This window comes from Pelagibacterium lacus (genome assembly GCF_003345525.1).
Lineage (GTDB): Bacteria > Pseudomonadota > Alphaproteobacteria > Rhizobiales > Devosiaceae > Pelagibacterium > Pelagibacterium lacus.
In genome coordinates this window covers 55,961-278,524 of sequence record NZ_QQNH01000001.1, presented here as the reverse complement: position 1 = coordinate 278,524, position 222,564 = coordinate 55,961, and the positions used below count along the sequence as shown (strand labels likewise).

Below are 222,564 nucleotides of genomic sequence, written 5' to 3'. Positions count from 1 at the left end.
ATCCCCTCTTCGGGGGTGCGGAAGATGATGAAGATGGCGTTCTCGCCCTCGGAAAGCTGCGTCAGCAGCCCGTCGTCGAGCACCACTTCGGCGACGCACCCATTGGGCAGGCAGCGCACGAAGGCCACGCGCCCCAGATCCTCGCCGTCGATATTGAGCCCGAGCCCGTTGGGCAGCAGCACGCCAAGCGGGGCGAGCACGCGCAGCAGCCGGGCTTCCTGATCAGCCGTCTTGAGGGCGATGACCGAGAGCGCGACATTGGCCTGGTCCTCCGCCGTGACGTTCTGAATCAGGGCGCATTGCTCGTCGAGGGCGCCGGGAACGGTGTCGCAGCTCATCTGCCAATCGCCGTGTTCGGATCGCACATTGCCCTGGGCCCATGCGGAACCGGCCGTGAGCGCGGCGGCGGCAGTCAGCAACAAGGTAGCGGCGGAACGAAACATCAGGGGAACTCCGGCGATGGCCAATAGGGTCGTACTGTGTCGTTGAGGGGGGCGGGCTTGTCAATATCGGCATGCCGACCTTGCCTTCAAACCCGCGAGTGCGGCGACCATGAGGCGTGAATGGCGCAATTTGACGCATGAATTGTGTTCCCCAGATCAATTGCCTTGCACCCAAGGATGTGGTTTAGCTGACCCGAGAAAAATTGCCCCAGTCATGAGTCGGGAGTGTTCGGCGTTTTTGCGCCGGACGGTCATGCTGAAGGGCAGACAACAAAAACGCGTTCAGGAGAAGTCCAGGTGACAGGATTTTCTTTCCGTCTGGCAATAGCCTCACTCGCCGCACTGCTGGCCGGTCTATCGCCCGCCATGTTGATGGCCCAGGAAGTGGGGCAACCCCATCCCGGCCAACTCGGGTTCCAGCAATCGGTGACCCCGATGATGGATTCGATCGTGGCATTTCATGACCATTTGCTGCTCTGGATCATCACCGGCATGGTCGTCCTGGTCCTGGTGCTGCTGGTCGTCGTCATCGTGATGTTCAACCAGCGCGCCAACCCGGTGCCGTCCAAGGTGACCCACAACACCATGGTCGAGGTGGTCTGGACCCTTCTCCCGGTGCTGATCCTGTTTGTCATCGCCATCCCGTCCTTCGGCGTCCTGGCCGACCAGGAGATCGTCCCCGACGGCGAGCGGACCTATCTCGGGTCGCAGATCTTCGGCGGCGAGGTGCAGGTCCCCGAGCCGACCCTCACCATCAAGGCGACCGGATACCAGTGGTACTGGGGCTATGAATACATGGACGAAGGCGTCGATTTTGTCTCGGTCATGCTCAATGAGGAGCAGCGTCAGGCCAACAAGCCCGACGAGCCGCGCCTGCTTGCCGTCGATAACGAACTGGTCGTGCCGGTCAACACCACCGTGCGCGTGCTGGTCACCGGCGCCGACGTATTGCACGCCTTCGCGATCCCCTCCTTCGGCATCAAGGTCGACGCCGTCACTAGCCGCAACAACGAAACCTGGTTCAACGTTCGCGAAACCGGTATCTTTTATGGCCAGTGTTCGGAGCTTTGCGGCAAGGATCACGCCTTCATGCCGATTGCCGTGCGCGTGGTCGAGCAGGACCAGTTCGACGCCTGGATGGCAGCAGCAAGCGAAGGCGATCTCGCCGGAGCCAATGCCACGCTCGTGGCGTCGGCCGAGTAGGCGGCAAACGGAATTAAGGGAAATATCATGACACAAGCTGATGTTGCTCACGCGGATGCCGCTCACGGCGCGCCGACCGGTTGGAAGCGCTGGATCTACTCGACCAACCACAAGGATATCGGCATCCTTTATCTGATGTTCGCCATCGTCGCCGGCATTATCGGCGGGGCGCTCTCGGGCTTCATTCGCTGGGAACTGGCCGAACCCGGCATCCAGATCTTCCCGGGCCTGGCCCAGATGGTCTACGGCGTGGGCGGCGACGCGTCGCTCGACGCCGGCAAGCACATGTTCAACGTGTTCACCACGGCGCATGGATTGATCATGATCTTCTTCATGGTCATGCCGGCCATGATCGGCGGTTTTGCCAACTATTTCGTGCCGCTGATGATCGGCGCGCCGGACATGGCCTTCCCGCGCATGAACAATATTTCGTTCTGGCTGCTGCCGCCGGCCTTCCTGCTGCTGCTCATCAGCCTGTTCATGGACGGCCCTCCGGGCGCCCTTGGGGCCGGCACCGGCTGGACGCTCTACCCGCCCTTCTCGACGGCCGGTCATCCTGGCTCGGCGGTGGACTACGTCATCCTATCGCTGCACCTGGCCGGCGCGTCCTCGATCCTTGGCGCGATCAACTTCATCACCACCATTCTCAACATGCGTGCCCCCGGCATGACCATGTTCAAGATGCCGCTGTTCGGCTGGTCGGTGCTGGTCACGGCCTTCCTGCTGCTCTTGGCGCTGCCGGTGCTGGCGGGTGGCATCACCATGCTGCTGACTGACCGCAATTTCGGCACGGCCTTCTTCGATCCGGCCGGTGGCGGTGATCCGATCCTCTACCAGCACCTGTTCTGGTTCTTCGGCCACCCCGAAGTGTATATCATGATCCTGCCGGGCTTCGGCATCGTCAGCCACATCATCTCGACCTTCGCGCGCAAGCCGATCTTCGGGTATCTGGGCATGGTGCTGGCCATGGTGGCCATCGGGGCCGTGGGCTTCATTGTGTGGGCGCACCACATGTACACCTCGGGCATCTCGCTCAACACCCAGCGCTACTTCACCGCGGCGACGATGATCATCGCCATCCCCACCGGCATCAAGATCTTCTCGTGGATCGCGACCATGTGGGGCGGTTCCATGCGCTTCACCACCCCGATGCTCTGGGCCATCGGCTTCATCTTCCTGTTCACCGTGGGCGGGGTGACCGGTGTGGTGCTGGCCAATGCCGGTGCGGACCGCGCCATGCACGACACCTATTATGTCGTGGCGCACTTCCACTACGTGCTCTCGCTCGGTGCGGTGTTCACTATCTTCGCCGGCTGGTACTACTGGTTCCCCAAAATGTTCGGCGTCATGTATTCCGAACTGCTGGGCAAGCTGCACTTCTGGATCATGTTCATCGGCGTGAACCTGATCTTCTTCCCGCAGCACTTCCTGGGCCTGGCCGGTATGCCGCGCCGCTATATCGACTATCCCGACGCCTATACCCTGTGGAACTACGTGTCCTCCTGGGGCTACGTGGTGACGCTGGTCAGCATGGTCATCTTCTTTGTCTCGGTGTTCGAAGCCTTCTCGCGCAAGCGCAAGGCCGCCGACAATCCCTGGGGCGAGGGCGCCACGACCCTGGAGTGGACGCTGTCCTCTCCTCCGCCCTACCACCAGTTCGAGACCCTGCCGCGCTTCAAGTAGGCGCCAAGGGCTCACAAACAGATGGCGCAATCCGGTTATCCCGGGTTGCGCCCCGATTATAGGAAATGGAGCCACCTCACTTGGCTTATACGGACGACATCGCTGGATCTGCCCCCGCCGCCGGCGGCAGGGTCGAGGACTATCTTGAGCTTTTGAAGCCCAGGGTGATGCAGCTCGTCGTCTTCACCGGCTTCGTCGGCATGCTGGTCGCGCCGGGCGGCATCAACCCGGTGATCGGCTTCGTTGCCATCCTGTGCATCGCCATCGGGGCCGGGGCCTCGGGCGCGCTCAACATGTGGTACGACGCCGATATCGACGCCATCATGAGCCGGACCATCAACCGCCCGATCCCGGCCGGCCGCATCACCCGCGGCGAGGCGCTGGGCTTCGGCGTCACGCTGTCCGGCTTCGCCGTGGCGACGCTGGGGCTGGCCACCAACTGGCTGGCGGCGGGTCTCCTGGCCTTCACCATCTTCTTTTACGCCGTGATCTATACGATGTGGCTCAAGCGCTCGACGCCGCAGAACATCGTCATCGGCGGCGCCGCCGGCTCCTTCCCGCCGATGATCGGCTGGGTCGCGGTCACCGGCAGCATCTCCTGGGACGCGGTGATCCTGTTTCTCATCATCTTCCTGTGGACACCGCCCCATTTCTGGGCGCTGGCGCTGTACAAGAAGGGCGATTACGAGGCGGCGGGCGTGCCCATGCTGCCCAATGTGGCCGGCGAGCGGGCCACCCAGAACCAGATCGTCGTCTATACGGTGCTGCTCGTTCTGGCCGCCTTCGGCCCGGTGCTCACCGGCCTGGTCGGCTGGTTCTACGCCGTTCCCTCGGCGGCGCTCGGCGCAGTGTTCGCGGTGCTGGCCTTCCGCGTGCGCTTCTCCGAGGGCGTGGAAATGAAGCGGCGGGCCCGCGTCCTTTTCACCTATTCCCTGTTCTATCTCTTCGTGCTCTTTGTCGCATTGCTCGCCGATGTCGGTCTGATCAGATGGTTCGGAGTGTTGTAATGCCCGATGTGCAGAAATCCGAAAGCGAACGGCAGGAGGAGCTGTTCCGGCGCCGCCGCCGCACGCGCTCCATCGCCATTGGCGTGGCGCTCGCCGCTCTGGTCGTCATCTTCTACGCGATCACTGTCGTCAAGATTGGTCCTGCTGCATTTGTGAGGGAGCTCTAGCCATGTCCTCGATCGGATACGCATCCAGCAACGGCTCGAACAAAAAGACCATGCGCTGGCTGGTCGGCGTGGCACTTGTCATGCTCGGCCTGTCCTTCGCCGCCGTGCCACTGTACGATGTCTTTTGCCGCGTGACCGGATTTGCCGGCACGCCCCAGGTCGCCGAGGATAACGTCAAGGGCGTTATCGAGCGCGAGATGGCGGTCCGCTTCGACGCCAATGTCGAGCCCGGCGTCCCGCTGCGCGTGGTGCCGGCCCGGGTGGAGACCAATCCGATCGGCCAGATCAGCACCATCGTCTACCAGGCGACCAACCTCACCGACGAGCCCCTGCGCACCGTGGCGAGCTTCAACGTGACGCCGGACAGCACCGGGGCCTATTTCAACAAGATCGAGTGCTTCTGCTTTACCGAGCAGGTCATTCCGCCCAATGGCACCGTCGAGATGCCGGTGACCTATTTCGTCGATCCCGATCTCGACGAAAATTCCGAATTGCGTACAATCCGTCAGATTACGCTGTCTTATACGTTTCACGATTCCTAACGGGGGATAGAGCCAACATGGCAGCCCATGCAAACAACCATGATTATCATCTGGTGCCATTGAGCCCATGGCCTGTCGTGGGTTCGATTTCGGCCTTCGTCCTGGCCCTTGGCGGCATCATATGGATGCATAATGACATTCCCTGGCTGTTCGTGGCCGGGGTCGTGGGCGTCCTCTACACCATGTTCGCATGGTGGTCAGACGTGATCGCGGAGGCCAATTCCGGCTTCCACACCCCCGTGGTGCAGATCCACCATCGCTACGGCATGATGCTGTTCATCATCTCCGAGGTGATGTTCTTCGTGGCGTGGTTCTGGGCCTATTTCGACGCGGCGTTCTATCCCGACGAAATCGCCCAGGTCGGGCGCGTCGCCTTTACCGGCGGCGTCTGGCCGCCGCAGGGCGTGGAGGTGTTCGACCCCTGGCATCTGCCCCTGTTCAACACACTGATCCTGCTGCTTTCGGGCACCACCATCACCTGGGCGCATCATGCGCTGCTGGAGAATGATCGCCAGGGCCTGAAATGGGGCCTGCTGGCCACCGTGCTGCTCGGCATCCTGTTCTCCTGCGTGCAGGTTCTCGAATACAGCCAGGCTCATTTCGGCTTCTCGGGCAACATCTATGGCGCCACCTTCTTCATGGCCACGGGCTTCCATGGCTTCCACATCTTCATCGGCACGATCTTCCTGATCGTCTGCCTGCTCCGCGCCTATCGCGGCGACTTCACTCCCAAGCAGCATCTGGGCTTCGAATTCGCCGCCTGGTACTGGCACTTCGTGGACGTGGTGTGGCTGTTCCTGTTCGCGGCCATCTATGTGTGGGGCTCCTGGGGCGCCACCATCGCCGTTCACTAAGCATTGAGGACCGGGAGGCTCCGCGCCTCCCGGCACATCCCTATGGCAGAAGCGACTGCGCGGCTCGCACCGCGCGCCATCGGCACGCAGGTGGACGGGTAATGTCCGCCTCCCCCTCCGCGGGCCGCAACTGGACGCTGGGTCAGCTCAGCTTTGTCGTCCTGATGCTGGGCCTCACCGGGCTGTTCATCATGCTCGGCATATGGCAGGCCCAGCGGCTTGGCGAGAAGGAAGCCCTCATTGCCCTTGTCGAGGAGCGCTTCGAAGCCGCGCCGGTGGCCTTCCCGCCCGCCGCGACCTGGCCGGACCTCGACCCCGACAGCCTCGACTATCGCCCCCTTTCGGCCGAAGGGCGGTTCCTGCCGCTGGCCCCGGTCCCCATCTTCACCAATCTCAACGATCCGGCCGGCCGCTATGGCGGCGTCGGCTACTGGATCATGGCGCCGTTCGAATTGTCCGGCGGCGGCATCGTCTGGGTCAATCGCGGTTTCGTGCCCGAGGCGCTGGTCGACCAATATGCGACAGCCCCCGAGCCATCCGCCCCTGCCACTATCGAAGGCGTCGCCCGCCGACCAGAGCAATCGGGCAGCTTCACGCCGGCGCCCGATGTCGAGCGGCGGCGCGAATGGGTCCGCGATCCCGTCCGCCTCACCGCCTTCCTCGACCAGCCGGACCAGCCCATCGCGCCGGTGACGCTGGACCTGCGCGCCGGCCCGGCGGGGGAGTTGCCCCAAGGCGGGGAGACCCTGATCAGCTTTTCCAATCGTCATCTGGAATATGCGGGGACCTGGTTCCTGTTCGCCGCCATCACGCCCGTCATGCTGGGCATCTGGCTATGGCGGCAGAGACGCCCCGAAAATCTTGCCCCCGGCGGCAGAGAGCATTAGGGTGCGGCCGCTATCCTGGAGGGTTTTCATTTAATGCGTTATGTCAGTACGCGCGGCGAGGCGCCCAGCCTTGGCTTTTGTGATGTCGTTCTCACCGGTCTCGCGCGCGATGGCGGCCTGTACGTGCCCGAGACCTGGCCCCAGTTCACCCCCGAGGAGATCGCCGGCTTCGCCAACAGGCCCTACCAGGACGTGGCGCTTGCGGTCTTGTCTAGATTCGTGGGCGACGAGATCGGCCGCGACGCGCTGAAGGCGATGATCGACGAGGCTTATGCTGGCTTCGCGCATCCTTCGGTCGCGCCCCTGGTGGAACTCGAGCCGGGCCATTTCGTGCTCGAGCTCTGGCATGGCCCGACCCTCGCCTTCAAGGACGTGGCAATGCAGTTCCTCGCCCGCGTGGTCGATCATATCCTGGGCGAACGCGGGCAGCGGGCGACCATTATCGGCGCCACGTCGGGCGATACGGGCTCGGCCGCCATCGAGGCGTTCCGCGGCCGCGAGAATACCGATATCTTCATCCTCCATCCCCAGGGGCGCACCTCCGAAATTCAGCGCCGCCAGATGACCACGGTCCGCGAGGACAATGTCCACAATATCGCGCTGGAAGGCACCTTCGACGATTGCCAGGCCATCGTGAAGGCGCTGTTCAACGATCATGGCTTCCGTGATGGCGTGCGGCTGAGCGGCGTCAACTCCATCAATTGGGGCCGCATCGCCGCACAGGTCGTCTATTATTTCACCGCCGCCGTGGCCCTCGGGGCGCCGCATCGCAAGGTAAGCTTCGTCGTGCCCACCGGCAATTTCGGCGATATCTTCGCCGGCTATGTCGCCAAGACCATGGGGCTGCCGGTCGACCGCCTGGTGATCGCCACCAATGCCAACGACATCCTGCGCCGCGCCGTCGAAACCGGACGCTACGAGAAGCGCGGCGTGCAGCAGACCGCCAGCCCCTCCATGGATATCGAAGTGTCCTCGAACTTCGAACGCCTGCTGTTCGAAGCCCTCGATCGGGACGGGGGGCAGACGGCGGGTCTTTTTGCCTCGCTCGCCCAGTCCGGCAGCTTCGCCATTCCCCGGCCCGCGCTGGAGAAGATCAACGCCGAGTTCGATTCCGGCACCGCCGACGAGGCTGCGACCAGGGCGACGATCGCCGATGTGCTCGAGCGGTCCGGCTACCTCATCGATCCGCATACGGCGGTCGGCGTGTCGGTGGCGCGTAGCTGCCGCTCGCCGCAGGCGCCGCTGATCACCTTGTCGACGGCCCATCCGGCGAAATTTCCCGAAACCGTCGCGGCGGCCACCGGCCGCCATCCGCAGCTGCCGCCGCATATGGCCGACCTGCTCGAACGGGAGGAGCGGGTCACCGTCCTCGACAATGACGAGCGCAGCGTCAAGGATTTCATTCGCGCCAAGTCGCGCGCCCGGGAGGAATAGCTTTTGACAGTTCGCACGACCGTCCTCGACAACGGCATGACCATAATCACCGATGCGATGCCGCACCTTGAAAGCGCGGCGCTCGGGGTCTGGGTCAAATCCGGTTCGAGAAGCGAAACGCAACAGCAGCACGGCGTCTCCCACCTGCTCGAGCATATGGCGTTCAAGGGCACCACGACGCGGTCGGCGCGCGAGATCGCCGAGACCATCGAATCGGTCGGCGGCGACATCAACGCCGCGACCTCCATCGAACACACCGGCTATTTCGCCCGCGTGCTCAAGGACGATGTAGGCCTCGCCGGCGATATCCTCGCCGACATCCTGCAGAATTCGGTTTTCGACGAGAACGAGCTGGCCCGCGAGCAGCGCGTCATCTGCCAGGAGATCGGCGCCACCCACGACAATCCCGACGATCACGTCTTCGATCTGTTCCAGGAGGCGGCCTTTCCCGGCCAGCCGATCGGGCGCACCATTCTGGGCACCGAGGAATCCGTTCGCACCTTCGATGCCCAGGCGATCCGCGACTATATGGATGCCCATTATGTCGGCGACCAGATGGTGATGTCCGCCGCCGGCAATGTCGATCACGACCAACTGGTCGACCTGGCGCAGGATCGGTTCCACGATCTCAAGCCCTCCGGCGCGCCCGTTCCCGAACGGGCGCGCTATACCGGCGGGGAATTCCGCGAGGTGTCCGACCACGAACAGGCCCATATCGTGCTCGGGCTCGAAGGCCGCGCCTACAACACCGATGGCTTTTACGCCGCGCAGATCCTCTCCACCGTCCTGGGCGGCGGCATGAGCTCGCGGCTGTTCCAGGAGGTGCGGGAACGCCGGGGCCTGTGCTATTCGGTCTATGCCTTTCACTGGGCCTTTGCCGATAGCGGCGTGTTCGGCGTCGCGGCCTCCACCGGGGCGGAAGATGTCGGGGAACTGGTCCCCGTCATTCTCGACGAGCTGCACCGCGCCACCCGTGACATCACCGACGCCGAGGTCAGCCGGGTTCGCGCCCAGATCAGGGCAGGGCTGCTGATGTCGCTTGAAAGCCCGTCGGCCCGCGCCGGCCAGCTGGCCCGCCAGCAGGTCCTATGGGGCCGTCCCATTCCCTTGCAGGAGACCGTCGAGCGGATCAACAGGATCGACGCCGAACGCGTCAAGCACGTCGCCGGGCAGCTCTTTTCGGACACACGGCCCGCCGTCGCCAGCATCGGTCCGGTCGCCGGTATGCCCGAATACGACCGCATCGCGGGCGCTTTCGCTTAGGGCTCCCCGCCATGTTCTCGCTTGCCGCGGTCAGATCGCAACTGCCCACCATCCGGAGCGATGGGCTGCTGCTCCGCCTGCCGCAGCAGGCCGATTATAGCGATTGGCAGGCCCTGCGCCGCGCCAGCCGTTCCTTTCTCACGCCCTTTGAGCCGCGCTGGTCGGAAAGCGAGCTTGGCCCGCGCAGCTTTTCCGCCCGCGTTCGGCGCAATCGGCGCGAAGCCCTCGAAGGGACCGACTATTCCCTGTTCATCTTCACCGCCGATGGTCCGCGGCCGACGCTGGTCGGCGGGCTGACCCTTTCCAATGTGCGCCGGCGCGCTTTCCAGAACGTCACGCTGGGCTATTGGATGGGGGCACAATTCTCTGGAAAAGGCATCATGACCCGGGCGGTTGCCCTTGTGCTGCCATTTGTCTTCGACACCCTCAACCTCCACCGCATCGAGGCGGCCTGCCTGCCCGACAACGCAGCCTCGCGCCGGGTATTGTCGCGCAATGGCTTTGCCGAAATCGGGATCGCCGAGCGCTATCTGCAGATCAATGGGGAGTGGCGTGACCATATGCTGTTTGCGCTGACACAGGAGCGTTACGACAGCCTCGCCGGCTGAAATCCCGTCCCGCCGATTGCCAAGGTCCGGCAAATCCCGCTACCACTGAGCATTCACTTCAGGAATTTGTTTATGTCCTTTTGCCGCGCCCGCTTGTTCGTCCTGCTCGCCATGCTTGTCGTGGTGGCGGCCGGGTGGAGCGGACGGGCCCAGGCTTTCGAGGTGGTGACGGTCCCCGAAGGCATAAACGCCGTCAACCTGCGCGCCGCCATCGACGTGCTGCCGGGGGAAAACGGACGGGTGCAGATCAGCACCGCCCCGGGAGAAGACGGGATCATCCGCCGTATCGAGGTGCTGTCGCTGTCCGAGGGCCGCAACCCCAATTGGGCCGTGTTCGCGCTGCGCAATGAAAGCGACGTGCAGATCGAGCGCCTGCTGGTGGCGCCTTTCTTCCGCCTGCCGGGCTCGGGCGTCTTCAACCCCGACCTGGGCTCCGGCCGTATCACCGCGCTCACTCCCAGCCACGGCCTGCGCCCCGAGCGCGTGCCGGATCGCGAGGCGGACGTCTTCGCCGTCGTCATCGATCCGGGCGCGACGGTGACGCTGGTTGCAGAACTCACGTCCTCCGGCCTGCCCGAGCTCTATCTCTGGGAGCCGGACGCCTATCGCGACTATATCAATTCCTTCACGCTGTTCCGTGGCACGGTGCTGGGGATTTCCAGCCTCGCCGCCGTGTTCCTGACCATCATGTTCGTGGTCAAGGGCAGGGGGGTCTTCCCCGCCACCGCCACTCTTGCCTGGGCGGTGCTGGCCTATCTCCTCATCGATTTCGGCATTTTCGGCCCGCTGATCGGGGTTTCCAACGCCGAAATCCAGCCCTTCCGCGCCGCGGCGGAGGCGGCGCTGGCCACGGCGCTGTTCGGCTTCTTGTTCGTCTATCTCAATCTCCACCGATGGCATTTCCGCTTCACCCATATCGCCCTGGGGCTGTCGGCGGTTTTCATCGCGCTGTTTGCCTATGCCTTTTTCAGCCCCGCCATCGCCGCCGGCATATCGCGATCGGCGCTGGCGCTGATCGGGGTGGTGGGCATCTTCCTCATCCTGCTGCTGTCCATAAGGGGCTATGATCGCGCGGTGCTGCTGGTGCCCACCTGGGTCATCTTCCTCGCCTGGCTGTTCTATGCCTGGACGGTGGTGACCGGGCAGGTCTCCAACGATATCGCGCAATCGGCCGTGGCGGGCGGGCTGGTGCTCATCGTCATGCTGCTCGGGTTCACCGCGGTGCAGCACGCCTTCTCGGACGGCCAGGTCTCCATCGGCGCCCTGTCCGAGGTCGAGCGGCGCGCCCTCGCCATGACAGGATCGGGCGATTTCGTCTTCGACTGGAACATCGACCGGGACCGGGTGAACGTTTCCGAGGAACTGGCCGTGCGCCTGGGCGAGCGCAAGAGCGCTCTGCGCGGCGCCATCAAGCGCTGGCTGGACCGCGTCCATCCCGAGGACCGCGACCGCTTCCGCACCGCGCTCGATACCTTGATCGAGCTCAAGCGCGGCAAGATCAATTCCGACATCCGCATCGCCGGCTTCGACGGCAATTACCGCGCCTTCCGCATGCGGGTGAAGCCGGTGCTGGGCGGCGACAACCAGGTCAACCGCATCGTGGGGAGCCTGCAGGACGTGACCGACGAACGCGCCGCGCGCGAACGCCTCCTGCACGATGCCGTCCATGACAGCCTCACCGGCCTGCCCAACCGCCAGCTCTTTCTCGACCGGCTCGAGCGCGCCCTGCTGCGCGCCCGCGAGTTCGGGGAGGTCAAGCCGGCCATCATCCTCATCGATCTGGACAAATTCACCGAGATCGACGAGCGCATCGGCCATATGGCCGCCGATTCCCTGCTGCTTGCGGTGTCGCGCCGCCTTTCCCGCCTGCTGCGTCCGCTCGACACGCTGGCGCGGATCAGCGGCGACCAGTTCGCCATCGTACTGTTGTCCGAAGACGCGGCCTCCAAGATCGCCGAAAGTGCCGAGCAGATGCGCAAGGCGCTGCGCAACCCGTTCAATTTCGGCGATCGCGACATGACCCTCACCGCGTCGATCGGCATCACCATCTACGACAACAAGCCCGCTACCGCTGAGGACGTGCTGCGCGATGCCGAGCTGGCCATGCACTACGCCAAGCGCCATGGCGGCGACCGCATCGAGGCCTTCCGCGCCGCGACCCGCTCCATCGCCGTCTATGTCCAGGCCATGGAGGACGATCTGCGCGATGCGCTGGAAAACCGCGACCTCCAGCTTTTCTACCAGCCGATCGTCGATATCCAGAACAACAACCGCATCGTGGCCGCCGAGGCCCTGCTGCGCTGGCAGCACCCCGATCGCGGCCAGGTCAGCCCCTCAGCCTTCGTGCCGCTGGCCGAACGGACCGGGCAGATCGAAAAGCTCGGCCGCATCGCCATCGAGCAGGCGGCCGAGCAGGCGCGCCAATGGATCGCCAGCGCCAGGCTGCCGGACGATTTCTTCATCTCGGTCAATATGTCGGCGGCGCAACTGACCAGCGAATCCCTGCTCAACGACATGCGCGCTCTGGTGGCCCAGCACAAATCCGTGGCCCGGCACATGAAGCTCGAGATTACCGAGAGCCAGGTGATGGCCAATCCCGAGCATGCGGTCTATATGCTCGATGCCTTCAAGGCGTTGGGGCTGGGGCTGGCGCTCGACGATTTCGGGACGGGCTATTCCTCGCTCGCCTATCTGCACCGCTTCCCCTTCGACACCATCAAGCTGCCGGCCGATTTCGTGCAGATCCGCGACGATAGCGGCATTTCGCACTCCCAGATCCCCATCATCTCTTCGGTGGTGGCGCTGGCCCGCGATCTAGACCTCGCGCTTATCGCCGAGGGTGTGGAGAGCGACGACGAAATCGAGCGCCTCAAGAGCCTCAATTGCCGCTACGCCCAGGGCTTTTCCTTCGGTGCCGCCATGCCGGCCCCGGAATTCCTGCGCCGCTTGCAGGCCCAGGCCAAGGGGTGACGCTCAGGCGTTGCCCGAACTGGGGCTCAGCGTCGCGCGGGTGATGCCCAGCCGGCCCAGCGCCGCGTCATATTTCTTGCGCGCCGGGGTCTCGAACAGCAGGGCGTCGGAGCGTTCGACGGTCAGCCAGCCATTGTGGCCCAGTTCCGCCTCGAGCTGTCCCGAGCTCCAGCCGCAATAGCCCAGGGCCAGAAGGCTCCGGCGCGGGCCCTTGCCCTCGGCCATGGCCCGCAGGATGTCGAGCGTGGCGGTGAGGCAGATTTCTCCGTCCACCGCATAGGAATTGCCGTCGCGGAAATAATCCGAGCTGTGCAGCACGAAGCCGCGGCTCGAATCCACCGGGCCGCCCTTGTAGACATCCTGCGCCAGCAGCCGTTCGGAAATGCGGATCTCGTCCGCCCTGTCGCCCAGGTCGACTTCGGCTAGCACGTCGGACAAATGCATGTCGGGCATGGGTTTGTTGACCACCAGCCCCATCGCGCCGTCCTCGCTATGGGCGACGAGAAAGATCACCGTTTCTGCAAACCGCTCGTCTTCCATATCCGGCGTGGCGACGAGAAACTGTCCCTTGAGGGATTGCATTTCTACTCTCTTTCTCTCCCCGCGCCATCAAGGGTAGTCCCTTGCACGCGATATTCAATCGATGGCCGATCACGAAGCGATGAACGGCTTTGTTTTTCCCGCTCTGCAACGCTAACGTTCGGCCCATGAAATCGATCGCCGCAACCCTCCTATGCTTTTTTCTGGCCGCTCCCGTCGCACTTGCCGGCGAGACCGACTGGGTCGAACTGGCGCCCGGCGTCACGGCGCGGCTCGTCTCGTCCGACACCCCCGCGGCCGATGGCCTGTGGATGGGCCTCGAGATCGACATGCCCGCCGATACCAAGACCTATTGGCGCGTCCCGGGGGAAAGCGGCATTCCCCTCAGTCTCGATATTTCCGCTTCCCGCGACATCGCCGCGCTCGAAATGGCCTGGCCGTTCCCGCAGCGGGAAACCGGCAATGGCTATGTCGACCACGCCTATTATGGCCGTGTGCTGCTGCCGTTCAAGCTCTCGATTTCCGGCGCCAGCCCCCGGCTCGATGCCCGGGTGATGCTGGGCATCTGTTCGGAAATCTGCATCCCGGCCTCGGCCCATCTCGTGCTGGCGCCCGATCTGGCGGCCCCCGACAGTGCCAATGGTTTCCGCATCCGGCAGGCGCTGGCCGATGTGCCCCTGCCCATCGAGGGCCATGAGATTCTGGGCAGCGCCCGGTTCGACGCCGATTCGGGGACCGTCATGGTCGACCGCATCGATGCCGGGTTCGACCCGGCCTCGATGATCGCCGAACTCGACGGCCATACCGTGGTCTTCGATCAGCCCCGGCTGAGCGCCGATGGCGCGACCATCGCCTTTTCCCTTCTCGGCCGCATCGGGCCCGATCTCCTGGACGGCGCCGATATGCGCTTTTCCTACCAGACCTCCGATGGCCCCTATGAGGTGACGCGCCCGCTCGGCGATTAGAACGCGCCCTATGCCTCGACGTCACGCGAGAATTCCCATAGAACCGGATCGACGCGCCGGAGGGCGCGCTGTTTGCAGAGAAGCGTTTTCCTTTGAAGAGGTAGGTTTTCATGACCATCGAGCCCGGCCAGCCCATTCCTTCGGTCCCCATCAAGCACGTGACCGGGGCCGGCGTCGCCGATGCCAGCAGCGCCGATGTGCTGGGCTCGGGAACTGTGGTGTTCTTCACCGTGCCGGGCGCTTTCACGCCCACCTGCCACCTCAACCACCTGCCCGGCTATGTCGCCGCCGCCGATGAGCTCAAGGCGGCCGGCGTCGATCGGATCGTGTGCGGAACCGTCAATGACCACCACGTGGTAAAGGCCTGGGCCGAAGCCAGCGATCCGGACCACAAGCTCGAATTCATCGCCGATGGCCTGGGCCGCCTGGCAAAGGAACTCGATCTGGTCCGCGACCTCACCTCGGGTGGCCTCGGGCTTCGGTTCAGCCGCACCTCGCTCCTCATCCGCGACGGCGTCGTCGAGCAGGTCAATGTCGAAGGTGTACCGGGAGAGGTGACGAACTCGGGAGCACCCGCTATGCTGGCTTCGCTCAAGAGCTGACAGGGCGGCGAGGGACGCAGGATGCACGCTTTCATTCCCAGACTGGTCGGGGCCGTTCTGGTTCCGGCGCTTTTGGCCGGATGTTCGGTCGGTTCGATGTTCGGCGGCTCCGATGATGCGAGCTACGCCAATGTCACCGCCTCCCCGGCTCAGGTGACGGCGGCTGCCAATAGCGCCATTCCGGCCATCGCCACCCAGTGTCCCCCGATCCGCATCCGCGCGGGCGCCGAATATTACCGCTCCTATGCCGGCAATCGCAGCTCCGATCCTTCGGCCCTGCGCTTCCAGGGCGTGCTCGATCGGGCCTCGCGCAATTGCGTATCGTCCAATGGCGCGATCACCATCGACATGGGCGTGGTCGGCCGCGTGATTCTCGGTCCCTCCGGGGCCGATGGAACGGTGGCCGTGCCCCTGCGCTTCGCCATCCAGCGCGATGGCCTCGCGGTCTTTTCCGAACGCTACGACATTTCGGTCAGTGCGAGCAGCGCCAGCGCCAACGAGTTCAGTTATACCATCGAGGATGTGGCCATTCCCTATGTGGGCGGGGAAACCATCACCATCTTCGTGGGCTTCGACAATTAAGCCGGATTGACGAAGGCGGCCATTTTGTTCATGGTCGCCGCTATCAGCGGGAGAGATCGCAGCCGATAAGGCTGCGGCGCCGAAGGAGCAACCGCCCCGGAAACTCTCAGGCACAAGGGACCGCTGATAAAAGTAAGACTCTGGAAAGCGGGAGCACCAGCTCCTCACCGACGGGCGTAACTGGAGCCGATGGCTCCGGGAAATCTCTCAGGTTGACCGACAGAGGGGGCACCGCGCAACGATACGCCATAGCGTGTATCGTCGGTGCTGCTTTGAGGAAAACCGGAGAACCCGCATGGCCGACAGTGCCGAACCCGATCTGCTTCGAACCGCTCTTTACGACCGGCACCTCGCCCATGGCGGGCGCATGGTCGAGTTTGGCGGCTATGCGCTGCCCGTCCAATATAAGGGTATCGTCGCCGAACACCTGCATACCCGCGCGGCTGCGAGCCTGTTCGACGTCTCCCATATGGGCCAGATCACCGTCACCGGCCCCGATCACGCGACCACCATCGCTGCCCTCGAAGCGCTGACGCCCGCCGACCTCGCCTCCCTCGCCCCCGGCGAGATGCGCTATACCGTGCTGCTCAACGCCCGGGGCGGCATCGAGGACGATTTGATCGTCACCCGCCCGGCCGAAGGGATGGAGCCCGACGGGGTGATGCACATGGTGGTCAACGCCGCCCGCAAGCATCACGACCTGGCCTTCCTGCGCAGCCATGGCGAAGCCGATGTGGCGTTCGACCTGCGCGACGATCTCGCCCTCCTTGCCCTGCAGGGCCCCGAGGCGGCCGAAATCCTCGCCCGGCACACCGATCTGGCTACCCATCTGGGCTTCATGCAGTCGGGCGCGACCCGGATCGAGGGCGTGCCCGTCACCTTGTCGCGCTCCGGCTATACCGGCGAGGACGGGTTCGAGCTTTCCCTCTCCGCCGCCGACGCGCCGACGATCTTCGATCTCCTCGTCGCCGACGATCGGGTCGAACCGGCCGGGCTCGGGGCGCGCGACAGCCTGCGGCTCGAGGCCGGGCTGTGCCTTTACGGCCACGACATGGACGATACCACCGATCCGGTGACGGCCGGCCTCATCTTCGCCATCGGCAGGAACCGGCGGACCGCAGGCGGCTTCACCGGCGCCGAAGCCGTCATTGCCCGCATCGCCGATGGTCCGGTCCGCAAGCGCGTCGGCATCCGCTTCGAGGGCCGCCAGCCCGTACGCGAGGGCTCCGAACTGGTCGATGCCGAGGGCAATGTCATCGGCCGGGTCACGTCCGGCACCTTCGGGCCCACGGTGCAGGCCTCCATCGCTATCGGCTATCTGCCCGTCGCCATCGCCAGGGAAGGGGCCGCCGTCACAGCCCTGGTGCGCGGCAAGCCCGTTTCAGGCACAATCGTCAAAACGCCGTTCGTACCGCATCGCTATTTCCGCAAACCCGTCTGACCCCGAGGGGACCTCACCATGACCACCCGCTACACCACCGACCATGAATATGTCCGTGTCGAAGGCAAGATCGGCACCATCGGCATTTCCGATTACGCCCAGGCCCAGCTCGGCGACATCGTCTTCGTCGAGCTGCCCGCCGTCGGCGCCAGTCTCAAAAAGGGCGACGAAGCCGCCGTCGTCGAATCCGTCAAGGCGGCCTCCGAGATCTATTCGCCCGTCTCGGGCACGGTGACCGAAGTCAATGAGGCGCTGACCGACAATCCCGGCCTGATCAATTCCGACCCGGCCGATGGCGGCTGGATCTTCCGGGTCGAAATGTCCGACGCGGCCGAACTCGATGGCCTCATGGACGAAGCGGCCTATACCGACCACACAGCCTGACCCCAGCCCCGGACCCCGCGATGCGCTATCTTCCCCATTCCGCCGCCGACCGCGAGCATATGCTCGGCGTGATCGGCGCCGGCTCCATCGACGAATTGTTCGCCCCCGTGCCGCGCTCGGTGCTGGGCACTTTCAGCCCCGACCTGCCCGATCACCAGCCCGAATTCGGCGTCGAGGCCCATATGCGGGCGCTGGCAGGCCGCAATCACGCGGCGGGCGACGGGCCGTTCTTCATCGGCGCCGGGGCCTATCGCCACCACGTCCCGGCCACCGTCGATCATCTCATCCAGCGCTCGGAATGGCTCACCGCCTATACGCCCTATCAGCCGGAAATCTCCCAGGGCACCTTGCAGATGCTGTTCGAGTTCCAGACCCAGGTGGCGCGGCTCACCGGCATGGAGGTCGCCAATGCCTCCATGTATGATGGCTCGACGGCGACCGCCGAGGCCGTGCTCATGGCGCGGCGCATCACGCGGAAGAACAAGGTCATTCTCTCCGGTGGCCTCCACCCCCATTATCGGGACACGGTGGTCACCTATCTTTCGGGCGAGGAGGGGCTGCAATGCCTCTCGCCGTCTCCCGAAGGGCAGGGCGACATCGTCGATCGCATCGACGACCAGACGGCGGCCATCGTCATCCAGACTCCCGATTTCTATGGCCATCTGCGCAATGTCTCGGCGCTGGCCGACGCTGCCCATGAAAAAGGCGCGCTGCTGATCGTCGTCGTCACCGAGATCGTCTCACTCGGTCTGCTCGAAGCGCCCGGCGCGCTGGGGGCCGATATCGTCGTGGCCGAGGGCCAGTCGATCGGCAATCCGCTCACCTTCGGCGGCCCCTATGTCGGCCTTCTGGCCTGCCGCGAGAAATTCGTGCGCCAGATGCCCGGACGTCTGTGCGGCGAAACCGTCGATGCCGAGGGCCAGCGCGGGTTCGTTTTGACCCTCTCGACCCGCGAGCAGCACATCAGGCGCGAAAAGGCGACCTCCAATATCTGCACCAATTCCGGCCTGTGCGCCCTGGCCTTTTCCATCCATCTGTCCCTTCTGGGCGAAAAGGGGCTGACCCGGCTGGCACGCCTCAACCATTCCCGCGCCACGGCGCTCGCCGATGCCCTTGCGGGGGCCGGCATCGAAGTGCTCAACCGCACATTCTTCAACGAGATGACCGTCCGCCTGCCGCAGCCCGCCGTCCCGGTGGTCGAGGCGCTGGCCGCCAAGGGCATTCTGGCCGGCGTGCCGGTTTCCCGGCTCGAACCGGGCAAGCCCGAGGTCGAAAACCTTCTCGTCCTCGCCGCTACCGAACTCACCACCGACGCCGATATCGCGGCCCTTGTCGACGGTCTCAAGGGAGAACTCGCATGAGCATGAACGCCCAGGGCCGCCCCACGGCGCCCGCTCCCGAGACCCGTCCGGCCGCTTCCGGCCCCGCCGCGCTGCTGCCGGCCGAGCCGCTGCTGTTCGAAATCGGCGATCATGACCATTCCGGCGTCGACCTGCCCGATGTCGAGATCTCCGACGACCGGCTGGGCGGCCTGCGCCGCAAGGCGCCGCTCGATCTGCCCGGCCTCACCGAGCCTGAGGCCATGCGCCACTATGTGCGCCTGTCGCGCCGCAATTACTCCATCGATTCCGGCATGTATCCGCTCGGTTCGTGCACCATGAAGCACAATCCGCGCCTCAACGAGAAAATGGCCCGTCTGCCCGGCTTTGCCGATATCCACCCCTTGCAGCCCGTCTCCACCGTGCAGGGCGCGCTGATGGCCATGGAGCAGCTGAGCCACTGGCTGATGGAATTGACCAACACCGCCGCCGTCGCCCTGTCACCCAAGGCCGGGGCCCATGGCGAGTTGTGCGGCATGATGGCCATCAAGGCCGCGCACGAGGCCAGGGGGCAGGGGCATCGCAGGATCGTCCTCGTCCCCGAAAGCGCCCATGGCACCAATCCGGCCACCGCAGCCTTCCTCGGCTATGCGGTCCGGTCCATCGACGCCAATGAAAACGGCACCGTCGATGTCGCCGCGGTCAAGGCGGCGCTCTCCGACGATGTCGCGGCCATCATGCTCACCAATCCCAATACCTGTGGCCTGTTCGAATCCCAGATCATCGAGATCGCCGCCGCGGTGCACGAGGCCGGCGCCTATTTTTACTGCGACGGCGCCAATTTCAACGCCATCATGGGCGTGGTGCGGCCCGGCGACCTGGGCATCGATGCCATGCATATAAACCTCCACAAGACCTTCTCGACCCCGCATGGGGGTGGCGGGCCGGGCTCTGGCCCGGTGGTGCTCTCCGAGGCGCTGGCGCCCCATGCGCCCGTGCCTTTCGTTACCCGGGATGGCGACAGCCTCGGGCTTGCCGAGCACGCCGGCGAAGGAAGTCTGGGCCGGCTCACCGCTTTCCACGGCCAGATGGGCATGTATATCCGCGCCCTGACCTATATGCTCAGCCACGGCGCCGACGGGCTGGCCCAGGCGGCCCGCGACGCGGTGCTCAACGCCAATTACCTCAAGGCGCGGCTCGACGATCTCTTCACCGTGCCCTTCGATGGCCAGCCGGTCATGCATGAGGTGCTGTTCGACGACAGCTTCCTCAAGGGCAGCGGCATATCCACCCTCGATTTCGCCAAGGCCATGATCGATGAGGGCTATCACCCCATGACCATGTATTTCCCGCTGGTCGTGCAGGGCGCCATGCTGATCGAGCCCACCGAAAGCGAGTCGCTCCAGACCCTCGACGCTTTCGTCGAAACCATGCGCGAACTCGCCGAGGATGCCAAAGCGGGCAATGTCGGGCGCTTCGCCCAGGCGCCCATGCGCGCGCCCCTGCGCCGGCTCGACGAGACCCGCGCCGCCCGCCAGCCGCGGTTGAAATACCAGCCCCTGGCCGCTGCGGCGGAGTGACGCGATGGCCCGCCGTCAAGGCGGGCCATCGGCTTTCCGGGCTCAGAAAGCGATTGATCGGGGCGGCAAACGCCCTAAACTCCCCTCGCAATATTCGGAGGGCGGCAATGACGAATATGAACCCCCACGTGCTTGAAACGTTCAGGTTTCAAGCCGAGGCCTGCCGAAGTCTGGGCTCCCCGTTCACGGCCATGCTGTGCGACCTGTTCGCCGAGCGCCTCACCGATTCCTCGCGCTTCGGCGCGCGCATCCTCGCCTGGCCCGAATCGGCCCGCGCCGACGCCTTGGCTTTGCGCGCCGCCGGGGCGCTGCATGCGCTGATCCGCTCGGGCCGCGCGCGTGATCTCGCCGCGCTCTATCCGCCCCTCGAAGCCAAGCCCGACCAGCTCTGGGCCGCCATAGAAGGCGCCATCGCCAAGCACGACGATTTCCTGCACGATTTTCTCGACAGCCCGCCCCAGACCAATGAGGTCATGCGCTCCTCCGCGCTGCTGGGCCTCTCCCTGCGCCTCGCCGAGCGCTTCGAAATGCCCTTGGCGCTCTATGAGATCGGCGCCAGCGCCGGGCTCAACCTCGCCTTCGACCGCTATCGCTATGTGTTGGGCGAGGGGCGCGAATGGGGCGATCCCGACGCGCTGGTCCAGATCGAGAGCGAATGGCGCGGCAATCTGCCGCCGCTCGACGCCAGGCTCGAGATCGCCAGCCGCTCCGGCTGCGACCGCAACCCTCTCGATCCGCACAATCCCGAGGCCGTCGAGCGCCAGCTGGCCTATATCTGGGCCGACCAGCACAACCGCATCGGCCGCGTGTCGGCGGCCCTCTCCGCGGCCGCGTCCATGCCCTATGCTGTGGAAAAGGCCGACGCCGCCGACTGGGTCGAGGCCCATCTGGCCGCGGCGCCCGAACCCGGCATCGTCCGCGTCTTTTTCTACACCATCGTCTGGCAATATCTGTCCCAGGCCACCAAGGCCCGCATCGACGCGGCCTTCGAGGCGGCGGGAGCGGTGGCCACGGCGGAAACGCCGCTGGTGCGCATGTATATGGAATCCGAGCACCATCCTGGCGGCGCGGTGCTCAAGCAGACAGTCTGGCCCGGCGAAGAGAAAAAGACCGTGGGGCTTTCCGACTACCACGGCCGCTGGGTCGACTGGGCATGAAAAAAGGCGGCCCTTGCGCCGCCTTTCAGTTGCCGATGCGGAGTTAGATCAGTCCAGCGCCGCCACCACGATGATCTCCACCCGCAGGTCGGGCGAGGCCAGCCGCGCTTCGTAGCAGGCGCGGGCCGGCGGATTGGCCGGATCGATCCATTTGTCATAGACCGAATTCATCGCCGCGAAATCGGCGATATTGGACAGCAGCACCTGGGCCGTGAGGACCTTGGACTTGTTGCTGCCCGCTTCGGCCAAGAGGGCGTCGATCTTGTTCAGCACCTGGCCGGTCTGTTCTTCTATGGTCGCGAACCGGTCCTTGGCGACCTGTCCGGCCAGATAGAGCGTGTTGCCGTGCTTGACCGCCTGGCTCATGCGGGCGCCGGGCTGCAGTCGTTCGATAGCCATGATGATGGTCCCCTACAAAAAAAAATGGGCCGATGCCGGCCCATTCGAGATGATGTTAATTGAGCCGCTGCGCGACGTCCTGGATCGATTGCCCCACCAGGGCATCGCCCTGCGTCTTGGCCTGGTCGGCGAGGATGATCCGCGCCGCCTCGATCGCCACGTCGGCGGACCGCGAGCGGACATCGGCCAGGGCCTGCGCCTCGGCCTGGGCGATCTTGTCCTCGACTGCCTTGGTGCGGCGGGCCACCAGGTCGGCCAGCGACTTCTCGGCCTCGGCGGTCAGGCGCTCGGCTTCCTCGCGCGCTGCCGCGACGATCTCCTCGGCCTCGCCTTCGGCGGCCTTGCGCTTGCGCTCATATTCGGCCAGCAGCGCCTGGGCTTCTTCGCGCAGGCGGCGGGCTTCGTCGAGATCGGCTTCGATCTTGGCGATGCGGCTGTCGAGCACCTTGGCGATCAGCCCGGGCACCTTGAAATAGATGATGATCGCGAAGAACAGGAGGAGTGCGATGAACGCCCAGAATGTGGCATCGAGTTCCATGGCTTACTCCTTGGAGACTTTGGCGACGGCGTCGCGGGCGGATTCGGCCGGGACCGTGCCCACCAGCTGGGCCACCACGGCCTGTGCGGTTTCCGCGGCGATCTCGCCCACATGGCCCATGGCTTCGGCCTTGGTCGCAGCGATGCTTTCTTCGGCGGCGGCCACCTTCTTGGCAAGGCTGGCTTCCACCTTGGCGCGCTCCGCGTCGAGCTTGGCCTTGTTTTCCGTGCGGGCCTTTTCGGCGATCGCATGCGCGTTGGACCGGGCTTCGGCCAAGGCGGCCTCATAGGACGCGATGGCCTGGTCGGTCTTCTGGCGCAGCCGTTCGGCTTCCGCCAGGTCGCCCTCGATCCGGTCGCGGCGCTCTTCGAGAATCACGCCGATCCGGGGCAGGGCCACCCGCTTCATGACGAAGTAGAGCACGGCGAATGTGATGACGAGCCACAGAAGCTGGGAGGGGTATGTCGTGGCGTCGAAAGGAGGAAAGACGCCCGTGACGTGCTCCTCGCCATGCGCGCCGATTTCGATATGGGTCTGGCCGTCGGGGGAGTCTTCGAGCGAGATCACGTGGTCTTCCAATGGATCGAAGGCTTCCTCGATCTGGGTTTCCTGTGCCTGAACCGGGCTAATCATGCGCTATCCGCCAATTGAACGTCTGGTGGGCCGGCTTTCACCGGCACATGATGAGGCAGCCGAAGCACGCTCCGGCCGCCTTCAAGAAGTACTGAACGCGGAGGTCGATCAGACCGCGAACAGGAGCAGAAGAGCAACCAGGAACGAGAAGATGCCCAGAGCTTCGGTCACGGCGAAACCGAAGATCAGGTTGCCCGACTGGCTGGGGGCGGCCGACGGGTTGCGCAGGGCGCCCGAGAGGAAGTTGCCGAAGATGTTGGCCACGCCAATTGCGGCGCCAGCCATACCGAAACAGGCGATACCGGCACCGATGTACTTTGCGGCTTCAGCTTCCATTTTGTGATCCTTTCAAAGCCTTAGAACTGAGGGGTCTACTTGGAGTTTAATGCGACGGGTGGATCGCATCGTTGAGGTACATGGAGGTCAGCACGGCAAACACATATGCCTGCACTGTCGAGACCATGAATTCGAGGGCGGTGATCGCCACGCCCATGAGGAGCGGCAGCACCGCGCCCACGATACCCACCGCGCCCAAGGAGGCGAGCGAAACCACGAAGCCGGTGAACACCTTGAGCGTGATATGGCCGGCCAGCATGTTGCCGAACAGACGGACCGAGAGCGAAATCGGCCGCGACAGGAACGAGATCACCTCGATCGGCGTCACGATGGGAACGATGTAGCCCGGAACGCCCGAGGGCACGAAGAGTTTTAGGAATTTCGGCCCGTTCTTGATGAAGCCATAGGCCACCACCACGGTCATCACCAGCATGGCGAGCGCGAAGGTCACGATGATCTGGCTGGTGAAGGTATAGAAATACGGGATCATGCCGAACATGTTCCCGATGAAGATGAACATGAACAGCGAGAACACCAGGGGGAAGAACTTCATGCCCTCAGTGCCCGCATTGCTTCGCACCATGTTGGCCACGAATTCATAGGCCATTTCCGATGTCAGCTGCCAGCGATTGGGGATCAGGCCCCGGCGGCGCGTGGTGAGGATCAGATAGGCGCAGATGGTGAGGGTGGTCAGCGCCATGAACAGGGAGGAATTGGTGAAAGCGAGCGAAATGCCGCTGCCTTCGGTGCCGTCGCCGCCGATGGTCCCGAAGGAAAAGATGTCATAGATGACAAATTGGTGAATCGGATCGTTCGCCAAGGTCTTTAAGCCCCTATCTCGTCCTTCAGTCCGTTTCGTCCGCATCCGGGGATGAGGACCTTTGAGCGTTCAGCTCCGCCACTACACGAGTGACGTTCAAAATACCAGCCGCAAACCCCACCATGAACATGATGAGCAGCGCCCAGGGCGTGGTCCCCGCGACCATGTCGATCAGGTAGCCTATACCCGATCCGACCAGGATCGCCGCAACGAATTCGGCACCGATGCGCAAGCCCCGCGCCAGTGTCGACATATCGCCCTGCCGGGAAGATTGCGGGTCGGCCTGGGCCGCCGCGCGCGCTTCCTGTGCCTTCCTGATCCGGTCTCCGAGATCGGATGTCTCCGATTGCGGACGAGGGGGCGTGGTTCCAGCCGGTTTGTCGTCGGAATTGGTCACTTCAAAACCACCGCTCCAGCCCAGCCGGACACCCGGCAGGTGGGTGCCTTCAAAGTCGCGCGCACCATAGTGATGCGACCCATCAGTGTCAAGCAGGGTTCGATGACAAAAATCAATGTGATTTCAACGCCTTGTTGCCTTTTTGCCAGGGTGCGGCATCGCGTCAACGCGCCCATTGTGTCGAGATGATGGCCCGGCGGGGGAATCTGCCTGCGTTCAAGCGCTGGCGGCGAGGGACAGCAGCCCGCCGATGATCGCCATGTTGGAGAGGAAGACACCCAGCAGCATGGAGCGCTCCGGCTCGGCCTTGTCCCAGAAATTGACCAGCATCAGGCTTGCCGCGATCGTGAAGACGATAAGGGCGAAGGCAGAATAGGGCACCACGAGGCCGAGCGCCAGCAGGATGCCGAATCCGACCTGATAGGTCGAGCCGACGATCAGCACCGTCTTGGGCATGGGCACGCCGCGCGCCGCGAGGGCGGGGGTGATGGCATCGAGCTGTGGAAAATGGCGCAGCCCGCCCACGATGAACAGCGCCCCCATGAGAAAGCGCGCCAGAATCAGCATGGGGCCGGCCATCTGCTCGATCATCAGCTCGCCTCGAGAAAGGTTTCGGCCGTGCGCAGGTCGACCGAGACCAGTTGGCTCACCCCGCGCTCGGGCATGGTCACCCCGAACAGCCGGTCCATGCGCGCCATGGTGATCGGATTGTGGGTGATGACCAGAAACCGCGTCTCGGTGCGCTGGCGCATCGATTCGAGCAGGTTGCAGAACCGCTCCACATTGGCGTCGTCGAGCGGGGCGTCCACCTCGTCGAGCACGCAGATCGGCGCCGGATTGGTGAGGAACACCGCAAAGATCAGGCTCATCGCCGTCAGCGCCTGTTCCCCTCCCGAGAGCAGCGTCATGGTCTGGGGCTTCTTGCCCGGCGGCCGGGCGATGATTTCCAGCCCGGCCTGCAGGGGATCGTCGCTTTCGACGAAGGTCAGCTCCGCCGTGCCGCCGCCGAACAGCGTGGTGAACAGCTCGCGGAAATGGGTGTTTACCTTTTCGAACGCCTCCATCAGCCGCGCCCGGCCCTCGCGGTTGAGATTGGAAATGCCGGTGCGCAACTTGGCGATGGCCGCGATCAGGTCCTCGCGGTCATTGACCATGGTGTCGAGCTTGTCCTGCACCTCCGCCGCTTCCTCCTCGGCCATGAGGTTGACCCCGCCCAGCCGCTCGCGCTCCGCCTTGAGCCGCTCCACCCGCGATTCGGTGGCCGCTTCCTCGGGAAGGGCGCTTTCGGGGCGGATGCCGGCCGCCTCCGCGGTGCGGTCCGCGGCGATGCCCAGGGTCTCGACGATCTGGCGCTCCACCTGCTGGCGCGTCGCCACATTGGCCTTCAGCCGTTCTTCCACGCGCGCCATCTCGGCCCGCGTGTCGGCCAGCCCCTCGGCGGCCAGCCGCGCCGCGCGGTCGGCGTCCTTATAGGCCGATTGCGCTGCGCTGAGGGTGTCGGATGCCCGCTTGCGCGCATATTCGGCGTCTTCGAACTGGTCGTCCAGCGCCGCGCGCTTGACGTCGAACGCATCAGGCGTTGCGTTGAGCTCGCCGATCTGCCCCTCGATCTCGCCGCGCCGCCGCCTGAGGGTTTCGATCTGCCCCTCGGCTCCCTGTCGCCGCCGCTGCCAGCTCTCCAGTTCCTGCCCGATGCGGGAAAGCCGCGATTGCCGCATCTGCGACGCGCTTTCATAGCCCGCCAGCCGCACCCGCGCCTGTTCGGAGGCGTCGCGCAGGCCGGCCAGCGCCCGCTGCCGCGTCTCGGCCTCGCGCACCGCGTCGCCTTCCTCGCCCAGTTCGCTCAGCACGGCCTGGGCCTCCTCCGCCGCCGCCTGCGCCTCGGCGAGGCTGTCCTCAAGCCGGGTCCGCGCTTCCTCCAGCGCCGTCTGCCGCGCATTGAGCTCGGCGAGGTTCTTGTGCGCCGCATCGAGCCCGGCCTGGGCCGCCGCGATCGTCCTTTGCGCGTCCCGCCACGCGGCCCGCTGCTGGGCTTCGGCCTGCCGAGCTGCGTCCAGCCGCGCCCGCAATGCCGCGACCCGCGCCTGCGCCTCGCCGCGCGCAACCCGCAAGGTCTTGATCGCGCTGTCGAGTTCGGCGAGCCGGTTGCGCTGGGCGAGGCGCTGCGCCGCCGGAGTGGGCGCGTCGGCCTTGGCGACGAACCCGTCCCAGCGCCACAGCCCACCCTCCCGGCTCACCAGCCGCTGCCCCGGCCGCAGCCCGGCCATCAGCCGCGCCCCATCCGCCACGTCTTCGACCAGCCCGATCTGGTCGAGCCGGCGCCGCAGCAGCGGCGTGCCCGAAACGAAGGCCGACAGCGCCTTGACCCCCTCGGGCAGGGCGGGGTCGTCGGGCAGGGCCTCGCTCTGGGTCCAGTAGAGTGGGGCGGCGCTGTCCGAGGAAGCGTCCAGATCGTCCCCCAGCGCGGCGCCCAAAGCGGTTTCCATGCCCGGCGCCACCGTCAGCGCATCGACCACCGCCGGCCACAACGATCCGCCATCCACATTGAGCACCCGCGCCAGTGTCTCGGCCTCGCTTTCCAGCCGGTTGAGCCGGGCCTCCATATCGGCCAGGAGCGGTTGCGCCGCTTCGAACTCGCCTTCCGCGTCGGCGACCGCCGCCTCGGCGATCTCGACCTGTTCCTCGGCCATGGCCGCCGTTTCCTGCGCTGTTTCCAGCGCGGCGCGCCGCTCGGCCACGGTGTGGTCGGCATCGAGGCTGGCCTGCACCGCCTCGGCATCCCGCGCCACATCGTCGAGCTGACCCTGCAATCGGGCGAGGCGCTGCATCGCGTCCTCGGCCGATCGGGTCGCCTGGCTGCGCTGAGCGCGGATCGCCGCCACGGCCTCGGCGGCCTGCCGCGCCAGCGCCTCGGCTTCGTCCAGCGCCGCGCGGGCTTCCTCGGCCCGGGCGCGGGCCACCTCGCTCGCGTCCGCGTCGCTTTCGGCGGCTTCAGTCAAGTCCTCGCGCTCGGCGACCAGACTCTCGATCAGCCCCTCGCTTTCGCCGATCAGCGCCGTCTCGCGCCCGATATCGGTATCGATCTGCCGCAGCCGGTCCTCCAGCTCGGCCCGGCGCGAATTGGCCCGGCGCAATTCTTCCTCGAGTTGCCCGCGCAGTATGGTGAGGCGCTGCAACACCGCGCCCGCCGCCGCATCCGCGTCGCGCAGCGGCTGCAATTCGGCGTCCATGGCCTCGAGCACCTTCTTGGCCTGATGCTCGAGATGGCTGGCCTCGGCCAATTGGTTGATCAGCCGGCCCTGCTGCGCCTCGGTTTCCTTTTCCGCATAGCGCGCCTTTACCCAGCGGATGTGATAGAGCGTCGCCTCGGCGCGGCGGATGTCCCCCGACAGGGCGCGATAGCGCGTCGCCTGCCGCGCCTGGCGCTTGAGCGTTTCGAGCTGCACCTCGACCTGGGCGATGATATCGTCGACCCGTTCGAGATTCTGCTCGGCCGCCCGCAGGCGCAGTTCCGCCTCGTGCCGGCGCGAATGCAGCCCCGAGATCTCGGCGGCTTCTTCCAGCAGGGCCCGCCTTTGCGTCGGCTTGGCGGCGATCAGTTCGCCGATCTGGCCTTGGCGCACCAGGGCGGGCGAATGCGCGCCGGTCGAGGCGTCGGCGAACATGAGCTGCACGTCCCGCGCCCGCACCTCGCGGCCGTTGATGCGATAGACCGAGCCCTGCTCGCGCTCGATGCGGCGGGAGATTTCCAGCGTGTCGGCGGTGTTGAACTGCTGCGGCGCCGTGCGGTCGGCATTGTCGAGGACGACGGTCACTTCCGCCGAATTGCGCGCCGGCCGGTTGCCCGAGCCCGAAAAGATCACATCGTCCATGCCCGAGGCGCGCATGGCCTTGTACGAGCTTTCGCCCATCACCCAGCGCAGCGCCTCGACCAGGTTGGATTTTCCGCACCCGTTCGGCCCCACGACTCCGGTAATGCCGGGTTCGAGCACCAGTTCTACGGGATCGGAGAAGGATTTGAAGCCCAGGAGCCTGAGGCGCGAAAACTTCATTCCGCGCCTCGGCAGCAGGAGCGGCTAGAGCTGGTTCTCGATTTCGGCCGACAACGCTTCATAGGTATAGTTGCCCTCGAATCTCCGGCCATTGATATAGAAGGTCGGCGTCCCCTGGAGCCCGAAGCTGTTCAGGGCCTGCTCGCGCGTGGCTTCGATAGCAGCCAACAAGTCCTCGTCGGTCAAGACGTCCTCGAACCTTTCCTGTGTAAACCCGAATTGCTGGGCCACTTCGAAGATGGCCTGGCGCGGATTTTCGCTCGCGGCCCACACGTTCTGGGTCTGGAGATAGGTCGACAGCACCTCGTTATACTGCTCGCCGGCCGCCTCGGCGACCATGAACACCGCGAGGTCGAGCACGTTGCGGCGGAACGGGCGGGCGATGAAGCGGATCTTGCCCGTATCGATATAGGTTTCCTTGATCTGGGGCAGGACGGTCATGTGGAACTGCGCGCAATGCGGGCAGGTGGGCGAAACATATTCGACCACGGTGACCGTCGCATCGACACCGCCCATGGGACGGTCGGGCAGGGGCGGGTTGTTGATCGCATCGCCATTGATCGGTTCGATCGCCGAACCGTCATAGAGCTCGACATCCCCCTCGGCGGCGGGCGCATCCCCGGCCGGGGCCGCATCCGGGCTCTGGGCATTGGCGGTCGAGGTGTCGCCGCAGCCGTAAAGCAGCGAGACAAGACCAATACTCGAGCCGGCGAGCAGCAGGTTGCGTCGGTTGAGCATGACAGTTCTAACTCCTGATCGAAAAATCCAATAAAGTGCGCGCACACTACACGTCAGCTTCAAGGCGGCAAGGGGGCAGGGCGTTCACATGCCGGTGAGTCCGTGACGGGACCGTCATCCTTTGCCCAGGACGCCGCGCCCCAGCCTGTCGAGCGCCGCGCGCAGTTCCGGATTGGAAACGCTAGCGGTTTCCTTCTCGATCCGAGCCAGGGCCACCCGGCTCGGCGCCGGCTTCGATGCTGAGGCGGCGGCGGGCAGGGACAGCGGATTGAGCGATAGCCTCACCGAGCGCACCAGATGATAGCCGAAATAGCGGTTGATGGCCCCCACGATCTGCGGCGCGTCATGGGCGAGCATCACCTTGTAGCTTTCGATGCAGCGCAGATAGAGCACCGCGCCCTCGGGATCGGGCCGGCCCTTGCGCGGCCAGACCATCTTGTCGGGCATGGTCGCCGCGTTCCAGGGGGATGGGGCGATGACCTGCCAGTTGGCGATGATCTCCCGCCCGGCGAAGCCCCGCCGGCGCAGCACCGGGTCGAGCATGCCGTCGACCACGTCGCCGAGCTGGATCGCCCGGTTCTTCCGTTTCGGCGGGGGAGATTTCCTGGTCATGCTTGCGCCGTCATCGTGTGAGCCTTACCACCTCCATTATGGCCCAATCCGCCCCCTCGCAACACACCCTTGCTCCGACAATCGATTCCCGGGCGGTCCTCGCCTGGTATGACCGGCATGCCCGCGACCTGCCTTGGCGGGTGGCGCCGGCCGATCGGGCGCGCGGGGCGCGGCCCGATCCCTATCGCGTCTGGCTGAGCGAAATCATGCTGCAGCAGACCACCATCGCCGCCGTGCGCAAATATTTCGCCGCCTTCACCACCCTGTGGCCCACGGTCCGCGATCTGGCGGCGGCTCCCCTCGACGACGTCCTCGTCCAATGGGCCGGGCTGGGCTATTACGCCCGGGCGCGGAACCTGCATGCCTGCGCCCGCGCCGTGGTCGAGCGCTTCGACGGGGTCTTCCCCACCAGCGCGGCGCAATTGCGCGATCTTCCCGGCATCGGCGATTACACCAGCGCCGCTATCGCCGCCATTTGCCATGACGAGCAGGTCGCGGTGGTGGACGGCAATGTGGACCGCGTTCTGGCCCGTTTCCGCGCGCTGGAAAAGGCCGTGCGCGAGGAAAAGCCCCTGATCCGCGCCGCCGTGCAAGCGGCGGTGCCGGCCCGCGCCGGCGATTTCGCCCAGGCAATGATGGATCTGGGCGCCACCATCTGCGCGCCGCGCCGCGCCAATTGCCTCCTCTGCCCGCTCGAACCCGATTGCCTGGGCGCGCGCAGCGGCCATCCGCTGGCCTATCCCGTCCCGCCCGCCAAGGCGGAAAAGCCCCGGCGCCACGGCCATGCCTTCATCATCCGCCACCCCGAGGGCAAGGTGTTCGTGCGCCAGCGGGGGCCCAAGGGCCTCTTAGCCAAAATGACCGAAATTCCCGGCAGCCCCTGGCAGGAGGACGAGGCGGAGCCCGCCTTTCCCTTCGCCGCCGATTGGCGGGCGGTGGGCGCGGTCACCCACACCTTTACTCATTTCCACCTGGCGCTTTCGGTCTGGATGGCGCGGGGCGATCATCCGCTCGACGAGGGCTGGTGGGCCGACGAAACGCGCCTCGACAACGAAGCCCTGCCCAGCCTCTTTCGCAAGGTCCTCGCGGCGGCGGGGATATCCTAGAGTGTTTCCAGAATAAGTGGATTCCACTTATTCGGTTCGGAAACGCGATAAAACAAAGACTTAGAGCAATGAAGGCGTTTCAAAGAAACGCAGAAATGCTCTAAACAAAAAGCGCCCCCGGTGGGAAAACCGGGGGCGAGGAATGCCTGACTGATTGGAGGTCGGAATCAGGCAGAGAGCTTGTCCATGCTGGCGCGCACCCTGGTGCGCAATTCGTCGATCGGGATGGCCGATCCCTTGTCCTCATAGTGCCAGAAGGTCCACCCGTTGCAGGCTTCGAAGCCCTGTACGAGAGCGCCAACCCGGTGGATCGAACCACTCTTGTCGTCGCTGACCAGTGAACCGTCGACACGAACCACTGCACTATAACGCCGACCGGCGTCGAAAAGTTTCGTCCCCGGTGCGATCAACCCCTGTTCGATCAGCGATCCGAACGGAATGCGCGGGGCTGCGCGCTTGGGCACGCTGGTTTCTATCACATGGGAATCGTGCGGTTTGATGGCCGCAATGCGTTTCAATGCTGCATTTATATAGGTGTTTTCGCGTTCGATGCCGATGAAGCGCCGCCCCAGTTTCTTGGCCACCGCCCCGGTCGTGCCCGTGCCGAAGAACGGGTCGAGCACCACGTCGCCCGGCCGTGTCGTCGCCATCAGCACCCGGTAGAGCAGGGCCTCGGGCTTCTGGGTCGGGTGGACCTTGTCGTCATTGGCGTCCCGCAGCCGTTCGCCGCCGGTGCAGATGGGAAACAGCCAGTCGGACCGCATCTGCGTGTCGTCATTGGCCAGCTTGAGCGCTTCATAGTTGAAGGTCGGGCGGCTCTTTCGGCTGCGCGAGGCCCAGATCAGCGTCTCATGGGCATTGGTGAACCGCGTGCCGCGGAAATTGGGCATCGGGTTGGCCTTGCGCCACACCACGTCGTTGAGCATCCAGAAGCCCAGATCCTGCAAGGCGGTGCCGACGCGGAAAATGTTGTGATAGGAGCCGATCACCCAGATCGCCCCGTCCGGCTTGAGAACCCGCCGCGCCGCCGCCAGCCATTCGCGCGTGAACCGGTCGTAATGGGCAAAGCTCTCGAACTTGTCCCAATCGTCGTCCACCGCATCGACGCGCGACTGGTCCGGGCGCGTCAGGCCCTCTTCGAGCTGCAGATTGTAGGGGGGGTCGGCAAAGATCAGGTCGACCGAGGCCTCGGGCAGGCCGTTCATATGCGTGATGCAGTCGCCAACCAGGATCGTGTCGATGGGGAGGTGGCTTTCGCAAGCCTCCGGGGCGCGCTTCCGCGCGGCAGAGCCGGTACGCAACATACTGATAACCCTAACGCAAAACTAACAGGGCATTTGTAGCCCGTTAGGGTTAAACCCCGGCTAAGCGTTACGGTTAACAGGCCCTTACCGGCGCGCTGCCAGCACCGGGGCAAAGCTCATCCGGTGCAGGTCCGAGGGGCCGTGCGCGGTCAGCGCCTCCAGATGCAGCGCCGTGCCATAGCCCTTGTGCCGGCCGAAACTGTAATGGGGATGGCCGCAATCCATGATGCGGCACATGCGGTCCCGCACCACCTTGGCGACGATCGAGGCCGCCGCGATCGAGACGCTTTTACCGTCGCCGCCGATGACGAACTGCCCGGGGCAGGAGAGCTCGGCCGGGATGCGGTTGCCGTCGATCAGCGCCAGGTCGGGCCTGAGCGGCAGGGCGTCGAGCGCCTTGCACATGGCCCACATGGTGGCGCCCAGGATGTTGAGCCTGTCGATCACCTCGACCGGCGCGGCGCAGAACCCCACCTGCGCCGTTTCCATGATCTCGGCGAACAGGGCCTCGCGCCGCTCCTCGGTGAGCTTCTTGGAATCGTTGAGCCCGGCCGGCACGCGCCGGGGATCGAGGATCACCGCGGCGGCCACCACCGGCCCGGCCAGCGGCCCGCGCCCGGCTTCGTCGATGCCGGCCACCAGCCGCGCACCGGCTCGCACCGCCTCTTGCTCATAAAAGAGGTCGGGCAGGGGGGCTGGCGCGGCAGCCGGTTTCGAATCGCGTTTGACCATGGGCGCTACAATGCCAAACCCCTTGGGCGAGGCAAGGGCGCGATTGTCAGAACAGGCTCAATTGTGGCGAGTCCGGTTTGGGATGCGCGAACAGGTCGGTGCGCAGCGGCACCATCTGCTCGTCCAGCCCCAGCCGGGCAATCGCCTTTTCGAACCGCTGATGCATCAGCGTCGCATAGGGCCCCTCGCCGGTGAACCGCGTGCCGAAGCGGGGATCGTTGTCGCGCCCGCCCCGCGTGTCGCGCACGAGGTTCATCACGTGCCGTACCTTGTCGGGATAGGTCTTGAGCAGCCACTCGCGGAAGATGTCGCGCACCTCGCCCGGCAGGCGCAGCAGGATCATCGAGGCCATCCGGGCGCCCTGCGCCTTGCCGGCGTCGAGAATGCGTTCGAGTTCGTGGTCGTTGACGGCCGGGATCATCGGCGCGGCCATGATCCGGGTCGGAATGCCCGATTCGGACAGCAGCCGGATCGCTTCCAGCCGCCGCGACGGGGTCGAGGCGCGCGGCTCCATGAAGCGCGAGAGCTTGTGATCCATCGAGGTCACCGAAATCCCCACCGAAACCAGCCCGAGCTTGCTCATCTTGGTGAGGATGTCGAGGTCGCGCACGATCAGCGCCGATTTGGTGACGATGGTCACCGGGTGCCTGGTGTCGAGCAGCACCTTGAGCACTGCGCGCATCACCTTGTATTTGCGCTCCAGCGGCTGATAGGGGTCGGTATTGGTGCCGATGGCGATCGGCTTGGGGCGATAGCGCGGGTTGGCCAACTCGGCCCGCAGCAATTCGGCGGCATTGACCTTGATATAGATGTCGCGCTCGAAATCGATCCCCGCCGAATGGCCGAGATAGGCATGGGTCGGGCGCGCGAAGCAATACGAGCACCCGTGCTCGCAGCCGCGATAGGGGTTGATCGAGCGGTCGAATCCGATATCGGGCGACACATTGCGCGTGATGATCGACTTGGCCCGTTCCACATGCTCGCGGGTTTCGAACCCGTCATCGGGCTCCGGCTCCCAGCCATCGGCGAACATCTCGCGCCTGTGCGCCTCGAACCGTCCGCTTTCATTGCTGGCCGCCCCGCGCCCGCGCAGCCTGGGCGATTCGAGGATCGGCCGGCTCAGAAGATCCATGTCGCGCGTGCCGAACAGGCGCTGCCGCGCTTCGCCGCCCTTCGTCCCAATCGCCAATTGCGCCATGTCCGGCTCCTTGCATTCCGGTTACCCGGGACAAGCCGAATCGCGGCCCATCCGTTCCGTTGACACTAGCGGAACGAATGGAACATAACAAGAACAATTAGGACTTGTGGCCTATCGCTCGGTCAGCCGCGGCATCACTTCGATGAAGTTGCAGGGCACGTGCCGGCTGTCGAACTGGTATTTGAGGATGGCTTCCCAGGCGTCCCGGCAGGCCCCCCGCGAGCCGGGCAGGCAGAAGACGAAAGTGGTCCCGATCAGCCCCGCCGTGGCCCGCGACTGGATCGAGGACGTTCCGATCGTCGTCGCCGAATACTGGTGGAACAGCACCGAGAACCCGTCCATCCGCTTGTCGAACATCGGCTCGATCGCCTCGGGGGTCACGTCGCGGCCGGAAAATCCGGTGCCTCCCGTGGTAAGCACCACGTCGATTCCCTCTTCCTCGACCCAGGCCCTCACCTGGCCGGCGATCGCGTCCCGGTCGTCCTTGACCACGGCGCGATCATAGACCCGGTGCCCCGCCCCCTCGATCATCTCCTTGAGCAGCGCACCGGAGGTGTCCTCCTCGAGGCTCCGCGTATCGGACACGGCGAGAATGGCGAAGGTGACCGGAACGAAAGGATGGGATTCGTCGATCTTATAGGGGAACATTCTTGTCGTCCTCCGGCGGCTGGTCCGCCTGCGATTGGGATGGCTGGTCGGGCAGTTCGATATCGGATTCGTCGAGGCGCGGGTCGAGGTTGAGCGTTTCGGCGGTCATGGGCTCGGATGGCATGGAGCGGAACGGCGCGCGTTCCTCCACCGGGGTGGCCTGGCGGGCGCGCATGCGCAGGAAGGCCATGCCGGCCAGCGCCGTATGGAACACCACCGGCACCATGAAGATCGCCACTGGCCCGAACCATTGCATGGTCATCGACCCGACGATGGGGCCCAGCATCTGCCCCGATCCCAGCACCAGCAGCATCCCCGAGGCCACCTTGGCGAAATTGCCGTCCGCCGCGAAGTCGTTGGCATGCGCCACCGCTATGGCATAGAGCGAATAGGCGGCCAGCCCATAGGCGGCGAAGAACACGTAGAGCAGGGCGTTTTCGCCGGGGTTGAAGAGAATGGTGAGGAGCCCCGCCACCGCCCCCACCAGCGCCACGCCCATCATCACCTTGCGCCGGTCGATGCGGTCCGACAGCCGCCCCAGCGGGATTTGCGCGATGGCGCCCGCAACGATGGCAAGGCTCATGAGATAGGCGACCGTCGCCGTCGAGAACCCGCGCTCTATGCCATAGACCGGCGCCAGCGTGCCGAAGGCGCCATTGGCCATGCCGACCGAAAAGGCCGCGACCACCGCGATGGGCGAGGTGCGGTACAAGAGCCCGATATCGAGCGAGACCTTTTGCAGCGGGGCGGGTTGCGGCGTGCGGGTGACGGCAGTGGGCAGCACCGCGCCGATATAGGCGATGGCGGCGAGGACGAAGGGAAGATAGCCCGCCACCCCGGTCGCCGCGATGATCAGCTGCCCGGCGGTCGAGGCGAACAGCGTCACCGACACATAGATCGAGAACGTGGTGCCCCGGCTTTCATTGTCGGACACCTCGTTGAGCCAGCTCTCGACCACCATGGCCGCGCCGGCAAAGCAGAAGCCCGAGAACACCCGCAGGAACACCCAGGCCGCGTCGTGGATGAAGATGAGGTTGAACAGGATGGTCATGCAGGCCACCGCCGCCATCACCGCATAGGCGCGGATATGGCCGACCTGGCGCACCAGATGCGGCACGAGGATCGAGCCGGAAATGAACCCGATCGACCAGCCGGTGCCGATCAGGCCCAGGCTGAGCAGCGAAAACCCTTCTTCCGAGCCGCGCACGGGCAGGATCAGCCCGTGCATGCCGCCCGCCACCATCAAGAGGGCCGAACTGAACAGCAGGGCGAAGATTTTCACGACTTGCGACATGCCGGGACCTTGGCTGGTTCTCTTGATTGCGGACGCGATCGACATCCTTGATAGCGCACGAGACTAACGACTTCGTAACGCCCTGCCTACCGCGCAAACGGATCGAATCGTTTTTGGTTTCTCCCCATGGCGCAATTGCGGCGGGCCGGCTTGTCAGGCTCCCCGTTCCGGTCTAGCCATAGAGGTCAGCCCCGCCAAGCGGACAGCGTTCGTCCGCCGTTCTCCGGAAGTCTCTCCCCCGTGTCCGACACAAAGTTCTCTCCGGCGTCCTCCCAGCTCCCCTATTTCCGGCGGACCAATGTCATGACCGGGATCGTGCTCAAGATCGCCTCGGTTTTCGTCTTCGTCGCCATGAGCGCCATCATCAAGGGGGCGGAGGGCGTGCCGGTGGGCCAGTTGATCTTCTACCGCTCGGCCTTCGCGCTCGTGCCGGTGCTGATCTTCCTGAGCTTCAGGGGCGAACTCATCACCGGGTTCAAGACCCAGCGGCTCGGCGCCCATATCTTCCGCGGCTGCCTCGGAACCACGGGCATGATCATGATCTTTTTCGGGCTCACCCGCCTGCCGCTTCCCGAAGCGACGACGATCAACTACGCGACGCCCCTGTTCATCGTCATCTTCTCGGCCGTCTTCCTGCGCGAAAAGATCCGTTTCTTCCGCTGGAGCGCGGTGGTGGTGGGGCTGATCGGGGTCATCATCATCATGTGGCCGCGCCTCACCTTCTTTACGAGCGGCGCCGAGGCCATGGGCCCGCAGACCGTCGGCGCCCTGGCCGCCTTCGCCGCCTGCATGGTCTCGGCCACGGCGATGCTCACCGTGCGCAATCTGGTCAAGACCGAGCGCAGCTCGACCATCGTCATCTATTTCTCGCTGGTCAGCACGGTGATCGGCCTGGCCAGCCTGCCCTTCGGCTGGGCGCCGCTCTCGCTCGGGGACGCGCTCATCCTCGCCATGGCCGGCATTGCCGGGGGCGTTGCCCAGATCCTCCTCACCGAGAGCTACCGCCACGCCGAGCTGACCACCGTCGCCCCCTTCGAATATTCCTCGATGATCCTGTCCATCGCGGTCGGCTTTCTGGTGTTCCACGAAATCCCGACGCTCGAAATGCTGATCGGCGGCACCATCGTCACCGCGGCGGGCATATTCATCATCTATCGTGAGCATCGGCTGGGGCTCGATCGCGCCAAGGCGCGCGAGGTGTCGAGCCCGGCCTGACCACACTCACCCCCTGAGCGCCGCCTGGATGGCGAGCAGGTCCTGCCAGGCGAGCTTTTTCGCCGCCGGCTGGCGCAGCAGATAGGCCGGATGCAGCGTCGCCACGGCGCGCATGGTGTGATTGCCCACCGTCAGCTCCCGCCATTGCCCGCGCAGCCGGGTGATCCCCGTATCGGTCTCGAACAGCGTCGAGGCCGAGGCCCCGCCCAGCGCGACCAGCACCTTGGGCGCCACCAGCTCGATCTGCCGATAGAGAAACGGCAGGCAGACCGCCACTTCGGCGGGGGAGGGGGTGCGGTTGCCCGGCGGGCGCCAGGGCACCGTATTGGCGATATAGACCTTGGTCCGGTCCAGCCCGATCGCCTTGAGCATCCGGTCGAGCAATTGGCCCGAGCGGCCGACAAAGGGCTTGCCTTGCAAGTCCTCCTCGCGCCCCGGCGCTTCCCCCACCAGCATGATCTCCGCCTCCGGATTGCCATCGGCAAAGACCAGATTGGTGGCGCGCAGCTTGAGCCCGCACCCGTCGAACCGTTCCAGCATTGCGCGCAGCGCGTCGAGCGAGGTCGCGCCGGCCGCCAGCTCCCGCGCCGCTTCCGGATCGGTATCGGTCGGCGCCGTTGCCGTTGCAGCCATGGGCTGGGCCGGCTGGCCCTGCGGCGGCGTGACGGGCAGGGGCCGGCGCGGCATCGGCGCAGCCAGCGTCGCCGACTGCGCGAAGCGGTCGATCGGCTCTTCGCCCACGGCGATATCGACCCCTGCCGCGACATACCAGTCGAGCACGGCCAGCATCTCGTTTCGATTTAGCTGTCGATTTGCCATTGCGGTCCTTGTTATGGCACACCCCGATATAGGCTTCCACCTCACTTGGGAACATTGCCATGACCGACGAGATCGAACGCGAGACTATGGAAACCGGCGTCGTCATCGTCGGCGCCGGCCCGGCCGGCCTCTCTGCCGCCATCGCGCTCAAGCAGCGCTCGCCCGATCTCGAGGTCGTGGTCGTGGAAAAGGCCGCCGATATCGGCGGGCACATCCTCTCGGGAGCCGTGATGGACCCGGCCGGCCTCGACGCGCTGATCCCCGACTGGCGCGAAAAGGGTGCCCCCGTCGGTCCCGACGTCACCGAGGACGATTTCGTCTACCTCACCGAGACCGGGGCCATCGCCTTCCCCAACCTGCTGCTGCCGCCCATCATGAAGACCCGGGGCGGGGTGATCGTCTCCCTGGGCGATCTCTGCCGCTGGCTGGCCGAACAGGCTGAGGCTCTGGGCGTCGACATCTTTCCCGGCACCGCCGCCGTCGATTTTCTCACCGGCGACAAGGGCGAGATCCTCGGCATCCTCACCGGCGACATGGGCGTGGCCCGTGACGGCACGCCCAAGCCGACTTTCACCCCCGGCATCGAACTGCGCGCCCGCTATACTCTCATCGCCGAAGGGGCGCGGGGCTCGCTGGCCAAGCGCCTCATCGCCAAATTCGGCCTCGACGCCGGCCGCGCGCCGCAGAAATACGGGCTCGGCATCAAGGAGATCTGGGAGATCGACCCGGCCCGGCACAAGCCCGGCAAGGTCACCCATTACATGGGCTATCCGCTGAGCAATTCCACCGGCGGGGGCGGCTTTTGCTACCATGCCGGCGACAACCGCATCTATCTGGGGCTGGTCAGCCATCTCGATTACGACAACCCCACCTTCTCGCCCTATGGCGAGTTCCAGCGCTTCAAGCACCATCCGGCGATCCGCGAGCTGTTGCAAGGCGCCACCTGCCTTTCCTATGGCGCGCGGGCCCTCACCTCGGGCGGCTGGCAGTCCATCCCCCGACTGACCTTCCCCGGCGGCGCGCTGATCGGCTGCGCGGCGGGCTTCATGAACGTCCCGCGCCTCAAGGCCATCCACAACGCCATCCGCTCCGGCATGGCCGCCGCCGGCGAGATCGCCGCCGCCATCGATGCCGGCCGCGCCAATGACGCGATCGAAACCCTCGACGAAGCCGTTCTGGCCTCGGGCATCCGCGACGACCTCTACCCCGTCCGCGCCGTAAAACCCTTGTGGAGCAAGCTGGGCACCGTTCTCGGCGTCGGGCTGGCGGGCGCCGATATGTGGGTGTCCTCGCTAGCGAAAATCTCCGTGCTGGGCAATTTCGTCACCCACACCCCCGATTTCGCCAAGCTCAAGCCGCTGTCCGAGGTCACCCCGATCCAATACCCTAAGCCTGACGGTAAAATCGCCTTCGCCAAAACCGAATCGGTCTATCGCGCCAATATCGCCCATGACGAGGACCAGCCCGTCCACCTGCTGCTCGCCGACCCCGAGCTGCCGATTCGCGACAACCTGCCCCGCTATGGCGAGCCGGCGCCGCTCTATTGCCCCGCCGGGGTCTATGAGGTGGTCGAGGAGGGCGGCGCGTCGGTCTTTCGCATCAACGCGCAGAACTGCGTGCACTGCAAGACCTGCGATATCAAGGACCCGGCCCAGAACATCACCTGGGTGCCCCCCGAGGGCGGCTCGGGCCCCAACTATTCGGGCATGTGACGGTCACGACATTTCGTTTGCCGCATAATCGACATTCTTGCCAAGTTTGGCTATCGAAAGTCATGGCTCCGAAAGGGGCTGCCTTTGCCAGGAGTTCGGGAGCCAACGTGCGAAACCTGATAGTGCGGCCGCTTTGTGCCTTGATCGTCCTCGCGCTCAGCGTGCCCTTCGCCATGTCGGCAAGCGCGCAGACGAGCATTTTAGGCCCGCGCAACACTAGCGCGGTGGGGGCCTATCTCGCCGGACTGGCCGCGCTTGAAAATCTCGAAGCCCGGCGCGCGGCGTCCTTTTTCATGCAGGCGGCCGAAAAGGAATGGGACAATCCCATCTATGTGGGTCAGACCTTCCTCGCCTATCTGCTGGCCGGGCAGATCAACGATGCCACAAGCATCGCCCAGCACGTCCTCGACCTCAATCCCAATGACGAACTGGCGCGGCTGACCCTGGGCGCCGTCGCCCTCAAGCAGCGCCGCTACACTTCCGCAGAGCAGATCCTGTCCCGCGTCCCCGAGGCCTCGCTGATCGGGGTCACCGCCGGCATCATGCGGGCCTGGACCGCGGTGGGCGATGGTCGCACCAGCCAGGCCAACGCCATCCTCGAGACGCTGGGGCAGGGGGGCTTTGAGGACTTCCTCCTCTTCCACCGCGCCATCATGGCCGATCTCGGTGGCGACCGTGCCGCCGCCATCGCGCTGTCCACCCAGGCCCGCGAGATGGACCCCTTCGTGCCCCGCATCGCCGAGGCCAATATCCGCATCCTCGCCAATGCCGGCCGCTTCGAGGATGCGCAGGCGGTTCTCGATTCCTTTGCCGAGGAAGGCGTCGAGCATCCGGTGGTCGATTCCCTGCGCGCCGACGTCGCCGCCGGGCGCAGGCCGGGATTGTTCGCGGAAAACGTCCAGGCGGGCGCCGCCGAAATGCTGCATGGCCTGGGCACCGCCCTCGCCCAGGACGGATCGATCGAACTGGGCGTGGGCCTGTTGCGGCTCGCCGCCTATCTCGACCCCGATTCCCCGGTCATCGCCCTCACCCTGGGCGAACTGCTCTCCACCTTCGGGCGCTATGAGGACGCGGACAAGCTGTTCGCCTCGGTGCCGGCCGGCTCCCCGCTCCATGTCACCTCCCTCATCCGCCTCGCCGAGAATTACGATCTCGAAGGCGACCGCAACATCGCGATCTCGCGCCTGCAAAATCTCATCACCGCCTATCCCGAGAACAAGGAAGCCTATGGCGTCCTGGGCGACCTGCTGCGCTACGACCAGCGCTGGGCCGAGGCCGCCCGGGCCTATACCGGCATCATCGACCGGCTCGATCCGCCGCGTCCGCGCGACTGGCGCTTCTACTATGTACGCGGCATCGCCTATGAGCGCGCCAAACATTGGGGCGCGGCCGAGGCCGATTTCCTCGCCGCTCTGGACCTCAATCCAGAGCATCCCGACGTGCTCAACTATCTCGGCTATAGCTGGGTCGATCGCGGCGAAAACCTCACCGAGGCGCTGGCCATGATCGAGCGCGCCGTCGAGCTCGCCCCGCGCAACGGCTACATCATCGATTCCCTCGGCTGGGCCTTCTACAAGCTCGACCGCATCGAGGAGGCCATCGCCACCCTCGAGCGGGCCGCCCGCATCCTGCCGGCCAATGCCGAGATCAACGACCATCTGGGCGATGTCTATTGGAGCGCCGGGCGGGAGCGCGAGGCCATGTTCCAGTGGCGCATCGCCATTTCGGTCGATGACGAGGGCGATGTCGCCGAGCGGGCCCGGCCCAAGCTGGTGAACGGACTCGATCCCGACGCGCCGATCGGCGACTGATGCGTCTCAGCGAGACGGCGCCCGCCAAGGTCAATCTCGCCCTGCATGTCGTGGGACGCCGCGCGGACGGATTTCACCTGCTCCATTCGCTCTGCGTGTTCACCGAGCTCGCCGACCAGCTGACCGCCGAACCGGCCCCGTCCGATCGTCTCGCCATGTCCGGCCCGTTCGGCGCCGACCTGCCCTCCGGCCGCTCCAATCTCGCCATCCGGGCGCTGGAGAAATTCCGCGCCCGCTTCCCCGGAACCCTGCCCGATGGCGTGGCGATCACGCTGGAAAAGCATCTTCCCGTGGCCGCCGGGCTGGGGGGCGGCTCCGCCGATGCCGGCGCCGTGCTGCGCCTTCTCGCCGCCATGGCTTCGGCCCGGCCCGCCGATGCCGAGCTCTTCGCCCTTGCCGCCGAACTGGGCGCCGACGTGCCCATGTGCCTGCTCTCGCGTCCCTGCGAGGTGAGCGGGATCGGTGAGATCATCCGCCCGCTCGCCTCCTTCCCGCCCATGCATCTGGTACTGGTCAATCCGCGCGAGGCGGTCTCGACGCCCGAAGTGTTCCGCCAGCTCGCGCACAAGCACAATCCGCCCATGCCCGCCCTGCCGGACCGGCTCGATCGCCCGGCCATGCTGTCCCTGTGGCTGGAGGATACCCGCAACGATCTCCAGCCGCCCGCGACCGCGCTGGTTCCCGCCATCGCCCGCACGGTGGCCGTGATCGCCGCCACTTCGGGCTGCGTGCTGGCCCGTATGTCCGGCTCCGGCGCCACCTGTTTCGGCCTTTACGGCAGCGCCGCCGCCGCCCATCAGGCCGCCCACGACCTGCGCGCCGGCTTCTCCTCCTATTGGGTGGCCGCCACCCCGCTGCTCGCGGCCTGATCGGCGCTACCCGGCCCGGGGCGCAAAGGGGATGATGCCCGCCGCCGCCACCGCCAGGGCACCTCCGAGGAGGTCCCAGTGGTCGGGCGCCCGGCCCTCGACCAGCCACAGCCACAGGAGCGAAGCGGTGATGTAGATGCCGCCATAGGCGGCATAGGCCCGCCCCGCATGGTCGGACGGCGCCAGGGTCAGCAGCCAGGCGAAGGCGGCGAGCAGCACGAGGCCCGGAACCAGCCACAAGGCCGATTGCCCGTTGCGTAGACAGGCCCAGAAGGCAAAGCAGCCGCCGATTTCGGCCAGCGCCGCCGCGCCATAGAGGGCGAGGGTCGAAAATTGCACCGGCATGGCCCTACCAGCCCCCGCCGCCGCCGCCCCCGCCGCCACCGCCGGAGAACCCGCCCCCGCCGGTGCCCGAGGAGGAGGCCTGCACCGGCTGGGCGCTGACCATGGCGCTCGACAATCCCGCCGCCACTCCGCTCATCGATCTGGTGAAGCTGCCCGAGGAGAAATTGCCGCCATGATACCAGTGCGGCGCGTAACTCTTGTCGGCGTCCCGGATGGCGTTGCGTTCGAGATCGCCCTGCAGGCGCTCCGACCAGGGCTTTTCCACCCGCAGCGCCATGGCATAGGGGAGGATGGTTTCATAGCGGGCCACGCTCATTTCCGGCTCGCCGGTGAAGTTGAGCCGCTCCTTCTCGGCGGTCTCGAGATACATCCGGAAGCCTTCGATCTCGTCCATCACCTTGCGCCCATGCACGGTGGGTGCGCGCATCAGTATGCCGAAGATCAGTGTCACCGCGATGATGGTGATCGCCGCCACGAACGGGAAGTTGATCCAGCTGAAATCGAAGAAATCGATGACCATGGAGCCGGAATTGACCACGACCATGCCCAACATGCCGAAGGCGATGATGCGCCCGAACCCCTTGCCCTGCCACAGCGACCGCGCGCCCAGCCCGATGAGCGAGACGAAGACGGCGGCAAAGGCGGCGCCGAACAGGAACAGGGGCGGCAGCACTTCAAATACCACCATAACCGCCAAGGCGCCCAGTCCCAGCAACACGCCGAAAATGGTGTAGATCACGTGGTTGTTGAAATAGAGCGCCCGGTTTTCCCGTTCGAGCACGTCGACGAAGCGCTGGCGGCTGTCGCCGAATGCCTTGCCCGATTTCTTGTCGATCGTGACCGGGGAAAGGTGTTTGAGGTCGGCAAAGATCGCCGCTTCGCCCGGCGACAGCGGCTCGTCCGGTTCCTTGCCGGTCAGCCGCAGTGACGTCTTCTTGCCCTGCTTGTCGAATTCGAGCAGTCCCTTGACCGCCAGCGAGACCAGCGCCGAGGAATAGGCCAGCCATCCCGAATCGCGCCATCCCATGTGGTGCACATAGTGGACGAGGGCAGGGGAGAACCCCTTGGGCGGATAGAAGCGCGGAAAGATCACGCCCTTTTTCGGATCGCGCCCCACATTGAGCCACGCCAGCCCGTTATAGGCGAGGACGACGAGGAGCAGCAGGGCCGGCACCACATAGTCGCGATAGTCCGACAGCCAGTAGCGCGCCGCGTCCAGCCCCTCCGGCGCCGCGATCGCGCCCTTGGCGAAGGCCACCGAAACCGTCATCCCCTCGCGCGGCGCCAGCGGCCGCGTCGTGGTGAACACCACCGTATCGGCGCCGGCGCGCGCGATGCGGGCGTCGGACCCGGTGCTGCCCTGGCCGCCGGTATAGACATTGATCTCCCCGATCCGCGCCCCCTGCGGCAGGCGCACCGTCGCCTCTGCAGAGAGAATGGGGAAGGCCCAGTAATTGCCCGTCGCGTTCCAGTAGAACTCGTCGAAATCCTCGAACAGCCGCGCGGCGCGCTCGACGGTATAGACGATCTCATATTCATGCACGCCGCGCGTCAGCAGCCGGTCGCTTGAGCCGATCCTGATGCGCAGCCCGCCATCGATCCCTTCCTCCTCGAACGGCTCGGCCTCGCCGTTCCGCCGCACCGCCTCCACATGGATCGGCACGATGATCTGCCGCCCCCCGTCCCCGGCCAGCCGGTTGGGGATGTCGCGAAAAATGCCGCGGCGGACCTCGTTGCCCTCGGCATTGACCGCGAGCGTCTCGGTGATCCGCACCGATCCGTCGGCCTGCACCTCGAGCAATATGTCGAAGGAGCGGATTTCCTCGCGTGCCAGTGCGGGGGTGCCGAGCCCGATGAGGAGGACGAGCGCGGCAAGAAAGCGGACAAACGGCATGGGATCAGCCGAACTTGACCTCGGGCACCGCCCGGTCGGCCTCGTTGTCGAGCTCGAAATATTCGGCCTTCCTGAACTGGAACATGCCGGCGACGATATTGGAGGGAAAGGATTCCACGGCGACGTTGAGATTGCGCACCGCGCCGTTGTAATAACGCCGCGAGAGCTGGATTTCGTCCTCGACCGTTTGCAGCGCCGTCTGGAACTCGATGAAATTGGTGTTGGCCTTGAGGTCGGGATAGGCCTCGGCCACCGCGAACAGCCGCCCCAGCGCCCCCGAGAGGATGCCTTCGGCCTGTCCGCGCTCGCCGGGGGTGCCGTTCTGCGCCGCCTGCACCGCGGCGCGCGCATCGGTCACCGCCTGCAGGGTCTCGCGCTCATGGGTCATATAGCCCTTGACCGTTTCGAGCATGTTGGGGATGAGGTCGGCGCGCCGCTTGAGCTGGACGTCGATCCCCGACCACCCCTCTTCCACCAATTGGCGGTTCCGCACCAGTGTATTGTAGACATAGATCGCATAGCCGGCCGCGGCCACGATCAGCAGCACGATGATCCATTCCATAGCTCGACGGTCCTCTCGCCTCGAATGCGGGCGAGAGTGGCATCGAACCATGGCGATATCAATGCTTTAAGCGGCGCCCCCGCCTGCGGTCTGCAACCAGGCCTCGCCGCACAGCTTGGCCAGTTCGCGAATGCGCAGGATATAGCTCTGCCGTTCGGTCACTGAAATCACCCCGCGCGCGTCGAGCAGGTTGAAGGTGTGGCTGGCCTTGATCACCTGCTCATAGGCTGGCACCGCCAGCGTCTGCCGCCCGTCCTCGGTCCGGCCCATGGCGAGCAGCGCCTTGCACTCGTCCTCGGCATCCTTGAAGTGCCGGAACAGCATGGCGGTATCGGCGGCTTCGAAATTGTATTTGGAGAATTCCTGCTCGTTTTGCAGGAACACATCGCCATAGGTGACCTTTTCGGCGCCCTCGCGGCCGTTGAAATTGAGGTCATAGACGTTTTCGACCCCCTGCACATACATGGCCAGCCGCTCCAGCCCATAGGTGATCTCGCCGGGCACTGGCGAACATTCGAACCCGGCCACCTGCTGGAAATAGGTGAACTGGGACACTTCCATCCCGTCGCACCAGCATTCCCAGCCCAGCCCCCAGGCCCCCAGGGTCGGGCTTTCCCAATCGTCCTCGACGAAGCGGATATCGTGCAGTTTCGCATCGAGCCCGATGGCGGCCAGCGACGCCAGGTAGAGCTCCTGGATATCGGGAGGCGAGGGCTTGAGGATCACCTGGAACTGGTAATAATGCTGCAGGCGGTTGGGGTTTTCCCCATAGCGCCCATCCGTAGGCCGGCGCGAGGGCTGCACATAGGCCGCCTTCCAGTGCCTGGGCCCCAGCGAGCGCAGCGTCGTCGCCGTATGGAAGGTGCCGGCGCCCATCTGCATGTCATAGGGCTGGAGAATGACGCAGCCCTGATCCGCCCAGAATTTCTGCAAGGTCAGGATGAGCCCCTGGAACGAATTCTTGGGGTCCATGTGAGGCGCAAGGGCGTCGGTCATCGTCTATCCGGAACCATCAATGGGAAGCGGCGCGACCCTAGTTTGGGCCGCTGGGGAGGTCAAGTTGCTCCCCTCGGCTTGACTTGTACAGTATCCGGTACAATATGAGCCGGTTAGGAGCCTGCCATGTCCGTTTTCACCTATACCGACGCCCGCGCCAACCTCAAGGAGGTCATGGACCGGGCCATCAACGACCATGAGGAGGTCATCGTCACCCGCCGCAAGGGCGAGGCGGTGGTCGTCCTGTCCATGGAAGACTGGTCCGCGATCCAGGAAACCCTGCACCTGCTGTCGTCCCCGGCCAATGCCCGCGCGCTGCGCGGCTCCATCGCCGAGCTCGATGCCGGGCGCGGGGTAGAGCGCGAGCTGGCAAAGCCGTGAGGCTGGTGTTTTCGGCCCAGTCCTGGTCCGAATATCAATACTGGCTCGAGGCCGATCCCGATATGGTGCGTCGCATCAATGCGCTGCTGGCCGAATGCTCCCGCCATCCCTTCAAGGGGCGCGGCAAGCCCGAGCCCTTGCGCGGCGATCTTTCCGGCTGGTGGTCGCGGCGCATCACCAGGGAGCATCGCCTGGTCTATCGGGTCACCGGCATCGGGGCGGCGCAATCGCTGGAGATCGCCCAGTTGCGCTATCACTACTGACCCGCCCGTCACTCCGATCCCGGCTTGGGCCGGTAGACCCCGTCATCGCCCTTTTCCAGTTCGACCACACCGCCCGATTTCACCTCGGCCTTGTTGCGCTCGATCTGGGCGCGGCGGCGCTGTTCGGCCGCCTTGTCGTCCTCGGCGAATTTCTTGCGCCAGTCCTTCGCGATCGATTTCACCCCCAGCCCGATCAGCAGCGCAACCAGCAGGGCGACCAGCGTCGACAATCCCATGCTAGACTCGCCCCATCGCGGGCGCTGCGATTCTGGCTTGGATAAATGCGGTCATCGAGTGTCCTCGGTGTTGCGTGCGGTGCCCACCCATTTAGGCATGCCGTGCCCTCAGTGCCAGTCCAGAACGGCCCGTCCGCGCAGAATCGCCTCCACCGGTTCAGCGAACCCATCCCCATGCGCGCCATGCAGCACCAGCGGCGCCAGCAGCCGCAACGGCGCCTTGCTGCCCTTGCGGCCCCTCACCAGCACCCGCGTCGCCGCCGCTCCCGGGCGCGGGGCGATGGGCAGTACGGTGATCGCCCCCATGCGCGCGGCAAAGGCCGCCAGCAACTGGGGCAGTTCCTGCGCCAGATGGATGAAGATCACCACGCCCTTGGCATGGGCGCACGATACCGCCGAGCGCACCCAGGCCGAAACCTCCCCATCCGTATGTCGCGCCGCGGCCCGCGCCGGGTCCGGCGCCCGCGTGCCGGCCTCGAAGAAGGGGGGATTGGCGATCACCACGTCGAAATGGTCGGTGCCCAGCCCCATGGCCTTGCGCTCAGCCCCGCTGGCCGTGGCGCTCGCCATCACCACCCGGGCCCGGGGAACAAGGCCATTGGCTTCGATATTGTGCCGCGCCAGCTCGGCCATCTGCGCATTGGTTTCCACCAGCGTGCCCGAAAGCCCTTCGTGATGGGCGAGGGCGCAGAGCGCCGCGACCCCGGCCCCGGCCCCCAGATCGAGCAGCGAAGCGCACCCCGCCGGCACGCTCGTGCCCAGCAGCACCGAGTCGAGCCCGGCCCGGAACCCCTTTTCCGGCTGGACAACGGACAATTTGCCACCCAGAAAGGCGTCGGCTTTCTGTTCTTGGTGTTTTACAAATCCGGGCGGCTGGTTTACCGACATGGCGAGGGGTCCGGTTGCGGGCCCGATCAGTTCTAGACGAGTGTATTCGGCGAGGCTAGCGGCCCGCCGGGGAGAATGAACGCCGATGGCGGTTGAAAATCTGGCGCACAAGCCCGCCCGGGATGTTTCGGCGGTGATCGATCACCTGATCGCCGCGACCGCTCCGGGCATGGAGGCGGTCAACCGGCTGATTCTCTCGCGCTCCGACAGTCCGGTCGACATGGTGCCCGAAATCGCCAACCATCTGATCGATGCCGGCGGCAAGCGGCTGCGCCCCATGCTCACCCTTGCCTCCTCATCCCTGTTCGGCGATGCGGACGGCAACGACGTGCGCTTCGCCGCCGCCGTCGAATTCATGCACAACGCCACCCTGCTCCATGACGATGTGGTGGACGAAAGCGACATGCGCCGCGGCCGCCCGGCCGCCCGCACCATCTGGGGCAATCAGGCCTCGGTGCTGGTGGGGGATTTCCTCCTCGGCCAGGCCTTCCTGATGATGGTCGAATCCGGCGATCTCGGAGCGCTGGGCGTCCTGTCGCGCGCCGCCGCCATCATCGCCGAGGGCGAAGTATACCAGCTCGCCAAGGCCGGCGATCTCGACACCACCGCCGAGGATTACGAAAAGATCATCCACGCCAAGACGGCGACCCTGTTCGAGGCAGCGACCGAAGTGGGCGCCATGGCCGGCGGCGCCTCGGCCGCTTCCCGCGCCGCGCTTGCCACCTATGGCCGCGAGCTCGGCATGGCCTTCCAGCTCGTCGACGACGTGCTCGACTATGGCGGGGCAGGGGGCGCCCTGGGCAAGAACACCGGCGACGATCTGCGCGAGGGCAAGATGACCCTCCCCATCATCCTCGCCCTGCGCGACAGCTCGCCCGCCGAGCGCGATATCATCCGCTCGGCCCTGGGCAACCCCGCCTCCGGCGCGGCCGAACTGGCCGGGATCACCGCCATCCTCACCCGCCACGACACCTTGCGGCGGACCATGGCCAAGGCCGAAGCCCACGCCGAGGCGGCCCGCGCCGCCCTCCTTGCCGTTCCCGCCTCCCCCGGCCGCGATATCCTCTTCGACGTCCCCGAATTCTGCACCGCCCGCGCCTATTGATCCCGCCAGCGGCGATCTTCCCTTCTCCCCTGGTGGGAGAAGGTGGCCGCGAAGCGGACGGATGAGGGGGGCGCCGAGCTTCGGCAATAATGGACATTTCCTCATTCCCCTGTTACCCGTTCGGCCCGCACGATCCGTCCGTTTCAAGGCCATCCGACCATGCCCGAACTGCTGCTTGAGCTCTTCTCCGAGGAAATTCCGGCGCGTTTGCAGCGCCGCGCTGCCGAAGACCTCAAAAAGGCCGTCACCAATGCGCTGGTCGAGAATGGCCTCGTCTATGAAAGCGCCGGCGCTTTCGCCACCCCGCGCCGCCTCGCCCTCACGGTGACCGGCCTGCCGCCCGCCTCCCCCGACACGCGCGAGGAGCGCAAGGGCCCCAAGGTCGGCGCGCCCCAGCAGGCCATCGATGGCTTCCTGCGCGGTGCCGGGCTCGCCTCGATCGAGGAGGCCAAGATCCAGTCCGATCCTAAGAAGGGCGATTTCTACGTCGCGGTGATCGAGAAAAAGGGCGCCCCCGCCATCGAGATCCTGAAGGACATCCTGCCTCAGGTGGTGAAATCCTTCCCCTGGGGCAAGCCCATGCGCTGGGGCTCCGGGCGGCTGGAATGGGTGCGTCCGCTCCGCGCCGTCACCGCCACCTTCGGGCCGGAAGGCGAGGAGCCTGAGATCGTGCCCTTCACCCTCGATACGGTCGCCTCGGGCAACCAGACCTTCGGCCACCGCTTCATGGCGCCCCAGCCCATCAAGGTCCGGCGCTTCGACGATTATGTGCAGGCGCTGGAAAAGGCCAAGGTCGTCCTCGACATCGACCGGCGCAAGCAGATCATCCGCTCCGATGCCGAACAGCTCGCCTTCGCCCAGGGGCTCGAGCTGATCGCCGATGAGGGCCTGCTCGAAGAGGTGGCCGGCCTCGTCGAATGGCCGGTGGTGATGATGGGTTCGTTCGATCCCGCCTTTCTCGAGGTGCCCGAGGAGGCGATCATCGCCACCATCCGCGCCAATCAGAAGTGCTTCTGCCTGCGCGATTCCGGCACCGGCAAGCTGGCCAACAAGTTCATCCTCACCGCCAACCTCGTCGCCGAGGATGGTGGTAAAGCCATTGTCGCGGGCAATGAGCGCGTCATCCGCGCCCGCCTTTCGGACGCCAAGTTCTTTTACGAAACCGATCTCGAAACCCCGCTGGCCGACAATCTCTCGCGCCTCGAGGACGTGGTCTTTCACGCGAGGCTGGGGACCCAGGCCGAGCGCGTGGCCCGCATCGAGGCGCTGGCTGCCCGCATCGCGCCTTTGGTCGGGGCCGATATCGAGGATGCGCGCCGCGCCGCCCGGTTGTCCAAGGCCGATCTCCCCACCGGCATGGTCGGCGAATTCCCCGAGCTCCAGGGGCTGATGGGCCGCTATTACGCGCTGGCCCAGGGCGAAAGGCCCCAGGTCGCCGCCGCCATCGAGGATCACTACAAGCCGCTCGGCCCCTCCGACCGCGTCCCGGCCGAGCCGGTCTCCATCGCCGTGGCCCTGGCCGACAAGCTCGATATCCTCACCGGCTTCTGGGCCATCGATGAAAAGCCCACCGGCTCCAAGGACCCCTATGCCCTGCGCCGCGCTGCGCTGGGGGTGATCCGGCTCATCGCCGACAACCGGCTGCGCCTGCCCCTCGGCCAGTTCGTGACCGATAGCGATCTCCTCTCCTTCTTCCACGACCGGCTCAAGGTCTCGCTCCGCGATGCCGGCGCGCGCCATGATCTGGTCGATGCGGTGATCGCCGAGGACAGCGACGACATCCTGCAGATCGTCTCCCGCGTCACCGCGCTGTCGTCCCTGCTCGATACCGAGGACGGCAAGGCGCTGCTCGCCGGCTACAAGCGCGCCGCCAACATCCTCGCCGCCGAGGAAAAAAAGGACGGCACCACCTATGACGGGACCGTCGAGGGGGGAAGGCTCGCTGTTCCCGAGGAGCAGGTCCTCGCCTCGGCCGTCGATCTGGCCCGTATCGATCTCGAAACCCGGCTGGCCGGCGACGATTATGCCGGGGCGATCGCCGTTCTGGGCGGCCTTCGCGCACCCGTCGACGCGTTTTTCGAGCATGTGCTGGTCAACGATCCCGACCCGGCGATCCGCGCCAACCGGCTGCATCTGCTCGCCCGTCTGCGCGACACCATGCACAAGGTCGCCGATTTCGGTAAAGTGGCGGGATAAAAGGAACCGCAGGGAACCGGACGGCGATCAGGCGGTTGTAGGATGGCCAATCCGGGGGAAACACCATGAGCGTCGGCCTGCTTGCCCTTCTCGATGACGTTGCGGCGCTGGCCAAGGTAGCCGCCGCCTCGCTGGACGATATCGCTGGACAGGCGGTGAAGGCGGGCGCCAAGGCCGCCGGCGCGGTAATCGACGACGCGGCGGTCACCCCGCGCTATGTGCATGGCTTTTCCGCCGATCGCGAAATCCCCATCGTCGGCAAGATCGCCCTGGGCTCGATCCGCAACAAGCTGATCTTCCTGCTTCCCGCCGCCTTGCTGCTGTCGGTCTTCCTGCCCGGCCTCATCTCGCCCCTGCTGATGCTGGGCGGCGCCTATCTCTGCTATGAAGGGGCGGAAAAACTCTACGGCATGCTCGCCCCGCACAAGGCCCATGGCCATGAAGCGGTGGTCGAGCCCGGCCCTTCCAATGCCGCCGCGCTGGAAGAGGAAAAGGTGGCCGGGGCCATCAAGACCGATTTCATCCTCTCGGCCGAAATCATGACCATCGCGCTGTCCGCTATCCCGGAGAGCAATATCATCAACGAGGCGCTGGTCCTTTTCGTCGTGGCCGTCGGCATCACGGCGGTGGTCTATGGCGGTGTGGCGCTGATCGTCAAGGCCGACGATTTCGGCGTCTTTCTCGCCAGCAACGCCCGCACCGGCCTGGTCCGCGCCCTGGGGCGCTTCATCGTCAAGGCCATGCCCGGCTTCATGCAGACGCTTTCGGTGGTCGGCACCGCCGCCATGCTCTGGGTCGGCGGCGGCATCATCGTCCACGGCCTCGCCGGCATGGGGTTCGATTGGTCCGAGCACATGATCCTCGCCGCCGCCCATGCGGTGGAATCCATCGCCCCGGTCCTGCCCGGCGCCGTCCACTGGCTCACCGAGGCCTTCCTCTACGGCGTGCTCGGTGTGGTTCTCGGCTTCGTCCTCATCCCTGTCGCAGAACACCTCATCGCCCCGCTCCTCGCCCTGTTCCGCAAGAACAAGCCGGCCGTGCACTGATCGGGGGAGGGAAATTCACTTCCCCTTGAACGGCGCCATGCCCTCATTGGCCAGTTGGTCGGCGCGTTCGTTGAGGGCGTGCCCGGCGTGGCCCTTCACCCAGTGCCATTTCACCTCGTGCCGCCGCGCCGCCGCGTCCAGCGCCTGCCAGAGCTCGACATTCTTCACCGGCTTTTTCGCCGCCGTCTTCCAGCCGTTCTGCTTCCAGCCATGCAGCCAGCCCTGAATGCCGTTCTTGACATATTGGCTGTCGGTATGGAGCTCGACCGTGCAGGGGCGCTTCAGCGCGTTCAGCGCCTCGATGGCCGCCGTTAGCTCCATCTGATTGTTGGTGGTGACCGCCGCGCCACCCTTCAATTCCTTGACGTACCCGCCATATTCGAGCACCGCCCCCCAGCCGCCGGGGCCGGGATTGCCCGAACAGGCCCCGTCGGTATGGATCACGACGGCTTTGCTCACCGTCCGGACGCGTCCTCGAGCTGGCGCAGCACCCGGGGGATGTTGAAGGCGATGTTCTCCTCGGCCGTCGCCGCGATCTCGACATTGACGCTGAACCGCTCGGAAAAGGCTTCGATCACCTCCTCGACCAGCGATTCGGGGGCCGAGGCGCCCGCAGTGATGCCCAGCGAGGTGATACCCTCGAACAGCGGCCAATCGATATCGGCGGCCCGCTGCACCAGCACCGAGACCTTGCAGCCGGCCCGCTCGCCCACTTCGACCAGGCGCATGGAATTGGACGAGTTCGGCGCCCCGACGACGATCATCGCGTCGACCTTGGGCGCCACCGCCTTCACCGCTTCCTGCCGGTTGGTGGTGGCGTAGCAGATGTCTTCCTTGTGTGGCACGGCGATGGTGGGGAAGCGCGATTTGAGCACCAGCACGATGGCGCTGGTGTCGTCCACCGAGAGCGTGGTCTGCGTCACCAGCGCCAGATTGTCCGGATCGCGCGGCACGAAGCTCTCCGCGTCGTCGACCGTCTCGATCAGGGTGATCCTGCCCGGCGGCAATTGCCCCATGGTGCCGATCACCTCCGGATGCCCCCGGTGCCCGATCAGGACGATATCGTGCCCTTCCTCGGCATGGCGCTGTGCCTCCACATGCACCTTGGTCACCAGCGGGCAGGTGGCGTCGAGATAGAACATGTTGCGGTGCCTGGCTTCCGCCGGCACCGATTTGGCCACCCCGTGGGCGGAAAAGATCACCGGCGCGTCGGTGCCTTCGGGGATTTCCTCGAGCTCCTCGACGAAAATCGCCCCCTTGGCCCGCAACCCGTCAACGACGAATTTGTTATGCACGATCTCGTGCCGCACATAGACCGGCGCCCCGTATTTCTTCAGCGCCAGATCGACGATCTGGATGGCCCGGTCCACGCCGGCGCAAAAACCGCGCGGCGCGCACAAAAGGATGTCGAGGGATGGCTTTTGCATCATGGCCTTCACATGCGGTCTGGCTTTGCCCAAGTCAAGCCATGTTCCCGTGACGAAAGGAGGGGCGGAGCGGGCCGCGAGGCGCGGCAAACCGACCGCAACCGTCGTCCCTGTTGCCCACGACCGGGCGGAGGGGCAATATGCTTGTGATTCAGTAGGGAATTCTCTCTTGGTGGCGCCTTCCCATCAAATGTTCGCCGTCGCTCCGGCCCAGGGAAAGCCGTCCCTGAGCAAGGGTCAGATGCGCCTGCTCGCCGGCAAGGCCCGCTGGCTGTTCGTCGCCGCCGAGGCCGGGCATCCCGTGGTGCCGACCATCGCCCTCACCCGCGCGGCCTGGGACGCCCTCCAGGGCGAACGCCGCTCCGGCGCGTCCAGCCTGCGCAATGTGTGGGTGACGACCCTGTTCCGGCTGGTGCAGCCGGGCCAGCGGCCACCCGAGCTCGTGGTGCGCACCTCGGCGCCCCGCCACATCACCGGCCTGCCGCCGGCCCGCACCGGCATCACCGCCCCGGTCAACGAGGACGAGGCGACCGACCCGCAGCGTCCGCTGGGCAAGGCCATCACTGCGGCCTTCGCCAGCTATGGGCGGCCGCTCTCGGGCCTCGCCACGGCCGAGGAACGCGAGGCGCGCGACAATCAGCTGGTGATCGTGCAGGCGACCGCCGAGGGACGCCTCGAGCGCTTCCTCACCCGCAATGCGATCACCGGCCGGCTCGGCCCCGTGCCCCTGCCGGGCGAACGCCTGCCGGCGCTTCCCTCCAATACGGCCAGCCTCATCGAGACCATCGACGCCGCGTCCGGCCAGCACATGGCCTGCGTGGTGGCGATCACCGGCGGCGTGGCCCGGTTCCTCTCGGCCCGCGTGGTGCAGGTGAGCGCCGGGGCGCAGCTCGAGGCCTCGGTGGCCCGGGTCGATTCCGGCGTCTGGACGCCCGCCGAGGCGGTGCGCCGCTTCGTTCCGGGGCAAATGCCGCAATTGCTGCATCCCCGCCTCACCGACGATCACCGCGCCATTCCCGTCGCGACGGGGCTCGGGGTGTCGCCGGGGGCGGCGAGCGGGGAGATCGTCTTTACCGCCGACGACGCGGCCCGCTGCCGGGCACGCGGGCGCCATTGCATCCTGGTCGTCATGGAAACCGGGCCGGGCGATATCGAGGGCATGAAGGCGGCCACCGGGTTCGTCACCGCACGGGGCGGGATGACCAGCCACGCGGCGGTGGTGTCGCGCATCACCGGCAAGCCCTGCGTCGCCGGCCTGCGCGCCCTGCAGATCGATCCCGAAAACGGCGTCTGCAAATTGGGCGAGCGGGTGTTCCCGGCCGGGGCGCATATCACCATCGACGGTTCGGAAGGCACCATCTATGCCGGCTCCCTGCCGCTGTCGCGTCCCCATATCGGCGGCGCGCTGTCGCGCCTGCTCGATTGGGCCGATGACAGCCGCACCATTGCCGTGCGCACCAATGCCGAGACCACCGAGGCCATCCGCACGGCGCTGACCTTCGGCGCCGAGGGGATCGGGCTGGCCCGCTCCGAGCACATGTTCTTTTCCGGCGACCGCATGCGCGCCCTGCGCCGCCTCATCCTGTCCGAGAACGAGGCCGACCGCGCCACCGCCCTCGAAGGCCTGGTCGACTACCAGGCCGCCGACTATGCGGAACTCTTCCGCACCATGCAGAGCCGACCGGTCACCGTGCGTCTGTTCGATCCCCCCTTGCATGAATTCCTGCCGCGCAGCGACGACGATATCGAGGACACCGCCCAGGGGCTCGGCCTGTCGGTCAAGGCCCTGCGGGCCCGCCTGCGCCGGCTCGAGGAGGTCAATCCCATGCTCGGCCATCGCGGGGTGCGGCTGGTCATCACCTATCCCGAGATCCTGGCCATGCAGATCAAGGCCCTGGTCGCTGGGGTCGAGGCCGCCATGGAGACCCAGGACGAGCCGGTCAATCTCGAGATCATGGTGCCCTTCGTCACCTCGGCGCGCGAGGTCGCCTGGGTCAAGTCGCGCATCATGGACATTGCCGGCAATGCCGAGGTGTTCCGGCGCGGGGCGACCCTCTCCTTCGGCACCATGATCGAATTGCCGCGCGCCTGCCTGCGGGCCGGCGATATCGCGCGCGAAGTCGATTTCATCTCCTTTGGCACCAACGATCTGACCCAGACCACCTATGGCATTTCCCGCGATGATGCCCCGGCCTTCCTCGCCACCTATCACCGCCGCAATCTTTACGATCTCGACCCCTTCGTCACCATCGACCAGCGCGGCGTGGGGGAGCTGATCCGCATCGCCATCGAGCGGGGCAGGGCGGTCAACCCCAATCTCAAGATCGGCATTTGCGGCGAGCATGCGGGGGAGACCACATCCTTGCGCTTTTTCAGCGGGTTGGAGATCGACTACGTCAGTTGCTCGCCCTATCGCGTGCCGGTCGCTCGCATGGTCCTGGCCCAGTCCGACCCCTGATTCCCCGGCGCTTTGCAAAAGTCACAGCTCCGCCCGATTGTGAACTTTTCTATGCCAATTTGCCCGTGTTTACACCTTTCTAACCTTAACGCGCGATCATCGAATTTGTCGGTATTTGATCGGGTTAGTGTTGCACAACTGCATCGCTGGCCGATCGTCTTCGACACCGGGCCGATGCGTTCTTTGAGGTCCCGGTGCTCGGCGTAGCGCCGGCAGGTCAGTGTTGTGGCGTTGGAAAAGCGTAGAGTATGGCGTACCGGAACTCCCTGGCACGCGCCCATGGCGCGCGGCCATCGGGCAAGATTGTCAAGGCCGTGGCGGCTCTGGTTCTGAGCGCCTGCGCCTATGGCTTCGCCGTCCCCGGAACCGGGGGTGCGCATGCCGTCAATACCGAAACCGATCTGCCCTCGCGGGCTCTGGCGTCCCTCAGCTTCGAAGCGGACGCTCCGGTGATAACGGGCTCGGTCGCCTCCCTGTTCCAGACCGAAATGTTTTCCGGCCCCAACCGCGCCGCCAAGGCCGACCGGGTCCGCCCCGAGGTCAATCTCGTCGCCTTCACCCAGAGCTTCGATGCCATCCGCCTCTCCATCGCCGAGGCGCGCAATGCCGGCGAGATCTACGGCCAGTTCAGCGTGATGGTCGCCGAGACCGATGAGGCCGCCGAAGCCGCCGAAACGGGGCCGCGCATTTCCGTGGCGGTCATCGATCCGGGCATGGTGAACTCGGAAGGCCTGCGCGCCATCGACCAGTTCGCCGCCAATGTCGGCGTCGATACCGGCCTGCTCGAACGCGCCGCCGTCCCCGATGCCCTGGCCTATGGCCGCGCCAACACCCCCGCCACCGATTTCACGCCCCTGCACGACTGGTCCGAGCGCGAGCAATGGTGCCTGGCCACCGGCATCTATTTCGAGGCGCGCGGCGAGAGCTATCGCGGCCAGGTCGCCGTCGCTCAGGTCATCATGAACCGCGTCGAGGATCACCGCTATCCCGACACCATCTGCGGCGTGGTCTATCAGAACCAGCACCGGCGCAATGCCTGCCAGTTCTCCTTTGCCTGCGACGGCATCCCCGACCGCATCAACGAGCCGGCCGCCTGGGCCCTGGCCCAGGAAATCACCCAGACCGTGCTCAACGAGGACATCTACCTCACCGAAGTGGCCGACGCGACGCACTACCACGCCACCTATGTCCGCCCCCATTGGGCGCGCAACATGGACAAGCTCACCCAGGTCGGGCTGCACGTCTTCTACCGCTTCAAGGCAGGCTGGCTTTTCGGCTAACTAATATGTGCGATAGCACGAGGTGAACGATCCTCGCGTCATGCAGGAGCGGACGCCCCGGTCCCCGATCGCGGTGAAGCTCAGCCCGCCCGTGTAATCCTGTTCCAGCGAGAAGATGGAAACGCCGGGCCCCGGCCGCCATTTGCCGTGGCCTTCGGGCAGCACCGCGCTCACCGATATGCCCGGATAGCGGATATGGGGCGAGGTCAGCCCGTCGCTGGAATAGGTCCCGGTCGCGGTGGTCGCGATATTGACCATCGAAACCGCCCCGAACCCGATCTTGCGCACCGCCGCCGACTGGGTCGGCTCCAGCGAGACGTCCTGGGAATAGGAAATCTCATATTGGCGGTCGTCGAATTTCACCAGCGTCGACAGCGGCGGGGGCGAGGTGGTGAGGATGGCATCGGCATGCGCCATGCTGGCCGCCATGATCGCCGCCAGCATCAGGGCCACGGCGAGACCGGCGCGATAGCGCAGGGCGATGCTCCTCTCCTGTCTGGCCGGCCGGTGCGTCAGCATGGCGAATCTCCTTTTGCCACGTTAACGCTTTATCAACCTTTCCGATCAGTTAACGCAAAGACCATTTCGCACTAGGGTTAATAGCGAAAATTTTAGTAAAATTTTAACGATTGCAAGGACTTGGGCGTTATCCGCGCCGCGCCTATTCCGCCGCGAGGGTGTCGAAGACCGAGATGAACTGGTCATGGGCCTGCTGGGTCGGCCAGGGGCGGATCAGCCGCTCGAAGCCCGGCAGGTCGAAGCCGGCCAGCGTCGGTTCGCCGAAGAATTTCCGCGCTTCGTCGGGGGCGAAACCGGCGAGGTTCACCGCTTCGAAAAAGGCCGCTTCCCGGTCGGCGCGCTTGATCAGCTTGCGCGTTGCCGCCGGCGCCGTGGCCGGCAGGCCGAACCGCACATGGATCGCGCCCAGCAGCCGGCCCTCCACGTCGCGATAATTGCCCCCCATCGCCGCCTTGAACGGGGAGATGATGTCGCCCATCACATATTCGGGCGCGTCGTGCAGCAGGGCGTAGAGCCGGCCCACATCGTCGAGATCGGGCGCCATGGCCGAGGCGATTTCCAGCACCAGCACCGAGTGCTGCGCCACCGAGAAGGCATAATCGCCCTTGGTCTGCCCGTTCCAGCGCGCCACGCGCGCCAGCCCATGGGCGATGTCGGACAGCTCGACATCGAGCGGGGAGGGGTCGAGCAGGTCCAGCCGGCGGCCCGATAGCATGCGCTGCCAGGCGCGGGATTGTGCGCGTGCCATCGATGCGGAGCCTCTTTGCTTCTGGTTCTAGTCCTCTGTGGAATCGCCGCCCGGCGCGCCGAAACCGTAACGCGCCCAGTCCGGCAGGACAAGCGAGACCGGCACCCCATTGACCGTCGCCGCCTCGGGGTCGGCGACCTTGTCGATCCGCACGATGGCCACCGCCTGGCCGTCCACCACATGGCCCAGTATGCCCACGCTCTTGCCCGCGATCAGCACCGCATCGCCCCGCGCGCCCTCCGCAATACCGGTGACCTTGACCGGCCGCCGCCGCGCCGTGCCGCGATGCTGCATGCGCGACACCACTTCCTGCCCCACATAGCAGCCCTTCTTGAAGTCCACCCCGCCCATCTGGTCCATGCCGATATCGTGGGGGAAGGCCGTATCGGGGTCGAAATCCGCCCCCATCTCCAGGACGCCCGCCGCCAGCCGCGCCCGCGCCCAATCCTCGCCCTGCGTCCAGCCTTCGGCCTCGGCCACGGGAACGATGACGCGGTAGCCGAGCCCCGCCGCGCGCTCATCTTCATGCACGATCCCCCCTTGCGGTCGGTCGAGCGACCAGCCCACGCGATGGGTCTCGCCCAGGGGCTCGATCTCCATCTTGGCCCGCAGGCGATACATTTTCAGCCGCTTGAGGGTGTTTTCGGCCGCCGCCTGCGGCACGTCGAGCCAATGGGCACCATCGGCCCATCCGATCAGCCCCTCGGCCAGCAGTTTGCCCTGCGGCGCCAGCAGCGCGAACCAGCGCGCCGTCCCGTCCTCGAGGACGGGCGGGGTCAGCACGTCATGCAGCAGATGCGTCGCATCGGGGCCGGAAATCCTGAAGGCCACCCGATCCGCACGGTGTTCGATTCCCATCTCAGACGTCCTTTCACTAGAGTGTTTCCAGGATAAGTGGGCACCACTTATCCGGTTCGGAAACGCGACAAAACAATGACTTGCTCTGGCGGGACGCCATAGGTAGCGCATATCGCCCGATCATCAAGCCCGCACGGGCTAAGCCAGCGCCATCAGCGAGGCATTGCCTCCGGCCGCCGCCGTGTTGATGCTTACGGAGACCTCGTCGACCAGGAGGTCGATGGCGAAAACCGCTTGCCCGCTGCTTAGCGCCTCGGTCGATGCCCCTTGCACCAGCACCACCGGCCCCTCCCGCTCGGCCACGGCCCTGGTCGCCGCCACCACCGCAGCGCCATCGCCCGCGACCAGCACCGCCCGCACGTCTTTAGCTGCGAACGTGCCCCCGACCGCGACCCGTTTGCCCAGATCGCCCGGCAGCGTCGCGACCAGTTTTTCGAGCTCACCGCCCGCCTTGAGCAGCATATCATTGCCCGCCGCCAGCCCGGCTGCGAGCCCATGGGCCAGCCCCACCACGGTATCGGCCACCAGCAGCACCGTGCCCTTGGGCCGGGTCGCATAGGTGTTGCGTTCGCCCACCGGCCCCTCCAGTTCGGAGAAGGCATCGATCGCCGGGTGCGTGCCATAGCGCAGCACGGCTTCGGCCAGTTCCGGCCCCGCCTTCTCCCCGGCCCAGGCCGCCAGCGCGGCGATCGCCGGGGTGGCCTGCCGCTCGGCAAGGCCCCACACGTCCTGGCTTACCGTCCGCACCAGCCGGCGCAGATAGAGCGGGCCGCCCGCCTTGGGGCCGGTGCCCGAAAGCCCGTGCCCGCCAAACGGCTGTACGCCGACCACGGCGCCGATCTGGTTGCGGTTGACATAGATATTGCCCGCCGCGATCGCCGCGGTGACCTCGGCGATGGTGGTGTCGATCCGCGTATGCAGCCCGAAGGTCAGCCCATAGCCCAGCGCGTTGATCTTCCCGATCAGTGCCGAAAGGTCCCTGCGCTTGAATCGCACCACATGCAGCACCGGCCCGAACACTTCGCGCCCCAGCGCTGCGACGTTGTCGATCTCGATCAGCGTCGGCGGTACATAGGTACCATGCCCGGCGAGCGACGGCAGCCCAGTCTGGGTTATGGCGAACCCCTTGGCCCGCATGGCCTCGATATGGGCGTTGATCCCGTCCCGCGCCTCGGCGGTGATCACCGGGCCGCTATCGGTCGCCAGCCGGTCCGGATTGCCGATGGTGAGCTGCGCCATGGCACCCTTGAGCATGGCGAGCGTGCGTTCGGCGATGTCCTCCTGCAGGCACAGCACCCGCAGCGCCGAGCAGCGTTGGCCGGCGCTGTCGAAGGCGGAGGCGAGCACGTCGATCACCACCTGTTCGGTCAGCGCCGAGGAATCGACCACCAGCGCGTTCTGCCCGCCGGTTTCCGCCACCAGCGGCACCGGCGCTCCATCGGAGAGGGTACGTCCCGCCAATTGGCGCTGGATCAGCCGCGCCACCTCCGTCGAGCCGGTGAACATCACCCCCGCGCACGCCGCGTGGGCGACCAGCGCCGCGCCGGTGCCGCCGTCGCCGGGCACCAGTTGCAGCACGTCGCGCGGCACCCCCGCCCCGTGCAGCAGCGCGACCGCATATTGGGCGATCAGCGGGGTTTCCTCGGCCGGCTTGGCGACCACCGGATTGCCCGCCGCCAGCGCCGCCGACAGCTGCCCGGTGAAAATGGCCAGCGGGAAGTTCCACGGCGAAATCGCCACCACCGGCCCCAGCGGGATATGCGTGTCCGTGCCGAAGCCGTCGCGGGCCTGCTGGGCATAATAGCGCAGGAAATCCACCGCCTCGCGCACTTCGGCAATGGCATTGGCCGCCGTCTTGCCCGCCTCGCGCATGGCCAGCGCCATCAGCGTTCCCGTCTCCTCTTCCATGGCCTCCGCTGCCCGGTCGAGCATGGCAGCGCGGTCGCCGGCCGGGATGGCCGCCCAGCCCGGCGCCGCCTTCTGCGCCCGGGTCATGATCGCGTCGATCTGCTCGGGCAGGGTGTCGAAGACCGTGTCCACCCGGTCGCGGTGGTCGGCCGGGTTGAGAACGGCGCGCGCGCTGCCGCCGCCCTCGGCGGGCCGGACCGTCCACTCGCGCCCGACCGATTCCCGCAGCCTGCTTTCGAGCCCGCGCAGGCTCTGCTCGCTGCTAAGGTCGAGCCCCTGCGAATTGCGCCGTCCACCCGCCAGAATATCGCGCGGCAGGGCGATCTGTTCGTGACGCGCCCCCAGCGGCGAAATGGTGCGCGCCATTTCCACAGGATCGGCGATCAGCCTCCCGACCGGCACGTCCTCGTCGGCGATCTGGTTGACGAAGCTCGAATTGGCCCCGTTCTCCAGCAGCCGCCGCACCAGATAGGCCAGCAGCGTCTCATGGCTGCCCACCGGCGCATAGATGCGGCAGGGGCGGGCGAGCTTGTCGCGCGGCACCACCTCGTCATAAAGCGGCTCCCCCATCCCGTGCAGGCACTGGAACTCATAGTCGCCGACGCTGAATTGGGGTCCGGCCAGAGTGTGGATCGTCGCCATGGTCTGCGCATTGTGGGTGGCAAATTGCGGGAACACCGCGTCGCGCGCCGCCAGCAGCTTTTTCGCGCAGGCGATATAGCTCACATCGGTGTGCACCTTGCGGGTATAGACCGGGAAATCCTCCAGCCCGTCGATCTGGGCCCGCTTGATCTCGCTGTCCCAATAGGCGCCCTTGACCAGCCGCACCATGATCCGGTGCCCCGAGCGCCGCGCCAGGTCGATGATCCAGTCGATGACGAAGGGACAGCGCTTGGAATAGGCCTGCACGACGAAACCGATCCCCTCCCAGCCCCCAAGGTCCGGGTCGAGCGCCAGCGCTTCGAGCAGGTCCAGCGACAGCTCGAGCCGGTCCATCTCCTCGGCATCGATATTGAGCCCCATGTCATAGCCCTTGGCCAGCAGCGCCAATTGCTTCACCCGAGGCAGCAATTCGCCCATCACGCGGCCATATTGCGCGCGGGCATAGCGCGGATGCAGCGCCGAGAGCTTGATGGATATGCCCGGGCCCAGATAGGGGCCGCGCCCCCTGGCGGCGGCGCCGATGGCGTGGATCGCCCCCACATAATCGGCCATGTAGCGCTCGGCGTCTTCGGCCGTGGTGGCCGCTTCCCCCAGCATGTCGTAGGAATAGCCGAAGCCGCGCGCCTCCTGCCGTTTGGCCGATTTCAGCGCCGCGCCGATCGTCTGGCCGCAGACGAACTGCTCGCCCAGCATGCGCATGGCCATCCGCACCCCGGCCCGGATCACCGGTTCCCCCGAGCGCGCCACCAATTGGCTCAGCGCTCGCGACAATCCCTTCTCGTCGACCGGGCTGACCAGCTTGCCGGTGACCACGAGGCCCCATGTGGCCGCATTGACGAACACCGAGCGGTCGAGTCCCAGATGCCCCTGCCATTTGCCCGGCGCGATCTTGTCGGCGATCAGCAGGTCGCGGGTCGTGTTGTCGGGGGTGCGCAGCAGCGCTTCGGCAAGGCACATCAGCGCTATGCCCTCCTGGCTGGAGAGCGCATATTCCTGCATCAGCCCCTCGACGCCGCTGCCGGTGCCCTTGCGGCGGATCGCGCGCACCGCCGCGCCGGCCGTCGCGCGGATCGCCGCCGCCTGTTCCGGCGTCACCTCCGCCGCCACGACGAGCGGCGGCACGGCGTCGGTCTCCGCGATGCGGCAGGCGCTGGTGATCGCCTCGCGCAGGGGCGTATCCGCCCCGAGGGGCCGGTCGGAAAACTGCGCAAAGGGCAGGGGCGGATGGTCGGGCACAACAACACTCCTCTTCAAGTCTGCGCCTCTGACGAGTCTAGCGCAGTCTGGCCGGATATCCATGGAGATATGGGGCCATATTCCGTAGGAACCACGTCCATGGGGCCGCCGGGCGCCACAATGGCGGCTCCTCGCGGCATGGGCAGCTTCCGGACATTGCTGCCCCGGCGTTTCCCCAGTAGAAATAGGGCCGAACAGGGAGTGACCCTCATGATGGACGGCTTCACCCGGCATCTCGAACAGACCCTCGAGGCCATTCGCGCCGAGGGGCTCTACAAGTCGGAAATGGTCATCGGCTCGGCCCAGCAGGCCGAAGTGACCGTTTCCGGCCGCACCATGGTCAATCTGTGCGCCAACAATTATCTCGGCCTCGCCAATGATCCCGAAGTGGTCGCGGCCAGCGTCGCGGCGCTGGAGGCCTACGGCTCGGGCATGGCCTCGGTGCGCTTCATCTGCGGCACCCACGACCTGCACAAGCAGCTCGAACAGACCGTCGCCCGCTATCTGGAAAAGGACGACGCCGTCCTGTTCGGCTCGTGCTTCGATGCCAATGGCGGCATTTTCGAAACCCTTCTCGGCCCCGAGGATGCGATCATCTCCGACAGCCTCAACCACGCCTCGATCATCGACGGGGTGCGGCTGTCGAAAGCCAGGCGCTACCGCTTCGCGACCTCCGACATGGACGATCTGCGCCTCCAGCTCCAGGCCGCCGACGATGACGGCGCGCGCTTCAAGCTGATTGTCACCGATGGCGTTTTCTCCATGGACGGCTTCATCGCCCGCCTCCCGGAAATCTGCGACCTCGCCGAGGAATACAAGGCCGCCATCCTCATCGATGAATGCCACGCCACCGGCCATCTGGGGGAGAAGGGCAGGGGCACGCCGGCCCTCACCGGCGTCGGCAACCGCGTCGACATCATCTCGGGCACCTTCGGCAAGACGCTTGGCGGCGCCATGGGCGGCTTCATCGCCGGCCCCGCGGCGGTGGTGGACCTGTTGCGCCAGCGCGCCCGGCCATATCTGTTTTCCAACGCCCTGCCGCCCGCGGTGGTCGCCGGGGCCATCAAGGCCATCGAGATCGCCGAACGGGCCGATGACCGCCGCGCCATCCTCGACCGCCACACCAAACGCTTCCGCGCCGCCCTCGCCGAGGCGGGCTTCGACCTCGTCCCCGGCGAAACCCCCATCATCCCGGTGATGCTGCACGATGCGGGGCGGGCGCAGGCCATGGCCCAGGCCCTGCGGGACGCCGGCGTGCTGGTCTCGGCCTTTTCCTTCCCCGTGGTTCCCAAGGGCGAGGCCCGCATCCGCACCCAGATGTCGGCCGGTCTTTCCGACGACAACCTCACCTTCGCCATCGACGCCTTCCTGCGGGTGGGCCGGCAATTGGGGGTGGTGTGATGCTGAAGCTCAGCCCCCCCCTCATCCCCGGCACTGACCCCGCGTATGCCCCCTTGCCCTTCTCCCCTGGTGGGAGAAGGTGGATCGCCCGGAGGGCGAGACGGATGAGGGGGGCGCAGCCTCCGCCTCACTCCCCGCGATTGGGAGGCCCTAGCGCATGACCCGCACCATGAAAGCCCTCGTCAAGGCCGAGGCCCGGCCCGGCCTGTGGATGCAACAGGTGCCGATTCCCGAAATCGGCCCCGACGACGTCCTCGTCAAGGTCACCAAGACCGGCATTTGCGGCACCGACCTGCATATCTACAAATGGGATGATTGGGCCCGGAGCGTCATTCCCGTGCCCATGACGGTCGGCCATGAATATTCCGGCACGGTCGCCGAACTGGGCGAAAACGTCCGGCATCTCAAGATCGGCCAGCGGGTTTCCGGCGAAGGCCATGTCATCGGCTTCAAATCCCGCGCCTCCCGCGCCGGGCGCTTCCATCTCGATCCCGAGACGCGCGGGGTGGGCGTCAACCTGCCCGGCGCCTTCGCCGAGTATGTGAAGATCCCCGCCTTCAACATCGTGCCCTTGCCCGATACGGTCGATGACGAGCTCGCCGCCATCCTCGATCCCCTGGGCAATGCCGTCCACATCGCACTGGCCTTCGATCTGGTGGGCGAGGACGTGCTGATCACCGGCGCCGGCCCCATCGGCATCATGAGCGCCGCGGTGGCGCGGCATGTGGGCGCGCGCCATGTGGTGATCACCGATCCCAACGACAACCGCCTCGACCTCGCCAAAAAGACCGCGCCGGGCGTCATCACCATCAACACCGCCGGCGATCTGCAGGCCCTCGCCAACGGGCTCGGCATGAGCGAGGGCTTCGACGTGGGCTTCGAGATGAGCGGCGCCCCCGCTGCCCTCTCCACCCTCACCGAGCATCTGGTCATGGGCGGCAAGATCGCCATGCTCGGCCTGCCGTCAAAGCCCTTCGAGTATGATTTCGCCCGGCTGGTGCTGAAAATGCTCACCCTCAAGGGCATTTACGGCCGCGAAATGTTCGAGACCTGGCACAAGATGCTGGCCATGCTGCAATCCGGCCTCGACATCCGCCCGGTGATCACCAACCGCTTTCCCGCCGACCAGTTCGACGCCGCCTTCCAGTCCGCCATCCAGGGCGGCGCCGGCAAGATCGTGCTCGACTGGGGCGAGGGCGCGTAGCGCGCAATGGCCCGGGACGGCGCAATTTTCTTGACGCGGAAAATTATCTGACTAAAGTCAGGTGTTATGACGCTCGACCCCATCGCCCGTTTCCGCCGCTTCTCGCGCGCCGTCACCTCCGAGGTCGGCGCCCTCGATCATTCCTTTCTGGGCCGTGGCCGTCCGCTGGGGTCGGCTCGCGTGCTCAACGCCATCGGCCATGGCCGCGGCGACATCGCGGCGATCCGTGACTATCTCGGCCTCGATTCGGGCCTGATGAGCCGCCTGTTGCGGGGGCTGGAGGAGGAGCATCTTATCGAGACGCGCCCCGATGCCGCCGATGCCCGCCGCCGGGTGGTCGCCTTGACGGGCAAGGGCAGGGCCGAATTCGCCGCCTATGAGGCGCTGTCCAATAACCGGGCCGAAGCGCTTCTCGCGCGCCATCCGCGCCCCGAGGCCCTGCTGGATGCCATGGATCTGGTCGCCTCGGCGCTGGGCCGCGACCGCTTCACCTTCGAAACCGTCGATCCGCGCAGCGACGCCGCCCGCCATGGCCTCGCCCGGTATTATGTCGAACTCGACCGGCGCTTCGACGGCGGGTTCGAGGTCGGCCGCTCCGCCGATCCCGACGCCATGGATATGATCGCCCCGCGCGGGAGCTTCATCGTGGTGATGTCCGATGGCTTGCCCATTGGCTGCGTCGGCCTCAAGGGTACCGACAAGGGTTATGCCGAGATCAAGCGCCTGTGGATTGCGCCTTCGGCCCGGGGCCTTGGGCTCGCCCGCCGTCTCATGGATGCGGCCGAAGCCGCCGCGCGCCAGCTCGGCATCGCCACCCTGCGCCTCGACACCAACAAGGCCCTCACCGAGGCCATCGCCCTCTATCGCAAGACCGGCTGGACTGAAATCGACCGGTTCAACGACGATCCCTATCCCGATTTCTTCTTCGAAAAGCGTCTCTGAGGGTCGATCCCTACTGCACCACGCGGTCGAGCGTATATTCGCCGTTGGAGATGCGGTCGGGGATATTGCCGATCAGCTTGGCCACGGCCTCTTCGCCATAATCGCGCACCAGCGTGGCGATGGCCGCGAACAGCGCCGCATGGGCCAGCGCCTCGGTGTCGATCCCATCGGTATCGGCCGCATTCCACGCATCCGCCAGATATTCGAGAGCGATCTGGCGCTCTTCCTGTTCGGCCTCGAGGCCGGAGGGAGAAGCGCAAAACGGGAATAGGGTGCGTGTGCTCATGGCCGCTTGGTAGCACGGCTTTGTGACGCTGCTAAGAGGAAATGACCAATTGGTTAACGCGAATGGAGCAACTGGGGATAATTCCCCGAATCCCCGCTCATTCCGCGTATCTTTGATGGATGTCGCGGGCCAGCGCCTCGCCTTCGCCCAGCAGCCGGCCCATGGCCGCCTGCGCCGCGGGCGTGCAGCTGCGGTGGAATCGCGCATAGGCCTCATAGCCGGCGTTGAACGACCCGGCCAGCCGCGCCCGGCGGTCGTCGTCCGGCTCGTCCAGCGCCATCAGCTCGGCCATCTGGCTGCGCCAATCGGTGCTGGCATCCCCGCACAGGGGAGAGAGCATGTAGAGGCTGCCCAGAATCTCCGACAGCCGCTCCATCGCCCCCTGATAGGGCGGATCGACCGCCACCGCGCCCCCGAGGGGAGCGAGCGCCAGCAGCAGCGCGAGGCCTAAGCGCCGAATCGCCGTCATGGGGCGGTCCGCGCCAGCCCCAGGCGCTCGGCGCAGGCCTCGACGATGTCGCAGAGATTCCTGGTGGTGCGGAAGGCGTGCACGTCCGCGATCGGCACCCATTCCCAGTCGGTGATCTCGTGGCTGGTGATCGGCGCCCGCATCGGGCATTCGGCGGCGAACACCGCCAGCCGATAGGTTTTGGCGCCTTCGCCGACGGTTTCGACCAGCACCTCGATGGGGTCGTCGACCACCAGCCGGGTTTCCTCGAACAGCTCGCGCTTGACGCACTCCAGCGGGGTTTCCCCGCTCTCCATCCGGCCGCCTGGAAAGGTCCACAGGCCGGAAAACGGCGCCAGGGCGCGCTGGATCAGCAGCACCTCCCCGCCGTGGAAAAGTCCGATCGAACAGGCATCGGGCTTCATCGGGGGTCAACCGCTGCTATAAGGGAACTGGAACAGGACGATATGCTCATGTGTGGACGTTACGCCGTTACTCTGCCTCACGAGGCCATGCGCCAGATCTTTGGATACGCCAATCTAATCGACTCCGTGCCGCGCTACAATATCGCTCCCACCCAGCCGGTGATCGCCGTCTGGACCGAGGCCGGCGAGCGCCGCGCCAGATTGGCCCGCTGGGGACTGGTGCCCCATTGGGTCAAGGACCCGCGCGAATTCCCCCTGCTGGTCAATGCCCGTGCCGAGACCATGGCACAAAAGCCCGCCTTTCGCGATGCGGTCAATCACGGACGCTGCATCCTGCCCGCCTCGGGCTATTACGAATGGCACGCCCTGCCCAATGGCAAGAAGCAACCCTATTACATCACCCTGCGCTCGGGCGAGCCCATGGCGCTGGCCGGGCTCTATACCAACTGGACCGGCCCCGAGGGCGAGGAGGTCGATACCGTCGCCACCATCACCGTTCCCGCCGGGCCCGATGTGGCCCATATCCATCACCGCATGCCCGCCATCCTCAAGGGGAGCGAGATCGACGCCTGGCTCGACGTCCGCGGCGTGCGATTCGCGGAGGCGGCGCGCCCCATTCTGCCGCAGCCCGAAGGGGTGATGGCGGCCCATCCGGTTTCCACCCGGGTCAATTCCGCAGCCAATGACGGCCCCGAGCTGATCGAACCGGTCTCCGAGATTCTCTCCGACGAGCCCCGGAATAAGCCAATGAAAGTCAAGCCGAAAATCTCCGGCCAGCTGGACCTTTTTTAGCCTTTCGCCCCGGAACCCGTTCTCCCCTCCGGCGTTGGACCGGCAGGAAATTTCACGAGCGCGCCCTCGAAGGGCATAAAGCTGCTCGATTTTTTCCCCAAAGCTTGATATCAAGATCGCGTGGCACCCCTTGCGGGGGCCCCGAGGTCAGGCTGGAGAACGGCAAAATGGTAACACGAACTGCATGGGCACGCCTGACCGCGTCCGAGAACCTTTGCGTACGACTTAAACGCGCCGGTCTCATGTGTCGCTCCTGGACCCACTGGCGAGTATCGCAGCTCTAGCTGCCGCCAACGTCACAAGACCCTCACATTGGACTGTTAGCTACCGCTCACGGCGCTGGGCGGAGTCGTATATCGCAGAGTGTTTATCGCCATGACCAAGCCAATCGTTATCTCAGTTGCCGGTGAGCCCCAGGGCGTCGTCGTTCCCAATGGCGGGGATTTTCGCTTCCTCGCCGTCAAGCTCGGCGTGTTCTCGCTCGATGGCCAGGTCTTCGAAACCATCGAGGCGGCCCGCGATGCCGCGCGCGCCGTCGTCGAGGGTGCGGCCGAGCTGGCCCAGTCCTTCGAGGCCTCCGATGGGTCCGATGAAGGCCTCGTCGCCTGAAATCCACGCCGCGGACGGTTGAGCCCGCATGCCCATCTCTGGCACAAGAGGGGTGCAAGGCGTGCGGAGCATGATCATGAACCCCCGAGTCCCCCTTTTCGCCGGTGCCCTCGTTTCGGGCATCGCCCTCGCCGCCGCCCCGGCCATGGCCCAGCCGGTCACCACGATCACGGCGGAGGCCATCGCGGCGGTGGACTCCAGCCTTGAGGCCGAGGCGCTGGCCGCCATCCTCAAGGGCGGCATCGCCGATCATGCCCAGGCGCTGGCCGACCTCGACGCCCGCTCCATTTCCATCCCCGAGCTCGAATATCGGGGGCAGGGGGCGCACCAGCCCCGCGTCCGCTTCCTTGACATCGCCCTTGAGGGCGTCGAGGACGGCGTCGTCGCCTCTCTCGCCATCGGGCGCATGGAGGTCGAGGATGCCGAAGGCGTGGCCGGCAGCTTCGGTCCTTTCACCATCTCCAATCTCGACCTCGGCGCCGTGCTCGCCCTTTCCCAAATGCTGCCCGACGCGTCAGGCACGCCTCTTGCGCTCTTTTCCGCCGCCGATTTCGGCGCCGCCACCCTCACCACGCCCGAGGTCAAATGCAGCAATGAGGGCCTGCAACTGGGGCGTCTGGTGGTTCCGGCCATCGACTGGCAGGCCGTAGAGGGCGACGACCAACGCACCCAGGAGGCGCTGCGCACCTTCTTTTCCGGCCTCGAATTCGATGGCCTCGAAACCCGTGGCAGCGCCTGCAAGGGCATGAGCGAGGGCGAAGAAGGCCTCGCCTTCACCCTCGCCGCCTTCTCCATGGACGCCATAACGCCGGGCCTCTGGCCCGAAACCCTACTGACCGGCTTCGACATGCAGGTCGAAACCCAGGGCGATATCGGCCGTGTGGCCTTCGGCACCATGACCTTCGGCAGCATCGATTACGCCCATGTGCTCGAAGCCGCCGCCCGGGGGCTCGAGGACAGTTTTGAGAATGCCCGCCGATTCGTCCCGCATTTCTCGGGCTTTTCGATCACCGACATCCGCGCCGAAATCCCCGACAGCGGCGCCTATGGCCGCATGCGGGTCGCCATTGACGGCTTCAGCCTCGACTTCGACGGCTGGCTCAACGGCCTGCCCACCGGCATCGTCGTCGAGTTGCGCGACCAGACCCTCGAACTGGCGCTCGCGGATTCCATGGTCCAGTCCCCGGAAATGGAAAGCCTGACCCGGCTCATCGTCGAGACCCCGATGAGCTATCGCGGCGCCCTGCGCTGGGATCGCGAGAGCCGCACCATCGCGCTGGATTCGTTCCACTATCAATGGGGCGATCTCGCCGCCTTCACTCTGTCGGCCACCCTCACCGGGGCCAGCGATACGCTGTTCTCCTACGAGGAATCCGCCCAGTTGCTCTCGCTCCTCGCCCTTGGGGTCGGTCCCATGCAGCTCGAATTCACCGATTCGGGGCTCATCGAGCGCATGGCGGAATTCGAGGCCTTGACCGGCGAGGCGGACACGACGCCGGCGCAATTGCGCTCCCAACTCGCCAAGCAACTGGTCGAAGAGCTCGTCTCCGACGAGACGACCCCGGAAATGGCCGCGATCGCCGCAACCATAGCCCGCTTTTTCCAGGGCGGCGGCACGCTCACCCTCAGCGCCGTCCCCGCCGATGGCGCATCGGTCTCCATCCACAGCTTCATGGCTAGCGAAGCCGAGCCCGAACGCCTGTTCGACCTGTTCGAAATCGAGGCGCGGCTGGTTTCGGGTTCAGGTGCGTTGGATTAGGCCCAGATCTTGAAATACCCCAGCGCGTCGCCGATCGACTCTTCTTCATAGCCCAGATGGGACAGCAGCACGCGCTCCAGCGCGTCGTTGATGTCCACGGCGGCTTCGAAATTGGCCTGGCTCGGCGTGCGCACAAGCGTGTTGAGCGCGTCGATCAGCTTGACCAGCAGGGCATGCACCACCTCGTGCTCGGCGATGAGGCGGTCGGTCACCTTCTTCCACGCCTCGCCCTTTTGCGACAGCGCCGGGAAGAACCCCGCATCCTCGATCGAATGATGGGTGTGCACCACCTGGCAATGCTGGCCGCACAGATTGCCGAACCGGCGATAATTGCTGACCATGGCCAGCGCTTCGGTCTCTTCGGTGACCTGCTCGGGCGTTTTGTGCCCGGCCATGATCTCGTCGATCAGCCCGCGCAGCATGCCCGTATTCTGCCGCAAATGGTCGTGGATCATCTTGAGGTGCCGCCCATACACCTTCTGATCTGGGGTGACATCGAGCTTGGGCGCGGACGGACGCGTGGAATCGTCGAGAAAGGAAATATCGAGAAGCATGGGGAGGTGTGAGGCCTGGGGTTGATGGGCTCCCCAATCTAGGCATTGTCGCCCCGATTGCTACCCCAGCATCTTGCCCGGATTGAGAATTCCCTTCGGATCGAGCGCCGATTTGATCGCCCGCATCATCTTGAGCGCCGTGGGGTCCTTGACCTCTTTGAGCAGCGCGGTCTTGAGCTGCCCAATGCCGTGCTCGGCCGAAATCGATCCCCCCATCTCCAGCACCACCTTGTAGATGGCCGCGTGCACCGCCTCGTCGCGCGCCATGAACTCGGCGTTGTCGCCCCCTTCGGGCACCGAGAAGTTGAAGTGGATATTGCCATCGCCCAGATGCCCGAACGGCACCGGGCGGATGCCGGGCACCACGGCCTTGGCCGCCGCGCTGCCCCGCGCAATCAGTTCGGGCACCGCCGCCACCGGCACCGAGACGTCGTGCTTGATCGAGGCGCCTTCCTTCGATTGCACCTCGCTCATCTGCTCCCGCGCCGTCCAGAATGCCTCCCGCTGCGCCAGCGATTCGGCCATCACCCCGTTGCCGACCAGCCCGGCCTCCATCGCCGTTTCCAGCATGGCGGCCAGCCCGCCGTCCCCCATGCCCCTGGGCACCGAGATTTCCGCCAGCACATACCAGTCCGAACGTTCCGCCGTGGGGTCCTGCGCGATCATCTTGTGTTTGAGCTGGAAATCGAACCCGATGCGCGGCATCAATTCGAACGCAGTCAGCGTCGATCCGGCCCGCTCCCGCAGCCGGGTGAACAGCGCCAGCGCCGCCTCGGGCCCGGCCACGTTGAGCAGCGCCGTTTCGTGATGGTCGGGCTTGGGAAACAGTTTCAGCGTCGCCGCGGTGATGATCCCCAGCGTCCCTTCCGACCCCACGAACAGGTCCTTGAGGTCGTATCCCGTATTGTCCTTGCGCAGCGATCCGAGCCCGTTATAGATCGACCCGTCCGCCAGCACCGCCTCGACGCCGAGGCACAATTCGCGCGCCGTGCCATAGGAGAGCACCTGCACCCCGCCGGCATTGGAGCCCAAGACGCCCCCGATCCGCGCCGAACCCTGTGAGGCGATATAGAGGGGGAACAGCATCCCCGCCGCCTCGGCGATCCTGTGGGCCTCCTCGAGCGTGGTCCCCGCATTGAGCGTCATGTGCCCCGCCGCCGCGTCCACATGCCGCGTGCCCCCCAGCCGGGAGACCGAAACGATCACCTCGTCGCCATAGAGCGGCACCTGTCCGCCCACCAGCCCGGTATTGCCCGCCTGGGGCACCACATGCACGCCCACCTCATGGGCCCATTCCATCACCGCCTGCACCTCGGCCACCGTGCGGGGCAGGGCGACGGCCCTGGCGCTGGTTTTGAACCGCCGCCGCGGCTCGGCGAGATAGCCTTCCATCTCGGCCTCTTCGAACCTCACGGAATCGGCGCCCAGCAGCGTGATCAGGGCGGGGACGATCTGGTCTTTGGACAGGGGCATGGCAAAGGGCTTTCTTGGCAATCGGTCGGTTCGGTTCATCGCATGGCGCAACGGGGCAACGCCAGCCGGGCAATCGCTATCCCACCTTGCCCGTTCCCATCCCCTGTGCCAAAACCGGCCATAACGCAACGATCATCGGAGAACATCATGGCTGGGTTGATGCAAGGCAAGCGCGGGCTCGTCATGGGCGTCGCCAACAACCGCTCCATCGCCTATGGCATCGCCAAGGCCCTGCACGCCCAGGGCGCGGAAATGGCCTTCACCTATCAGGGCGAAGCGCTGCATCGCCGTGTCCAGCCCATCGCCGCCGAATTCGGCTCCGAACTGGTCCTGCCCTGCGACGTGACCGACCCCGACGCCATGGACGCGGTGTTCAACGTCCTCAAATCCCAATGGGGCAAGCTCGATTTCCTCGTCCACGCCATCGGCTTTTCCAACAAGGAAGAGCTGGAGGGCCGCTATGTCGACACCACCCCGGGCAATTTCAGCCTGACCATGAACATTTCGGTGTTTTCGCTCACCGCGCTGGCCAAGCGCGCCGAGGCGATGATGGATGCCGGCGGCTCGATCCTGACCCTCACCTATTACGGCGCCGAGAAGGTCCTGCCCAATTACAACGTCATGGGCGTCGCCAAGGCCGCGCTCGAGGCGTCCGTGCGCTATCTCGCTTCCGATCTCGGGCCCCAGGGCATCCGCGTCAACGCCATTTCCGCCGGTCCCATCAAGACCCTCGCCGCCTCGGGCATTTCCGACCTGCGCGAGATGCTGAAATGGAACGAGGAGAACGCCCCCCTGCGCAAGAACGTCTCCATCGACGAGGTGGGCAATTCCGCGCTCTACCTGCTGTCCGATCTGGCCAGCGGGGTCACCGGCGAAATCCACTACGTGGATTCCGGCTACAACATCATCGGCATGAAGGCCCTGCCCCCCAAGGGCGGCGCATCAGAGTAAATCCGTCACATTCGGGGTGCAGGATGCGCCCCGGACCAATTTTTGAAAAGTCGAGCTCATATTTGCCATGCACCAGGTGACCTGGCCCGATTTCTATTTTGCGCGTCACGGGGAAACCGACTGGAACCGTGAACGGCGCTATCAGGGCAGCCGCGATATCCCCCTCAACGCCACCGGCCGCAAGCAGGCCGATTCCTCAGGCGTCCTGCTGCGCTACCTGCTTGAGGAAGCCGGCGCCGATCCGGCCTCCTTCCATTGGTATGCCTCCCCGCTCGGCCGGGCGCGCGAGACCATGGAGCGCATGCGCGCCGCCTTCGACATGCCCTTGCCCGACGTCGTCTACGACCAGCGCTTGGTCGAGATTTCCTTCGGCAAGTTCGAGGGCCTGCTGCATGAGGAGATCGCCCGCGAGCGCGAGGCGCTGGCGCCAGGCCAGCGCGACGCCGGCTATTGGAATTTCCGTCCCGACGAGGGCGAGAATTACGAGGACCTCGCCGCGCGCCTCACCGATTTCGCCCAGCGCCTGACCGATCATTCGATCATCGTCGCCCATGGTGGGGTGCTGCGCGTCCTGCGCCATCTGGTCGAGGGCGTGGGGCGGGGCGAAGTGCTCAACTGGGCCCCGCCGCAAGGGGTCATCGCCCATTTCACCGGCGGCGGCATGACGCTGCACGCCGCGCAGAAGACCTGGTAGCGCAAGGGGAGGGCGCATCGATGGATGACAATCCGCTGACTCGCCCCGGCGTGGCCCATCCCGATATCACCGATCCCGATATCGCGCTTCTGGTGACGACCTTTTACGGCCGGGCCCGCGAGGACGATTTGATCGGCCCCATCTTCAACCGCGCCGTCGACGACTGGGACCACCACCTGGCCCAGATCACCGATTTCTGGTCCTCCATCATGCTGCGCACCGGCCGCTATTCCGGCCGTCCCCTCAACCCCCATCTGCGCCTGCCGCTCGAGCCGGTCCATTTCGACCGCTGGCTGGCCCTGTTCGAACAGACCGCCACCGAGATCTTCGGCCCCGAGATCGCGCATGAATTCATGATCCGGGCCAACCGCATCGCCGACAATTTCGAAATCGCCATCGGCACCCTGCGCGGCGACCTCCGCACCCCCCGCCACAGCGTGTGACGGGATCTTCCCTTCTCCCCTTGTGGGAGAAGGTGGCCGCGAAGCGGTCGGATGAGGGGGCGCAGCGCTTCAGCATACACCACCGCCACGCCCTCTCCACCCTTCGCATCATTGACCGCATCCGCGCGCCTGCCTAGAACAGCGCCACCACGCTGAGGAATCCCCTGCCCATGAGCGACAACAGTTTCGGCCGTCTCTTCCGCTTCACCACCTGGGGTGAAAGCCACGGGCCCGCGATCGGGGTGGTGGTCGATGGCTGTCCACCGGGCCTTCCCATCAGCGCCGAAGCCATCCAGCGCGATCTCGATCGCCGCAAGCCCGGCCAGTCGCGCTACACCACCCAGCGCCGCGAGGCCGACGAGGTCAAGATCCTCTCCGGCGTCTTCGAGGACGAGCGCACCGATGGCCTGCGCACCACCGGCACGCCCATTTCGCTGCTGATCGAGAACATCGACCAGCGCTCCAAGGATTATTCCGACATCCGCGACAAGTTCCGGCCCGGCCACGCCGACTACACCTATTTCCAGAAATACGGCCTGCGCGACTATCGCGGCGGCGGGCGCTCCTCGGCCCGCGAAACCGCCGCCCGCGTCGCTGCCGGCGCGGTGGCGAGGCTGGTCATTCCCTTCGTCACCATCCGCGCCTCGCTGATCCAGATCGGCCCGCACCGCATCGATCACGCCAATTTCGATTGGGACGAAGTCGGCCGCAACCCGTTCTTTTGCGCTGATGCCCGGGCTGCCGAGCAATGGGCGCCCTATCTCGACGGCATCCGCAAGGCCGGCTCCTCAGTCGGCGCCGTGATCGAGGTGGTGGCCGAGGGCGTCCCGGCCGGCTGGGGCGCGCCGGTCTATGGCAAGCTCAGCGCCGATATCGCCTCGGCCTTCATGTCGATCAACGCCGTCAAGGGCGTCGAGATCGGCGAGGGCATGCACGCCGCCGAACTCACCGGCGAGGAGAACGCCGACGAGATGCGGGCCGAGCGGCCGCTGCCCAAATTCCTCTCCAACAACGCCGGGGGCATTCTGGGCGGCATCTCCAATGGCGACCCCATCGTGGCGCGCTTCGCGGTCAAGCCCACCAGTTCGATCCTCACCCCGCGCCAGACGGTGACCACCCATAACGAGGACGCCGATATCGTCACCAAGGGCCGCCACGATCCGTGCGTCGGCATTCGCGCCGTTCCCATCGGGGAGGCCATGATGGCCTGCGTTCTCGCCGACCATTTCCTCCGCCATCGCGGCCAGACCGGGCGCGAGGGCGGTTTCGGCTTCGGCAGAAACGCCCCGTGAACCGCACGAGGGCGCAGGTTTTTCAGTTGATCACGGCAGGGGAGTGACAGCCAGTGACGCTTAGCGAATCCGATATGCGTGTGGATGCGGCCCTTGCGGCCATGAAGCGCGGCGGCATGGTTGTGGTCGTCGACGATCACGACCGGGAAGGGGAGGGCGACATCATCGCCGCCGCCTCCACCATCACCTCCGAGCAGATGGCCTTCATCGTCCGCCACACCTCGGGCATCGTCTGCACGCCGATCACCGGCGAGCGCGCGCAAAAGCTCCATCTCGATCCCATGGTCGCGGTCAATGATTCCGCCCATTCGACCGCTTTCACCATCTCGATCGATTTCAAGCACGGCACCACAACCGGCATTTCCGCCGATGACCGCACGGCGACCGTGCGCGCCCTCACCAATTCCAATGTCGCCGCCGAGGATTTCTCCCGCCCCGGCCACATTTTCCCCCTCATCGCCCGGCGCGGCGGGGTGCTGATGCGCTCAGGCCATACCGAGGCCGCCGTCGATCTGTGCAAGCTCGCCGACCTGCCCGATGTCGGGGTGATCTGCGAGCTGGTCAATGATGACGGCACCGTGACCCGCGGCCAGCAGGTGAGCGATTTTGCCTCCCGCCACGATCTCCCCTTGGTGTCGGTGGCCGATCTCATCGCCTATCGCCAGCGGCGCGAAAAGCTGGTCGAGCGCGTGGCGACCTTCGACATCGCGACCGTTGCCGGTCCGGCCATCGCCTATGCCTATTCCACCCCCTTCGACCGCGTGCAGCACCTGGCCCTGGTGTTCGGCGAAATTGGCGGCGGCCAGCCGGTTCCGGTGCGCCTGCAGCGCGAGGACATCGTCACCGACGTGTTCGGCGATGCCTCGGGGCTCAACGAGGCGATCGGGCAATTGGCCGGGACGGGGGGTGTCCTCGTCTATCTGCGCGAAGGCACCGCCGGGGTCGCCTATGATCGCGAGGCGGCACTGAGCGAGCGCGAGGACCACGGCTCGGCCCGCTCGCGCGAGGCCGAATGGCGGGAAGTAGGGCTGGGGGCCCAGATCCTGCGCGATCTGGGCGTGTCGACCATCCGGCCCCTCTCGTCCCGTTCGCGGCACTATGTGGGCCTCGAGGCTTTCGGCATTAGGGCGTTTCCAGGATAAGTGGGCACCACTTATCCGGTTCGGAAACGCGACAAAACAAGGACCTAGAGCGCCTGATCTGATTCAATCAGATCAGGCGCTCTAGGCTGGCGGCGGGCTGACCGTCACAGCGTGTGCGGGCCGTTGACCATGTGATCGGCCACCAGCCCCACGCCGAGCAGCACGAGGATGATCAGCCACACGATCAGGCGGCACCGCCCGCTGGCGCTCATGGCTGTGTCTCCCGCGCCTCCCTTACGGCAAGGTTTCGGGAAACCGCTTCTGCAGGTCCACCCGGTCGTCCACCGACCGCAGGCGCACGGTGAGGGAGGTCGATTCCACCGGCACCTGCGGCGGCAGGCTGAACGCCATCTCGGGCGTGTGCGCCTTGGACCATGCCTTGAAGCGGGCGATCTTGTTGGCGCCGGCGGCGGGCAGGGTGAGGGCATATCGGAACGTCATGGCAATGCTCGCATTTCTCATCAGGCCGGGGCGGACGCGCAAAGGCGCTGCGCCCGGAGCGCTGGGATTTTCGGGGAAGAGGGAAAACCACACCTGGCCCGGCGCTTGCGTGTTGCAGGTCGCCGAACCAGGCAATCAGCCGATGAGAAGTCTTGTGCGAACGTGGGCTCGCCAAATCCGAAAGAGCGTGATCATGAGCCTATCATGGCCGAATGCCGGCGCAAGTCAATGGCGGCCCCTCCCTTGGGCTCACCCCAAAGTCGCATGAGACATAAAGTCCTGTTTTCTCTGGTTTTTGGCCCTTGAATTGCCGTTATCGGACCCGATGTTAAAAGGCAGGGAGACGCCTTGCCCAAGGCCATTCCTGTCCTTCACGAAAACGAGCAAAGAGCTCCACGCGACCCCGCGTCAGGAGCCGGGAGATGAATATGCCTGCGATGCGCATTTGTGGTGCGTGCGATGGGCCGGTTCCCCGGGCGTCACACCGATGCCCCTGGTGCCGGACCGAAATCGAAAGCCTGGGGCGCCGCCCCGAGCATCTGTTCTCGACCTTTGACGGGCAGGGCGTCGGCCGGCGCATCCTGCCCCCGCCCGATCTCCCGGTGCCGGGGGAAAGCTGAGCCGGCCTGACCGGCCTATTGCATCTGATCGTAGAGGAAATAGGCCGCATCGTCCCAGGTGAGGTCCGGATTGTCGGCGCAGAACTGATACGCCGTCTTGTAGAGGGCGTCCTCGCCGACATCTAGCCCGGTCTCGAGGTCCAGTTCGTAGTTCCGGCCGGTGATATAGCCTAGCAGCCACCAGCGGTTCATGGCCCGATAGGTTTCGTTGTTGTGCTCTTCCATGATCTCGGGGCAGGTGACATTGCCCTTGACCAGATAGGCGTTGGCCTGTCCGCTTGCCAGCGTGGCGGCGGCGAGAATGGTGGCGAAGACAATACGGTTCATGGCTGCGTCCCTCCGCAAAACCTGCCATGCTGCGGCAGTGACACAAGCATTATCCGAGCCGCCGCGGGCAGGCTAGAGGGCTTTGCGGAAGGCTGCGAGGATTTCGGCGTTTCCATCCCCGCCCCGAACCGGGGAATCCCAGCGGCCGAGAAACCCCCAGCCCAGCCCGCCCATATGCGCGATGACCGCGCTCACCGCCGCCGCGACCGGCGCGTCGGGCAGGACGATGCCGCCCTTGCCGATATGGTCGCGCCCCACCTCGAATTGCGGCTTGATGAGCAGCAGCGCCTCGGCGCCCGGCGCGCAGAGCCGGCTTGGCGCGTCGATGATCTTGGTGAGCGAGACGAAGCTCACATCCGACACCATCAGCCCGATGGGCTCCCCGATCGTCTCGGGCGTGAGGTCGCGGGCATTGCGCCCTTCCATCGACACCACCGGGGCCATGGCCGCCACATCGGGGTGAAGCTGCCCATGCCCCACATCGACCGCATAGACCGTCCTGGCCCCGCGCTCCACCAGCACCTGGGTGAACCCGCCCGTCGAAGCCCCCAGGTCGAGGCAGGCCTTGCCGCGCGGGTCGAACCCCGCCGCATCGAGCCCGGCCACCAGCTTCAGCGCCGCCCGCGAGACATAGCCCGCCGCCGGATCGTCGAGCGTGATGCTGTCGGCCTCGCCGACCTGCTGATTGGGTTTTCGCGCGGTCTGGCCGTTCACCATCACCGTGCCGCGCAGGATCGCGTCGCGGCCCCGCGCTCGCGAGGGCACCAGCCCCCGCTGCTCGAGCGCGATGTCGAGCCGCGTCCGGCTCATGCGGCGATGAGGCGGCGGATCTTGTCGAGCGCTGTGGCCGTGGCCTCGCCCCAGGTGATGGTGCCGAAGAACTTGCCCTCGTCATCGATGAGGAACACCGAGGCGGTGTGGTTGACCAGATAGTCGGTCGTCCCCTCGGCCACGACCCGTTCGGAAAACACCCCGTAGGAGCGCTTGATCTGGTCGGTCTGGGCTTCGTCGCCCACCAGCCCCATCACGTCCGGCCCGAAATTGGAGAGATAGGCGCGCGTATGGTCCAGCGTGTCGCGCTCGGGGTCCACCGAGACGAAGACGATGCGCAATTCGTCGTCATCGAGCCCCAGCGTCCGCTTCCATGCGGTCGCCTCGGCCAGCGTGGTCGGGCAGACGTCCGGGCAATAGGTATAGCCGAAGAACATCAGGGTCGGCGTGCCGACCAGGTCCTCCTGGGTGAACGGCTCCGCATTGGCCGTCGAGACCATCTCGAACGGGCCGCCGAACATGGCGCCCGAGGGCTGGAACGGCCGCGTGAGATAGATCACCGTCGCCGAGATGGCCGCCAGGGAAACCAGGGCCCACAATACGATACGGACTTTGGCCAGCACGGCACGACTTCTTTATATCTGTTGATCCAGCGGCTCGACGCCCATCGGTGTGCCGTCCTTGGCCAGGGTGATCTTTTCGATCCGCGCCTCGGCCTGCTTGAGCAGGGCCTCGCAATGGCGCTTGAGCGCTTCGCCGCGCTCATAGATCGCGATGGATTCCTGCAACGGCGCCTTGCCGCCTTCGAGCTGGGCCACGATCTTTTCCAGCGCGTCCAGCGCGGCTTCAAAGCTCATCTCGGCAATGTCGGTCATGGCTGTCCTTCCTCGTCGTCATGGGGTCCGGCCTCGCCGGTGAGCAGCATGCCTACATGCGCCGACACGCCCGAGGCAAGCCCGCCAAGATCGTATCCGCCTTCGAGCATCGAGACGATCCGGTTTGAACAGCGCTTGGCCGCGATGTCCATCAACTTTCCCGTGAGCCATGCGAAGTCCGAACCCACCCATTGCAGCTGCGCCAGGGGGTCGCGCCGCTCGGCGTCGAACCCCGCCGAGACCAGAATCAGGTCGGGCGCGAAATTGTCGAGCGCCGGCAGGATGGTGTCGCGATAGGCCTGCCGCATGGCGTCCCCGCCGCTTCCCGCCGCCAGCGCGGCGTTGACGATATTGCCGACCCCCGTTTCATGCGGCGCGCCGGTGCCGGGATAGAGCGGCATCTGGTGGCTGGAGGCGTAGAATATGCTGCGATCGTCTTCGAAGATGTCCTGGGTGCCATTGCCGTGATGCACGTCGAAATCGACGATCGCCACCCGCTCGGCGCCATAGAGCCTTTGCGCCTGCCGCGCCGCGATGGCGATGGTGTTGACGAGGCAGAACCCCATAGAGCGCCCGCGCTCGGCGTGGTGGCCCGGCGGGCGCGAGAGGACGAAGGCATTGTCCGCCTCGCCCAGCACCACCGCCTCCAGCCCGCGCAGCACCCCGCCCAGCGCGCTGGCCGCTGCTTCGAGGCTCCGGTCGGAAACGAAGGTATCGGCGTCGATCTGGCCTATTCCCTCGGCCGGCCGTACCTTGCGGATGGTGTCCATGACACTGGGCGCGTGCACCAGCTCGGCCAGCGAGAGATCGCCTTGCGCCGCCACCTCCCGGGTGAGGCGGCCGAAACGGGGCTGCGCCAGGGCCTTTTCCGCCGCGGCGATGCGTTCGGGACGCTCGGCATGGCCCTGCGGCACGAGATGCGCGTCGGCATTGGCTTGGCTGATCAGAAGGGTCGTCATGAAAGCCTCGGCTGATTGCCCCTTCTTGACGTGGCGCCGGACGCTTGTCAAACAGCGTCGATGACACCGCCCGTCCGCCATCCCCAGACCCTTGCCGAGGCCGCCGCCCTGTTGCGCGCCGGTGACGTCTGCGCCTTCGCCACCGAAACGGTTTACGGCCTGGGGGCCGATGCCACCAATTCCGACGCGGTGCTGAAAATCTACGAGACCAAGGGCCGGCCGCGCTTCAATCCGCTGATCTCCCATTGCGCCGATCTGGCCATGGCCCGGCGCTATGGGGTCTTCTCCCCTCTGGCTCTCCGGCTCGCCCAAGCCTTCTGGCCCGGCCCGCTGACCCTGGTCGTCCCGCTCACCCCCGGCGCCGGCCTTTCCGACCTCGTGACGGCGGGGTTGGAGACCGTAGCCCTGCGCGTCCCCGGCCATGCCACGGCAAGGGCGCTCATCGAAGCGGTCGGCAAGCCGATCGCCGCGCCCTCGGCCAATCCTTCCGGCAAGCTCTCGCCCACGATGGCCAGCCATGTGCGCGACGCCTTCGCCGATACCGTCCCGGTGCTCGATGGCGGCCCCTGCGCCAGCGGCCTCGAATCGACCATCCTCGCCATCGATGGCGAAAGGGTCGTCCAGCTCCGGGCCGGCGCCTTGCCGCGCGAGGAGATCGAGGCGCTGCTCGGGCAGCCCGTGCCCATCGCCTCGGCCGATGCCGCCATCGCCTCGCCGGGCATGCTCAAGAGCCATTACGCCCCCGGCGCGTCCCTGCGCCTCGATGCCCCGGCCCCCGAGCCCGGCGAAGCCTATCTGGCCTTCGGCCCCGAGCCCCGCACCGGTGGTCCCATGCTCAACCTGTCGCCTGGGCGCGATCTCGCCGAAGCGGCCCGCAATCTCTTTCCCTTCCTCGCGCGGCTCGATGCGTCCGGGGCCGGCCGCATCGCCGTCGCCCCCATCCCGGCCACCGGGCTGGGCGAAGCCATCAACGACCGCCTTATCCGCGCCGCGGCCCCCCATGACTAGCGTCACGCTCAGCGGCGCATGCGGCAATTCCCCCAAAAATGCCTTTGCCGAACAGGTCGCCATCGCCCTCGTCACGGCCGACGCCGAACAGCTCGCCGACTGGCTCATCCCCGATTGCGTTGCCATTGTTTCAGGCGATGAAGAAATCCATGGCCGGGAAGCCGCCCTTGGGGCGCTCTCCGACATGCTGGGCAGGCCCGATGCCGTGACCATCCATCACGCCATCACCCATGGCCGCACCGGTGCCGTCAACGGCACGCTGACTACGGGCAAGACCCGCATCGGCTTCTGCTTCGTCCTCGCCTTCAGAACCACAAAGGCGGACAGCATCGCCGCCTTCCGCCTCTATCGATCCTGAAGCGCCTCAAGTTCGATCTTGAGCCTCGCGCCCGTTGCCTTGGCATAGCGCTGCAATGTTGCGATGGACGGCGAGACATTGCCGCCTTCGAGCCGGGCGATGGCCGATTGGGTTGTGCCGATCCGGCTTGCCAGTTCGGCTTGCGTCAGTTTCGCGCGCATACGCGCCCTGACCAGCGCCTCAACAACCGCAAACTCGGCGTCGGCCTTCTCATATTCTACCCGAAACACCGGATCGCCCATCAGGCGTTGTTTCAATTCGGAGAGCTTGGTCATGGCAAAATCTGTTTCATCCTGTTGCGTGCAATTTCCAGCGCCGTTTTCGGCGTTCTTTGGGATTTCTTGACGAACACATGGAGTACGATAACCCGGCGGCCGGACATCGTGACGTAAAGTCCTCTTGCAATCCCTTCCGCTGCCTTGGCGCGCAATTCCCACAGCTTGCCGTCGATGTGCTTGACATGCGGCGCGCCGAGCTTGTCCAGTCCGATCGACTCCACGGCTTCAAGCAGGCGGATCAAACGCGCCTGCAGACGTGGCGGTAGTGCGTCGATTTCGTTATCGACCACCTGACCCAGCGTTTCGACCGTCCATCGCATTTACGCAATATAGCGTATATGCGATTTTTATCAATCCCGCACCGTATACGGCTTCTGGTCGCGCCAGAAGCGCATCAGGCTTTCGAGGTCGGGGTCGCCGCCCTTGGGCAGCACCACGCGCAGGTTGACATAGAGGTCGCCCTTGCCGAACAACCCCTTGCCCTTGAGCCGCATGGCCTTGGCGGTGTCGGGCCCCGGCGGCAGGTTCAGTTCCACCGCGCCGTCGAGGGTCGGCACGCGCACCTTGGCGCCCAGCACCGCCTCATAGAGCGTGATCGGCACGTCGACCCGCAGGTCGTTGCCGTCCTTGCGGAATTGCTTGTGCCTGGCAAACCGGATGGTCACCAGCGCATCGCCAGGCTGCCCGCCCATGGGCGAGGGCCGGCCCTGTCCGCGCAGGCGTACCTGCTGGCCTTCCTCGATCGGGGAGGGGAGCTTGACCGAAACCGTCTTGCCCGAAGGCAGCGTCACCGGAACCGATCCGCCCTTCTGGGCGTCTTCGAGCGACACGGCGAGATTGACGACCACGTCCTCGCCCTTGATGCCGGCCCCTCCGGTCGTGCTGCCGGAAAAAGGGTCCCAACTCGCCCCGCCGGCACCGGCGCCCGCTGCGCCGCCGCCGCCGAACGGATTGCCGCCCGCCGAACGGCGCGCCCCGCCGAACCCGCTCATGAATTCCTTGAGGATATCCTCGGCGCTAAAACCTCCGGCCGCCCCCGCGCCGCCGCGCGGGCCGCCCCGGGCGCCCGAGGGATCGAACCCGCCGAAGCCGGCGAATTTGGGATTACCCTCGGCGTCGATCTCGCCGCGGTCATATTGTCCGCGCTTGGTCTTGTCCGACAACAGGTCATAGGCCGCCGTCGCCTCGGCGAATTTGGCGTGGGCGTCCTTGTCGGTCGGGTTCTGGTCGGGATGCAGCGATTTGGCCAGCTTGCGATAGGCGGCCTTGATCTCCTTGTCGCTGGCGCTTTTGGGCACCCCCAATACGGAATACGGATCGCGCATGCGCTCGGTTCACCTCAAAGGGCGCCCCCGCCGGTCCACCGTCCGGAAGCGCCTCACCCTTTCTCGTCTCAACGATTTGCGTCGCCGTTGCGGCGTCGCAGCTTTGCGTTCTATATGGCGACGGACTTCTCCAATGTCCAGAAGGGGATGACATGGCCGCCCACACCGCACCTTCGACCGAATTGCTGTTCGATGACGGCTTTCATGGCGAGATCGATCCCATGGCGCTGTTCCCGCTCTGGCTGGCCGAGGCGCGCGAGAGCGAGATCAACGATCCCAACGCCATGGCGGTGGCGAGCGTCGATGCGGAGGGCCTGCCCGATCTGCGCATGGTTCTGCTCAACGGGTTCGACGCCCGCGGCTTCGTGTTCTTCACCAATTTCGAGTCGGCCAAAGGCCGGCAATTGCTGGCCCATCCGCGCGCCGCGCTGCTGTTTCACTGGAAGAGCCTCCGGCGGCAGGTGCGGGTGCGCGGCCCGGTCGAGACCGTGTCCGACGCCGAGGCCGATGCCTATTTCGCCACGAGGCCCCGCGATTCCCGCCTCGGCGCCCATGCCTCGCAGCAATCGCGCCCGCTCGAAAACCGCCAGCATCTGGTCGACCGCCTCGAAAGCGAGCGCGCGCACCATGGCGAGGCCGAGGTGCCGCGCCCGCCCCATTGGTCGGGGTTCCGCATCCGGCCGCTGGCCATCGAATTCTGGAAGGACGGCGCCTTCCGCCTGCACGACCGCGTGCTGTTCTCGCGCGCCGATAGCGATGCAGGCTGGTCGCGCCAGAGGCTCTATCCGTAAACGATGCGCATCCTCGTCCGCACATCCCGGCTGGCCATCTGGGGGCGCCGCCTCGCCCTGTTCGGCTTTGCCGTGCTGCTGGTTTCGACCGGCCTGCACATGTTCGGCCAGATCGCCTCACCGGTGTTCGAGATCGCCCTGGTCATCGGCACCGCCATCGGCGCGCTTGCCTTCGCGCTCGGGGTGGCCGCCTATGTCACCCTGTGGGTTTCCGGCGACAAGGGCTGGGGCCCGGCCAGCGTCGGGGTGTTCCTCGGTCTTGTCTGCCTCGGCCCGGCCCTCGCCGCCCTGGCCTTCGCCCGGCTCTATCCATCCTCCGCCGATGTCACCACGGCCGTCGACGATCCGCCCCGGCTGGTCATGGCCGCGCCCGACGCGCCGCAGATCGATCCGGAATCGATCCTCCAGTCCTTCCCCAACCTCATCACCCGCATCTACCAGATCCCGCCCGAAGCCCTGTTCGTGTTGGCCCAGGATCTCCTGCGCGCCAATGGCTGGACCGTGCTGGGGATCGCCGAACCCTCCCAGGTCGACAACCGGGTGACCGTCAACGCCCTGCGCCGCTCGCTGCTGGGCTGGGAGAACGAGATCGCCTTCCGCGTCGCCGCCAGTCCCATGGGGGCGCAGATCGACCTGCGCTCGGCCTCGCTCGGGCCCGTCTATCACGATCTGGGCGACAATGGCCGCGCCATCGAGGCTTTCCTCTTGGCGCTGGACGACAGGGTCAACGCCTATATCCGCGATAATCTCGCCATGGCCGATGACGAACCCATCGCGGTGCCCGGCTCATCGGGGGAGGAGCCGCAGGCCCAATAGGCCGCGGCTGATCCGCAGCCGACCCTCCGATTGGAGATACTCGGCATGGGACAACAGCGTCCGCTGCGCCGCCAGCCGCAAGCGTCCGCCGAGGCCCGGATAGACCTGCGCCACCGCCGCCGCAAGGCTGATCGGTCCCCGGCCCACCACGTCGAGCAATTGCCCGTTGCGCATCAGCCTGTGGCTCTTGAGGGCGCGCGCGAAGGCCGGCCCGTCGGCGAGCGGCCCCCCATGCCCGCTGTGATAGACCCGCTGCTCCAGCGCGATCAGCCGCTCGAGCGAGCGCAGATAGGCGCCCAGATCGCCGTCCGGCGTGGCGATCACCGTGGAATTCCACCCCATCACATGGTCCCCCACCAGCACAGCGTCATGCTCGGGGAGGGCGAAGGCCAGGTGGTTGGCGCAATGGCCCGGCGTCGCCACCACCCTGAGCGCCACCCCGTCGATCTCGAGCGCTTCGCCGTCCTCCAGCCGCCGGTCGGGCTTGAGGCGAAAATCCCCGGCCCGCCGGAAAGGGTTGATCTCGAAGGGCTTGAGCGGGCGCGACAGCCGGTGCGGCCCGCCCGACCACAGGGACGCGCCCGTCCGCGCCATCAACCGGCGCGCCAGCCCGCAATGGTCGCGATGGGTGTGGGTGAGGAGCACGGCCAGCACCTCGCGCCCCCCGATCGCCGCCAGCAGCGCCTCGAGATGCGCCGAATCGTCGGGTCCCGGATCGAGCACGGCCACGGCCCGTTCGCCGATCAGATAGCTATTGGTGCCGGTGAAGGTATAGGGGCTCGCATTGGGGGCGGTCACCCGCGCGAGGCCCGGCCCCAGCGGGACGGGCCGGCCGGTCTGCGGGTCGAAGTCTTTCGAATAGACGGGCGTCTGGTTCGATGCGGGCATTGCGCGGCGCCTTGTGTATGGCTAAAAACGGAGAACCTGCTTCGGCTTTAACGCAAAGGGACGAGTTCTGGCCATGAGTTTCGCCACTTCCAATACGCTTCTGGGTCTCTATCAGCCCAAGTCGCAGACAGCCCGCGTAGTGACGGCGATCGCCGTCGCGTTCCTGGGTTCGATCCTGCTGACCCTTTCCGCCAAGATCAACGTGCCCACCTGGCCGGTCCCCGTCACCCTGCAGACCATGGCCGTCGCGGCCCTCGCCGGCGCGCTCGGCGCGCGCATGGGCGTGGCCACCGTCGCGCTCTATCTCGCCCAGGGCCTTGCCGGCCTGCCGGTCTTTGCCGGGATTGGCGCCGGCCCGGCCTATCTGATGGGCCCCACCGGCGGCTTTATCCTCTCCTGGCTGCCCATGGCCTTCATCATCGGCTACGCCGCCGACAAGGGCCTGTCGCGCAAGGTGCTGCCGCTGTTCGCCGTGATGGCCGGCGCGGCCATGTTCGGTCTGGCCGCCGGCTTTGTCTGGCTCCTGGCGCTTTCGGGCCAGGCCGCCTGGATCGATCCGTCCAACCCCGTGGTCTCCGCCTTCCGGGGCGCTGTGCAGCCCTTCGTCGTCTGGGATCTCGTCAAGATGGCCTTCGCCGCCCTCACCGTGGTGTCGGGCTGGGCGCTGCTGTCGCGCGGCAAATAGGCCCGGCGTCACGCCGCTGAATTTCAAGGCCGGTCCCTCGGGGCCGGCTTTTTTGCGTGCAACCCCTGGGCGGCCATCGCGTTCCTTCCTGAGACGGAAGGAGAAGCGAAAATGGAAGTCTCCCCCTATGCCTGGCTGTTTGCGGTGCTTGGCGGCGCCATCATCCTTGGCATCGTCATCGCCTATGGCGCCATAAAATCGTCCCAGGCGACGCGCCGCCAGAAGGACGCCGCCGAACGCGGCACGCGGGATATGTACCACAAGGACCAGAATCCCCGCTGATGGACCCCAGGCGCGTCGTCATCGTCGGTGCCGGCTTTGGCGGGCTCAGCGCGGCGCGCAAGCTCGCGGTCGCCGGCGTGCCCTTCACCCTGATCGACAAGAAGAACCACCACCTGTTCCAGCCGCTCCTCTATCAGGTGGCGTCCGCCGTGCTCTCGCCGGCCGAGATCGCCGTGCCCATCCGCTCGGTGCTCTCGCCGGGACGGGGCCGGTCCATCGAGATCCTGATGGAAGAGGTCGAATCCATCGACACGGCGGCCCAGAGCGTCCACACCGTTGGCGGGGACAGCGTCGCCTATTCCGACCTCATCCTCGCCCCGGGATCGAAATTCACCTATTTCGGCCATGAGCGCCAATGGGCCCACAACGCCCCGGCGCTCAAATCCCTCGACGATGCCCTCAACATCCGCCGCCGGGTGCTCCTCGCCTTCGAGCGCGCCGAGACCACCAGCGATCCTGCCCTGCGCGACCGGCTGATGACCTTCGTCATCGTCGGCGGCGGGCCCACCGGGGTGGAGATGGCCGGCGCCCTGGCCGAATTGTCCCGCGCGACCCTCGCCCGCGATTTCACCAATATCGATCCCCGCGCCGCCCGCGTCATCCTCATCGAGGCGTCCGACACGGTGCTGGGCGCCTATCCCGACCGGTTGTGCCGCTATGCCCGCCGCCAGCTCGAGCATCTGGGCGTCGATGTGCGCACCGGGGCGCCGGTCGAGGAGATCGACGCGACCGGGCTGCGGGCGGGGGAGTCCGTCATCGAAACCTCCAATATCTTCTGGTGCGCCGGGGTCGAGGCAACGGCGGTGGGCCGTTGGCTCGGGGTCGACACGGAAAAGAACGGCACCGTGGCGGTCGGCCCCGATCTCACCGTGTCGGGGCTGGCAAACGTCTTCGTCATCGGCGATGCGGCCACGGCGCGCGACGCGGAGGGCAAGCCTCTGCCGGCCCTCGCCCCGGTCGCCAAGCAGCAGGGCGCCTATGCGGCCCGCGCCATCATCCTCCGGCGCGCCGGCAAGCCGGCGCAGGCCCCGTTCCGCTATCGCGACTGGGGCACCATGGCCACCATCGGCCGGTCGTCAGCCGTCGCCAGCTTCGGCCGGCTGCAACTGACCGGCTTCGTCGCCTGGATGGTGTGGGGCGGTGTGCACATCACTTATCTGGTGGGCTTCCGTAACCGGGTCACGGTGCTGTTCAACTGGTTCTGGCACTGGATCACCTATGCCAAGGGTTCCCGCCTGATCACCGGCCCCGACCAGGCCGCCACCACCGACCTCGACAGCCCCCGGGCCATCGACCGCGAGCTCGACAAGACCGTAAATGCGCTGGAGGAGTCTACATAAAAAAGGGCGCGGATTTTCTCCGCGCCTTTATTGTCCCTCTTTCCTCTCAATCAGCCAGCAGGGCCGCTTCCACGTCGTCGATGATCGCCGAGAAGCTGATCGGGCCGACCGATTGGTTCCAGGGCTCGATATCGACGGGATAGACCTGCCCATTCTGCACCGCCGGCAGTCTCTGCCACAGGTCCGATTGCCGGATGGAGTCCATGCGGTCGGCGTCCTCGATCATCACGAAGATATGGTCGGCCAGCAGCCAGGGGATGTTCTCGGGCGAGATTTCCGTATGGTCGGCGTCGAGCGGCACCATTTCGTGCGGGTTCAGCCCCAGATCGTCATAGAGCACCGGGCCCGACCGCCGCGCGCCGCCATAGACGCGGATGTCCTTTTCGCGCACCCGCAGCAGCAGCACCGTTTCGTCGCCGCGCGCCTCGGCGAGCGCCGCCTTGGTCGCCGCCGCCCGGTCGTCATAGGCGGCGATGGCCGCCTCCACCTGCGCGCTGCGGCCCAGCGCCTCGCCCAGCCCCTCATACCATTCGCGCCATTCCGCGTCGGGCTCGTTGAGCAGCAGCGTGGGCGCGATGGCGCTCAGCCGCTCGTAATTGTCCCCCTGCTGGCTCTCCTGGGCGAGGATCAGTTCGGGATCGAGCGACAGCACCATCTCGAAATTGGGGTCGGAATGCAGCCCCACCGATGTGGTGCCGGCCAGCGAGTCCACCAATTGCTGCGGCAGGCCCGAGGGCCGGTCCACCGAGCCGATCGGGGAAAGCCCCATGACGATGAGCGCCTCGGCGAACACATTGTGCAGGGTCACGATCTTTTCCGGCGCCAGCGGGATTTCGGTCTCTCCCAGCGCGTGCTCGACCACCCGACCCTCCGCCGTGACCGCGACCGTCCGGGCGATCTGCGCCATGACCGGGGCCGCCGAAAGCGTGAGGCACAAGGCGGCACCCCCGGCCAGCCTTGCCCAATTGCGCGTAAAAACCATCGAAAACCTCCAGCTATTAATATGATTTATTCGCTCATATTAATAGGCGCCCACGCGACGGACAAGCGCGGAAATGCGCCGGCTCAGGGGCCCCGTCTGGCGTGCCGCTCGGCCAGGTCGCGCCGATCCTTGAGGGTCGAGAAGATGATGGCGAGAATGATGCCGCTCGACGCCCCCAGCGCCGTGTCGATCACCCGTTCGAGCGCCAGCGCGGCGCCGGTCGCGGCGGGGGAGGCCAGATGGCTCATCAGCAGCGCCATGGGGGTGACGAGGATCTGGCCCAGCCCGTAATTGGCGCCGATGATCAATTCGGTCGCGAACTGCATCACCACCAGAATCGCGATCAGCGTCCAGATCGAGGGCGCATAGGTGAGCAGCAGCCAGGCGAGCAGGGCGCCCACCACCGTGCCCATCATGCGCTGCAGGGCGCGGTTCATGCTGATATGGAGATGCGCGCCCTGCATCACCGCCACCGAGCCCATGGCCGCCCAGGCCGGGTGGTCGGCCCCCAGCGCATGGCTGACGAACACCGCCACCGCCGCGCCCACGATTATGCGCCCGGCAGCGGCCAGCCCCTGGCTGAGGGGGCGGGTGGTGCCGTCCGGGGCCGGCATGTCGGCGGTCGCCCGGTGCCGCAGCGGTTCGGTGGCCGCGCATATCGCCCAGGCGAGGGCGGCGACGATCGCCGTCGCCGCGGTCCGCTCGAACACCCCGGCCAGCGAGGACGCCGCATCCATCGAGGCCCCGGCGGCAAAGACGAAGATCAGCGCGCCGGGCGCCCCGAACCCCCGGCTCACCGAGGCGAGGAAGAACACGCCGCAGCTGATCGCCAGGATAACGAGCTGGATTTCGATCGGCGTGCCCATAAAGGCGATCAGCGACATAACGAGCACAGCCAGCGTCTGCAGCAGGGCGCAGTGCAGCACGATGCGGTTGCGCTGCCGCTCCGGCGCGAAGCGTCCGAACAGGGCGACCAGCGCTCCCAGTGCGGCGAACCCGATCAGGTCGGCCCAGGGCGAAAGGTAGACCAGCGGGAGCGCGATGGCCGCCGTCATGGCGGCCTGGAGCCCGGCCAAGGCCGAGTTGCGCAGCGTCGGCTGGCGGGTGAACTCCAGGCTGTCGCGAATCTGCACCGGATGCAGCAGCCGCCGGGCCGTGCCGAGCCGGCTCGTGCCATGATCCTGTGCCGGCTGGTGCTGCGGGGGCTCGGGGTCGTTCATGCGTCGGAATCTTCTGATACGGGGGCGTTCTCAGGGCCGAACATGCCCCGCAAAGCACCGTCCCGCAAGCCGCCAGCGCGCCTGCCGGGCAACACAAATCCGCGCGGGGGCGGCGGGCGGGGCGATGCGCCCGTCCCCCTGCCTTTGGGGCTGTTTCGGGCCTCGCCTATTCGGCCGGGGCCCGGAAGCGGCCGATGCCGGCCCGGTCGTGCGAGGGGCCGAACACCACCACGGCGAAGATCAGGACGCCGACAAAGGTGATGATCGATCCGGCGGCCACCAGGGGCTCCATGGCCGGATTGCCCGCCAGGAGGAAATAGAGGCTCACCACCATCAGCAGCACGCCCACCGTATAGACGGCGAAATGGGTCAGCGGCACCCAGCCTTCGGCCTTGCCGGGGTTGAGGGCGTAATACCCGCCGAAAATGGCGCTGGTGACCCAGCCGAGCAGGTTCATATGCGCGTGGGCGCCCATGACGTTGTGATTGCCCGAAATCGACATGCTGATCCCGATGCCGATGCCGACGATGAGGAACAGAATGGCGGCTCTAAAGAAAAGATGAGATACACGAGGCATTCGAGTTCTCCTTATCTGAAGGGCTGCAAAATATTCCTATTCACGGCTGTTGAATAGAGCCTATCTGCAACTTGCCGCCGACCGTGGGGGACGCTGCGCCATGGCCCGCCAACCCGCCGCCCGGGTGGCGGCAAGAATTGAGGCGCGCGCCTCTACTCCGTGTTTCCATGGGTGCAACAAGTATCCGTCTGGCGAATCTTTCGCGCTTGGAGTAACGTTCCCCCATTGCACTGGAGGGGGACCATGATTTCTTTTCTTAAATATATCGCCGAGGGCATCGGCACGTTCTGGCTTACATTCGCCGGCTGCGGCGCTGCTGTATTGGCCGCCGGGTTTCCCGATGTCGGCATCGGGCTTTTGGGGGTGGCGCTGGCCTTCGGGCTCACCGTGGTCACCATGGCCTACGCCATCGGCCATGTGTCGGGCTGCCATCTCAATCCGGCCGTAACCATCGGGCTCTATGCCGGCGGGCGCTTCCCGGCCAATCAGATCGTGCCCTATGTCATCGCCCAGGTGGTGGGCGGCGTCGTCGCGGCGGGGCTGCTCTATGTCATCGCCAGCGGCGGGCCTGATTTTTCCACCGCCGGCGGCTTTGCCGCCAATGGCTATGATGCGCACAGCCCCGGCGGATACAGCCTCGTATCGGCCTTCGCCATGGAGCTGGTGATGACGGCGGTGTTCCTGTTCGTGATCATGGGGGCGACCCATGGCAAGGCGCCGGCCGGCTTCGCGCCGCTGGCCATCGGTCTGGCCCTGACGCTGATCCACCTGGTCTCCATCCCGGTGACCAACACCTCGGTCAATCCGGCCCGCAGCACCGGTCCGGCCCTGTTCGTGGGCGGCTGGGCGCTGTCGCAATTGTGGCTGTTCTGGCTGGCCCCCATCCTGGGCGGCATCATCGGGGCGGTGGCCTATCGCTGGGTCAGCTCCGAACCGTCCGAAGATATCGTGGGCACCGACGCCGCGCTGGGCGACAGCCCGGCCTGAAGAGCAAAACGCTGTCGGGGAAGCTGTCGGGGTAAAAGAAAACCGGGACCCGAAGGTCCCGGTTTTATTGGTCGGAGTAGGGTGATTCGAACACCCGACCCCCTCGTCCCGAACGAGGTGCGCTACCAGGCTGCGCTATACTCCGTCACGCTGTCATCGGCCCTCGAAATCGACGAGACCTCACGGCCGATGCGGGGCGTTATACAGAGGCTCTCGGCCCTGTTCAAGCCATTTCAGAACGGTTGCGGCCTGGGGGCAAACAGTGTAGGAACCAATCCGCCTTGGGGCGTCGCCAAGTGGTAAGGCATCGGTTTTTGGTATCGACATTCGCAGGTTCGAATCCTGCCGCCCCAGCCAATCCTCATTCCCGAGCTGAAAAACCTCCCCGCCGCGCGGCCCCGTAAACGGCCGGAGCGGGGTTTTTCGCGCGTCCCTGCGGCCGCTTTTTCCCGGCCGTGAATCGGCTCTATCCCGCCATCTCCTCTCAACGCCTGCGCGCTTTCCCGGCCCACCGCAGCCGCGCTTCCGCGCGCCTTCTCCCCAACAAAACGCGTGTTTCAATAAGCGCTTGACCCGTCATGCGGATGAAAGTAGTACTATAGCGAACAATCATTCTCTTAAAAAGAACACTAAGAGCGATAGCGCTGATGAACCCAGAGATGTCCCCCAGTTCCGAGGTCCGGCTCGTCGGCATGCACTGCACGGCGTGCGGCGCCATGGCCTATCCGTTCCAGGCCGTCTGCCCCATCTGCATGGCCGAGGACGAGGTCGCCGAAGCCGATATGCCCACCACCGGCACGGTCTATGCCTATTCCACCGTCCATGCGGCGCCCAAGAAATGGCGGCTGCCCTACACCATCGGCTATGTCGACCTCTCCAATGGCGTGCGGGTGTTCTCCCATCTCGACCCCAAAGGGCTGGGCGTCGGCGCCGCCGTCTATGCCTCCACCGGGATCGTCAGCGGGGAGGCCGTCGAGGAGCCGCGGACCCAGCTTGTCTTCAAGGCCGTGGGAGATGCGAAATGACCACAGGAGTATCGGTTGTCGGCGCCGGCATGGTGCCGTTCGGCAAGTTCCCCGAGCGCTCCCTGGCCGATCTGGCATGGCCCGCCGTCAAACAGGCCCTCAACGATGCGGGCATCGATCCGCGCCGCGTGCAGGCCGCCTTTTGCGGCACCGCCTTTGGCGGCATGATGTCGGGCCAGCGCATATTGGGGCGCATCGGCCTCACCGGCATCCCCATCACCAATATGGAAAACGCCTGCTCGGCCAGCTCCACCGCCCTCCATCACGCCGTCAGCAGCGTGCGCTCGGGCCAGTATGATGTCGTCCTGGTCATCGGCGTCGAAAAGCTCACCAAGTTCGGCGGCGGCACCCTGCCGCTGGAAGAGGAGGACTGGGAGGTCAGCAACGGCATGGTCATGCCGGCCCTCTACGCCATGCGCGCCCAGCGCTACATGCACGAATTCGGCCTCACCGATCGCCAGCTCGCCCTCGTCTCGGTCAAGAACCGCCGGCACGGCCTGCTTAATCCCGACGCCCAGATGCGCAAGGAGACCACGGTCGAGGAGGTGCTGGCCTCGCGCCCCATCGCCGAGCCGCTGACCCTGCTCCAGTGCTGCCCGGCCGGCGATGGCGCCGCGGCGCTGATCATCTGCTCGGACAAGGTCGCCCCGCAATTCCGCACCGATCCGGTCCGCATCCTCGCTTCCGACCTTACCTCGGGCAAATATACCCCCGGCTTCCGCGACCTCACCACGCCCGAAATCACCCGGCGCGGCGCGGCGGAGGCCTGGGAGCATGCCGGGATCGGCCCGGACGCGGTCGATCTTGCCGAAGTCCATGATGCCTTTTCCATCGCCGAGCTGATCTATTACGAAGCCTTCGATTTCTGCGCCCGCGGCGAGGCCGGGGCCTTCCTCGAACAGGGACATTCGACCTTTGGCGGCAAGGTGGTCGTCAACCCCTCGGGCGGGCTTCTGGCCAAGGGCCATCCCATCGGCGCGACCGGCGCCGCCCAGGCCGTCGAAGTGGTGCGGCAATTGCGCGGCGAAGCCGGGGAGCGCCAGGTCGAAGGCGCCCGGATCGGCCTCAGCCACGCGACCGGCGGCGGCATCGCCGGCTTCGATCACGGGGCCTGCTCCATCCACATCTATGCGCGCTAGGAGGCCCGGACCATGCAGCTTCCGCCGCTCGACGCCATCCGGGTCATCGATCTGACCCAGTTCCTCTCCGGTCCCCACTGCACCCAGATCCTCGCCGATCTGGGGGCCGAGGTGATCAAGATCGAATCCCCCGAGGGGGATCTCTCCCGGCACATCCCGCCCCATTTCATTGGCGCGGACAGCCTCTATTATATGTCGGTGAATCGTGGAAAGCAGAGCGTCTGCATCAACCTCAAATCCGACGAGGGCCGAAGAATCGCGCGCGATCTGATCAGCACCGCCGACGTGGTCGTCGATAATTTCCGCCCCGGCGTGCTGACGCGCCTCGGGCTCGACCACGTCGAACTGCGCGCCGAGAACCCGCGCCTCGTCTGGTGCTCGATTTCCGGCTTCGGGCAGGACGGGCCCTATCGCGACAAGCCGGCCTACGACATGATCGTGCAGGCGCTGTCGGGCGGCATGAGCATGACCGGCGAGCCCGGCCGCGCCTCGGTGCGGGCCGGCATCCCCATCGGCGACCTTTCGGCCGGCATGTATGCCGCCATCGCCATCTCGTCGGCGCTCTACCGGCGCGGCGAGAGCGGGCGGGGCGATTATATCGACGTTTCCATGCTCGATTGCCAGGTGGCCATGCTCAGCTACCAGGCCGCCTATTATCTGTTCTCCGGCAAGGTCCCCGGCCATCAGGGCAGCGCCCATGATTCCATTCCCACCTATCGCGGCTTTCGCGCCGCGGGCGGCGGCGAGCTGGTGGTCACCGCCAATACCGATCGCATGTGGCAGGGCCTGTGCCGGGTGCTCGGCCGCGAGGACCTGCTCGCCGACCCGCGCTTTGCCACCAACCTCGAACGCTTCGAGAACCGCAACGTGCTGCTCCCCGAGCTCGAAGCCGCCTTCCTCTCCCGCAGGGTGGAGGAGTGGCTGCCGCTGCTGGAGGCCGAAAGCATCCCCACCGGCGTCGTCAACACCCTCGATCAGGTCATGGCCGATCCCCAGGTGCTGCATCGCGAGCTGATCGTCGAGATGGAGGGCGACGATGGCGCCAGCGTGCGCACCATCGGCAATCCGCTGCGCTTTTCCGATAGCGCAGCGCCCGCCGCCGGCTATCCGCCCGCCTTGGGCGAGGATACGCGGCGCATACTGGGCGGGGTGCTGGGCCTTTCCGACACCGATGTCGACCGCCTCGCCGCCCAGGGCGCTGTCGTGGCAGGGGCAGGGGGAGTGGCCGGACGATGAGCGAGGCGACCGCCCCCGATGAGGACACCCGACGCGCCCTTGCCGAGCTGCATGCGCGGATCGGCGAGCCCTTGCGCGTCGAACAGTGGAACCACGAGGCGACCCGCGACGCCATCCGCCATTACGCCCATGGCATCGGCGACGACAATCCGCTGTGGAGCGATCCCGACTATGCCCGCACCACGCGCCATGGGGGGATCATCGCGCCGCCGACCTTCCTCTATTCCATCTTCGACGGCGTCGTGGCCCCGGGCCTTCCGGGCTATTCCTGGTTCTATGCCGGCGCCGACTGGAGCTTCGACCGGCCGGTGCGGCTCGGCGAGGCCATAACCGCCAGCGCTTCGGTGTCGGGCGCCCGCGACGTGGGCGGCAAGCGCGTCGAGCGCATGATCCTCCAGAGCGGGCGCACCGAATACCGCACCCTTGCGGGGGAACGACTGGCCCGGCTCGAGGCCCATACCTTCCGCGTCGCCAAAAAGCGGGACGGCAATGGCGGCATGCCCTTTGCCCCGCGCCCCCCGCACCGCTATACCGAGCAGGAATTCGCTGCCATCGAGCGCATGGTGATGGAGGAATACCGCCGGGGTTCGGGATGGCTCGAAGTCTCGGAGGTCGCGGTCGGCATGCAGTTGCCGACCATCGCGCGCGGGCCTCTGGTGCCCATCGACATGACCACCTATTACGCCGGCGCCATCGGCACGGCGGGCTATAAATCGACCAAGATGCGCTGGCTTTATCGCGACCTCGCCCTCAACGCGCCCGACCGCCTGCCCAATACGCTGTCGCCGGAATATTTCTCCGAGGGGCTGACGGCCTCCATGGGCCATACCGATCCGGCCGCCGCTGCCGCCGCCGGCATGCCGGGGGTCTATGACAACGGCTTGCAGCGCACCGCCTTCATGATCACCGCCGTCACCAACTGGATGGGCGACGATGCGCTGCTGCGCGCCGCCTCGGTGCGCATCAAGGCGCCGGTGATCTTCGGCGATACCACCTTCGTCAAGGCGTCCGTCTCGGCGTTGTCCGAGGAGGGCGGGGCCGATCTGATCGAAATCGCGCTGCGGGCGGAAAACCAGCTCGGCGAGACCACCGCCACCGGAACCGCCACCGTGGAACTCCACCGCCCCGCACCATGACACAGCCGGCCAGGGAGGATCGTCGGACATGAATTTTGCAGTTTTCCTCGAAATGCGCGCCCGCAGCGCCCCCGATGAAATCGCGCTGGTCGACAAGCGCCACCGTTTCACCTGGTCCGGGCTCGACCGGGCCGCCAGCCGCTTTGCGAGCCTGCTCGCCGCGCGCGGGGTGAGGCCGGGCGACCGCGTCGCCACCTTCATGACCAACCGGGCGGAAATGGTCATCGCTTTTCTCGGCGCTCTCAAGGCCGGGGCCGTCTTCCTGCCGGTCAATGCCCGGCTGCAGGAGGCCGATCTGGCCCGCGTGCTCGATCACGCAAGGCCCGCCATGGTCCTCGTCACCGAAGACCGCGCCGGCCTCGTCGCGGCGCCCCATGCCGACAATACCATCGTCGTCGATGGCGCGGCGGGCCTTCTGGCCCTGCTCGACACCATGCCCGACGACTTCCCCATGCTCGGGCGGCAATCGCACGACATCGCCAATATCATCTATTCCTCCGGCACCACGGGCATGCCCAAGGCCGCCATCCACACCCATGGGGTGCGCCTGGCCATTGCCGGCGGCATGGCCGACCATTTCAAGCTCTCCATCCACGACGCCGCCCTCGTCGTCTCGCCGCTCTTTCACATCGCGGGCCTCAATGTTCTCTGCAACGCCCTCTTTGCCGGCTGCAAGATCGTGCTGCTGGAAAAGTGGGATCTGGCCGATTTCCTCTCCATCCTCACCGCGGAACGCATCACCTATATGCAGATGGTCTCGACCATACTGGTCGATATCGCCGCTGCGCCCGCCAGCGCCTTTGCGGGGCTGGATTCGGCGGTCCGCTTCACCTGGGGCGGCGGCCACAATGTCGATACTGAGACCATCACCCTGTATGAAAAGCGCATCGGCGGGGTGTTCCTGCAAGGCTGGGGCCGGACCGAGGGCGGGTTCACTTACAACCTCCTCGACCGCGACAAGCGGCGCTTCGACACCCATGGCAAGGTCAACACCAACGCCTCCGAGGTCGCCGTCTACGACCACGCGGCCGGACGGCTGGCGGCGCCCGGCGACATCGGCGAGATCGTGGTGCGCGGCGATGGCGTCTCGCCCGGCTATTGGGACGGGGACTATGTGAGGGTCCGCCCGCCGCTCGAGGGCGGCTGGCAGCCGACCGGCGATCTGGGCCGCTTCGACGCCGATGGGCAGATGCATTTCCTCGGCCGCGACGACCACATGATCAAGACCGGGGGCGAGAACGTCTACCCCGCCGAGGTCGAGGCCGTACTGCTCGACATGCCCGAAATCTCCGATGCCGTAGTGCTCGGCCTCCCCGATCCCCGCCTCGGCCAGCGCATCGCGGCGGTGCTGGTGCCGGCGCGGCCCGGCGTCGCCGCCGCCGACGTGGAAGCCGCCTGCCGCCGCGCGCTGGCGGGGTTCAAGATTCCGCGCGCCATGGCCTTTGTCGACAAGCTGCCGCGTCTGGGCAGCGAGAAGGTCGACCTCGCCGCCTGCCGCGCCCTGCTGCGCAATGCCGGCTAACTGGAGGATAGTCTTTTGAGTGACCAGAACGCTTCGCCATCCGTCGATATGGGCGATCCGCTCGCCGATCCGCGCGCCTTCCGCCGCTGCCTCGGCCAATACGCGACCGGCGTCACCATCGTCACCGCCAGCGCCGATGGCGTCATGGTCGGGGTGACTGCCAATTCCTTCGCCTCGGTCTCCATGACGCCGCCTTTGGTGCTCTGGTCGCTGCAGAACAATTCCACCAGCTATGACGTGTTCACCCGGGCAACCCATTTCGCCATCAACATCCTCGCCGCCGACCAGATCGAGCTGTCGCAGCGCTTCGCCAAATCGGGTCCGGAAAAGTTCGACGGCGTGACCCTTTCCGAGGGCGCCGGCGGGGCGCCGATCCTCGACGGCGCCGCCGCCGTCCTCGAATGCCGGCGCGAGGTCGAGCATCCGACCGGGGACCATCTGATCATGGTCGGCCATGTGGAGCGCTACCGGCGCAGCGAGACCGCCGCCCTCGTCTTCGAGCGCGGGCGCTACGCCGCTGCGGTGGAGCATCCCGCAACGCGCTTCAAGGACGATCACCCCCAGAGCAGCACCATATTGCACCGCTATTTCATCGTGCTGCTCAACCGCGCCTATAACCGGATGCGCGAGGCCATGGCCGCCGCGCGCGCGAGCGAGCATCTCGACCTCAACGAGAGCCGCGTCCTCAGCGCCGTCTCCGCCTATCCCTCGCGCTCGCTCGATACCTTGCAGCCCATCACCTTCCTCGACCGCATCGCCGCCGAGGACGCCGTGGCGAGCCTCTGCGCGAAAGGCTTCCTCACCGTGGGCCAGGCCGCCGTCCTCACCATGACCCCGAGCGGGTCCCAGGCCCTCGACGCGCTCTACGAGGCCACCCTCGCCATCGAGGGGCAGCTCTTGTCGTCGATCCCCGAGGACGAGTTCGCCATCACCGAACGCACCCTGCGCGCCATCGTGGGCGCCGATGTCTTCACCCGGCAATAGGAAGCTCCCATGCGTCTCTATCATTCCCCCAATTCCCCCTATGTCCGCAAGGTGATGGTCAGCGCCCACGAGCTGGGCCTCGCCGACCGGATCGCGCTCGTCGCGTCCGCGCCCGCCCCCGTCGCGCCCGATGCGGCGCTGATGACCCTCGCGCCGCTCTCGCGCATTCCCGTGCTGCTCGATAGCGGCCAGGTGCTCCAGGACAGCGGCGTCATCGTCGACTACCTGGCCAGCCTGCGCCCCGGACAGGGCCTCGTGCCCGCCGGCGGCGAAGCGCGCTGGGCGGCGCTGTCCCTGCAGGCCCTCGCCGATGGCGCCACCGAGGCCGCGCAACTGGTCCGTTACGAGACCGTGGCCCGCCCGGCCCCCTTGCGATGGCGCGAATGGGAGGAGGGGCACCGCGCCAAGCTCAATGCCGCCATCGAGGCCTTCGAGCGGGCCGCCCCCACGCTTGCCTGGGACATTGGCGGCATCTCGGTCGCCTGCCTCCTGGGCTATCTCGACTTCCGCTTCCCCGACCTCGACTGGCGCGCCAGGGCGCCGGCCGCCGCCGCATGGTTCGCTCAGCAGGATGCGCGTCCATCCATGAGGGCGACTGCGCACCCTGGCCAAAGCTAGAAAGCAGGATCATGAAAAGAATTCGCCTCGCCCTTTTCCTGTCCGGTTCGGTGACCCAGCACAGCCTTGGGAGCTGGCGCCATCCGCTGTCCGCCTCCCAGCACAACCGCTCGCCCTGGGACCGGGTGCCGTTCTGGCTCGACATCGCCCGCTCGGCCGAGCGGGGCGGCTATGACCTCATCTTCTTTTCCGATTCCAACGGCATGAATCTCGGCCATGCCGACCGCCACGACGATGCGGTCCGCTACGCCGCCCAGGCGCCGCGCCTCGATCCGTTGCAGATCCTTCCCGCCATGGCGGCGGTGACCTCGCGCATCGGCCTTGCCGCCACCCAGTCCGTGCTCGCCGTCCCGCCCTTTGTCGGCGCCCGCGCCTGGGCCACCCTCGACCACCTTTCGGGCGGCCGCGCCGGCTGGAACGTTGTGGCGGGGTATTTGAAGAGCGAGGGCCAGAACCTGGGCTATGACGACCTCCTGGCCCATGACGAACGCTACGCCTATGCCGGCGAATACATCGAGGTCTGCAACCGGCTGTGGCAGAGCTGGGACGAGGACGCCATCGTCTCGGACACCGCCGGCAGCACGTTCGCCGATCCAACCAAGGTGCGCGAGATCAATTTCGCCGGCAAATGGTTCCGCAGCCGCGGCCCGGCGCAGGTGCACCGCTCGCCCCAGGGTCGCCCGCTGATCATCCAGGCGGGCCAGTCCCCGGCCGGCCGCGCCTTCGGGGCGCAGAACGCCGACGTCATCTTCGCCATCTGCCGCAGCGCGGCGCAGATGAAGAGTTTTCGCGACGACATGCGCAAGCGCGCCGTCGAGGCCGGGCGCGATCCCGACCGCATCAAGATCCTGTTCGGCATGCAGCCCATCGTCGGGGAGACCGATGAGATCGCGCGCCAGAAGGCCGCCTTCCATCAATCGCTCGTGCCGCTCGAGGCCGGCATCTTCTACCTCTCTGGCCATCTGGGCGTCGATCTGTCCGGCGAGGACCCGGACCGGCCCCTGCGCGCCATCGACGTGCCGGGCGTGCAGGGCATTCTCGACGCCTATGCCGACACCAGCGGCGATGGCGCGGCGCTGACCGTGGGCGAGGCGGCCCAGCGCCACGCCGGCAGCGTCGGCTTTCCTCAGGTGGTGGGCTCGCCCGAGCGCGTGGCGCGCTGGATGCTCGACATGATGGAGGAGGCCGGCGGCGACGGCTTCATGATCTCGCCCATCCACCTGCCCGGATCGGCCGACGAATTCGGCAATCTGGTCATCCCCATCCTCGAGCGCGAAGCCGGCCGCTCCGCCCTCGACCTCGCCGGGCCGACCCTGCGCGAACGCATGATGGAAGAATGAACCGATCCGGCCGCCCGGCGCTCTTGGGTGGCCGCAACGTCTTGACTTCACCGGCCAGCCTTTATAGCTTGGAGAAGAACGGATGTTCTGTTATATAGAACGTATGCCTAGGGAGAAGCGGATTGACTAGCCCGCACGTAAAAGAAACCTCGAAGTCCGACCTGCGGTTTGGCGTCTTCATGCCGCCCTTCCACAATCTGGACGACAATCCGACCCTGGCCCTGCAGCGGGATTTCCAGCTCATGGAGCATCTCGACCATCTCGGCTTCGACGAGGCGTGGATCGGCGAGCATCACTCCGGCGGCCTTGAGATCATCGCCTCGCCCGAGCTGTTCATCGCCGAAGCCGCCGCCCGCACCAAGCGCATCCGCTTCGGCACCGGCGTCGTCTCCATGCCCTTCCACCACCCTTTCATGATCGCCGAGCGGATCATCCAGCTCGACCATCAATTGCGCGGCCGCCTGATGTTCGGGGCAGGGGCGGGGTCCCTCGCCACTGATGTCTATTCCCTGGGCCTCGAGCAGACCGAGATTCGCGCCAAGACCGACGAAGCCCTCGACCTCGTGCTCCGGCTCATGAAGGGCGAGGTGGTCTCCAAGACCACCGACCAGTACGTTCTCCGCGAAGCACGCGCCCAGCTGCGCCCCTTCACCCGCCCGCATCCCGAATTGACCATTGCCTCCACCGGCACCCCCTCGGGTCCCCGCGCGGCGGGCAAATATAATGGTGGGCTCCTGACCCTCGGCATCGCCGCCAAGCCGGGCACCGATTTCCTCGGCGATACCTGGCGCCACTGGTCCGAGGCCTGCGCCGAATACGGCAATACGCCCGACCGGTCGCGCTGGCGCATCGCCGGCCCGGTCCATATCGCCGAGACGCGCGAGCAGGCCCGCAAGGACGTGCATTACGGCATTCGCGACTGGATGAAATATCTGCGCCTGTCGCCGGCCTTCAAGGCTTTCGCCCCCGATATCGGCGAGAAGACCCCCGACGAGATGATCGATGCCTTCCTCGAGACCGGCACGGCGGTGATCGGCACCCCGGACGATCTCATCGCCCATATCGAAAAGCTCTGGGAGCGTTCGGGCGGCTTTGGCTGCTGGCTCGACCTCACGCCCAACTGGGCCGATTTCGCCCAGAAGAAGCGCTCCTATGAGCTGATCGCCAACCATGTGGTGCCGCATTTCCAGGAGATGAATGCCGGCCGCCAGCAATCCTTCGACTGGGCCGAGGGCAAGCGCGAGGAGCTTTATGCGGCCCGGGTCGAGGGCGTGAACCGCGAGATCGCCAAATGGGAACGCAAGTCGGCGCAATAGCCGCCGGTTGGACAGAGCCAGGGACGAGAAAGACGAACGATGACGCGTAAACGGCAAATGCGGCTGGGGCTTTCCATCAGGGGGCTGGGATATCATCTCGCCGCCTGGCGGCATGAGGACATGGACCCCGGCGGGGCGCTCGATTTCCACCATTTCCTCAAATCGGCGCAGATCGCCGAGGCGGCCAAGTTCGACCTCGTCTTCCTCGCCGATTCCGTCGCGGTGCGTCAGCGCGACGAGCCGGCCGGCTCGCTTTGCCGCTCAAGCCAGAACGTCGAGCTCGAACCCATCACGCTGCTCACCGCCATTGCGGCCCGCACCTCCCATATCGGCGTCGTCGCCACCGGCTCGACCAGCTATAACGAGCCCTACCACATCGCGCGCAAATTCGCCTCGCTCGACCATATCAGCGGCGGGCGCGCCGGCTGGAACGTGGTCACCTCATGGTCCGACGAGGAGGCCCGCAACTTCAATCGCGACCAGCATTTCGACTATGACACCCGCTATGAGCGCGCCGCCGAATTCGTCGATGTGGTGGCGGGCCTGTGGAACAGCTGGGAGGACGACGCCTTCGTCCGCGACAAGGCATCGGGCGTGTTCTACGATCCCGCCAAGCGCCATGTACTCAACCATGTGGGCAAGCATTTCAAGGTGCAGGGGCCGCTGAGCTCGGCGCGCACCCCGCAGGGCCGGCCGATCATCTCCCAGGCCGGCGCCAATGATGCTGGCAAGGAGATCGCGGCGCGCTATGCCGACATGGTCTATACCGGCAATGTCGACATCGAGCCGGCCAAGGCCTTCTACGCCTCGCTCAAATCCATGCTGCCCCGCTATGGCCGCCATCCGGACGAGCTCAAGATCATGCCGGCCATTTCGCCCTATGTCGGCCGCACCGAACAGGAGGCGCGCGACAAGTTCGAGGAACTCCAGGCGCTGATCGACCCGGCCATCGGCCTGCAGCAGATTTACCGCCAGCTGGGCGATATGTCGGCCTATCCGCTCGACGGCCCCGTGCCGCCGCCGCCGGCCGATGTCGAGATGGTTTCCGACGCCCAGCGGCTCTACAACATGGCGCAGAAGGACAATCTGACCATCCGCCAGCTTTACGAACGCGTCGCGGCCGCCAGCAGCATGCGCGTGGTGGTGGGCAGCGCGGAACAGATCGCCGACACCATGGAAGAATGGTTCACCCAGGGCGCCGCGGATGGCTTCAACATCTGCCCGCCCATGCTGCCGCACAGCGCAGAGGAGTTCTGCGAGCTAGTGGTCCCCGAACTCCAGCGCCGCGGCCTGTTCCGCACCGAATATGAGGGCACGACCCTGCGCGAAAACCTCGGCGCCGCCCCCCAACCTTTCCCCGCGCCCTAATCCGGCGCCAGGCCGCCATCGACCATGGCGATATAGAGATCGGACAACTCGCTGAGGCTCAGTTTGCCGTCGTCGCTGTACCAGGTGAAGATACCGGTCAGCATGGCGAGGATGGCGAAGGCCATCACCAGCGCGTCGCCCGGCCGGAAGCGGCCTGCGGCCTGGCCGCGGGCGATGATGTCGGCCAGCATCGTCTCATATTGGCGGCGCAGGGCGAAGATTTCGCCGCGATGGGTGTCCGCCAGGCCGCGCAGCTCCATATTGGAGATGAAGATCTCGTCCCGCTTGCCCATGTGGTAGCGGATATGGAAGGCGACGAAGGCGTGCAATTCGCGCTCGGGCGCAACCCCCGCCGGCGCCGCCTCGGCCCAGGCGTCGAGCAATTGCGTCATGTGCTCTCTGAGGATTTCGTAGAGCAGGGCGTCCTTGCTGGGGAAATAGCGGTAGATCGAGCCGGCCTGGATGCCGACCGCCGTCGCGATCTCGCGCAGGGTCACCGCCTTGAAGCCATCCCGCGCGATCAGCGCAATGGCCGCGCGGCGGATGTTCTCCTCGGTTTTCGCCCCGTCTGAACCCACCGTCCGAACCAACTTGGTGTTCCTTCCAACCCGATAGCGCCGCTCACATTGCACTTGCATAGCATCAGGGAGGGGTCTATGGACAATAAACAAACGGTTGACCGTTTCTTTTATCGCGTGTGGAGGCGCCATGCCCGTCCTGCCCAGTGGAGTTGAGGTCCGTTCCCCCCAGTTTGCCGCCAATGCCGCGGCGATGCGTGCGCTGGTGGACCGGTTGCGCGGCGAGCTCGAGAGCGCCGCCATGGGCGGTTCCGCCGAGGCGCGGGCCCGTCACGCCACCCGCGGCAAGCTTTTGGCGCGCCAGCGCATCGATCTGCTGCTCGATCCAGGCACGGCGTTTCTCGAGATCGCGCCGCTCGCCGCCCATGGGCTCTATGGCGGGCAGGTGCATTCGGCCGGCATCATCGCCGGGGTGGGCCGGATACGCGGCCGCGATTGCATGGTCGTTGCCAATGACGCCACCATCAAGGGCGGCACCTATCACCCGATGACCGTCAAGAAGCATTTGCGGGCCCAGGACATCGCCTTCGACAACCGTCTGCCCTGCATCTACATGGTCGATTCGGGCGGCGCCTTCCTGCCGCAGCAGGACGAGATCTTCCCCGACGAGCGCAATTTCGGGCGTATCTTCTACAATCAGGCGCGCCTCTCGGCGGCCGGCATTCCCCAGATCGCCATCGTCATGGGCTCGTGCACGGCGGGCGGTGCCTATGTCCCGGCCATGTGCGACGAAAGCATCATCGTGCGCGACCAGGGCACCATCTTCCTCGGCGGCCCGCCGCTGGTGAAGGCGGCGACGGGGGAGATCGTCACCGCCGAGGATCTGGGCGGCGCCGAGGTGCACAGCCGCCAGTCCGGGGTGACCGATCACTACGCCCATGACGACCACCACGCGATCGGCATCGCCCGCGACCTCGTCGCTGCGGCCAATCTGCCGGCGCCCTCGGGGCGCAACATCGTCCCGCCCCGCGCCCCGCTCTACCCCGAGGAGGAGCTTTACGGCGTCATCCCCTCCGACCTGCGCACCCCCTATGACGTCCATGACGTCATCGCCCGCATCGTCGACGGCTCGCAGTTCGAGGAGTTCAAGGCCCTGTTCGGCACCACCCTCGTCTGCGGCACCGCCCATATCTGGGGCCACCCGGTGGGCATCGTCGCCAATAACGGCGTGCTGTTCAGCGAAAGCGCCCAGAAGGGGGCTCATTTCATCGAGCTGTGCAGCCAGCGCAACATCCCGCTGGTCTTCCTCCAGAACATCACCGGCTTCATGGTCGGGCGCAAATACGAGGCCGGCGGCATCGCCAAGGACGGCGCCAAGCTGGTGACGGCGGTGGCCACCACCAGCGTGCCCAAATACACCGTGGTGATCGGCGGCAGCTATGGCGCCGGCAATTACGGCATGTGCGGCCGCGCCTATTCGCCCCGCTTCATGTGGATGTGGCCCAATGCCCGCATCGCGGTGATGGGCGGGGAAACCGCGGCCTCGGTGCTCGGCATCCTGCGGCGCGAAGGCATCGAGAAGGCCGGCGGCTCCTGGTCGGCGGAAGAGGAGGAGGCCTTCAAGGCCCCGATCCGCGAGCAGTACGAGACCCAGGGCAACCCCTACTACGCCACCGCGCGCCTCTGGGACGATGGCATCATCGACCCGGCCGACACCCGCCGCGTGCTCGGCCTTGCCTTGGCCGCCGGCACCAACGCCCCCATCGAGCCGACCCGGTTCGGCGTGTTCAGGATGTGACCATGACAGACCTGCTGCTCGATCATCGCCAGCCCGGAGTGGCGTGGATCGTCCTCAACCGCCCCGGCAAGCACAACGCCTTCGACGAGCACCTGATCGCCGAGCTCACCGCCACGCTCGACCGGGTGGAGTCCGACCCCGCGATCCGCACCCTGGTGCTGGCCGCCGCCGGTCCCAGCTTCAGCGCCGGCGCCGATCTCGACTGGATGAAGCGCGCCGCCGAGGCCGACCGGGCCGCCAACCACGCCGATGCGCAGGCCCTGGCCGGGCTCATGCGCAAGCTCGACGGGTCCTCGAAGACCACCATCGCCGCCGTGCAGGGCGCGGCGTTTGGCGGCGGGGTGGGGCTGGTGGCCTGCTGCGACATCGCCATTGGATCGGCCAGCGCGAAATTCGCCCTCTCCGAGGTCCGGCTCGGCCTCATCCCGGCCGCGATCAGCCCCTTCGTGATCGCCGCCATCGGGGCGCGGGCGGCGCGGCGCTATTTCCAGACCGCCGAGATTTTCGGCGCCGAGGAAGCCCGCCGCATCGGCCTGCTGCACGAGGTGGTGCCCGATGACCAGTTGCAATCGCACGTCGAAACCGTGCTCGCCGCCCTCGACAAGACGGCGCCGGGCGCGCGCATGGCCGCCAAGCAATTGGTGCGCGACGTCGCCCTGCGCCCCATCACCGACGCGCTCACCGACTTGACCGCCGAGCGCATCGCCGACATCCGCGCCGGGGAGGAGGCCGCCGAAGGGCTCGCCGCCTTCTTCGCCCGCCGCCCGCCCAACTGGACCGCGCCCGGAGACGCGCAATGACCCAGGCCCCCAAGACCGCGCCGCACCGCTTTTCCAGCCTGCTCGTCGCCAATCGCGGCGAGATCGCCTGCCGCATCATCGCCACCGCCCGCCGCATGGGGCTGCGCACCATCGCCGTCTATTCCGAGGCCGACCGCGATTCCCTGCACGTCTCGCTGGCCGACGAGGCGCTGCTGATCGGGCCCCCTTCCGCCCGCGACAGCTATCTGCGCATCGACCGTGTCATCGGCGCGGCGCTGGCCAGTGGCGCCGGGGCCATCCATCCCGGCTATGGTTTCCTGTCCGAGAACGTCGAATTCGCCAAGGCCTGCGATGAAGCAGGCCTCGTCTTCATCGGCCCGCCGGTCGCGGCCATCGAGGCCATGGGGTCCAAATCCGCCGCCAAGGCGCTGATGGCGTCGTCGGGCGTGCCCCTCGTCCCCGGCTATCACGGCAGCGAGCAGGACATCGAAACCCTGAGCCGGGCCGCCGATTCCTGCGGCTATCCGGTGCTGGTCAAGGCGTCGGCGGGCGGCGGCGGCAAGGGCATGCGCATCGCCGACAGCGCCGCCGAACTGCCCGAGGCGGTGGCCGCCGCCAAGCGCGAGGCCAGCGCCAGCTTCGGCGACGATCACGTCCTGATCGAGAAATTCATCACCCGCCCGCGCCATATCGAGGTGCAGATCTTCGGCGACCACCACGGCAATGTGGTCTCCCTGTTCGAGCGCGAATGCACGCTGCAAAGGCGGCACCAGAAGGTGCTGGAGGAAGCCCCGTCCTCCCGCCTCGACGAGAGCCAGCGCGAAGCCATATGCGAGGCGGCCCGCGCCGCCGGCCGGGCGGTGGGCTATACCGGCGCCGGCACGGTGGAATTCGTCGCCAATGACGATGGCTTCTATTTCATCGAGATGAACACGCGGCTGCAGGTCGAGCATCCGGTGACCGAGATGATCACCGGGCTCGATCTGGTGGAATGGCAATTGCGCGTCGCCTTCGGCGAGGCCCTGCCGCTGGGTCAGGACAAGATTGTGCGCCAGGGGCACAGCATCGAGGCGCGCATCTATGCCGAGGACCCGCAAAGCGGCTTCCTGCCCGCCACCGGCACCATCAGCCAATGGCGGCAGCCCGAGCCCGGTCCCGGCCTGCGCATCGACAGCGGCTTCCGCGTCGGCGATACCATCACCGCCAATTACGATCCCATGATCGCCAAGCTCATCGTCAGCGGCGACGACCGTGAGGCGGCCCTCGACCGCATGGCCGCCGCGCTGGACGCCTTCCAGGTGGCCGGCGTCAAGACCAATATCGCCTTTCTGCGGGCGCTGGTCGGCCGGCCCGAGGTGCGGTCCGGCGCCATGGATACCGGCTTCATCGAGCGCGAACTGGCCGACCTCCTCGCGCCGCAAGCCCCCATCGCCGCCGCCGACCTTGCCGCCGCGGCCAGCGCCGTCCTGGCCCGGGAACAAGCCGAGGCGGCGTCCGAAACGGCCTCGCCCTGGAACCGGGGCGATGGCTGGACGCTGGGCGCAACGCGGCGCCGCCGCCTCGATTTCGAGGACGGGACGGAAACCCACGAGGCCGTGCTGCATTATGCCCGCTCGGGGCTGGAGCTCGAATGGGACGGCGCCGTCGCGCCCTTGGGCTGGACCCTGCGCGAGGATGGCCGCATCGACGTCTTTCTGGGCGATCGCAAGGAAGCCATCGGTGCGCTGTGGTCCGAGCGTGTGGTCGAACTGGTCACCCCGCGCGGCCGCCGGCGCCTGCACTGGGTCGATCCCCTCGGCCGGCACGAGGCGGCGTCCGATCCCGCTGGCAGTTTCCGCGCCCCCATGCCGGGTATCGTGCAGCAGATTCTCGCCGAGCCCGGCGCCCGGCTGGAACGCGGCGCCCCGGTGCTGGTCATGGAGGCCATGAAGATGGAGCACACCCTGCGCGCGCCCGCCGATGGCCAGTTGGTCGCCATCAATTGCCGGGTGGGCGATCTGGTGGAGGAGGGCGAAACCCTCGCCGAATTCGAGGCGGACGCGTCATGACCGACAGGGTCCGCATCGTCGAGGTCGGTCCGCGCGACGGTCTTCAGAACGAGGCCGCCCATCTCTCGCCGGAAACCCGCATCGCCTTCATCGAGCGCCTGCTGGCGGCGGGGCTGGAGACCATCGAGGCCGGCAGTTTCGTCTCGCCCAAATGGGTGCCGCAAATGGCCGGCACCGACGCGGTGCTGCGCGGCCTCGGTGCACGGCCTGGCAGGAATTTCCCCGTCCTGGTGCCCAATGAGCGGGGGTTCGACGCGGCGCTGGCCGCCGGGGCCGGGGAGGTGGCCGTGTTCGCCGCTGCCTCGGAAGCCTTCTCGCAAAGAAACATCAACTGCTCCATCGCCGAATCCATCGAGCGCTTCCGGCCCGTGGCCGACAAGGCGCGCGCCGCCGGCATCCGCCTGCGCGGCTATGTCTCCTGCGCGCTGGGCTGTCCCTATGAGGGAGAGGTCGACCCGGCGCGGGTCGTTGCGGTGACCGTAGCGCTACGGGAGCTGGGGTGCTACGAGATTGCGGTGAGCGACACCATCGGGGTCGGCACCCCCGACCGCGCCGCGAGCCTCGTCGAGAGGGCCGCCGACGCCATCGGCATCGAGCATGTCGCGGTGCATTTCCACGATACCTATGGCCAGTCCCTCGCCAATATCTATGCCTCGCTGCAAAAGGGCGTGCGGGTGGTCGACGCCGCCGCCGGCGGGCTCGGCGGCTGTCCCTATGCCGCCGGCGCCAGCGGCAATGTCGCCACCGAGGACGTGGTTTATATGCTCAATGGCATGGGCATCGAAACCGGCGTCGATCTCGAAAAGCTGCTCGACGCCGCCGAATTCGTCGCCGCTGCCATCGGCCGCAATCCGGTGTCCCGCGTCCACCGCGCCCTGCGCCCTGCCGCCTACGCCTGACAGCCCAATCCTGTCCCCGTTCCGGCCCCTTTGCGCCAGCGAAATTTGGCGCAAAGGGGCTGGTTTGCGTTCGAAGCCTGGTTGACAGCCCGTTCGTTTTATAGAACAAATGATCCGTACAAGGAAACTCCAGGGAGGAGATTGTCGATGCTCGCACACAGAGCACTGGTCGCGGCGGCCGTATTTTTCACCGCAGGTCTTGCGCATGCGCAGGATTTCCCTAACCGGACCATCACGCTGGTCGTGCCCTATGCGGCCGGCGGCGGGCTCGATGCGACGGCGCGGCTGATTGCCGAGCCCATGGGCCGGGCGCTCGGCCAGTCGGTCATCGTCGAGAACCGTCCGGGCGCCAATGGCCAGGTCGGCGTGTCGTCGGTGGCCCAGGCCCAGCCCGATGGCTATACCGTGCTGTTTTCCAATGGCAGCCCGATGACCATCACGCCGCATCTGGCCGACATCACCTATGATCCCATCGCCGATTTCGAGCCCATCACCACCCTCATCACCAATGATCTGCTGATCGCGGTGACCGGCGATTTCCCCGCCCAGACCTATGAGGAGTTCGAGGAACTGGTGCGCTCCGAACCCGGCCGCTACCTCTATTCCTCGGCCGGCCTCGGCGGCGAAAGCCATCTGGCCATGGAGCTCTATCAGGCCGCCACCGGCCTCGAGATGCGCCACGTGCCCTTTGCCGGCGACGGCGCCGCCATCCCCAACGTCCTCAATGGCGACGTTCCGGTGATGATCACCGCCTATAATTCCATCCAGCAATATGTCGCCGAAGGCCAGATCCGGCCCATCGTGACCCTGGGCTCCGAGCGCATGGACCGTCTGCCCGATACGCCCACCATGGTCGAAGAGGGCGAGGACAGCCTCGTGGTCGGCGCCTGGTTCGGGGTCTATGCCCCGCTGGGGACCGATGCCGAGATCGTGGCGGCCCTCAACGCCGCCTTCCACGCGGCGCTGGAAGACCCCGCCGTGGTGCAGCGCATCGACGAGCTGGGCATGCGCATCTCCCCCAGCACGCCCGAGGAACTGACCCAAAAGCTGGTCGACGAGAACGCCCGCTGGGAGCAGGTGATCCGGGACGCCAACATCACCCTCGAATGATCGCCGGCCGCTGGGCAGTGTTGTGCTGTCCAGCGGTCCTATAAAGCCCCGCCCTGCCAATATAGCTTTTCAACGCTTTCGGTTGCCCCCTACTATAGTGCGGCTGGCCTGCCGGTTGACATGGCAGGTGGCTGTGGCTAACTCGCTGAAACACGTGTTTCGTTATACGCAGTACTATGGCTGCGGTTTGGCGCCGCAGAAGATGGGGGCTTGCTTGTGACAAAGAAGGACAGGGATCCGATATCCAAGGCGTTGGCGGCGCTCAAATGGCTGGTCGAGGACGACGCGTCCGATGTGGGCGTCCGCGAGCTGGCCAGCGCCCTCAACGTCTCTCCCAGCAGCGCCCACCGCCTGCTCAATGCCCTGGTCGACTCCGGCTTCGTGCATCAGGACCCGGCCACCTCGCGCTATTCCCTCGGGCTGGAGTTCATCCGCATCAGCCGCATCGCGGCCTCGCGCATCACCATCAGCAAGATCGCCCTGCCGCATATGGCCCGGCTGGCCGAAAAATGCGGCGAGACGGTGCTGTTGTGCATCTATGACAGCGAGCGCAAGCAGATGATGTTCGTCGAGGCGCTCGATTCTCCGCATGAGTTGCGGTACATCATCGAGCTCAATAGCTGGAAGCCGGTTTTTGCGGGTGCCTCCGGCCAGTCGATCATGGCCTTCCTTCCCGACGACGAGATCGACGCGATCATCGACCGCGGCGTCTGGGCGGTGACCGACCAGACCCTCACCGATCCCGCCGCCCTGCGAAAAAATCTCGCGGCGATCCGCAGCGCCGGCTATGCCTGCACGCGCGGGCAGCGCATCAGGGGCGCGGTCGGCCTCGGCGCCCCGGTGTACGGCCCCGGCGGTGCGGTGCTCGGCGCCATCTGCCTCACCATCCCCGACCAGCGCTTCGACCCCGCGCAGGAGCAGTCCCTGGCCGAAATGGTCATGGCCTGCGCCCGCGTGGTTTCCAGCGATATCGGGACCGGAAGCTGACCGCTCCCGGCCCCTGGCGTCAGAAATACGACCACAGCGCCGCGCCCGAGAGCTCCGCGGACGGTCCGTCATAGACCATGCGGCCGGCCTTGAGCACATAGGTGCGGTCGGCCAGGCGCAGCAGCATCTCCACATTCTGGTCGATGATGAGGAAGGTGGTGCGCAATTCGGCGTTGAGCTGGCGCACGATCTCGAACACGTTCTGCACCAGCACCGGCGCCAGCCCCGTGGAGGGCTCGTCGAGGAGGATGATCTTGGGCCCCCGCGCCAGCGCCAGCGACAGGGCCAGCATCTGCTGCTGCCCGCCCGAGAGCGAGCGCGCGAACTCGGCCTGCTTCTCCCTCAGTATGGGGAAGATCTCGAACAGGCGCTCCTCCGACAGCCCCTGTCCGGTCGCCGCCGAGCGGGCGAGGCGCAGATTGTCCGCCACGCTCATTTCCCCGAAAATGGCCTTGCCCTGCGGCACGAAGGCCAGCTGGCGCCTGGCCATGCGGTCGGCGCGCTCGCCGGTGACGACCTCGCCGCCGAGCTTGACCGTGCCGCTCTCGGCGGCTTCGAGACCGCAAATGGCGCGGAACAGCGTCGTCTTGCCCGCCCCGTTATGGCCGACCAGGCCGACGATCTCGCCCTCGGAGATTTTGATATCGACGTCCTCGAACGCCGTCACGGCGCCGAAGCGCACCGTGAGCTTGTCGACCTCAAGCATGGCCAGCCCCAAAATAGATTTTCGTCAGTTGCGGATCGGCTTCGATCTCGGCCGGTGTGCCCGAAGCGCGCACGCGGCCCTCGGCAAGAAAGAACACCGTCTCGCAGGCGCCGCGCACCACGTCGAGATTGTGCTCGACGAGGATGATCGTATGGCCCTGCTCGCGCAGCCCGATGATCTGTTGCAGCACCTTTTCGCGCGAGGTGGGGTCGATGCCCCCGGTCGGTTCGTCCAGCATCAGGATGCGCGCCCCCGAGGCGAGAAGGCACGCCAGCATCACCGACCGCTGGTCGCCATAGGACAATTCGCTCGCCTTGCGCTCCCCCAGATGCGCCACCCCGACCTTTTCGAGAAAGCCGTCGGCCTCGGCCCGCATCGCCGCCTTTTTCCGGCCCGTGCTCATGAGCGCCGGGATGAGGTGGTGCGACACGGCGGGCAGGGCCACCATGACGTTTTCCCGCGCCGTCAGCGCGTGAAAGAGGCGCATGCGCTGGAAGCCGCGGGCGATGCCCATCCGCGCCACCTTGTGCGGCCGCAGCCCGGTGATGTCCTGCCCGTTGACCAGCACGCTGCCGGCCGTGGGCTTGATGAGGCCGGTGATCATGTTGAACACCGTGGTCTTGCCCGCCCCATTGGGCCCGATCAGCCCGGTGATGCGCCCTTCCTCGAAGGAACAGGTCACCCCGGCCACCGCCTTCTTGCCCCCGAAGGATTTTTCCAGGTTCTTGAGTTCGATCATGTCAGCGCGCCCTCACAAGGCCGGTCGGCCGCAGGAAGCAGAAGCCGATGATGATGAGCCCGTAGAAAATCTGCCGCAGATTGCCCAGCACCTCGCTGGGGAAGGGAAAGAAGCGGAGCAGTTCGGGCAGGATGATGAGCAGGGCCGCCCCCGCCACCGGGCCCCACAGCGTCCCCATCCCCCCGATCAGCACCATGGAGAGGATCAGCACCGAGGCGTGCACGTCGAAGGTGAGGGGATCGATGAAGGTGTAGTAGGAGCCATAGAGCGCCCCCGCCAGCCCCGCCACGCAGCCGGCGATCACGAAGATCTTCACCTTGGCGGCGACGACGTCCTTGCCCAGCGTCTGCGGCACGATCTCGTCCTCGCGGATCGCCTTGAGCAAGAGCCCGAACGGCGAGCGCACCAGCACCGAAAGCGCGATGAAGATCAGCACCGCGATCAGCGTATAGGCGATGAGGAAATCCAGCGGCCGCGTCAGCGTGAAGCCAAGGATGCTCGGCTGGGGAATGCGGTGCAGGCCGGCGCTCCCGCCGGTGATGCCGTCGAGATTGACCAGCAGGCTGTAGAACACTTCCTGGATGGCGAAGGAGGCCAGCACCAGATAGTCGCCGCTGACCCTTAGCGAGGGCAGGCTGATCGCCGCGCTCACCAGCGCCGAAGCGCCCAGCGCCACCCCGACCGCCGGCAGGAAGCCCCAGCCGAAGGCCTGCATGGTGAGGGCCGCCCCATAGGCGCCGATGCCGAAGATCGCCGCATGCGAGATGGTGAACAGGCCCGTATAGCCAAGAAGAAGATCGAGGCTCATCGCCAATATGGCAAAGAGCGAGACCGTGACCAGAATTCCGATGATGTATGTTGCCATTACATGCTCGATTGTATCAGTCGACGTCCAAGCAGGCCGGTGGGGCGAACCAGGATGATTGCGAGGAAAAGCGAATAGGTGAACGCGGCCTGCCAGCTGCTGGGGATGAAATACAGCGCGACGTTCTCGACGAAGCCGATGAGGAAGCCGCCGATGGCCGCGCCCAGCATGCTGTTGATGCCGCCCAGGAACAGCGACATGGCGCCGATCAGCACCACGGGCAGGCCGATATAGGGCGATACCCCGGTTCCCGACAGAAGCAGCATCACCGCCGCGATGGGCAGGATGGCCGAGCCGAAGGCGACGCAGGCCATGCGGATCGGGCCCGTGGCGATGCCCTGGAGCTGCATCAGCTCCTCATCGCCGATCAGGGCCTGCACCTTGCGGCCGAAATCGGTGCGGTAGAGCACGAACAGCGCCAGCCCCACCACCGCCACCGCGATGATCGGGGCGAGGAGCTGGGCGCGCGAGATCACGATGCCACCCGCGATGATCGGTCCGCCCACATCGACCAGCAAGGTCTTCTGGGAGGGCCCGAACAGGATCGAAAGCAGGTTTTCCCCCACGATCGTCACCCCCAGCGAGGCCATGACGATCACCAGCATGCTGGCCCCGCGCCGGCGCAGCGGGCCGTATATGCCGGCCTGGCAGCCCAGCCCCCCGAGCGTGGCGAAGACCACACCGGCGAGGATGGCCGGGAGGAGGCCTATCGTTGTCGCCAGGGCGACAACGATAAGCGCCGAGCCTGAATACACAGCTCCCTGCGCGAAATGCCAAACCTTTGTGGTTGCGAAGATCAGCGCAAACGAAAGTCCGAACAGGGCGAAGATCGACCCCGCATAGATCCCGTTGACGGCGAGCTGAAGAAACAGGTTCATTGACGGCGGCTCCTATTCGGACGCGCCGACGCGGTCGACCAGCACGAAGGCGCCGTCGCGGACCCCCTTGATGATCACCGATTTGGACACCGTGCCGTCGTCGCGGAACACCACGTCGCCGGTAATGCCCGGGAAGTCGCGCCGGTCCATGATCGCGGCGCGCAACGGCTCGCCGGTCTCCCCGGCCGCGTCGAGCGCGGCGGCGACGACCATCATCGCGTCATAGGCATAGCCGATGAACGGGCTGGTGAAGTCCTCGCCATAGCGGGTCTGGTAGCGTTGGGCCACGGCCGCGATGGCCGGATCGTCGCTGGAGGGGTCGAAATCGGTCTGGGTATAGAGCAGGCCCTCGGCCGCGGCGCCCGCCGCGTCGAGAAAGAGCTGGCTCTCCATGCCGCCATAGGTGAGGATCTGCACATTGGGCATCAGCGCCTTGATCTGGCGCGTGGCTGCCGCCGCGACGTCGACATCGCCCACCAGATAGACGAAGTCGGGCTGGGCCGCCGCGATTTTGGCCACTTGCGGCCCGTAATTGGTGTCGCTGGCCCGGAACGATTCGATGGCCACCATCTCGCCGCCGAGCTGGGTGAACTGGCGTTCGAACTCGACGACATTGGTCTGCCCGATATCGTTGGAGATATAGAGTGCCGCGCCCCGCTGGAAATCGAGGGTGTCGAAGGCATAATTGGCCATCACCGCGATGTCGAAATCGGCGAGCTGGATGACGCTGAAGGTGAATTTGCCGATGCCGGCCATGGCCGGGCTCTGGGCGCCCACATTCATCATCACCAGTTCGCGCTGGTCGGCCAGCGGCGCGATGGTGGGCAGGACGGCGCTGCCCGAGGTTATCAGCACGTCGATGCCGTCCACATTGGTCAGCTTGTTGAAGCCTTCGAGGCCCTTTTGCGCCTTGTATTCGCTGTCCTCGGAGAACATCGAGAAGCGCTGGAAGCCGGCGGCCTCGTTCAGTTCCTCGATGGCGATCTCGACGCCGCGATTGGTCCAGTTGCCGATCTGGCCGCTGGCGCCCGAGGTGCCGACCAGCACGCCGACGCGTATCGGGTCCTGCTGTGCATACGCGCTGTTGCCAATGCCGAGCAATGCGGCAAAAGCTGTCGCGATAAGAAGATTTCGACGATGGATCATCCTGAGGGTCTCCTCCCAAACAGTTGCGGCCATGTTCGCTTAAAAAGAACGACCGTTTCTTACAAATCGCATGCGTTGGTTTTTGTGTCAACCGAACCTGCCGGGGGTTGACACCGAACTTCCACACGCAATACGCATAAGGAAACATGTGATCTGTTTTGCGAAACAGCAAAAAAATGTCTGGGATGGGTTTATGAGCGATATTGATCTTCTGATCGGCGGGGAATGGAAGCCGGCTTCCGATGGCGGCCGGCGCGACGTGGTCAACCCGGCCAATGGCGAGGTCGTCGGCCGGCTCGCGGTGGCGACCGATGCCGATCTCGACGCGGCGCTCCGGGCCGCTGCCGCCGCCTTCGAAGGCTGGAAGAATACGCCCGCCATCGAACGCGGCGCCATCCTGCGCCGTGCCGCCACCCTGATGCGGCAGCGCGCCGACGAGTTCGCCCCCATCATCACCCGCGAAAACGGCAAGACCCTCGCCGAATCCATGGCCGAAGTCTCCTGGGCCGCCGATTTCTACGAGTGGTTCGCCGAGGAGGCGCGGCGCATTTACGGCCGCACCGTTCCGGCCCGCATGGCCGGCGTGCGCCAGTTCACCAGCCTCGAGCCGGTCGGGCCGGTCCTGGCGCTGAGCCCCTGGAACTGGCCGCTGGTCCCGCTCTCGCGAAAACTGTCCGCCGCGCTGGCCGCCGGCTGCACGGTGATCGCCAAGCCGGCCGAGGAAACTCCCTCGGCGGTCGCGCTGCTCGCGCGGATCTTTGCCGAGGCGGGGCTGCCCGATGGCGTCCTCAACGTGGTCTATGGCGACCCGGCCCATATTTCCAGCCGGCTGATCGCCGCGCCGGAAGTGCGCAAGATTTCCTTCACCGGCTCCGTGCCGGTCGGGCGGCTCCTCGCCCGCCAGGCCGCCGATCATCTGAAGCCCATCACCCTCGAGCTCGGCGGCCACGCCCCCGTCATCGTCTTCGATGACGTCGATGTCGACGCCGTGGTCGGCAAGGTCGTCCCCATCAAGTTCCGCACCGCGGGGCAGGTCTGTTCCTCGCCCACCCGCTTTTACGTGCACGAGAAGATCGCCGCCCGGTTCACCGAAAAACTGGCCAGCGCGGCCTCCGGCCTCAAGGTCGGCGATGGCGCCGCCGCCGGCACCGAAATGGGCCCGCTGATCAGCGCCCGGCGCGTCGATGCCGTCGCGGACCTGGTTGCCGACGCCGTCTCCCGGGGCGCGACCCTCGTCAGCGGCGGCCAGCGCCCGGAGGGCAAGGGCTATTATTACCCGCCCACCATCCTGGCCGGGGTGAAGGACGACGCCCGCATCATGTCCGAGGAGCCGTTCGGCCCCGTGGTCCCCGTCACCACCTTCTCGGACTATGACGAGGTGATCGCCCGGGCCAATGCGACGCCCTACGCCCTTGCCGCCTATGTGTTCACCCAGTCGCTGGAACTCGCCCACAAGGTCGGCGTCGATCTCAATTGCGGCAATCTGGGCATCAACACCTTTGCCGTCTCGCTGGCCGAAGGTCCCTTTGGCGGCAACCGCGACTCCGGTTATGGCAGGGAGGGCGGCACCGAGGGCATCCAGTCCTACCTGACCACGAAATTCGTGGCGGAGTCGGCCAGGTAATCACCGGAAGGGTTTCGCCCGATGCGTGTCAACATTTCCGATTTGGCCGCCGGGGCCATTTTTACCGCTTTCGGCCTCTATTTCGCGATCACCGCCTATACCGGGCTGAGCATCGGCACCGCCTTCATGATGGGGCCGGGCTATTTCCCCCTCATCATCGGCATCGGCCTCGTCGTGTTCGGCCTCGTGATCGCGGCGAAGGCCTTCGGGCGCACCTCCGAGCCCTTCACCTGGCCGCCGCTGACCTCGGTGCTGATGGTCGCCGCCACGCCGGTGGTCTTCGGCCTCACCGTGCGCGGGCTGGGCTTCGGCCCGGCCACTGCGCTCGCCGCCTTCGTCGCCAGCCTGGCCAGCCGCGAGGCGAGCTGGCGGTTCCGGTTGCTGCTCACCGCCGGGCTCACCCTGTTCTGCCTCGCCATCTTCCGATTTGCCCTCAACCTGCCGCTGCCGATCATCGGCCACTGGCTCAGCTGAGAGAACAGCCATGGAATTCATCGATCTCCTCATGCTGGGCTTCTCGCATTCGCTGACCCCGACCAATCTGTTCTACTGCCTGGTCGGCGCCCTTTTGGGGACGCTGATCGGAGTGCTGCCGGGGGTGGGGCCCACCGCCACCATCGCCATGCTGCTGCCCATCACCTTCTCGCTGCCGCCGCTGGCCGCGCTGGTCATGCTGGCCGGCATCTATTACGGCGCGCAATATGGCGGCTCGACCACCGCCATCCTCCTCAACGTCCCCGGCGAGGCGACGGCGGCGGTCACCGCCATCGACGGCCACCAGATGGCCAAGAACGGGCGGCCCGGGCCGGCCCTCGCCATCGCGGCGCTGGGCTCGTTCTTCGCCGGCACCATCGGCACGCTGCTCATCGCCATCCTCGCCCTGCCGCTCGCCGCCCTGGCGCTCAAATTCGGCGCGCCGGAATATTTCTCGCTCATGGTCTTGGCCCTGGTCACATCGGTGGCGCTGGCCCACGGTTCGCTCCTCAAGGCCTTCGCCATGATCTTTCTCGGCCTGGCCTTCGGCATGATCGGCACCGACGTCTATACCGGCGCCCAGCGCTTCACCTTCGGCAATCTCCAGCTCGCCGACGGCGTCAGCATCGTGGCGCTGGCCGTGGGCACCTTCGGGGTCTCGGAAATCCTGCGCAACATGGAGAGCCGGCAGGCCGAGCGCCGCCTGACCGCCAAGGTCCAGGGCCTGCTGCCCAGCCGCGACGAGCTGCGCCGCTCCATCGGCCCGGTGCTGCGCGGAACCTTTCTCGGCTCCCTGCTCGGCGTCCTGCCCGGCGGCGGGCCGCTGCTGGCCTCCTTCGGCTCCTATTCCATGGAAAAGAACATCTCCCGCCACCCCGAAACCTTCGGCAAGGGCGCCGTCGAGGGCATTGCCGGGCCGGAATCGGCCAATAATGCCGGGGCGCAGACCTCGTTCATCCCCATGCTGACCCTGGGCATTCCCGCCAATCCGGTCCTTGCCCTGCTTCTGGGCGCCATGATCCTGCAGGGCATCCAGCCCGGCCCCAACGTCGCGGTGCGCAATCCCGACATCTTCTGGGGGCTGATCACCTCCATGTGGATCGGCAACGTCATGCTGGTCGTGCTCAATCTGCCGCTGATCGGCATCTGGGTGCGGCTGCTGAGCATCCCCTACAAGGCCCTGTTCCCGACCATTCTGGTGTTTTCCTCCATCGGCACCTTCTCGGTCACCGGCAATGTGTTCGACCTCTATTCCATCGTGTTCTTCGGCCTGCTGGCCTATCTGCTGATCAAGCTCGGATGCGAGCCGGCGCCGTTCATCCTGGGCTTCATCCTCGGGCCGATCATGGAGGAGACCCTGCGCCGCGCCATGATCCTGTCCAATGGCGATCCGCTGATCTTCGTGCAGCGGCCGATCAGCGCCACCCTGCTGGCCTTTTCGGCGATCGCGGTGCTGTTCGTGGTGCTGCCCATGATCTCCAACCGACGCGCCGACATTTTCGTCGAGGACTGAAGGGAACTCTACCCGGCGCTGAGGCGCATCCACAGCGTGTGCATCACCTGCACCGCGATGATCCCGGCGACCCACACCCCGGCGGTCACCGCATAGAGCAGCCGCGTCTGCCCCGACAGCTTGCCGATCGCCCCGAGCACCACATAGAGCCCGTAAAGGCTCAGATAGCCCGCCAGCACCAGCAGCCCGAGCAGCCAGTCGCGGTAATAATCCGGCGTCGAGCTGCCGGGAATGCCCATCACCCAGAACATGACGCCCATAAGGGCCACCCCGGCCCCCACGGTCGGCACCAGCCAGCCCAGTGTGCGCAGGATGAAGAGGAGCGCCCGAAGCGCGAAGCGAAAAAGCGGGTCCAGCATCGGCGGCAAACCGGCCCCTACCGGTTCTCGAGCCCGTTGGCGGTCCGCTGCTCGCGGATCTCGTCTCGGCTGGTGTCTACCTGCACGATGAGGCTTTCGAGCCCTTGCCGCACCTCCTGCAAAAGGTCGGCATGCTCGGTTTTCGAGGTCACGGCGTTGGGGGTCTTGGCGTCCCATTCGAGCGCCCATTGCATGGCGGCGATCCATTCGTCGGGGTCGCCCGCGATATATTCGTTGACCGGCCGCCCCACCTGTTCGGTGAGGGCCGAGAACAGCACCCGCTCATTGCCCGCCGCCTCGCCCAGCGCGGCGATCATGAAGCGATAGCGCAATTGCCCGGCATACATCCAGTTGGCCGCCTCCTGGCCCTGGCCCTCGACCAGCAGCCGGCCGGCGAGCACATAGAGCGCCGCCGGATGCAGCCCTTCCGCCTCCGCCGCGATCTCTTCCATGGGCATGGTGGCAAAGTCCGGCGCCTCCTGCGCCTGCGCCGGGGCAAACGTCGCAAGGCCGAGGACAAGGGCGGTGAGCAGCTTCTTCATGATCGTTTCTCCGTGCTATCCATCCATCAGACGCTGGATCGGAACTCTCTCTTGGCCGCCCTGCCGATTTTTTCGATTATTTCCCAAACTTCGGCCCGCCGAAAGCGTCTTTACCTTCATAACGTCACCAGGATGAATTGCGGGAGAACCGGGACATGCACACCGAACTTGCCAGAACGACACCGATCCGGCACCGATTGTCCGGCCTCGGCATGATGCTGACGGCGGCAATCCTCTTGACCGCCGCCCCGCTTGCCGCGCAGGAGACGCGCTTTCCCGCCACGCTGGATGAAGCCTATACCGGGCGCTTCACCATCGAGCTCTTCCCGGCCGAGGGCGGGGGCCGCATCCACCGGGACTGGGGCGACGCCGAAATCCTCTTTGTCTCCGGCGAGGACGGCACCGTCGAATTCATCACCCGGGGCGAGGACGATGAGGGCAGTGGCTTTGAAGTCTCCGTCACCCTCACCGGCGACGACGACGGCATCTGGCGTTCTCTGGCTGGCGACGGCATCGCCCGGATCGACGCCGCCGGGCGCGTGCTCTCGGCGTCCCATTCCGATGGGTTCGACCTGTTCTGGAGCGGCGAGATCGGGATGGAGAAGGGGAGCCTCACCTTCCGCCGCATTCCCACCGCTTCCGCCCCGGCCGAGGAGCGCGACATCACGGCGATATTTTCCATCGAGGTCCAGCGTCCCCGGCCCGAGCCCAAGCCCGAGCCGGACGCGGAAACCGAGGCTTCGGGGGGCGATGGCGGATGCGAGCGGATCGAATGGCGCCTGGTCAATCGCTGGGACCCCTGGGGCGGCGGCCTCAGCCTTGAGCGCGAACCGTTCTGCGTGAATTGACCCGGAGTGCTTCCAGCAAAAGTGGACACCACTTTTGCGGTTCGGAAGCGCGACCAAGTGAAGGCCCCGGAGTGCTTCCAGCAAAAGTGGGCACCACTTTTGCGGTTCGGAAGCGCGACCAAGTAAAGATCGTGCGAAGCACGGCGTGAAAATGCCGCGGCCCGCTGCCCTCATAAAGCCGCGATCCCGCCATTAATTAATAATGATTAACTCTTTCGAGGGAAGTGCAACCCGATCCGTTTTCGCAGCTTGTGTGGCAAACCGCCTTGAGATGGGAGAAGGGCAATGGCTGAATTCGAATATCGTGGTTATCGTATCCGCATGGTTTTCGAGCGCGACTGGCGCATAAAGATCTGGCCGCCCGTGCGCCCCGCGCAGATCGCCGACAAGATCCGCGCCACCCCCAACGAGGGCGAGGCCCTGTGCCGGCAGCGCGCCACCCGCGCCATAGACCGGCACCTGTCCGGCCGCGATCACCCGGCGCGGTCATAGCTGTTGGGTTGCCGCACCGGCATGGGCGAGCCCGGCGTGGCGAACACTTTTGGGTTGTCGTCGGCGAATTCATAGGCCCCGCCGGCGATCTTGCCGATCAGCGCATCCACCCAGTCATGGCTGGTTTCCGTGTGGTTGGCCCAGAAGCCCAGCAGCGCGTCCATATGCGCGGGCAGGGCATCCTCCCCGGTCCAGTGCGCATTGTGGTTGGCGAGATCGACCCGTGAGCGCTGCTCGGCCAGGGTCGCCAGCCGCCGGCGCAGATAGTCCAGCACCCTGTCGCGGGAGAGGGCCGACATCATCACCAGCCCGGCGCAAAAACTGTCCGGCTTGGGCTGGGGCACGGTCAGCGCCTTTTCGATCAGCCGGTTGAATTCGGCTTCCCCCCCGGGGGTGAGTTCGTATTCGTTGCGCATGGGCCCGTTGTCGGAAACCGCGTCCGGGCATTCTTCCAGAAGGCCCTCCTTGGTCAGCTGCCGCAGCGCATGATAGATCGATCCGGTCTTGATATGCGCCCATTTGTCGGCGTTCCAGCCCAGAAGGTCCTGTCCCACCCGATAGCCATGGGTCCGTCCATGCGCGCGGACCACGGCAAGAACCAGAAGGCGGGTTGCTGACATTTCGTATCGTTTCCTTTCATGCCGGAGCCGGGGCCCTGTGCCCCGATTGCCGTCTTATCCCATGTTAGTGGTCTGGGCCCCCCGTGAACAACAGCTGAATGCACACCTCACGCGCTGTTCAACGGCGAGTTCCTATCGTTGTGACAGTAAGCGACGAAATTGGGGATTTCATGATGCTGTCGTCTCGTCTTGCCTTCCCGGCCATAATTGGTGGCCTTGTGGCAATAATACTTTCGGGGGTGTTCACGCCGCCGGCCATGGCGCGGGGCTATCCGGTCGAGCTCCGGGCGCAGGTGACCGGCGTCGCCCAGGACGATCATCTCAATGTCCGGCGCTGGCCGGCCCATTATTCCCGGCAGGTCGGGCAATTGCCTCCGCATGCCGCCGTCTGGGTCGAGCGCTGCATCGAGGTCGACAATTCCTCCGACTGGTGCCTCGTCGCCGGCGGCCGCGCCTATGGCTGGGTGAATTCGCGTTTTCTGGCCGTCCTCCCGCACTGATCCTCCACTGGTCCTCCAAAGACTTGACTTTCCCCGCAGCGTGCAGTCCTTCGAGGGCTGGACATTGCGGGGTTTTTTCATGGCGGCCAATCCTGTTCTGGCCCGGTCGGTCCGGGGCAATTGGGTGGAGAACCTGCATCGCGGCGCCATCTGCGTCGCCGATGCCGAGGGCCGCGTCCTCGCATCGGTTGGCGATATCGACCGCGACATTTTCCCGCGCTCGGCCATCAAGGCCGTGCAGGCCGTGGCGCTGCTGCGCTCGGGGGCCGTCGAGCGCTTCGGCTATTCGGCGCCCGCCATCGCGCTCGCCTGCGCCTCCCATAATGGCGAGCCGGCGCATACCGAACTGGCCGCCGCCATGCTCGCCGCCGCCGATCTCGATGAGACCGCGCTCGAATGCGGCATCCATCCTCCCATCGACCCCGCCGCCCGCAAGGCGCTGTTCGCCGCCGGCGGCAAGCCGGGGACGCTCCACAATGCCTGCTCGGGCAAGCATGCGGGCATGCTCGCCGTGGCCCGCGCGCTGGGGATCGAGCTAGAGGGCTATTCGCGCGCCGACCATCCCGTGCAGATCGCCGTCAGGCAGCGTGTCGAGGAAATCCTCGACCATCCCTTGACCGAAGGAAAATGCGGCACCGATGGGTGCTCCATCCCCACCTGGGCCGCCCCCCTGCGGCGGTTCGCCCAGGGCTTCGCCCGCATGGCGACCGGCACCGGCCTCTCCCCGGAAACCGCGGCGGCGGCCCGCACCATTTTCGACGCCGCCACCCGGCATCCCTTTCTCGTCGGCGGCACCGGATCGTTCGACACCGAGATCATGGCTGCCTTCGGCGATCGCCTCATGATCAAGTTCGGCGCCGATGGGGTGTATTGCGGCGCCCTGCGCGACAGCGGCATCGGCTTCGCGCTCAAATGCGATGACGGTTCGGTGCCCGCCGCCACGGCCATGGTGGCGGCGCTGCTGCTCTCCATCGCCGAGCCCGACGCGGCGCAGAAATCCCTCCTCCAGTCCCGCGCCCGCCGCCTCCAGCACAGTTGGTCCGGCCAGGACGTCGGCTGGCTGGAAGCGACTCCGGACGTGGACACCGAACATGTTTTGCGAGAACGGCCATTGTCATAGCGCTTGGCGCCGCATGAGCACCAATTTTCGCCCTCTTTCACCCAATGTTCGCGGCATCGCGGGCGCCGATCCGTCCTTGTGCTTGCCGCTATACCCTCCGCGCCGCTATAGGTGTTACGCCAATTGAACCGGAAAACGCCCATGCTCGTCGATGACGCCGTCTATCTCGGCACCAGCGATTCCCCCCAATATCTGCCGCTTTCCTTTGCAAATCGCCACGGTCTGGTCACCGGCGCCACCGGCACCGGCAAGACGGTCACCCTCCAGATTCTGGCCGAAGGCTTCTCCCGCGCCGGCGTCCCGGTCTTCTGCGCCGACATCAAAGGCGACGTCGCCGGCCTCTCCCAGGCCGGAGAGCCCCAGGATTTCCTCGCCGAACGCGCCGCAACGATCGGCTTCGATGACTACCAATACACTGATTTTCCAGTGATTTTCTGGGACCTGTTCGGTCGGCAGGGGCACCCGATCCGCACCACTGTTTCCGAGATGGGCCCCTTGCTGCTCTCGCGCATGCTCGATCTCAACGCGACCCAGGAAGGCATCCTCAACGCCACCTTCAAACTGGCCGACGACGAGGGATTGCTGCTCCTCGACTTCAAGGATTTGCGCTCGCTCCTCGCCCATGTCGCCGAGCGCCGCACCGAGCTTTCCGCGCGCTATGGCAACATCTCGACCGCCTCTGTCGGCGCCATCCAGCGCGCGCTTCTCGTCCTCGAGCAACAGGGCGGGGAGCAGTTCTTCGGCGAGCCCGCCCTCAGCATCTCCGACCTGATGCGCACGGATTCCCGGGGCAGGGGCTATATATCGGTGCTCGCCGCCGATGAACTTATGCTCGCGCCCAGACTCTATGCTATATTCCTCCTTTGGTTGCTGTCAGAACTCTTCGAGGAACTGCCCGAAGTCGGAAATCCCGACAAGCCGAAGCTGGTTTTCTTCTTCGACGAGGCGAATTTACTGTTCGACGAGGCCCCCGATGCTCTGCGCAACAAGATCGAGCAGGTGGTCAAGCTGGTCCGCTCCAAGGGGGTCGGCGTTTATTTCGTGACGCAAAATCCCGCCGATATCCCCGAGCCCGTTCTCGCGCAACTGGGCAACCGGATCCAGCACGCCCTGCGGGCCTATACCCCTAGGGAGCAGAAGGCCGTGCGCATCGCCGCCCAGTCTTTCCGGCCCAATCCCGCCTTCGACACGGCGGAGGTGATCACCCAATTGGGCACCGGCGAAGCGCTGGTCTCGGTGTTGGAAGGCAAGGGCGTGCCCTCGGTCGTCGGACGCACCCTGATCCGCCCGCCATCCTCCCGCATGGGCCCGATCGGCACCGCTGAGCGCGATGCGGTCACCGCGCAAAGCCCGGTCGACGGCATCTATGACCGCGTGCTGGATCGTGAATCCGCTTATGAAATCCTGGCGGTCCGCGCCGATAAAGCCTTGCGCGACAAAGCTTTGGCCGAGCGCGAGGAGGAAATCCGCAAGCTCGAAGCGGAGTATGAAAAGCGCCGCAAAGCCCAGGAACCGAAGCGGTCGACGCGCCAGACGCCCGCCGAGGCGGCGCTCAATACCTTCGTGCGCACGGTGGCCCGCAGGGCGGGCGATTCCCTGGTGCGGGGCATTCTCGGTTCCCTGACGAAGTCGCGGTGAGACCATGGCCACGCTTGCTTCGATAGCCGTCTTCGCCGATTGCGGCGTCACCCCGCATCAGGCGCAATACCGCGCCGCAGGTGCCGTGGCGGCGCGGCACGGCATGCATGTGATATGCACGGCCCGCAATGGGCAATGGCCCCAGGCCCTGGTCGATTCCGCCCTGGCCGAGGATGGCGTGGTGACGGTGGTCTCCGGTCCCTCCACACGGGACCTGCGCGTTCCCGGCGGCGTCTCCGTTCAACGCTGCGATTCGGAAATACAGGCCGGAATCAAGGCGGTACAGATGGCGCAGGCGGTCATCGGCATGCCCGGCTGCATCGAGACCACCGCCGCTCTCTATGCCGCCTGGACGGGGGCGGGAGGCGCGGCCTCGCAGCGTCCGGTGGGCCTGTTCAATCGCGACCGCGCCTTCGAGGTTGTCCGCGGGTTCGCTGCCGATATCGCCGGCGTCGGCCGCGGCAATATCGATACGCTCGTGCAGTTCTCCGACAATTTCGAAGACCTTCTGAACCGGCTTACTCGCCTGGTTTGACCGGGAAGGGAATGACGTTGTCGCGCCGGCGTTCGATGGGCACGAGGCGCCTGTCCTCCAATTCGATCCGCTTGCGCCGTTCCGGCCCGACATAGGCCGGTGCCGCGTCGATATAGTCGGACCCGCCCCGCGCGATTCGCTCGCGCACCCGTTCCTCGAGATAGAGCGGGCTCATGGGTTTGACGATGATCTCGTCGATGCCGGCCTGAATGCAGATCCTGCGCATATGGGGATCGACCCGCCGCGCCAGCGCGATGATTTGCGCGCCCTGCAATTCCGGGGTGCCGGCACCGGTTCGCAGCATGGCCGCGACATCCGCCGCGGTTTCATCCCCGAGGTCATAGTCGGAAACCAGGACGGCCATGGGGGCGATGCGCAGATAGGCGCGCAGGTCGCGTGCATGGCGGAATTCCCGAACACGCCAGCCGCGCTCACGCCGCAACGTGGCCCCCAAGACGGCGGTTAGGGCCGGATTGGACGAAAGGACGGCGATGGTGGGAATTGGTTGCAAGATGGAAGCGCCGTTGCTGATGGTTAGCAAACGCTTAACAGAGCGTTTCGGAGTCGGGAAGCACCCCATCCGAACTATCGTTAAAAGGAATGGCCCGCCTCTTGCGGGGCGAGCCATCCTCGGGATCGGTTGTGGAAAACGCTTACTTCGAAGCGGCTTCGAACAGTTCCTCGACATAGTCCCAGTTGACGAGGTTGTCGAACCAGGCCTCGAGATATTTGGGCCGGGCATTGCGGTAATCGATGTAATAGGAGTGTTCCCACACGTCGACGCCGAGCAGCGGCGTGCCGCCATGCACCAAGGGATTTTCGCCATTCGGGGTCTTGGTGACTTCGAGCTTGCCGTCCTTGAAGCTCAGCCAAGCCCAGCCCGAACCGAACTGCCCGCCGCCAGCGGCGAGAAAGTCCTCGCGGAACTTGTCGAACCCGCCCAGATCGGAATCAACCGCGGCCTGCAGCTTGCCCGGCAGGGACTTGCCACCGCCATTAGGCTTCATCCACTTCCAGAAATGAATGTGATTGTAGTGCTGGCCGGCATTATTGAACAGGCCCTGGTTCTTGCCGTAGCTCTCCTTGACGATGTCTTCGAGAGACTTGCCTTCGAGACCCGACCCTTCCAGCAGCTTGGAGCCGTTGGTGACATAGGCCTGATGGTGCTTGTCGTGGTGAAACTCCAGGGTTTCCTTCGACATATAGGGTGCCAGAGCGTCGTAGGCGTAAGGCAATTCGGGGAGAGTAAAGCTCATTAAAGCCTCCTTTATGGTTATGAAATTCCGTGTGCCTGGCAATTTACCAAGCCAATGCTTTGTTTATAGAGCGGTGCGCATCGGGGCGCAACGGCAATGGGAGAAAACTTATGCCAATCCCGCGCATCTGAGCGCAAAAGCATAGGTGATGGCCGTCTCCTTGATGCGTTCGAAGCGCCCCGAGGCGCCGCCATGCCCGGCTTCCATATTGGTCCGGAGGTACAATGCGTTGTCGTCGGTCTTGGTTGCACGCAGCCGGGCCACCCATTTGGCCGGCTCCCAATAGGTTACGCGGGGGTCAGTGAGCCCGGCCAGGACAAGCATCGGTGGGTAGGGCACGGCGGCGATATTGTCGTATGGGGAATAGGACGCGATACGCTCGTAATCCTCCTTGGAAAGGATGGGATTGCCCCATTCGGGCCATTCCGGCGGGGTGAGGGGAAGCGTGTCGTCGAGCATGGTATTGAGCACGTCGACGAAGGGAACCACCGCGATGACGCCGCCCCAGAGATCGGGGCGCATATTGGCGATGGCGCCCATCAGTAGGCCCCCCGCCGACCCGCCTTCGGCGACGATCCTACCCCTGGCGGTATAGTTCTCGGCGATGAGCATTTCCGCCGCGGCGATGAAATCGGTGAAGGTGTTGCTTTTCTGGGCTGCGCGGCCTGCCTTGTACCAGCGATAGCCCTTGTCCATGCCGCCCCGGACATGGGCAATGGCATAGACAAATCCCCGGTCGACAAGAGAGAGCACCGAGATGGAAAAACCGGCCGGGATGGAGTGGCCATAAGCGCCATAGCCATAGAGAAGGCAGGGCGCGGTGCCATCCCGCTGGGTATCCTTGCGATAAAGGACAGTGACCGGGACGGTTTCCCCGTCGCTCGCGGTCGCAAACAGGCGCCGCGTCTCATAGCGCGCCGGGTCGTGGCCGGACGGCACCTCCTGTTCCTTGCGCAAAGTCCGCGCGCCCGTATCGAGCTCGAGATCGAAGACCTGGCTGGGCGTCGTGGGTGAGGAATAGGTGAACCGGATGGTGGCGGTATCGAACTCGTAGCCGCCGACCAGCCCCAATGCATAGGCCTCTTCGGGAAAGGCGATGACCTCCTCGGCCCCGCTGCGAAGGTCGTGGGCAACGATCCGCGGCAATCCGTCCTTTCGTTCGAGCCGGATCAGATGATTGGCCAGCACCTCCATGTCGAGGATCAGCCGCCCGGCTTCATGGGGCACGAGATCGACCCAATTGGCCTGGCCCGGAGCGCTCGACGAGGTCTGGACGATCTTGAAGTCTTCCGCGCCGTCGTCATTGGTCAGAATGAAGAGTGCGCCATGGCGCTCCTCGACCGAATATTCCGTGTTTTCGTGCCGGGGTTCGACGCAGATAGGTGATCCCCCTTTATTCGCGTCGATCAGCCAGACCTCCGAGGTCTGATGATCGTGGGCGGAAATGGTTATGAAGCGCTTCGACTGGGTTTGCCCGACCCCGACGAAAAATCCTGGGTCCTTTTCTTCGTAGACGATCTCATCCATGTCCTGGCGCGTGCCGAGAACATGCCGCCGGACCCTGAAGGGGCGATGGTTGTCGTCGAGTTCGATATAATAGAACGATGCGCTGTCATTGGCCCATACGGCGCCGCTGCCGGCCTTCTCGATCTTTTCGTCGCGGTCGATGCCGGACGCCAGGTCGCGGATGCTGATGGTATAATGCTCCGATCCGTTCCGATCCGCCGCCCAGGCCAGCAAGGTATGGCTGGGCGAATGCTCCGCGCCGCCGAAACCGAAATAGCCTTCTCCCGCTTCGGCATTGCAATCGAGCAGTATCTCTTCCGCGCCACCATCGCGCTCGGTGCGCATGACCAGGGGATATTGGTCCCCTTCCCGGGTGCGGCTGAAATAGGCAAAGAGGCCGTCGGCGGACGGAACAGAGCTGTCGTCCTCCTTTATCCGCCCCTTGATCTCGGCATAGATCTGCTCCTGCAAAGTCTTGGTGGGATTGCCGAAATCCTCGGCGTACCAGGCATTCTCGGCCTCGAGATAGGCGCGTATTTCCGCCGGCAACACGGTTGGATCGGCCATGACGTCGCGCCAGTTCTCGGCCCTCAGCCAGCTATAGGGGTCGGTGCGCGGAGTGCCGTGGCGTGTTTCGGAAATCGGATGCCGGGGAGCCAGAGGGGGAGTGATGCGGGACATAATGCTCGATGGGAAGACGGGGAGAAACAGTGCGCACTATTCTTCCTTGCTGGAGGACAAGGCAAGCCCGTCCGGTGCGATAAATACAGTCCGGCAGCATCTCTCCTGTGGAGGTTTGACTTTATGACGGTTGAATGACTTTGCGTTCCATCGTCTGGCTGCTATTGAGCGCGCGCGACAGAACATTAGGTTGGCCGACAGTGAGTCCATAGGACTCAATTTCATGCAGCGGGGGAGTGCTTGACCGCAAATCTCGAAATCGTCGTAGCCCTTATTGCCCTCGCGCCTTTTCTTGCCGCTCTCATCGCGCCATCGATCAAGGTCTTTGCCGGTGGCTTCGCAGGCTGGGTTCTGGCCATCGTGCCGGCTGCGATATTTGCAACCTTTCTTGGCTTTATCCCGGCCATCTCGGATTTCTCCGTCATCCGCGTGGGCCTCAACTGGATTCCCGCCTACGGCATCAGCTTTTCCTTCTTTGTGGATGGGCTGAGCCTCGTTTTCGGCGCTATGATCTCCGGCATTGGCACGTTCATCGTGATCTATTCCGGTGCCTATCTGGCCGGGCATCCCCATCAGGGGAGATTTTTTTCCTATATCCTGATGTTCATGGGCTCGATGCTCGGGCTGGTCCTGGCCGACAATGTCTTCACGCTGTTCGTCTTTTGGGAACTGACCTCGATTACCTCGTTCCTCCTCATCGGGTTCGATCATTCCCGCCAGGCCGCGCGCCGTGCCGCCATCCAGGCGCTCATCGTGACCGGGGGCGGCGGGCTGGCGCTCCTGGCCGGCCTGATAACTCTGACGCTGATCACCGGACACAACAGCCTCACCGGCATGCTCGCCACAGCCGGCGGCGTTCAGGAAAACCCCCTCTATCTGGTGGTGCTGCTCCTGGTGGTGGTCGGCGCATTCGCCAAATCCGCCCAGGTCCCCCTGCATTTCTGGCTGCCCAACGCCATGGAAGCGCCAACGCCCGTGTCCGCCTATCTGCATTCGGCGACCATGGTGAAGGCTGGGGTCTATCTGCTGGCCCGCATGAATCCGGTTCTTGGCGGCACCGATGCCTGGTTCTGGATCCTGACGTTGTTCGGCGGCGCAACGCTGCTCTTGGGCGGGCTGATGGCGGTGCGCCAGACCGATCTCAAGCAGATGCTGGCCTATACGACATTGGGGTCGCTCGGCCTGCTCGTTTTGCTCATCGGGTTCGGGACCAAGGAGGCGATCCTCGGGGCGATCCTGTATCTGTGCGCCCATTCGTTGTTCAAGGGCGCCTTGTTCATGGTGGCCGGCACCATCGATCACGGCACCGGAACAAGGGATATAACAGCCTTGGGCGGCCTGCGCGAAAACCTACCGGTCACCTTCATCACGGCCATTCTCGCAGCGATTTCCATGGCCGGCTTCCCGATTGCCATGGGCTTTCTCGCCAAAGAGGAAATGTATCTCGCGCTGACCCAGGGATCATGGCCGGATCTTGCCTTCCTGGCTGTCCTGATCATCGGCAATGCCCTGATGATGGTGGTGGGTCTGCTGATCGCGTTCAAACCGTTCCTGGGGCCTACGGTGCCGACGCCCCATTCCCCGCATGAGGGAACGCCAAGCCTGCTGGTGGGCTCCATCGTGCTCGCCGTTCTCGGCGTGTGCGCGGGACTCGCGACCGACTGGATCAACACCGCCGTGCTCAATCCGACCGGGGGATCGATCTATAACCGGGCCGTGAATGCGCAGATTCACCTGGCTTTCGATCTTGGCAATCCCGCCGTCTGGGCCTCGGTGGCGACCTGGATCCTGGGCGGGCTGTTGTTCTGGAAAGCCGATGCCGTGCGCAACAGATTGCGCCGGGCTGGGGAGGCCATTGGCTGGACCTTCGACGCCGGCTTTGACGCGCTCATGTTCGGGTTGATCCGGTTTGCGGACCGCATCACGCGCCTCCTGCATCATGGTCGGCTGGAATGGTATCTGCTGCTGATGTTCGTCTGTCTTGCCGGTATCATCTATGTGCCGCTGCTGGTCGTCGACAGCCTGCCGGCGCTTCCCGCCTGGCCTGAACTGACCTTTTATGAATGGGGCGCCATCCTCATCGCGGCCCTCGGCCTGCTGGCGGTTTTAACGGCCAAGACGCGGCTGACCGCCATTGTGGCCTTGGGAATCCAGGGGTTTTCGGTGGCGGTGATCTTCATGCTGTTTGGCGCGCCCGATCTCAGCTTCACGCAATTCATGGTCGAGACGCTGACGGTGATCATCCTGGCGCTGGTGATGACCCGGCTGCATCTGGACGATGTCGACCATCGGGACCTCGAAACGGCGGTACGCGACGGCGCGGTGGCGCTGGCCTTCGGTTCCGGCATCGCGGTCCTGCTGCTGGTTGTCCTGCAAACCGATCTCGATCTGACGCTGACCGAATTCTTCCGTCAGACCAGCACGCCGATCGCCCATGGCCGCAATATCGTCAACGTCATTCTCGTCGACTACCGCGCCATCGATACGCTGGGCGAGATTTCCGTGGTGATGGCGGCCGGGCTGGCCATTCTGGCTCTGATCAAGCTGCGCGCCGACGCCAAGGGGAAGCGCCGGGGCCGGCGCCGCGGTGCCATCAAGGGGAGTTTGCAATGAATACGGTCATCTTCCGAACCGCCGCGCCGGCCCTGGCCGCGCTCATGCTGGTGTTTTCCGTGTTCGTCCTGCTCCGTGGACATAACGAGCCCGGAGGCGGGTTTATCGGTGGGCTGATGGGGGCCTCGGCCCTTGCGATCTACGGCATTGCCACGGGCGTCAGGGAGACGCGCAAGGCCATCCGCGTCCATCCCATCACCTTTGCCGGGCTCGGGGTCGTGCTGGCGGCGGTGTCGGGATTCATCTCCCTGCCGTTCGAGGTGCCGTTTCTCACCGGGTTGTGGTGGATCTTCGATGTGGACGGATCCGAGATCGCGCTTTCGACGCCGCTGATCTTCGATATCGGGGTCTATGCCGTGGTGGTCGGGGCGGTCGGGGCCATGGCGCTGGCCCTTGAAGGCGATGAGGGGGAGGACTGATGGAAGTCGCGCTTGCCGGGCTGATCGGCCTGTTCCTCTCCGCCGCCGCCTATCTCATGCTCTCCAAGGCCATCATCCGCATGCTGCTGGGCGTTGCGATTTTAGGCAATGGAGTCAATCTGTTGATCTTCACCGTCGGCCGTCTCACCCCGGAAGTCCCGCCCATCGTGCCGGCCGGAGAGACCTTGCCGCTGGCCGGATCGGCCAACCCGCTGCCGCAGGCGCTGATCCTCACGGCGATCGTCATCGGCTTCGCGCTGCTGTCTTTCCTGCTGGTGCTGGGCTATCGCGCCTATCAGGAACTGGATGCGGACAATACCGACACCATGCGGATCGCCGAGCCCGAAGCGGCTCCGCGTCCCCCGCTCAGCTATTAGCAGGACGCGATGGCCAGCCAACCCCTTGATTTCCCAACAGCAATGATCGAGGCGCCGACCGCGGCGGCCGACTGGGTGATGGTATGGCCGGTCGCGCTGGCCCTGTTCGGGGCCGGCCTGCTGGTCATGCTGCGCGGGCAGGGGCGGCTGCAATTCGGCCTCGCCATGCTGGTGATCGCGGCGATTTTTGCCTCCAATCTCTACCTCGTCCTGCGGATTTTCGAGGCAGGCCCGCTGGCCATGACCATGGGTAAGTGGTTGCCACCGTTTGGAATTACCTTCGCGGCGGACATGACCAGCGCCGTATTTGCCCTCGCCGCATCGGCGGCGGCGATGGCGGTGGCGGTCTATGCCCAATCGGAATTGACCGAGCGGGAGGAGCGCTTCGGATTCTATCCCATGCTGCTGCTGCTTTTGTGCGGCGTGAGCGGTTCCTTCCTCACCGGAGATATCTTTAATCTCTATGTGTGGTTTGAGGTTATGCTGATTTCTTCGTTCGGATTGTTGATCCTGGGCGGGCGCAAGGTGCAGCTGGACGGGGCGGTGAAATACGGCTTTCTCAACCTGCTCGCCACCACCATGTTCCTCGTCTCGATCGCCTATCTCTACGGCCTGACCGGAACGCTCAACCTCGCCGATCTCATTGAAAAATCAGGCAATATCGAAACGGGCCCGCTGCTCGCCGTATCGCTGATGTTCCTCTTTGCCTTTGCGGTCAAGGCGGCGGCCTTCCCGGCCAATGCGTGGCTGCCCGCCTCCTACCACACCCCCGCCGTGGCGGTATCGGCGATCTTTGGTGGTTTGTTGACGAAAGTTGGCGCTTATGCGGCGATAAGAGTCCTGACAATGGCCATTCCCGCGAGCATTGTGCATTTGCAGCCGGTGATCGTCGCCGTCGCTATCGCGACTCTGATCCTGGGTCCGCTCGGTGCCCTCGCCCAGACCCATCTCCGACGCGCAGTCGGCTTCCTCGTCATCGGGGGCATCGGCGCCATCTTCGCCGGCTTTGCGCTCGGCACCGTGCACGGGCTCGGCGGGGCGGTGTTCTATGCCGTCCACTCCATGCTGGCCATCACGGTCTTCTATCTGCTGGCCGGTCTGATCGAGCGCATGACCGGCGCCACCGACACGCTGTCGATGGGCGGCCTCTATGGGGCGAGCACGCCGCTCTCCATCCTGTTCCTCATCATGGTGTTCCTCATCTCGGGCCTGCCGCCCTTTCTCGGGCTGTGGCCGAAAATCCTGCTCGTCGAGGGCGGCATCAGGGCGGGGAACTGGTGGCTGGCCGGGGCGCTGCTCGTCAACTCCTTCCTGACGCTGATCGTCATGAGCCGGCTGTGGGCGCATATCTTCTGGCGCAACGGCCCGGAGGGCGAGCGCTCGGAACAGCCCAATCCCGAGCTGCGCCGCCTCGACCGCCGCGAGGCCGGGTTCGGCCTGGGGGCGACGGCGGTGCTGATGGCGCTGATCGTCGGGCTGGGCCTGTTTCCCAACTGGCTGTTCGAGGCCTCGGGGATCGCCGCCCATGACCTGCTTTCGCCCGACCGCTATGTGGACGCCGTGTTCGGAGGAGAGCGGACATGAACCTCGTCTTTCTCGTGGTGACGCTGTCGCTGGTCTGGGCCGCCGTCACCGGCAGCTTCACCGTGCTCAACCTGCTGCTCGGCGCCGCCATCGGGGTCGGGGCAGGGCTGTTCATCCGCGAGCGCATCGAAAGCCCGCACCTCCTCCTGCGCCTGCGGCGCATCCTGTCGCTGGCGCTGCTGTTCTTCACCGAACTGGCGCTCTCGGCCTGGCGGGTGGCCGTGCTTGTGCTCTCGCCCAATATGAAACAGAAGATCGCCCCGGCCATCATCGCCTATCCGCTGACGGTCTCGACCGACGTGCAGATCACGCTGCTGGCCCACCTGATCACCCTGACGCCGGGGACGCTGAGCGTCGACGTCGCCGAGGACCGCCGCGTGCTCTATATCCACGCCCTCGAAATGCACGACCGCGAAGCGCTGATCGCCTCGATCAAATCCGGCTTCGAAGCGAAAATCATCGAGGCGTTCCAATGATGAGCGGACCGGAATTCCTGCATCTGGCCACCACGATCTCGCTGGGCATATTGACGCTGGCCCTGTTGCTGACGGTCTGCAAGATCGTCATCGGGCCGAGCCTGCCCGACCGGGTGCTGGGGCTCGACATGCTGGTCGCCGTGGCCATCGGCTATATCGTGGTCATCGCGCTGCGCACCGGCTTCATGCTCTATCTCGACATCGCCATCGCGCTGGGGCTGGTGGGGTTCCTCTCGACGGTGGCCTTCGCCCGTTTCATCCTGCAACGCTGGGAAATCGACAAGGCGGCGCAAGAGGACCATCGCGAGGAGGCGCGGCGATGATCATGGACGGATTGTATTATCTCGCCGGGCTGATGCTGATCGCCGGCGCCCTGTTCAGCCTCGTTGCTGCCCTCGGCATCCTGCGCCTGCCGGACTTTTATTCGCGCATGCACGCCGCCTCCAAGGCCGGGGCGGTGGGGTCCGGGCTGGCGCTGCTGGCCATCGCGCTGGTCAGTTTCGACGCGGCGGTGATCTTGCGGGCCCTGCTGGGCATCGTCTTCTTCATGCTCACCGCGCCGATCTCGGCACATCTTTTCGCCCGCGCCGCCTATATTGCCGGTTATCGCCCGGCCGGGGGATTTGCACTGGACGAAATGAACGAGCGTCCGGACGCCAATTGAATAAATTTGTTTTCCCCTAATTTTGACAAGTTGTGGGCACACACTTGCAAATCCGGGAAAACAACAGTATCTCCCTTACAGTGAATCGCTGACATGTCAGCGTATGAGAACAATTCTCCTAAAGTCAGAGAGGATAATGTGATGAGTGCTCCGGCCGACACGGAGATCAGGGTCACCCAGGACCTGATTGAATACAGCACCGATATCGTTGCGGCCTATGTCAGCCACAATGCTATCAGCCCGACCGATCTTCCCAAACTGATCGCCGACGTGCACGCGGCGCTTCTGTCCCTGGGAAGCGAAGATATCGTCGAGCCGATCGAAGAAAAGAAGCCGGCCGTTCCGGTGCGCAAGTCGGTGACTGCTGACTATATCATCTGTCTCGAGGACGGCAAGAAGTTCAAATCGCTGAAGCGCCATCTGCGGACCCATTATAATCTGTCTCCGGAAGAATACCGTGAGAAATGGGGCCTTCCCGCCGACTATCCGATGGTCGCCCCCTCCTATTCGGCCACCCGTTCCAAGTTGGCCAAGGAAAATGGACTGGGCCGCAAGGCGGCGTAACCTGAGACAGGCGCCTGAGGACTTTCCCGCCGGGCGGCGGGGATGCGGGCGGCGACGATGTGTTTGACAGGGGCTGCGCGGCGCGCGGCCTCTGTTGCGTTTTTGGGGGGCGGGGGGGGCGGCCGGGCGCACAACACCGGCGTCTGTTCTCTCGGCCCACCCCCACCCTCAATCCCTCCCCTCAAGGGGGAGGGAGGCTGGGCGGTGCGATCCCATGCCGGCTGGCGCCGGCTCCCCCCTCCCATCCTCCCCCGCAAGGGGGGAGGTGTGGCGCTGGGGGAATGGCTACCGTCCTCCCCAAGCCCCGGAATCACCCTCCCCTTGACGGGGAGGGAGGGGTGGGGTGGGGCCGGGGGCATAAGCGGGGGTGGGGAGATTGCCGAAGCGCTGGCCCCCTCATCCGACCTTTCGCTATCGCGAAAGCCCACCTTCTCCCACGAGGGGAGAAGGGAATCCGTGGGGCGGCGCCGATATTTCCAACTCCACGAAGGGAGAAGGGAAGAATGAGGCGGCGGCAAGCCTTCCTTCTCCCCTCGTGGGAGAAGGTGGATCGCCCGCAGGGCGAGACGGATGAGGGGGCGCTGAGCCGGCCCGGCGCGGCAATTCCGGCGTCTGTTCCCTTGGCCCACCCCCACCCTCAATCCCTCCCCTCAAGGGGGAGGGAAGTTGGGCGGTGCAGGGAGCGGGGTTGGGGCGATTTCCCATGCCGGCTGGCGCCGGCACCCCCTCCCAGCCTCCCCCGCAAGGGGGGAGGTGTGGCGCTGGGGGGGATGGCCACCGTCCTCTCCAAGCCCCGGAATCACCCTCCCCTTGACGGGGAGGGAGGGGTGGGGTGGGGCCGGGGGCGCAAACCTCAGCCTCAAGCCCACCCGACTTATCCCCGCACTACATCCGATCCGCTATAGGAATTATCTCCTAATCATGAGATGGTGGTCCTATGGTTATCCTGCATTCCGCCGAACGGCACGCAAAGCATTCGATTTCGGCCCGACAGGGCCGCACATGCAGGGCCATTGTCAGGGCCGTGGCCGGCATGACCGGTACGCGGCACGACGATTTCTTCGCGCGCTCCCGCTGCCCCATGCCCACCGCCCATGCGCGGCAGACGGCCATGTATCTGTGCCATGTGCTGACCGGGCTCACCATGACGCAGGTGGGGCGGTATTTCGGGCGCGACCGCACCACGGTCGCTCATGCCTGCGCCGTGGTCGAGGATTTGCGCGACGATCCGGTGTTCGACGCGGCGCTCGACGCCATCGAGCGCCGCGTTACCGCCCGGCGTTGCGCCAGCCCGGCGACATCGACAACCGGGGCGGCAGGGGAGGCGCGGCATCATGGGCAATGCTGATCCTGCGGCGCCGGACCTGGCGCCGGTCATGGCGCTGGCGCGGCCGCAGGGCGGCCAGCCGGCCTTTCTCGCGCCCCATCACCTCGAAACGGTGCGGATCGTCAAGCGCCTGTTCGAACGCTCGCATTTGCGCCGCCACGTGACCATGCATTACGGGCCGCGGGTCGGGGGCACGCGGCGCATCGGCAGCGCGGCGGATATCGCCGACAGCGCCGCCGAGGCGCGGACGCGGCTCAACCGGCTGCTGGCCGGCCTGCCCGGCGATTGCGCCGGGGTGGTCATCGATGTCTGCGGCTTCGAAAAGGGCTTGCAGGAGATCGAGCGCGACCGGGGCTGGCCGCGGCGCAGCGCCAAGCTGGTGCTGCGCATCGGGCTGGACGCGCTGGCCACGCGGCTGGGGCTGTCGCCGGTGGCGGCGGGGCCGGAGGGCGGGCGGCAGCGCGGCTGGCACGGGGCGGGGGCGGTGCCGCGCGAATTCAGCTGATTCGGGTCGCCGCCTCGGCATCGGCCCGCACCCGGGCGACCATGGCGGCGAGGCCATTGGAGCGCTGGGTGGAGAGATGCTCGCGCAGCCCGATGCCGTCGAAGATCGGCAGGGCGTCGGTCTGGGCGATGTCGGCGGCGGTGCGGCCGGAATAGAGCGCCAGCACGACGGCGACCAGCCCCTTGACGATCATGGCATCGGAATCGCCGCGGAACTGCATCACCGTGCCATGGGGGCCCGGCGCGCTGTCGGTGACCAGCCACACCTGCGAGGCGCAGCCATGCACCTTGTTCTCGATGAGCCGCTCGTCATCGGAAAGGGGCGCCAATTGCTGGCCGAGCTCGATGATGTAGCGGTAGCGATCCTCCCAATCCTCGAGAAAGGAGAGGTTGTCGGCGATATCCTGGAAGGCGGCGGGCGTGCTCATAGGGAATATGTAAGGCGCATCGCGCCCGATTGGAAGCGTCCGGGCAAGGGAAATTCAATAGGCCCAGGCGGGGCGCGGGGGCGGGAAGGCGAGAGCGGGGGAGGGAGGTTCGGCAAGGGCGGGCTGCGGGGCGACGGGCGTCGTAAGGGCGCCGATCACCAATTGCCGCCCGATGCTGCATTCGAGCGAGGCGCAGTCCTGCGCTTCGATCTGGCCGATCACCGCGCTGGTGCCCTGCCGCGTCAGATCCGCGCCGGTCGCCCGGGCCGACTGGCCCAGATCCATGCCGGCGCTGGGCGCCATGAGCAGGAAGGCGCCGGTGAGCCAGAAAGCGGAGCGGACAAGGAACATGGCGAGATCTCACCGATTGGTCGTCTGATGGGGAGAGGGTAAGCGGGGCGCCTCAACGCCCTGTGGCGGATTTAGCGAAAATTTGCATCGCATTTTATTCAAATCGGCAAGCAAGCGGCAGGAACCGGTTAGGCAAGACTCTGTTTACGCTAGGGACAGAAACACCCCGATTCCCGCCCCATGCGGTGCCGATAGCCGGCCGCCCGGCCCCGGATTTAATCGTGTCTTAGGGCTTGGATGAAACTGTACGGCCAGGCGTCGGGACAACCCTTCCAGAGCGTCCGCACCAGAGCGCGGGCGAAACCTCGAGCAGTATATGCGTAACGTTTTTTTTGATGGTGCATCGGTGAGCGCGGTGTTCGGCCGTCTGGCCGGAACCGGGGACCTTTCCCGCGCAAGGCTGCAAATGGCGGGCAATGCGGTGATGGCCATCGGCCTCGTCGCCGCCGGCCCGCTGGCGCTGCACGACTTCGCCGCCGGGCGGCCCGTGGCGCTGGCGCTGGTGGCGGCTGCTGCCGCCACCGTGGCGCTGGCGGCGCTGTTCCAGCGCCAGGGCGATCTGGACAAGGGGCTGCTCTCCCAGCAGGCCGGGCTGGGCATGGTCGCCCTCGCCCTCGCGGCGGGGCCGGGCCTGTTCAATGGCGGGCTGCTGGTCGCCATGGCAGCGCTGGTCTATGCCATCTGCATGGTGCGCAGCGTGCGGCCGGGCGATCTCGTCCTGCCGCTGGCCGCCATGGTGGGGGCCGTCCTGGCCGGGGCGATGACCCCCGGCGGCTCCATGGTCGAAACCGGCTATGCGGTGCTGGGCGCCGGGGCGGCGCTGACCATGGCCGCGCTGTCGCTGGCCAGCTTCATCCGCGCCCGCGCCCGGGCCGGGGGCGGGACGCAGGAATCGGCCATGACCCGGGCCATCGACGAATTGACCGGAGCGGTGGTGTGCTTCGACCCGGCCGGACGGCTGACCCAGGCCTCGCGCTCGATCACGCGGCTGATCGGGGCGCGGCCCTTCGAGGTGACGGGCACCGGCTTTTTCGATCGGCTGCACGTGCTCGACCGGCCCCATTACGCCAAGGCCCTCTCGGAGGTGGCGCGGGGCGGCGGACGGGCGCTGATCGAATTCCGCGTGCGGCTGGACGGCATGCCGGGCGCCGCGCCGGCCTATCGCTGGATCGAGATGGCGCTGACGGTGCTGGGCGAGGGCCATGGGGAGCGCCCGGGCCCGATCGTCGCCATCCTGCGCGACATCAGCGCCCGCAAGGGCGTCGAGGACGAATTGCGCACCGCGCGCGCCCAGGCCGAGGAGGCCTCGGAGGCCAAGACGCGCTTCCTCGCCACCATCGGGCACGAATTGCGCACCCCGCTCAACGCCATTGTCGGCTTTTCCGACATGATGGCCGAGGGGATCGGGGGTGAGCTCACCCCCACGCATCAGGAATATGCCGGCCATATCCGCCAGAGCGGGCATCACCTGCTTGAAGTGGTCAACATGCTGCTCGACATGTCCAAGCTCGACGCGGGCAAGTTCGAGATCCACGCCGAGCCCTTCGCGCCGCAGGGCCTCGTCGATCCCTGCCTCAAGATGGTGGGGACGCTGGCGCGCGAGCGCGACGTGGAGATCGCCGCGCATTTGCCCGAAACCCTGCCGCAGCTGGTGGGCGACGAGCGGGCCTGCCGCCAGATCATCATCAACCTGCTGTCCAACGCCATCAAGTTCAGCCATGACGGCGGGCGGGTGCGCCTGGCCATCAAGCGCCAGGGCAAGATGCTGGCGCTCTCGGTGAGCGATGACGGCATCGGCATGCCGGCGGACACGGTGAGCCGCATCGGCGAGCCGTTCCTGCAGGCCCAGAACGGGCTGTCGCGGCGCTATGAGGGGACGGGGCTGGGGCTCTCCATCGTCAAGGGGCTGGTGGCGCTGCATGACGGACGGCTCTCGGTGGCCTCCGAACCGGGCATGGGGACGCGGGTCACCGTGCTGCTGCCCATCGACGGACCGGCATCGGCGCCCCGCGCCGCCCCGGTGGAACACCTCGATGAGCGCAGACGCGAGACGGATGAAAAGACATGGCAAGACGACGAAAGAAAAAGCGCAACATCATGACAACGACGCTCGTCAACGTTTCCACTGCGATCGGGGCCGGGGCCTGGGCTGGACTCTCCGGGGCCTGCCGCTGGAGCGCCGAGAAATTCCTTGCCTCGCCGCTGGCCGCGTCGGGACTGGTGCTGGCCACCGGGCTGACGCTGATGGCGGGCACCAACGCGCTCTATCTGCAGGAAACGCGCCACCCCGCGCCGCTGTTCGGCACCCAGAACGCCGGCGTCGCGACGCCGGCCCCGATCACCCCGGTGGTGGTCGAGCCCGAGACGGTGCCGGCGCGGCCCGAAGCGAGCAGTTTCGTCGCCAGCCCCGCCCCCGCGCCGCAAGCGCCGGTGGCAACGGCTCCCGCCGCCACTGAGGCCGCGCCCTCGATCGGCAATCAGGACATTGCCGACATGCAGGCCAAGCTCAAGGAAATGGGCATGTTCGATGGGACGGTGGATGGCTATTACGGCCCCAAGACCGCCGACGCCATCCGGGCCTTCGAAGCCCGGTTCGGCCTGCCGCGCACCGGGGCGGCAACGCCGCAGGTGATCGATGCGGTAAAGAAGGCGACGGTCAACGGCGCCGCCGCCGCGCCGGTGGCCCCGCCCCAGCCGGAGCCGCAACCCGTCCAGCGGGCCGAAGCAGTGACGGCGGAACCGGCCGCGGACGCCATCGCTCCGCTGGTCGCCCAGATAGAGGCTGAAGCGACTTCGGCGCCTTCGCCCACTCCGGCCCCCACGCCCGAACCCGCTCCCGCCGCCGAGCCGGTGCGCGAGGCCGCGGCGCAGCCGACCATTCCGGCGGCGCTCGACCGCGAGCTGGTGAGCGACATCCAGCGCGGGCTGTCCCGGCTGGGCTTCCTGCAAGGACAGGTCGACGGGGTGGCCGACGAAACCACGGCCCGCGCCATCCGCAAGTTCCAGATTTTCAACAATTACAACCCGACCGGCGAAGTCAGCCCGCTTCTGCGCGACATGCTGGTGGCCGCCGGCGCTTATTTATAGACCATGAGCGCGGTGCGGTCCGACATCTGGTGCGCCGCCTTTGTGCGGCGGCACAACGGGCTGGGCAATTTCTGCGTCGTGGCGCGCAAGGGCGATGCCATTGCCGGGCAGGTGTGGATCGAGGTCGACCATCTCGACGGCACCCGCTCGCTCCATACCCAGATGTCGAGCGCCGCACAGGGCGAGGGCGACGGGGACCGGGTGTTCCAGAAACGTTTCGAGCGGGTGGAGCCGGAAAGGATCGCCGAGCGCATCGCGCGCGAGATCGATTTCGACCCCGATATCTGGGTGCTGTCCCTCGACATGCGCGGGGACGATATTGGAGTTTAGATCATCCGGACGTTGTCCCGAAGATCTAAGTTCTTGCTTGGTCGCGCGGTCGAACCGAAAAAGTCTGCAACTTTTTCTGACCGCACTCCTAGCTTGCTTTCCGCGCCGATTTGAGCCCGTCGAGCGCTTCGAGGGCCTTGTCGCCTTTGGTCTGCGCGCGGGCCGGGGTGCGGGCGCTGCGCGGGGCGAAGGGGGCATATCCGGGCTTGGTGAGCTCGGCCAGGGCGACATCGCCGCGCCAGGCGCTCATCACATAGACCATGGACGCCACGCTCACATCCTCGAACAGCCGCGCGAAGGCGGCGAGGGCGCGCGAGCGGTCGCCATCATGGCTGGTGGCATGGATGAGCACCTTGAGCCCGTCATAGGCGGTGCAGCCGAAGGCGCGCAGGACGACGAACAGCGCCGCGCCGCTGGTATCATGGGCGATCTCGCCGCAGCGCACCTCGTCGAGCCCGGTCACCTGATGCAGCAGCCGGGTGATCTTGGGGCGGCGGTTCTCGGCGAAGAGCTTCATCAGCGCGGTGGTGAACTCGCCGGTCGCCACCGAAATCTCCTCGAAGGTGCGCATGAGCGGCGTCTGGGGCAGGTTGCGCTTGGCATAGGCGCGGATGACATCGAGACGCCCGTCCTCGGGAAGGTCGAAGAACACTGCGGTGAGCAGCGCCGCGTCGAAATCGGGGCGGCGGGCAAGGCTGGCGGCCACCTCGTGATCCATTTCGGCCGAGCGGGTGAGGGCGGTGAGGAAGGCGCCGCGCGGGCTGAACCGGAGATTGTCAGCCAGGGCGCGATAGACCTTGCGGCTGTTGACGGCGAACAGCCGCGCCAGGACGCCATTGGAGAGATCAGGGCGGCGGGCGATGGCGGCCACCACCTCCACATCGCCCTTTTCGATGAGGCGATAGACGAGATCGTCGGACAGGCTGGGCATGGCCTCGATATGGGGGATGAGGCCGGCGCCGAGATTTTCGATCATCAGCAGTTCGAGCTCGGGCGAAAGTTTTGGGGCGCTGGCCAGCAGCGCCGCGGCCCGGGCGCGGGCGGTGGGCGCCGCGGTGGGAAAGAGCCTTGTGACCAGCGCTTCGAACTGCTCGGCTTCGGAGCGGCTGGGATTGGCGCGCCGGGCAAAGGCATCGCAGGCGGCGACCAGAAGGGTGTTGGCCCGCTCGATGCCGCCGGTTTCGATCAGCAACTGGAAGGTTTCATAGGGCTGAAAGCCAATCATTCGCCGACTCGTCAGTGGGAATTGCCTGTTTGCGCCAATATTGGCGACAATTCGTTAGCGGACTGTTAACCTTGATGAACTCTTAATGGCGCATCGGGAGCCGGAATTGGCATGGTGCCGGCTTGGGGGCTCAGGGCTTCCCGATCTGGAGCAAAGAGGCCATCATGGGTATGCTGCTGACATTCAGCCCCAGGGCGAAACCGAGCGTTCCGAGGTCCGTCGTCGCGGGCAGGGGACCGGCGAAAATCGTGCTGTTCACCGGGGTCCGGTATGAGCGCGGGACGACGCCGTCCACCACGGCGCCGGGCGGAAAACTGACGCACAGGCGCAAGGGCTGACGACTTGACCATCGACTGGCGGCGCAACGCGGCGGGCGTCGCGATGGGGGTGATCGCGTGCGCCGCACTGGCCGGGTGCGCGGCGCGCCCGGTGGGCGATTTCGGCCGCGCCGCGCCCAGCGTGCTCCATGACGAGATCCTGCCCTTTGCCGGCCAGGCCCGCGCCGCCCATGCGGGCGAGCCGGTCTCGCGCTTCAACCTCACCGATCAGGAACGCGAAATGCACGACCGCGTGTGGCGGTTCCTCGTGGCGCCCCACGCCCATGACTGGTTTTACGACACGGCGGTGGAAATGCAGCGCACGCGATTGAGCGGGGTGCGCGACACGGAATTTCTCGCCGACCGCTATTACGAAACGCTGCGCGCGACGCGCTATGCCTCCTCGCGGGTGCGCTATGGCAAGGTCGGCAACGACATCGCCCTCGATATCGCGACGCTGCCCGCAACCTTCGCGGCGATCTGCCGGGTGATCGAGGTCGACCGCCAGCGCGCCATCGCGGTGGCCCATGTGGCGCTGGGGGCGCAAGAGGGACCGGCCGAGGTGGCGGCGCGCAAATGGGAGAACGACCAGACCATCGCCTGGTTCACCCGGGCGCTCGACTATCGCTTCACGTCCTATTCGCTGGCGCTGGAGCGGCTGCTGGTCGAGACCCCGCATGAGGAGGGCCGGCTGGTCGACGCGCAACTGGCGCGGATGCAGCCCTATGTGGAGCGGGCCCGGGCCGGCGATTTCTGCCTCACCGGCGGGGACGGCCTGGTGTTCAAGGACACCCCGCTCCCCTCGCGGTTCGAAACCGGCGGGGGTGGGGTGGAGTTGGTGCGGAAATAGGGGGGATGGCTGGCGTGGTCGCGTTTGGCTGGCTCAGGGCCCCCCTCATCCGACCTTTCGCTATCGCGAAAGCCCACCTTCTCCCACCAGGGGAGAAGGGAATCCCTGAGGCAGCGCCCATCTTTCCTTCTCCCCTGGTGGGAGAAGGTGGATCGCGAAGCGAGACGGATGAGGGGGGTGCTGAGCTGGCAAGGGCCAGATCACCTTATCGTCTGGCAGGTGAGGTTTTCCAGCATGGTGCGGTAGCGGTCGCGCATGGCGGGGTGCGGGGGGGCGAGGCGCACGACGACGGCGGCGTCGTTGCCGCCCGCCTCGACGATCAGCAGGCCCTCGGCGATCTCGAAGCGCTGTTCGGCGAGGAGCCGCGTCTGGGCCGGGTTGAACAGGCCCATGTCGAGGAAATCCCCCGATCCCGAGCGGTTGGTGGTGGCGTAGATCACGTGGCCGGCCGGGTTGAACACCGAGACCGACCAGAAGCTGAGCGGCAATTCGCCATTGACGATGCCCGGCCCGTCGCCCAGCTCCAGCCGGCAGACGCCGTATAAAAGCTCGGGGTCGAGGCCGAGCGGATTGGCTTGGCCCGGGGCGATATCGGGGAGGACCGCCATGGCTTCCACCGGCCCCAGCACCTCGAGCCGGTGCCAGATGTCGCGGCTGGCCTGGGCGGGGAGGGTGAGGATGACCACCAGATGGATCAGCCCGCCCAGCACCAGCCCGCCGCCGATCCAGAACAGCCAGCGCATCATGGGCAGACCACCCTCTCGATGGCCGGCATGGCGTCGATATCGGTGTTGGCGCCCGAAAAGATCGCCGCGTCGTAAAGGGTCAGTTGCAGGCGGAACGGGCCGCCGCCGACGATGGGCAACCAGTTGCCCGGGGCGAGGCGCGGGCTGACCGCCACCGCCATCGCGCCATCGCCGGTGCGCGCGATGCGCTCGCTTTGCAGCACCATCAGATCGGGCGAGGCGGCGATGTTGGCGCCGTCGAGATCGGTGGCCTCCAGCGTCCAGAAGCTGTGGCCGGGAACGAAGCCGGCAAGGGCGTAATGGCAGCTCGCATCGAGCGGCTGGCCGTCGGAATCGGTGAAGGCGGTGAACTGGATGCCCTCGGCATAGCCCAGTTGCAGCAGCCCGTTGCGGGCGAGGAAGGCGCGGGTATAGGGATTGGGATCGGGCTGACCCACATCGGGCCAGGCGGCCCAGGGCCCGACGCGCACGGCCGCGACCAGCCGCCCGTCGGTGAGCGCGTAATAGCTGGCGCCGAAGCCGACGCAGAGCGCGATGGTAAGCCCCAGCAGCAAACGCAAGATCGATCCCAAGCTAGAGACTTTCGTTGGTCAAAAGCGACGGGACATTGGCCTCGATCATGCCGCCGCCCGCGCCATTGGCCAGTGCCTCGCGCATTTTGTCCGAGAGATCAAGCAGCTTGAGCGCCGCGGCGCCGGTGAGGGTGGGCGCGCGCTGGGGAACGCCCTCGGCCTCCTCGCCGGTCTCGGAATCGGCGATGATCAGCGGCCGGGGCGCCATGTCCACCCCGTAAAGCGGCTTCACCTCGACATTGGTATGGGCGAAGGCCATGAATTTCTGCCACGCCACGGCCGGCAGGCTGCCGCCGGTGAGGTTGTTCATGGCGGAATAATTGTCGTTGCCGAACCAGACCGAGGCGACGTAATTGCCGGTATAGCCCACATACCAGGCGTCGCGATAGGAGCTGGTGGTGCCGGTCTTGCCCGCCGAGGGCACGCCCTCGACCACCGCCCGCCCGCCGGTGCCGCCGTAATTGACCGCGTGCAGGATGTCGTTCATGGCCAGCACCACCTGATCGTCGAGCAGGCGCTCATGGGGCTCAGCGGAGGCCTCGTAGACCACTTCGCCGCGCAGGGTGGTGATGCGGGTGATGCCGTAGCCGGTGGCGCGGAAGCCGCCATTGGCGAACACCGCATAGGACGAGGCCATGTCCAGCGCGCTGACCGAGGCGACGCCAAGGGCCAGCGAGCGGGTGACGGGGAAATCGTTGCGGATGCCCAGCCGATGGGCCATCTCGGCGATGGGCTCGCGCCCGGTCTGCACCGACAGCCGCACCGGCACGGTGTTGATCGAGGCTGCCATGGCGGACTTGATGGTGGTCGAGCCGCGATAGGAGCGGCCGTAATTCTGCGGGCACCAATTGCCGATGCAGATCGGGGCGTCGGAAATCGAGGAGCGCGGCGTGATGTCGAGCATCTCGAAGGCGGTGGCATAGACGAAGGGCTTGAAGGCCGAGCCGGGCTGGCGATTGGGCGCCGTGGCGCGGTTGAACTGGCTCTGGCCGTAGTCGACCCCGCCGACCATGGCCCGCACCGCCCCATTGTGCTCCATGGCGACCAGCGCCCCCTGGAACACGTTGAAGGCGGCGCCCTGCTCGCGCAGGGTGGATACCACCGCATCCTCGGCGGCGGTCTGCAATCCCGGATCGATGGTGGTGCGTACGACGAAGCCGATCTCGTCGCTGTCGCCCACCAGCCGCTTGGTTTCGAGGAAGGCCCAGTCGAGGAAATAGTTCGGCGAATCGATCTCGTGCGAACGGTCGATGGGAGCGGCGGGACGGCGCCGCGCCGCGGTGACCTGGCCCTCGGTGAGATAGCCGGCATTGACCATGTTGGTGAGCACGATATTGGCCCGCCCGCGCGCCGCGGCGATATCCACATGCGGCGCGAAGCGGGTGGGGGATTTGTAGAGCCCGGCCAGCATGGCCGCCTCTGCGAGGTCGATATCCTGCACCGGCTTGCCGAAATAGAATTCGGCGGCGGCGACCACGCCGAAATTACCGCCCCCCATATAGGCCCGGTCGAGATAGAGTTTTAAAATCTCGTCCTTGGAGTAATGGGTCTCCAGCCAGAAGGCGAGGAACAGCTCCTTGATCTTGCGCTCCAGCGTGCGCTCATTGGAAAGGAACAGGTTCTTGGCCAGTTGCTGGGTGATCGAGGACCCGCCCTGCAGCCCGGAATCGCCTTCGGCATTGGAGAGCAGGGCGCGGAAGGTGCCCAAGACGTCGATGCCGAAATGCTCGTAGAACCGCCGGTCCTCGGTGGCCAGCGTGGCGCGGATCAGGTAATCGGGGATCTCGGAGAGTTCGACCGAATCGTCGGCCCGGATGCCGCGCCGGCCGATCTCGCTGCCATAGCGGTCGAGGAAGATCACCGAATAATCCTCGGCGCGGTTGAATTCCCCCGAGGCGGTGGCGTCCATGGCCGAAAGGGCCAGCGCCGTCATCAGCACCGCCCCCATGGCCCCGAAGCTCAGGGCGTCGGAGGAAAGCTCGACGAAGATGCGCTTGAAGCCGCGCACGGCGAACAGCGAGAAAAAATCCTGGATGCGGGTATAGAGCCGGCTGGACGAGCGCAGGCCGTCATAGAGAAACGAATCGAGCCAGGCATCGGCTTCCAGAAGCCGGGTCTTGCTCTTTGAGCGCTTCTGCTTTGTATAGAAAGGGTCTTGCACCTTGCCCTGCACCCACCAGCTTGCCCCGCCATTGTAGGGCGTGGAACCGGGCGAGGTCACGACAATTCTCCGTCAATTCGGGGCAAAAGGTTAAGAGGAAATTTGCTTTGCCATTCTGGGACGACAAGCCGCTCGAGGCGATGACCACCGAGGAATGGGAGGCCCTGTGCGACGGCTGCGGCAAATGCTGCCTGCTCAAGCTCGAGGACGAGGACAGCGGCGAAATCTACCCCGCCAATGTGCGCTGCAAGCTGCTCGACGGGGATAGCTGCGCCTGCACCGACTATCCCAACCGCCAGGCCAAGGTGCCCGACTGCATCAAGCTCACCCCGGAAAAAGTGTCCGAGATCGCCTGGATTCCCAAAAGCTGCGCCTATCGCCGCATCGCCGAGGGCAGGGGGCTGGCCTGGTGGCATCCGCTGGTCTCGGGCGATCCCGACCTCGTGCACCGGGTGGGGGTGTCGATCCGGGGGCGCACCGTGGCCGAGGGCGAGGCCGATATCGACGATTGGGAAAGCCATATCGTCGACTGGGTGGACTGGGAGCCCGAGGAATAGAGTATTGATTTGTCGTGCGGTCGAACCGGAAAAGTCTGCAACTTTTCCTGACCGCACTCTAACGGGCTCCCATAAGAGTTAGCGGAACGAGAATGATTAGCGGAACTGGCGCAGGGAAAGCCCCGAAAGCGGGCAATCGCCGGCAAGGGCGATGAGATCGCCCGCCACGGTCGCCGCGCATTCGAACGGGGTGGCGATATCGGCCGCGCCGCCATCCACCGACTCGATGGTGAGGGTGTCCCCGCTCACGGCATAGGTGCCGCTCATGGCCGGCTGGGCCGCGTCGGCCGAGAGCACTGCGCCGCGCCATGCGGTGAACCCGCCATCCTCGCCAAAGGCGAAGGTGAGGGGCGCCGGGGTGAGCCCGGTGGCGAGATAGCGGCCGGGCACGAGGCCCGCCCCCGTCTCGGCGGCGGCGTCGGACACGGCCTGCGCCTCGGCGATGCGGCTTTCGAGGCTCGACAGTTCCTCCCCGCGCGTGGTGACCGTATCGGCCAGCTCGGCGGTCTGGGCCTGGAGCGTGTCGCGCTGGGCCTGGGCGTCGGCCAGTTGCGCGGTGAGGGTTTCGTGGCGGTTGCGGAGGTCGGCGATTTCGGCTTCGAGGCTTTCGCGCTGCCCCTGGAATTCGGCCTGGCTGGCGCGCAATTCGGCGAGCTGGGCCTGGGCATCGGCCTGTGCCTCGCGGGCCGCCTGGGTCTCGGTCTCGATTTCGGCGGCGCGGCTGGTGGCGTCGGCGGCCTCTTGGGCGAGCTGGGCGGCGGTCTCGCGCAATTGCGCTTCCTCGGTGCGGGCGGTCTGCAACCGGCTGCCCACATCGGCGAGCTCGGCGGTGCTGTGGGCGATGCGGTCCTGCACCTCGGAGAAGGACTGCTCGGCCTCGGTGAGGTCCGATTGCAGGCTGCCGATGCGCTGCTCGCGCTCGGCAAGGGCGGCGGTGACGGCTTCGAGCTCGCCATCGGCCCCCGCGATCTCGGCCCGGGCCGCATCGCGCTCGGCGACGATGTCGTCGCGCTCGGCGCCAAGGCTGGCGAGTTCGGCATTGAGCTGGTCGAGCGTTATGCCCGAGTCCTCGAGGGCGGCGACCTCGGCGGCCAGCGCGTCACGATCGGCGGTGAGGGTGGCGACCTCGCCGCGCAACCCGTCGCTGGTGGCCGAGAGGGCGTACCAGACGATGGCGAAGGCCAGCCAGCCCAGGACGGCGATGACGGCGAGCGCGATGATCATCGGGCTTGGCTTGCGGGTCGGCATTTCGGTTGCGTCCATAACAAATCCCTCTTCCTGCTCGGCTGCGAGCGCCATTGGCTGGGTGCGAACTGCGGTGGGAAGCCCCCTGGGGTCCTGCCCTCCAAACCTCCGACCTAGCCTAGCGGTTCCCGCGGCGCGGCACAAAGGGGGATTGGGGGTGGTGGGGTGCTGGAAGCGAGGGTGTTCGTTGAGAGTCAGCGGCCCCCTCATCCGTCTCGCTTCGCGATCCACCTTCTCCCACGAGGGGAGAAAGGGGGCTGGAGGGCAGGCGGCGAGCTTTCCTTCTCCCCTGGTGGGAGAAGGTGCCCCGGAGGGGCGGATGAGGGGGGCGCTGAGCGGGATGGGGGCGAGGGTGCTTGTTGGCCCCCTCATCCGTCTCGCTTCGCGATCCAGCCATTCGAGCATAGCTCTCATGGCCTTCTCACCTCCAATCGTGCCACCGGCACGATTGGCCAAAGGACGGTTCGAAGTCTCCCACGAGGGGAGAAGGGAAGAGGGGCGTCCTCACGCAGACTTGAACATCCCGCCTCCCCGGCGCGAACGTGCTTAACGGGCTCTTAAAGAGAAGGGGGCATTATGGGGGGATCGAGTAGTGCCAGAGATCCCGTCCGGTTGCCGTTTTGGGGGCAGGGAACCGGGTTATGCCACAATGATGGGCGAGGATCGGCTGGCGATTGCGTAACGAGGACAACTCGCCATGCGTAAATTGGCCCCCCAAGCGCCCCTAAGACGGGCCCTGAAATTCGTTTCCGCCCTGACGGTCGCCGCGACCATGGCGGTCGCCACCACGCTGCCCGCCTATGCCAGCCCCCAGAGCTTCGTCGCCGACCTCTGGCCCGAGGCGCAGGCGCGCGGGGTGTCGCGGGCCATCTTCGAACAGGCCTTCGCCAATTTCACCCCCAGCCAGCGGGTGATGGACCTCACCCGCAGCCAGCCCGAAGTGACCAAGACCACCGGCCAGTACCTGGCCAGCGCGGTCTCGTCGGCCCGCATCACCACCGGCCGCTCCATGCGCGGGGAATGGAGCCAGACCCTCAACGCCATCGAGCAGCGCTGGGGCGTGCAGGCCGAAGTGGTGCTGGCCATCTGGGGCATGGAGACCAATTTCGGCTCCTATATGGGCGGCAACAACGTGATCCACGCGCTGGCCACCCTCACCTATGGCGATTATCGCCGCGATTTTTTCAAGAACGAATTGCTGACCGCGCTGCAGATCCTCACCGCAGGGCACATCACCCCCAACGAGATGGTCGGCTCCTGGGCCGGGGCCATGGGGCACACCCAGTTCATGCCCACCAGTTTCGTCGCCTATGCGGTCGACTTCAACGGCGACGGGCGGCGCAATATCTGGACCTCGATCCCCGACGCGCTGGCCTCGACGGCCAACTACCTGCGCGAGCATGGCTGGCGGGCCGGGGAAACCTGGGGCTATGAGGTGCAGCTGCCGGCCAATTTCGATTATGGCCGCGCCTGGGACATCGGCAAGCAGAGCCTGGCGCAATGGGCCGCCATGGGCGTGACCCGCACCGGCGGACGCAGCTTCCCGCGCCCCACCGATCAGGCGGAAATCTTCATGCCGGCCGGGGGCAACGGGCCGGTCTTCCTGCTGCTGCCCAATTTCAGCGTCATCAAGCGCTACAACAATTCCAACAATTACGCGCTGGCCGTGGGGCATCTGGCCGACCGCATCCTGGGGACGGGGGGCTTCGTCCATCCCTTCCCGGCCAATGAGGTGGGGCTGTCGCGCAACGACCGCACCGAGATCCAGCGCCTGCTGCTGGCGCGCGGCTATGATGTGGGGACGCCGGACGGCATCATCGGCTCCAAGACGCGGGCCGGGATCATCGCCTTCCAGCGCGCCAATGGCCTATTGGCCGATGGCTACCCCTCCAGCGCGCTGCTGGCGAGGCTCCGTTAACCACGGGCCCGGGTGAAAAGCCCGGAGCGGCGCGATTGCCGCTAGGATGGCGGCCAAGGCACTGGAACATCAGGGACAATCGGCCATGATCGTGGACACCTTCACCGATGAGGAAGGCCGCTTGGCGGCGCTCCACCGCCATGGCCTGCCTGGCGCGGCGGGCGATGCGGGGCTGGCGCGCATGGTGCAGATCCTTGCCACGGCGCTCGGCGTGCCCATGGCCGCACTCTCGATGCTCGACCGGACGCAGCAGGTGTTCCTCGCCACGCGCGGGCTCGAAGGGGTGCCGGTGGGGCACGCGGACAGCCTCGCCGCCCAACTCCTCGCCGGACCCGGGCCGCTGGCCATCGCCGACTGCACCGGCGACCCGCGCCTCGCGACGCGGGCCATGGTGGCCGGCGCGGCGGGAATCCGGGCCTGGCTCGCGGTGCCGCTGGTCACCCCGGACGGCTATGTGCTGGGGGCTATCGAGGCCTTCGACACCGCGCCGCGCGCCTTCGGCGACGGCGACATGGCCATCGCCGCCGATCTGGCGCAACTGGCGATGACCCATCTGGCGGCACGCCTGCCCGAGAGCTTCGACGGCCTGACCGGGGCGCTGACCCGGCGGCGCTTCCAGGCGGAGGTGGAGCGCGAATATGACCGCGCCCGGCGCTATGACCGTCCGGCGGCGCTGGTGTTCCTCGACCTCGACGGCTTCCGCGAGCTCAACCGCAGCATCGGCCTGCAGACGGCGGACCAGATCCTCAAGGCCATCGCCAACCGCTCGATGGAGACGCTGCGGGCCAGCGACAGTTTTGGGCGCATCGGGGGCGAGGAATTCGGCCTGCTGCTGCCCGAGACGCTGGCCTATGAAGCCAGCCAATGCGCCGAGCGGCTGCGCGAGGACATCGCCCGGCTGCGCTTCCGCAGCCCCGATGGGGTGCTGTCGGTGACCGCGAGCTTCGGCATCGCGCCGCTCAACGCGCAGATCAAATCGGCGGTCGACTGGTTCGCCCGCGCCGATATCGCGCTTTACGGCTCGAAACAGGCCGGGCGCAATTGCGTCAGCTTCGCCGCCCCCGGCGACGACCCCGAAGCCCCGGGCCGCAGCGGCGAGGGCCTGCCGCGCCCCGACCGGATGCATTGAGGATTTTCCCGCCCCCCGGCTTCATCGTTTTGCCGTATGGCGCGTTGTAAGGTGAGCACCAACGCCTGAAAGGAGGCGGTTGCTCATGCGCGACAGGGAACACCCGATGGCCCACGCCTTGCGGCAGCGGCGGCCCTTCACGCTGGCCGAGCTGATCGCCGATGGCGTGGTGCACGGGGTGGGGCTGGCGGTGGCGATCGTCGCGGGGACGGTGCTGATCACGCTGGCGGCGCTGCATGCCGAACGCGGCGACATCGCGGCGGTGGGCATCTATGTGGGGTCCTTCGTCATGCTGCTCGCCGCGTCCATGGCCTTCAACCTCTGCCCGGCCGGGGCGCTCAAGGCGTGGCTGGCGCGGATCGACCAAGCGGCGATCTTCCTCTTCATCGCCGGCTCCTATACCCCGCTGCTCATGGCGCTGGGCGACGTGCCGATCGCCGACCGGCTGCTGATCTTCGTCTGGAGCACGGCCATTGTCGGGGTGGCGCTGAAACTCCTGGTACCGCAGCATTTCGGGCGCATGGCCATCCCCTTCTACCTCGCCATCGGCTGGAGCGGGGTGCTGGCCTTCCAGGCGCTGGCCGCGGCGCTGCCGGCGACGGTGGTCGGCCTGATCGTCGCCGGGGGCATCGCCTATTCGGCCGGGGTGATCTTCCTCCTGTGGGAGAAGCTGGCCTTCCAGAACGTCCTCTGGCACGGCTGCGTGCTGGTCGGCGCGGTGCTGCACCTCGTCGCCATCTTCAATACCGTGCTCGGGTAGGCTCAGACCTCCTGCGCCACCAAGCCCTTGGTGAGTTCGAGCGCCTGCTTTTCGAACAGCCGGCGATAGATGCCGCCCTCGCGCCGGATGAGGGCGATGTGGTCGCCTTCCTCGACGATCTTTCCCTTGTCGAAGACGAGGATGCGGTCGAGCGCGCGCACGGTGGACAGCCGATGGGCGATGACCAGCGTGGTGCGCCCGGTCATCAGCCGCTCGATGGCCTGCTGGATCAAGAGCTCGCTCTCGGAATCGAGGCTCGACGTGGCCTCGTCGAGGATCAGCACCGGCGCATCGGCGAGGAAGGCGCGGGCGATGGCCACGCGCTGGCGCTCGCCGCCCGAGAGCTTGATGCCGCGCTCGCCGACCAGGGTCTCGTAGCCCTTGGGCAGCGTCTCGATGAAATCATGGGCATTGGCCATGCGGGCCGCCGCGATCACTTCGGCGCGCGAAGCGTCGGGGCGGGCATAGGCGATGTTGTCGGCCAGGGTGCGGTGAAAGAGGATCGGCTCCTGCTGCACGATGGCGATCTGGGCCCGCAGGCTGGTCTGGGTATGGTCGGCGATGTCCTGCCCGTCGATGAGGATCTTTCCGCCGGTGACATCGTGCAGGCGCTGGATCAGCTTGACGAAAGTGGTCTTGCCCGAGCCCGAATGCCCCACCAGCCCGATGCGCTCGCCGCTGGCGATATCGACGGAAAAATCCTCGTAGAGCGGGGTGGCGTGGCCGCCATAGCGGAAGGTGACGTCCGCAAAGCGGATGCGGCCATCGCTGATGGCGATCGGGGTGGCCCCGGCGCGGTCGGCGACCCCGAACGGAGCCCTGTCGAGCTCGACCAGTTCCTCCATCTCGTTGACCGAGCGCTGGAGATTGCGGAAATGCATGCCCACGTCCTGCAGATAGCCCTGAAGGACGAAGAAGGAGGTGAGGACGAAGGCGATGTCGCCGGCATTGGCGACCCCGCCCAGCCAGAGCAGGATGCCGGTGCCCAGAATGGCGGCGCGCAGCAGCAATAGGGCGCCGTCCTGGCTGATGCCGTTGAGATTGTAGCGGTTCCAGGTGCGCAGGGTGCGCTTCTGCCACTTGCCGACCACCCGCCCGAGGCGCTGTTCCTCGCGATGTTCGGCCCCGAACCCCTTGACCACCGCATTGCAGCCGATGGCGTCCGAGAGCGCCCCGCCGACCTTGGTGTCCCAGGCATTGGAGAGCGAGGCGGCCGGGGAGACGTAAAAGAGGGTTATGGCGATGGTGCCGGCGATGAACAGGAGCGAGCCCAGCCCCACCACCAGCCCCATGACCGGCCAGAAGGCGGCGAGCAGCGCCGTGGTCCCCGCCAGCATGACGATGGAGGGGAAGAGGGCGACGAGGATGGTGTCGTTGAGCAGGTCGAGCGACCACATGCCGCGTGTGATCTTGCGCACGGTGGAGCCGGCGAAGGTGTTGGCGTGCCAGTCGGTGGAAAAGCGCTGCACCCGATGGAAGGTCTCGTTGACCACGTCGCTCATCATGGCGAGGGTCAGCTTGTTGAGGGTGCGGAAGGTGAAAAAGCGCAGGCCCACGGCGATGGCGCCCAGGACCACCAGGGTGGCGAAGGCGGCCAGCGCGCCGGACAGCGCGGTCGCCTCGCCCGGCGTGCCCGAGGCGATGGCCTCCACCAGTTGCCCGGCGAAATAGGGGGTGGCCACATCGGCGAGGGTGGCGAGCATCATCAGCCCGACAATGGTGCCGATGCGCCCGGGTTGGCGCTTCCAGTGCCTGATGGTGTAGCCGAGGACCGATCGGTAGGTCGATCCGCGGAAATCGATTGTCTTGCGGGCCATGTCTGTCGCCGGCCGCCCCGATGGGCGTGGCCGGTCCTTGAAACGGAGGAAAACCAAGGGCCGCGACCGGGCATGGATATGCGCCGAAGGCGGGCCGAATGCGAAAAAGGGCAGGGAGCGGTTCTTGATCAGGAGAGAACCGCGTATGCGCTGGCTATCAGGCTAGGACAGCAGCGGGGCCTGGGCAGGCGCGGGAACAATGGTCAATGCAACGCCTCCTCTGGCTCGCGTCGAAACGGGAGCGCCTTTATAGAGGAGGCTTTTTGCCGCGCCAAGGCCCCAGGCGGCAAAAAAGATCAGGGGGCGGGAGCTACATCGGTGCGCTGTTCGGCCTCGGCCGGGGAGATGGGGCTGACACTGGCCCTGGCGAGGGTGCGTTCGCGCAGCCAGATATAAAGCCCCGAGCCGATGACGATGGGGCCGCCGATGAACAGCCACACGGTGGGCAATTCGCTGAATACCAGCCAGCCCGAAATGGTCATCCAGACGATCTGGCTATAGGCGAAGGGGGCGAGCACCGAGGCGGGGGCGTAGCGGTGGGCGATGATCGAGATGCCGTGCCCGGTCATGGCCGACAGCCCGACCGCGAGGAAGACGATCCAGCTCAGCAGCCCCTCCGGCCACATCCAGACGGCGACGGCGAAGGGCGCAAGGCACACCGTGCCCACCAGCCCGGTATAGAGTTGCAGGCTCAGCGTCGTCTCGGTGGCGGTCAGCTTGCGGGTGAAGATGTAATACATGGCGCCCGAGGCGGCGGACCCCAGCGACAGAAACACCGCCCAGTGGAAATCGGCTCCCCAGGGCTGGATGACGATCAGGATGCCGGCAAAGCCGACCAGAATGGCCAGCCAGCGCCGCCAGCCCACATGCTCGCCCAGAAAGGGCACCGATAGCGCGGTGATCATCAGCGGCATGCAGAACAGGATGGCCGAGGTCATGGTCAGCGGCAGATAGACCACGGCGAGGAAGTTGAACGCCGTCATGCCCAACAGCCCCAGCGCGCGGATCACTTGCAGCACCGGGCGCCTGGTCCTGAAGCTCGACAGCCCCGCCTTGGGCAGCACCATGCCCAGGATGAAGGCGAACTGGACGGCATAGCGCCCGAACGCCACCTGCAGGGGCGGCATGCCGGAAACGGCCATCCACTTGGCGCTGGTGTCGCACACGGTGAAGAAGGCGTAGGTGACGAGCGCCAGCCCGATGGCATAGAGCCGCCGATCCTGATGCCCGGTGACGAGGCTGGACATGGAGCAAACCCGCGAAGGGCTCCGGCCGGGAGGGCCGGAGCAAAGCCGCTATTCTGGCAGGATTCGCACCGCTCCGCGATCCGCGCTCGACGCGAAGGCGGCATAGGCCTTCAGCGCGGTGGTCACCTTGCGCTTGCGCGTTTCCACCGGCTTCCAGGCATCGGCCCCCTTGGCGTCCATGGCGGCGCGGCGGCGGGCCAGCTCCGCATCGGTCACCATGAGATTGATGCTGCGGTTGGGGATGTCGATCTCGATGCGGTCGCCCGGCTCCACCAGCCCGATGGCGCCGCCATCGGCGGCCTCGGGGGAGACGTGGCCGATCGAGAGGCCCGAGGTGCCGCCCGAAAAGCGCCCGTCGGTCAAGAGCGCGCAGGCCGCCCCCAGCCCCTTGGACTTGAGATAGCTGGTCGGGTAGAGCATTTCCTGCATGCCGGGGCCGCCCTTGGGGCCCTCATAGCGGATGACCACCACGTCGCCTTCCTTGACCTTGCCGGTGAGGATGCCCGAGACGGCGGCATCCTGGCTCTCATAGACCACGGCCTTGCCGGCGAATTTGAGGATGGAATCGTCGACGCCGGCGGTTTTGACCACGCAGCCGTCGAGCGCGATATTGCCCTTGAGCACCGCCAGCCCGCCATCCTTGGAGAAGGCGTGCTCGGCCGAGCGGATGACCCCCTCTTTGCGGTCGAGGTCGAGCTCGGCCCAGCGGTTCTGGGTCGAGAAGGCCTCGGTGGTGCGCACCCCGCCGGGCGCCGCCATGTAGAACTGGCGCACGCTTTCCGAATTGGTGCGGGAAATGTCCCAGCGGTCCAGCGCGTCGCCCAGAGTGGCGCTGTGGACGGTGGGCAGGTCGCGATGCAACAGGTTGGCGCGGTCGAGCTGGCCGAGGATCGACATGATGCCGCCGGCCCGGTGCACGTCTTCCATGTGCACGTCCTGCTTGGCCGGGGCGACCTTGCACAGGACCGGAACCTTGCGGGAAAGCTGGTCGATATCGTCCATGGTGAAATCGACCTCGCCTTCATAGGCGGCGGCGAGGATGTGCAGCACGGTATTGGTCGAGCCGCCCATGGCGATGTCGAGCGCCATGGCGTTCTCGAAGGCCTGTTTGGTGACGATGGAGCGCGGCAGCACGCTCTCGTCGTCCTGCTCGTAATAGCGGCGGGCCAGATCGACGATCAGGTGGCCGGCTTCGAGGAACAGGCGCTTGCGGTCGGCATGGGTGGCCAGCGTCGAGCCGTTGCCGGGCAGCGACAGGCCGAGTGCCTCGGTGAGGCAGTTCATGGAATTGGCCGTGAACATGCCCGAGCACGAGCCGCAAGTGGGGCAGGCGGCTTCCTCGATGGCGGCGACCTGGGCGTCGGTGTAGCTGTCGTCGGCGGCGACCACCATGGCGTCGATGAGGTCGAGCGCCTGCAGCTTGTCGCCCTCGACGATCTTGCCCGCTTCCATGGGCCCGCCCGAGACGAAGACCACGGGGATGTTGAGCCGCATGGCGGCGTTGAGCATGCCCGGGGTGATCTTGTCGCAATTGGAGATGCAGACCATGGCGTCGGCGCAATGGGCGTTGACCATGTATTCGACGCTGTCGGCGATCATCTCGCGGCTGGGCAGAGAATAGAGCATGCCGTCATGGCCCATGGCGATGCCGTCATCGACCGCGATGGTGTTGAATTCCTTGGCGACGCCGCCGGCGCGCTCGATCTCGCGCGCCACCATCTGGCCGAGATCTTTCAGATGCACGTGGCCGGGCACGAACTGGGTGAAGGAATTGACCACGGCGATGATGGGCTTGCCGAAATCGCCGTCCTTCATGCCCGTGGCGCGCCAGAGACCACGCGCGCCGGCCATGTTGCGGCCATGGGTGGTTGTACGGGAACGATAGGCGGGCATGAGATCACCTGCTTGGCTGATGAAATGTGAGGGGCCGCCGCTGTCCCGGACCTCCGGCGCGGCGCGCGTTCCCTGATGTCTAGCGCGCGGCGGGCCCGGTGTAAAGCATAACCGTACCGTAACGTACGGTACGCTCGCTCACACCTGCGTGTGGGAACGATGGCGCGCCCCTGCCGTTGGTCCGGCGCGGGGGGCGGCGGGCGCCCGCCAGCGCGGCGGCGAAAGGCGGAGACGATGGCGCATTGGTGGAAGGACGCGGTGTTCTATGCGGTGGATGTGGGCCGGTTCCATGACGGCAATGGCGACGGGATCGGGGATTTCCCGGGGCTGCGGCAAAAGCTGCCCTATCTGTGCGATCTCGGCGTGACCTGCATCTGGTTGCAGCCCTTCTACCCCTCGACCCATCGCGACAATGGCTATGACGTCACCGATTATTTCTCGGTCGACCCCAGCTTGGGGAGCTTTGACGACCTGATCGCGACCATCCGCGCGGCGGGGGAGCTGGGCATGCGGGTGATCACCGACCTCGTGGTGCAGCACACTTCCGACGCGCATCCCTGGTTCCGCTCGGCGCGCCATGACGAGCAATCGCCGTTCCGCGACTATTATATCTGGGCCGACCATCCGCCCCCGACCCCGCCGGGGCGCGGGCCGATGTTTCCCGGCGCCGAGAAGGCGGTGTGGACCCATTGCGAAATCGCCGGAGCCTATTACCACCACCGCTTCTACCACTTCCAGCCCGGCCTCAACCACCAGAACCCGGCGGTGCGCGACGAGATCGAGCGCATCATCGACTTCTGGTGCAGCTTCGGGATTTCCGGCTTCCGCATCGATGCCGCCTCGCATCTGATCGAGCGCCCCCTCGACCGGCACAAGGAGGTGGACGAGACCCACGCCACCCTGCGCCACATCTATGCCCACACCACCGGGCGCAAGCCCGATACGGTGCTGATGGGCGAGGTGGACGAGGAGCCGGGCGAGCTGGCCTCCTATTTCGACGGCGAACAGCTCAACATGATGTTCAATTTCTACCTCGACAACTACCTGCTGCTGGCCTTGGCGCGTGAGGACGGGCGGCCGGTGCACCACGCGCTGAGCGCCCTGCCGCAGCCCCCCGCCAACGGGCAATGGGCCAATTTCCTGCGCAATCACGACGAGGCCGATCTCGAACGGCTGGAGGCCGGGGAAATGGCCGATGTGCTTGATGCCTTCGCCCCCGAGGAGACCATGCGCATCTATGACCGGGGCATCAGGCGGCGGCTGGCGCCCATGCTGGGCGGCGACCGCGACCGGCTGAAAATGGCCTATTCGCTGCTGTTCTCCATGCCCGGCTGCCCGGTGATCACCTATGGCGAGGAACTGGGCATGGGCGACGATCTCGACCTGCCCGAGCGCGAATCCGTGCGGCTCCCCATGCAATGGACCGCCGGGCGCAATGGCGGATTCTCCGAGGCTCCGATAAGCAAGCTGCCGCTCAAGCCGGTGGCGGGCGGCGCTTTCGGCTACAGGGCGGTGAACGCCCGGGCGGCGGAAAAGGATGAAAAATCCCTCCTCAACCACATCAGGAAGCTCTCGGCCCTGCGGCTGCGCTTCCCCGAAATCGGGGCCGAGCGGCTGGAATTCTTCGACACCGGGCACGACGCGGTGCTGGCCCATCGCTTCGGCGCCTCCCAGAGCGGGATCATGATGATCCACAACCTCTCGGGCAAGACGGCGGCGATCGACCTGGCCCTCGACACGGCACGCTACGGCCATCCGGACGTGGTGCTGGGCGAGGGCCGGTTCGATCTTGCCGAGGGCAGGCTGGCCATGGAGCTCGAACCCTATGGCCTGCGCTGGATCGCCGCTGGGTAGCTAAAGAACCTTCGAGACGGTCATGAAACCGTTGCGCTCGCGATTGGCGGCGGCGATGGCCTTGTCCGAGCCCATGGCGACCACATGCCCGGCCCGCGCCACCTCTTCGAGGAGGTCGGCGGCGGTGGAAAATTCCGCCTCGCTGGTGGCCAGAACCTCCTCGCGGCGCTGCTGGCGATAAGCGTCGGTGACCCCGGACAGGATGCGCATGAGGGCGGTATAGCCCTTGGCGTCGGGCAACAGATAGGGATCGAGATCGCCGATGGTGCCGATGATCGAGCGCTCGATATCGGTGCGCGACACCCCCTTGCGCAGGAAGGTCGGGGCGGCGTCGTAGACATCGAGGGTCGCGACCAGATTGGGGTCGCGATAGGAGCCGAAGGCATAGGTGCCGGCCAAGGGGTTGAAGCTGGCGAAGCCGCCATAGGCCCCGCCCTCGACCCGTACCTTGTCCCACAGATAGGAGGTGCCGAGATATTTGGTGACCACCGAAAGGGCGCCCGAGGGCTGGTGCCCCAGCGCGGCGAGGCTGGCGCCCTTGGCCACGTAATTGACCTGGGCGGGAATGGTCAGCCCCTCATTGGCCGCATGGGGCAGGGGCGACCAGTCGGCGCGGACGAAGTCACGGCGCGGCAGGCGGGCGAGGAAATCCTTAAGCTCGGCCTCGAAGCCTGGCCAGTTGGCGCCCTCGATGGTGACGTTGGCGATGGCGGCGCTGGCGTTGATGAGACGGGTGCGGATGGCTTCGAGGCTCGTCGCGACCGAAGGCCAGTCGGTTTCGATCTTCTCGGCGAGGGCGCGCAGGAAGAAGAGCTGGCTGATGCCGCCGGTCTCTTCCTGCAACCAGTCCGATTCGTGCAGCGCGGCGCGCAGGCGCGAGAACACGTATTGATGCCCGGCCGGGACCAGCGAGGCCTCGGCGCGCGCCTTGTCCTCGGCGACGAGCTGCCGGATGCGGTCGCGATTGTCGAGCCGGGCGCTGCTGAGGATGTCGTGGACGATGTCGAGCATTTCCCCCGTCTTGTCGGCGGTGGCCTTGGCCCGCACCAGCAGCCAGGCGGTGGCCTCGTCGCTGTCGCGCACCGCGCCGTTGAGCCGCGAGATCGAGATGCCGCCCGTGGAGCGCCCGATGCGCTGGGAAAGGGCGACGAAATCGCCGGTCGCCGTGCCGGTCTGTTTCAGGGCGCGGGAAAACAGCGGCAGATAGGGCACCAGCTCGCGGTCCAGCGTCTTGAGATCGAAGCCGAGATCGAGATAGACGATGCCATTGGTGGCAAGGTCATGCACCAGGGTGCGCACCCCGCTCGTTTCGGTCTCCTCGGTAGGGATGCTTGCCCCCTCGCGCGGCAGGTCGGCCACGGTGAGGGTGGGGATTTTCGCCAGATCCTCGGGGCGGTCGGCGGCGTTCTGCAGCGCCTTGAGCTTTCTGGTGGTCTCGATGGCGGCGGCGATGTCGGCATCGCTCATGGCGGCGCGGGCCGCGTCGAGCCGGGCCCGTTCGGCGTCCGCCTCGCGCTCGGCCTGCGCGGGATCGGGGCGCAGGACGAGGGTGGTGCGGTGGGTGTTGTCGAGGAGGCAGTCGCGGATCGCCGCCTCGATGACCCGTTCCCCTGACGCGATGCGGGCCTTGAGGCTGGCCAGCGCCGCCTCGAATTTCAGCCCCTCGATGGGATCGCGGCCATAGAGCCATTCATTGAGCGCGCCGAAGAGATAGACGATGCCGCGCGGATAGCCGCCGGTGTTCTTCTCGCGCAGCTCGAATTCGAGGGAATTGAGGGTGGCTTCGATGGTGGCGTCGTCGATGCCGTTTTCGGCGAGATCGGCAAGGGTGTCGAGGATCAGCGCCTCGATGGCGTCGGCCGTTGCCGGATCGGCATTGCGCAGGCCGATGGAGGTGACCGGCTGGGCCAGATCCTGGAAGGCCTGGGTGACCGATTCCCCGAGCCCGGATTCGATCAGCGCCTTGTGCAGCGGCGCGGCGGAATTGCCCACCAGCGCCCGGCGCATCACGGTGCGGATCAACTGCGCCTCGACCGAGCCGGTGGCGTCCAGCATCCAGTTGAGCGAGACGAAGGCGGCGCGGGGGTTTTCGCCATCGGCCGGGTAGGTGGCCTCCACCCGGCGCGGGGCGTCGAAACGCGGCTGCGGGGCGATGGAAGGGGCCTTCTCGCCGCGCTCGAAGCGCGACAGCACGCCGTCGAGCAGGTCGAGGCGCCGTTGCGGGTCGTCGTCGCCGTAAAAGATCACCTGCGCGTTGCTCGGATGGTAATAGGCGGCGTGGAAGGCCTTGAAGGTCTCATAGGTCAATTGGGGCATGACGCGGGGATCGCCGCCGGAATAATTGGCGTAGACCGCATCGGGAAACAGCGATTGCAGCGCGTGGACATAGTTCATCTGGTCGGGGGAGGAGGAGGCCCCCTTCATCTCGTTGAACACCACGCCCTTGTAGATCATCTCGTCGCCGGCGTTCTCGATCTCGTGGTGCCAGCCCTCCTGCTCGAAGGTTTCGCGCGTCAGAAGAGGGAAGAAGACGGCGTCGAGATAGACTTCGGTGAGATTGTAGAAATCGGCGGTGTTGGTGCTGGCCACCGGATAGACCGTCTTGTCGGGGAAGGTCATGGCGTTGAGGAAAGTGTGCAGCGAGCCCTTGAGCATTTCGACGAAGGGCTTCTTCACCGGGAATTTTTCCGAGCCGCAGAGGACCGAATGCTCGAGGATGTGCGGCAGGCCGGTGGAATCGGCGGGGGGCGTGGCAAAGGAGATGCCGAACACCTTGTTCTCGTCGTCATTGATCAGCGAGAGCAGCTCGGCCCCGGTCTTTTTGTGCCGGTAGTGGCGCACCAGCGCGTTGACCTCGGGAAGGGTTTCCTCGGCGATGAGGTCATAGGCGGGGTGATGCGGCATGGAGGGGTCCTCTTGGGCGGGATGGGTCGCATGAATTTAGGAAGGGCGATCGGGCTTGCCAAGGGCGCGCCGCGCGCTGTGGGACGAACAATCTCGTGAAACTCTATGGACTTGCCCGTCGCGGGTGGCCACATTGGGGCCGATACCGATACGGGGAAGGACAGCGGATGGCGAACAGGTGGCTGGCGGGCTTGGCCGTGCTGGGAGGGCTTTTCGGCCCGATGGGACCGGCGGCGATGGCCCAGGCGCCCAGCGCCGAGCGCTGCGCCGCCATCGGGCCAGCCACCGAGCGGCTGCAATGCTATGATTCCATCTTCCGCTCCGGGGTGTTCACCGGCGGGGGCGCAGAGGGCGAGGCGCATGGCCTGTGGACCAGCGGGGTGGAGATCAGCCAGATCGAGGGCACCGAACTGCCCTTTGCGACGCTGCAATCGGAACAGCTCATCCCCTCCCTGCAGGGCGGCCGGGCCCCGGCGCGGCTGACCCTGCTCTGCGTCGACGGGGAAACCGTGCTGCAATTCGGCTTTGCCGGCTCGGCCATGGGCACCCCGACCTCCAACAGCGCCCCGCTGACGCTGCAATATGACCGCCAGCCGCCGCGCAGCCAGTCGGTGGCGATCTCACCGGACCGGCAGGCCATCGGCTTTTTCGACACCGGCGAGGCCCGGCCGGTGATCGACCAGTTGTTGGAGACCGACCGCCTCTATGTGCGCGCCACCCCGCAATCGCAGCGCTCGGTGACGGTGAGCTTTCTCATGGAAGGCATGGCCGCGGCGCTCGGCCCCGTGCGCGAGGCGTGCGGGTGGTAGGGGGTGGAGCGTTTGGCTGACTCAGCGCCCCCCTCATCCGACCGCTTCGCGGCCTTCTCGCCTCCAATCGTGCCACTGGCACGATTGGCCAAAGGACGGCTCGAAGTCTCCCACCAGGGGAGAAGGGGACCCTGTGGCAGCGCCGAGCTTTCCTTCTCCCCCCGTGGGAGAAGGTGGATCGCCCGCAGGGCGAGACGGATGAGGGGGGCGCTGAGCCCGCCCGGCGGACAACGCCGGCGTCTGTTCCCTTGGCCCACCCCCACCCTCGATCCCTCCCCGCAAGGGGGAGGGAAGTTGGGCGGTGCGACGCTGAAATTGCCACCAACCCTCCCCAAGTCCCGGAATCACCCTCCCCTTGACGGGGAGGGCGGGGTGGGGTGGGGCCAGGGGCGCCGACCGTGCGGAAAAACCTCACAGATAGCGGCGGGCCAGGGTGGCTTGCTGGCGCAGTTCCGCGGCGCGGGGCGCCTGCCCGACGCTGTCGAGAGCGTGCGCGGCCTGTTCGCGCTCGGCGATCTCGCCGGCGATGATGGCGCGCAGCCGGGCCGGGTCGAGGTCGAGCCGGGCGATCTCGGCGGTGGCGGCGGTCCCGTCGAGGGCGGGCGCCTCGGCATTGTCGATGGCGGCGATCAGCGTGCGCAACAGGGCGGCCTCGGAGCGGTCCTTGCCGGCCATGGCCGCCTTGAGGTCGGTGCGCAGCCGGGTCTTGAGCGCCTCGGCGGGCGATTCGGGCATGGCGGCGATCTCCTTTTGATCGGGGGACGGTCATCCTGCTAGTCTCCACTATAGCGCGTTCGCGATGGAGACGAAGATGTATATCCCGCCGCAATTCGAGGAGATCGCCCCCGATCGGATCCGGGCCATCATGGAGATGGCGCCGCTGGCCACCATCGTCGCCCAGACCGGCGAGGGGCTGATCGCCAACCACATCCCGCTCCTCGCCGATAGCGATGGCGTGCTGATCGGCCATGTTGCGCTCGCTAACGCCATGCATAAGGTGATGGTGGAGGGCCAGGAGGTGCTGGTGATCTTCCGGGGCGAGGACGGCTATGTCTCGCCCAATTTCTACCCCTCCAAGCCCGAGCATCATCGCCATGTGCCGACCTGGAACTATCAGGCGGTGCACGCCTATGGCACCATCGCCTTCCAGCATGACGAGCGCGCCAAGCGCGCCGCGGTCGGCATGCTGACCCGCGACAAGGAGCGCCGGCTCAACGGCGCCGACGCCTGGCGGATGGCCGACGCGCCGCGCGATTATCTCGATGCGGAACTGGCCCATATCGTCGCCCTGCGCATCGGCGTGCACCGGCTGCTGGCCAAATCCAAGCTCAGCCAGAACCGCGACGCACGCGACTACAAGGGCGCCATCGCCGGGTTGCGCGCCAGCGGCAAGACGGTGCTGGCCGGCGAGATGGAGGCCCGGCTCGCCGCCCGGCCCGATGGCGAGAAGGCCTAATCGGCGCCGGCCATCTCCACGAGCTTGGCGATGGTGTTCATGTTGCGCGCCGTGCCTTGCGCGGCGGCGGGGATAACCAGTTTCGAGTGCCCCTGGCCGCCCGGATAGGTGACGTAGATCTCGCGCCGGCCCAGGGCGATGATCTCGTCGTCGCGGTGGCGCACCGCATCGAGCGCGGCGGGGTCCGGCGCCGCATCAAGAAAGATCGCCACGGTGTGGCTGGGCTTTGCGTCGGGGAAGGGATTGGCGGCGAGGATGGCGGCCATCTCCCCGGCCGAGCGGACCACAACCCCCACCGGCTTGCCCGCGTGATCGGCGAGGCGCTGTTCGATGGCGGCCTTGATCTCGGCCTCGGGCCGGTCGCTGCGCAGCACCACATTGCCGCTGGCGATATAGGTGCGCACATCGGCAAAGCCCGCCGCTTCGCACAGGGCGCGCAGGGTGGCCATGGGCAGCTTGCCGGTGCCCCCGACATTGACGGCGCGCAGCAGGACGGCATAGGTAGTCGGCATCGGTCCCTCCGGGTTGCTGCAAGCCTATAGAAGGGGAACCGATCACGAAATATGTCGCATTGGTCTTTTGCCGCGATGGTATAGAAGACGGCCAGTGCGACAGCCTCCTGGCGGACCGGATGAAGATGTGGCGCGACATCGCGGGGGAAGTGATCAAGGCGCTGGCCGTGCTGGCGCTGATCTTCCTGTCGTTCGCGCACCAGCCGATCGAGGTGCCCCAGGCGGATGGCGACGCCTTCAGCTTCCAGCTGGCCGATCTCTCCTATTGCGGCGGCGCGCCGGACGGGGATGGCGGCGGCCATGTGCCCTGCCATGCCTGCCGCTCCGGCGATATCGACCTGCCGCCCGCCCCCTCCATCGCCGAGCCGGCCCGTCATGAGGTGGTCGCAGCGGTGTTCACTGTCGCCGATACGGCGGTGGCCGACCAGTTCGGCTATCTCTCCAGTCCTCCCCGCGCCCCTCCGGCGCTCGCCTGATTGTTTTCCTGCCGCATGCAAGGTTCCGGACCTCCGGGCATGCGGCGTTTTCCATTCAGGTTATTTTCTCGCTGGAGATCGATATGACGAAACTGCTTTCGGGGCTGGTTGCCCTTTCCCTTCTCGCCGCCGCGCCGGCCCTCGCGCATGAGGGGCACGAGCATGCCCACGACGAACACGCCCATGGCGACCACTGCGACGATGCGGTGGTGCTGGGCGCCTTGGAGTTGAGCGGGGCCTTCACCCGCGCCACCCTGCCCAATGCCCCGGTGGGGGGCGGGTTCCTGACCATCACCAATACGGGCGACACCGCCGACCGCCTGATTGCGGCCGCCTCGCCCTTCTCGCCCGATGTGCAGATCCATGAAATGGCGGTGGTCAACGACGTGATGGAAATGCGCGAACTCGCGGACGGGATCATCATTCCGGCCGGGGAAAGCGTGACCCTCGCGCCGGGCGGGCTGCATCTGATGTTCATGCGCATCAGCGAACCCTTCGTCGAGGGCGGCACCGTGCCGGTAACGCTGACGTTCGAAACCGCCGGCAGCGTCGAGATCGCCCTGTCGGTGCAATCCTTCGGGGCCTCCGGCATGGACGGCCATTCCGACCACCACGGACACTGAGGACGCCACGATGCTCAAAACCATTCGCACCATATTGTGGACGCTGGTCGCCGTGGCGGCGGCCGGCGCCGCCTGGATCTGGTATCAGGGCATGGCCGCCCCGCAGCCGGCGGGGCAGAGCTATGCCCAATATTCCCAGGACGGCCAGTTCGGGGCCGGCGATTACCGGCTGGTCGCCGCCGGCACGGGGGAGACGGTGGGGGACGAGATTTTTCTCGGCCGGCCCTCGCTGACCTTTTTCGGCTTCACCCATTGCCCTGACGTGTGCCCGACCACCCTGGCCGATATCGGGCACTGGTTCGCCGAACTGGGCCCTGATGCCGAGGCGGTGCAGGCCTTCTTCGTCAGCGTCGACCCCGAGCGCGACACCCCCGAAGTGCTGGCCGATTATGTCGGCTGGGTCGATGGGGTGACCGGGCTGACCGGGGAGCCCGCGGAGGTCGAGAAGGCCGTCGCGGCCTGGGGCGTCCTGGCCGAAAAGGCGCCGCTCGATGGCGGCGGCTATACCATGAACCACACGGCTTCGGTATTTCTCACCGACGCCGAGGGCCGCTTCTTCGGCACCATCGCCTATGGGGAAAATTCCGACACCGCCGTGGCCAAGCTGCGGCGGCTGATCGGGGAGGGGTGAGGGCAGGGGGGAGCTGAGCTGGCGTGGGGCGATGAAGCCGGCGGGTGTTCCCCTGGCCTCACCCCACCCTTAATCCCTCCCCCTCAAGGGGAGGGAAAATGCGGCGGAGATTTGGGTGCCGATCGTTTCCCCTCCACGAGCCCACCCACACCCTCACCTTGGGGCGAGGAACATGGCGTAGGCGGGGTTGGCGGTTTCGTCCCAATGGGCGTAGCCGAGGGTGTCGAGATAGGCCTCGAAGGCCGGGCGTTCGGAGGGAGGGACCTGGATGCCGGCCAGAACCCGGCCATAGTCCGAGCCGTGATTGCGGTAGTGGAACAGGGAAATGTTCCAGTCCGGCGCCAGCCCCTCGAGAAAGCGCAGCAGCGCGCCGGGGCGCTCGGGGAATTCGAAGCGGTAGAGCAGTTCGTTTTCCAGGCCCTCGACCCGCCCGCCCACCATGTAGCGGATATGGAGCTTGGCCACCTCGTTGTCGGAAAGGTCGAGGACGCGATGGCCGTGGCGTTCGAGGGTTTCGACCAGTTCGGCTTTTTCCGCCTCGCCGCGCTTCAAGCCGATGCCCACAAAGATCTGCGCATTGGCGCCCGGCGCGATGCGGTAGTTGAACTCGGTGATGGCGCGCGGCCCGAGAAGGCCGATAAAGGCGCGATAGGCGCCGGGCTTTTCGGGAATGGTGACCCCGAGCACCGCCTCGGCGCGCTCGCCCAGCTCGGCCCGCTCGGCCACATGACGCAGCCGATCGAAATTGATATTGGCCCCCGAGCAGATGGCGATGGCTGCGCCCCGCTCGGCAAGGGAGGGGGCGTGCTTGCGCAGCCCGGCCAGCGAGACGGCGCCGGCCGGCTCGGCGATGGCGCGGGTGTGCTCGAAAATATCCTTGATGGCGGCGCAGATCTCGTCGGTCGAAACGGTGATGATCTCGTCGAGCGTATCCTTGAGGATGGCGAAGGTCTCGTCGCCCGCCTGCCGCACCGCGACGCCATCGGCGAAGATGCCCACTTCGTTGAGCGGCACCGGGTAGCCGGCGGCGAACGCGGCGGTCATCGAGGCGGCCTCCTCGGGCTCGACGCCGATCACCCTGATGCCGGGGCGCAGGAACTTGACATAGGCCGCCACCCCGGCGGCCAGACCGCCGCCGCCGATCGGCAGGTAGATGGCCGAGATGGGGCCGCCATGCTGGCGCAGGATCTCCACCCCGATGGTGCCCTGACCGGCGATCACCTGATGGTCGTCATAGGGATGGACGAAGGTAAGGTCCTCGGCCTCACCCAGCGCGATGGCATGCAGGCGCGCATCGTCGAAGGTATCGCCGGAAATGACCACTTCGCCCCCGAGGCGCTTCACCGCCTCGACCTTGATCGAGGGGGTGGTGGTGGGCATGACGATGACCGAACGCACCCCCAGCCGCGTGGCGGAAAAGGCCAGACCCTGGGCGTGATTGCCGGCCGAGGCGCAGATCACCCCCTTGGCCCGCTCGGCCTCGGAAAGGGAGGCGAGCTTGTTATAGGCCCCGCGCAGCTTGAAGGAAAAGACCGGCTGCAGGTCCTCGCGCTTGAGAAACACCGGGCGGCCGAGCCGTTCCCCCAGCGGACCCATGGCTTCGAGCGGGGTTTCGACGGCGACGTCATAGACCGAGGAGGAGAGGGTGGCGCGGATGAGATCGTGCATGGGACCAATGACTGAGGGGTGGGATCGGGCCAAGGGATAGCACTTTTGCAGCCCGATACCACAGCCAATCGAGGCTCCGTCCCCTATTGCGGCGCGACGATCTCCCCGCGCAGCGGCTCGCCGCGTTCGACCGCCTCGCCATCGGCGGTGTAGTTCTGGAACTGGGCCGGCAGGCCTTCTCCCGCCGTGAGATCGGGGGTGGTCTGCATGTGCAGATGCAGATGGGGTTCCGAGGTGTTGCCCGAATTGCCGCACAGGCCCAGGACGTCGCCCTGGGCAACCCTGTCGCCTTCCGCGACGGTGATCGAGCCCTGCTGCAGATGGGCGAGGAAGATATATTCGTTCTCGCCGGTGGCGAGGATCACGTGATTGCCGGCCGGATGGGCCGGGTCGGAGTCCCCGATGGCGAGGTCGGGGAAAGCATCGACGGCGCCGACCACCTCGGCATCGGCGGGAGCGAGGATTTCGCGGTCCCAGCAGTGATAGCTGTCGAGACGCTGCGGGTCGCCGGAATAGGACTGGCCATCTTCGTGGACGACAAAATCGGCGGCGAAGCGCTGGGCCGGATCGACGGCGTGGTAGTTGTCGGCGATGTCGCGCCCGCCCCAGAACACATACCATTGCCCATCGAAGGGCAGGCGCAGATCGGCCTGGGTCGCGTAGTCGAGATAGGCCGAATCGGCGGGTTTGGCCTGGGGCTGGATGGAAAAGCCGACAATGGCGCCCTCGGGCCCGAACCCCCATTCGACGACGATGGGGGTGTCCGAGCCCGACCATTGGCCGATGCGGGTATAGACCTCGGCGCTGGGGGCGTGGGTGACGGTCTCGTCGAGAATGGCGGTTTCGGTGCCCAGATCGTCCATTACCGTGTCGCGGAAGCCGCCCAGCCCGTCCGGGGAGCCGATGGCGGCCTGCATGTCGGCGGACATATCGGCCCAGATGGCGTCGGTCTCGCCGGCGTAAAAGGCCGCGGTGCGCTCGCGGCCCATGTCGAGCACGGCGTCGGTATCGGACTGCGCGAGGGCAGGCGCGGCGGCAACCAGCGCGGCGAGGGTGAGAAGCGAACGGGTCATGGCAAGGCTCCGGAATGGCGCGGGGAGAGGGGAGCATAGGGGCGGGTTGTGGACGAAATTTGATCGGGGGGATTTATCGCCGGCTCGGCGCCCCCCTCATCCGCCCCTTCGGGGCCTTCTCGCCTCCAATCGTGCCACTGGCACGATTGGCCAAAGGACGGCTCGAAGTCTCCCACCAGGGGAGAAGGGAGTCCCTGTGGCCAGCGCCGATCTTTCCTTCTCCCCTGGTGGGAGAAGGTGGCCGCGAAGCGGTCGGATGAGGGGGGCGCTGAGCTTGCCGGGGGAAACTTGTCCCCGCGTCACGGGGCCGGGTTAGGGTTGCGGCAAGATGGGAGACTGGCGCCAAGGGGCCGGCCTCCCCGTTTTTCTGCAACAGCGAGGAATAGCGGCGGTGAGCGAGCCAGAGGAGCCGGACTGGGCGGCGGTGCGGGCCGATTACGAGGCGGGCGGCCGTTCGGTGGCCGAGGTGGCCCGCGCGCACGGGATCAGCAGGGACCAGCTCAACCGGCAGCGGGTCCGGGAGGACTGGATCTTGCGCCGGCCCGGAACCGGCCGCATGCGCCGGCGCAACATCCTCGCCCGCATGGTGGGGCTGATCGAAGCCCAGATCACGCAATTGGAACGCAAGCTCATCGAGGACCCCATGAACACCAGCGAAATCCGCATGCTCGAATCTATGACCAAGGCCCTCGACCGCATCACGGCGCTGTCGGAGGCCGAGAACAAGGTGGCGCGCAAACGCGTCAAGACCGATCCCGAGCTCGAAGCCATCCGCGAGCGGCTGAGCCAGAGGATTTCCGAGCTCGATGTCGAGGGCTAGGCTTCCGGCGCTCACCGGGGCGCGCCGCGCGGCCATGCTGGCGCGGGTCGCCAGCCTCACCGCGTCCGAGCTGGAGGATTTCAAGGTGGCGTGGGGCCTCTGGGGCCACGCCATGCAGCGCCCGCCCGAAGGCGACTGGACCACATGGCTGATGCTGGGCGGGCAAGACGCGGGCCGGCGCCGAATGGGTGCGCGGGCTGGTCTCCGGCACGCGCCCGGTGAGCCCCATCGCGCTGGTGGGCGAAACCATGGCCGAGGCGCGCGCCATCATGGTCGAGGGGGTGTCGGGGATCATCTCGGTGCATCCGGTGGTCGAGCGGCCCCGGCTGGATCGCGGGCGCGGCGTGGTGGTGTGGCCCAATGGGGCGGAGGCCTGGCTGATGCCGGCCAGCGACCCCGAACGCTTCCGGGGACCGCAATTCGCGGCCGCCTGGTGCGACGAACTGGGCAAATGGCCCCATGCGGAAGCGGCCTGGGACATGCTGCAATTCGGCCTGCGCCTCGGCGCGCGGCCGCGCCAGATGGTCACCACCACCCCGCGCCCCACCCGGCTTTTAAAGCGCATCCTCGCCGATCCGCACACCGTGGTGACGCGGATGACCACCAGGGCCAACAAGGACAATCTGGCCCCGGCCTTCCTCGAGGCGGTGGTGGCGCGCTATGCCCAAACCGTGCTCGGCCGGCAGGAGCTGGAGGGCGAGATGGTCGAGGATATGCCCGGCGCCCTGTGGAGCCGCGGGCATATCGAGGCTGGCCGGATCGCCGAACACCCTCCGCTCTCGCGCGTGGTGGTGGCGGTCGATCCGCCGGTGACCGGGCGCAAGACCTCGGACGCCTGCGGCATCGTGGTGGCGGGGCGGCACGGGGAGGATGCGGTAATCCTCGCCGACCGCACCGTCCAGGGGGTGAGTCCGACCGGCTGGGCCCGGGTGGCGATCACCGCCTTCCACGAATTTTCCGCCGACACGCTGGTGGCCGAGGTCAATCAGGGCGGCGATTTGGTCAAGGCGGTGATCCGCCAGGTCGATGCCAGCGTGCCGGTGCTCGAAGCCCGCGCCAATCGCGGCAAATGGGTGCGCGTCGAACCGGTCGCGGCGCTCTATGCGCAAAAGCGCGTGCACCATTGCGGCATGTTCGCCGCGCTGGAGGACGAACTCTGCGCCTTCGGGCCGGACGGGCTGGCCGACGGCCATTCCCCCGACCGCCTCGACGCATTGGTCTGGGCGGTGACCGAATTGCTGCTGCGCGACGGCCCGGTGCCCCGGGTGCGGATGTAGAGCATTTCCCGTTCTGATTGAATCAGAACGGAAGCTCTATGTCTTTGGTTTGCCGCGTTTCCGAACCGCAAAAGTGGTGTCCACTTTTGCTGAAAACGCTCTATGTCCACACTTGTGTTGACTTCCACATAAGTGTGGAATACTGTGGCGCCATGAATGCGAGCGAACTGAAGCGCTGGCTGGCCAGGCAGGGCTGCGAGTTTGAGACGCATCGCGGCGGCAGCGGCCATTTGACCGTCATCCGCAATGGCCTCAAATCCCAATTGCCGATGCATGGCGGAAACAAGGAGCTCGGAACCGGATTGGTCAACAAGATCAAGAAGGATCTGGGCCTGAAATAGCGAGACAGAGCATGTGGTATGAGATTGTCCTCAAGGCCGATGACAACGACACCTGGCTGGTGACGGCTCCGGCATTTCCGGAAATGGCGACATTTGGCCAGACTCGGGACGATGCCTATGGCCACGCGCGGGCGGCCATCGAGGAAGCCATCGCGGCGCGCATTGCCCGAAACGAAGACGTTCCGGCGCCCATGGCGGACCGGGCAGGGAGCGGCTGGTTCATCGAAATCCCGGCGCTGGTGGTCCTGAAATCGGCGCTTCATATGATTTTGCGCGCCAAGGGTTGGACCCGCGCCGATCTCATGCGCGCCCTGGATCGCAAACGCGAGCATGTCGACCGGCTGTTCCGCCTCGATCACAATTCGCGCCTCGATTCCCTCGAGGACGCCTTCAAGGCGCTTGGCGAGCCCTTGCGATTCGACGTGCCCTTTCCGCACACAGCCTGAAACAACCCGCCCCGGCGGGTTTTTTTCATTTCTTATCCCCGCGTCACGGTGGTGGGGTAGGATGCAGTCAGGATGGGATGGCTGCGGCGGTTCCTCACATTCTCCCACAAAGGAAGATTGACATGCCAAGCTGGCTCGACCGCCTGCGGGGTGGTTCGGCGCGCGTGCCGGAAACCAAGGCCACGACGCAGACGCTGTTCAGGTTCTCGCCGCTCGGGCTGGGCGGCGGCACAAGGAAGGGGTTCGCGACGCTGGCCAATGAGGGGTTCGCGCGCAACCCGGTGGTCTATCGCTGCGTGCGCATGCTGGCCGAAAACGCGGCCCGCGTGCCGCTGGAGGTGCGCGATGGCGATGCGGTGCTGAGCGATCATCCGCTGCTAAGCCTGTTGCGGCGCCCCAACCGGCGCCAGGACGGCATCGCGCTGATCGAAAGCCTGGTGAGCTATTTGCTCCTGGCCGGCAATGCCTATCTCGAGGGGCTGCGGCCATGGTGTGCCGGGCCAGCTCAGCGCCCCCTCATCCGTCTCGCTTCGCGATCCACCTTCTCCCACGAGGGGAGAAGGGAGTCCGGGGGGCAGGCGGCGAGCTTTCCTTCTCCCCTGGTGGGAGAAGGTGCCCCGGAGGGGCGGATGAGGGGGCGCTGAGCGGGTTGGGAGCGAGGGTGCTTGTTGAGAGTCAGCGCCCCCTCAGCGGGGGAGCTGACGATGGGCTTCCATCAGGTGCGGTTTCCGCTCGATATCGCGCTGGGCGCCCAGGGCGGACCGCAAAGGCTGACCGATATCGTGCAACTGGCCTCGGGGCGCGAGGAGCGCAACCAGCGCTGGGCGCATGCGCGCCGCCGCTACAATGCCGGCTATGGCATCAAATCGCGCGCCGACATGCAGAAGGTGCTCGAATTCTTCGAGGAGCGGCGGGGCCGGTTCCACGGCTTTCTGTGGCGGGACGGGCTGGACTGGACATCGCGCGGCGATGGCGGCGCGCCCATGGCCACCGACCAGCAGATCGGGACGGGCGACGGCGCGCAGAAGCAGTTTCAATTGACCAAGCGCTATGGCGCCGGGTTCGACCCCTATCTGCGTCCGATCACCAAGCCGCTGGCCGCGACGGTGACGATCTCCGTAGGGGGCATGGTGCAGCCCGGCGCGGCCTTCACCGTGGACGGGCTGACCGGCCTTGTGAGCTTCGCGGTGGCTCCGGCCGAGGGCGCGGTAGTGCGGGCCGGCTTTGCCTTCGACGTGCCGGTGCGGTTCGACACCGACCGGCTCGAGATCGAGCTGGCCGGGTTCGACGCGGCGGTGGTGCCCAATATTCCGCTTATCGAGGTGATCGGGGAATGAAACAGTTCGATCCGGGCTTTGCCGCCCATGTCGCCGGCGGGGCGACGACGCTCGCCTGGTGCTGGTGGCTGGAACGCCGCGATGGGGTGGCGCTGGGCTTCACCGATCACGACCGCCCGCTCACCTTTGACGGCCGGGTCTTCGCGCCGGCCCATGGGCTGGAGGGCGGGGAGACGGCGGACAAGCTGGGCGCGCAGACCCAGACCAGCGAGGTGCTGGGGGTAATCAGCTCCGAGGCGATCGCCGAGGACGATATCGTCCAGGGCCGCTATGACGGGGCGCGGATCGAGAGCTGGCGGGTCAATTGGCGCCAGGTCGACGAGCGGGCCCGCATCCGGGTCGATACGCTGGGCGAGATCACCCGCGAGGACGGCATCTTTCGGGCCGAATTGCGCTCGGGCCAGCATGCCATGAACGTGCCGCAGGGGCGGCTCTACCAGCATCTGTGCGATGCGCGGCTGGGGGACGGGCGCTGCGGGGTCGATATGGAGGGCGCGGCCCATCGGCTCGCCGCGAGCGTCGTGGCGGTCATGGGGCCATCGGCGGTGGAGGTGAGCGGGCTCGACGCGCATCCGCCCGGCTGGTCCGTCCATGGCATGGTGCACTGGACCGGCGGGCGGCGGGCCGGGCTGCGCGACGCCATTCTCGGGCAGGCGGGGCCGGTGCTCACGCTGGCGCGGCCGGTGGGCGACTGGGTGAAGGCGGGCGATACGCTGACTGTCCTTGCCGGTTGCGACAAGCAGTTCTCCACCTGCCGCCGAAAATTCGGCAATGGCGTCAATTTCCAGGGCTTTCCGCACATTCCGGGCAATGATTTCGTGCTGCGCTATCCCCAGTCCGGCGACCGGCTGGACGGGGGGAGGGTGGTGCGGTGAACCCGGAACGGATCGTGCGCGAAGCCCGGCGCTGGATCGGCACCCCCTATAGGCATCAGGCGGCGGCGCTGGGGGCCGGGGCCGATTGCCTGGGGCTTTTGCGCGGGGTGTGGCGGGAACTTTATGGGCGCGAGGTGGCGGTGATCCCGCCCTATGCCGCCGACTGGCGCCATGGGACCGGTGGGGCGGCGCTGGAAGCGGCGGCGCGGCGCCATCTGGTCGCGGCGGGACCGGAGCCGCAGGCGGGGGACGTGATCCTGTTGCGGCTGATGCGGCACCATCCGCCCCGCCATTGCGCCATCATGGTGACGAAGGATCGCTTCATCCACGCGCAGGAGCATCTGGGCGTGGTGGAAATGGCGCTGGGCGAGAGCTGGGCGCAACGGATCGCCGGCGTCTACCGGTTTCCTTGAAGGGATAGAAAATCTCATGGCAACGCTTGCACTTTCGCTGGTCGGCCAGGTGGTCGGGGGCGTATTGGGCGGCCCGCTGGGCGCGACGCTGGGGCGGGCGCTGGGCGGACTGGCGGGGAGCGCCGTCGATTCCGCGCTGTTCGGGGAAAAGCCCAGGGCGGCCACGGGCAGCGACATCCGGCTGACCGGCTCGCATGAGGGCCGGCCGATCCCAAGGGTCTATGGCTGGAGCCGGCTGGCGGGCAACATCATCTGGGCCAGCCAGCTCGAACGCCGGACGGCCGAGAGCGCCGGGTCCAAGGGGCTCGGGAACACGGCGCGCGAGGAGATCATCACCGCGAGCTTCGCGGTGGCGCTGTGCGAGGGCGAGGTCGCGCATCTGGGGCGCATCTGGGCCGATGGGCGGCTCTTGGAAACCGACGGGCTCAACATCCGCTTCTACCGCGGCACGCGGCACGAGGCGCCGGACGGGCTGATCGTCGCCAAGCAGGGGCACGCGCCCGCCTATCGCGGCCTGTGCTACATGGTGTTCGAGCAGCTCGACCTCTCCGGCTTCGGCAACCGCATCCCCAATATCTCGGTAGAGGTGTGCCGCCCGGTGGGCGATCTCGAACCGGCCATAAGCGGAGTGTGCGTCGTGCCCGGCGCGACCGAATTCGGCTATGATCCGACGCCGCGCGTGCGGGTGCTGGGCGGCGGGCGCACCGAGGCGGAAAATACCCATATGGAGGGGTCGCGCTCGGATTGGGACCTTTCGATCGGCGAGCTGGCGGCGCTGTGCCCCAATCTGAGGCATGTGGGGCTGGTGGTGGCCTGGTTCGGCACCGATCTGCGCTGCGGCCATTGCGTGGTCGAACCGCGCGTCGAGGCGGCGGGGCGGCAGATCAAGGGCACGAGCTGGGCGGTGGCCGGGCGGGGGCGGGCGGCGGCCGGCCTCGTCAGCCGGGTGGAGGGCGCGCCGGCCTATGGCGGAACGCCCTCGGACGCTTCGGTGCTGGCGGCCATCGCCGATCTCAAGGCGCGCGGCATCGCCGTGACGCTCTACCCTTTCGTGATGATGGATATCGCCGCCGGCAATGCGCTGCCCGATCCCTATACCGGCCATGCGGGGCAGCCGGCCTATCCCTGGCGCGGGCGCATCACCTGCCATCCGGCTCCGGGAAGGACCGGAAGCCCGGACGGCACCCCGGCCGCCGCGACACAGGTGGCGGGCTTTATGGCCAATGGCTATCGCGAGATGATCCTCCATTATGCCGATCTCGCGCGGCGGGCCGGGGGCGTCGACGCGCTGCTGATCGGCTCGGAGATGCGCCACCTCACCTGGGTGCGGTCGGGGCCGGAAACCTTCCCCTTCGTCGACGCGCTGCGCGGGCTGGCGGGGGAGGTGCGGGCCATTGTCGGGGCGGGGACCAAAATCACCTATGCGGCGGACTGGTCGGAATATTCCGGCTTGCAGCCGGAAGGGACGGGGGACAAGATCTTCCATCTCGATCCCCTGTGGGCCGATGGCAATATCGATGCGGTGGCGATCGACGCCTATATGCCGCTGGCCGACTGGCGCGACGGGGCCGGGCATCTGGACGCCGAAACGGCGCGTTCGATCCATGATCTCGAATACCTCAAGGCCAATATCGCCGGCGGCGAGGGGTTCAACTGGTATTATGCCGACGAGGAGGCGCGCCGGGCGCAGGACCGGACCCCGATTGCCGACGGGGCGCATGGGGAGGACTGGATCTGGCGCTATAAGGACCTGGTGAGTTGGTGGAGCCAGGCCCATCACAACCGGATCGGCGGCGTGCGGCAGACGGCGCCCACTCCCTGGGTGCCGCGCTCCAAGCCGATCTGGCTGACCGAACTGGGCTGTGGCGCGGTGGACAAGGGACCGAACGGTCCCAATGCCTTCGGCGACCCCAAAAGCGCCGAACATGCGCGCCCGCCCTTTTCCTCGGGCGCCCCCGACGCGTTGGTGCAGCGCCAGACGCTGCGGGCCTGTCATCAGTACTGGCGGCAGGCGGGGGCGCACAATCCGGTCTCCCCGCACTATGGCGGGAAGATGCTCGATCCGGACCGCATCTATCTGTGGTGCTGGGACGCGCGGCCCTATCCGGCCTTTCCCGGCCTCACAGAAATCTGGTCGGACGGGGCCAATTACCCCACCGGCCATTGGCTGAACGGGCGGCTGGGCGCGGCGGCGCCCGACGAGATCATCGCCGCCATGGCGGCGGATTACGGCGTGCCGGTGGGGCGCATCGACGCCGCGCCGCCGCTGGTGGCCGGATTGGGCGTCGAGGCGGTGACCGATCTGCGCAGCCTCACCGAGCCCCTGGCCGACATGGTCGGGCTCGCGACCCGCGATGGCGGGGCGGGGATGGAATGGATCGTGCCCGATGCCCGCCATGCGCGGGTGATCGCTCCCGACGCTTTGGCGCGGGGCGAGGGGCCTGTGCTGTCGCGCAAGCGCGGCGATCCGGCGGACATGGCCGGGCGGCTGACGCTCAACTATTTCGACCGCGACCTCGATTACCGCACCGCCTCGGTGCTGGTGGTGAGCCCGGACGGACGGCGGCACACAACGAGCGAGATCGGCCTCGCGCTGGCGCCCGAGGATGCGCGGCTGGCCGTGGAGAGCGCCCTGCGGCGGCTGCGGCAGGCCGGGGACACGCTGGAGACTGCATTGCCGCCCTCATTGCTGGCGCTGGAAGCGGGAGATGTGGTGGCGATCGCCGGGATCGCGGGCGGGCCGTTCCGCATCGATGCCCTGCGCGACGGCGCGACGCGGCGGCTTTCGGGCTCGGCGCATGCGGAGGGCGGGGCCGTGGCGCTGCCGGCGCAGGAGCGCCGTTGGAGCGTGCCGCAACCGGCCATCGCGGTGCAGCCGGTGTTCGCCATCGCGCATCTGCCGGGAGAGGCGGGCGGTAGCGAACTGGTCGCCGCCGCCTTCGCCGATCCCTGGCCCGGCCCGATCGGCTTGCGCGATCCCGGCACCGGGAGCCAGATGGCCGAGATCGCGGCACGCGGCACGCTCGGCGTGCTGGCCGCCGATCTGGCGCCGGGGCCGGTGGGTCTGTGGTCGCGGGAGCAAGCCATTGTCGTCGACCTGTTCGGCGGCCATCTCGCCTCCGTGGAGCCGCTTGCCGTGCTGGGCGGGGCCAACCGGCTGGCGGTGGAGACGGACCGGGGCTGGGAGCTGATCGGCTTTGCCGATGCGCACCTGCTCGAACCGCGCCGCTACCGGCTGACCGGGCTGCTGCGCGGGCTTGCCGGCACGGTGCCCGGCTTTGCGGAAGCGGGACGGCCGGTGCTGGTGGCCGAGGCCGCTTCGATCAGGGTGCCGGTGCCGCAGGGCGATCTGGGAGAAACGCGCGCGCTGAGGGCCTATGCGGGGCCGCGCGACGCCGAGGGCATCGATCTCACCGTCACCCTCGACCGCGACCCGGCCCTGCCGCTGGCTCCAGCCCATCCGAGGGCGCGGAAGGACGGCGCCACGGGGGATATCGTCTTTAACTGGGTGCGGCGCGGCCGGGTGGGCGGCAATGAATGGACGTTTGGCGACATCGCGCTTGATGTCAGCCCGGAACGCTATCGGCTGCGCATAATGGACGGCGGCACCGAGCGGCGCAGCGTCGAGGTCGCGACCCCCGGCTGGACCTATAAGCTGGCGGCGCAGACCGAAGATTTCGGCGCGGCGGCGGCCGGCTTCACCTTCACCGTGCAACAGGTGAGCCCGGTGCTCGGCGCCGGGCTCATGGCTTTCGGAGAGTTCCCATGAGCAAGACGGCGCGGCATGGCCTGCCGCTGATCGCGTCCGAGCAGGCGCAGAAACACGTGACCCATAACGAGGCGATGGCGCTGGTCGACATGCTGATCCATGCGCGCCTCGTCGAGACCGGCCGCGATATGCCGCCCGCAAGCCCGGAACCGGGCGACAGCTATGGCATCGGCGATGCGCCCGGCGGCGCCTGGGAGGGGCATGCGGGCGAAATCGCCGGCTGGACCGAGGGCGGCTGGCGGTTTTCCGTACCGACCGAAGGGCTGATCGTCTGGGACGGGAGCGGCCAGCGGATGCTGGTCTTCCGGCAAGGGGCGTGGACCGGGCTGTTCGACGCTATTGGCGGGCTGGGGATCGGGGCGGCGGCCGATGCCATCAACCGGCTGCTGGTGCGCTCGGAGGCGGCGCTGTTCACCGCCGATTCCGCGCAAAGCGGCAATGTGCGCCTCACCGTCAACAAGGAGAGCACCGCCGACAGCGCCACGCTGATGTTCCAGTCCGGCTATTCGGCACGGGCGGAAATGGGATTGGCCGGGAACGACGATTTTGCGTTCAAGGTCAGCGCCGACGGCAGCGGTTTCCGCACGGCGATGACGGTGGCGGCGGCGAGCGGGGCGGTCACCTTTGCAGCGCTGGCCGGCAATGCGGTGAGCTTTCCCGCCGTTGCCGATGGGGTCCTCACCGTCGCCACAGGCCATGTGGTGCCCGTGCCGCAATCGGGCAGCGCCGACGATATCGAGACCATCGCCGGCGGGGCTGATGGGACGCTGCTGGTGGTGAGCGGCACCAATGGGGTGACGCTCACCTTCCGCCACGGCAGCGGCAATCTGCGGCTGGGCACCGACCGCGTGCTGGCGGCGGCCGGGGACACGCTGATGCTGGTGCGGCGGGGCGCCGAATGGCTCGCCCTGTCGCATTCCCAGAACGGCTGATCGAGCAAAAGGAGAGGGATATGGGGGTATCGCGCTGGACGGTTTGCCTGGGCCATGTGCTGGACGCGGAGGGCGGCTATGTCGACCACCCCGCCGATCCGGGCGGGGCGACCAATATGGGCATCACCCACAAGACGCTGGCCCGCTGGCGCAATATCTCGCCCTGGTGGGAGCTTGAGAAATCCGAGGTGCGGGCGCTGGGCCGGAGCGAGGCGGCGGCGATCTACAAGGCGCTCTATTGGGACCGCTGCAAGGCGGGGTCGCTGCCGGCCGGGCTCGACCTGGCGGTATTCGACTATGCGGTCAATTCCGGGCCCGACCGAGCGGTGAGGACCCTGCAGGCGCTGGTCGGAGTCACCCAGGACGGGTTCGTCGGGCCGATCACCCTGGGTGAGATCGCCCGGCGCGACACGCGCGCGCTGGTCGAGGCCCTGTGCGACCAGCGCATGGGGTTCCTGCAAAAGCTCTCCGGCTGGGCCAGTTTCGGGCGCGGCTGGAGCAGCAGGGTGGCCCGCATCCGCGAGGCGGCGCTGGCCGCCATCCCCCTGCAATCGACCACCCAACCCATAAAAGGAGCAGACGACATGAGTTTCCTCGACGGCCGCAAGACCTATTTCGTGGCGGGGCTGATGCTGATCGTGGGCCTCGCCCAGAGTTTTGGCATCGCGATCGACGCCTTCGGCGACTATTCCGGGCCGCAATTGATCATGGAGGCCTTCGCCATCATCTTCCTGCGCAAGGGCATCAAGACCGACCTCGGCCGGGCCTGAACCCATGCGGCCGGGGGCGCCGCTCCCGGCCTCATCCGAAACGTTCATTTGCAGTTCAGTAAAGTGGCGATAAAAGGCTGGTATGAAAACGTCCCTCCTTTCCCGCCTCACATCGCTGGCCCTGGCACTGTGCCTCTTCCTGCCGCTCGGCGTCGCACCCGGGATGGCGCAGGGGCAATGCTGGGACAACGCCGCCATCCAGGCCGCGCTCGATCAGGGCCAGATCCGGCCCGTCGCGGCGGTGCTGGCCCGCGAGGGCGTCAATCCGGCCACCGAAGTGCTCAGCGTCCGGGTCTGCGACCAGGGCTCGGGGCCGGTCTATGTGCTGGCCGTGCTCGGCCCGGGCGGGGAAGCGCGCAATCTGACTCTTAGCGCGCGGTAGGGTACTCTCTGGGCAAAACGTGAGGGCGGGCGATGCGGATACTGGTTGTCGAGGACGACGAGAACCTCAACAGGCAATTGTGCCAGGCGCTGACCGATGCGGGCTATGTGGTCGATTCGGCGTCCGATGGGGAGGAAGGCCATTTCCTGGGCGATACCGAGCCCTATGACGCCGCCATCCTCGATATCGGTTTGCCGCGCATGGACGGGATTTCCGTGCTCGAGGCCTGGCGGCGCGAAAGCCGCATGATGCCGGTGCTGCTGCTCACCGCCCGCGACCGCTGGAGCGACAAGGTGCAGGGGATCGACGCCGGCGCCGACGACTATGTCGCCAAGCCCTTCCACATGGAAGAGGTGCTGGCCCGCATCCGCGCCCTGGTGCGCCGGGCGGCGGGCCATGCCAGCAACGAGATCACCGCCGGCGCGGTGCGGCTCGACACCAAGGCGGGGCGGGTCACCGTCGACGGGCAGGCGATCAAGCTCACCAGCCACGAATTCCGCCTCCTGGCCTATCTGATGATGCACAAGGGCAAGGTGATCTCGCGCACCGAACTGACCGAGCATCTCTACGATCAGGATTTCGACCGCGATTCCAACACCATCGAGGTGTTCGTGGGCCGGCTGCGCAAGAAGCTGCCCGACGATCTGATCCAGACCATCAGGGGTCTGGGGTATCAGATCCTGGCGGACTGATGCAGAAGGGCTCCATCGCCTTTCGCCTGTTCTGGCTTTCGGCCGGATGGCTGATCGTGGCGCTGGTCGCCACGGCTTTCCTTTTGACCGAGCTCTATTCCCAGGCCCTCGACCGCGACCTCACCGAGTCGCTGGAATTCCAGATCTCCTCGCTTGTCGGCCAGACGCTCGAGGCCAATTCCCCCACCACCGAACTGCGCATGGCCGATGCCCGCTTTTCCCGTCCCACCTCGGGCTGGTACTGGCAGATCCGCGGCGAAGACGGCCATTTGCTCAATTTCTCCCCCTCCCTCGTCGGCACGGTGCTGCCCGAACTGGCCGGCGCCTACAGCCCCGCCGGCATCCGCTCGGGGCTGATCGATGACGATTACGGCCAGACCCTGCGCGCCGTGGAGCGGTTGATCACCCTCGGGGACACCGGGCGGGTGGCGATCACCGTCACCGGCAATTATTCCGATGTGGAGGGCCGTGCCGTGGCGTTCCGGGGGCAGGCGATCATCGTCCTCGCCGTGGTCGGGCTGATCCTCGCCGCCATGAGCGCCATGATCGCGCGCTTCGCCCTGCGCCCTGTCGAGCATCTGCGCGAGGCGGTCGAGGCGGTGCGCGAGGGCGAGAGCCCCACGGTCGAGGGCAATTTCCCGCTCGAAATCGTCCCCCTGGCCGATGAGGTCAACGAATTGCTGCGCTCCAACACCCAGATCATCGAGCGGGCCCGGGCCCAGGTGGGCAATCTCGCCCATGGGCTGAAAACCCCGCTGGCCGTGCTGCGCAACGAGGCCGGGGCGGGGGAATCGGCGCTGGCGCAATCGGTGCTGGCCGAAACCGACACCATGAGCCGGATCGTCTCCACCTATCTCGACAAGGCGCGGCTGGCGGCGCGCTCCAGCGTCGTGGGCAAGAGGGCCGATACGCGCGCCGTGCTCGAACGGCTGGGGCGGGTGATGGCCAAGCTCAATCCCCGCCTCGACATCGCCACCGAGATCGCCGATCCGCTCGCCTGGTTCCGGGGCGAGGAGGGGGATCTGGAGGAAATGGTCGGCAATCTGCTCGACAATGCCTGCAAATGGGGCCGGGGCGCCATCCTTCTCTCGGCCTGGGACGGCAGCGAGGGCGGGAACCGCATCATCACCATCGCCGTTGAGGATGATGGACCGGGCCTCTCGGAGGCCGAGGCGGAAATTGTGTTGCGCCGCGGTGTCAGGCTGGATGAAAAAACCCTCGGCAGCGGACTGGGGCTCGACATCGTCAAGGAGCTTGTGGACATCTATGGGGGAACGCTCGCGCTGTCCCGGTCCGAACTGGGCGGCCTGCGGGCCCGATTGAACGTCCCGGCGGCCCGCCGCGCGGGAATTTGAAGACGGGGCCGACCGTATTCCGGCCCGAATGCTTACGACATGAAAACGGGATCGGACGATCCGACGAAAGGGATTGCAAGATGAAGATTTTGAGGGCGATGGTGGTTGTTGGCGTGGCGCTGACCCTGGCCGCCTGCAGCCGGACCGGGACCTATGTGCCCAGCACGCCGACCGCCATGCCGCAGCCCAGCGTGCTGACCAATCCGCTGCCCGACGCGATGACGCAGCCGACCGACACGACGCCGCTGCAGCAGGCGCGCCTCGACCCGGGCAATTACGCCTATCTCGAGGCCACGGCGCGCGGCCAGATGACCCCGGCCCAGCGCAGCGCCGCCAATGACGCCCAGTTCTACGCCCTGCAGTTCGGCCGCCCCGGCGCGCCGCGCAACTGGTCTGCGGGCGGGGCGACCGGCCAGGTCTCGGTCGGCCCCTATGTGCGCGTCAATAATCTCGACTGCCGCGAATTCTCGCACCGCGTGACCATTGGCGGCCAGACCTATACCGCCTCGGGCCAGGCCTGCCGCGAGGTGGACGGCGCTTGGACCGTCTCGGCGTAAAAACGGACCCGAACCGCATGTGACGGGGGCGCCGCAGGGCGCCCCTCTTCGCGTTCGGGCGGGGCACAAATCTTTGTTTACCCCCTCGCGATAGACTGGCGCCGGACGAAAACCCTTGCGATCCCGGACGCCTCATGCCCCTCGCCAACACCCCTCACGGCGCCACGCCCGTTCCGCCCCGCGCCACGGCGGGCCGGGAGCGCCATGGCGATGCGGCGCTGGCGGCGTTCCTCGACATGCTGGCGCATGTGACGGTCGAGGCGCCGATCTTCCATTCCTTCCCCGGCGCCCTGCGCGCCGACCTGCTGGCCCCGATCTGGACCTGGATGGCGCGCGACATCGCCGGTTCGGTGGCGGCGCGGCTGGGCGACGCCATCGCCTCGGGCGCCGAGCCGCCGGCCGCCTTCGGCGCCATGCTGCCCGAAATCCTCGACGCGCTCAAAGCCAATGCGGAGGCCGAGCGGCTCGACGCCGACCGGCAGCGCCGCAACACCATCCAGATGGGCGGCGACGGCGCGCGCGCCATGCTGCCGCGGGTGATCATGGCCATGCGCCGCCGGCCGCTGCTGGAACAGGCGGCCAAGTTCGGCACGGCGGTGGGGACGCTGGCCGACGAAGCGGCCATCGGCACCGCCCTCCAGACCATCTCCATCGCCAATCCGGTGACCCGCGCCCTGTGGATGCAGGTGATGGTGGACCATATCGGCAATCCCAGCCGGATGATGGCGGCGGTTTCGGCCCTCTCCGGCGGGGCGGAGGAAAAGACCGTCCTCGCCGCCGGCTACGGTCCGCTGGTCGATGCCATCCTCAGCCATGCGCAAAGCCAGATTGGCCTCGTGGCCAGCCGGCCGGCCCTGTTCGGGGACATCGACGGCGCCTGCAAGGCCATCGACCGTTTCCACCGGCTGGTGCGGGCCCTCAACTACACCCTCGAAATCGACCGCCGTTCGCCCTGGGGCCGGATCATCGCCGACCTCACCGGCCGCATGTCCGAGCGGCTGGAGCGGCCTCTGCGCGAAGTCAACGCCAATATCACCCAGGCCCTGCGCCGGCCGCGCGACAATGACCGCATCGACCCCGACAAGATCCTCGAAGGCTTCAACGGGCTCTACCTGCTGATGGCGGTGCGCGCCTCCCGCGACTCGCTGGCCGTCAACGCGCTGCTCGACCAGGCCTGGACCGATACCGGCCGGACGCTGGAACTGCTGATCGCCCGGGCGCTCGACGCCTATCGCGCCAATCCCGACGACGGGGTGGCGCGCGAGCGCTTCGACGCCGGGATCAAGATGGCGGAAATCCGTTTCAACGCCGAATATGCCGATATCCTCAAGCGGGCGCGCGAAACCGCCGCCCGGCGCAGCGCCGTCTCATAGCCGTTCGGCGAGGCGCGCCGAGACGGCAACATGGCCGTCGCGGATATAGAGCGTGTCGCCGGCCCCGAACCCTTCGCCGGTCACCAGCGCTTCGATGCCGGCCGGCGTATGGGCGAGCACCACCCCGACCGCCGCCAGCGGCGAACGGGCATCGGTGTTGACGAAGACGAGGCACCCCGGCGTAAAACGCCGCGAGGTCTCCGCCGCCAGCCGCCAGCGCGATTGCTGCGGGCCGAACCGGCCGGCCAGATAGCCCGGCACCGGCTCCGGACGCGGTTCCGCCCGGTCCGGATGCTCCTCGGCCGGCCCCAGCCGCACGGGCAGCACGCAATGGCGGGCGCTGAAGGCTCGGGCCGCCGCCGGCTCCACATGGCCGGCAATGACCAGCCCGGCGACATCGGTAACGGCGAGGGCGCGGGGCGCGCGGATCGGGGCAGGGCCGGCGAAGAGGCGCGCCACGCCCTGGGCCTCGGGCGGCGGCAGGCGCCCGGCGCGGCGGGCGCTGAGCCAGGCGGGGGCGGCGTCCCGGGTCGCCGGGGCCATGCGCGTCGGTGCGCCATCGGGGGTTTCGAACACCGGATCGATCTGCGGATCGGCGACCACGGCGTGGGTCGCCTCGGGCATGGCGGCGGCGATGGCCGCGCCATGGTTGCGGCAGCCGGGAAGGCTGTGATAGCCCGCCGCGCTGCCGGCCACGGCGACGCCTTCGAGGGGACCGTCCGCCATGAGGCATCCCCGCTCGGCCGTCCAGCGCAAGGCGCCGCCCGCCAGGGCCCAGAGATCGAGCGTCGGTTGCCAGCCCCCCGACATCACCAGACGCTCGCAGGTCTCCAATTCGTCCTGCACCTTTCCCGTGCGGCTGTCGGCGAGGACGAGCTGCAAGTTCCGGCGGCGGTCGAGCCGCGCGGCGGCGATGGAGGTGCCCCAGCCCAGCCGATAGCCATAGGCCTTGCAGAATTCGATGAACCGGGTCTGCGGCGCGGGGCGGGGATCGGAGGTGCGGGTGATGGTCCTGCCGCTCGCCGCGCCCAGCAGCGCCATGCGATAGCCGGCATTGGTCGCGGTATGGATATGGGCCGTGCGGCCGGGCCAGAGATTGTAGCGCGCCGCCAGCCGCCATGCGGTCGCCGCGTCGACGACGCCGGGCAGGCGGTTGCCGGCAAACAGCGGCAGACGGTCCTCGACCCCGGTGGCCAGCACCACGCCATCGGCGGCGATCTCGATGATTTCGGGCGCAGGAATACCCCCGGCGCGGGTGACGCGGATGGCGCGGACGCTTGTGCCCGCAAGGGCGAAGGCGTGGGTGCCCAGCAGCAGGGTGACGAGGCCCGACCGGCCGATGGCGCCGGCCAGATCGGCGATCAGCTCCTCGGGGGCCGGTTCGCCCTCGGCGCGGCCGAAGAGCGGCGACAGCCCGCCCAGCACCGCCTCGCGCTCGACGATCACCACCCGCTTGCCCTGACGCGAAGCGGCCTCGGCGGCGGCCAGCCCCGCCACCCCGCCGCCGATGACCAGCATGTCGGTGGTCATGGCGCGGCTGGCCGGGGCATCGAGCCAGCCGCCCGGGGCGGGATCGCCCGCGCCATAGGCAAGGCCGAGCCCGCTTCCCGCGCCGCCGAGAAGCCGGGCGAAGGGGTTGCTCGGGGCACGGCGGGCCGGGGCAGTGACCAGCGAAACGCCGTCCATGGCCGGGCACAGGGCCATGGGCATGGCGAGGTCGGGCCGGGCTTCATTGCCGGCCACCAGCACCGCCGGGGCGCTGGCCGGATCGAGGGCCAGCGGGGAGCCATCGGCCATGCCCGCCGCGCCCCACCCATTGGCAAGGGCCGCCGAGAGGACGCTGTCGCCCTCGAAGGCTAAGAGCGGGCGGCCGTTGAGTCGGAAGCGGATCGGGCGTTGGCGGTCGATGAGCGGGGTGGAGAACTCGGCGGGCAGATCGCCATCGAGCCGATGCGACAGCGTCATCACGCAGCTCCGGCCCATTCGGGCGCGAAATCGGCCACATTGGCGCGCGGCTGGCGCAGTTCGGCCCCATGGGCGGCGGCCCATTCCGCCTCGGCCGGCGTCGCCTTGCCGACGATCAGCCGCGCCACCAGCGGGGCCAGCGCCATGTCGCAGCGGCCCAGCCCGGCCACGACATAGAGGCGGTTCTTGCGCGTCGGCCCGAGCACCGGGGCGCCGTCATGGGGGAGAAGGCGCGTCGAGCGGCCGCGCGCCGCAAGCCGGGTGGCGACCCCTTCGGGGAGGGCGGCGGTGATGCGCGCCAGGCCCCGGCCATCGCTGTCCTGCGCGCTGCCGATCAGCCGGCCGCTCGCATCCTGCGCCAGTTGCGCGCCGCCATCAAGATCGATGATCGAGGGGGTGGCGAGCGGCGCCACCGGCTCGGTGGCGATGTCGAGATGGGCGACCCGCGCCGCGAAGGCCGCCACCTCCGCCTCGGCCAGCCGCGAAACAATGGCCGCGTCATCGGCCAGCACCACGAGGTCGACCGGGGTCGCCCCGAAGCTGGCGCTGCCATCCTTGCGCAGCTTGAGCCCGCTGGCCGCATTGACCATGGCGGCATTGGCGCCCGCCAGCCAGGCCGGCGCGGCGGCGAGGAACGGGGCGGCGTGGAATTGCCACACGTCGCGCACCCGGACCCGTGTCGTGCCGGCGGGCGCGCCGAGCGGCTCGACCACCCGGCCGAATCCGGCCAGCATATGCCGAATATGACTCAGCGCCGCCCCCGACGCCGCCCCATGGGCGGTGAGGGCCAGATCGCCGCGCCCGGCCGCGCCGCGCGCGATACGGTTCGTCTGCCGCGCCGCGCCGGGACCGTATTTGACGAGGAGGGACAAGGTCTCGGGCCGGGTGAGGGGCGCGACCGACAGCGAGGGCAGGGTGGCCTCATGGCCGGGCGGGCACGGATTTGTGACCAGCACGACCGCTCGGGAGTGGTCTGTGGCGAGCAAGCCTGCTAGGAACCATGCGAAAGGCGTCGAGCCGACGACGGCGATTGTTTTGGCTTGCGCTGTCATCATCCGGCGTCGGCATCCTCAAAGAACAGCCGCGCGGACAAAGGCTTGGGTGCGGCAATGCGCGTCGCTGCCATCCCTTTTTCCGAACGGGTTTAGCTTATAGAAACGGTCCTGAAATGCTTTTCAAGGGTTAGCACCGATCTTGCTCTGGATATTGGCGATATTGCTGGCGCTGGCGTGTGTCGGCGTGCTGTTGGCCGGCCTGCGCCGCGCCCCGAAACCGCAGGCGGAAACCGGGGCCGAGCGCGCCTTCTTCCGCAGCCAGCTCGAAGGCATCGACCGCGACGTCGAGGGCGGCCGCATGAGCGCCACCGAGGCGGAGGCGGCCAGGGCCGAGCTGGCCCGTGAGGTCATCCGCCACGAAAAGGAAACCGGTCATGGGCGCGCCGGCGCCAATGGGCGCATCGTGCTGATGGCCGTCTTGCCCGTGCTGGTGGTCGGGAGCCTGGGGCTCTACGCGGTGATCGGGCGCGCCGACCTGCCGGCCCAGCCGCTGTCGACGCGCGAGATCGCGACGCTTCCGGGCCAGATGAGCGTCGACGAGGCGGTGGCGCGGGTCGAGGCGCAAATGGCCGAGACCCCCGGCGATGTGCGCGGCTGGCTGGTGCTGGCCCCGATCTACATGACCCAGGAGCGCTATGGCGAGGCGGCCAATGCCTGGCGCCGCGTGCTCGAGCTCGAACCGCCCACTTCCACCCGCCAGACCAATCTGGCCGAGGCGATGATCATGGCCAATGGCGGCGAATCGACCCCCGAATCCATGGCCCTGCTGCGCGAAGCGGTGGCCGGGGATCCGCTTGGGGTGCGCCAGCGTTTCTATCTCGCCGGCCAGTTGACCGACAGCGGGGAATTTGCCGAGGCGATCCCGATCTGGGAAGAGCTGCTGGCCCTCGCCGAGGGCAGCGAGCCCTGGATCGAGACGGCGGGCAATGGACTGGCGGCGGCCCAGGCGGGGCTGGCCAGCACCGCGCTCGACGCCTCGTCCCCCGACGCCACGCTGGACGTGATGATCCGCGGCATGGTCGACGGGCTGGCGGCGCGGCTGGCCGGTGAAGGAGGCAGCGCCGACGAATGGATGCAGCTGGTGCGCTCGCGCCAGCAGCTTGACGGCGACGCCGCGGCGCGGGAAGACCTGGCGCGCGGCCTCGATGCACTCGAAGGCGACGATCGCCTCGCCCTTGAAGACCTCGCACGCGAACTGGAGCTCTGACCCATGGCCTGGACCCGCAAACAGAAGCGATTGGGCGTTATCGCCGGGCTGGGGGTGATCCTCGTCCTGGCGGCGGGGCTGATCCTCACCGCGCTGCGCGACCAGATCGTGTTTTTCTACTCCCCCAGCGAGATCGCCGAGGGCGAGATCGCGCCCGGCACGCCGATCCGGCTGGGCGGGCTTGTGCTCGAAGGCTCCTGGCAACAGAATGGGCAGGACAATGTGTTCGTCGTCCATGACGGCGCGACCGAAATGACGGCGCATTTCACCGGCATCCTGCCCGACCTGTTCCGCGAGGGGCAGGGGGTGGTCGCCGAGGGCAGCGTGCAGGGCGATGGCAGTTTCCTCGCCACCAATGTGCTGGCCAAGCACGACGAGACCTACATGCCCCGCGAGGTCGCCGACAGCCTGCGCGATCAGGGCGTCTGGCAGGGCGAGGAAGGATAGGCCCAAGTGACCATCGAACTGGGACATTTCGCACTGATCCTCGCCTTCGTCCTGGCGATCGTGCAGACCGGGGTGGGCTTCGCCTTCTGGCGCGGCAGCGGCCTTGCCGAGCGCTTCGTCAACCAGGCGGCGATCCTGCAATTCGCGCTGGTCGGCTTTGCTTTCGCCGCCCTGACCCAGGCCTTCGCCGCCGACGATTTCTCGCTGCGGCTGGCCGTGGAGCACTCCCATTCGCTCCAGCCCATGATCTACAAGCTCACCAGCGTGTGGGGGAACCATGAAGGCTCGATGCTGCTCTTCGTGCTCATCCTCGTCCTGTTCGGGGCGGCGGTGGCGGCCTTCGGGCGCAGCCTGCCGGCCGATCTCAAGACGCTGGTGCTGTCGAGCCAGGGGCTGATGGTCGCCGCCTTTTCCGGCTTTGTCCTCTTCACCTCGAATCCCTTCTGGCGGCTCGACCCGGCGCCCTTCGAGGGCACCGAGCTCAATCCGGTGCTCCAGGACCTGGGCCTCGCCATCCATCCCCCGCTGCTCTATCTCGGCTATGTCGGGTTCTCGATCTGCTTTTCCTTTGCCGTGGCGGCATTGATCTCGGGGCGTATCGATGCGGCCTGGGCGCGCTGGGTGCGGCCCTGGACGCTGGCCAGCTGGGCCTTCCTGACGCTGGGCATCGCCATGGGCTCCTATTGGGCCTATTACGAGCTGGGCTGGGGCGGCTGGTGGTTCTGGGACCCGGTGGAGAATGCCAGCTTCATGCCCTGGCTGTCGGGCACCGCGCTGCTCCATTCGGCCATCGTCATGGAAAAGCGCAACGCCCTGCGGATCTGGACGGTCTTTCTCGCCATCATCACCTTTTCGCTCAGCCTGCTCGGCACCTTCCTCGTGCGCTCGGGCATCCTGACATCGGTGCATTCCTTCGCCTCCGATCCCACCCGCGGCATGGTGATCCTCACCATGCTGGCGCTGTTCATCGGCGGCGCGTTCGCGCTCTTTGCCCTGCGGGCCTCGGCCCTGCGCTCGGGCGGGCTGTTCGCGCCGATCAGCCGCGAAGGGGCGCTGATCCTCAACAATCTGTTCCTCTCGGCGGCGACCGCCGGGGTGCTGGTGGGAACCCTCTATCCGCTGCTGCTCGAAGCGCTGACCGGCGCGCGCATCACCGTGGGGGCGCCGTTCTTCGACGTGACCTTCGGCGCGCTGATGGTGCCGCTGCTGCTGCTGGTGCCCTTCGGCCCGTTCCTCGCCTGGAAGCGCGGCGACCTGGGCGCGGTGACCCAGCGGCTGCTGGCCGCCATCATCATCACGGTGGTGCTCTCGCTGCTGGTCTTCGGCTTTCTCGGCTTCCCGCTGACGCTGGCGCCCATCGGGCTGGCCATCGGCATCTGGGTCATGGCCGGCGCCATCGCCGACCTCGCCGACCGCGCCGCCTTCGGCCGCACGGCGTGGCGGCAGAGCCTGTCGCGCCTGCGCGGCCTGCCGCGCACCGCCTGGTCGACGGCCATCGCCCATTTCGGGCTGGGCGTCACGGTGATCGGCGTCGTCTGCGCCTCGGCCTTCCAGACCGAGATCGTCACCTCCATGCGGCCGGGCGAGACCGCGCAGATCGCCGGCTATTCCATCAGCTATCAGGGCGAGGAGGAGGTCAGCGGACCCAATTATGTGGCCGAGCGCGGCACGTTCTGGATCGACGCGCCGTTCTTCTGGCGCGACCGTGCGGTGACCTCGGAGCGCCGCATCTATCCGGCCAGCGGCACCCCCACCACCGAGGCCGGCATCCGCACCTATGGCTTCAGCCAGATGTATGTGCAGTTCGGCGAGCGCTTCGGCGAAGGCGGGCGCGTGGTGCGCCTGTGGCACAAGCCCTTCGTGCTGCTGATCTGGCTGGGGGCGGTGATCATGGCCGGGGGTGGCTTCTTCTCCCTCACCGACCGCCGCATGCGCATCGGCGCGCCGGCCCCGGCGCGGCGCAAGGCAAAGCCCGTGGGAGCTGGCCAATGAGGCGCGGGCTGATCGGCCTCTTCGCCGCGCTGGCCCTGCTGCTGCCCATGGCGGCGATCGCCGTGCAGCCCGACGAGGTGCTGGACAATCCGGTGCTCGAACAGCGCGCCCGCGCCATTTCGGGCAATCTGCGCTGCCTCGTCTGCCAGAACCAGTCGATCGACGATTCCGACGCCGAGCTGGCTCGCGATTTGCGGCTGCTGGTCCGCGAGCGGCTGGTTTCCGGCGATACCGACACGGAAGTCTATAATTTCGTCGTCGCCCGCTATGGCGAATTCGTGCTGCTGCGCCCGGTGTTTGCCGGCCACACTATCCTGCTCTGGGTGGCGACGCCCATCCTCCTGGGCATCGGGCTGGTTATCGTGCTGGTCGCCGGGCTGCACAAGCGCAAGGAGCCCGAGGCCGCCGCGATGACCGCTGCCGAGCGCAAGGCCCTGGACGGTTTGCGCAAGGATTAGTTGCGAAGCGCGAAAAGGTCTGAAATGAGGAAGGTCACGGAGCCTGCCCTTGTTTGACCTTTCGATTTTCGCCCCCGATGGAATCGCCGCCTGGACGGTGGCCGCCCTGCTGCTGCTCAGCTTCGCCGCTTCGGCGCTGACCGCCATGTTTTCACTGGGCGGCGGACTGGCCATGCTGGCCGGGCTGGGCCTGGTCTTTCCTCCGGCGGTGGTGATCCCCTTTCACGGCTGCATCCAGCTCGGCTCCAATTTCGGACGCGCCATCATCCAGCGTCCCCATATCCAGTGGCATCTGGTGGTGTGGTTGGGGCTGGGCTCGGCGGCCGGGGCGCTGGCCGGGGGGAGCGTCGCGGTGTCCCTGCCCGAAGCCCTGTTCAGCGCGGTGATCGGGCTGTTCATCCTCTATAGCGCCTGGGTGCCGCAGCCGCGTGTGACCGGGCATGGCCCGCTGGCCAATTTCGTCGCCGGGGCGGTGATCGGGGCGCTGTCGATGTTCATCGGCGCGGCGGGCCCGCTGATCGCCAATTTCCTGCGCAAGCTCGACGACCGCCGCAAGCTGATCGCCACCCAGGCCACCGTCCTCGTCCTCTCCAACAGCGCCAAGGTGGCCGCCTTCACCCTGTTCGGCTTCGCCTTCGGGCGCTATGTGCCGCTGATCCTCGCCATGGTGGCGACCGGCTTCGCCGGAACGCTGGTGGGGAGCCATATGCTCGACCGCATCCCGGAGGAAAAATTCCGCATCGGCTTCCGGCTGGCCCTCACCGTGATGGCGCTGGAAATGCTGCGCGCCGCCATATTCGGCTAAGCCAGCCCGCCACAGTTCGGCCAGCAGCCTTACGAAGTTTTAATATGGACGCAACCGTGCGGAAAGCTGCAACTTACTAGATAACGAACAACACCAGCCCCATACTGCGTGTGAGAGAGAGGACAGCTTCCCATGCAAAACATCATTTCCACACCCAGGCGCAAGTGGATCGCCGCTTCCGCCATGGCGATGATCGTCGCCGCCGGAACCCTCGGCGTCGGCTTCGTCAGCACCCCGCCCGCCATCGCCCAGCAGGTCGGCACCGATGTCACGGCGCCCATGGCCGGCTTCGCCGATCTGGTCGAGGCCGTTTCCCCCGCCGTGGTTTCCGTGCAGGTGAGCAGCGAAGTGCCCATGCAGCAGGTGCGGCGCGGCCCCAACTTCCAGTTCGAATTCCCCGACCTGCCCGAAGACCACCCGCTGCGCCGCTTCTTCGAGCAGTTCGAGGAGCCCTTCAACGCCCCCAGCCCCGAGCGTCCCAACCGTCCGCGCCAGTTCATGCAGGCGGTCGGCTCGGGCTTCATCATTTCCGCCGACGGCTATATCGTGACCAACAACCACGTGGTGGAGAACGCCACCGAGGTGACGGTACTGCTCGATGACGATACCGAACTGGCCGTCGACGTGGTCGGCACCGATCCGCGCACCGATCTGGCCCTGCTCAAGGTGCAGGAAGACCGCGACGACCTTCCCTTCGTCGAATTCGCCACCGACGAGGCCCGCGTGGGCGACTGGGTGGTGGCCGTGGGCAATCCCTTCGGGCTCGGCGGCACGGTGACGGCGGGCATCGTCTCGGCCCGTGGCCGCGATATCAACGCCTCGGCCTATGACGATTTCCTCCAGATCGACGCCGCGGTCAACCGCGGCAATTCCGGCGGTCCGTCCTTCAACACCAATGGCCAGGTGGTCGGCGTCAACACGGCGATCTTCTCGCCCTCGGGCGGCAATGTGGGCATCGCCTTCGCCATTCCCGCCTCGGTGGCCCAGACGGTGATCGCCCAGCTCCAGTCCGAGGGCGTGGTGACCCGCGGCTTCCTCGGCGTGTCGCTGCAGGACCTCAACCAGGATCTGGCCGACGCGCTGGGCCTTGCCAACACCAATGGCGCGCTGGTCACCCAGCCCCTCGAAGGCGCCCCGGCCGCCGATGCGGGGATCGAATCGGGCGACGTGATCGTCTCGGTGGACGGGGAGGGCGTGCAGACGGCCCGCGATCTGTCGCGCGTCATCTCCCAGCGCATGCCCGGCACCGAGGTCGAGCTCGGCATCATCCGTGACGGCCAGGAACTCGATATCTCGGTGACGCTAGACCGGCTCGAGGAAGACGACGCCCAGCCCGCCACCCCGCCGGCCGATGTGGAACAGCCCGAGCCCGAGGCGCTGGCCTCCGATATCGGGGTGTCGGTGATCGACAATCCCGATGGCGACGGGCTGGTGGTCGAATCCATCGACCCCAACAGCTCGGCGGCCGAGCGCGGGATCATGCGCGGTGACGTGATCGAGCAGGCCAATGGCGGCGCGGTATCCTCGCCCGAGGACCTCGCCGCGGCCATCGACGCGGCGCAGGCGGAAGGCAAGTCGGCCATCTCGCTGCGCATCAGCCGCGACGGCGTGGTCCGCTTCGTCGGCGTTCCGCTCGAAGCGCAGGAATAAGCGGCTGCGGGCCGGCGTCCTTAGATGCCGGCCCGGCCCATCTCGGGGGCGCGTGACGTGAAAATCCTCATCATCGAAGACGATCGCGAGGCGGCGTCCTATCTCATCCAGGCGCTGGACGAATGCGGCCATGTGGCCCATCACGCCAGCGATGGCGAAACCGGCTATGCCATGGCCTCGGGCATGGAGTACGACGTGCTGATCGTCGATCGCATGCTGCCCCGCCGCGACGGGCTGTCGATCATCGAATCCCTGCGCGCCGAGGGTAACAACACGCCGGCCCTCATCCTCTCCGCCCTCGGCGAGGTCGATGACCGGGTGACCGGGCTGCGCGCCGGCGGCGATGATTATCTCGTCAAGCCCTACGCCTTTTCCGAGCTTCTGGCCCGCATCGAGGTGATGGCGCGGCGCAACGCGCCCAGCGAGGCGGCGACCTCGTACCAGGTCGGCGACCTCGTGCTCGACCGCCTGTCGCGCAAGGTCGAGCGGGGCGGGGAACAGGTGCTGCTTCAGCCGCGCGAATTCCGGCTGCTCGAATATTTGATGAAGAATGCCGGGCGCGTGGTCACCCGCACCATGCTGCTCGAAAACGTCTGGGACTATCACTTCGACCCACAGACCAATGTGATCGACGTGCACATGTCGCGGCTGCGCGGCAAGGTCGACAAGGGCCATGAGCGCCAATTGCTGCAGACGGTGCGCGGCGCGGGCTATGTGATCCGTGACTGACGCCGCCCCGCGCCGCTTTTCCCTCCGCAATCTGTGGCGCACCACCACCGTGCGCCTCACGGCGATCTTCATCGCCATCTTCGTGGGTTTCGCCGTGCTGCTGCTGGGGCTGATCGCCTATCAGACCTCGGTGCAGATCCAGCGCGAGCAATACCGCGCCGTGGAGCGCGAAGTGGCGCAGATCCGGCTGTTATCCAGCCAGTCCAGCGTGCGCGCCGTGGCCTTCGCCGTGCAGCGCCTCGCCGATCGCCCGGGGCCGGGGATCTACTATCTCGGCGACCCCACGGGCACCATGATCGCCGGCAATGTCAGCGACTTCCCCACGGCGGTGATTTCGGAAGCCGGGCGCTTCGAGCTCGAATACCAGCGCGGGCGGGAAATCTATGGCGGGCCGGAGGAGGACGTGCCCACCCATGGGGTGGCCATCGTCGAATCGCTGGAGCTGAGCAACGGGCTGCGCCTCGTCATCGGCCGCGACGTGGGCGAGCGGCGCGGCTTCAACGCCATCATCCTGCGCACCTTCTTTGCCGGCGCGCTGGGCATCATCGTGCTCTCGCTGATAGCCGGGGGGCTGACGGCGCGCTATGTGCTGCGGCGCATCGACGGCATCACCGAAACGTCGAGCAAGATCATGTCGGGCAATCTCTCCGAGCGGGTGCCGGTCACCGGCCGCGATGACGAATTCGACGCGGTGGCCACCAGCCTCAACGCCATGCTGGGGCGCATCGAAAAGCTGATGGTGGGCCTCAAGGAGGTGACCGACAACGTCGCCCACGACCTCAAGACCCCGCTGACGCGGCTGCGCAACAAGGCCGAAGCCGCCCTGCGCGACACCGATCCCGATCGCCAGAGGCTGGCGCTGGAAACCACCATCGCCGAATCCGACCAGCTCATCCGCACCTTCAACGCCCTGCTGCTGATCGCGCGGGCGGAGGCGGGCACTTCGACCGGGGCGTTCTCGCGCATCGACCTGAGCGAAATCGTCGCCGATGTCGCCGAACTCTACCAGCCCGTCGCCGAGGATGCGGGGCTGGGGCTGGAGACGGCGGTAGAACCGGGGCTCACGCTGGACGCCAATCGCGAACTCATCGGGCAAGCCCTTGTGAACCTTGTCGAAAATGCCATAAAATACGGCCAGTCGGCAGAGGGGGATGGTTCCATCACCATCGCCGCCCGCAGGGAGCCAGGGAGGATCGTCGTTGAAGTCGCAGACCGGGGCCCCGGCATTTCCGAGGCGGACCGCACACGGGTGTTCGAGCGCTTCGCGCGGCTCGAAACCAGCCGCACCGAGCCCGGCGCCGGCCTCGGCCTCGCCCTCGTCGCGGCGGTCGTCCACCTGCATGGGGGAACCATCCGCTTCGAGGACAGCGCTCCCGGCGCCAGGGCGGTCATCACCTTTCCCGCCGGCTGAGGCACCCCGGCCATGACGGCGCTGGGCCAGCGCCTCGCGCCCCTTCCGGGACCGCAGGACGACGAGATTGCCACGGATATCCTCACCGGGCTGGGCGAGGAGGCCCGCGCGGCGATCACCGCGGCGCTGCCCACTCTGGCGCCGGCCTTTGCCGCGGCGCCCTATCTGCACGACCTCGCCCGCCGCCACGCGAGCTGGCTGGCCGGGGCGCTGGCTGGCGACCCCACCGAGGTCTTCGCCACCATCCTCGCCGACATGCGGATCGGCGGCGATGACGACGAGGCGGCGCTGATGAAGCGCTTGCGCATCGGCAAGGGGCGGGGGGCGCTATTGTCGGCGCTGGCCGAGATCGGCGGGGTGTGGAGCGCCGAGGACACCACCTCGCGCATGTCCGACATGGCCGACGCCGCGCTTTCCGCCGGGCTCGACTTCCTCATGGCGGAGGCGGCGCGCCAGGGCCGGCTGCTGCTGCCGGCGGACGCGGCCAGAGGCGCCAATTCCGGCCTCGCCATCTTCGCGCTGGGCAAGCATGGCGGGCAGGAACTGAATTATTCCTCCGACATCGATATCGTCGCCTTCTACGATCCGCACCTGCCGGTGCTGCCCGACGATGGCGAGCACAACAAATTCTATGTCCGCCTGCTGCGCCGTCTGGTGGCCATCATGCAGGACCGCACCGCCGACGGCTATGTGTTCCGCACCGATGTGCGCCTGCGCCCCGATCCCGGCTCGACGCCCATCGCCCTCTCCGTCGATGCGGCGCTGGGCTATTACGAATCGCGCGGGCAGAACTGGGAGCGCGCCGCGTGGATCAAGGCGCGGCCCTGCGCTGGGGACCTTGGCGTGGGCCATGGCTTCCTCAAGGAGCTCGCCCCCTTCATCTGGCGCAAGCATCTCGACTTCGCGATGATCGCCGATATCCAGGCGATGAAGCGCCAGATCAATATCCATCGCAAGGTGGGCGCCGAGCGGGTGCTGGGGCACAATGTCAAGCTCGGGCGCGGCGGCATCCGCGAGATCGAGTTCTTCGTCCAGACCCAGCAATTGATCGCCGGCGGCCGCGACCCCGATTTGCGGGTGCGCCCCACGGTGAAGGCGCTGGCCGCGCTGGTCGCGGGCCGCTGGATCGGCGCCGACACGGCCCGCGAGCTGGAGGAAACCTACTGGTTCCTGCGCGCCGTCGAGAACCGGCTGCAGATGCAGCGCGACGAGCAGACCCATGTGATGCCGGAAACCGAGGCGGGGGTGGGCGAGATCGCGTTGCTCATGGGCTATGCCGAGCGCGCCGCCTTCGAGGCCGATTACCGCGCCGCGCTGGCGCGGGTCTCGGAGTATTACGCCGAATTGTTCTCCGAAGGGGGGAGCCTTTCGGGCGATCTGGGCAATCTGGTCTTCACCGGCAGCGACGACGATCCCGACACGCTCGAAACCCTTGCCGAACTGGGGTTCTCCGACCCCGCCGCTGTATCGGCGACCATCCGCAAATGGCATTATGGCGGCTATGCCGCCACCCGCACTGCCAAGGCGCGCGAGCACCTGACCGAACTGATCCCGCTGCTGCTCAAGACCCTGGCCGAAAGCGGCAATGCCGACACGGCCTTCATGCGCTTCAACGATTTCCTCACCCGCCTGCCGGCCGGGGTGCAGATGTTCGCCCTGCTGCGCAATCACGAGCAATTGCGCCAATTGCTGCTCGATTTCATGTCATCCGCGCCCCGGCTGGCCGAAGCGGTGATCCATCGCGCCCATGTGGTGGACGGGCTGATCGACCCCGCCTTTGCCGGCGATATCGCCACCTCCGAGGCGCTGGTCGCCAGCGTCGACGCCTTTCTCGCCGATGCGCGCTCCTATGAGGATTTGATCGACCGGGCCCGCATCATCGGCCAGGAGCAGAAATTCCTCATCGCCGCCGGGCTGGTGGGCGGGGCGCTGAGCGCCGAGCAGGCAGGGCGCCAGTTCACCGCCCTGGCCGAAACGCTGCTGGCGCGGCTGTTCGCTGCGGCGCGGGAGTCCTTTGCCGCCCGCCATGGGACGGTGCCGGGCGCGCGACTCGGCCTGCTCGGCTTCGGCAAGATCGCCAGCCGGGAAATGACCCTCACCTCGGACCTCGACTTCATCCTGCTCTATGAGGTGCCCGAGGACAGCCCGGGTTCGGACGGGACGCGGCCGCTGGACGTGCCGACCTATTTCACCCGCCTCACCCAGCGGCTGGTGGCGGCGATCTCGGCCCCCACGGCCGAAGGGGTGCTCTATGAGGCCGATATGCGGCTGCGGCCCTCGGGCAATGCCGGCCCGCTGGCCACCAGCCTCAAACGCTTCCGCTCCTATCAGCGCCAGGAGGCCTGGACCTGGGAGCATCTGGCCTTGACCCGCGCGCGGCTGGTGATCGGCGATGCGGGGCTGGACGCGACCGTCAAGGCCGAGATCGCGGAGATCCTGGCGCTGCCCCGCGACCGGGGCAAGATCGTCGATGACGTGGTGGAGATGCGCGCCCTGATGGCCCGGGAGCGCCCGCCGCGCCATCCCTTCGACCTCAAGCTCCATGATGGCGGGCTGGTCGACCTCGAATTCATCGCCCAGACGGCGCAATTGCTCGAAGGCGACAGGCTGGCGGTGCCGCAGGCCCAGCCGGCCGGGGTGCTGATGCGGCTGGCCGAAACCGGATTGCTGCCGGAGGGCGAGCGCCTGGCGGAAATCCACGCCACCTATAGCGCCATCCTACAATTGATGAGCGCCTGCCTTATCGATCCGCTGCGGGACGAAGGCTGGACGCCCGCCTTCCGCGACCTCGTCGCCCGGCGCACCAATTATCCCGACTTCGCCCGGCTGGAAGCCGATGTGCTCGCCATGCGGGAGGATGTCGGGCGGGCGGCGACGGCGTTCTACGAGAAGATGAGGGGTTAGGCAGCGCGGGCGGAGGACAGGTGCGGCCGGGTATGGCCGGCCTGCGTGTCGGCCAGCGGCAGCGACACGGCGACGGTGGTGCCGATGCCGGGCAGGGAATCGATGGCCAGCCGCCCGCCGCTCTGCTCGGCGATGACCCGCGCCGTGGCGATGCCCAGCCCGATGCCGTGATGGCCACGGGTGAAGGCCGCGTCCGAGAGGACGAAGGGCTGGGAGAGCTTTTCCATCAGTTCGGCGCTCATGCCCATGCCGGTATCGGTCACCTCCAGCACCACGCCCCCATCGGCCACCCAGGCGGCCAGCCGCACCATGCCGTCGCGCTCGGTGAAGCGGATGGCGTTGTCGAGCAGATTGGCCATCATGCGTTCGAGATAGTGCCGGTCGGCCAGCAGTTCGCCGTCGCCGATCGGGCCGAGTTGCAGGGCCACCCCGGCATTGCGGGCCCGGGTGGCGAAGCGCGCCTGGCAGCCTTCGATGAGATCGGCGAGGGGGACGCGCTCGCTGCGCAGCGATTTGCGCCCGGCCTCCAGCTCGGCATAGTCGAGGATTTCGGCAAAGGATTCGAGCAATTGCTCGCCGGCCCGCCTGATGTCTTCGAGATAGCCGCGATATTTGGGATCGCCCAGCGGCCCGAAGGTTTCGAGCCTGATCATGTCGGTAAAGCCGATGATGTGGTTGAGCGGGGTGCGGATTTCGTGGGACAGATGGGCGAGGAAGCTTGATTTGGCCCGGCTCGACGCCTCGGCCTTGAGCTTTTCCTCGTGATAGCGGCGGGCCAGTTGCTTCTGCTCCTCGCGGATGCGGCCCAGAAGGCGGTCGGCGGCCTTGCGCTCGGTGATGTCGGTGACGATGGTAATAAAGCCCCCCGAAGGGCAGGGGCGCTCGTCGAGCATCAGGGTGCGGCCGTCCTCGCCGGTCACTTCGAGCATGCGCTGCCGGCTGGCGTCGAGCACCGGACGGGCCGTGATGGCGCCCCTTATGGTGCGCGTGACCTCGGAATAGGGCGTTCCGGGCATGACCGCCGTTTCGAGGCGCAAGAGGCGGGAAAAGGCGGCGTTGGCGCAGACCAGGACCCCGCTTTCCTGCCAATGGGCCAGACCATAGGGCACCGCCTCGATGGGCGTGGAGGGCATGGCGGCGCGCCCGCCGCCCCGGCGATGCGCCCACCACACGCCAAGGGCGACGAGGGCGAGGATGCCGGCAATGGCGGCGAGGCGGTGCAGCAGCAGCGCCCAGACCGGCTCGGCGGCGAGGAACACCGCCACCTCGACGTCGCCGGCGTCGAGCGCCACGCTGGCGTCGATGTAGTCGTTGCCCCGCAGGGTCTCGGCGGAGGCCGAGGCAAAGAGCACCGCGCCGCCCGCGTCCGACACCACCATGTGCAACCCGTCGGCGAGGGCGGGGGGAATGGCGATAGGCGCCCCCGAAACGCCGCGGGGGGCGGTTTCGGCCAGTTGCGCGGCGGCGAGGGTGGCGATGAGCTGCGCCCGCTCCTCGGTCTCGGCGACCGATCGCGCCATGTCATAGGCAACGAGGCAGGTGGAAAGAAGGATGGCGGCGGCGGCGATCTGGACGGCGGGGCGGGTGAGGGCATTGGCGAAACCGCCGGGTTTTGCCGCTCCCCCGAATCCTGTCCCGCCGACGCCGGATGCCTCCGCCGATCCCATGCCCAACCACAGCCCGATCCAGGCTGCCCCTCTGCGTGTGAAGATTTTCAAGACATTGAATCGATTGGCGGACTCTTGTCCATAGCCAAAAACCCCGGCTCAAGCCGCCATGCTGAAATCGCGAGTCGGAAGAATCACTTAGGCGCGAGAAAAATCTTTCCACAACCTTAACGCTGCTATAGTGGCGGCGGTCCCATATTCGTCATCTGCCGCGTCTATGCGGAGAGATGTCGGCGGAACGGTTCGGCAAACGTCCTTGTTCTTGAAGGCAGCGGACGGCGCACAGGCGGCGGCCGGGCCGGACGATGCTTGACCCTGTCCGTATTTGAATTTATCAAGCATTAGCTTGTTTAATTGTCCGATCATGTCATCTCCACAGGCCGGGAAGGCGGGGATGACGATGCCGTTTCTCTTCCCGCACGCGGTTTCCCCATGTTTCGCTGGTTCGAAAAGCTCCTAAACCCCTATCCCGCAGACCCGCCGGCAGAGCCGCCCAAGGGCATCCTCGCCTTCTGCCTGCACTATATGGACGGGGTGAAGCTGCCGCTTGCCATCATGGCGGTGCTCTCGACACTGGTGGCGCTGGCCGAGATCCTGCTGTTCGGCTTTCTGGGCAATGTGATCGACTGGCTGTCGCAGGCCGACAAATCCACCTTCCTCGCCGATGAAGGCCCGATGCTGCTCTGGATGGGGCTGTTCGTGATCGTCGTGCTGCCCAGCCTTGTGTTCTTGTCCAATCTCATCATCCACCAGACGCTGCTGGGCAATTTCCCCCAGCGCATCCGCTGGATGGCGCATCGCTACCTGATCCGCCAGTCCATGAGCTATTTCCAGGACGAGTTCGCCGGGCGTATCGCCACCAAAGTGATGCAGACCGCCCTCGCCGTGCGCGAGACGGTGATGAAGTTGCTCGACGTGCTCAACTACGTCATCGTCTATTTCGTCGGCGCGGTGGTCCTCGCCGCCATGAACAATATCTGGCTGGCGCTGCCCTTCGTCGTCTGGGTAATCGCCTATATCGTCATCCTGCGCCACTACGTGCCCAAGGTCGGCAAGATCTCCGAATTGCAGGCCGATGCCCGTTCGCTGATGACCGGCCGCATCGTCGACAGCTACACCAATATCGCGACGGTCAAGCTGTTCTCCCATTCGAGCCGCGAGGAGGGTTACGCGCGCGAGGTCATGGACGAGTTCCTCCACACCGTCTACGGCCAGATGCGCTACATCACCATCCTCAACCAGGCCATCACCATCCTCAATTCCCTGCTGCTGTTCTCGGTGGGCGCGGTGGGCATCTGGCTGTGGCTGGGCGACATGGTGTCGGCGGGCGCGGTGGCCGCCGCCGCGGCCATCGTCCTGCGCTTCCAGGGCATGAGCCAGTGGATCATGTGGGAAATGTCGGCGCTGTTCGAAAATATCGGCACGGTGCGCGACGGCATCAATTCGCTCTCCCTGCCATCCATCGTCGCCGACGAGCCCGACGCGCCCCGTCTCGACCGAGTCGAGGGCGATATCGCCTTCAAGGACGTGGCCTTCAACTACGGCAAGAAGGGCGACGACAGCACCAACCGGGTCATCGAGGGGCTGAACCTGCATATCCGGCCCGGCGAGAAGATCGGCCTTGTGGGCCGTTCAGGCGCCGGCAAGTCGACCATCGTCAACCTGCTGCTGCGCTTCTACGACCGCCAGAGCGGGCAGATCCTCGTCGACGGCACCGATGTCGCGGCGGTGGCGCAGGATTCGCTGCGCGCCAATGTCGGCGTGGTGACCCAGGACACCTCGCTGCTGCACCGCTCGGTGCGCGAGAACATCAAATATGGCCGCCCTGACGCGACCGACGCGGAGATGGTCGCCGCCGCCAAAAAAGCCGAGGCCCATGAGTTCATCCTGGGCCTGGTCGATGCCAGGGGCCGCACCGGCTATGACGCCCATGTGGGCGAGCGCGGGGTGAAGCTCTCGGGCGGCCAGCGCCAGCGCATCGCCATCGCCCGCGTGCTGCTCAAGGACGCCCCCATCCTCGTCCTCGACGAGGCTACATCCGCGCTCGACAGCGAGGTCGAGGCGGCGATCCAGAGCCAGCTCGACAGCCTCATGGACGGCAAGACGGTGATCGCCATCGCCCATCGGCTCTCGACCATCGCCGCCATGGACCGGCTGATCGTCCTCGATGAGGGCAGGGTGGTGGAAGAAGGCCCCCACGCCCAACTGGTCGAGAGCGGCGGCATCTATTCCCGGCTCTGGGCGCGCCAGTCCGGCGGCTTCATCGATGCCGATGCCGACGAGGTGGCGGCGCAGTGATCTGCGCCGCCCCTTGCGAGACTCAGGGGTTACGATCACAGTGGCGGCCATGTCCACGCTTCTCAGACCCTTGTTGTGGCTCAGCGGAAAATTCGAGACTTGGATCGATCCGTTCAAGCCCCATGATATCGAACAGCCGCCCAATACCGTCTGGGCGTTCATCTGGCATCATGTCAGCCAGGCCAAGCTCCCTTACGTCGTGGTGCTCGTCGCCACCGGGCTGGTCGGGCTGTTCGAGGCCCTGTTCTTCTACTATATGGGCCGGCTGATCGACCTGCTCGAGAGCAGCGATCCGGCCGCCGGCTGGGAGGGCTTGCCCGCCGCGCACGCGCCCGAACTGGTGCTGATGCTGCTGGTCATCGTGCTGGGGCGCTTCCTTGCCCCCGCCTTGCAGGCGCTGGTCGAGGAACAGACCATCGGGCGCGGCTTCAACACCATGGTGCGCTGGCAGAGCTATACCTATGTGGCCCGCCAGTCGATCCGCTTCTTCAACGACGATTTCGCCGGGCGGCTGGTGACCAAGGTGACCCAGGCCGCCCAGTCGCTCAACGATTTCATCAGCAATGTCATCCAGGTCGGCTGGGCGCTGATGATCTTTGCGACCACCACTATCGTCCTCTTCGCCCAGCTCGATATCCGCATGGCCGGGCTGGTCGTTGCCTGGATCGCCATACTGCTGCTCTCGGCCCGCTATTTCATCCCCAATATGCGCGCCCGGGCCGCCGAGAACGCCGAGGCCGTTTCGGTGCTCAACGGCCGGGTGACCGACAGCTTCTCCAATATCCAGACCCTGCGGGTGTTCGGAAGCGACGAGCGCAACGACGTCTATGTGCGCAAGGGGTTCGAGCGCTATCTGGCCTCGGCGACCCGCCTCGCGCGGCTGGTCACCGGCATGCGGGCCACCATGGGCTTGCTGAGCACGGTGATGCTCATCGCCTTCGGCCTCCTCGCCGTGCATCTGTGGGCCAGCAACGCGATCACGGTGGGCGCCATCGCCTTCACCCTCAGCCTCGTCCTGCGCTTCAACATGATGCAGGGGCGGCTGATGGGCCAGCTCAACGGCCTGATGCGCCATTTCGGCGTGGTGCAGAACGCCATGGAGACCATCGCCCAGCCGCTCGAATTGATCGACGCCCCCGACGCCGCCCCGCTGGTGGTCAGGGAGGCCGGGATCACGTTCGAGAACGTGCGCTTCCATTACGGCCGCAAGCGCGGGGTGATCGAGGGGGTCGACCTCGCCATCGCGCCGGGTGAAAAGATCGGCCTTGTCGGCCATTCGGGGGCGGGCAAGTCGACCCTCGTCAACCTGCTGCTGCGCTTTTACGATCTGGAAAGCGGCCGCATCCTGATCGACGGGCAGGATATCTCCAGGGTGACCCAGCATTCCCTGCGTGAGCAGATCGGCGTCGTCACCCAGGACACCTCGCTCCTGCATCGCACCGTGCGCGCCAATATCATGTTCGGGCGCCCCGACGCCACCGAGGAGGAAATGATCGCCGCCGCCAAGAAGGCCGAGGCGCATGATTTCATCATGGGGCTCGAGGACAATCGCGGGCGCAAGGGCTATGACGCCCAGGTGGGCGAGCGCGGGGTTAAGCTCTCGGGCGGGCAGCGCCAGCGCATCGCCATCGCCCGCGTGCTGCTCAAGGATGCCCCGATCCTCGTCCTCGACGAGGCGACCTCGGCCCTCGACAGCGAGGTCGAGGCGGCGATCCAGGGCCAGCTCGACAGCCTCATGGACGGCAAGACGGTGATCGCCATCGCCCATCGCCTCTCGACCATCGCCGCCATGGACCGGCTGGTGATCCTCGACCAGGGCCGGGTGGTCGAGGAGGGCACCCATGACAGCCTCGTGGCGGCGGGCGGCATCTATGCCCGCCTGTGGGAGCGGCAATCGGGCGGTTTCATCGGCATCGAGCAGGAGACCGCCCCGGCCTGACCGGCTCTACATCAGGGGAAACAGCGCGCGGATGCGCGCCGCTCTTGCCGGAACGTGCGGTTGCGCTTAGCTTCACTCCTCTAAAGGTGCGGCGCCATCCCTGGACGATCTCAAAAAAGGCTTGACGATCAGCCATCTGGCTCAGATTTATTGGGTTCGTTTCCGGAGACTTTGGATGAAGCGTTCACGCGTCAACGAGATCATTGCCCAGGCCGATGAGTTCATCCGGTCCTTCGGCTATGTCCTGCCGCCCTTTGCCTATTGGACCCCCTCGGAAATGAAGGATCGCCAGGGCGAGATCGGCACCATCGTCAAGGCGGGGCTGGGCTGGGACGTCACCGATTACGGCCAGGGCGATTTCGATACGCTGGGCCTGTTCCTCTTCACCGTCCGCAATGGCGACGCCGCCGACCTCGCCAAGGGGCGGGGCATGCTCTACGCCGAAAAGATCATGATCTCGCGTCAGGACCAGATCTCGCCCATGCACCGGCACACCATCAAGGCCGAGGACATCATCAATCGCGGCGGCGCGACCCTGGCGCTCCAGCTCTATAATGACGACGGCACCGGCGTGGGCATCGATACCAGTGGCGACGTCGAAGTCGTCACCGACGGCATCCGCCGCGTGCTGCCGGCCGGGGGCATCCTCGAACTGCGCCCCGGCGAAAGCGTCACCCTCCTGCCGGGCAATTGGCACAAATTCTGGGGCGAGGGCGGCGACGTGCTGGTGGGGGAGGTCTCCACCGTCAATGACGACCGTACCGACAACACCTTCCTCGATCCCCTCGGCCGGTTTTCCGCCATCGAGGAGGATGTCGATCCCATGCATCTGCTGGTGTCCGATTACGAGACCTGGTTTGGCACCAGGGCTTGATCCCATCCTGACCATATTGTGAGCACTGCGCGAGGAACCCTGTCGCGCGCCCTCCATTCCGCCTGTGTACACTGAATGGAGATCGCACATGCTCAAGGCACCCCTTGCCCTTTTTGCCGGCGCCACGGCGTTGACGGCCCCGGCCTTTGCCCAGACCTACGAGACCGAAACGGGCACGATCGAACTCGCCTCTTACGTCGAGGGCCTCCAGTTTCCCTGGGGCATGGTCTTTCTCGATGACGGCAGCATGCTGGTCACCGAGCGGGCCGGCAATCTGCGCCATGTGACGGCCGAGGGCGAGATTTCCGAGCCTGTGGCCGGGGTGCCGGACGTGGTGTTCGAAGGGCAGGGCGGTCTGCTCGGCATCGCGCTCGATCCCGATTTCGCCTCCAACCGCTATGTCTATCTCAGCTTCGCCGAGGCCGGCGAGGAAGCGGGCACCAATTCGACGGCGGTGGCGCGCGGCGTCCTCGATGCGGAGATGACCGAACTGGTCGATGTCGAGATCATCTTCTCACAGCAGCCCAAGCTCCCGTCCTCCCTGCATTTCGGCTCGCGCCTCGTCTTCGACAATGACGGCTATCTTTTCATCACCACCGGCGAGCGCTCCGATGCCGAATTTCGCGTGCAGGCCCAGGATCTGGGGTCGCATCTGGGCAAGGTGATCCGCATCCTGCCCGATGGCACGGTGCCCGAGGACAACCCCTTCGTCGGCACCGACGGCGCGCTTCCGGAAATCTGGAGCTATGGCCATCGCAACATGCAAGGGGCGGCGCTGCACCCCGAAACCGGCCAGCTCTGGGTCTCCGAGCACGGCCCGCGCGGCGGCGACGAACTCAACCGGATCGTCGCCGGCGGCAATTACGGCTGGCCTCTCCTCACCGAGGGCACCGAATATTCCGGCGATCCCATCGACCCGCCCCAGGACCTGCCCGGCGACCTCATCGCGGCCGAGCGCACCTGGGTGCCCTCGCCGGCGCCCTCGGGGCTGATGTTTTATACCGGCGACATGTTCCCCGACTGGCAGGGCGACGCCTTCATGGGCGCTTTGGCCGGCACCGACCTCATCCGCATCGATCTCGACGGCGACAGCGTGGTGGGGGACGAATTCCTGTTCGGAGACGCCTTCGAATATCGCATCCGCGACGTGGTGCAGGGCCCCGACGGCGCGCTCTATCTCCTCACCGACGATGCGGATGGTCGCATTCTGCGGTTGAGCGCCGCGCAATGATCGGCTAATCCAGCCGGGTGCCGGGGGAACCGGCGCCCGGGCCAGCCATGCGCCCGGAGCGGGATCGAACTCGCACAGGGTGAGAGGCACCCTTGCTGGTCCCGCGCATTCGGGGACCATCCATGTTCACCAGAACCCTCCTTGCCGCGGCACTGGCGTGCTGCGCGTTCGCTCCATCCATAATGGCGCAGGAGTTCACCCTGCGCCTGCACCACTTCCTCCCCATGACCGACAGCGTGCCCCGCGAGGGCCTCGTGCCCTGGGCCGAGGCCATCGAGGCGCAGTCGGATGGCCGCATCGCGGTGGAATTCTATCCCTCGATGATGCTGGGCGGCGCCCCGGCCGACCTCTTCGCCCAGGCGCAGGGCGGGGCGGTCGATCTCGTCTGGACGGTGCTCGGCTATACGCCGGGGCGCTTCCCCAAGGCCGAGGTCTTCGAGATGCCCTTCCTCGTCACCAATGCCGAGGACACCTCGCGCGCCTTCCAGCGCTATGTCGAGGAAAACGCCATGGACGAATTCGCCGGGCTGAAGCTGATCGCCGTCCATACCCATGGACCGGGCCTGTTTCATTCCAACCGGCCCATCGAACGGCTGGAGGACCTGCAGGGGCTCAAGATCCGCGGCGGCTCGCGGGTGATCAGTGCCATGCTCACCGATCTGGGCGCCGAGGCCATCGGCTTTCCCGTGCCCGAGGTTCCCGAGGCGCTGACCCGCGGCGTCATCGACGGGGCGACCATCCCCTGGCAGGTGACGCTGGCCCTGCGGACCAGCGAGCTGGTCTCCAACCACACCGGGTTCGCGGGCGATCACGGGCTCTATACCCAGACCTTCGCCGTGGTGATGAACCAGGGGGCCTATGACCGGCTGCCGCCCGAATTGCAGGCAGTGATCGATGCCAATACCGGCATCGAATGGGCCGGCCGCTTCGGCGCCGCCAACGATGCCGACGACATTGTCGGGCTGGAGCAGGCGCTCGAGCGCGGCAACCGGGTGATCACCCTCGACGCCGGGGAAGCCGCGCGCTGGCGCGCGGCGGCGCAGGCCACCATCGACGACTGGTTCGCCGAAATGGCCGCCAGCGGCATCGACGGCGCGGCGCTCTATGCCCGTGCCACCGAACTGGTGGCCGAGGAACACCGTTAGATGGGCCATTGGCTCCGCAGCTTCGGCGTGCGGAGCCAAATGGGGCATTGAGACATTATATTGGCATAAGCCGGCCATGCTGGCACAAAGCCATTGATCCGACCCCAAACGAGGTTCCGCCCCTGTGCACAAACTCTCCGACAAACCGCTCCTCGAGGTGCGGACGGCGAGGATTCGCGACATCCCCGCCATCATCGCGCTGACCCAGCGCGTCTATCCCGAGGAAGATACCTACCTTCCCGGCACCATTCGCGGCCAGATCAACGCCTTTCCCGAAGGCCAGTTCGTCGCCGTCTATGACGGGCAGATCGTCGGTTATGCCGCGACGCTGCAACTGGCCGAGCGGCAGATTTTCAAGCAGCACACCTGGGAAAACATCACCGGCGCCGGCTATGGCACGCTGCACAACGCCAGGGGCGAATGGCTCTATGGCGTCGAGGTGTGCGTCGATCCGGGCCGCCAGCGCAACCGCATCGGCCGCCGGCTCTACGAGGCACGCCAGCGCCTGTGCGACGAGCTCTGGCTCAAGGGCATCGCCTTTGGCGGCCGGCTCCCCGGCTATCGCCGCAACAAGAAGGACTATCCGCGCATCAAGGACTATTTCGAGGCGGTGCGGGAGCGGGAGGTGCGCGACCCGGTGGCCAGCTTCCAGATGAAGCTGGGCTTCGAGCCCGAAATGCTGCTGCGCAACTACCACCCCGACGACAAGGCCTCGGGCGGGCACGCGGCGCTGATGGTGTGGCGCAATCCGCGCTATGACGAGGAGGACGAGGGCCGCCCGGCGCATCAGCGCTCGAAGGAAACGGTGCGGGTGACCACGGTGCAGCTCGAAGCCCGGCGCTTTGCCGATGCCGATGCCTTTTTCACCCATATGCAGTATTTCGTCGACGTGGCGGCCGATTACAGCTCCGATTTCGTGGTGTTTCCCGAACTCTTCACCCTGATGCTGCTGTCCAGCGAGCCGGAGCAGCCCCCGCATGAAGCGATCCTGCGGCTGACCGAATACACCCCGCAATTCATCGAGCGCATGCAGCAGATGGCGCTCAAGTTCAACATCAACATCATCGGCGGCAGCCATCCCACCATCACCGAGGACGAGGACATCCAGAATGTCTGCTACGTCTTCCTGCGCGACGGCACCGTGCACGCCCAGGAAAAGATGCACCCGACCCCGGACGAACGGGATTACTGGGGCATTGTCGGCGGCGATGCGGTGGATGTGATCGACACCGATTGCGGGCCGATCGGGGTGATGATCTGCTATGACAGCGAATTCCCCGAGGTCGCGCGGCGCCTCGCCGATCAGGGCGCGCGCATCATGTTCGTGCCCTATTGCACCGACACGCGGCAGGGCCATTTGCGGGTGAAATATTGCAGCCAGGCCCGCACCATCGAGAACCAGTGCTATGTGGTGACCTCGGGCATCACCGGCAATCTGGCCAATGTCGATAATCTCGATATCAACTACGCCCATTCGGCCATTTTCACGCCCTCCGACATGCCCTTCGCCCGCGACGGCATCGCGGCGGAGGCGAGCGAGAATGTGGAGATGGTCGTGGTGGCCGATCTCAACGTCTCGACCCTGCAATGGGCCCGCGCCCAGGGCGCCGTCCGCAACCTCCGCGATCGCCGCTTCGACCTCTATCGCATCCGGTGGAAGGATGGGGGGTAGGGGGAGACGGTGGCGTTCGGGGCCGGCGCGGCGCCCCCCTCATCCGTCTCGGACCTTCCGGTCCGATCCACCTTCTCCCACCAGGGAAGAAGGAGGGGGGCGGCCCGCTTACGTCACATTGAACATCCACTTCACACCCCAGCGGTCGTGCAGCATGCCGAAGCGCTTCGCCCAGAACGTCTCCTCCAGCGCCATTTCCACCGTGCCGCCCTCGCTGAGCCGGTCGAACATGCGCTCGGCCTCCTCCACCGTCTGGGGATGCACCGTGATGTAAACGCCCGAGAAGCTATTCGCCTGCGCCATGGGCGCGTCCGAGGCGAAGAGGACCCCATCGCCGGTGGTCAGCACGGCGTGCATGATCTGGTCCTGCATCTCGGGGGGAACATGTTCGGCCATGGGGGTGTCCTTGTGGGCGGTCATTTCGAGCTCGCCGCCGAACACCGATTGATAGAAGGTCATCGCCGCGCGGCAATCGCCGGCGAAGTTGAGATAGGGGGTGATCTTCATGTCGAGCCTCCTCGAGCTCCGTTGCAAATACCGATTCAATATCAAGCGCCAACGCCGGTTTCCCGACTCGCTGCGTCACGCCCTTGATTCATCGGCTCACCGTCTTGATTCGACCGGTGAGGTGGCCGGCGGTGCGCCGAGCTTGTCCAGATGGGCGCGGATATGGACCGCTTCGGCGCTGGTATTGGCATGGGCGATGGCGATGTCGAAGGCGGCGCGCGCCTCCTCGATCCGGCCCAGATCCTTGAGCAGCCCGCCGCGCAGGCCGTGGAAATAGAAATACCCGCCCAGGGCGTCGGCCAGGGGCTCGATGAGGTCGAGCGCAGCCTGCGGACCCTCGGTGCGCGACACGGCGACGGCGCGGTTGAGGGTGACGACCGGGGAGGGCTGCAGGCGTTCGAGCACGCGATAGAGCAGTTCGATCTCGACCCAGTCGGTGGCCTCGGGGGTTTCCGCATGGGCATGGATGGCGGCGATCGCCGCCTGGAGCTGGAAGACGCCGGGCGTGCGGTGGCGCATGGCCTTGTCGATCAGCGCCAGCCCCTCCGCGATCATCGGCCGGTCCCACAGCGCGCGGTCCTGATCGTCGAGCAGGACGATATTGCCCGCGGCATCGAAGCGGGCGGCGTCGCGCGAATGCTGGATGAGCATCAGCGCCAGCAGTCCCATCAGTTCGGGTTCGTTGGGAAACAGCCCGAGCAGGAGCCGTCCGAGGCGGATGGCCTCGTCGGCGAAGGTGGCGCGCGTCTCGGCCCGCTCCCCCGCCGAGGTATAGCCCTCGTTGAACACCAGATAGATCATCGCCGCGACCGATCCCACCCGCGCGGCGCGATCGGCGGCGTCGGGGGTTTCAAATTGCGCCCCCGACCTGGCGATGCGCGCCTTGGCGCGGGTGATGCGCTGCTCCATGGCGGCGTCGGATACGAGGAAAGCCCGGGCGATCTGCCTGACGGTGAGCCCCGAAACCACGCGCAGCGCCAGGGCGATCTGCTGGGTGGCCGGCAGGTCGGGGTGGCAGCACACGAATAGCAGCCGCAGGATGTCGTCGCGATAATGGGAATCGTCGATGCGCTCGGCGATGTCGGCCTCGGCGTCCGAGGTGTCGGAAATCCGTTCCTCGTCGGGCAGGTCGGTGAACCGCGCCTTGCGGCGGATGGCGTCGATGCCCGAATTGCGGCCCACCAGGATGAGCCATGCGGCGGCATCGCGCGGCGGGCCGTTTTTCGGCCAGGATTTGAGGGCGCGCAGGGATGCCTCCTGAAACGCTTCCTCGGCCATGTCGAGGTCGCGGAAATAGCGGTAGAGGGCGGCGACCGCCTTGGCGCGGGCGCCGGCCAGAACCAGGCCGATCCAGTTGGCATCCTTGTCGTTCACTTGGTTGTCGCTCCGGGAAAGAAATCGCGAACCGGGCGGATCTCGTACGAGCCCATGCCCGGATTGGCCTCGGCCAGGTCGCGCACCACCTGCACGACCTCCTCGAGGCTCTCCGCATCCATGACATAAAAGCCGAGAAACTGTTCCTTGGTCTCGGCGAACGGACCATCGAGGATGACGGGCTCCCCGGCGCTCTTGCGCAGGGTGGTCGCGGCCGTGGTGGGCATCAGCCGGGCCACCGGCCCCATCTTGCCCGCCTCGACCAGCGGTTTCTGCACGGCGAGCAGGTCGGTCATGATCCTGGCGTCATGTTCCTTGGACCAGGCGCCGACAGCGGCTTCGTCGTTGTAACACAGGATGGCGTAGAGCATCTGGTTCTCCTCGATATGCTCAGGACGTTGGTGCGCCGGCCGATCCGACATCGGGGACGGATTTTTGCCGCGCGGTCGCCGGGGAGAATGCGCCCGTTGACCGGCCGGCGCCACCCCCATGCAACCCGAATCCGCGTCGGGCGTTTCGGATTTGTCGCGTAATTTTCCTGGGGTGCGAGCATGGCACTGACACGAGACGGCATCGAACGGATCCTCGGTCCGATCGACAATCACCTTGCCGCCGAGATCGCGGCCATCGAGCCGACTTCGGCCGAATTGACCAAGGCTCTGGCCTGGCTGCAATCGGACGAGGCGCTGGTCAATGACGGCAATCACCTGCCGACCGGCAAGGTGGCCGAACTGATCGGCATTCTGGAAACCGCCGATGACGAGGATGGTTACAGCCCGCCCGATCCGCAGCCCGCCGAGTGGGAATGATCAGGGCACTGGACAAGTGCGCCAAATTTTAGTGTGTTCAGGTTGACGGGAAGCACCATCCGTTGACGCTCCCCGCCGCGTTATGTTCAGCCTCGGGCGGCGGCTATGACCGACAAGTTCAAATCCTTCATTACAGACGTTCTGGCGCAGATCGATATCGAGGTCGGCGGCTCCCGGCCGTGGGACATCGAAGTCCATGACGACCGGCTGTTCCAGCGGGTGATGACCCAGGGCTCCCTCGGCCTGGGCGAGGCCTATATGGATGGCTGGTGGGACGCCCCGGCCGTCGACCAGTTCCTCTATCGAATCCTCACCAACGAAATCCATCACAAGATCAAGGTCGATTTCTCGCTGGCCCTGCTCACCATCAAGGGCATCCTGTTCAACCCCCAGCGCAGCCATGTGCGCGAGGTGGGCGAAAAGCACTACGATATCGGCAACGACCTCTATCGCCGCATGCTCGATCCCTACATGGTCTATTCCTGCGCCTATTGGCGCGATGCGACCACCCTCGAGGCGGCCCAGGAGGCCAAGCTCGACCTCATCTGCCGCAAGATCGGCCTGAAGGAGGGCATGCGGGTGCTCGATATCGGCTCGGGCTGGGGCGGCTTTCTGCGCTTTGCCGCCGAGCGCTACGGCGTCACCGGGCTGGGGATCACGGTGTCCAAGGAGCAGATGGCGCTGGCCAACGATCTGCGCGGCGACCTGCCGATCGAAACCCGGCTGATGGATTATCTCGAGCTCGACGGCACGTTCGACCGCATCGTCTCGATCGGCATGTTCGAGCATGTGGGCTATAAGAATTACGGACCCTATTTCTCCAAGGTCCGCGACCTGCTGCCCGATGACGGCCTGTTCCTGCTCCACAGCATCGGCGGGTCGCTGTCGCGGCACGCGGGCGAGCCGTGGCTGGAGAAATATATTTTCCCAAATGGCATGCTGCCCTCGCCCAAACAGGTTTCGGGCGCGGTGGAAGGCAAGCTCATCATGGAGGACTGGCACAATTTCGGTGCCGATTACGATCCGACGCTGATGGCCTGGCACGACCGGTTCGAGGCCGCATGGCCCGATCTGCGCGATGCCTATGACGAACGCTTCTATCGCATGTGGCGCTATTACCTGCTGAGCTGCGCCGCCGTCTTCCGCGCCCGCTGGGTGCATTTGTGGCAGATCGTCTATTCCCGCAAGGGCCTCGCCGGCGGCTATCGCTCGGTGCGCTAGGACCTTGTTGCCGGTGGGATTTTATCCTACCTTTCCGCCATGAGCGAGAAACTCAGCATCACACTGCCCGCCGAAATGGTGGCGGCGATCAAGCGTCAGGTCGAGGCGGGGCGCTATGCCTCGACCAGCGAGGTGCTGCGCGAAGCCATGCGCAACTGGATGCGCGGGGAAGAGGAGCACGCCGAGCGCCTGACGGCCATGCGCGCCCGCATTGGGCGCTCCCTCGACGATCCGCGTCCTCCCCTGCCGCTCGACGAGGCCTTCGCAAGACTGGAGCGGCGCGCGAAAACCCTCTCCCGCACATCCTGATGCGGCGGCTTCCGGTCCTGTTGCGGCAGGAAGCCCTGGCCGATCTGGAAGAGATTTTTGCCCACCTCGTCGAAACCGGCGCCGACGCGGCCGTGGTGATGGGGTTCGTCCGCCGGATTCGCCAGAAATGCGAGGCCATCGGGGAGGTTCCGGAAGGGTATCCGGCTCGACCCAATCTCGGACCCGGCATCCGGATTGCGCCCTTCGAGCGCTCGGCCGTCATCGCCTATCGCATCGCCGATGGCGCCGTCGAAATCGTGAGCATTTTCTATGGCGGGCGTGACTATGACGCGCTCATGCGCACCGATTAGGCCGCAGCCCCCACCAAGGGCGCGAGCAGCAGGAGGGTGAGGGGCACGGTGACCACGCCCACAACCGTCTGGAAGGCGATGATGCCGGCCATGAGCGGGGCGTCCCCGCCCAGTTGCCGCGCCATGACATAGGCCGAGGAGGCGGTGGGCAGGCACTGGATGAGCAGCAGCACCAGCGCTGCCGGCCCGGTGAGCCCGGTCATGAGGCAGATGGCGGCGGTCAGGGCCGGGATGAGGAGGAACCGCGCCAGCGTCGCCACCAGCGCCGGGCGCATGCCCCGTCCGAGCGCATCCCAGTTGAGCGCTGCGCCGACGCAGAGGAGGCCGATCGGCAGCGCCGCCTGGCCCATGGCCTGCATGAAGCCTTCGATGCCGGCCGGCAGCGCGATGCCGGTCAGCCGCAGCAGGACGCCGCCGGCGCACCCCAGGATGAGCGGATTGAACACGATCGACCGCACGACCCCCAGCGCATCGGGTTGCCGCGTGCCGTGGCGGGCGAAGACCAGGGCGCAGATGATGTTGACCGTGGGCACCAGAATGGCGTTGACCACCGCGGCAAGCGCCGCGCCCGAGAGGCCGAGCAGGCCGACCGCGGCGGTCACCCCGACATAATTGTTGAACCTTATGCCGCCCTGCACCACCGAGGTGAGCACCGGACCCTCGAAGCGGGTCACCCGGTTGGCGGCCAGCAGCAACAGGGTGCCGGCAATGGCCGGAACGACCAGACCCGCCGCGAGCCCGGCGATCGGCATGCCGGAGAGGTCGGCCTTGTAGAGCCCATGGGCGAACAACAGCGGCAGCAGGATGAAATAGGCCAGCCTTTCCGCCTGCGGCCAGAACCCTTCGCCCAGGAACCCGAAGCGCTTGAGCAGATGTCCGAGCGCGATGATCAGGGCGATGGGCAGGAGGGCGGAAAAAATCAGCGTAAGCATGGGCACAGGGGAAAAATGCGAAGGCGCATCTTCTATCCGCAATTGCCCGCCAAAGCCAGAGAGGGCAGGGGCCGGAATGCAATGCTCCCGACGCGGGCGTCAGTGGGAGTCCTTTCCGGCGCGGGAGCGAAAATTGATCGTACAATCCTCGCCAGACCAATGCCGATCGGCGATGATCATGGGCAGCAAAACCCCTTGGAGATCAAGAACCATGCGTCTGGCGTTGACCGCCTTTGCCGTCGCCGCGACCCTGTCCGCGCCGGCTTTCGCCCAATCCGCAATCACCCCGCTGGTCGATGCCAACTGGCTCGTCCAGAACGCAGGCGCGGACAACCTCGTCATCATCGACATCCGCGACAATATCGAAGGCACCGATCTGGGCGCGACGCCCTATGTCGCCAATTCGGTCGTCGCGCCCTATTCCAGCTTTGGCTGGCGCACGGAAGTCGATGGCGTGCCGGGCATGTTCCCCGGCGAGGAACAGGCCATCGCGCTGATCGAGAGCCTGGGCATCGACAATGACGACCACGTGGTGATCCTGCCCTGGGGCACCGATTCCTCGGAGATCGGCGGAGCCACCCGCGTCTACTGGACCTTCAAATATCTCGGCCATGAGGCGGTCTCGATCCTCGACGGCGGCTGGCGCCAGTACGATGCGGCCGGCGGCGAACGCGTGGCCGAACTGGATCAGCCCGAGCCGTCCGACTTCGCCGTCGAGCTGCAGAGCCACCTGCTGGCCACCACGGCCGATGTGGAAGCGGCGCTCGAAAATGGCGTCGCGCTGGTCGATGGCCGTCCGCCGGAGCAGTTCAACGGCGAGAGCAAAAGCGGCGTCGTCGCCAAGCTCGGCACCATTCCCGGCTCGGTGAATCTGCCGCATTTCGAGCTCTACAGCTCCGAATATGCCCGCTTCGCCCAGCCCGAAACCGTGGCCGCGCTCTCCGAAGCCATCGGGCTCGGGGCGGATGAGGAAAACATCGCCTTCTGCAATACCGGCCATTGGGCGACCGTCGCCTGGTTCGGGCTTTCGGAAATCCTCGGCAACAAGAACACCTCCATGTATGACGGCTCCATGGCCGAATGGACCGCCGTGGATTCGCGCCCGGTACAATAATCCGCCGGCAGACTTGTCCTCTTGCGAATGCCCCGGCTGTCGGGGCATTCGTCTTGTCAACCGCACTGTTTTTCTGAAAGATCGAAATGTCCGATATTGCTCTCGATCGTCCCAGCTACCTGCCGCCGGCGGTGTCCGACAGGGCTCCCACGCTGGTGGCCGCGCTGGGTCTTCTCATCGGTTTCATCGCCATCACGCTGCTGGTCGACCTGCAGCAGGCGACCCTGTTCGCCATTGGCGGGGGCCTGGGTGCCGCGCTCTATCACGGCTCGTTCGGGTTCACCGGCGGCTGGCGCCGCATGGTGGTGGAAAAGCGGGGCCGCGCCATGCGCGCCCAGATGCTGATGATCGGCGTCGCCGCCATCGCCATGATGCCGCTGCTGGCGGCCGGCAATATCGGCGGCCAGCCCCTGGTCGGCGCCATCGGTCCGGTGGGCGTCTCGGTGCTGGTGGGCGCGGTGATCTTCGGGCTGGGCATGCAATTGGGCGGCGGATGCGGCTCGGGCACCCTGTTCACCGTGGGCGGGGGCTCCTCGCGCATGCTGGTGACCCTCGCCTTCTTCATCGTCGGCGCGGTGGTGGGCACGGCGCATCTGCCCTGGTGGCTCGAACAGCCCAATATCGGCATCGTCTCCATCGGCCAGGAACTCGGCCTCGGCTTCGGCATCGCCGTGACGCTGCTGGCGCTGGCGCTGGTGGCGCTGGTCACCGCCATCATCGAGCGGCGCGTGCACGGCAATATCGAGCAGGAGCCGGCCCCCAAGCGGCCCAGCTGGAGCTGGCTGCTCTATGGTCCCTGGCCGCTGGTCGGGGCAGGGCTGGTGCTGGCCATCCTCAACATCGCCACCCTGCTGGTGGCCGGCCATCCGTGGTCGATCACCTATGGCTTCGGCCTGTGGGGCGCCAAGATCGCCGATGCGGCGGGGCTTCCGGTGGCCAGCTGGGAATTCTGGACCTGGCCGGCCCAGGCGCAGGCCCTCCATTCCTCGGTGCTCGCCGACAACACTTCGGTGATGAATTTCGGCATCATCCTCGGCGCCGGGCTGGCGGCGGCGCTGGCCGGCAAGTTTGCCCCCAAGGCCAAGATCCCGTTCCGCTCGTTCCTCGCCGCCGCCATTGGCGGGCTGCTGATGGGCTATGGCGCCCGGCTGTCGTTTGGCTGTAACATCGGGGCCTTGTTCTCGGGCATCGCTTCGGGCAGCCTGCATGGCTGGCTGTGGTTCGCCTCGGCCTTTGTCGGCTCGCTTATCGGGATCTATGCCCGCCCGCTGTTTGGACTTGATGGATTGCCCAGGAAATGACCACCGGACGCAACACCCTTCTGTTCGGCGCCGCGCTTGCCGTCGGCACCGTGGCCATCGTCGCCGACCATGTGACGCGGCCGCTTCCTCCGCCGGTGGTGGCCAGCGTGCAGAGCGCCGGAGGCGGGGCGGCGCCCTGTGCCGCGGGCGCACCCTGCGCGGCCGGAGCCCCGATCGCCGCCGCGCCCTGTGCGGCCGGGGCCCCAGTCGCCGCCGCGCCGTGTGCGGCGGGCGCACCCCTGGCCGCGCCCCCGCCGCCTCCCGCCGCCCTGCCGCAGGAAAGCGCGCTGGCTGCGCCTCCGCCGCCGCCCGCGCCTATGCCGGAGGCTCCCGCTGCTGCGCCGGCCCTCGCCGCACCGCCGCCGCCTCCGACGCCCCTGCCGGAGGGCGCCACCGAAGCGCCCGACCTGGTGGTCGGGGGATGAACGCAGCGGTCGAACAGGCCCGGCGCGAGATCGCCTTTTGCGAGAATGTCCTTGCCAAGGGCGGTCTCAACGTCCTCACCGAAACCCTGCGCGATGCGCCGCAGGTGACGGTCTGGACGCACTATCCGGAAAACGACGTGTTCGACCCCCAATCGGGTGCGCAATGGTTCTATCATTCGCACCCGGCCGACGATCCCGACGCGGCCATCGAACATGGTCATTTCCATTGCTTCGTCCGGCCCGAAGGGGCCAGCGGGCCCATCCACCACCTGATCGCCATCGGGGTGGACCGCTACGGACGCCTGGTGCGCCTGTTCACGGTCAACCAATGGGTGGTGGGCGACGACTGGCTCGATGCCGAGCCCACCATCGCCCTGTTGACCCGGTTCGACGTGCACATGCCGCGCCCCTCCTATCTGGTCAATCGCTGGCTGACCGGCGTGGTCGCCGCCCATGAGGAGGAGATCGCGGCGCTGATCACCGCCCGCGACATCCGCATCGCCCGCCATCGCCCCGAGACCGACATCTCCACCCGCGAGGACCGGGCGCTGGAAGTCACCTCGGAAGTGCGGTTCTGATCCTGCCCTTGTCAAACGGCGTCCTTATGCTTATTTTATGCCAAAAGGCGAAGGATCATGTTG

219 protein-coding genes, 2 tRNA genes, 2 pseudogenes and 1 riboswitch (2 of these 224 only partly in view) are annotated in these 222,564 nt (G+C 66.5%); of the genes and pseudogenes, 140 read left to right on the top strand and 83 right to left on the bottom strand.

The genetic code is table 11. The features are described from left to right. Window positions 1-443, bottom strand: the 5' portion of a protein-coding gene (locus tag DVH29_RS01390) for an invasion associated locus B family protein (protein WP_114644349.1). It extends 55 nt beyond the left edge of the window; 443 of the gene's 498 nt are visible here — the first part of the coding sequence; the start codon lies at window positions 441-443; its stop codon lies off the left edge, out of view. A 366-nt stretch (window positions 444-809) separates the two neighbouring features. Here DVH29_RS01390 and coxB point away from each other — a divergent pair, with 366 nt between their 5' ends. The 11 genes from coxB (at window position 810) to DVH29_RS01340 (ending at window position 13,061) form a co-directional block, all read left to right on the top strand. Next, complete coding sequence (gene coxB / locus DVH29_RS01385) at window positions 810-1,646, top strand: cytochrome c oxidase subunit II (protein ID WP_199562499.1); 837 nt, start codon at window positions 810-812, stop codon at window positions 1,644-1,646. A 27-nt stretch (window positions 1,647-1,673) separates the two neighbouring features. Then, a complete protein-coding gene (gene ctaD / locus DVH29_RS01380) occupies window positions 1,674-3,329 on the top strand; it encodes a cytochrome c oxidase subunit I (protein WP_114644347.1) in 1,656 nt (551 codons plus the stop codon). Window positions 3,330-3,394: 65 nt separating this feature from the next. Beyond that, on the top strand, window positions 3,395-4,336 hold the full coding sequence (locus DVH29_RS01375; RefSeq protein ID WP_114644346.1) for a heme o synthase: 942 nt from the start codon (window positions 3,395-3,397) through the stop codon (window positions 4,334-4,336). Further along, window positions 4,336-4,503 carry a cytochrome c oxidase system small membrane protein gene (locus tag DVH29_RS16480; protein WP_199562498.1) on the top strand — a complete coding sequence of 56 codons (168 nt, stop codon included), beginning with the start codon at window positions 4,336-4,338 and terminating at the stop codon, window positions 4,501-4,503. Before DVH29_RS01375 ends, DVH29_RS16480 begins: the two co-directional genes overlap by 1 nt. Before the next feature lie 2 nt (window positions 4,504-4,505). Continuing rightward, on the top strand, window positions 4,506-5,045 hold the full coding sequence (locus DVH29_RS01370; protein WP_114644345.1) for a cytochrome c oxidase assembly protein: 540 nt from the start codon (window positions 4,506-4,508) through the stop codon (window positions 5,043-5,045). A 17-nt stretch (window positions 5,046-5,062) separates the two neighbouring features. Then, window positions 5,063-5,899, top strand: a complete 837-nt coding sequence (locus tag DVH29_RS01365; RefSeq protein ID WP_114644344.1) for a cytochrome c oxidase subunit 3 — start codon at window positions 5,063-5,065, stop codon at window positions 5,897-5,899. 101 nt (window positions 5,900-6,000) lie between these two features. Beyond that, window positions 6,001-6,786: an SURF1 family protein gene (locus tag DVH29_RS01360; protein ID WP_114644343.1), complete on the top strand. Its 786-nt coding sequence runs from the start codon at window positions 6,001-6,003 to the stop codon at window positions 6,784-6,786. A gap of 33 nt (window positions 6,787-6,819) precedes the next feature. After that, entirely contained in the window at window positions 6,820-8,220 is a 1,401-nt protein-coding gene (gene thrC / locus DVH29_RS01355; RefSeq protein ID WP_114644342.1) for a threonine synthase, read from the top strand. Between the two features lie 3 nt (window positions 8,221-8,223). Continuing rightward, window positions 8,224-9,483, top strand: coding sequence for a M16 family metallopeptidase (locus tag DVH29_RS01350; protein ID WP_114644341.1), 1,260 nt, complete (start codon window positions 8,224-8,226; stop codon window positions 9,481-9,483). A gap of 11 nt (window positions 9,484-9,494) precedes the next feature. Then, window positions 9,495-10,091 carry a GNAT family N-acetyltransferase gene (locus DVH29_RS01345; RefSeq protein ID WP_114644340.1) on the top strand — a complete coding sequence of 199 codons (597 nt, stop codon included), beginning with the start codon at window positions 9,495-9,497 and terminating at the stop codon, window positions 10,089-10,091. Between the two features lie 72 nt (window positions 10,092-10,163). After that, entirely contained in the window at window positions 10,164-13,061 is a 2,898-nt protein-coding gene (locus tag DVH29_RS01340) for an EAL domain-containing protein (RefSeq protein WP_114644339.1), read from the top strand. 3 nt (window positions 13,062-13,064) lie between these two features. On the opposite strand, the gene DVH29_RS01335 is transcribed toward DVH29_RS01340, so the two are convergent. Further along, window positions 13,065-13,643, bottom strand: a complete 579-nt coding sequence (locus tag DVH29_RS01335) for a YqgE/AlgH family protein (protein WP_114644338.1) — start codon at window positions 13,641-13,643, stop codon at window positions 13,065-13,067. 125 nt (window positions 13,644-13,768) lie between these two features. Here DVH29_RS01335 and DVH29_RS01330 point away from each other — a divergent pair, with 125 nt between their 5' ends. From DVH29_RS01330 to DVH29_RS01295, 8 genes are all read left to right on the top strand, one after another. Then, window positions 13,769-14,566: a protein-disulfide reductase DsbD domain-containing protein gene (locus DVH29_RS01330; RefSeq protein ID WP_114644337.1), complete on the top strand. Its 798-nt coding sequence runs from the start codon at window positions 13,769-13,771 to the stop codon at window positions 14,564-14,566. A 110-nt stretch (window positions 14,567-14,676) separates the two neighbouring features. After that, window positions 14,677-15,168, top strand: coding sequence for a peroxiredoxin (locus DVH29_RS01325; RefSeq protein WP_114644336.1), 492 nt, complete (start codon window positions 14,677-14,679; stop codon window positions 15,166-15,168). A 21-nt stretch (window positions 15,169-15,189) separates the two neighbouring features. Then, on the top strand, window positions 15,190-15,750 hold the full coding sequence (locus DVH29_RS01320; RefSeq protein WP_114644335.1) for a hypothetical protein: 561 nt from the start codon (window positions 15,190-15,192) through the stop codon (window positions 15,748-15,750). Window positions 15,751-15,787: 37 nt separating this feature from the next. Continuing rightward, window positions 15,788-15,883, top strand: a riboswitch (glycine riboswitch). Between the two features lie 162 nt (window positions 15,884-16,045). Further along, complete coding sequence (gcvT, locus tag DVH29_RS01315; RefSeq protein ID WP_114644334.1) at window positions 16,046-17,191, top strand: glycine cleavage system aminomethyltransferase GcvT; 1,146 nt, start codon at window positions 16,046-16,048, stop codon at window positions 17,189-17,191. 18 nt (window positions 17,192-17,209) lie between these two features. Further along, window positions 17,210-17,575 carry a glycine cleavage system protein GcvH gene (gcvH, locus tag DVH29_RS01310; RefSeq protein WP_114644333.1) on the top strand — a complete coding sequence of 122 codons (366 nt, stop codon included), beginning with the start codon at window positions 17,210-17,212 and terminating at the stop codon, window positions 17,573-17,575. A 20-nt stretch (window positions 17,576-17,595) separates the two neighbouring features. After that, the gene (gene gcvPA, locus DVH29_RS01305; RefSeq protein WP_114644332.1) at window positions 17,596-18,936 is read left to right on the top strand and encodes an aminomethyl-transferring glycine dehydrogenase subunit GcvPA; all 1,341 of its coding nucleotides are present in this window, start codon (window positions 17,596-17,598) and stop codon (window positions 18,934-18,936) included. Beyond that, on the top strand, window positions 18,933-20,474 hold the full coding sequence (gcvPB, locus tag DVH29_RS01300; RefSeq protein WP_114644331.1) for an aminomethyl-transferring glycine dehydrogenase subunit GcvPB: 1,542 nt from the start codon (window positions 18,933-18,935) through the stop codon (window positions 20,472-20,474). Before gcvPA ends, gcvPB begins: the two co-directional genes overlap by 4 nt. A gap of 116 nt (window positions 20,475-20,590) precedes the next feature. Beyond that, complete coding sequence (locus DVH29_RS01295) at window positions 20,591-21,631, top strand: DUF2332 domain-containing protein (RefSeq protein WP_114644330.1); 1,041 nt, start codon at window positions 20,591-20,593, stop codon at window positions 21,629-21,631. Between the two features lie 48 nt (window positions 21,632-21,679). Here DVH29_RS01295 and DVH29_RS01290 read toward each other — a convergent pair whose 3' ends face one another. The 10 genes from DVH29_RS01290 to DVH29_RS01245 all read right to left on the bottom strand — a co-directional run bounded on the left by DVH29_RS01290 (window position 21,680) and on the right by DVH29_RS01245 (window position 30,156). Further along, window positions 21,680-22,030, bottom strand: a complete 351-nt coding sequence (locus DVH29_RS01290) for a RidA family protein (protein ID WP_114644329.1) — start codon at window positions 22,028-22,030, stop codon at window positions 21,680-21,682. A gap of 55 nt (window positions 22,031-22,085) precedes the next feature. Then, the gene (locus DVH29_RS01285) at window positions 22,086-22,568 is read right to left on the bottom strand and encodes a F0F1 ATP synthase subunit B family protein (RefSeq protein ID WP_114644328.1); all 483 of its coding nucleotides are present in this window, start codon (window positions 22,566-22,568) and stop codon (window positions 22,086-22,088) included. 3 nt (window positions 22,569-22,571) lie between these two features. Then, a complete protein-coding gene (locus DVH29_RS01280) occupies window positions 22,572-23,201 on the bottom strand; it encodes a F0F1 ATP synthase subunit B (RefSeq protein ID WP_114644327.1) in 630 nt (209 codons plus the stop codon). 108 nt (window positions 23,202-23,309) lie between these two features. Continuing rightward, window positions 23,310-23,537 carry a F0F1 ATP synthase subunit C gene (locus DVH29_RS01275; protein WP_014129708.1) on the bottom strand — a complete coding sequence of 76 codons (228 nt, stop codon included), beginning with the start codon at window positions 23,535-23,537 and terminating at the stop codon, window positions 23,310-23,312. A 46-nt stretch (window positions 23,538-23,583) separates the two neighbouring features. Continuing rightward, entirely contained in the window at window positions 23,584-24,357 is a 774-nt protein-coding gene (locus tag DVH29_RS01270) for a F0F1 ATP synthase subunit A (protein WP_114644326.1), read from the bottom strand. 25 nt (window positions 24,358-24,382) lie between these two features. Beyond that, the gene (locus DVH29_RS16550) at window positions 24,383-24,754 is read right to left on the bottom strand and encodes an AtpZ/AtpI family protein (protein WP_245944839.1); all 372 of its coding nucleotides are present in this window, start codon (window positions 24,752-24,754) and stop codon (window positions 24,383-24,385) included. 216 nt (window positions 24,755-24,970) lie between these two features. Beyond that, window positions 24,971-25,345, bottom strand: a complete 375-nt coding sequence (locus DVH29_RS01260; protein WP_114644325.1) for a DoxX family protein — start codon at window positions 25,343-25,345, stop codon at window positions 24,971-24,973. After that, a complete protein-coding gene (gene smc / locus DVH29_RS01255; RefSeq protein ID WP_114644324.1) occupies window positions 25,345-28,806 on the bottom strand; it encodes a chromosome segregation protein SMC in 3,462 nt (1,153 codons plus the stop codon). Before smc ends, DVH29_RS01260 begins: the two co-directional genes overlap by 1 nt. A 24-nt stretch (window positions 28,807-28,830) precedes the next feature. Beyond that, the gene (locus tag DVH29_RS01250) at window positions 28,831-29,544 is read right to left on the bottom strand and encodes a DsbA family protein (RefSeq protein WP_114644323.1); all 714 of its coding nucleotides are present in this window, start codon (window positions 29,542-29,544) and stop codon (window positions 28,831-28,833) included. Between the two features lie 114 nt (window positions 29,545-29,658). After that, complete coding sequence (locus DVH29_RS01245) at window positions 29,659-30,156, bottom strand: DUF721 domain-containing protein (protein WP_114644322.1); 498 nt, start codon at window positions 30,154-30,156, stop codon at window positions 29,659-29,661. 38 nt (window positions 30,157-30,194) lie between these two features. Here DVH29_RS01245 and DVH29_RS01240 point away from each other — a divergent pair, with 38 nt between their 5' ends. Continuing rightward, window positions 30,195-31,262 (top strand): A/G-specific adenine glycosylase, encoded by a 1,068-nt coding sequence (locus tag DVH29_RS01240; protein ID WP_114644321.1) that lies wholly within the window; start codon window positions 30,195-30,197, stop codon window positions 31,260-31,262. Between the two features lie 167 nt (window positions 31,263-31,429). Here DVH29_RS01240 and DVH29_RS01235 read toward each other — a convergent pair whose 3' ends face one another. From DVH29_RS01235 to DVH29_RS01215, 5 genes are all read right to left on the bottom strand, one after another. Beyond that, the gene (locus DVH29_RS01235) at window positions 31,430-32,566 is read right to left on the bottom strand and encodes a site-specific DNA-methyltransferase (RefSeq protein ID WP_114644320.1); all 1,137 of its coding nucleotides are present in this window, start codon (window positions 32,564-32,566) and stop codon (window positions 31,430-31,432) included. An 84-nt stretch (window positions 32,567-32,650) separates the two neighbouring features. Beyond that, the gene (gene rnhB / locus DVH29_RS01230) at window positions 32,651-33,298 is read right to left on the bottom strand and encodes a ribonuclease HII (RefSeq protein WP_114644319.1); all 648 of its coding nucleotides are present in this window, start codon (window positions 33,296-33,298) and stop codon (window positions 32,651-32,653) included. A gap of 46 nt (window positions 33,299-33,344) precedes the next feature. Further along, a complete protein-coding gene (locus DVH29_RS01225; protein WP_245944851.1) occupies window positions 33,345-34,430 on the bottom strand; it encodes a PA0069 family radical SAM protein in 1,086 nt (361 codons plus the stop codon). A 177-nt stretch (window positions 34,431-34,607) separates the two neighbouring features. Then, window positions 34,608-35,144, bottom strand: a complete 537-nt coding sequence (moaB, locus tag DVH29_RS01220; RefSeq protein ID WP_114644317.1) for a molybdenum cofactor biosynthesis protein B — start codon at window positions 35,142-35,144, stop codon at window positions 34,608-34,610. Continuing rightward, window positions 35,131-36,438 (bottom strand): MFS transporter, encoded by a 1,308-nt coding sequence (locus DVH29_RS01215; protein WP_114644316.1) that lies wholly within the window; start codon window positions 36,436-36,438, stop codon window positions 35,131-35,133. The genes moaB and DVH29_RS01215 overlap by 14 nt, the downstream gene beginning before the upstream one ends. A 303-nt stretch (window positions 36,439-36,741) precedes the next feature. On the opposite strand from DVH29_RS01215, the gene DVH29_RS01210 reads away from it, so the two are divergent. Further along, a complete protein-coding gene (locus DVH29_RS01210) occupies window positions 36,742-37,653 on the top strand; it encodes a DMT family transporter (RefSeq protein ID WP_114644315.1) in 912 nt (303 codons plus the stop codon). 6 nt (window positions 37,654-37,659) lie between these two features. Here DVH29_RS01210 and DVH29_RS01205 read toward each other — a convergent pair whose 3' ends face one another. Next, window positions 37,660-38,472, bottom strand: a complete 813-nt coding sequence (locus DVH29_RS01205; protein WP_114644314.1) for a uracil-DNA glycosylase — start codon at window positions 38,470-38,472, stop codon at window positions 37,660-37,662. Between the two features lie 59 nt (window positions 38,473-38,531). Here DVH29_RS01205 and DVH29_RS01200 point away from each other — a divergent pair, with 59 nt between their 5' ends. The 3 genes from DVH29_RS01200 to DVH29_RS01190 all read left to right on the top strand — a co-directional run bounded on the left by DVH29_RS01200 (window position 38,532) and on the right by DVH29_RS01190 (window position 42,864). Beyond that, entirely contained in the window at window positions 38,532-40,184 is a 1,653-nt protein-coding gene (locus DVH29_RS01200; protein ID WP_114644313.1) for an electron transfer flavoprotein-ubiquinone oxidoreductase, read from the top strand. Window positions 40,185-40,291: 107 nt separating this feature from the next. Further along, window positions 40,292-41,995 (top strand): tetratricopeptide repeat protein, encoded by a 1,704-nt coding sequence (locus tag DVH29_RS01195; protein WP_158541518.1) that lies wholly within the window; start codon window positions 40,292-40,294, stop codon window positions 41,993-41,995. Beyond that, window positions 41,995-42,864, top strand: a complete 870-nt coding sequence (locus DVH29_RS01190; RefSeq protein ID WP_114644311.1) for a 4-(cytidine 5'-diphospho)-2-C-methyl-D-erythritol kinase — start codon at window positions 41,995-41,997, stop codon at window positions 42,862-42,864. Before DVH29_RS01195 ends, DVH29_RS01190 begins: the two co-directional genes overlap by 1 nt. Window positions 42,865-42,870: 6 nt before the next feature. On the opposite strand, the gene DVH29_RS01185 is transcribed toward DVH29_RS01190, so the two are convergent. The 4 genes from DVH29_RS01185 to DVH29_RS01170 form a co-directional block, all read right to left on the bottom strand. Then, window positions 42,871-43,209, bottom strand: a complete 339-nt coding sequence (locus DVH29_RS01185) for a YnfA family protein (protein WP_114644399.1) — start codon at window positions 43,207-43,209, stop codon at window positions 42,871-42,873. A gap of 4 nt (window positions 43,210-43,213) precedes the next feature. Next, window positions 43,214-45,103 carry a DUF2207 domain-containing protein gene (locus DVH29_RS01180; protein WP_114644310.1) on the bottom strand — a complete coding sequence of 630 codons (1,890 nt, stop codon included), beginning with the start codon at window positions 45,101-45,103 and terminating at the stop codon, window positions 43,214-43,216. A 4-nt stretch (window positions 45,104-45,107) separates the two neighbouring features. Next, a complete protein-coding gene (locus DVH29_RS01175; protein ID WP_114644309.1) occupies window positions 45,108-45,665 on the bottom strand; it encodes a LemA family protein in 558 nt (185 codons plus the stop codon). A 66-nt stretch (window positions 45,666-45,731) separates the two neighbouring features. Further along, window positions 45,732-46,637 carry a glycine--tRNA ligase subunit alpha gene (locus DVH29_RS01170; protein ID WP_199562504.1) on the bottom strand — a complete coding sequence of 302 codons (906 nt, stop codon included), beginning with the start codon at window positions 46,635-46,637 and terminating at the stop codon, window positions 45,732-45,734. 150 nt (window positions 46,638-46,787) lie between these two features. Between DVH29_RS01170 and DVH29_RS01165 the strand changes: the two genes are divergently transcribed. Beyond that, the gene (locus DVH29_RS01165; RefSeq protein WP_114644307.1) at window positions 46,788-47,042 is read left to right on the top strand and encodes a type II toxin-antitoxin system Phd/YefM family antitoxin; all 255 of its coding nucleotides are present in this window, start codon (window positions 46,788-46,790) and stop codon (window positions 47,040-47,042) included. Continuing rightward, window positions 47,039-47,305: a Txe/YoeB family addiction module toxin gene (locus tag DVH29_RS01160; protein WP_114644306.1), complete on the top strand. Its 267-nt coding sequence runs from the start codon at window positions 47,039-47,041 to the stop codon at window positions 47,303-47,305. The genes DVH29_RS01165 and DVH29_RS01160 overlap by 4 nt, the downstream gene beginning before the upstream one ends. A gap of 8 nt (window positions 47,306-47,313) precedes the next feature. Here the strand turns inward: DVH29_RS01160 and DVH29_RS01155 are convergent, their stop codons facing one another. Together DVH29_RS01155 and DVH29_RS01150 are read right to left on the bottom strand one after the other, a co-directional pair. Continuing rightward, the gene (locus tag DVH29_RS01155; protein ID WP_114644305.1) at window positions 47,314-47,541 is read right to left on the bottom strand and encodes a hypothetical protein; all 228 of its coding nucleotides are present in this window, start codon (window positions 47,539-47,541) and stop codon (window positions 47,314-47,316) included. 108 nt (window positions 47,542-47,649) lie between these two features. Next, window positions 47,650-48,357, bottom strand: a complete 708-nt coding sequence (locus tag DVH29_RS01150; protein WP_158541517.1) for a tRNA1(Val) (adenine(37)-N6)-methyltransferase — start codon at window positions 48,355-48,357, stop codon at window positions 47,650-47,652. 157 nt (window positions 48,358-48,514) lie between these two features. Here DVH29_RS01150 and DVH29_RS01145 point away from each other — a divergent pair, with 157 nt between their 5' ends. The 3 genes from DVH29_RS01145 to DVH29_RS01135 all read left to right on the top strand — a co-directional run bounded on the left by DVH29_RS01145 (window position 48,515) and on the right by DVH29_RS01135 (window position 52,776). After that, window positions 48,515-49,534 carry a polyprenyl synthetase family protein gene (locus DVH29_RS01145; protein WP_114644303.1) on the top strand — a complete coding sequence of 340 codons (1,020 nt, stop codon included), beginning with the start codon at window positions 48,515-48,517 and terminating at the stop codon, window positions 49,532-49,534. 159 nt (window positions 49,535-49,693) lie between these two features. Further along, window positions 49,694-51,730 carry a glycine--tRNA ligase subunit beta gene (gene glyS / locus DVH29_RS01140; RefSeq protein ID WP_114644302.1) on the top strand — a complete coding sequence of 679 codons (2,037 nt, stop codon included), beginning with the start codon at window positions 49,694-49,696 and terminating at the stop codon, window positions 51,728-51,730. Between the two features lie 65 nt (window positions 51,731-51,795). After that, on the top strand, window positions 51,796-52,776 hold the full coding sequence (locus tag DVH29_RS01135) for a DUF808 domain-containing protein (protein WP_114644301.1): 981 nt from the start codon (window positions 51,796-51,798) through the stop codon (window positions 52,774-52,776). A 15-nt stretch (window positions 52,777-52,791) separates the two neighbouring features. Here DVH29_RS01135 and rnhA read toward each other — a convergent pair whose 3' ends face one another. Together rnhA and ispH are read right to left on the bottom strand one after the other, a co-directional pair. After that, the gene (gene rnhA / locus DVH29_RS01130; RefSeq protein WP_114644300.1) at window positions 52,792-53,235 is read right to left on the bottom strand and encodes a ribonuclease HI; all 444 of its coding nucleotides are present in this window, start codon (window positions 53,233-53,235) and stop codon (window positions 52,792-52,794) included. After that, a complete protein-coding gene (gene ispH / locus DVH29_RS01125; RefSeq protein WP_114644398.1) occupies window positions 53,232-54,206 on the bottom strand; it encodes a 4-hydroxy-3-methylbut-2-enyl diphosphate reductase in 975 nt (324 codons plus the stop codon). Before ispH ends, rnhA begins: the two co-directional genes overlap by 4 nt. A 169-nt stretch (window positions 54,207-54,375) precedes the next feature. Here ispH and DVH29_RS01120 point away from each other — a divergent pair, with 169 nt between their 5' ends. Together DVH29_RS01120 and DVH29_RS16775 are read left to right on the top strand one after the other, a co-directional pair. Further along, entirely contained in the window at window positions 54,376-56,661 is a 2,286-nt protein-coding gene (locus DVH29_RS01120; protein WP_245944850.1) for a putative PEP-binding protein, read from the top strand. Between the two features lie 857 nt (window positions 56,662-57,518). After that, a pseudogene (locus DVH29_RS16775) lies at window positions 57,519-57,941 on the top strand (cell wall hydrolase); the annotation flags it as partial. On the opposite strand, the gene DVH29_RS01110 reads toward DVH29_RS16775, so the two are convergent. The 4 genes from DVH29_RS01110 to putA all read right to left on the bottom strand — a co-directional run bounded on the left by DVH29_RS01110 (window position 57,942) and on the right by putA (window position 63,936). Next, window positions 57,942-58,460, bottom strand: coding sequence for a hypothetical protein (locus tag DVH29_RS01110; RefSeq protein ID WP_114644298.1), 519 nt, complete (start codon window positions 58,458-58,460; stop codon window positions 57,942-57,944). It abuts the pseudogene before it with no gap. 142 nt (window positions 58,461-58,602) lie between these two features. Then, window positions 58,603-59,208: an HD domain-containing protein gene (locus tag DVH29_RS01105; protein ID WP_114644297.1), complete on the bottom strand. Its 606-nt coding sequence runs from the start codon at window positions 59,206-59,208 to the stop codon at window positions 58,603-58,605. A gap of 27 nt (window positions 59,209-59,235) precedes the next feature. Further along, window positions 59,236-60,066: a CAF17-like 4Fe-4S cluster assembly/insertion protein YgfZ gene (ygfZ, locus tag DVH29_RS01100; RefSeq protein ID WP_158541515.1), complete on the bottom strand. Its 831-nt coding sequence runs from the start codon at window positions 60,064-60,066 to the stop codon at window positions 59,236-59,238. A 138-nt stretch (window positions 60,067-60,204) separates the two neighbouring features. Beyond that, on the bottom strand, window positions 60,205-63,936 hold the full coding sequence (gene putA, locus DVH29_RS01095) for a trifunctional transcriptional regulator/proline dehydrogenase/L-glutamate gamma-semialdehyde dehydrogenase (protein WP_114644295.1): 3,732 nt from the start codon (window positions 63,934-63,936) through the stop codon (window positions 60,205-60,207). A 147-nt stretch (window positions 63,937-64,083) separates the two neighbouring features. On the opposite strand from putA, the gene DVH29_RS01090 reads away from it, so the two are divergent. From DVH29_RS01090 to DVH29_RS01080, 3 genes are all read left to right on the top strand, one after another. Next, a complete protein-coding gene (locus DVH29_RS01090) occupies window positions 64,084-65,274 on the top strand; it encodes a glycine C-acetyltransferase (RefSeq protein ID WP_114644396.1) in 1,191 nt (396 codons plus the stop codon). A gap of 157 nt (window positions 65,275-65,431) precedes the next feature. Next, window positions 65,432-66,478, top strand: a complete 1,047-nt coding sequence (tdh, locus tag DVH29_RS01085) for an L-threonine 3-dehydrogenase (protein WP_199562495.1) — start codon at window positions 65,432-65,434, stop codon at window positions 66,476-66,478. Between the two features lie 66 nt (window positions 66,479-66,544). After that, a complete protein-coding gene (locus tag DVH29_RS01080; protein WP_114644294.1) occupies window positions 66,545-67,420 on the top strand; it encodes a bifunctional helix-turn-helix transcriptional regulator/GNAT family N-acetyltransferase in 876 nt (291 codons plus the stop codon). A 10-nt stretch (window positions 67,421-67,430) separates the two neighbouring features. Here the strand turns inward: DVH29_RS01080 and DVH29_RS01075 are convergent, their stop codons facing one another. The 3 genes from DVH29_RS01075 to DVH29_RS01065 form a co-directional block, all read right to left on the bottom strand. Next, on the bottom strand, window positions 67,431-67,706 hold the full coding sequence (locus DVH29_RS01075; RefSeq protein ID WP_114644293.1) for a hypothetical protein: 276 nt from the start codon (window positions 67,704-67,706) through the stop codon (window positions 67,431-67,433). A gap of 97 nt (window positions 67,707-67,803) precedes the next feature. Further along, on the bottom strand, window positions 67,804-68,175 hold the full coding sequence (locus tag DVH29_RS01070) for a TIGR02301 family protein (RefSeq protein ID WP_158541514.1): 372 nt from the start codon (window positions 68,173-68,175) through the stop codon (window positions 67,804-67,806). Then, window positions 68,172-68,579: an NUDIX hydrolase gene (locus DVH29_RS01065; protein ID WP_114644291.1), complete on the bottom strand. Its 408-nt coding sequence runs from the start codon at window positions 68,577-68,579 to the stop codon at window positions 68,172-68,174. The genes DVH29_RS01070 and DVH29_RS01065 overlap by 4 nt, the downstream gene beginning before the upstream one ends. Before the next feature lie 42 nt (window positions 68,580-68,621). On the opposite strand from DVH29_RS01065, the gene DVH29_RS01060 reads away from it, so the two are divergent. From DVH29_RS01060 to DVH29_RS01050, 3 genes are all read left to right on the top strand, one after another. Then, a complete protein-coding gene (locus DVH29_RS01060) occupies window positions 68,622-69,371 on the top strand; it encodes an SOS response-associated peptidase (protein WP_114644290.1) in 750 nt (249 codons plus the stop codon). Window positions 69,372-69,746: 375 nt separating this feature from the next. Then, complete coding sequence (locus tag DVH29_RS01055) at window positions 69,747-69,980, top strand: hypothetical protein (RefSeq protein ID WP_114644289.1); 234 nt, start codon at window positions 69,747-69,749, stop codon at window positions 69,978-69,980. Between the two features lie 76 nt (window positions 69,981-70,056). Continuing rightward, window positions 70,057-71,739: an aq_1923 C-terminal domain gene (locus tag DVH29_RS01050; protein WP_147275970.1), complete on the top strand. Its 1,683-nt coding sequence runs from the start codon at window positions 70,057-70,059 to the stop codon at window positions 71,737-71,739. On the opposite strand, the gene DVH29_RS01045 is transcribed toward DVH29_RS01050, so the two are convergent. Then, window positions 71,736-72,293: a hemerythrin domain-containing protein gene (locus tag DVH29_RS01045; protein WP_114644287.1), complete on the bottom strand. Its 558-nt coding sequence runs from the start codon at window positions 72,291-72,293 to the stop codon at window positions 71,736-71,738. The genes DVH29_RS01050 and DVH29_RS01045 overlap by 4 nt on opposite strands. 60 nt (window positions 72,294-72,353) lie before the next feature. Beyond that, window positions 72,354-73,766, bottom strand: coding sequence for an FAD-binding oxidoreductase (locus DVH29_RS01040; RefSeq protein ID WP_114644286.1), 1,413 nt, complete (start codon window positions 73,764-73,766; stop codon window positions 72,354-72,356). 147 nt (window positions 73,767-73,913) lie between these two features. Between DVH29_RS01040 and fabI the strand changes: the two genes are divergently transcribed. The 5 genes from fabI to ribB all read left to right on the top strand — a co-directional run bounded on the left by fabI (window position 73,914) and on the right by ribB (window position 78,288). Further along, window positions 73,914-74,717: an enoyl-ACP reductase FabI gene (gene fabI / locus DVH29_RS01035; protein WP_114644285.1), complete on the top strand. Its 804-nt coding sequence runs from the start codon at window positions 73,914-73,916 to the stop codon at window positions 74,715-74,717. A gap of 67 nt (window positions 74,718-74,784) precedes the next feature. Next, window positions 74,785-75,411 carry a histidine phosphatase family protein gene (locus DVH29_RS01030; RefSeq protein WP_114644284.1) on the top strand — a complete coding sequence of 209 codons (627 nt, stop codon included), beginning with the start codon at window positions 74,785-74,787 and terminating at the stop codon, window positions 75,409-75,411. 20 nt (window positions 75,412-75,431) lie between these two features. Beyond that, on the top strand, window positions 75,432-75,854 hold the full coding sequence (locus tag DVH29_RS01025; RefSeq protein ID WP_114644283.1) for a group III truncated hemoglobin: 423 nt from the start codon (window positions 75,432-75,434) through the stop codon (window positions 75,852-75,854). 170 nt (window positions 75,855-76,024) lie between these two features. Further along, window positions 76,025-77,146, top strand: coding sequence for a chorismate synthase (aroC, locus tag DVH29_RS01020; protein ID WP_114644282.1), 1,122 nt, complete (start codon window positions 76,025-76,027; stop codon window positions 77,144-77,146). A 74-nt stretch (window positions 77,147-77,220) separates the two neighbouring features. Then, window positions 77,221-78,288 carry a 3,4-dihydroxy-2-butanone-4-phosphate synthase gene (gene ribB, locus DVH29_RS01015; protein WP_114644394.1) on the top strand — a complete coding sequence of 356 codons (1,068 nt, stop codon included), beginning with the start codon at window positions 77,221-77,223 and terminating at the stop codon, window positions 78,286-78,288. A gap of 234 nt (window positions 78,289-78,522) precedes the next feature. Here ribB and DVH29_RS01010 read toward each other — a convergent pair whose 3' ends face one another. The 6 genes from DVH29_RS01010 to DVH29_RS00985 form a co-directional block, all read right to left on the bottom strand. Beyond that, on the bottom strand, window positions 78,523-78,729 hold the full coding sequence (locus DVH29_RS01010) for a hypothetical protein (RefSeq protein ID WP_114644281.1): 207 nt from the start codon (window positions 78,727-78,729) through the stop codon (window positions 78,523-78,525). Between the two features lie 635 nt (window positions 78,730-79,364). Further along, the gene (locus tag DVH29_RS01005) at window positions 79,365-79,676 is read right to left on the bottom strand and encodes a hypothetical protein (RefSeq protein ID WP_114644280.1); all 312 of its coding nucleotides are present in this window, start codon (window positions 79,674-79,676) and stop codon (window positions 79,365-79,367) included. 72 nt (window positions 79,677-79,748) lie between these two features. Then, window positions 79,749-80,486, bottom strand: coding sequence for a TlyA family RNA methyltransferase (locus DVH29_RS01000; RefSeq protein ID WP_114644279.1), 738 nt, complete (start codon window positions 80,484-80,486; stop codon window positions 79,749-79,751). Next, complete coding sequence (locus DVH29_RS00995; RefSeq protein ID WP_147275969.1) at window positions 80,483-81,070, bottom strand: SCO family protein; 588 nt, start codon at window positions 81,068-81,070, stop codon at window positions 80,483-80,485. Before DVH29_RS00995 ends, DVH29_RS01000 begins: the two co-directional genes overlap by 4 nt. 12 nt (window positions 81,071-81,082) lie before the next feature. Beyond that, window positions 81,083-81,322: an exodeoxyribonuclease VII small subunit gene (locus tag DVH29_RS00990; RefSeq protein WP_114644277.1), complete on the bottom strand. Its 240-nt coding sequence runs from the start codon at window positions 81,320-81,322 to the stop codon at window positions 81,083-81,085. Continuing rightward, complete coding sequence (locus DVH29_RS00985) at window positions 81,319-82,281, bottom strand: histone deacetylase family protein (RefSeq protein WP_114644276.1); 963 nt, start codon at window positions 82,279-82,281, stop codon at window positions 81,319-81,321. Before DVH29_RS00985 ends, DVH29_RS00990 begins: the two co-directional genes overlap by 4 nt. Window positions 82,282-82,341: 60 nt before the next feature. On the opposite strand from DVH29_RS00985, the gene DVH29_RS00980 reads away from it, so the two are divergent. After that, window positions 82,342-83,289, top strand: coding sequence for an L-threonylcarbamoyladenylate synthase (locus DVH29_RS00980; protein ID WP_114644275.1), 948 nt, complete (start codon window positions 82,342-82,344; stop codon window positions 83,287-83,289). Next, window positions 83,282-83,647, top strand: a complete 366-nt coding sequence (locus tag DVH29_RS00975) for a nuclear transport factor 2 family protein (RefSeq protein ID WP_114644274.1) — start codon at window positions 83,282-83,284, stop codon at window positions 83,645-83,647. Before DVH29_RS00980 ends, DVH29_RS00975 begins: the two co-directional genes overlap by 8 nt. On the opposite strand, the gene DVH29_RS00970 is transcribed toward DVH29_RS00975, so the two are convergent. The 3 genes from DVH29_RS00970 to DVH29_RS00960 are packed head-to-tail and all read right to left on the bottom strand — an operon-like array spanning window position 83,635 to window position 85,250. Further along, window positions 83,635-83,922 (bottom strand): helix-turn-helix domain-containing protein, encoded by a 288-nt coding sequence (locus DVH29_RS00970; RefSeq protein WP_114644273.1) that lies wholly within the window; start codon window positions 83,920-83,922, stop codon window positions 83,635-83,637. The two genes, DVH29_RS00975 and DVH29_RS00970, sit on opposite strands and share 13 nt — an antisense overlap. After that, window positions 83,919-84,215: a type II toxin-antitoxin system RelE/ParE family toxin gene (locus DVH29_RS00965; RefSeq protein WP_245944837.1), complete on the bottom strand. Its 297-nt coding sequence runs from the start codon at window positions 84,213-84,215 to the stop codon at window positions 83,919-83,921. Before DVH29_RS00965 ends, DVH29_RS00970 begins: the two co-directional genes overlap by 4 nt. Window positions 84,216-84,275: 60 nt before the next feature. After that, complete coding sequence (locus tag DVH29_RS00960; RefSeq protein ID WP_114644271.1) at window positions 84,276-85,250, bottom strand: DnaJ C-terminal domain-containing protein; 975 nt, start codon at window positions 85,248-85,250, stop codon at window positions 84,276-84,278. 152 nt (window positions 85,251-85,402) lie between these two features. Here DVH29_RS00960 and pdxH point away from each other — a divergent pair, with 152 nt between their 5' ends. Both pdxH and DVH29_RS00950 read left to right on the top strand, forming a co-directional pair. Next, entirely contained in the window at window positions 85,403-86,041 is a 639-nt protein-coding gene (pdxH, locus tag DVH29_RS00955; protein ID WP_114644270.1) for a pyridoxamine 5'-phosphate oxidase, read from the top strand. Window positions 86,042-86,044: 3 nt separating this feature from the next. Further along, window positions 86,045-86,857 (top strand): DUF1499 domain-containing protein, encoded by an 813-nt coding sequence (locus DVH29_RS00950; protein WP_114644269.1) that lies wholly within the window; start codon window positions 86,045-86,047, stop codon window positions 86,855-86,857. On the opposite strand, the gene DVH29_RS00945 is transcribed toward DVH29_RS00950, so the two are convergent. Beyond that, on the bottom strand, window positions 86,828-87,745 hold the full coding sequence (locus tag DVH29_RS00945) for an MBL fold metallo-hydrolase (RefSeq protein WP_114644268.1): 918 nt from the start codon (window positions 87,743-87,745) through the stop codon (window positions 86,828-86,830). The two genes, DVH29_RS00950 and DVH29_RS00945, sit on opposite strands and share 30 nt — an antisense overlap. A gap of 73 nt (window positions 87,746-87,818) precedes the next feature. Between DVH29_RS00945 and DVH29_RS00940 the strand changes: the two genes are divergently transcribed. The 3 genes from DVH29_RS00940 to DVH29_RS00935 all read left to right on the top strand — a co-directional run bounded on the left by DVH29_RS00940 (window position 87,819) and on the right by DVH29_RS00935 (window position 90,052). Beyond that, a complete protein-coding gene (locus DVH29_RS00940) occupies window positions 87,819-88,430 on the top strand; it encodes a biotin transporter BioY (protein ID WP_114644267.1) in 612 nt (203 codons plus the stop codon). 111 nt (window positions 88,431-88,541) lie between these two features. Further along, entirely contained in the window at window positions 88,542-88,712 is a 171-nt protein-coding gene (locus tag DVH29_RS16320) for a hypothetical protein (protein ID WP_158541512.1), read from the top strand. Beyond that, window positions 88,712-90,052 (top strand): NAD(P)/FAD-dependent oxidoreductase, encoded by a 1,341-nt coding sequence (locus DVH29_RS00935; RefSeq protein WP_114644266.1) that lies wholly within the window; start codon window positions 88,712-88,714, stop codon window positions 90,050-90,052. Before DVH29_RS16320 ends, DVH29_RS00935 begins: the two co-directional genes overlap by 1 nt. A gap of 46 nt (window positions 90,053-90,098) precedes the next feature. Here DVH29_RS00935 and DVH29_RS00930 read toward each other — a convergent pair whose 3' ends face one another. The 3 genes from DVH29_RS00930 to DVH29_RS00920 form a co-directional block, all read right to left on the bottom strand. After that, window positions 90,099-91,034: an ABC transporter substrate-binding protein gene (locus tag DVH29_RS00930; RefSeq protein ID WP_114644265.1), complete on the bottom strand. Its 936-nt coding sequence runs from the start codon at window positions 91,032-91,034 to the stop codon at window positions 90,099-90,101. Between the two features lie 83 nt (window positions 91,035-91,117). Beyond that, window positions 91,118-92,254 carry an FUSC family protein gene (locus DVH29_RS00925; RefSeq protein ID WP_114644264.1) on the bottom strand — a complete coding sequence of 379 codons (1,137 nt, stop codon included), beginning with the start codon at window positions 92,252-92,254 and terminating at the stop codon, window positions 91,118-91,120. 166 nt (window positions 92,255-92,420) lie between these two features. Continuing rightward, window positions 92,421-92,831, bottom strand: a complete 411-nt coding sequence (locus DVH29_RS00920) for a hypothetical protein (RefSeq protein ID WP_114644263.1) — start codon at window positions 92,829-92,831, stop codon at window positions 92,421-92,423. Window positions 92,832-93,074: 243 nt separating this feature from the next. On the opposite strand from DVH29_RS00920, the gene aqpZ reads away from it, so the two are divergent. Further along, the gene (aqpZ, locus tag DVH29_RS00915; protein ID WP_439331599.1) at window positions 93,075-93,818 is read left to right on the top strand and encodes an aquaporin Z; all 744 of its coding nucleotides are present in this window, start codon (window positions 93,075-93,077) and stop codon (window positions 93,816-93,818) included. Between the two features lie 68 nt (window positions 93,819-93,886). Here the strand turns inward: aqpZ and DVH29_RS00910 are convergent. Then, window positions 93,887-93,963, bottom strand: a tRNA-Pro gene (locus DVH29_RS00910). Window positions 93,964-94,100: 137 nt separating this feature from the next. On the opposite strand from DVH29_RS00910, the gene DVH29_RS00905 reads away from it, so the two are divergent. From DVH29_RS00905 to DVH29_RS00855, 11 genes are all read left to right on the top strand, one after another. Then, a tRNA-Gln gene (locus DVH29_RS00905) sits at window positions 94,101-94,175 on the top strand. A 290-nt stretch (window positions 94,176-94,465) separates the two neighbouring features. Then, window positions 94,466-94,843, top strand: coding sequence for a Zn-ribbon domain-containing OB-fold protein (locus DVH29_RS00900; protein ID WP_114644262.1), 378 nt, complete (start codon window positions 94,466-94,468; stop codon window positions 94,841-94,843). Beyond that, a complete protein-coding gene (locus tag DVH29_RS00895; protein WP_114644261.1) occupies window positions 94,840-95,982 on the top strand; it encodes a thiolase family protein in 1,143 nt (380 codons plus the stop codon). The genes DVH29_RS00900 and DVH29_RS00895 overlap by 4 nt, the downstream gene beginning before the upstream one ends. 12 nt (window positions 95,983-95,994) lie before the next feature. Continuing rightward, window positions 95,995-97,218 (top strand): CaiB/BaiF CoA transferase family protein, encoded by a 1,224-nt coding sequence (locus DVH29_RS00890; RefSeq protein WP_114644260.1) that lies wholly within the window; start codon window positions 95,995-95,997, stop codon window positions 97,216-97,218. Further along, window positions 97,215-98,354: a MaoC/PaaZ C-terminal domain-containing protein gene (locus DVH29_RS00885; protein WP_114644259.1), complete on the top strand. Its 1,140-nt coding sequence runs from the start codon at window positions 97,215-97,217 to the stop codon at window positions 98,352-98,354. Before DVH29_RS00890 ends, DVH29_RS00885 begins: the two co-directional genes overlap by 4 nt. A gap of 28 nt (window positions 98,355-98,382) precedes the next feature. Beyond that, entirely contained in the window at window positions 98,383-99,876 is a 1,494-nt protein-coding gene (locus DVH29_RS00880; protein ID WP_114644258.1) for a class I adenylate-forming enzyme family protein, read from the top strand. Window positions 99,877-99,891: 15 nt separating this feature from the next. Continuing rightward, window positions 99,892-100,860 carry a flavin reductase family protein gene (locus tag DVH29_RS00875; protein ID WP_147275968.1) on the top strand — a complete coding sequence of 323 codons (969 nt, stop codon included), beginning with the start codon at window positions 99,892-99,894 and terminating at the stop codon, window positions 100,858-100,860. Window positions 100,861-100,869: 9 nt separating this feature from the next. Then, a complete protein-coding gene (locus DVH29_RS00870; RefSeq protein WP_114644256.1) occupies window positions 100,870-101,478 on the top strand; it encodes a glutathione S-transferase family protein in 609 nt (202 codons plus the stop codon). 11 nt (window positions 101,479-101,489) lie between these two features. Next, window positions 101,490-102,818 carry an NtaA/DmoA family FMN-dependent monooxygenase gene (locus DVH29_RS00865; RefSeq protein ID WP_158541511.1) on the top strand — a complete coding sequence of 443 codons (1,329 nt, stop codon included), beginning with the start codon at window positions 101,490-101,492 and terminating at the stop codon, window positions 102,816-102,818. 122 nt (window positions 102,819-102,940) lie between these two features. Beyond that, window positions 102,941-104,134, top strand: a complete 1,194-nt coding sequence (locus DVH29_RS00860; RefSeq protein WP_147275967.1) for an LLM class flavin-dependent oxidoreductase — start codon at window positions 102,941-102,943, stop codon at window positions 104,132-104,134. 39 nt (window positions 104,135-104,173) lie between these two features. Then, complete coding sequence (locus DVH29_RS00855; protein ID WP_114644253.1) at window positions 104,174-105,502, top strand: LLM class flavin-dependent oxidoreductase; 1,329 nt, start codon at window positions 104,174-104,176, stop codon at window positions 105,500-105,502. Here the strand turns inward: DVH29_RS00855 and DVH29_RS16150 are convergent. Then, window positions 105,499-106,092: a TetR/AcrR family transcriptional regulator gene (locus DVH29_RS16150; RefSeq protein ID WP_158541510.1), complete on the bottom strand. Its 594-nt coding sequence runs from the start codon at window positions 106,090-106,092 to the stop codon at window positions 105,499-105,501. The genes DVH29_RS00855 and DVH29_RS16150 overlap by 4 nt on opposite strands. Window positions 106,093-106,210: 118 nt before the next feature. Here DVH29_RS16150 and DVH29_RS00840 point away from each other — a divergent pair, with 118 nt between their 5' ends. The 6 genes from DVH29_RS00840 to DVH29_RS00815 all read left to right on the top strand — a co-directional run bounded on the left by DVH29_RS00840 (window position 106,211) and on the right by DVH29_RS00815 (window position 113,623). Further along, complete coding sequence (locus DVH29_RS00840) at window positions 106,211-107,818, top strand: carboxyl transferase domain-containing protein (protein WP_114644252.1); 1,608 nt, start codon at window positions 106,211-106,213, stop codon at window positions 107,816-107,818. Window positions 107,819-107,820: 2 nt separating this feature from the next. Next, on the top strand, window positions 107,821-108,618 hold the full coding sequence (locus DVH29_RS00835; RefSeq protein WP_114644251.1) for an enoyl-CoA hydratase-related protein: 798 nt from the start codon (window positions 107,821-107,823) through the stop codon (window positions 108,616-108,618). After that, on the top strand, window positions 108,615-110,627 hold the full coding sequence (locus DVH29_RS00830) for an acetyl/propionyl/methylcrotonyl-CoA carboxylase subunit alpha (protein WP_114644250.1): 2,013 nt from the start codon (window positions 108,615-108,617) through the stop codon (window positions 110,625-110,627). The genes DVH29_RS00835 and DVH29_RS00830 overlap by 4 nt, the downstream gene beginning before the upstream one ends. Beyond that, window positions 110,624-111,526, top strand: a complete 903-nt coding sequence (locus DVH29_RS00825; RefSeq protein WP_114644249.1) for a hydroxymethylglutaryl-CoA lyase — start codon at window positions 110,624-110,626, stop codon at window positions 111,524-111,526. The genes DVH29_RS00830 and DVH29_RS00825 overlap by 4 nt, the downstream gene beginning before the upstream one ends. 147 nt (window positions 111,527-111,673) lie before the next feature. Continuing rightward, window positions 111,674-112,636, top strand: a complete 963-nt coding sequence (locus tag DVH29_RS00820) for a Bug family tripartite tricarboxylate transporter substrate binding protein (protein ID WP_114644248.1) — start codon at window positions 111,674-111,676, stop codon at window positions 112,634-112,636. A gap of 216 nt (window positions 112,637-112,852) precedes the next feature. Next, entirely contained in the window at window positions 112,853-113,623 is a 771-nt protein-coding gene (locus tag DVH29_RS00815) for an IclR family transcriptional regulator (RefSeq protein WP_147275965.1), read from the top strand. Window positions 113,624-113,642: 19 nt separating this feature from the next. Here the strand turns inward: DVH29_RS00815 and DVH29_RS00810 are convergent, their stop codons facing one another. From DVH29_RS00810 to DVH29_RS00790, 5 genes are read right to left on the bottom strand one after another with little or no spacing between them, the layout of a single operon-like run. Beyond that, the gene (locus tag DVH29_RS00810; RefSeq protein WP_114644246.1) at window positions 113,643-114,329 is read right to left on the bottom strand and encodes an ABC transporter ATP-binding protein; all 687 of its coding nucleotides are present in this window, start codon (window positions 114,327-114,329) and stop codon (window positions 113,643-113,645) included. Beyond that, window positions 114,322-115,068 carry an ABC transporter ATP-binding protein gene (locus tag DVH29_RS00805; RefSeq protein WP_114644245.1) on the bottom strand — a complete coding sequence of 249 codons (747 nt, stop codon included), beginning with the start codon at window positions 115,066-115,068 and terminating at the stop codon, window positions 114,322-114,324. Before DVH29_RS00805 ends, DVH29_RS00810 begins: the two co-directional genes overlap by 8 nt. 1 nt (window position 115,069) lies before the next feature. Beyond that, window positions 115,070-115,933, bottom strand: coding sequence for a branched-chain amino acid ABC transporter permease (locus DVH29_RS00800; RefSeq protein WP_114644244.1), 864 nt, complete (start codon window positions 115,931-115,933; stop codon window positions 115,070-115,072). Beyond that, on the bottom strand, window positions 115,933-116,811 hold the full coding sequence (locus tag DVH29_RS00795; protein WP_114644243.1) for a branched-chain amino acid ABC transporter permease: 879 nt from the start codon (window positions 116,809-116,811) through the stop codon (window positions 115,933-115,935). Before DVH29_RS00795 ends, DVH29_RS00800 begins: the two co-directional genes overlap by 1 nt. A gap of 12 nt (window positions 116,812-116,823) precedes the next feature. After that, complete coding sequence (locus tag DVH29_RS00790; RefSeq protein WP_158541509.1) at window positions 116,824-117,957, bottom strand: ABC transporter substrate-binding protein; 1,134 nt, start codon at window positions 117,955-117,957, stop codon at window positions 116,824-116,826. Window positions 117,958-118,150: 193 nt separating this feature from the next. Here DVH29_RS00790 and DVH29_RS00785 point away from each other — a divergent pair, with 193 nt between their 5' ends. From DVH29_RS00785 to DVH29_RS00775, 3 genes are read left to right on the top strand one after another with little or no spacing between them, the layout of a single operon-like run. Next, a complete protein-coding gene (locus DVH29_RS00785; RefSeq protein WP_114644241.1) occupies window positions 118,151-119,581 on the top strand; it encodes an NAD-dependent succinate-semialdehyde dehydrogenase in 1,431 nt (476 codons plus the stop codon). A gap of 21 nt (window positions 119,582-119,602) precedes the next feature. Further along, on the top strand, window positions 119,603-120,055 hold the full coding sequence (locus DVH29_RS00780; protein WP_114644240.1) for a tripartite tricarboxylate transporter TctB family protein: 453 nt from the start codon (window positions 119,603-119,605) through the stop codon (window positions 120,053-120,055). A gap of 10 nt (window positions 120,056-120,065) precedes the next feature. After that, entirely contained in the window at window positions 120,066-121,568 is a 1,503-nt protein-coding gene (locus DVH29_RS00775) for a tripartite tricarboxylate transporter permease (RefSeq protein WP_114644239.1), read from the top strand. A gap of 8 nt (window positions 121,569-121,576) precedes the next feature. On the opposite strand, the gene DVH29_RS00770 is transcribed toward DVH29_RS00775, so the two are convergent. Beyond that, on the bottom strand, window positions 121,577-121,927 hold the full coding sequence (locus DVH29_RS00770) for a hypothetical protein (protein ID WP_114644238.1): 351 nt from the start codon (window positions 121,925-121,927) through the stop codon (window positions 121,577-121,579). 17 nt (window positions 121,928-121,944) lie between these two features. Then, on the bottom strand, window positions 121,945-122,469 hold the full coding sequence (locus DVH29_RS00765) for a hypothetical protein (protein ID WP_114644237.1): 525 nt from the start codon (window positions 122,467-122,469) through the stop codon (window positions 121,945-121,947). 155 nt (window positions 122,470-122,624) lie between these two features. On the opposite strand from DVH29_RS00765, the gene DVH29_RS00760 reads away from it, so the two are divergent. Both DVH29_RS00760 and DVH29_RS00755 read left to right on the top strand, forming a co-directional pair. Then, entirely contained in the window at window positions 122,625-123,317 is a 693-nt protein-coding gene (locus DVH29_RS00760; protein ID WP_147275964.1) for a hypothetical protein, read from the top strand. Window positions 123,318-123,602: 285 nt separating this feature from the next. Further along, window positions 123,603-123,809: a hypothetical protein gene (locus DVH29_RS00755; protein ID WP_114644235.1), complete on the top strand. Its 207-nt coding sequence runs from the start codon at window positions 123,603-123,605 to the stop codon at window positions 123,807-123,809. Here the strand turns inward: DVH29_RS00755 and DVH29_RS00750 are convergent. Then, complete coding sequence (locus DVH29_RS00750) at window positions 123,791-124,429, bottom strand: PadR family transcriptional regulator (protein WP_114644234.1); 639 nt, start codon at window positions 124,427-124,429, stop codon at window positions 123,791-123,793. The genes DVH29_RS00755 and DVH29_RS00750 overlap by 19 nt on opposite strands. A 170-nt stretch (window positions 124,430-124,599) precedes the next feature. Here DVH29_RS00750 and DVH29_RS00745 point away from each other — a divergent pair, with 170 nt between their 5' ends. The 4 genes from DVH29_RS00745 to DVH29_RS00730 all read left to right on the top strand — a co-directional run bounded on the left by DVH29_RS00745 (window position 124,600) and on the right by DVH29_RS00730 (window position 128,222). Beyond that, window positions 124,600-124,929 (top strand): SH3 domain-containing protein, encoded by a 330-nt coding sequence (locus DVH29_RS00745; protein ID WP_147275963.1) that lies wholly within the window; start codon window positions 124,600-124,602, stop codon window positions 124,927-124,929. Window positions 124,930-125,008: 79 nt separating this feature from the next. After that, window positions 125,009-126,049 carry an asparaginase gene (locus tag DVH29_RS00740; protein WP_114644232.1) on the top strand — a complete coding sequence of 347 codons (1,041 nt, stop codon included), beginning with the start codon at window positions 125,009-125,011 and terminating at the stop codon, window positions 126,047-126,049. 141 nt (window positions 126,050-126,190) lie between these two features. Beyond that, entirely contained in the window at window positions 126,191-127,687 is a 1,497-nt protein-coding gene (locus DVH29_RS00735) for a helicase HerA-like C-terminal domain-containing protein (protein ID WP_114644231.1), read from the top strand. A 4-nt stretch (window positions 127,688-127,691) separates the two neighbouring features. Then, window positions 127,692-128,222, top strand: coding sequence for a hypothetical protein (locus DVH29_RS00730; protein WP_114644230.1), 531 nt, complete (start codon window positions 127,692-127,694; stop codon window positions 128,220-128,222). Here the strand turns inward: DVH29_RS00730 and DVH29_RS00725 are convergent. The 3 genes from DVH29_RS00725 to DVH29_RS00715 form a co-directional block, all read right to left on the bottom strand. Then, window positions 128,206-128,733 (bottom strand): response regulator, encoded by a 528-nt coding sequence (locus tag DVH29_RS00725; RefSeq protein WP_158541508.1) that lies wholly within the window; start codon window positions 128,731-128,733, stop codon window positions 128,206-128,208. The genes DVH29_RS00730 and DVH29_RS00725 overlap by 17 nt on opposite strands. 142 nt (window positions 128,734-128,875) lie before the next feature. Beyond that, window positions 128,876-129,478 carry a superoxide dismutase gene (locus DVH29_RS00720; RefSeq protein ID WP_114644228.1) on the bottom strand — a complete coding sequence of 201 codons (603 nt, stop codon included), beginning with the start codon at window positions 129,476-129,478 and terminating at the stop codon, window positions 128,876-128,878. 108 nt (window positions 129,479-129,586) lie between these two features. Continuing rightward, entirely contained in the window at window positions 129,587-131,665 is a 2,079-nt protein-coding gene (locus DVH29_RS00715; protein ID WP_114644227.1) for a S9 family peptidase, read from the bottom strand. Between the two features lie 240 nt (window positions 131,666-131,905). Here DVH29_RS00715 and DVH29_RS00710 point away from each other — a divergent pair, with 240 nt between their 5' ends. The 10 genes from DVH29_RS00710 (at window position 131,906) to DVH29_RS00665 (ending at window position 140,194) form a co-directional block, all read left to right on the top strand. After that, window positions 131,906-134,278, top strand: coding sequence for a putative monovalent cation/H+ antiporter subunit A (locus tag DVH29_RS00710; RefSeq protein ID WP_245944836.1), 2,373 nt, complete (start codon window positions 131,906-131,908; stop codon window positions 134,276-134,278). Beyond that, window positions 134,275-134,697: a Na+/H+ antiporter subunit B gene (locus DVH29_RS00705; RefSeq protein WP_114644226.1), complete on the top strand. Its 423-nt coding sequence runs from the start codon at window positions 134,275-134,277 to the stop codon at window positions 134,695-134,697. The genes DVH29_RS00710 and DVH29_RS00705 overlap by 4 nt, the downstream gene beginning before the upstream one ends. Further along, window positions 134,697-135,074, top strand: coding sequence for a Na+/H+ antiporter subunit C (locus DVH29_RS00700; protein WP_114644225.1), 378 nt, complete (start codon window positions 134,697-134,699; stop codon window positions 135,072-135,074). Before DVH29_RS00705 ends, DVH29_RS00700 begins: the two co-directional genes overlap by 1 nt. A 9-nt stretch (window positions 135,075-135,083) precedes the next feature. Then, window positions 135,084-136,658 (top strand): proton-conducting transporter transmembrane domain-containing protein, encoded by a 1,575-nt coding sequence (locus DVH29_RS00695; RefSeq protein WP_114644224.1) that lies wholly within the window; start codon window positions 135,084-135,086, stop codon window positions 136,656-136,658. Then, window positions 136,655-137,134: a Na+/H+ antiporter subunit E gene (locus tag DVH29_RS00690; protein ID WP_114644223.1), complete on the top strand. Its 480-nt coding sequence runs from the start codon at window positions 136,655-136,657 to the stop codon at window positions 137,132-137,134. Before DVH29_RS00695 ends, DVH29_RS00690 begins: the two co-directional genes overlap by 4 nt. Continuing rightward, a complete protein-coding gene (locus tag DVH29_RS00685) occupies window positions 137,134-137,457 on the top strand; it encodes a cation:proton antiporter (RefSeq protein WP_114644222.1) in 324 nt (107 codons plus the stop codon). The genes DVH29_RS00690 and DVH29_RS00685 overlap by 1 nt, the downstream gene beginning before the upstream one ends. Continuing rightward, a complete protein-coding gene (mnhG, locus tag DVH29_RS00680; protein WP_114644221.1) occupies window positions 137,454-137,798 on the top strand; it encodes a monovalent cation/H(+) antiporter subunit G in 345 nt (114 codons plus the stop codon). The genes DVH29_RS00685 and mnhG overlap by 4 nt, the downstream gene beginning before the upstream one ends. A gap of 141 nt (window positions 137,799-137,939) precedes the next feature. Continuing rightward, entirely contained in the window at window positions 137,940-138,362 is a 423-nt protein-coding gene (locus tag DVH29_RS00675; RefSeq protein WP_114644220.1) for a Ros/MucR family transcriptional regulator, read from the top strand. 937 nt (window positions 138,363-139,299) lie between these two features. Continuing rightward, the gene (locus DVH29_RS00670) at window positions 139,300-139,710 is read left to right on the top strand and encodes a helix-turn-helix domain-containing protein (protein WP_114644219.1); all 411 of its coding nucleotides are present in this window, start codon (window positions 139,300-139,302) and stop codon (window positions 139,708-139,710) included. Beyond that, on the top strand, window positions 139,697-140,194 hold the full coding sequence (locus tag DVH29_RS00665; RefSeq protein ID WP_114644218.1) for a DUF6456 domain-containing protein: 498 nt from the start codon (window positions 139,697-139,699) through the stop codon (window positions 140,192-140,194). Before DVH29_RS00670 ends, DVH29_RS00665 begins: the two co-directional genes overlap by 14 nt. Here the strand turns inward: DVH29_RS00665 and DVH29_RS00660 are convergent. Both DVH29_RS00660 and DVH29_RS00655 read right to left on the bottom strand, forming a co-directional pair. Continuing rightward, window positions 140,187-140,621 (bottom strand): SufE family protein, encoded by a 435-nt coding sequence (locus DVH29_RS00660; protein ID WP_114644217.1) that lies wholly within the window; start codon window positions 140,619-140,621, stop codon window positions 140,187-140,189. The genes DVH29_RS00665 and DVH29_RS00660 overlap by 8 nt on opposite strands. A 54-nt stretch (window positions 140,622-140,675) precedes the next feature. Then, complete coding sequence (locus tag DVH29_RS00655) at window positions 140,676-140,972, bottom strand: hypothetical protein (RefSeq protein WP_114644216.1); 297 nt, start codon at window positions 140,970-140,972, stop codon at window positions 140,676-140,678. Between the two features lie 316 nt (window positions 140,973-141,288). On the opposite strand from DVH29_RS00655, the gene DVH29_RS00650 reads away from it, so the two are divergent. From DVH29_RS00650 to DVH29_RS00640, 3 genes are read left to right on the top strand one after another with little or no spacing between them, the layout of a single operon-like run. Then, a complete protein-coding gene (locus DVH29_RS00650; RefSeq protein WP_114644215.1) occupies window positions 141,289-143,073 on the top strand; it encodes a sensor histidine kinase in 1,785 nt (594 codons plus the stop codon). After that, window positions 143,070-144,059 (top strand): peptidoglycan-binding domain-containing protein, encoded by a 990-nt coding sequence (locus tag DVH29_RS00645; protein WP_158541507.1) that lies wholly within the window; start codon window positions 143,070-143,072, stop codon window positions 144,057-144,059. Before DVH29_RS00650 ends, DVH29_RS00645 begins: the two co-directional genes overlap by 4 nt. Window positions 144,060-144,062: 3 nt before the next feature. Further along, complete coding sequence (locus DVH29_RS00640) at window positions 144,063-144,389, top strand: DUF1491 family protein (protein WP_114644213.1); 327 nt, start codon at window positions 144,063-144,065, stop codon at window positions 144,387-144,389. Between the two features lie 88 nt (window positions 144,390-144,477). Here the strand turns inward: DVH29_RS00640 and DVH29_RS00635 are convergent, their stop codons facing one another. Next, on the bottom strand, window positions 144,478-145,614 hold the full coding sequence (locus DVH29_RS00635) for a DUF2336 domain-containing protein (protein WP_114644212.1): 1,137 nt from the start codon (window positions 145,612-145,614) through the stop codon (window positions 144,478-144,480). Window positions 145,615-145,956: 342 nt separating this feature from the next. Here DVH29_RS00635 and DVH29_RS00630 point away from each other — a divergent pair, with 342 nt between their 5' ends. Further along, window positions 145,957-146,781, top strand: coding sequence for a hypothetical protein (locus DVH29_RS00630; protein ID WP_114644211.1), 825 nt, complete (start codon window positions 145,957-145,959; stop codon window positions 146,779-146,781). 200 nt (window positions 146,782-146,981) lie between these two features. Here the strand turns inward: DVH29_RS00630 and DVH29_RS00625 are convergent, their stop codons facing one another. Genes DVH29_RS00625 through DVH29_RS00615 form a run of 3 tightly spaced genes read right to left on the bottom strand, consistent with a single transcriptional unit; the run spans window position 146,982 to window position 150,320 of the window. Then, complete coding sequence (locus DVH29_RS00625; protein ID WP_114644210.1) at window positions 146,982-147,527, bottom strand: DUF1254 domain-containing protein; 546 nt, start codon at window positions 147,525-147,527, stop codon at window positions 146,982-146,984. Beyond that, on the bottom strand, window positions 147,524-148,087 hold the full coding sequence (locus tag DVH29_RS00620; RefSeq protein WP_147275962.1) for a DUF1214 domain-containing protein: 564 nt from the start codon (window positions 148,085-148,087) through the stop codon (window positions 147,524-147,526). The genes DVH29_RS00625 and DVH29_RS00620 overlap by 4 nt, the downstream gene beginning before the upstream one ends. A 13-nt stretch (window positions 148,088-148,100) precedes the next feature. Next, on the bottom strand, window positions 148,101-150,320 hold the full coding sequence (locus tag DVH29_RS00615) for a transglycosylase domain-containing protein (protein ID WP_245944834.1): 2,220 nt from the start codon (window positions 150,318-150,320) through the stop codon (window positions 148,101-148,103). Window positions 150,321-150,367: 47 nt separating this feature from the next. Here DVH29_RS00615 and DVH29_RS00610 point away from each other — a divergent pair, with 47 nt between their 5' ends. Then, window positions 150,368-150,817 (top strand): YcgN family cysteine cluster protein, encoded by a 450-nt coding sequence (locus DVH29_RS00610; RefSeq protein ID WP_114644208.1) that lies wholly within the window; start codon window positions 150,368-150,370, stop codon window positions 150,815-150,817. Between the two features lie 96 nt (window positions 150,818-150,913). Here DVH29_RS00610 and DVH29_RS00605 read toward each other — a convergent pair whose 3' ends face one another. Continuing rightward, on the bottom strand, window positions 150,914-152,080 hold the full coding sequence (locus tag DVH29_RS00605) for a coiled-coil domain-containing protein (RefSeq protein WP_114644207.1): 1,167 nt from the start codon (window positions 152,078-152,080) through the stop codon (window positions 150,914-150,916). A 679-nt stretch (window positions 152,081-152,759) separates the two neighbouring features. On the opposite strand from DVH29_RS00605, the gene DVH29_RS00600 reads away from it, so the two are divergent. The 3 genes from DVH29_RS00600 (at window position 152,760) to trhA (ending at window position 155,869) form a co-directional block, all read left to right on the top strand. Then, on the top strand, window positions 152,760-153,980 hold the full coding sequence (locus tag DVH29_RS00600) for a lytic murein transglycosylase (RefSeq protein WP_114644206.1): 1,221 nt from the start codon (window positions 152,760-152,762) through the stop codon (window positions 153,978-153,980). 85 nt (window positions 153,981-154,065) lie between these two features. Beyond that, window positions 154,066-155,109, top strand: coding sequence for a GGDEF domain-containing protein (locus DVH29_RS00595; RefSeq protein ID WP_158541506.1), 1,044 nt, complete (start codon window positions 154,066-154,068; stop codon window positions 155,107-155,109). Window positions 155,110-155,194: 85 nt separating this feature from the next. Further along, window positions 155,195-155,869 carry a PAQR family membrane homeostasis protein TrhA gene (gene trhA, locus DVH29_RS00590; protein WP_114644389.1) on the top strand — a complete coding sequence of 225 codons (675 nt, stop codon included), beginning with the start codon at window positions 155,195-155,197 and terminating at the stop codon, window positions 155,867-155,869. A gap of 2 nt (window positions 155,870-155,871) precedes the next feature. Here the strand turns inward: trhA and DVH29_RS00585 are convergent, their stop codons facing one another. The 3 genes from DVH29_RS00585 to ilvD form a co-directional block, all read right to left on the bottom strand. Further along, window positions 155,872-157,686 carry an ABC transporter ATP-binding protein gene (locus DVH29_RS00585; protein ID WP_114644204.1) on the bottom strand — a complete coding sequence of 605 codons (1,815 nt, stop codon included), beginning with the start codon at window positions 157,684-157,686 and terminating at the stop codon, window positions 155,872-155,874. A gap of 296 nt (window positions 157,687-157,982) precedes the next feature. Next, on the bottom strand, window positions 157,983-158,933 hold the full coding sequence (locus DVH29_RS00580) for a DMT family transporter (RefSeq protein ID WP_114644203.1): 951 nt from the start codon (window positions 158,931-158,933) through the stop codon (window positions 157,983-157,985). A 48-nt stretch (window positions 158,934-158,981) separates the two neighbouring features. Next, window positions 158,982-160,826 (bottom strand): dihydroxy-acid dehydratase, encoded by a 1,845-nt coding sequence (gene ilvD / locus DVH29_RS00575; RefSeq protein WP_114644202.1) that lies wholly within the window; start codon window positions 160,824-160,826, stop codon window positions 158,982-158,984. A 234-nt stretch (window positions 160,827-161,060) separates the two neighbouring features. Here ilvD and DVH29_RS00570 point away from each other — a divergent pair, with 234 nt between their 5' ends. Further along, window positions 161,061-162,680, top strand: coding sequence for an alpha-amylase family protein (locus DVH29_RS00570; protein ID WP_114644201.1), 1,620 nt, complete (start codon window positions 161,061-161,063; stop codon window positions 162,678-162,680). Here the strand turns inward: DVH29_RS00570 and DVH29_RS00565 are convergent, their stop codons facing one another. Continuing rightward, window positions 162,681-165,584 (bottom strand): insulinase family protein, encoded by a 2,904-nt coding sequence (locus tag DVH29_RS00565; RefSeq protein WP_114644200.1) that lies wholly within the window; start codon window positions 165,582-165,584, stop codon window positions 162,681-162,683. Between the two features lie 167 nt (window positions 165,585-165,751). Here DVH29_RS00565 and DVH29_RS00560 point away from each other — a divergent pair, with 167 nt between their 5' ends. Then, window positions 165,752-166,393: a type VI secretion system-associated protein TagO gene (locus DVH29_RS00560; protein ID WP_114644199.1), complete on the top strand. Its 642-nt coding sequence runs from the start codon at window positions 165,752-165,754 to the stop codon at window positions 166,391-166,393. A gap of 411 nt (window positions 166,394-166,804) precedes the next feature. Here the strand turns inward: DVH29_RS00560 and DVH29_RS00555 are convergent, their stop codons facing one another. Continuing rightward, entirely contained in the window at window positions 166,805-167,128 is a 324-nt protein-coding gene (locus tag DVH29_RS00555; protein WP_114644198.1) for a GatB/YqeY domain-containing protein, read from the bottom strand. Between the two features lie 76 nt (window positions 167,129-167,204). Here DVH29_RS00555 and DVH29_RS00550 point away from each other — a divergent pair, with 76 nt between their 5' ends. After that, window positions 167,205-167,849 carry an FMN-binding negative transcriptional regulator gene (locus DVH29_RS00550; RefSeq protein WP_114644388.1) on the top strand — a complete coding sequence of 215 codons (645 nt, stop codon included), beginning with the start codon at window positions 167,205-167,207 and terminating at the stop codon, window positions 167,847-167,849. Here DVH29_RS00550 and DVH29_RS00545 read toward each other — a convergent pair. Next, complete coding sequence (locus DVH29_RS00545; protein WP_114644197.1) at window positions 167,846-168,361, bottom strand: DUF1697 domain-containing protein; 516 nt, start codon at window positions 168,359-168,361, stop codon at window positions 167,846-167,848. The genes DVH29_RS00550 and DVH29_RS00545 overlap by 4 nt on opposite strands. A 119-nt stretch (window positions 168,362-168,480) precedes the next feature. Between DVH29_RS00545 and DVH29_RS00540 the strand changes: the two genes are divergently transcribed. The 3 genes from DVH29_RS00540 (at window position 168,481) to DVH29_RS00530 (ending at window position 170,091) form a co-directional block, all read left to right on the top strand. Then, window positions 168,481-168,837, top strand: coding sequence for a hypothetical protein (locus tag DVH29_RS00540; RefSeq protein ID WP_114644196.1), 357 nt, complete (start codon window positions 168,481-168,483; stop codon window positions 168,835-168,837). An 83-nt stretch (window positions 168,838-168,920) separates the two neighbouring features. Further along, window positions 168,921-169,460 carry a copper chaperone PCu(A)C gene (locus DVH29_RS00535; protein ID WP_114644195.1) on the top strand — a complete coding sequence of 180 codons (540 nt, stop codon included), beginning with the start codon at window positions 168,921-168,923 and terminating at the stop codon, window positions 169,458-169,460. 10 nt (window positions 169,461-169,470) lie between these two features. Next, window positions 169,471-170,091, top strand: coding sequence for an SCO family protein (locus DVH29_RS00530; protein WP_114644194.1), 621 nt, complete (start codon window positions 169,471-169,473; stop codon window positions 170,089-170,091). 153 nt (window positions 170,092-170,244) lie between these two features. On the opposite strand, the gene ilvA is transcribed toward DVH29_RS00530, so the two are convergent. Both ilvA and DVH29_RS00520 read right to left on the bottom strand, forming a co-directional pair. Further along, window positions 170,245-171,759: a threonine ammonia-lyase, biosynthetic gene (gene ilvA / locus DVH29_RS00525; RefSeq protein ID WP_114644193.1), complete on the bottom strand. Its 1,515-nt coding sequence runs from the start codon at window positions 171,757-171,759 to the stop codon at window positions 170,245-170,247. 83 nt (window positions 171,760-171,842) lie between these two features. Then, a complete protein-coding gene (locus DVH29_RS00520; protein ID WP_114644192.1) occupies window positions 171,843-172,832 on the bottom strand; it encodes a M23 family metallopeptidase in 990 nt (329 codons plus the stop codon). Window positions 172,833-173,223: 391 nt separating this feature from the next. On the opposite strand from DVH29_RS00520, the gene DVH29_RS00515 reads away from it, so the two are divergent. The 16 genes and pseudogenes from DVH29_RS00515 (at window position 173,224) to DVH29_RS00440 (ending at window position 188,171) form a co-directional block, all read left to right on the top strand. Next, on the top strand, window positions 173,224-173,652 hold the full coding sequence (locus DVH29_RS00515) for a hypothetical protein (RefSeq protein WP_114644191.1): 429 nt from the start codon (window positions 173,224-173,226) through the stop codon (window positions 173,650-173,652). 34 nt (window positions 173,653-173,686) lie between these two features. Beyond that, window positions 173,687-174,929, top strand: a pseudogene (locus DVH29_RS00510) (DNA-packaging protein). An 86-nt stretch (window positions 174,930-175,015) separates the two neighbouring features. Then, on the top strand, window positions 175,016-175,270 hold the full coding sequence (locus DVH29_RS00505; RefSeq protein WP_342769857.1) for a type II toxin-antitoxin system HicA family toxin: 255 nt from the start codon (window positions 175,016-175,018) through the stop codon (window positions 175,268-175,270). 11 nt (window positions 175,271-175,281) lie between these two features. After that, window positions 175,282-175,716, top strand: coding sequence for a type II toxin-antitoxin system HicB family antitoxin (locus DVH29_RS00500; protein WP_114644189.1), 435 nt, complete (start codon window positions 175,282-175,284; stop codon window positions 175,714-175,716). 122 nt (window positions 175,717-175,838) lie between these two features. Beyond that, the gene (locus DVH29_RS00495) at window positions 175,839-176,360 is read left to right on the top strand and encodes a phage portal protein (protein ID WP_114644188.1); all 522 of its coding nucleotides are present in this window, start codon (window positions 175,839-175,841) and stop codon (window positions 176,358-176,360) included. A 60-nt stretch (window positions 176,361-176,420) separates the two neighbouring features. Continuing rightward, window positions 176,421-177,053 carry a DUF2460 domain-containing protein gene (locus DVH29_RS00490; RefSeq protein WP_199562493.1) on the top strand — a complete coding sequence of 211 codons (633 nt, stop codon included), beginning with the start codon at window positions 176,421-176,423 and terminating at the stop codon, window positions 177,051-177,053. Further along, entirely contained in the window at window positions 177,050-177,928 is an 879-nt protein-coding gene (locus DVH29_RS00485) for a phage/gene transfer agent baseplate hub protein (RefSeq protein WP_114644187.1), read from the top strand. Before DVH29_RS00490 ends, DVH29_RS00485 begins: the two co-directional genes overlap by 4 nt. Further along, window positions 177,925-178,341 carry an NlpC/P60 family protein gene (locus DVH29_RS00480; RefSeq protein ID WP_114644186.1) on the top strand — a complete coding sequence of 139 codons (417 nt, stop codon included), beginning with the start codon at window positions 177,925-177,927 and terminating at the stop codon, window positions 178,339-178,341. Before DVH29_RS00485 ends, DVH29_RS00480 begins: the two co-directional genes overlap by 4 nt. A gap of 16 nt (window positions 178,342-178,357) precedes the next feature. Next, a complete protein-coding gene (locus DVH29_RS00475) occupies window positions 178,358-182,110 on the top strand; it encodes a baseplate multidomain protein megatron (protein ID WP_114644185.1) in 3,753 nt (1,250 codons plus the stop codon). Next, window positions 182,107-183,042, top strand: coding sequence for a DUF2793 domain-containing protein (locus DVH29_RS00470; RefSeq protein ID WP_114644184.1), 936 nt, complete (start codon window positions 182,107-182,109; stop codon window positions 183,040-183,042). Before DVH29_RS00475 ends, DVH29_RS00470 begins: the two co-directional genes overlap by 4 nt. 20 nt (window positions 183,043-183,062) lie before the next feature. After that, window positions 183,063-183,812, top strand: a complete 750-nt coding sequence (locus DVH29_RS00465; RefSeq protein WP_158541505.1) for a glycoside hydrolase family 108 protein — start codon at window positions 183,063-183,065, stop codon at window positions 183,810-183,812. An 82-nt stretch (window positions 183,813-183,894) separates the two neighbouring features. After that, window positions 183,895-184,194, top strand: coding sequence for a hypothetical protein (locus DVH29_RS00460; protein ID WP_114644182.1), 300 nt, complete (start codon window positions 183,895-183,897; stop codon window positions 184,192-184,194). A 32-nt stretch (window positions 184,195-184,226) separates the two neighbouring features. After that, window positions 184,227-184,886, top strand: coding sequence for a response regulator transcription factor (locus DVH29_RS00455; protein ID WP_114644181.1), 660 nt, complete (start codon window positions 184,227-184,229; stop codon window positions 184,884-184,886). After that, window positions 184,886-186,241: a sensor histidine kinase gene (locus tag DVH29_RS00450; protein ID WP_114644180.1), complete on the top strand. Its 1,356-nt coding sequence runs from the start codon at window positions 184,886-184,888 to the stop codon at window positions 186,239-186,241. Before DVH29_RS00455 ends, DVH29_RS00450 begins: the two co-directional genes overlap by 1 nt. A gap of 80 nt (window positions 186,242-186,321) precedes the next feature. Then, window positions 186,322-186,798: a hypothetical protein gene (locus DVH29_RS00445; RefSeq protein WP_114644179.1), complete on the top strand. Its 477-nt coding sequence runs from the start codon at window positions 186,322-186,324 to the stop codon at window positions 186,796-186,798. 134 nt (window positions 186,799-186,932) lie between these two features. Then, window positions 186,933-188,171 (top strand): hypothetical protein, encoded by a 1,239-nt coding sequence (locus DVH29_RS00440; protein WP_114644178.1) that lies wholly within the window; start codon window positions 186,933-186,935, stop codon window positions 188,169-188,171. Here DVH29_RS00440 and DVH29_RS00435 read toward each other — a convergent pair. Further along, entirely contained in the window at window positions 188,166-190,136 is a 1,971-nt protein-coding gene (locus DVH29_RS00435) for an FAD-dependent oxidoreductase (RefSeq protein ID WP_158541504.1), read from the bottom strand. The genes DVH29_RS00440 and DVH29_RS00435 overlap by 6 nt on opposite strands. Then, window positions 190,136-191,092, bottom strand: coding sequence for a hypothetical protein (locus DVH29_RS00430; protein WP_114644176.1), 957 nt, complete (start codon window positions 191,090-191,092; stop codon window positions 190,136-190,138). Before DVH29_RS00430 ends, DVH29_RS00435 begins: the two co-directional genes overlap by 1 nt. Before the next feature lie 238 nt (window positions 191,093-191,330). On the opposite strand from DVH29_RS00430, the gene ccmI reads away from it, so the two are divergent. The 9 genes from ccmI (at window position 191,331) to DVH29_RS00385 (ending at window position 202,794) form a co-directional block, all read left to right on the top strand. Next, window positions 191,331-192,398 (top strand): c-type cytochrome biogenesis protein CcmI, encoded by a 1,068-nt coding sequence (gene ccmI / locus DVH29_RS00425; RefSeq protein WP_245944833.1) that lies wholly within the window; start codon window positions 191,331-191,333, stop codon window positions 192,396-192,398. 3 nt (window positions 192,399-192,401) lie between these two features. Then, window positions 192,402-192,845, top strand: coding sequence for a cytochrome c maturation protein CcmE (ccmE, locus tag DVH29_RS00420; RefSeq protein ID WP_114644175.1), 444 nt, complete (start codon window positions 192,402-192,404; stop codon window positions 192,843-192,845). A gap of 6 nt (window positions 192,846-192,851) precedes the next feature. After that, window positions 192,852-194,837: a heme lyase CcmF/NrfE family subunit gene (locus DVH29_RS00415; protein WP_114644174.1), complete on the top strand. Its 1,986-nt coding sequence runs from the start codon at window positions 192,852-192,854 to the stop codon at window positions 194,835-194,837. After that, entirely contained in the window at window positions 194,834-195,295 is a 462-nt protein-coding gene (locus DVH29_RS00410) for a cytochrome c-type biogenesis protein (protein WP_114644173.1), read from the top strand. Before DVH29_RS00415 ends, DVH29_RS00410 begins: the two co-directional genes overlap by 4 nt. Window positions 195,296-195,344: 49 nt before the next feature. Beyond that, a complete protein-coding gene (locus DVH29_RS00405; protein WP_114644172.1) occupies window positions 195,345-196,100 on the top strand; it encodes a sulfite exporter TauE/SafE family protein in 756 nt (251 codons plus the stop codon). A 132-nt stretch (window positions 196,101-196,232) separates the two neighbouring features. Continuing rightward, complete coding sequence (locus tag DVH29_RS00400; RefSeq protein ID WP_114644171.1) at window positions 196,233-197,750, top strand: Do family serine endopeptidase; 1,518 nt, start codon at window positions 196,233-196,235, stop codon at window positions 197,748-197,750. Between the two features lie 24 nt (window positions 197,751-197,774). Further along, window positions 197,775-198,479: a response regulator transcription factor gene (locus DVH29_RS00395; RefSeq protein ID WP_114644170.1), complete on the top strand. Its 705-nt coding sequence runs from the start codon at window positions 197,775-197,777 to the stop codon at window positions 198,477-198,479. Beyond that, window positions 198,472-199,890, top strand: a complete 1,419-nt coding sequence (locus DVH29_RS00390; RefSeq protein ID WP_114644169.1) for a sensor histidine kinase — start codon at window positions 198,472-198,474, stop codon at window positions 199,888-199,890. The genes DVH29_RS00395 and DVH29_RS00390 overlap by 8 nt, the downstream gene beginning before the upstream one ends. A 12-nt stretch (window positions 199,891-199,902) precedes the next feature. Continuing rightward, entirely contained in the window at window positions 199,903-202,794 is a 2,892-nt protein-coding gene (locus DVH29_RS00385; protein WP_114644168.1) for a bifunctional [glutamine synthetase] adenylyltransferase/[glutamine synthetase]-adenylyl-L-tyrosine phosphorylase, read from the top strand. Here the strand turns inward: DVH29_RS00385 and DVH29_RS00380 are convergent. Then, on the bottom strand, window positions 202,791-204,512 hold the full coding sequence (locus DVH29_RS00380) for a sensor histidine kinase (RefSeq protein WP_147275961.1): 1,722 nt from the start codon (window positions 204,510-204,512) through the stop codon (window positions 202,791-202,793). The genes DVH29_RS00385 and DVH29_RS00380 overlap by 4 nt on opposite strands. A gap of 381 nt (window positions 204,513-204,893) precedes the next feature. Here DVH29_RS00380 and DVH29_RS00375 point away from each other — a divergent pair, with 381 nt between their 5' ends. The 6 genes from DVH29_RS00375 to DVH29_RS00350 all read left to right on the top strand — a co-directional run bounded on the left by DVH29_RS00375 (window position 204,894) and on the right by DVH29_RS00350 (window position 213,620). Then, window positions 204,894-206,759, top strand: coding sequence for an ABC transporter ATP-binding protein (locus tag DVH29_RS00375; RefSeq protein ID WP_114644166.1), 1,866 nt, complete (start codon window positions 204,894-204,896; stop codon window positions 206,757-206,759). Window positions 206,760-206,808: 49 nt separating this feature from the next. After that, the gene (locus tag DVH29_RS00370; protein ID WP_114644165.1) at window positions 206,809-208,698 is read left to right on the top strand and encodes an ABC transporter ATP-binding protein; all 1,890 of its coding nucleotides are present in this window, start codon (window positions 206,809-206,811) and stop codon (window positions 208,696-208,698) included. Window positions 208,699-208,873: 175 nt separating this feature from the next. Continuing rightward, entirely contained in the window at window positions 208,874-209,572 is a 699-nt protein-coding gene (locus DVH29_RS00365; protein WP_114644164.1) for a D-lyxose/D-mannose family sugar isomerase, read from the top strand. An 88-nt stretch (window positions 209,573-209,660) separates the two neighbouring features. After that, the gene (locus tag DVH29_RS00360) at window positions 209,661-210,803 is read left to right on the top strand and encodes a PQQ-dependent sugar dehydrogenase (RefSeq protein WP_114644163.1); all 1,143 of its coding nucleotides are present in this window, start codon (window positions 209,661-209,663) and stop codon (window positions 210,801-210,803) included. Window positions 210,804-210,925: 122 nt separating this feature from the next. Next, window positions 210,926-211,948: a TRAP transporter substrate-binding protein gene (locus tag DVH29_RS00355; protein ID WP_114644162.1), complete on the top strand. Its 1,023-nt coding sequence runs from the start codon at window positions 210,926-210,928 to the stop codon at window positions 211,946-211,948. Window positions 211,949-212,072: 124 nt separating this feature from the next. Further along, window positions 212,073-213,620, top strand: coding sequence for a carbon-nitrogen hydrolase family protein (locus DVH29_RS00350; RefSeq protein ID WP_114644161.1), 1,548 nt, complete (start codon window positions 212,073-212,075; stop codon window positions 213,618-213,620). Between the two features lie 108 nt (window positions 213,621-213,728). Here the strand turns inward: DVH29_RS00350 and DVH29_RS00345 are convergent, their stop codons facing one another. The 3 genes from DVH29_RS00345 to DVH29_RS00335 all read right to left on the bottom strand — a co-directional run bounded on the left by DVH29_RS00345 (window position 213,729) and on the right by DVH29_RS00335 (window position 215,872). Then, window positions 213,729-214,127, bottom strand: a complete 399-nt coding sequence (locus DVH29_RS00345) for a VOC family protein (RefSeq protein ID WP_114644160.1) — start codon at window positions 214,125-214,127, stop codon at window positions 213,729-213,731. Window positions 214,128-214,223: 96 nt separating this feature from the next. Then, the gene (locus DVH29_RS00340) at window positions 214,224-215,501 is read right to left on the bottom strand and encodes an RNA polymerase sigma factor (RefSeq protein WP_114644159.1); all 1,278 of its coding nucleotides are present in this window, start codon (window positions 215,499-215,501) and stop codon (window positions 214,224-214,226) included. After that, the gene (locus tag DVH29_RS00335; protein ID WP_114644385.1) at window positions 215,498-215,872 is read right to left on the bottom strand and encodes a YciI family protein; all 375 of its coding nucleotides are present in this window, start codon (window positions 215,870-215,872) and stop codon (window positions 215,498-215,500) included. Before DVH29_RS00335 ends, DVH29_RS00340 begins: the two co-directional genes overlap by 4 nt. Window positions 215,873-216,052: 180 nt before the next feature. On the opposite strand from DVH29_RS00335, the gene DVH29_RS00330 reads away from it, so the two are divergent. From DVH29_RS00330 to DVH29_RS00315, 4 genes are all read left to right on the top strand, one after another. Further along, entirely contained in the window at window positions 216,053-216,310 is a 258-nt protein-coding gene (locus DVH29_RS00330; RefSeq protein ID WP_114644158.1) for a hypothetical protein, read from the top strand. Between the two features lie 105 nt (window positions 216,311-216,415). Next, window positions 216,416-217,531, top strand: a complete 1,116-nt coding sequence (gene cfa / locus DVH29_RS00325) for a cyclopropane fatty acyl phospholipid synthase (protein ID WP_114644157.1) — start codon at window positions 216,416-216,418, stop codon at window positions 217,529-217,531. Window positions 217,532-217,570: 39 nt separating this feature from the next. After that, entirely contained in the window at window positions 217,571-217,840 is a 270-nt protein-coding gene (locus tag DVH29_RS00320) for a ribbon-helix-helix domain-containing protein (protein ID WP_114644156.1), read from the top strand. Beyond that, the gene (locus DVH29_RS00315; protein WP_114644155.1) at window positions 217,840-218,151 is read left to right on the top strand and encodes a type II toxin-antitoxin system RelE/ParE family toxin; all 312 of its coding nucleotides are present in this window, start codon (window positions 217,840-217,842) and stop codon (window positions 218,149-218,151) included. Before DVH29_RS00320 ends, DVH29_RS00315 begins: the two co-directional genes overlap by 1 nt. Here the strand turns inward: DVH29_RS00315 and DVH29_RS00310 are convergent. Next, on the bottom strand, window positions 218,148-219,083 hold the full coding sequence (locus DVH29_RS00310; RefSeq protein ID WP_114644154.1) for an AEC family transporter: 936 nt from the start codon (window positions 219,081-219,083) through the stop codon (window positions 218,148-218,150). The two genes, DVH29_RS00315 and DVH29_RS00310, sit on opposite strands and share 4 nt — an antisense overlap. A 211-nt stretch (window positions 219,084-219,294) precedes the next feature. Here DVH29_RS00310 and DVH29_RS00305 point away from each other — a divergent pair, with 211 nt between their 5' ends. From DVH29_RS00305 to DVH29_RS00285, 5 genes are all read left to right on the top strand, one after another. Next, on the top strand, window positions 219,295-220,197 hold the full coding sequence (locus tag DVH29_RS00305) for a sulfurtransferase (protein WP_114644153.1): 903 nt from the start codon (window positions 219,295-219,297) through the stop codon (window positions 220,195-220,197). Window positions 220,198-220,283: 86 nt separating this feature from the next. Beyond that, the gene (locus DVH29_RS00300) at window positions 220,284-221,498 is read left to right on the top strand and encodes a YeeE/YedE family protein (RefSeq protein ID WP_114644152.1); all 1,215 of its coding nucleotides are present in this window, start codon (window positions 220,284-220,286) and stop codon (window positions 221,496-221,498) included. After that, window positions 221,495-221,923: a hypothetical protein gene (locus DVH29_RS00295; protein ID WP_114644151.1), complete on the top strand. Its 429-nt coding sequence runs from the start codon at window positions 221,495-221,497 to the stop codon at window positions 221,921-221,923. Before DVH29_RS00300 ends, DVH29_RS00295 begins: the two co-directional genes overlap by 4 nt. Continuing rightward, on the top strand, window positions 221,920-222,501 hold the full coding sequence (locus DVH29_RS00290) for a DUF6969 family protein (protein ID WP_114644150.1): 582 nt from the start codon (window positions 221,920-221,922) through the stop codon (window positions 222,499-222,501). The genes DVH29_RS00295 and DVH29_RS00290 overlap by 4 nt, the downstream gene beginning before the upstream one ends. A 54-nt stretch (window positions 222,502-222,555) precedes the next feature. Then, a protein-coding gene (locus DVH29_RS00285; RefSeq protein ID WP_439331601.1) for an antitoxin Xre-like helix-turn-helix domain-containing protein crosses the window boundary here: on the top strand, window positions 222,556-222,564 show its beginning. 405 nt of this gene lie beyond the right edge of the window; 9 of the gene's 414 nt are visible here — the first part of the coding sequence; the start codon lies at window positions 222,556-222,558; its stop codon lies off the right edge, out of view.

Bases quoted from the DNA above. Each gene is read 5' to 3' on its own strand.
- DVH29_RS01290 (WP_114644329.1), bottom strand. From the start codon at position 22,030: ATGGCTATCGAACGACTGCAGCCCGGCGCCCGCATGAGCCAGGCGGTC.
- DVH29_RS00475 (WP_114644185.1), top strand. From the start codon at position 178,358: ATGGCAACGCTTGCACTTTCGCTGGTCGGCCAGGTGGTCGGGGGCGTA.
- DVH29_RS00605 (WP_114644207.1), bottom strand. From the start codon at position 152,080: ATGGACGCAACCGAAATGCCGACCCGCAAGCCAAGCCCGATGATCATC.
- aroC (WP_114644282.1), top strand. From the start codon at position 76,025: ATGAGCGACAACAGTTTCGGCCGTCTCTTCCGCTTCACCACCTGGGGT.
- DVH29_RS00930 (WP_114644265.1), bottom strand. From the start codon at position 91,034: ATGGTTTTTACGCGCAATTGGGCAAGGCTGGCCGGGGGTGCCGCCTTG.
- DVH29_RS00985 (WP_114644276.1), bottom strand. From the start codon at position 82,281: ATGACGACCCTTCTGATCAGCCAAGCCAATGCCGACGCGCATCTCGTG.
- DVH29_RS01200 (WP_114644313.1), top strand. From the start codon at position 38,532: ATGACCGACGAGATCGAACGCGAGACTATGGAAACCGGCGTCGTCATC.
- DVH29_RS00920 (WP_114644263.1), bottom strand. From the start codon at position 92,831: ATGCCTCGTGTATCTCATCTTTTCTTTAGAGCCGCCATTCTGTTCCTC.
- DVH29_RS00990 (WP_114644277.1), bottom strand. From the start codon at position 81,322: ATGACCGACATTGCCGAGATGAGCTTTGAAGCCGCGCTGGACGCGCTG.
- DVH29_RS00370 (WP_114644165.1), top strand. From the start codon at position 206,809: ATGTCCACGCTTCTCAGACCCTTGTTGTGGCTCAGCGGAAAATTCGAG.
- DVH29_RS00330 (WP_114644158.1), top strand. From the start codon at position 216,053: ATGGCACTGACACGAGACGGCATCGAACGGATCCTCGGTCCGATCGAC.
- ilvA (WP_114644193.1), bottom strand. From the start codon at position 171,759: ATGCACGATCTCATCCGCGCCACCCTCTCCTCCTCGGTCTATGACGTC.
- DVH29_RS00670 (WP_114644219.1), top strand. From the start codon at position 139,300: ATGGTTATCCTGCATTCCGCCGAACGGCACGCAAAGCATTCGATTTCG.
- DVH29_RS01175 (WP_114644309.1), bottom strand. From the start codon at position 45,665: ATGGAATGGATCATCGTGCTGCTGATCGTGGCCGCGGCCGGCTATGCG.
- DVH29_RS00470 (WP_114644184.1), top strand. From the start codon at position 182,107: ATGAGCAAGACGGCGCGGCATGGCCTGCCGCTGATCGCGTCCGAGCAG.
- DVH29_RS01245 (WP_114644322.1), bottom strand. From the start codon at position 30,156: ATGACCAGGAAATCTCCCCCGCCGAAACGGAAGAACCGGGCGATCCAG.
- DVH29_RS00885 (WP_114644259.1), top strand. From the start codon at position 97,215: ATGAGCGAGGCGACCGCCCCCGATGAGGACACCCGACGCGCCCTTGCC.
- DVH29_RS01285 (WP_114644328.1), bottom strand. From the start codon at position 22,568: ATGGAACTCGATGCCACATTCTGGGCGTTCATCGCACTCCTCCTGTTC.
- DVH29_RS01280 (WP_114644327.1), bottom strand. From the start codon at position 23,201: ATGATTAGCCCGGTTCAGGCACAGGAAACCCAGATCGAGGAAGCCTTC.
- ribB (WP_114644394.1), top strand. From the start codon at position 77,221: ATGCGTGTGGATGCGGCCCTTGCGGCCATGAAGCGCGGCGGCATGGTT.
- DVH29_RS01345 (WP_114644340.1), top strand. From the start codon at position 9,495: ATGTTCTCGCTTGCCGCGGTCAGATCGCAACTGCCCACCATCCGGAGC.
- DVH29_RS00730 (WP_114644230.1), top strand. From the start codon at position 127,692: ATGGCCACGCTTGCTTCGATAGCCGTCTTCGCCGATTGCGGCGTCACC.
- DVH29_RS01075 (WP_114644293.1), bottom strand. From the start codon at position 67,706: ATGAGCACACGCACCCTATTCCCGTTTTGCGCTTCTCCCTCCGGCCTC.
- DVH29_RS01155 (WP_114644305.1), bottom strand. From the start codon at position 47,541: ATGGGATTGTCGACGCTGGTCGCCCTGCTGGTTGCGCTGCTGATCGGG.
- DVH29_RS00500 (WP_114644189.1), top strand. From the start codon at position 175,282: ATGTGGTATGAGATTGTCCTCAAGGCCGATGACAACGACACCTGGCTG.
- DVH29_RS01295 (WP_114644330.1), top strand. From the start codon at position 20,591: ATGAACCCCCACGTGCTTGAAACGTTCAGGTTTCAAGCCGAGGCCTGC.
- ispH (WP_114644398.1), bottom strand. From the start codon at position 54,206: ATGATGCAAAAGCCATCCCTCGACATCCTTTTGTGCGCGCCGCGCGGT.
- DVH29_RS00315 (WP_114644155.1), top strand. From the start codon at position 217,840: ATGCGGCGGCTTCCGGTCCTGTTGCGGCAGGAAGCCCTGGCCGATCTG.
- DVH29_RS00745 (WP_147275963.1), top strand. From the start codon at position 124,600: ATGATGCTGTCGTCTCGTCTTGCCTTCCCGGCCATAATTGGTGGCCTT.
- DVH29_RS01375 (WP_114644346.1), top strand. From the start codon at position 3,395: ATGGAGCCACCTCACTTGGCTTATACGGACGACATCGCTGGATCTGCC.
- cfa (WP_114644157.1), top strand. From the start codon at position 216,416: ATGACCGACAAGTTCAAATCCTTCATTACAGACGTTCTGGCGCAGATC.
- DVH29_RS01330 (WP_114644337.1), top strand. From the start codon at position 13,769: ATGAAATCGATCGCCGCAACCCTCCTATGCTTTTTTCTGGCCGCTCCC.
- DVH29_RS00685 (WP_114644222.1), top strand. From the start codon at position 137,134: ATGAGCGGACCGGAATTCCTGCATCTGGCCACCACGATCTCGCTGGGC.
- DVH29_RS01250 (WP_114644323.1), bottom strand. From the start codon at position 29,544: ATGCTCAACCGACGCAACCTGCTGCTCGCCGGCTCGAGTATTGGTCTT.
- DVH29_RS00530 (WP_114644194.1), top strand. From the start codon at position 169,471: ATGCTCAAAACCATTCGCACCATATTGTGGACGCTGGTCGCCGTGGCG.
- DVH29_RS00825 (WP_114644249.1), top strand. From the start codon at position 110,624: ATGACCGACAGGGTCCGCATCGTCGAGGTCGGTCCGCGCGACGGTCTT.
- DVH29_RS01210 (WP_114644315.1), top strand. From the start codon at position 36,742: ATGACCGGGATCGTGCTCAAGATCGCCTCGGTTTTCGTCTTCGTCGCC.
- DVH29_RS01360 (WP_114644343.1), top strand. From the start codon at position 6,001: ATGTCCGCCTCCCCCTCCGCGGGCCGCAACTGGACGCTGGGTCAGCTC.
- DVH29_RS01045 (WP_114644287.1), bottom strand. From the start codon at position 72,293: ATGCTTCTCGATATTTCCTTTCTCGACGATTCCACGCGTCCGTCCGCG.
- DVH29_RS00780 (WP_114644240.1), top strand. From the start codon at position 119,603: ATGCGTGTCAACATTTCCGATTTGGCCGCCGGGGCCATTTTTACCGCT.
- ygfZ (WP_158541515.1), bottom strand. From the start codon at position 60,066: ATGGGAATCGAACACCGTGCGGATCGGGTGGCCTTCAGGATTTCCGGC.
- DVH29_RS00810 (WP_114644246.1), bottom strand. From the start codon at position 114,329: ATGCTTGAGGTCGACAAGCTCACGGTGCGCTTCGGCGCCGTGACGGCG.
- DVH29_RS01325 (WP_114644336.1), top strand. From the start codon at position 14,677: ATGACCATCGAGCCCGGCCAGCCCATTCCTTCGGTCCCCATCAAGCAC.
- DVH29_RS00795 (WP_114644243.1), bottom strand. From the start codon at position 116,811: ATGAACCTGTTTCTTCAGCTCGCCGTCAACGGGATCTATGCGGGGTCG.
- DVH29_RS01090 (WP_114644396.1), top strand. From the start codon at position 64,084: ATGATGGACGGCTTCACCCGGCATCTCGAACAGACCCTCGAGGCCATT.
- DVH29_RS00750 (WP_114644234.1), bottom strand. From the start codon at position 124,429: ATGTCAGCAACCCGCCTTCTGGTTCTTGCCGTGGTCCGCGCGCATGGA.
- DVH29_RS01080 (WP_114644294.1), top strand. From the start codon at position 66,545: ATGACGCTCGACCCCATCGCCCGTTTCCGCCGCTTCTCGCGCGCCGTC.
- DVH29_RS00975 (WP_114644274.1), top strand. From the start codon at position 83,282: ATGACTAGCGTCACGCTCAGCGGCGCATGCGGCAATTCCCCCAAAAAT.
- DVH29_RS00395 (WP_114644170.1), top strand. From the start codon at position 197,775: ATGCCGGCCCGGCCCATCTCGGGGGCGCGTGACGTGAAAATCCTCATC.
- DVH29_RS01335 (WP_114644338.1), bottom strand. From the start codon at position 13,643: ATGCAATCCCTCAAGGGACAGTTTCTCGTCGCCACGCCGGATATGGAA.
- DVH29_RS00355 (WP_114644162.1), top strand. From the start codon at position 210,926: ATGTTCACCAGAACCCTCCTTGCCGCGGCACTGGCGTGCTGCGCGTTC.
- DVH29_RS00770 (WP_114644238.1), bottom strand. From the start codon at position 121,927: ATGCTGGACCCGCTTTTTCGCTTCGCGCTTCGGGCGCTCCTCTTCATC.
- coxB (WP_199562499.1), top strand. From the start codon at position 810: ATGTTGATGGCCCAGGAAGTGGGGCAACCCCATCCCGGCCAACTCGGG.
- DVH29_RS01030 (WP_114644284.1), top strand. From the start codon at position 74,785: ATGCACCAGGTGACCTGGCCCGATTTCTATTTTGCGCGTCACGGGGAA.
- DVH29_RS00980 (WP_114644275.1), top strand. From the start codon at position 82,342: ATGACACCGCCCGTCCGCCATCCCCAGACCCTTGCCGAGGCCGCCGCC.
- DVH29_RS00410 (WP_114644173.1), top strand. From the start codon at position 194,834: ATGAGGCGCGGGCTGATCGGCCTCTTCGCCGCGCTGGCCCTGCTGCTG.
- DVH29_RS00585 (WP_114644204.1), bottom strand. From the start codon at position 157,686: ATGGCCCGCAAGACAATCGATTTCCGCGGATCGACCTACCGATCGGTC.
- pdxH (WP_114644270.1), top strand. From the start codon at position 85,403: ATGGCCGCCCACACCGCACCTTCGACCGAATTGCTGTTCGATGACGGC.
- DVH29_RS00345 (WP_114644160.1), bottom strand. From the start codon at position 214,127: ATGAAGATCACCCCCTATCTCAACTTCGCCGGCGATTGCCGCGCGGCG.
- fabI (WP_114644285.1), top strand. From the start codon at position 73,914: ATGGCTGGGTTGATGCAAGGCAAGCGCGGGCTCGTCATGGGCGTCGCC.
- DVH29_RS00385 (WP_114644168.1), top strand. From the start codon at position 199,903: ATGACGGCGCTGGGCCAGCGCCTCGCGCCCCTTCCGGGACCGCAGGAC.
- DVH29_RS00715 (WP_114644227.1), bottom strand. From the start codon at position 131,665: ATGTCCCGCATCACTCCCCCTCTGGCTCCCCGGCATCCGATTTCCGAA.
- DVH29_RS00950 (WP_114644269.1), top strand. From the start codon at position 86,045: ATGCGCATCCTCGTCCGCACATCCCGGCTGGCCATCTGGGGGCGCCGC.
- DVH29_RS00855 (WP_114644253.1), top strand. From the start codon at position 104,174: ATGACGCGTAAACGGCAAATGCGGCTGGGGCTTTCCATCAGGGGGCTG.
- putA (WP_114644295.1), bottom strand. From the start codon at position 63,936: ATGGATATCCGGCCAGACTGCGCTAGACTCGTCAGAGGCGCAGACTTG.
- DVH29_RS00775 (WP_114644239.1), top strand. From the start codon at position 120,066: ATGGAATTCATCGATCTCCTCATGCTGGGCTTCTCGCATTCGCTGACC.
- DVH29_RS00695 (WP_114644224.1), top strand. From the start codon at position 135,084: ATGGCCAGCCAACCCCTTGATTTCCCAACAGCAATGATCGAGGCGCCG.
- DVH29_RS00300 (WP_114644152.1), top strand. From the start codon at position 220,284: ATGTCCGATATTGCTCTCGATCGTCCCAGCTACCTGCCGCCGGCGGTG.
- gcvPB (WP_114644331.1), top strand. From the start codon at position 18,933: ATGAGCATGAACGCCCAGGGCCGCCCCACGGCGCCCGCTCCCGAGACC.
- DVH29_RS01205 (WP_114644314.1), bottom strand. From the start codon at position 38,472: ATGGCAAATCGACAGCTAAATCGAAACGAGATGCTGGCCGTGCTCGAC.
- DVH29_RS01235 (WP_114644320.1), bottom strand. From the start codon at position 32,566: ATGTTGCGTACCGGCTCTGCCGCGCGGAAGCGCGCCCCGGAGGCTTGC.
- DVH29_RS00960 (WP_114644271.1), bottom strand. From the start codon at position 85,250: ATGCGCGATCCGTATTCCGTATTGGGGGTGCCCAAAAGCGCCAGCGAC.
- DVH29_RS00450 (WP_114644180.1), top strand. From the start codon at position 184,886: ATGCAGAAGGGCTCCATCGCCTTTCGCCTGTTCTGGCTTTCGGCCGGA.
- thrC (WP_114644342.1), top strand. From the start codon at position 6,820: ATGCGTTATGTCAGTACGCGCGGCGAGGCGCCCAGCCTTGGCTTTTGT.
- DVH29_RS00880 (WP_114644258.1), top strand. From the start codon at position 98,383: ATGAATTTTGCAGTTTTCCTCGAAATGCGCGCCCGCAGCGCCCCCGAT.
- DVH29_RS00360 (WP_114644163.1), top strand. From the start codon at position 209,661: ATGCTCAAGGCACCCCTTGCCCTTTTTGCCGGCGCCACGGCGTTGACG.
- DVH29_RS01180 (WP_114644310.1), bottom strand. From the start codon at position 45,103: ATGCCGTTTGTCCGCTTTCTTGCCGCGCTCGTCCTCCTCATCGGGCTC.
- DVH29_RS00870 (WP_114644256.1), top strand. From the start codon at position 100,870: ATGCGTCTCTATCATTCCCCCAATTCCCCCTATGTCCGCAAGGTGATG.
- DVH29_RS00335 (WP_114644385.1), bottom strand. From the start codon at position 215,872: ATGCTCTACGCCATCCTGTGTTACAACGACGAAGCCGCTGTCGGCGCC.
- DVH29_RS00290 (WP_114644150.1), top strand. From the start codon at position 221,920: ATGAACGCAGCGGTCGAACAGGCCCGGCGCGAGATCGCCTTTTGCGAG.
- DVH29_RS01275 (WP_014129708.1), bottom strand. From the start codon at position 23,537: ATGGAAGCTGAAGCCGCAAAGTACATCGGTGCCGGTATCGCCTGTTTC.
- DVH29_RS01260 (WP_114644325.1), bottom strand. From the start codon at position 25,345: ATGATCGAGCAGATGGCCGGCCCCATGCTGATTCTGGCGCGCTTTCTC.
- DVH29_RS00895 (WP_114644261.1), top strand. From the start codon at position 94,840: ATGACCACAGGAGTATCGGTTGTCGGCGCCGGCATGGTGCCGTTCGGC.
- DVH29_RS01320 (WP_114644335.1), top strand. From the start codon at position 15,190: ATGCACGCTTTCATTCCCAGACTGGTCGGGGCCGTTCTGGTTCCGGCG.
- DVH29_RS00645 (WP_158541507.1), top strand. From the start codon at position 143,070: ATGACAACGACGCTCGTCAACGTTTCCACTGCGATCGGGGCCGGGGCC.
- DVH29_RS01060 (WP_114644290.1), top strand. From the start codon at position 68,622: ATGCTCATGTGTGGACGTTACGCCGTTACTCTGCCTCACGAGGCCATG.
- DVH29_RS00400 (WP_114644171.1), top strand. From the start codon at position 196,233: ATGCAAAACATCATTTCCACACCCAGGCGCAAGTGGATCGCCGCTTCC.
- DVH29_RS00320 (WP_114644156.1), top strand. From the start codon at position 217,571: ATGAGCGAGAAACTCAGCATCACACTGCCCGCCGAAATGGTGGCGGCG.
- DVH29_RS01110 (WP_114644298.1), bottom strand. From the start codon at position 58,460: ATGCTGACGCACCGGCCGGCCAGACAGGAGAGGAGCATCGCCCTGCGC.
- DVH29_RS01190 (WP_114644311.1), top strand. From the start codon at position 41,995: ATGCGTCTCAGCGAGACGGCGCCCGCCAAGGTCAATCTCGCCCTGCAT.
- DVH29_RS00580 (WP_114644203.1), bottom strand. From the start codon at position 158,933: ATGTCCAGCCTCGTCACCGGGCATCAGGATCGGCGGCTCTATGCCATC.
- DVH29_RS00705 (WP_114644226.1), top strand. From the start codon at position 134,275: ATGAATACGGTCATCTTCCGAACCGCCGCGCCGGCCCTGGCCGCGCTC.
- DVH29_RS00460 (WP_114644182.1), top strand. From the start codon at position 183,895: ATGAAAACGTCCCTCCTTTCCCGCCTCACATCGCTGGCCCTGGCACTG.
- DVH29_RS00365 (WP_114644164.1), top strand. From the start codon at position 208,874: ATGAAGCGTTCACGCGTCAACGAGATCATTGCCCAGGCCGATGAGTTC.
- DVH29_RS00655 (WP_114644216.1), bottom strand. From the start codon at position 140,972: ATGTTCCTTGTCCGCTCCGCTTTCTGGCTCACCGGCGCCTTCCTGCTC.
- DVH29_RS00445 (WP_114644179.1), top strand. From the start codon at position 186,322: ATGAAGATTTTGAGGGCGATGGTGGTTGTTGGCGTGGCGCTGACCCTG.
- DVH29_RS00820 (WP_114644248.1), top strand. From the start codon at position 111,674: ATGCTCGCACACAGAGCACTGGTCGCGGCGGCCGTATTTTTCACCGCA.
- ilvD (WP_114644202.1), bottom strand. From the start codon at position 160,826: ATGCCCGCCTATCGTTCCCGTACAACCACCCATGGCCGCAACATGGCC.
- DVH29_RS00800 (WP_114644244.1), bottom strand. From the start codon at position 115,933: ATGGCAACATACATCATCGGAATTCTGGTCACGGTCTCGCTCTTTGCC.
- DVH29_RS01340 (WP_114644339.1), top strand. From the start codon at position 10,164: ATGTCCTTTTGCCGCGCCCGCTTGTTCGTCCTGCTCGCCATGCTTGTC.
- DVH29_RS01365 (WP_114644344.1), top strand. From the start codon at position 5,063: ATGGCAGCCCATGCAAACAACCATGATTATCATCTGGTGCCATTGAGC.
- DVH29_RS00765 (WP_114644237.1), bottom strand. From the start codon at position 122,469: ATGAAGAAGCTGCTCACCGCCCTTGTCCTCGGCCTTGCGACGTTTGCC.
- DVH29_RS00495 (WP_114644188.1), top strand. From the start codon at position 175,839: ATGCCAAGCTGGCTCGACCGCCTGCGGGGTGGTTCGGCGCGCGTGCCG.
- DVH29_RS00435 (WP_158541504.1), bottom strand. From the start codon at position 190,136: ATGACGCTGTCGCATCGGCTCGATGGCGATCTGCCCGCCGAGTTCTCC.
- DVH29_RS00755 (WP_114644235.1), top strand. From the start codon at position 123,603: ATGGCTGAATTCGAATATCGTGGTTATCGTATCCGCATGGTTTTCGAG.
- DVH29_RS01065 (WP_114644291.1), bottom strand. From the start codon at position 68,579: ATGAAGCCCGATGCCTGTTCGATCGGACTTTTCCACGGCGGGGAGGTG.
- DVH29_RS00555 (WP_114644198.1), bottom strand. From the start codon at position 167,128: ATGCCCGAATCGCCCGCCGAGGCGCTCAAGACCCGGCTGCGCACCGAC.
- DVH29_RS00465 (WP_158541505.1), top strand. From the start codon at position 183,063: ATGGGGGTATCGCGCTGGACGGTTTGCCTGGGCCATGTGCTGGACGCG.
- DVH29_RS00970 (WP_114644273.1), bottom strand. From the start codon at position 83,922: ATGACCAAGCTCTCCGAATTGAAACAACGCCTGATGGGCGATCCGGTG.
- DVH29_RS00900 (WP_114644262.1), top strand. From the start codon at position 94,466: ATGAACCCAGAGATGTCCCCCAGTTCCGAGGTCCGGCTCGTCGGCATG.
- DVH29_RS00660 (WP_114644217.1), bottom strand. From the start codon at position 140,621: ATGAGCACGCCCGCCGCCTTCCAGGATATCGCCGACAACCTCTCCTTT.
- DVH29_RS01225 (WP_245944851.1), bottom strand. From the start codon at position 34,430: ATGGATCTTCTGAGCCGGCCGATCCTCGAATCGCCCAGGCTGCGCGGG.
- gcvH (WP_114644333.1), top strand. From the start codon at position 17,210: ATGACCACCCGCTACACCACCGACCATGAATATGTCCGTGTCGAAGGC.
- DVH29_RS00740 (WP_114644232.1), top strand. From the start codon at position 125,009: ATGGCGGCCAATCCTGTTCTGGCCCGGTCGGTCCGGGGCAATTGGGTG.
- DVH29_RS00720 (WP_114644228.1), bottom strand. From the start codon at position 129,478: ATGAGCTTTACTCTCCCCGAATTGCCTTACGCCTACGACGCTCTGGCA.
- mnhG (WP_114644221.1), top strand. From the start codon at position 137,454: ATGATCATGGACGGATTGTATTATCTCGCCGGGCTGATGCTGATCGCC.
- DVH29_RS00520 (WP_114644192.1), bottom strand. From the start codon at position 172,832: ATGACCCGTTCGCTTCTCACCCTCGCCGCGCTGGTTGCCGCCGCGCCT.
- ctaD (WP_114644347.1), top strand. From the start codon at position 1,674: ATGACACAAGCTGATGTTGCTCACGCGGATGCCGCTCACGGCGCGCCG.
- DVH29_RS01000 (WP_114644279.1), bottom strand. From the start codon at position 80,486: ATGAGCCGGACGCGGCTCGACATCGCGCTCGAGCAGCGGGGGCTGGTG.
- DVH29_RS01040 (WP_114644286.1), bottom strand. From the start codon at position 73,766: ATGCCCCTGTCCAAAGACCAGATCGTCCCCGCCCTGATCACGCTGCTG.
- DVH29_RS00790 (WP_158541509.1), bottom strand. From the start codon at position 117,957: ATGATCCATCGTCGAAATCTTCTTATCGCGACAGCTTTTGCCGCATTG.
- DVH29_RS00940 (WP_114644267.1), top strand. From the start codon at position 87,819: ATGAGTTTCGCCACTTCCAATACGCTTCTGGGTCTCTATCAGCCCAAG.
- trhA (WP_114644389.1), top strand. From the start codon at position 155,195: ATGCGCGACAGGGAACACCCGATGGCCCACGCCTTGCGGCAGCGGCGG.
- DVH29_RS01050 (WP_147275970.1), top strand. From the start codon at position 70,057: ATGAACCCCCGAGTCCCCCTTTTCGCCGGTGCCCTCGTTTCGGGCATC.
- DVH29_RS00640 (WP_114644213.1), top strand. From the start codon at position 144,063: ATGAGCGCGGTGCGGTCCGACATCTGGTGCGCCGCCTTTGTGCGGCGG.
- DVH29_RS00840 (WP_114644252.1), top strand. From the start codon at position 106,211: ATGCCCGTCCTGCCCAGTGGAGTTGAGGTCCGTTCCCCCCAGTTTGCC.
- DVH29_RS00560 (WP_114644199.1), top strand. From the start codon at position 165,752: ATGGCGAACAGGTGGCTGGCGGGCTTGGCCGTGCTGGGAGGGCTTTTC.
- DVH29_RS00375 (WP_114644166.1), top strand. From the start codon at position 204,894: ATGTTTCGCTGGTTCGAAAAGCTCCTAAACCCCTATCCCGCAGACCCG.
- DVH29_RS00675 (WP_114644220.1), top strand. From the start codon at position 137,940: ATGAGTGCTCCGGCCGACACGGAGATCAGGGTCACCCAGGACCTGATT.
- DVH29_RS00830 (WP_114644250.1), top strand. From the start codon at position 108,615: ATGACCCAGGCCCCCAAGACCGCGCCGCACCGCTTTTCCAGCCTGCTC.
- glyS (WP_114644302.1), top strand. From the start codon at position 49,694: ATGCCCGAACTGCTGCTTGAGCTCTTCTCCGAGGAAATTCCGGCGCGT.
- DVH29_RS00295 (WP_114644151.1), top strand. From the start codon at position 221,495: ATGACCACCGGACGCAACACCCTTCTGTTCGGCGCCGCGCTTGCCGTC.
- DVH29_RS00440 (WP_114644178.1), top strand. From the start codon at position 186,933: ATGCCCCTCGCCAACACCCCTCACGGCGCCACGCCCGTTCCGCCCCGC.
- DVH29_RS00455 (WP_114644181.1), top strand. From the start codon at position 184,227: ATGCGGATACTGGTTGTCGAGGACGACGAGAACCTCAACAGGCAATTG.
- gcvT (WP_114644334.1), top strand. From the start codon at position 16,046: ATGGCCGACAGTGCCGAACCCGATCTGCTTCGAACCGCTCTTTACGAC.
- DVH29_RS00535 (WP_114644195.1), top strand. From the start codon at position 168,921: ATGACGAAACTGCTTTCGGGGCTGGTTGCCCTTTCCCTTCTCGCCGCC.
- DVH29_RS00805 (WP_114644245.1), bottom strand. From the start codon at position 115,068: ATGATCGAACTCAAGAACCTGGAAAAATCCTTCGGGGGCAAGAAGGCG.
- ccmE (WP_114644175.1), top strand. From the start codon at position 192,402: ATGGCCTGGACCCGCAAACAGAAGCGATTGGGCGTTATCGCCGGGCTG.
- DVH29_RS00890 (WP_114644260.1), top strand. From the start codon at position 95,995: ATGCAGCTTCCGCCGCTCGACGCCATCCGGGTCATCGATCTGACCCAG.
- DVH29_RS00650 (WP_114644215.1), top strand. From the start codon at position 141,289: ATGCGTAACGTTTTTTTTGATGGTGCATCGGTGAGCGCGGTGTTCGGC.
- DVH29_RS00310 (WP_114644154.1), bottom strand. From the start codon at position 219,083: ATGCTTACGCTGATTTTTTCCGCCCTCCTGCCCATCGCCCTGATCATC.
- gcvPA (WP_114644332.1), top strand. From the start codon at position 17,596: ATGCGCTATCTTCCCCATTCCGCCGCCGACCGCGAGCATATGCTCGGC.
- DVH29_RS00635 (WP_114644212.1), bottom strand. From the start codon at position 145,614: ATGATTGGCTTTCAGCCCTATGAAACCTTCCAGTTGCTGATCGAAACC.
- DVH29_RS00490 (WP_199562493.1), top strand. From the start codon at position 176,421: ATGGGCTTCCATCAGGTGCGGTTTCCGCTCGATATCGCGCTGGGCGCC.
- DVH29_RS01005 (WP_114644280.1), bottom strand. From the start codon at position 79,676: ATGAACCGTATTGTCTTCGCCACCATTCTCGCCGCCGCCACGCTGGCA.
- DVH29_RS00545 (WP_114644197.1), bottom strand. From the start codon at position 168,361: ATGCCGACTACCTATGCCGTCCTGCTGCGCGCCGTCAATGTCGGGGGC.
- DVH29_RS00570 (WP_114644201.1), top strand. From the start codon at position 161,061: ATGGCGCATTGGTGGAAGGACGCGGTGTTCTATGCGGTGGATGTGGGC.
- DVH29_RS01240 (WP_114644321.1), top strand. From the start codon at position 30,195: ATGGCCCAATCCGCCCCCTCGCAACACACCCTTGCTCCGACAATCGAT.
- DVH29_RS00600 (WP_114644206.1), top strand. From the start codon at position 152,760: ATGCGTAAATTGGCCCCCCAAGCGCCCCTAAGACGGGCCCTGAAATTC.
- DVH29_RS00785 (WP_114644241.1), top strand. From the start codon at position 118,151: ATGAGCGATATTGATCTTCTGATCGGCGGGGAATGGAAGCCGGCTTCC.
- DVH29_RS00835 (WP_114644251.1), top strand. From the start codon at position 107,821: ATGACAGACCTGCTGCTCGATCATCGCCAGCCCGGAGTGGCGTGGATC.
- DVH29_RS00700 (WP_114644225.1), top strand. From the start codon at position 134,697: ATGGAAGTCGCGCTTGCCGGGCTGATCGGCCTGTTCCTCTCCGCCGCC.
- DVH29_RS00865 (WP_158541511.1), top strand. From the start codon at position 101,490: ATGAAAAGAATTCGCCTCGCCCTTTTCCTGTCCGGTTCGGTGACCCAG.
- DVH29_RS01215 (WP_114644316.1), bottom strand. From the start codon at position 36,438: ATGTCGCAAGTCGTGAAAATCTTCGCCCTGCTGTTCAGTTCGGCCCTC.
- smc (WP_114644324.1), bottom strand. From the start codon at position 28,806: ATGAAGTTTTCGCGCCTCAGGCTCCTGGGCTTCAAATCCTTCTCCGAT.
- DVH29_RS00625 (WP_114644210.1), bottom strand. From the start codon at position 147,527: ATGATGCGCTGGCTGTTCTGGATCGGCGGCGGGCTGGTGCTGGGCGGG.
- tdh (WP_199562495.1), top strand. From the start codon at position 65,432: ATGACCCGCACCATGAAAGCCCTCGTCAAGGCCGAGGCCCGGCCCGGC.
- DVH29_RS01070 (WP_158541514.1), bottom strand. From the start codon at position 68,175: ATGACGGCGATTCGGCGCTTAGGCCTCGCGCTGCTGCTGGCGCTCGCT.
- rnhB (WP_114644319.1), bottom strand. From the start codon at position 33,298: ATGGTCAAACGCGATTCGAAACCGGCTGCCGCGCCAGCCCCCCTGCCC.
- DVH29_RS01025 (WP_114644283.1), top strand. From the start codon at position 75,432: ATGGATGACAATCCGCTGACTCGCCCCGGCGTGGCCCATCCCGATATC.
- moaB (WP_114644317.1), bottom strand. From the start codon at position 35,144: ATGTTCCCCTATAAGATCGACGAATCCCATCCTTTCGTTCCGGTCACC.
- DVH29_RS16480 (WP_199562498.1), top strand. From the start codon at position 4,336: ATGCCCGATGTGCAGAAATCCGAAAGCGAACGGCAGGAGGAGCTGTTC.
- DVH29_RS00925 (WP_114644264.1), bottom strand. From the start codon at position 92,254: ATGAACGACCCCGAGCCCCCGCAGCACCAGCCGGCACAGGATCATGGC.
- DVH29_RS00550 (WP_114644388.1), top strand. From the start codon at position 167,205: ATGTATATCCCGCCGCAATTCGAGGAGATCGCCCCCGATCGGATCCGG.
- DVH29_RS00665 (WP_114644218.1), top strand. From the start codon at position 139,697: ATGGGCAATGCTGATCCTGCGGCGCCGGACCTGGCGCCGGTCATGGCG.
- DVH29_RS00485 (WP_114644187.1), top strand. From the start codon at position 177,050: ATGAAACAGTTCGATCCGGGCTTTGCCGCCCATGTCGCCGGCGGGGCG.
- DVH29_RS00595 (WP_158541506.1), top strand. From the start codon at position 154,066: ATGATCGTGGACACCTTCACCGATGAGGAAGGCCGCTTGGCGGCGCTC.
- DVH29_RS00935 (WP_114644266.1), top strand. From the start codon at position 88,712: ATGGACCCCAGGCGCGTCGTCATCGTCGGTGCCGGCTTTGGCGGGCTC.
- DVH29_RS00565 (WP_114644200.1), bottom strand. From the start codon at position 165,584: ATGCCGCATCACCCCGCCTATGACCTCATCGCCGAGGAAACCCTTCCC.
- DVH29_RS16320 (WP_158541512.1), top strand. From the start codon at position 88,542: ATGGAAGTCTCCCCCTATGCCTGGCTGTTTGCGGTGCTTGGCGGCGCC.
- DVH29_RS00760 (WP_147275964.1), top strand. From the start codon at position 122,625: ATGCACACCGAACTTGCCAGAACGACACCGATCCGGCACCGATTGTCC.
- DVH29_RS00305 (WP_114644153.1), top strand. From the start codon at position 219,295: ATGCGTCTGGCGTTGACCGCCTTTGCCGTCGCCGCGACCCTGTCCGCG.
- DVH29_RS01010 (WP_114644281.1), bottom strand. From the start codon at position 78,729: ATGACGTTCCGATATGCCCTCACCCTGCCCGCCGCCGGCGCCAACAAG.
- aqpZ (WP_439331599.1), top strand. From the start codon at position 93,075: ATGATTTCTTTTCTTAAATATATCGCCGAGGGCATCGGCACGTTCTGG.
- DVH29_RS01055 (WP_114644289.1), top strand. From the start codon at position 69,747: ATGACCAAGCCAATCGTTATCTCAGTTGCCGGTGAGCCCCAGGGCGTC.
- DVH29_RS01165 (WP_114644307.1), top strand. From the start codon at position 46,788: ATGTCCGTTTTCACCTATACCGACGCCCGCGCCAACCTCAAGGAGGTC.
- DVH29_RS00540 (WP_114644196.1), top strand. From the start codon at position 168,481: ATGAAGATGTGGCGCGACATCGCGGGGGAAGTGATCAAGGCGCTGGCC.
- DVH29_RS01135 (WP_114644301.1), top strand. From the start codon at position 51,796: ATGAGCGTCGGCCTGCTTGCCCTTCTCGATGACGTTGCGGCGCTGGCC.
- DVH29_RS01185 (WP_114644399.1), bottom strand. From the start codon at position 43,209: ATGCCGGTGCAATTTTCGACCCTCGCCCTCTATGGCGCGGCGGCGCTG.
- DVH29_RS01105 (WP_114644297.1), bottom strand. From the start codon at position 59,208: ATGGCACGCGCACAATCCCGCGCCTGGCAGCGCATGCTATCGGGCCGC.
- DVH29_RS01145 (WP_114644303.1), top strand. From the start codon at position 48,515: ATGGCGGTTGAAAATCTGGCGCACAAGCCCGCCCGGGATGTTTCGGCG.
- DVH29_RS01370 (WP_114644345.1), top strand. From the start codon at position 4,506: ATGTCCTCGATCGGATACGCATCCAGCAACGGCTCGAACAAAAAGACC.
- DVH29_RS00945 (WP_114644268.1), bottom strand. From the start codon at position 87,745: ATGCCCGCATCGAACCAGACGCCCGTCTATTCGAAAGACTTCGACCCG.
- DVH29_RS00735 (WP_114644231.1), top strand. From the start codon at position 126,191: ATGCTCGTCGATGACGCCGTCTATCTCGGCACCAGCGATTCCCCCCAA.
- DVH29_RS01170 (WP_199562504.1), bottom strand. From the start codon at position 46,637: ATGGACCCCAAGAATTCGTTCCAGGGGCTCATCCTGACCTTGCAGAAA.
- DVH29_RS00690 (WP_114644223.1), top strand. From the start codon at position 136,655: ATGAACCTCGTCTTTCTCGTGGTGACGCTGTCGCTGGTCTGGGCCGCC.